Origin of the sequence: Sphingobium sp. LMA1-1-1.1 (assembly GCF_040676365.1) — a bacterium.
In the GTDB taxonomy this organism is placed as follows: domain Bacteria; phylum Pseudomonadota; class Alphaproteobacteria; order Sphingomonadales; family Sphingomonadaceae; genus Sphingobium.
The window spans coordinates 288,075-516,847 of the sequence record NZ_JBEGHS010000012.1 but is presented as its reverse complement, the minus strand read 5'-3'; the positions used below and the strand labels follow the sequence as shown (position 1 = coordinate 516,847).

Below are 228,773 nucleotides of genomic sequence, written 5' to 3'. Positions count from 1 at the left end.
CACCCGCACGGCAACGGGATTGCGGGCTTTCCTCAATGTCTGCCGCCACCGCGGCGCGGTTGTTGCACCGGAAAATTGCAGCGGCCGGCAAACGCGATTTTCCTGCCCCTATCACGGATGGACATATGATAATGAGGGACGCCTGCTGGGCGTCGCCGATGCCGCCACTTTCGGCCCGGTGGACCGGGCCAGCCGCGGCCTCACGGAACTGGCTGCCGCCGAACGATCGGGCCTGATCTTCATCGTCCTGACGCCCGGTATCTCGTTCGACATCGGCCAGTGGATGGCCGGCGCGGACCGGCATATGGGGCTGGAACAGCGGCTTGCCGATTATCGTTTGGTCGGATCGCGAACCGTGCAGGCCGCCAATTGGAAGCTGGTCGTCGAAGGACATCTGGAGGCGTATCATTTTGCGCAGTTGCATCGGGACAGCGTTGGCCGTTTCATGGTGTCGAACTGCACGGCGCTCGACCGCTTCGGTCCGCATATCCTGATCACCTTCTGCCAGAATTCGATACACCGGCTGCGCGACATTCCGGAGGCGCAATGGGAGCCGCTGAGAGAAGACATGATCAACCCCCAATATCTGATGTTTCCGGGCACGATGGTGACGATATGGGATTCGGCGATCATTGCGCAGGTTATCCAGCCAGGGGCGGAGCCGGGCAGTTCCGTCAGCCGGCTGGTCTACGGCGTCAAAAAGGATCTGGCCGACAATGATCTGGCGGCCGCACAGGCCGAGACGATGCTGGATGGCGTGGCGAAGCTGGTCGCGGACGAGGATTATCTGGCCAGCTTCCAGATCCAGCGCGGCCTCGCCAGCGGCGCGCAGGATGCGATCCTCTTCGGCCGCAATGAACTGGGGCCGATCTTGTTTCATGAAAATCTCAGGCAGCAAATGCCCTTTGCCGCCGAATAGCCGACAGATGAGGGCGGTCCGGAATGAGGAAAGCAGGATGATCGATGCGTTGAAACCAGCCGTAACGAAGTTCAGGAGGGCATTGTGAGCGGCCGGGACTTCTGCCTGGAGCCGCTCGGCGTGCCGGAGTTGAACGGAGCCAAGCTCGTTGACGCGGCGGCGCAGGCAGGATTTCGCTTCGTCAGCATCTTTGCCCATGCGCCAACCCCCGAAATGCAGGTCGATGAGGTCGTTGGAGACCTGGGAAAGCGGCAGGAGATGCTTGCCCGCATGAAGGAGACGGGCGTCGGCCTGCTCAATCTGGAATGCTTCAACCTGACGCCTGAGGCGGACCCGGAAAGTTTCCGCCGGGCGCTGGAATGCGGCGCTGCGCTGGGGGCGCGTACGGCGACGGCGATCGTCTGGGAGAATGCGGATCGGGCCGACGCGTTGACCAAATATCAGCGGACCTGCGACATGGCCGCGGAACATGGCATTCGGGTCAATGTGGAATTCTTCGCGGCATGCAGGAGCCTGTATGGGATTGCCGCCGTTCGGGATTTCGTTCGCGATGCCGGCCGAACCAATGGCGGCATCGTTCTCGATATATTGCACCTCATGCGAACGAGTGGCGGCCTGCTGGGGCTGGATGGGATCGATCCGGACATGGTCGGATCGATCCAGATTTGCGACGGGCTGGCAAAGCCGCCGGTCGATGCGCTTGACGAGGCGCTCAACCGGATGTTGCCGGGAACGGGGGAATTCCCGATCCGGGCCATGCTGGACTGGGCGCCGGCCGATCTGGTGATCGGCGTGGAAGCGCCACAGGCCGCCCTGTTCGGCAAGGTGCCGCCAGAAGAGCGCGCCCTGTCCATGTATGAGGCGGCTGCGCGCGCGGCTTGCGAACCCGGATCATAGTTGACCCGTACATATTGCGGGCTGGTCCGCCGGGCTGATCTGCGTTCAGAAAAGATCGGCCATCTGACGGATCGGATCCTTTCCGTCCCAGCCCCTGGCGGCCCGCTTTATCTGTTCATAGGCGTCGAAAATCTTCGCGGCGGGACCGACCATCTTGTTGGTTTCCAATATCTCCACGAAATGGCCCAGCCGTTCGCGCGCATCGACATAGCAGAAGCGGATACGGTCCTCCCCCGCGAGCGATACGCCCTTATAGGTCGCCATCTCGCCGGCCTGTTCATGACGGGCGACGATCGCATCATAATCCTCGTCACTTTTGACGTAGCTGTGGTGGAACAGTTCGCGTCGCCCGGCGATCCCCTCGGCATAGATGGAATGTCCACCCGCTGGCACCTGGAGCAGTTCGATCTGCAGATCCCCCTTGTACCCGAAGGCGACCTGTATCCTGTCATAATGCGCGGCCTTGCCCTGATAAGTCAGGTCGTAAAGCGGGAATTCGGCGAAATAGAACGGGCCGACGCCGTCCCTGGCGATCATGTCGAGCGCGGTAGCCTTTATGTCCTGCGTCGAATATGCGACTTGGGAAACTTCGGTCATCAATACCTCTCCTTGCTCCAGCAAAGGCAGAGTAGCAGCAGCCGTTCGCCGGTCTTAGTCCGGTGGGACGTTGGCTGCGCGATCCATGGGGATAAACCGGCATGATAGCTTGATGGTTGCGACTGAAGGAGATGAAGGTGTCGAAGAATGTGGGGAGTGTCCTGATCAAGGGCGGTCAGGTCATCGATGGCACGGGTGCGCCTGCATTCGCGGCGGACGTTCGCTTGGCGGACGGCCGCATTGTCGAGGTCGGGCCCGATCTGGCGGCGGGCGCATCCGAGGTGTACGACGCCTCGGGCTGTTATGTCAGCCCCGGCTTTATCGACACACACACCCATTATGACGGTTCGCTGTTCTGGGATCCGTCGTGCGATCCGATCCTGCAGCATGGCGTGACGACCGTCCTGATCGGCAACTGCTCGCTCGGCCTCGCCCCGGTGCGCAAGGAAAGCGTGTCCGATCTCGCCACGCTCTTCAGCTATATCGAGGATCTGCCGAAGGACACGTTCGAACAGGAAATTCCCTGGACCTGGGAAAATTTTGAAGAATATGCCGCCGAGATGCGGAGCCGCCGGTTCGGCGTCAATGTCGCGTCCCTGGTCAGCCACTCGCTGCTGCGCACCTTCGAACTGGGACAGGATGCCTGGACGCGCGCCTCGAACGACGAAGAGATCGGGCGGATCACCGCCAATTTCGATTCCGCCATGGCGGCAGGCGCCTTCGGCATTTCCAGTTCGCGGTTCGACCGCAATCCTGAGGGCGATCTGGTGCCCAGCTTCCATGCGGACAACAGCGAACTGGCTGGCATCTTCGGCATCGCGCAAAAGTACAAGGGCGTGTTCCAGGTGATCCCGGACATGGGGAGCCTGGATCAGCAGGAGAAGGACCTGCGGGAATATTGCGGTTATTCGATCAAGCATGGCGGCGTGCCGGTGCTGTCCAACGGCATCTATCAGCGCCCGGACGACCCCGATTACCATCCCCGGTTGATGAAGATGGCCAGGGAAGAGCGGGCGAAGGGCGCCAACTTCCATTTCCTGGCTTCGCCACGATCGATCGAACTGCTGGTGAACTTCCACCAGGCGATGGTCTTCATCTATGTGCCCAGCTGGAATGCCGTGGTGCAGCCGGGCATGGCGATCGAGGAAAAGCGGCGGCGCCTGGCCGATCCCGAATGGCGGGCGCAGGCGCGCGCGGACTGGGATTCAGTGAAGGAAGGCTTCCCGAGCGGCGGCATGATCCGCGGCTTCCGCATCGTCAAGGTCGGGAAAGCGGAATATGAGAATTATATCGGCAAGACGTTCGACGTCGTCCTGGACGAGCGCGAAGGTCATCCGTCCGACATTCTGGCTGACTGGGTGCTCGAAAATGATTTCGAACCCGAGTTCGTCTATCCCTTCACCAATACGGACGAGCGCATCGTCGGCGAGTTGCTGGCGGCGGACGAAAGCATCATCAGCGCGAGCGATGCCGGTGCGCATATCGGGATGTTCGACGGCGCGGGCGACACCACGCTCGTTCTCACCCGCCACGTGCGTGATCGCCCCGACATGACGCTGGAAAATGCCGTGAAGCGCATGTCGCGCGATCAGGCGCTCATCCTTGGACTGAAGGACCGCGGCGTCATCACGGAAGGCGCGATAGCCGACATCGCCGTCTTCGACCTCGACAAGCTGCACTGGGATGTCGAGAAGAAGGTGCAGGATGTTCCGGGCGGCAAGGCGCGGTTCCGCCGACCGGTGGGCGGCTTCCGCTACACCTTCGTCAATGGCGTCCTGGCGCAGCGGGACGGGGAACTGACCGGCGAACTGGCTGCCCGCTTCCTCGATGCGAGCGATCGCATCGCGGCCTGAACAAGCTGCGATGATGGCGGAACCTGAGCTTCCGCCATCTGCGCTTCGCTGCGCCCTTGGGCCGATGGCTGGCGGAGTCGTCTCTCCAGGCTGAAGAAGGGTGCGGAATGGACACAAGACTGGATGGCCAGGTCGCGATCGTGACGGGGGGCGCCTCCGGCATAGGTTTCGCGACGGTCCGAAGCCTGGCGGCATCCGGCGCTCGGGTCTGGATGGCGGATATCGACGAACCGGGAAGTCTCGGTGCGCAGGCCTCGCTGCGCCGGGATGGCCTGGATTGCGTCGTCAGGCCAGTCGACATGGGCGATCCCGTCAGCATCGCGGCCCTGGCGGGAGAGGTCATCGATGATGAGGGCGGCATCGACCTTGTCGTCAACAACGCCGTGCGGACGGACGGACGGGATGAACAGGTCGCGGATATAGACGCGGCATTATGGCAGGAGTTGCTGGCGGTCAATCTGATCGGGCCAGCGCTGTTGGCGCGCGCTGCCATACCCTCGATGATCAATCGCGGCGGCGGCGCCTTCGTCCATGTCGCGTCGGTTGGCGGCTTGCGCGGGGAAGATACCAGGACCTGTTACGGCACTGCAAAGGCGGGCCTGCTCGGCCTGTCGCGATCGATCGCGGTGCAATATGGCAAGCAGGGCATCAGGAGCAATTGCATCGCGCCCGGACTGGTGATGACGCCGGCGGCACAGACGGCATTTGATCCGGCAATGCTGGACATGCTGCGGCATCATCATATGACGGCGGAGCTTGGGACTGCTGACGGAATTGCTAAGGCGATCACCTTTCTCCTGTCGCCCGCCGCCGCTTTCCTGACCGGCCATGTCCTCGTGATGGACGGCGGCTTTTCGATTGCCACCCCCATTGTGCCGGCCTTCCGAAGCATGGGGCAGGACGGATGACGACCCCTCGCCCCTTTGTCATCGATGTGGAGCAGTCCACGCTCGACCGGATCGACCGCAAGCTCGCCGACAGCCGCATCGGCTATGCGCCACAGGACGACAGGGACTGGCGCTATGGCACCGACGCTTCCAGTCTTTGCGCCTTTGTCGATCATTGGCGCAACGATTATGACTGGCGGGCGCAGGAAGCGATGCTGAATCGCTGGCCGCAGGCGCTGGCCGAGGTGGATGGCGTGCTGCTGCATTTCTATCATATTCCCGCACCCGGCGGCGAGGCCGGACGACTGCCCATTCTGCTGATGCATGGCTGGCCGGGTTCGATCGTCGAGTTTCAGGCTGTCATCCCCCTTCTTCTGGATGCGGGCTATCCGCTCGTCGTGCCCTCCATTCCCGGCTTCGGATGGTCCGGCAAGCCGCCTCGTCCCTTGGGGGAAAAGGCCATGGCCGCGCTGATGCGCAGGCTGATGGTGGATGTTCTGGGATATCCCCACTTCCATGTGCAGGGCGGCGATTTCGGATCGCTGGTCGCGACGCAGCTAGGCATCTGGCATGCCGATGCCGTTGCCGCTCTCCACCTCAACTTCTACCTGCCCGACGGTCCCGGAACATCGGCCGATCCGGAACTGCAAGCCTATTGGCAACAGCTCGCATCGCTCACCTATCCCGAATCGGGCTATCTGCATCAGCAGGGGACGAAGCCGCAGACACTGGCGCTCGCACTGCACGACAATCCCCTCGGTTGGGCGGCCTGGACCCTGGAAAAATTTCATGGATGGAGCGACTGGCGGAGCACGGGAGCGAACGGTTTCCAGACCGATCAGCTGATCACCAACATGATGACCTATCTTGTCACGGACTCGGTGATTTCATCGATCTGGATGTATCACGGCTCGTCCCATGAACAGGGCAAGGAAGGGCGGGTCGAAGTGCCGACCGCGATTGCGCGTTTTCCAGGCGAATTTTACCCGTTGGCCGACCGATCGCTCGCCGCACGGCGCTATAATATCGTGCGCTGGACGGAAATGACTGCCGGCGGGCACTTCGCCGCGATGGAAGCGCCGGAGGCGTTTGCCTCCGATCTCATCGCCTTTCTGGACGGCCAGGATTGCTGACCCGGAATTTTTTTGCAGCTTTCGGGAATCCGGGCTGCGGTATGCTGGTGGCGGCGGCGTCACAGGCAAATGCGCATAGGATTTCTGTTCAACCACGATCAGATTCATCAGATCGCCCACAGCCTGCCCATTGCCATCGCGCTGGCAAAGGGGGGCTTTGCAGGCGAAATCATGGTCGCCACCACCAACGGTCAACTGGCCGCCGAAGTCAGGCGACTGGCCGGGGAATGGCTGGATTCGAAAATCCAGCATGTGGAACTTTCGCTCTCCCCCTCTACGGCCAGGATCAGCCGGCTGCTGGAACATGTCGTCCCGGCCTCCAAATTGCTGGTTTATCGCGACAATCTCGATTTCTTCCGCAGCCTTGATATTCTGGTCGTCGCGGAAAAAACATCGCTGCTGCTCAGGTCGCGCTATCGCCTGGACAATCTGTTCATCGTGCATACCCGCCACGGTGCGGGTGACCGGGCCATTGGTTTCGACAAGGCCAGCGCGCGCTTTGACCATGTCCTTTGTTCGGGCGAGAAGATCCGCCGCCGATTGATAACCGAAGCGCAGGTTGATCCGGACGCCATCAGCATCGTCGGCTATCCCAAGTTCGACATGATCCGCCAGGCTGGACGCAGCTATCATGTGGAGCGCGATCGGCCGACCGTGCTCTACAATCCGCATCCCTCGCCGCACCTTTCGTCCTGGTACAGGCATGGGCGGCAGGTGCTTGACCATTTCCAGCGCCATGACGATCGGGCCCTGCTGTTCGCGCCCCATGTCATGCTGTTTCAACGGCCGTTCGTGGTCACCATCGACAGGCTGACGATCAGCCGGGCGGGCGTGATCGAAAACCGCTATCTGCACGGGGACAACATCCACATCGACCTGGGCAGCCGCGCGTCCACGGACATGAGCTACACGACCGCTGCCGACATCTACCTGGGTGATGCGAGCAGCCAGATCTATGAATTCCTGCTTCGTCCGCGCCCTTGCATCTTCCTGAACAGCCACGCAATCCAATGGGAAGGGAATCCCAACTTCGCCCATTGGCAAGCCGGTGAAGTCATTTCCGATCCCGCAGCGCTGAGTTCCGCGCTCGACCGCGCGGACGCTCTGCACCACGAAAGATACCGCGCCGTACAGGAAAGGCTGTTCGCCGAGAGCTTCGACCTGAATGGCCGTCCCTCGTCCGAAAGGGCGGCGGAGGTGATCGCCATGCTGGCAGAGCGCCAAAGCACCGGTCGTGATCCCCTTTCGGCCGTTCGCGCGGCGTGACGGCGCTGCTGACCATCATCCTTCCCTTCTTCAATGAACAGGGATGGATCGGCCGCACGATCGACAGCCTTGTCGCGCAGAATGACGAGCGCTTCCTGCTGCTGCTGATCGACAACGGTTCGACGGATGGAGGCGCGGCCGAAGCGGCCATCCATATCGCGGCTCTGGGCGACCGCGCGAGAATTCTCTCCTGCCCCACACCGGGGAAAATCAATGCGCTGGCGGCCGGTCTGGCGCAGGTCGATACGCCGCTGGTCGCCACCTGCGACGCGGACACCATTTACCCGTCCGATTATGTAAGGCGCATCATCGCCCTGTTCGGCCATCATGACGGCGCCGCGGCGGTGATGGCGATCGACCTTTATGCGCCGGCAGAGGATATGCGTTCGCAGCGCCGCATCGCCTTCATCCTGCGCAAGGGCCGGCGCTTTGCGATCAAATGCCATGCCGGCGGCTATGCGCAGGCCTTCCGCACCGCGGCGCTGCGCGCCGGCGGCGGCTTCGACGCAGCGCGCTGGCCCTATGTGCTGGAGGATCATGAGATCGTCCATCGCATCATGCGCCATGGCCGCGTGGTCTACCATCCCGACCATGTCTGTTTCCCCTCGGAACGGCGCGTATCACGCGATGCCGTAAGCTGGACCAGGGCAGAGCGATTGCTCTATCGCTATTTGCCCGGCAGGGCGCTAGACTGGTATTTCTATCATTTCCTGGGGCGCCGCCTTGCCGCCCGCAACAGCATGGGCGTCGCCTTGCGGAACAAGGATTGGGCTTCGCCATCGGCATGACGGAACGCGTTGGAATTGCAGGGCGCATATTCAAGGGATTGGGACTTGTGCTCGGCGGAAAGGCGGGCGCGGGTGTCATCAGCCTGATTTACCTCGTCATCGCGGCCCGCGCCCTCGGGCCGCGCGACTATGGCATATTGGTGCTGGTCCATGCTTATGTGACGGCGGTTTGCGGTATCGTCGAATTTCCTGCCTGGCAGGCGATCATTCGCTATGGCGCGGAGGCGACGGCGGACAATTCGCCCCATCGGCTCGCCAGGCTTCTGCGGTTCGGCACCACGGTCGAACTCGCCGGGGGTGCCGCAGCGATCCTGGTGGCGATGATATTGGCCCCGTTCGTCGGGCCGCATCTTGGCTGGCCACCCCAGACGGTCGCCTTCGCCATTCCCTATAGTTTCGCTGTGCTGGGATCGGTGCGTTCGGTACCTGCCGGCTATCTGCAACTGATAGGCCGTTTCGACCTTATCGGGGTGCATAATGTGGTTCAGCCGACGATCCGACTGGCCGGCGCGCTGCTGGCGCTATTGACGGGATGGGGCATCGCCGGCTTTCTGGTCGCATGGCTGATCGCCGCGCTGGCTGAATTCGCGGTGCTCTGGGGTATGGGGTGGTGGTGCGCGCGCCGCCATCTGGGGCCCGTCCTGCATCGTCCCGAAAGCGGCAGCGCGAGGACCGACAATCCCGGCATCTGGCGCTTCCTGGTCGCCAGCAATGCGGATGTCACGCTGAACGAACTGGCCGGCCGCATAGCGCCGCTGATCGTCGGCTGGGTGCTTGGACCGGCCATGGCCGGGCTGTTCGCCATCGCCCAGCGCGCCACCGTGATCATCGCCCAACCCGCGCAGATATTGGGTAACACCGCCTATGCCGAACTGGCGCGCATGGTGGCGGCGGGCGAAGGCGGCGCTCCGTTGCGCAGGACATTGGTCCGGGTCGTGGGTATCGCCCTGGCCGCGGCGGCGCCCGTCGTCCTGATCGCCGCACTCTTCCCGACGCCGATCATCACGCTGCTGGGCGGGACGGCGTTCAAGGCGGCGGGCGGCATCATGGTCGTGCTGATCGCCGCGCGCATGATCGCGGTCATTGGGCCGCCGTGCAGCTCGGCCCTGTCCGCTATGGGATATCCCGCCCTGTCGATGAGCGCCAACCTGTTCGCCAGCATGATCTTTCTTCCGATACTGCCATGGTTGCTGAGCGAAGCTGGCCTGATGGGCGCCGGTTTGCAGGCGGTGGGGCAGGCGCTGCTGTCCAGCGCCCTGCTTTCAGGCCTGGTGTGGCGGCGGAGCCAGCTTCATTGAGCCGCCCGCGGATCGCCTATGTCATCAACTCCGTGGAGGGGGGAGGGGCAAGCCAGCCCGTTCCCGCCATAGCCCGCGTGCTCCGCGATGGCGGAGCGCAGGTGCGCCTGTTTGCGCTTACCCCCCGGGATCGCCGGGGCCTTCCCGCCATGGCGGCGGCGGGGCTGGATCCCGCCGTGCGCGAGGGCGGCCTGACGGACCATGTCGCCGCCGCGCTCTGGCTTCGGCGCGAACTGCGGGCCTGGGGCGCGACCCATATCTGGTCGTCGTTGAGCCGCGCGACGATCCTCAGCCTGATCCTTGGTCCGTCCATGGGCCTGCCGGTGATCTGCTGGCAGCATGCGGCCTTCCTCAAGCCCTGGAACCGGCGCCTCATGCGGCTGCTGTCGCGGCGCGCGACGTTGTGGGTAGGGGATTCCCGGTCCGTGACGGACCTGACCGCGGAACGGCTCGGGGTTCCGCTGGAGCGCCTGAGATGCTGGCCTATCTTCGCGGCCGATCCGGCAATGGTCGAGGCGCGGCCGTGGCAGCCGGGCGAATGGCTTCGCATCGGCAGCCTTGGCCGCCTGCATCCAGTTAAAGGCTATGACCTGCTGATCGCTGCGCTGGCCCGGTTGAAGGCTGGCGGCTTCACCCCCGCTACTCCCGTCCAGTTCGTGATTGGAGGCGAGGGCGCGGAACGGCAAAGACTTGAGGCCATGGCAGCGAGCGCGGCGCTCGACACCATCGCCTTTCCGGGTTTCGTTGATCAGCCGCACGCCTTTCTTTCGAACCTGCATGCTTATGTGCAACCCTCCCGGTCGGAGGGATTCTGCATCGCCGCGCATGAGGCATTGACGGCGGGCCTTCCTGTCCTGGCGTCGTCGGTGGGGGAACTGCCCTATTCCATCCGCCAGGATGTGACCGGACTGATCGTTCCGCCCGGCGATGCCGACGCCCTGGCGCGGGCGCTCCAGACCATGCTGTCGCAGCCGGAAAGGCTGCATGCGATGGGGCAGGCCGCGCGGGCCGACATGCTGGATCGCTTTTCCTGGGCGCAGTTTGCGGCTACGGGCGGCGCGATCCTGAACGAAATCGTCCCAGTTGACGCTGGACGTCCAGCGCCAGGCCCTGCAGCGATGCGTCGATCCGCTTGACGTCGAACAGGGTGATGTCGCCGCATGCCGTCAGGCTGTGCATGCCCTGGCTGTAGTCGCCGACGTCGGCGGGGGGTATCAGGGCATCGCCGGCCTCCGCCTCGAACTGCCGCTCATCCAGGCGATTGATCCACAGGGGCCTGATTGCGCCGCCATAGGTGGCGGCGCAATCCTGCACCGGCAGCATGATCCTGTCGCCGAGCGTGACAGCGGTCCCGCCCGGACGGGAGGAACGGAGGTCGATCCGCACGGGATTGGCCGGGTGGGGAATCCATGGGCCGCACAGCCTGTCCGCCCAGGCGACATGAAGATGGGCCAGCTTCGTGGTTCTGGTCGTCGCTGGTGAATAGAACAGGTACCAGCGTCCGTCCCGCCGGAGGATGGTGGCGTCGACGGGCACGCAATCCAGTTCGATGCGGCATTCGGGCCGCCAGTCCAGAAGACCGCCATGATCGCGATAAAGCGTCAGGGCTCCCGACCGGTGCGCTTCGGGCAGCATCCAGACGGCGCCGTCTGCGGCAAAGACTTGTGGATAGGAGAGATGCCAAGGTTCGCTGAGGCAGGGGTTGCGATCCACAAGCTGCATATGTTCATCGAAAAGCAGCCTTTCTATTGTTCCGTGCCGGGAACGATAATCATATTGCTCAACGAACAGATGCAACCGCCCCTCTTCGTCGCGCAAGCCGAAAGGGTCGGCCAGAAACTGGAAGGACGGTTCCTCGGCAAGCCAGGTGACCGGCCCGTCCATCGCGCCGGTCGCCAGAACATGTTCCAACGGGCGGGCGAGTATCCCGCATCTCCATATATCCTTACGCCGGGGCATGATGGTCCATATCAATTGTATCGGGGGGTGTGAAGCCGACATGCTGGCATGGATTGCCCTGGTCCGGGGCGCGCTCCATCGTCAAATGCTTGTCTTGCAAAGTTGTCGGAAGATGTTGAAGAGATTATTACAATATATGCATGTCAACTTCAGATATTGATAAGAGATAATATCATAACATCAAATACTCACCTCCTCCATTGTCATAAATATGCCAAAAATGACGAATTACGCCTATATTAAATTTAATTTAGATTGATAGACAATCTTGCGGCGCGCCTCCCTTCTGATAGACGGGCCAGGTCCATCTTCAGGGAATGTTCAGCCGCCAATGCCGTTTTCCAACGTTGCGCCAGGCTCGCGGTTCGCGAGCCTGGCGGCATGCCTGTTTTGCGCAGCGATTCTGCATCCGCTTCCGGCGATTGCGGCTGTTCCCGCGCAAGCAGAGACAGCCGCCGCGCCCATCAGCCTGGATGCCGCCCTGACCCTGGCGGACGAGGCGAATATCGACGTCATCCGTGCCCGTCTTGCGCTGAAAACCGCGCAGGCGAACCTCCGCATGGCCGATACGTCGCCCAATCCGGCGTTCAGCGTCAATTCTACGCAGATCAGGCCGTCGCAAATCGGGGTTGTTCCTTATGATCGGCTGGCCGACACAGTGGCCCGCGTCGACCTTCCGCTTGAGCGGGGGGGCAAGCGGCGCGCGCGAACGGCGGCGGCCAACGCGCTGATCGACGCGGCGCAGGATGATCTGGTCAGTGCGCGCCGTGACATGCGCGAGGCCGTGTATGACGCCTATTTCGACCTCAAGGCGGCCGAAGACCGCGTCCGGATATTGCAGACCATAGCCAGCAGCTATGCCGACAGCCTCGCCATTGCAGGCAAGCAGCAGCACGTCGGGGCTCTCTCCAGCGGGGATCTCGCCCGGCAGACGGTGGAGGCCGCCCGCGCCCGCACCGACGCGGCGCAGAGCGTCACCCAATGGCATGCCGCGCAACTCGCGCTGGGAACGCTGATTGGGCGAGAGGTGCAATCGGACATGCTGGCGACGACCGGCGACTGGCCCGCGCCCGGCGGCATGAATGAACAGGCGGCCGATCTGATCGCTCTGCGTCGGCCGGATGTTCTCGCGGCGCAGGCCAGGACCATGGCGGCGAGGCGTGATGTCGATGGCGCGCGCGCGCTGCGCCATCCCGATGTGACGGTGGGGGTCCAGTATGAACGCGCCAGCGGTGCCCTGGGCGTCGGTGACTCGGTTGGTCTGGGCGTGTCCCTGCCCATCCCCGTCCGGAATCGCTATATCGGAGAGGGAGAGGCTGCCGAGACCGCGCTGGTCCAGGCGGAAGCTGAGGAACGCAAGGCGATCTCGGTCGCCACGGCCGACATCCTGATTGCGCGACAGGCGCTCCAGGAAGCCGTCGATCGCCAGCGCGCGTTCGACACAACGCAGCTTCCCGCAGCCCGCAGGGCGGCGGAGGTGGCTGAGTTCGCCTATGGCCACGGCGCCACATCGTTGATGGAACTGTTGGACGCCCGCCGTTCGCTGCGCGCCGTGGAACTGGGCGCGATCGATGCGCAATCTGATGTGGCCAACGCCATTGCGCGGCTAAGCGCCGCTGAAACTACCGGAGACGATCGCTGATATGACGAGGAGTTTTCCTCTGCGCTCCGGCGCCTCGCTGGCTGTGCTGATGCTGCTTGCAGCCTGTGGCGCCGCCGATGCGCCGCCACCCAAGGCGCCGAAAAAATCGCCGGACATGATCAGCTATGCGCCGGGTTCGCCAGAACTGGATTCGCTGCAACTGGTAACGGCGTCGAGCGGTCCTTTGCCCGTTTCCGCCGATCTCAATGCCCGCATCGTCCTGGATGAAGCGCGCACCAGTCGCGTCGGCGCGCCCGTGGCGGGTCGCGTGACACGGGTGCTGGCGGATATCGGCCAGGCCGTTCGGGCGGGCCAGCCGCTCGCCTATCTCGATGCGCCCGACGTCGGCCAGTCGCGCGCAGACCTGCTGACGGCGCAGGCGCAGCGCAATCTGAAGGCGCGGGAAATGGAACGTTCGCGGATGCTCTTCGCGGGCGGCGCCATAGCTCGCCGCGACGTCGATGCGGCCGAGGCCGATGCTGCCTCCGCATCCGCCGAGTTGGAGCGCGCCAGCCTGCGGCTGCGCAATCTGGGCGGCGGGAGCGGCGATGCCTTACCGCTCACAAGCTCGGTCGGCGGATATGTCATTGATCGGCAGATCAACCCTGGGCAGCAGATTTCAGCCGGGCAGAGCCCGCTCTACACGGTGTCCGATCCGCGTCATCTCTGGGTCAATGTCGATGTGCCCGAAGATTCCGTCGGCCGCGTGCGTGTTGGCGAACGGATCGAATTCGATGTTCCGGCCTATCCCGACCGCCACTTCAGCGGAACCGTCACCCAGATCGGTCTCGCGGTCGATCCCGCCACCCGCCGCGTCCAGGTACGCGCGGAAGCGGACAATCCCGACCTTGCGCTGAAACCCGAAATGTACGCCCGGGCGCGTCTGACGACGGATGACGGCCGTCGCGCGATCAAGGTGCCCAATGCCGCGATCTTCGAATCAGGGATGAAAAACTATGTCTTCCGTGCCGAAGGTGGGGGCCGCTTCCGACGCGTGGCGGTAGAGGTGGGCGAGCGCGGCGACGCCTATTCTTATGTGACCGCCGGCCTGCGCAACGGCGATCGCATCGTGGGCGAGGGCGCCTTGCTGCTGAACGCACAGCTCTCCGGGGACTGAATCGATGCTGGAACGTCTGGCCCGCTTCGTCGTGGAGAAGCGGATATTCGTGATCATGATGGTGGTCGCTCTGATCATCGTTGGCGGCAGCGCCGTGACGACGCTGCCGATCGAGGCCTTTCCGGACGTGCAGGACGTCCAGGTGGTCGTCATCAGCCAGCGGCCGGGGCAGGCGCCGGAGGAGGTCGAGCGCTCCATATCGCTGCCGATCGAGCGTGCGCTGGCCGGGACGCCAGGGGTCAATGACATCCGTTCGGTCTCGATCACCGGCCTCTCCGTCGTCACGCTGATCTTCAACGACGGGACCGACGATTATTTCGCTCGATCCCAGGTGCTTGAAAAGCTGCGCGACGCCGATCTTCCGGACGGCGTCGTGCCCAGCCTGGCGCCCCTTTCCACCGCGGTCGGCGAAGTCTATCGCTATGTTCTCGACAAGCCCAAGGACATGCCGCTGTACGAAGCGCGCGCGATCCAGGACTTCGTGGTGCGTCCGGCGCTTCGCATGGTGCCAGGTGTCGCGGACGTCACCAGCTTTGGCGGCAGCATCAAGCAATATCAGATCCTGATCCGTCCGGATCTGCTCAAACGCTATGGCGTTACGGTCGCCGACATCCAGTCGGCGGTGGGCAACGCCAATTCCAACGTCGGCGGCGGCGTCATTCCGCGCGGCGACGAGGTTGTCGTGGTGCGCGGCATCGGCCTTTATCAGGGCATAGACGATGTCGGGAACACCGTGGTCAAGGCGCAGAACGGCAATACCGTGCGCGTTCGAGACCTGGGTGACGTGAAGATCGGCACGCCCGAACGAAGCGGCATGGTCGCCTATGACCACAAGGACGATGTGAGTGAAGGCATCGTCACCATGGTAAAGGGCCAGAATGCCGCTGTGGTCGTCGCCGGCGTCCGCGAGGCGGTGGACAGGCTGAACGCGCAGTTCCGCCTTGACGCCCAGCGAACGGGGCATGAACCGATCCAGATCAGGGCGACCTATCAGCGCACGAAGCTGCTGGACCGCACGGTCGAGACGGTCGCAGAAAACCTGGTCGTCGGCGCGACGCTCGTGACGGTGCTGCTGCTCGCCTTCCTGCGCAACTGGCGCGCCGCGCTCGTCGTCGCGGCGATCATTCCGCTGGCGCTGCTCGCTGCCTTTTCCGGGCTCAGCTTTGCCAATGTGCCGGCCAATCTGATCTCCATGGGGGCGGTCGATTTCGGCATCATCATCGACTCCGCCGTGGTGCTGGTCGAAGCGCTGATGGTCGCACTGGCGCTGGAGGCAGCGAAACATCAGGGTACCCAGCCCGACAAGATCCGTCGCAAGCAGGTGTTGCGCAATACGGTCACCAGCCTGGCGCGGCCGATCCTTTTTTCAAAGGCCATCATCATCATGGCCTTTGTACCCATCTTCACCTTCCAGCGGGTGGAAGGAAAGATGTTCTCGCCGGTGGCGCTGACGCTGTCCTTCGCGCTGGGCGCCGCATTGGTGCTCACCCTGTCCTTTCTGCCCGCCGTGCTCGGTTTCCTGGTGGAACGCTACGACATGGCTGAAAAGCACATTGCGTGGATGGACCGGCTGAAGGATGGCTATCGGCGGATCATCACCCGGTCGCAGCCGCGCACGAAGGTTCTGTTCGGCGCCTCCGCGCTGGTGCTGCTCATCACGGTCGCGCTGGTGCCCCGTCTGGGTTCGGAATTCCTGCCCAAGCTTGATGAAGGCAATATCTGGCTGACCGTGCAATTGACCCCGTCGGCATCGATGGACACCACCCGCAAGGTGGAAGCGCGCATTCGCGGGATCATGCTGTCCTATCCTGAAGTCGCCCATGTAGGTTCGGAAACCGGGCGCCCTGACGACGGTACCGACCCCAAGGGGCCGTCCAGCATGCAGATGCTGATCGACCTCAAGCCACGGAACACATGGCGTCCGCAATTCCCGACCAAGGCGGCGCTGGAGGACGACATGCGCAGGAAGATCGCCGCCATACCCGGCGTGCCGACCAATTTCAGCCAGGTGATCGAGGACAGTGTCGAGGAAAGCCTGTCCGGCGTGAAGGGCGAAATCTCCATCAAGATCATCGGCACCGACCTCAACATCCTGGAAGCGCTTGGCGAAAAGACAGCGCGCGTGGTTGCGGCCGTGCCGGGCGCTTCGGATGTCGATGCCGTGAAGATCGGCGGCCAGACCGAAGTGCGCGCCGTGCTGGATCGGGATGCCATGGCCCGGTACGGCCTGAATTCCGATGATGCCAACAAGGCGATCGCGACGGCGTTCGGCGGTGCGACGGTCGGCTCAGCCTATGAAGGTGACCGGAATTTCGACATTGTCGTGCGCTTTGCGGCGGACCAGCGCAATGCGATCGACGATGTCGCCCAGCTGCAAATTCCGCTGCCGGCGGGCGGCACCATCTCGCTGGGCGGGGTTGCGCATATCAGCGTTGAAATGGGCGCGTCCCGCATCAGCCGCGAAAATGGCAGTCGCAACGTCGCGGTGAAGGCGAATGTCGACGGTCGCGACCAGGGCGGCTTCGTGGCGGATGCACAAAAGGCGGTGGCCGAGCAGGTGAAGCTGCCCGCCGGCTACCGGATGGTTTGGGGCGGCCAGTTCGAAAATCAGCAGCGCGCCATGAAGCGGCTGGAAATGATCGTTCCCATCGCGCTCTTTGGCATCTTCATCCTGCTTTTCGGAGCGTTCCGTTCGGTGCGATCGGCCCTGCTGATCCTTGCGATGGTTCCTTTCACCGCCATCGGGGGCGTTGCGGCGCTCGCGCTCGCAGGCCTTCATATGTCGGTATCCGCGGCTGTCGGATTCATCGCTGTCGCCGGCATCTCCGTCCAGAATGGCGTGGTGATGCTGGAGCATATTACCCACAGATTTGAAAATGGCGACGCCTTTGGCAAGGCCGTGGTGGAGGGTGCGATCGACCGCCTGCGGCCGATATTGATGACGGCCCTGATGGCGGGGCTGGGCCTGCTGCCGGCGGCGCTGTCGACGGGGATAGGGTCCGAGACGCAGCGTCCCTTTGCGTGCGTCATCGTCGGCGGCATCATCTCCGCAACCTTGTTCATGCTGCTGCTCTTGCCTCTCTCACTGCTGTGGATAGAGCGCGAACGGCAACCGGCCTGACCTGCCGCCTTCTGAACAGCGGTCGAAAGTGCTTGGGACGTCAGTTCATGAGGTCGTGATAGTGCGTCGGCGGCGATGGCAGGGTGGCGCGCGCCATGGCGCCCGAGACGAGAAGAAATGCCATCGTCAGCAAAGCCAGCCTCCTTGCGTGCAGGGCTTTCCCCGGCTGCCAAAGGATGATCCACCCCAGCGCCGTCGCCAGCATGACCCAGAGGTGATAGCGCAGGTCGGACGAAATGCTGATCAGGACGAAGCTCGCCTCCTGAAAGAGCGCGGAGAGGAACAGCGCCGTTGCAAGGTCGCGCCGCGCATCCGCCGGTCGATGCCAGGCGTTCCACAATCCCCAAATGGCAGCCACGGTCCAGAGGATCGGCCACGCCAGGGGAACGTCCGTCATCCATCCTGCGGCCTTCTGCCATTGCATCGCAATGGGCGAGGGGTCGGCGAAACCCAGATCATTGGGTTCCGATCGCATCGGCGGCGCTGCCAGGGGCCAGTGCAATGGCACGAGCCAGCGCTCGGTCGAATTCAGATGCGCGAGCCGATGGGCAGCATAGGCGGCGGGATGTGTCGCCAGCGCTCTGGAAAATTGGCGGAAGAGCTGGCCGAGCGATGCGTGGCTCCAGGGACGGATGGCGGCGGCGCATGTGGCATTTTCGTCGAGAGGATCCCAGAACAGCGGCTTGACGCAATGATGCGCCTGCAGCACCCAGATGGACGGACGCGGAAGGCCGAAGGACGGGTCGTCCGTCCGGACGGCTATCGCGGCAAGGTCATATATCGGCTGGCTGCTGCGCACGCCGCTGTCGCGCGCGCCAAGCAGGACATGATTGACCGGCTGGGACAGAAGCAGCGCGGCCGGGATCGCCACGATCATGGCCGCGATCCATGCAAGGTCATTGCGCGGCCGGGGCAAGAGCAGCATCGCGATGGGTATTGTGGAAAAGGCGCCGTTCGCGCGGACCAGCGTGGCATAGACCAGGCAGACAATGGCGATCGTCGAGGCGGTAAGGGGAACGGGCCTGCCGCGCAATCGATAAGCGCTGACAATGCCGGTGGCCAAGGTCAACGCACCTGCAAGCTGGCTGTCCTTGATCACGACCGCGAGCCAGCCGAGCAGCAGTGGCGACGCACCGACGGCCAGCAGCGCCGCAGCCTTGCGGTTGTTGCCGACCGCCTGTCCTGTCAATCCCAGTCCGATCCAATATGCCGCCATCTGGATGACCAGCAGAACCGCGGCGCTAGGCCCGGCGAAAGCGAACAGGGACCAGAGCCGCGCCATCACCGGCGGATGCCAGTCGGTGTAGCTTTGGCTCAGTATCTCGCGATACTGGACGATAGTGTCATATGCGGCGATGCCTGGCCAGAACAGCGGCAGTGATGCGGCCAGAAGCAAGCATGCAGCGATCATCGGCCAGGTCGGCGCGGAGCCCATCCGCTGTTCTGGGTTGCCCTCCATCGCTTTGCTTGCCTCCATCAGGTGACTTCCCGAATATATTGATATGCGAAGCTTCATCCAGTCAGCATGATGCAATCCTCATGGAGCATGAACTTGCTTTCGCTAAGACCGGACGCTCACGCGCGTCGCGGCGGACTGGCCGGACAGCCGCCCTGTGGAAAGCCATGGCTGGGGGTGCCGTTCAAACCATTTATATGCGGACCAGAGCGAATCCATTCGATCGGAAGCTGTCTTCGGTCAGGAATTCACGCAAAAAATCAATGACGGCAATCTGATTCGACCAGATGGAACCCTCTCTAGTCCGTTCGGCCTAAAATTATGGCGAACGCCGGTGGTAGATTCGTTGCACCATCTCCGGGGTCATGGAGAGGTAGAAATGGGAGGATGAATATGAGGGCCGTAAAACCCGCATTCCACTACACCGTCTCCGCTGCGTGTATTGCGATTGCAATGGCTGGGTCGTCGACTATCGCGCAGGCGCAGTCGGGCAACCAGGCCAGCAATCTTGAAGATATCATCGTGACGGCACGCCGGGTCGAGGAAAATCAACAGAAAATTCCGGTCGCCGTGACGACATTGACGGCGGCGTCCATGGAACGCCGAAACGTGGTTGCAGTGAACGATCTTCAGTTCAGTGTCCCCAATCTGCAGATCAAGCCCAGCAATAACAATCCAAGCCTGCCCGAATTCATCATTCGCGGACAGCGTCAGGTTCTCTATACCGATGAGAACGTCGTGACATATGTCAACGGCGTTGCGCAAAGTACGCGCGGTCTGTCTCTCTATGACCTTGAAAATGTTCAGGCGCTAAAGGGTCCCCAGGGGACGCTCTTCGGCAAGAATTCGATGGGTGGCGCCATGGTCTTCACCACCGCCCGGCCCAAATTCGATCCTGAAGCGCGTTTTGACCTGGAAATGGGCAATTACAATCGCGTCCAGGGCACCGTGATGGGCAACATTCCCCTAATCGACGAAGTGGCGGCGCTCCGCATCGCCGGGCGAATCGAGAGGCAGGATGGATTCTTCAAGAATCTGCGTCCGGGTGGCAAGGATCTCAACGACCGAAACAACGAAAGTTTCCGTGTCTCCCTTCTGGTGAAACCGGGCGATCGTTTTGAAAACCTCACGACATTCGACTATATTCACAAAGACGAAATACCCACGCCGTCCTTGATCGAGGCTGCGCCGCTCGCAAATAATTTCTTCCGCAGCGTCACGCAGCAGGCGGTGACGCAGCAAAGCGCCCTTGGTGGCAGCACTCCTCTTGTGGACACGGCCAACGGTCTTTTGGTGCGCCAAGGCAATCCATTCCGCTCGGTCGCCTTCACGGGCATTGGTAAAACGCTCACCAATGCGCGTTATCCTGCCCTGACAGGCTTCGGGGCACGTTCCGAAGTCTATGGGATCGCCAATACCACCAGCTTCGAACTGAGTGACGCGGTCACGCTGAAGAACATCATCGGCGCCCGCTATGAGGAGGCTCTGGACTTTCAGGATCCTTCGGGAATTACCGGAATGACTTTCGACTTCGGTACGTTGTTCGGCGCGCCTCCAGGGTTTGTGACAGGTCAGGCTACGAACAACGACACATATTATCGAAATCAGTATAAAACATTTTCTGATGAGTTCCAGGTCATCGGAAGATGGGGTAATCTCAATCTGATTACCGGCTTGTACTATGCCCATGTCAAGCATCAGTATAACGTCAATTCATCCTTCGTCGTCGGCCCCGCATCTTTCTACGGTCCGGCCTTTGAGAAGCATGGAGCGATGCGGGATTCGACCGAATCGATGGCTGCGTTTGCTCAGGGCACCTATGATTTCAGTGGTGTCGGGCTGGACGGCCTGCGCCTGACGCTGGGCGCGCGTTATACCCGCGACAAGAAAGAGATGCGGGGGGAAGGTTTCTACTCTACGTCTACGGAGACAGTGCAGTCGTGGAATCCTGCGTTCCCGCAAGGACAATGCAACGAACTGAACGGCACTTTCGGCAATGCTGTCGGCGTGAACAATGGCGCTGAATGCTCTTTGACGAACCATCGGACCTATAAGGCTGTAACCTGGACAGGATCGCTGGAATATCAAGCGACGCCCGACACACTCCTGTATTTCGCCTCGCGCCGGGGCTTCAAGGCAGGCGGCCCGAACCCGACGACCCGAGTTCTTGAATTCAGCATGTTCGGACCGGAGAAGATTACGGACTTCGAATTGGGGCTCAAACATCAGGGGCGCCTGGGCAGCGTTCCCTATCGTCTGAACATTGCCGGATTTATCGGCAAATATCGCGATATCCAGACGTCGGATATCCTTCAATTCTGCACCAACGACAACGTAGGCTGCTCTGGTGGCGGCGTGTTCACCGAACTCATCCTCCTCAATGTCGGCAAGGCCACGATCAAAGGCATCGAAGTGGAAGGTTCGATCAAGCCGGTCCCGCAGCTTGAGTTGAATGCCGGCTATTCCTATCAGGTTGGCCGCTATGGCAGTGGTTCTATCGTGCCTCAGCCTACCGACCCTGCCAATCCGGTCAACGCGGCCAATCCCATCAACTTCGCGGGTGGGGTGGACCTTTCGGGCAAGGAATTCGCGGGTGTTCCACGCCAGACGCTGACGCTCTCTGGGACGTATGAGGCCGACTTCATCCCCGAAAGCTTTGCCAAGACGCGTTTGAGCGTGAATTACTTCCACCGCACGAAAACCAAGGGGCTGGCGGTGCAGGGTATTTTCGGAACGCCTGCTTTCGATACGCTTGGCGCGCGCCTGTCGTTCGATCAACTTTTCGAATCGAACTTCTCTCTTGCCCTGTGGGGATCGAACATCACGAACAATTATTACAAGCTTTACTGCAGCAATAACCTCAACAGCATCGGCTACGCCGCTTGCAAGTGGGGCGATCCGCGCACCTATGGCGCGACGCTGTCAGTCAAGTTCTGATCAACAAGACCACCGGGCGATGCGATTGCATCGCCCGGTTTTTTTGCGTCTGTCGCATTCGCCGCCCGGACGTTCGGGTCGCGGTGTTCCTCGCCGAGCGGGACGCGATGTGGAAATGCCCTACATGGTTGGAACGGGTACCGGCGGCTGCAGCCTGCCCAGCGCGAACATGCCAAGCGCGCCCAGACCCATGACCCCCCCCAGGACCAGCAACATCATGTCGTAAGTGCCGGTCCGGTCGTATATCCAGCCGGCGCCGATCGGCCCCATCGTCGCGGCGACCGCGGCGATCGAATTGATGCCGCCAAGCAGTGCGCCAAAGCTGCGCATGCCGAAATATTTCGACACCAGATAGATGACGACGTCATTCTCCGCGCCGACGGTAGCCCCGAAAATGGCCGTCGCGATCACAAGCACGCCAACGCCGGGATCGTGTTGCATCATCAACCCCAGGCCGAACAGGGGCAACAGGAAGATGAGGGTCGCGACGATATGGGTGGGGAAGATGTCGAGCAGATGCCCGACCGAAAGTCGGGCAACCAGGCCGACGATGCCGACAAGCGCCGCGATCTGCGCCGCTGCCCCAAGGCTGATATTCTTGCTCATCAGAAGGGGAACCAGATTGGGCGCGAGCGCCATCGTATATAGTATGAAACTGAACATGCCGCCGACGATCAGCCAATAGGCCGGCTGGCGCATGGCTTCCCGCGCTGTCACGCCGGGGAGGGAAGAGGCCGGATCCATGCCCATCGGCGCAGCTGCGGATCGCGCCGGGCCGGTCGGCCGGGCAAAGAGGCTGACCGAGAAGGGCAGCGTAAGGCCGAGCCAGATGGCGGCTGTACCGATCAACGCCGCGCGCCATTGAAAGGCTTCGATCAGTGCCGTCGCGATGAGCGGCGCGAGGGCCGCCGTCAGGGATGAACCGCTGAGCACGGCGGCAATGGCCAGCCCTCTCCCTTTGTCGAACAGGGCGGCGATGCTTCTGGTCCATACCGGACCCTGCATCATTCCAACAGCCAGTGCCACCAGCGCCCAAAGCGCAATCCAGTTGCCCATGCTTCCGTCCGCCTGGGACAGCAGTGCGAAGGACAAACACAGCAGCAACTGGCCGAAAAGGGCGACGGGCCGCGCACCGAAGCGATCGACCGCGAGCCCGCCCAGCAGGTTGAACAGTATCGCCGCCCCTGACATGACCGTAAAACCGGACATGGTCTGCGCGCGCGACCAGCCAAATTCCTGCTCGATCGCACCCACGAACGGGCCGAAGCAGAAAGTCTGAAGACCTATGCAGGAATAGCCCATCGCGCCGCCCAGCACCACCGGCCAATATCTGCGCCACTCCTCCTTGGCCGATTGGGGGGATCCGCTGAAATGCGTCATGGCTGGCATCCTCTCTGTCGACGGTCTTCGTGCTTGGCCTATCTTCCCAAAGGGAATTGCAATTCGCTCAAACGGACGAAGCCTGGAGCAGCGAAGGATATTAGGGCGCGATCGAGGGCAGGACTGCCGCTGCCTCTATCGGTCGGAGAGAGGTGCATGAAGTTTCTGGACATTGCGACAGGCGATCGGGATGGCATCGTGCATGTGACCATGAATCGCGGCCCGGTGAATGCCGTGGACCAGGCGATGTATGTCGAGCTCGCGGAGCTGTTCAGAAATCCCGATGCGTTCTGCAAATCGGTACGGGCCATCATATTGAGCGGTGCTGGCCGGCATTTCTGCGGTGGTAACGACCTGGACGAATTCGCGTCGATGACCCCCGTGAACGCGCGCGAACGCATGTGGCGGGTACGCGAAGCCTTTTTCGCGATCATGGAATGCGCGGTCCCCGTCATAGGCGTGGTGAGGGGTGCCGCCCTGGGCACCGGGCTGGCGATCGCGGCGTCCTGCGACTTTGTACTGGCGGGTGAGGATGCGCTCTTCGGCTTGCCCGAACTGACGGTCGGCGTGATGGGCGGGGCGCGTCACCTCGCCCGCCTTGCGCCACAGCCGCTGGTCCGCCGCATGTATTTTACGGGAGAGGCGATGTCGGCGCCGGACTTCGCCGCGGCAGGCGGCGCGATCAAGGTCTGCGACGATGAAGCCGTGCTGGCCGAGGCGGAACGCCTGGCAGGACGGATCGCAGGATATAGCCCCACGGCGGTCCGGGTCAGCAAGCGCGTTCTCGATCGTATCGAGTGGATGGACGTTCAAGAGGGCTATGCGTTCGAACAATCGGCGACCGAGAGGATGAGCGGCCATCCCGATTCCAAGGAAGCCCTGGCGGCGTTCCGCGAACGGCGCGATCCGTCCTACCTTCCGCTCGACCATGATGCCGGCTGGTACGGCCTATGAGCGGGGAGCGAGCAACAGCGCTGCCGGATATGTTCCCCGCCGGCGGCGCTTTCGTGCTCGGCGGAAGCGGCGGACTGGGTTCGGCGATATGCCAGGCGTTCGCGCAAGCCGGCGTACCCGTGGCGTTCAGCTATCGCAGCGACGAGGCGGCTGCCCGACGGGTTGCGGACATGGTCGAAAGCTATGGCGTACAGGCGAGAATCTACGCCGTGGACGCCCGCGAACGGGCTGTTGTCAACGATGCGTTGAGCAGGGCGGCAGAGGACTTCGAAGGGCTTCACAGCATCATATACGCGGCCGGCCCGTCCTTTTCGCCCGAGTTCTTCGGTCGGACATCAGAGGATATGTGGCGCACCTGGCTGGAAGGCGATGTCCTGGCGGCGATCCATCTGGCGCAGGAATCGATCGTTCACTTGCGGCGCAGCCGTGGCGCTTTCCTGACTCTGAGCAGCTATCAGGGTGACATGATTGAGGTGCGGGGCGGCACCTCGGCGATATCGAAGGCGGCGCTCGATCGCATGATCGCCGTCATCGCCAAGGAGGAAGGCCGATATGGCGTCCGGGCGAACAGCCTGCGCTGCGGCTGGATTTCCAGCAAGACCAATGATCGGCTTCTGGCGGCGATGCCCGGCCTCGCGGAGAGCAAGCGCAGATCGATTCCGCTGGGACGTCTGGGACTGCCAGAAGAAATAGGCCAGACCGCGCTATTCCTTTGTTCTCGTCTGGCCGGCTTCATCACCGGCCAGACCATCACCGCCGATGGCGGGGAGGCGGTTTAGCTGTAGCGTCCGGCCATGGAAGCGGTCGGTATCAGCAAAATCGCCTGCGAAAGCTGCGCTCCCCCCAGCGGCGGTTATTCGGTTCCGCCGCGCGACACAGGAATGAGCGCGCCCGATATGCCGCGCGACGCCGGGGAGGCGAGGAACAGGATCAGGTCCGCGATTGCCGCTGGCTGCACGAATTTCGAAAAATCGGCATCGGGCATGTCGGCGCGATTGGTCGGGGTGTCGATCACGTTGGGCAATACGGCATTGACGGTGCAGGATGTGTCGGCAAGCTCGGCGGCCAGAGCTTCGGTGATCTTGTGGACGGCGGTCTTGGAGGCGGCGTAGGTCGCCATTCCGGCCGCAGCCGATGTCGCGGACATCGATCCGATGTTGATGATCCGGGCATTTGGCCGGTTGCGCAACTGGGGAAGCGCGGCCTTGGTCATGTTGAGGCAGGTCATGGCGTTCATGGAGAACATGCGGGACCAGCTTTCCATCGTGCTGTCGGCCAGCGTCTCCCAGGTGAAGCCGCCGGCCACGTTGATGAGGATGTCGGGCGGTCCCATTGTTTCGACGATCGCGTCGATCGTCTGATTGGCGCAATCGACGTCCGCCAGGTCGACGCCGCCAAAATCGACACAGCCCGCCAGAGCGGCGCGAGGCTGCGCATAATCGACGCGGGCAACGCGATCGCCATTGGCAAGCAGGGCGGCGCAGACGGCCTCGCCCAATATCCCGAACGCCCCGGTCACGACGGCAATGCGCGGCAACATTTCTTCCTCCTGGATAAATCTCCGTAAGGCCACGGCCATTGCCGCAATCCTCAATGCTGCACACGTTCAAACGGACGAACCGCGCGGCGCGATCTTCCTGCAATAGGCCTTCCGGCCATCCAGTGGAGCATATATGCTATTGAACGAAACTCAGAGCGCGATCAGGGACGCGGTGCGGGCATTCGCACAGGACCGGATCAGGCCCAACAGCTTCGCATTCGAATCGGCCAAAGCCTATCCCGACAGCCTCTTTGAAGAAATGGCGACCCTGGGCCTGATGGGCATGACCGCGCCCGAAGCCGTGGGCGGGGCAGGGGCCGACTATATATCCTATGCACTGGCGCTGATGGAGATCGCTGCGGCTGACGGCGCTCTCTCGACCATCGTCAGCATCCAGAACAGCCTGATCGTCGCGGGTTTGCTGAAGGACGGCACGCCGGCGCAGCAGGCGCGCTTCCTCCCTGACTTGATTGCCGGCCGCCTGATCGGCGCATTTGCCCTCACGGAGACCGACGCGGGTTCCGATGCGTCGGCGATCCGGACGAGGGCCACGAAGGTGGAGGGCGGCTATGTCCTCAACGGCGGGAAACAGTTCATCACGTCCGGCCGCATCGCCGGTATTGCCATGGTCTATGCCGTGACCGATCCGGCGGCGGGCAAGCGCGGCATCACCGCCTTCGTCGTGCCTACGGACAGCAAGGGATATGCGGTCGACAAGGTCGAACATAAATTGGGCCAGGCCGCGTCCGATACATGCGCGATCCGCTTCGATGATCTGTTCGTGCCCGATGACCTGCGGCTGGGTGCGGAAGGCGCGGGCTATGGCATCGCGCTGGCCAATCTGGAAGCGGGCAGGATAGGGATTGCCGCGCAGTGCATAGGCATGGCGCAGGCTGCTCTCGACATCGCGATCGGCTATGCCAAGGAACGCAAGAGTTTCGGCAAGCCGATCATCGATCATCAGGCCGTCGGTTTCAGGCTGGCCGACCTGGCGGCGAAGCTCGAGGCGGCCAGGCAGCTGGTCCTGCATGCCGCGTCGATGAAAGATGGACATCTGCCATGCCTTGCCGAGGCGTCGATGGCGAAACTGGTCGCGTCGGAGACCGCCGAAACCGTCGTTTCCGGTGCGCTCCAGACCCTGGGCGGCTACGGCTATCTTGAGGAATTCGGCGTCGCAAAAATCTATCGCGATGTCCGCGTATGCCAGATTTACGAGGGAACGTCCGATATTCAGCGGATGGTCATCGCCCGCTCACTCTAGGAGGTACAAAACATGACCGACGACCCCGTCGTGATCCTTGGCTATGCGCGCACGCCGATGGGCGGCTTCCAGGGCGCGTTGTCCGGGATGAAGGCCACGGAACTGGGCGCTGCCGCGATCAGGGCTGCGGTCGAGCGATCCGGCATGGAGCGCTCCATGATCGATCGGGTCTATATGGGCTGCGTCCTTCCCGCGGGCCTGGGGCAGGCTCCGGCGCGCCAGGCGGCGCTTGGCGCCGGATTGCCCCAGTCAGCGGAGGCGACGACAGTCAACAAGATGTGCGGCTCAGGCATGCAGGCGGTCATCATGGCGGCGGAGGCGCTTGCTTCGGGCGCAGCGGCAGCGATTGTCGCGGGCGGCATGGAAAGCATGAGCAACGCGCCCTATGCGCTGCCAAAACATCGCGCCGGTGCGCGCATCGGTCATGATCGCGTCATTGACACGATGATGATGGACGGCCTTGAGGACGCCTATGCGCCGGGCAAGCCCATGGGCGCCTTTGCGGAGGACGCCGTCCGCGAATATCAGTTTTCGCGTGCCGAGCAGGACGAATATGCGCTGCGTTCGCTCAGCCGCGCGACCGATGCCATCGCAAGCGGCGCTTTCGCGCATGAGATCGAGCCCGTCCGCGTGCCCGGCCGGGGCGGCGACGTCATTGTCGATACGGACGAACAGCCCGGCAAGGCACGGCCCGACAAGATTCCTTCGCTGAAGCCCGCATTTCTGGAAGGCGGGACAATTACCGCCGCCAATGCTTCATCCATTTCGGACGGTGCCGCTGCCCTTTTGCTGACGCGCGACAGTGTCGCGCGTCAGCACGGCCTGCCGGTGATCGCCAGGATCGTCGCGACCGCCGCGCATGCCCACGATCCTGCAAAGTTCACCACGGCCCCGGTCCCGGCGATCCGCAAGCTGCTGGAGAAAACGGGCTGGTCCATCGGGGACGTCGATCTGTTCGAGATCAACGAAGCCTTCGCGGTCGTCGCCATGATCGCCGCCAGGGATCTTTCCATTCCCGCAGACAAGCTGAACGTGAACGGCGGCGCGACTGCCCTCGGCCATCCAATCGGCGCATCGGGTGCCCGCATATTGGCGACGCTGCTCGCAGCATTGCAGAATCGCGGGTTGAAGCGTGGCATAGCTTCGTTGTGCATCGGTGGCGGTGAAGCTACCGCGATCGCCGTCGAACTGATGTGACCCGAAGCAGATTGAAGGAGTAGGAATATGGATATCAGGAACATGCCGGCGATTGTCACTGGCGGCGCTTCGGGCCTCGGCAATGCGACGGCCCGCATGCTGGCAGCAGCAGGCGCGAAGGTCGCCATTTTCGATCTGAATGAGGAGGTCGGCGAGAAAGCGGCGCAGGAACTGGGCGGCGCCTTCTTCAAGGTCAACGTGGCCGAGGACGAAAGCGTCGCCGAAGGGCTGCGCCGGGCTGCCGAGAAGCATGGCACGGCGCGCATCCTGGTCAATTGCGCGGGCATCGCGCCCGCGGTGAAGACCGTCGGCAAGGAAAATGTGCCGCACGCGCTGGATATCTATCGCCGGACGATCGAAGTGAACCTGATCGGCACCTTCAACATGATCTCGAAATTTGCCGCGCAGCTTGCCGCCGCGGAGGAAATCGAGGGCGAGCGCGGCGTGATCGTCAACACGGCGTCGGTTGCGGCCTTTGACGGGCAGATCGGGCAAGCCGCCTATTCGTCGTCCAAGGGCGGCGTTGTTGGCATGACCCTTCCGGTGGCGCGCGATCTCGCCCAGTTCAAGATCCGCGTGATGACGATTGCCCCCGGCATCTTCCTGACGCCGATGCTGGAAGCCTTTCCGCAGAATGTCCAGGATGCCCTGGGCGCGCAGGTGCCCCATCCCAGCCGGCTCGGCAAACCTTCCGAATATGCGCAGCTCGTCGAAAGCATCATCCGCAATCCGATGCTCAATGGCGAAGTCATCCGGCTGGATGGCGCCATCCGCATGGCCCCGCGATGACCGAGACGCACAATGGCCTGCGGGTCGAGCGGGACGGCGCCGTCATGCGCCTCACACTCGACCGGCCGGCGGTCGGCAACGCCATCGATATCCCGATGGCGCGCGCCTTCATGGATGCGGCCATCCTCTGTGATGAGGAGGACGGCGTGCGATGCGTTTTGATCAGCGGGGCAGGCCGGCTGTTCTGCGCCGGCGGCGATGTGGCCGCATTTCACGGGGCGGGCGATGCGCTGCCATCATTCCTGAAGGAAATTACCGCCTATCTGCATTCGGGCATCGCCCGGCTTGCGCGCATGGACAAGCCGGTCGTGACCGCCATCAATGGTCCCGTGGCGGGTGCGGGCGTCGGCCTTGCCCTTCTGGGCGACATTGTCCTGGCGGAGCCCGCAGCGCACATCACCCTGGCCTACACCGCGATCGGCATGGTGCCCGACGGGGGCACGACCTGGCTTCTTCCTCGGCTGGTCGGCCTGCGAAAGGCGCAGGAAATGATGCTGCGCAACCCCAGGATCTCGGCGGAGAATGCCGCGGCGATGAACCTCATCACCCGCGTGGTCGCGGAAGGAACCCTGGCGACTGAGGCCGATGCCATTGCGCAGGAGCTGAGCAATGCCGCGACGGGCGCGATCGGCGCGACGCGCGCGCTGCTGCTCGATGCCTTCACGCGACCTCTGGAAACCCAGATGGAACTGGAAAGCCGCGCGATCGCCGCCCGCGCCCGGACGTTCGAAGGCCGAGAAGGCATTGCCGCGTTCGTCGAAAAACGTCCGCCGAATTTCCATCAGGAGAATAGTAAATGACCGATGCCTTCATTGTCGCAGCGGCGCGAACCGCAGGAGGGCGCCGAAAGGGTGCCTTGGCGGGCGTGCATCCCGCCGATCTGGGCGGCATGGTGCTGGACGCGTTGGTGGAGCGGTCCGGCATTGATCCCGCCGCGATAGAGGATGTGATCGCCGGATGCGTCAGCCAGGCCGGCGAGCAGTCTTTCGCCCTCGGCCGCAACATGGTGCTGGCGTCCGGCCTGCCCGACAGCGTGCCTGCCGTCACGATCGACCGGCAATGCGGCTCCTCCCAACAGGCGCTGCATTTCGCGGCGCAGGCCGTGATGTCAGGCACGCAGGACCTGCTCATCGCCGCTGGTGTCGAGAGCATGACCCGCGTGCCGATGGGATCGAATTATACGCTGCATGCCCAGGCCGGAATGGGCCAGGGGCCCTGGAGCCGCCGGATCCTGGACCGTTACGGCGTATCCGAATTCAGCCAGTTTCATGGGGCCCAGGCGATAGCCGACAAATATGGCTTCAGTCGGGAGGATATGGATCGCTACGCGCTGGAGAGCCACAGGCGGGCGGCAGACGCGATCAATGCTGGCCTCTTCCGCGAAGAGATCGTGCCCGTGCATGTCGATGGCACGATTTTCGACACGGATGAAGGCGTGCGCTTCGATGCCTCGCCAGAGGGCATGGCCGGGGTGAAGCCGATCATCGAGGGCGGCGCCATCACGGCGGCGAACGCCAGCCAGATGACCGATGGCGCATCGGGGGTTCTGGTGGCGAGCGCGCAGGCGGTGAAGGACCATGGGTTGACCCCTATTGCGCGTATTCATTCCCTGGCGGTCACTGCCGGGGACCCGGTCATCATGCTGGAGGAACCTATTCCCGCGACGCGCAAGGCCCTGGCCAGGGCAGGCATGAAGCTGGAGGATATCGATCTCTTTGAAGTGAACGAAGCATTTGCTTCCATTCCCATGGCCTGGCTCAAGGCGCTGGGCGCCGATCCCGCGAAACTCAATGCCAGGGGTGGCGCGATTGCGCTGGGCCATCCGCTTGGCGCCAGCGGTACCAAGCTCATGACGACGATGATCCACGCCCTGCGACAGCAGGGCAAGCGGTGGGGCCTTCAAACCATGTGCGAAGGCGGCGGCATGGCCAATGTCACCATCGTGGAGGCGTTGTGATCATGCCCCGGACTTATGAGACCATCCTGGTCGAACGACGCGACGCCGTGACGCTGCTGACATTGAACCGGCCCGATGCGCTGAATGCCCTCAACAGCCAGGTTCTGGCCGACTTCACGGATGCGTTCGCCGAATATGAACAGGATCCCGATCAGAGATGCCTGATCGTGACCGGCAGCGCGAAGGCGTTTGCCGCCGGCGCCGACATCAAGGAAATGGTCGAGAAATCCGCCGCCGATTTCTTCCTCCAGGATTTTTTCGCCGGGTGGCAAAATCATGTCGCCGCGGCGCGCAAGCCATGGTTTGCCGCTGTGGCCGGCTTCGCACTGGGCGGCGGATGCGAACTTGCGATGATGGCGGACTTCATCATTGCGGCCGACACGGCGAAATTCGGACAACCGGAAATCAAGCTGGCCGTGGCGCCTGGCATGGGCGGTTCACAGCGTCTGACACGCGCCGTGGGCAAGGCCAAGGCGATGGACATGTGCCTGACAGGCAGGATGATGGACGCGGCGGAAGCGGAAAGGGCGGGTCTGGTCACCCGTGTCGTGCCCGCCGACCAGCTCATCGACGAAGCGTTCAAGACTGCCGCGGCGATCGCGGCGATGCCGCCCATGGCCGCGATGATCAACAAGGAAATGGTCAATCTCGCCTTCGAGACGACCCTGTCCCAGGCGCTGATTACCGAGCGGCGACTTTTTCAGATCCTGACGGCGACCGAGGACAGGCTGGAAGGCATGCAGGCGTTCGTCGAAAAGCGTGCCGGCAAATGGCGCGGCCGCTGAACGGCAGGGGGTAGGGAGAATATATGCGTACACGTTTCACGGACCTGATCGGCGTTCAATATCCGATCGTGCAGGGCGGCATGATGTGGGTCGGGCGGGCCGAACTCGCCTCGGCGGTGTCGAATGCCGGTGGTTTGGGCATGCTGACGGCGCTGACGCAGCCCACGCCCGACGATCTGCGCCGCGAAATCGATCGGTGCCGGGCCATGACCGACAAGCCGTTCGGCGTGAACCTGACCATCCTGCCGTCCGTGTCCCCGCCCCCCTATGCCGAATATCGCAGGGCGATCATCGACAGCGGCGTGAAGATCGTCGAGACGGCAGGATATAAGCCGCAGGAGCATATAGACGATTTCAAGGGGAACGGGATCAAGGTCATCCACAAATGCACGGCCGTCCGTCACGCATTGTCGGCAGAACGCATGGGAGCGGACGTGATCTCGATCGACGGCTTCGAATGTGCCGGCCATCCGGGGGAGGACGACATTCCGGGCCTCATCCTGATCCCTGCCGCCGCCGACAAGGTCAGGATCCCGATGATCGCGAGCGGTGGTTTCGGCGACGGTCGCGGCCTTGTCGCCGCCCTGGCGCTCGGCGCGGAGGGGATCAACATGGGCACGCGTTTCTGCGCCACCGTGGAGGCGCCGATCCATCCGCGGATCAAGCAGTTCATCGTCGATAATGATGAGCGGTCCACCAATCTGATCTTTCGCAAATTCCACAACACCGGCCGCGTCGCAAAGAACAGCGTGTCCGACGAAGTGGTTTCGATCAGCACGCGCGAAGACGCGGTCTTTGAAGATATCCGTCCCTTGGTATCGGGCGCCAAGGGACGTACCGCACTGGAGACCGGAGACGTCGATGCCGGACTCGTCTGGGCCGGGCAGGTTCAGGGGCTGATCCGCGACATTCCGACCTGCGATGCTCTGATCGCCCGTATCGTCGCAGAGGCCGAAGCGATCATCAGGGACAGGCTCGCCGGTTATCTGCGGCCCTGACCGGCTCTGGCAGGGCGCAGAAGGGGGCGAAGAATCCGGATTGGCTTGGGTCCAATCCGGTTGCCCCCTAGTCTCTCCCTAGGCGTCCTTAAGCAAGCCCGCGACCATCGGCGCGATCTTGCCGACGATGATGGTCACCCCGGCGGGATTGGGGTGGATCGAATCGGCCTGCATCAGCTTCGGATCACCGATCACGCCATCCAGGAAGAAGGGGTAGAGCGGCAGGTCGTAATCCTTCGCCAGCCGGGGATAGATGGCATCGAACTTCGCGCCATAATCCTTGCCCATATTGGGCGCGGCCATCATGCCGGTCAGCAGCACAGGAATATGCCGCTGCTTGAGCTGGTCCAATATGGCGCGCAGATTCTTCTCGCTGTCCTCCGGCGGCAAGCCGCGCAGCATGTCGTTGCCGCCCAGGTCGAGCAGCAGCAGGTCGGGCTTGCGCGGCAGCCCGTCCAGCGTGAAGGCAAGGCGCTGCATGCCGCCCAGGGATGTTTCACCGGACACGCCCGCATTGTGGACCTGAACCGCCAGCCCCCCGGCTTTCAGCGCCTGTTCGAGGCGGAAGGGAAAGCTCTCATTCTGGGCCACGCCATAGCCGGCATAGAGGCTGTCTCCGAAGGCGACGACCAGCTTGCCGTCGGCAACCGGGGCAGCGGTGTTCCGGACCTCCGCCGTCTGTGCCGTGCCTTGGTTTCCCGTGGGCTGACCCGAACAGGCGGTGAGCAATTGCACAATCGCCATGGCGCCCACATATATCGACCATCTTCCCGCCTTCATGGGGTTCCTTTCGCTGATGCACGGCTCGTCCACCCATGTCCATATTGCGATTGAAGCGCGCAATGTCACCCTTTCGCTCGGCACCCGCGAAGCGCCGACCTTGATCTTGAAGGGCGTGGACCTGTCCATTCCCCAGGGCGAAAGCCTGGCGATCCTGGGACCGTCAGGGTCGGGCAAGTCGTCGTTGATGGCGATCCTGTCCGGGCTGGAGCGTGCCAGCGGCGGCGAGGTGCGGGTTGCCGGGATCGATTATGGTCCGCTGGATGAAGACGCGCTGGCGCGGGCAAGGCGCGGGCGCGTGGGCATCGTGTTGCAGAGCTTCCACCTGCTGCCGACGATGACGGCGGTGGAAAATGTCGCCGTGCCGCTGGAACTGGCGGGATTCACGAGCGCCTTCCCTCGCGCGGCGAGCGAATTGGAGGCTGTGGGGCTGGGGCACCGGCTGCATCACTATCCGGCCCAGCTTTCCGGCGGCGAGCAGCAGCGGGTGGCCATCGCCCGCGCCGTCGCGCCCGCGCCGGACATCATCTTCGCCGATGAACCGACCGGCAATCTGGATGGTGTGACCAGCGCCGCCATCGTCGACCTGCTGTTTGCCCGGCGGGCGGCGAACGGCGCCACGCTGGTGATCATCACCCATGATCCGGCGCTGGCGGAGCGGTGCGACCGCATCGTGGAGATGCGCGACGGGCGCATCGTCGCGGATCGGCGCCCATGACGGATTTGGGTTGGGGCGCCTGCTGGCGGATAGCGCGACGCGACCTGCATCGCGGTTTCCGGGGATTGCGGTTGCTGTTCGTCTGCCTGTTTCTGGGTGTGGCGACGCTGGCGACGATCGGCGGCCTGACCGCCGCGATCACCGGCGAGATCGCGAGCAAGGGACAGCTGCTGCTGGGCGGCGACATAGAGGTGGCGATGTCGCAACGCGAGGCGAGCGGTGCGGAGAAAGCGGCCTTCCGGCGTGACGGGGTGGTGAGCGAAACGATCAGGCTGCGCGCCATGGCGCAGCGCGCGGGAGCGCAACGGGCGGAAGGCGCGGGCCCGTCCGCCGTGCTGACCGAACTCAAGGGCGTGGACGCGGCCTATCCTCTTTACGGCGCGCTGATGCTGAAAGGCGGACGGGCCGGGCCGATGCGCGCCGGTGAACTGGTCATCGGACAGGCGCTGGCCGACCGGCTGGACGTTAGGCCGGGCGACCGCTTGCGCTATGGCACGGCGACCTTCCGCATCCGCGACATCATCTCGGACGAGCCGGACCGGGTGGGGGAGGGCTTCACCCTGGGGCCGGTCGCGCTGACGTCGATGGAGGGCATCAGGCGCACTGGACTGATCCAGCCGGGCAGCCTGTATGAGAGCAAATATCGCATCCGCATGGCGCCCGGCGTCGATGCCGGCGCCGCGGCCGACAGGTTGAAGCGCGTCTTTCCCTCTGCCGGGTTCGAGATCAAGGATCGCGACGGCGCAGCGCCGGGAACCAGCCGTTTCCTCGAACGGATGGGGCAATTCCTGTCGCTGATCGGACTTGCCGCGCTCGCCATAGCCGGGATCGGCGTCGGCAATGGTGTCGCGTCCTATCTGGCGATCAAACGGGACGGCATTGCAACGTTGAAGATCCTGGGCGCATCGTCCGCCGACATCGCCCGCATCTACCTGATGCAGGTGGGCGCGGTTGCGCTGCTTGCCATCGCGTGCGGACTGGCGACGGGCATTGTGCTGCCGCTGGCGCTGACAACGGCGATGCGGGACATATTGCCGGTGCAGCCCGGTTTTGCCGTAGCGCCCTGGCCTTTGATCAGCAGCGCGCTTTACGGGTTGCTGATCGCCTTCATCTTCACCGTTCCGCCGCTGGCGCGAGCGCGGACCCTGCCGGCTGCCGCCCTGTTCCGGGATGTGGTGGACCGGCGGCGCGGCCTGGATCGCGCGAGCATGGTTGCGGTTGGCGCGGCGGGGGCTGCGCTCGTTGCGCTGGCCCTCGGCACGGCGAAGGAGCCGTGGTTCGCGGCGGCGATGCTGGGCGCGGTCGCCGCCGTGCTGACGCTGCTGACAGGGATCGGGCTGCTGGTGCGGCGGATCGCCCGCCGCCTGCCCCCGCCACGCCGCCCGCTGGCACGGCTGGCCGTCGCCAATCTGCACAGGCCGGGCGCGCAGACTTCAGCGCTGGTGGTGGCGCTGGGCCTGGGCCTGACGCTGTTCGTGACGCTGGCGGCGATCCAGTCGAGCCTCAGCGCGGAGATACGCAACACCGTTCCCCGGACCGCGCCCGACCAGTTCGTGCTCGACATTCCGATAGCGGCCAGGGATCGGTTCCTGACGCTGGTCGGCAAGGAGGCGCCCGGCGCCAGGGTCAACATGGTGCCGACATTGAGAGGGACCATCGTCGCCTATGGCGGACGGCGGGTCGCGGACCTCAAGCAGTTGCCGGAGGGCGCCTGGTTCCTGCGCGGTGAGCGCGGCGTCACCTATAGCGAGACCTTGCCGGAGGGTTCAGAGCTGGTGAAGGGCGAATGGTGGCCGCGCGATTATGCCGGGCCGCCGCTTGTCTCGCTGGACCGTCAGGCGGCGGAGGTTATGGGCGTCGGCATTGGCGACATGCTCACCGTCTCGGTGCTGGGGCGCGAGATAGAGGCGCGCATCGCCTCCCTGCGGAAGGTCAATTGGCAGACGATGGGTTTCAATTACATCATGGTCTTCTCGCCCCATACACTGCAAAGCGCACCGCACAGCCTGTCCGCGACGATCACGATGAAGGGCGGATCGCAAGGCGTGATGACGCGCGCCTTGCTGGCGGCCTTCCCCTCCATATCCATCATCGCGGTGAGCGAGGTGGTGACGCAGGTCACTCTCCTATTGGGACAGATGTCGGCGGCGATCGTGCTGGCGGGATCGGTCGCGATCCTGGCGGGGATCGCCGTGCTGATCGGCGCTATCGCGGCTTCGCGTCAGGCGCGCGCCTATGATGGCGTGATCTTGAAGACGCTGGGCGCGACGCGCTGGCAGATATTGGGCGCACAGGGGATCGAATATGCGCTGCTGGCCGGGACCGTGGCTCTGCTGGCCCTGGCGCTGGGCCTGGCGGCGGGGTGGTTCGTGATCGTGCGGGTATTCGACTTCCACTGGGCGCCGGACTGGTTGCTGATACTCTCCACGCTGGGCGCGGGCGCAATGCTGACGCTGGGCATCGGGTTGCTGGGATCGATCCCGCTGATGTCGGTGCGGCCGGCAAGAGCGCTGCGGGCGCTGTGAGCTTCGGGTCCGGGTACAGCCGCCGCTCCAGCCCCGTGATCGTTCCTCCCCGCCACGGGGTCTTCACAGGGTGGCGAGGCTCCGGGCCAGATCAACCTGCCTGAAGGGCTTGGTCAGCCGCGGCAGCCCTGGTGAGATGCCGGTATTCTCCGCATAGCCCGAAATCAGCAGGGCGCGGATTTCGGGCTTCAGCGCTCGCGCCTGTTCGATAAGGTCGGTGCCGGTGGTGCCCGGCATCAGATGGTCGGTGACCAGTATGTCGATGTCCGTATCGGTCTTCATGATCGCCAGCGCATGTTCGGCCGAACTCGCCTCGAGCACGTCATAGCCCAGTTCGCGCAGCATGTGCACGGTGCTTGCGCGCACCAGATCCTCGTCATCGACCACCAGAGCGATCCCATGATCGAGCTTGACCGGATCGACGTCGGGACCGGCGATATTCCTGGTCGCCGCGCTCTCGCTGGTCGGCAGCCACAGGCTGACCGTCGTGCCCTGGCCAACGGTGCTGTCGATGGTCAGGCCGCCGCCCAGCTGCGCGGCGAGGCCGTGCACCATCGACAGGCCAAGGCCGGTCCCCTGGCCCACGCCCTTGGTCGTGAAAAAGGGTTCGATCGCCTTTTCGGCGGTCCGCTGATCCATGCCGACGCCGGTATCCTTCACCGACAGCCTGACATATCTTCCTTCCCTGAAGCGGCTGTCGGCGGCGATGCTTTCGCAGCTTACCTCTATACGAAGCTGCCCCCCATCGGGCATGGCGTCGCGCGCATTCACGGTAAGATTCAGCAAAGCCATCTCGATCTGGTTGGCGTCGGCATGGGCCGCCGGCAGATCGTCCGCCACCGCCAGTTCGACCTGCACGCGCGGGCCGGACGTGCTGACGATCAGGTCGCGCATGTCCCGCACCAGATCGCCTATGTCGATGGCGGTGGGCTGCAAAGGCTGCCGGCGCGCGAAGGCCAGCAGCCTTTGCACCAGCATCTTCGCCCGGTCGGCCGATTGCAGCGCCCCCTCGATCAGTCGCCGCTCCCGCTCCGTGCCCAGTCCTCGCCGGTGGAGCAGGTCGAGGCTGCCCACGATCGGCGTCAACAGATTGTTGAAGTCATGGGCGACTCCGCCGGTAAGCTGGCCCATGGATTCCAGCTTCTGCGACTGGCGCAGTGCCTCCTGCGCCAATTCCAGCTCATGCGAGCGCTGCTGCACGCGCTCTTCCAATGTCTCGTTGAGCGCGCGCAACCGCTCTTCGCTCCGCCGCACGGCGGCCTCCATGCGGCGCCGTTCGGTGATGTCGTTGAACAGCACGGCGACAACGGGTGCCTTGGGGTCGCCCACGCGGAATGCGTAGACATCGTACCAATAGCCCCCCAACGCGTCCGCCCCATCCTCGAAACGTACGGCCTCTCCGGTGCGGGCGACCCGGCCGTAAATGTCGAACCAATGCTGTTCGTGATCGGGCACCAGCGAGCGCATCCTCTTGCCCACCGCGTCGTTTAGGCCGGTCTGGCGCGCAAAGGCGGGATTGGTTTCGATAAAGAGATAGTCGACGGGCTTTCCCGCCTCGTCGAAGATCATCTCTATGATGCAGAAGCCCGCTTCGATCGAATTGAAGAGGGAACGATATTTCTCCGCGCCGTGATGCAGTTCCTCCAGCCGCGCACGGGCATCATATTGCCGGCGCCGGCCGCGCAATGCCGATCGGGCCAGGCTGATCAGCGTGGTGGGGTGAAAGGGTCTCTCCAGGAAATTGACGTTGCCCAGCACCTCCAGATAGCGCGCCGCCGACGGGTTGCGCTCCAGCCCGCCGCCGCGGCGGGTCAGCAGGATGAACGGGAAATCCGACCATTTGGGCTGGTTCTGCAACCAGCCGACCAAGGGATGCAGGTCGCGATTGTGCAACGCCTCCTCCGTCACCAGCGCGAAGCCGGCGCCATTGTCGATGCCGCTCAACAATGCGCAAAGATCCTGGCAGATCTGGGTCCGCAATCTCGCCTCGGCCAGCACCGAGGCCGCAATGTCGGCGTCACGCCCGACCGGAGCGAGAATGAGCGCCCGTTCGGACAGATGCGGTATCACGCCTTGTCGTCTTCCAGCAGCGCGGGCGCACTGCCGACGAAATGCGGAACCCCGCGCAGCACGCCCTGAAAGCCCACCAGCGGTTCGCCCAGACGGATGCCGTAGGAGCCGATGCGAAATTCGCGGATCGTGTCCTCATGCGACCCGGTGCGCTTCTTGATGATCGACATGGCGCGGCGCACACGTCCCAGCGCTTCGAAATAGCGCAGCAGGATGACCGTGTCGGCCAGATAGGTGACATCGACTGGCGTCTTCATGTCGCCCACCAGCCCGTGCTGCGCGACCGTCAGGAAGGTCGTCGCCCCCTGCCGGTTGAGATATTGCAACAGCTCGTGCATGTGCAGCACGAGCGCATTTTCCTCCGGCATGGCGGACTGATAGCCGTTCAGGCTGTCGAGGACGACGGTCATCACCCCATGTCGTTCCACGCAATTGCGCACGCGTTGGGAGAATTCGCCGGGGGACAGTTCAGCCGCGTCCACCTGCTCGACGATCAGGTCGCCGCTTTCGACCATGGACCGCATGTCGATGCCAAGGCCGAGCGCGCGGTCGAAGAGCAGGCTCAGCTCCTCGTCGAAGACGAACATCGCCGCCTTTTCCCCCCGCGCGACCGCTGCCGTGACGAAGGTGAGGGCGAGCAGCGACTTGCCCGTGCCCGCCGGGCCGAGGACGAGTACGCTCGAACCGCGCTCTATCCCGCCGCCCAGCAGGGCATCGAGCTCGCCGGAATCGCTTTTCAACATGTCCCGGCGGAAGCTGGTCTTGTGCTCAGCCGACACCAGCCGGGGAAAGACGCGGACGCCGCCCTGCGCAATGACGAAATCATGGAAGCCGCCGCGAAAATGCCGACCACGATATTTGATGACGCGCAACCGACGGCGTTCCGGGCCATAGCCGGGGGACAGTTCCTCCAGCCGGATGACGCCATGGGCGACGCTGTGCACGGTCTTGTCGGAAACCTCCGCCGTCAGGTCGTCCAGCATCAGCACGGTCGCATTCTGCTTGGAGAAGAAATGCTTGAGCGCGAGGATCTGGCGGCGGTAGCGCAGCGAGCTTTGCGCCAGCAGCCGGATTTCCGACAGGCTGTCCAGCACGACGCGGTCGGGCCGGATCCGTTCGAACGCTTCGAAGATCCGGCGGGTCGTTTCGCCCAGTTCCAGGTCCGATGAATAGAGCAGGCTTTGCCGCTGCTGTTCATCCAGCAGGCTTTCGGGCGGCACCAGCTCGAACAGGTCCACCCCTTCCAGCGTCCAGCCGTGGGATGCGGCGCTGTCGCGCATTTCATCCTCTGTTTCGGACAAGGTGATGTAAAGGCAACGTTCGCCATGCCGCGCGCCTTCGATCATGAACTGCATCGCGATGGTGGTCTTGCCCGTACCTGGACTACCTTCCAGCAGGAAGACGCGCCCGCGGGTCAGTCCGCCCGAAAGGATGTCGTCAAAGCCATCCACGCCGGAAAGAGCCTGTTCGGTCGAATGGGTCTTCACGTCATCTCCTTTCAGATCAGGAGCATCGGCGATTATCACGGGACGCGGCGGCCCTGAATGCGTTGCAGATTGATTTCGATCAAGTCGATCCGTCCGAATCCTCTCATCCGCCGGGCGTGCCGCTCTTCATCTCGCCGATCTGTTCCCGCGCCTCCGATGCTGCGCGAATAAGTTCATGCCCCGTCTCGTCCGCGGCGTCGGGCGTCATGCTGATCGCGACCCCGTCGGGGCCGTCCAGCATCACCTGTCCTTCCTCGGCATAGGCCTTGCCGGATTCATCAAATACGCCGTCGCGGGGCATGCACCATCCTCTTCCTGTTCGGCAGTTCAGGACGCTTCGCAGGCGGATGTTGTTCCCTCAGCCGCCTATGAACAGATAGGATGGATCATAATCGCAAAGCCGCCGCAGCGCGGCGAGATCGAAGATCGTGACCTTGCCGCGTTGCATCTGGAGCAGCTTTCGTTCCCTCAATTCGCGCAGCATCCGGTTGATGTGCACCGATGTCATGCCGCAGGCCTCGCCCAGATCGGCCTGCGTCAGCGGCAGGGTGAACCGGCTGCCGTCGCTCAGGCCCACCGCGCGCAGCTTCGCTTCCATCTCGCAGAAGAAATGGCCGATCCGCGCCACGGCGTCGAGCCTGCCAAGGCGGAATATCCACTCCCTGTGCATGGCTGCGTCCAGCAGGGTGCTGAACCACAAAAGCTTGGTCAGATTGGGCCGTTCGGGCAGCAAGCGGTCGAGTGTCGCATGCGGCACCAGAGCGATCCTGCAGGCGCCGAGTGTCGCGACATCATGGTCGAGCCGCCTGAGCGGATAGCCATGCAGGTCGACGAAATCGCCGGGTACATGGACGGCGACGAGTTGGCGCAGGCCATTCCTGTCGTCCATATAGCGGCAGATGAAGCCGTCCATCAGATAGGTGCTGCAGGAGATCGGCTCGCCGGCCTGGGCAATGATCTGTCGCGCATGGGTTTTCCGGACCTGGCTCACGCTGGCCTCCAGCGCCGCGAGATCCTGGTCCGATAACTGCTCGCGGCGACGATTGCGAAGGAAGTCGGCGAAGATCATCCGGCATGTCCCAAGGCATGAGGTCGGCCTCAAGACTTAACAGCAGCCAATGTCGGCGGCCAGCATCTTCTCTTGCGAACCATGGCTCGCTCAAGCAGCGCGCCGCGGCGTACCGCTATCGGTGAGGGAAGAAGGCGCCAGAGCGTTTTCACCATGAGCGGAAACGCTCTGGTCCTTTGATGCCGCATTTTCCGAACCGTCGACCGTAAAGGGTCAACTTGAAAATGCTCTAAAAAGGCTCGTTGAGCCGCTTCAGCGCGCCTTCGAGCATCTGTGCGTGAACCTGGGGATCGCCATGTTCGAGTTGCAGCTTGCCCAGGGCGATGCTGGTTTCGATCACATCGCGGCAACGATCGAACCGCCGTTCCTGATAGGCGTGGAGTGCGGTTTCGACATCGTCGGTCCGCGCCAGTTCCTCGGCCAGGACGATGCCGCTCTCCACCGCCATGCCCGCTCCCGATGCAAGGTGCGGCGTGGTGGCGTGGACAGCGTCCCCCACCAGCACAATGCGGCCGCTGAACCAGTCCCTGGGCTGCAATGCAGCGGCGAGCGGGCGGTAGTTGATCCAGTCGTCGCTGGTCATGTTGTCGCGGATCCACCCTGCATTGCCGCCGAAATCATGCAGCAGGCCGGTGAGCGTCACGAACAGTTCCTCTTTGTCCATGAACCTGTCCCGCTCCATATGGGGCGTCAGCATCCACATGTAGACGCGGTCGGGCGCGCAGGCCGTGATGCCGCAGGGATTGGCGTGGCCAAGGAAGAATTCGCCCATCTGCAGTTCGGGTGGTTTGCGGATCGAAATGCGCCAGCACCCCTGGCCGGTCATCTTCGCCGGTCCCATGTGCGGGAAGGCGATGTCTCGCACGGCGGAAAATATGCTGTCCGCGCCCACGACCAGATCATAGCGGCCCTCGCTCCCGTCGGAGAAGCGGACATTGACCCCACTGCCGTCGTTCTCAAGCGCCGTCACCGTCAGCCCGAGGCGGACCGGGATGCCAAGCTCACCCACGCGCTTTTGCATGATCTGGTGCAGCACCGGACGCATGATACCGCCGGTCGCGGGCAGCCCTTCCTCGATCACTGGTTCGTCGAGATCGAGGATATGCGTTCCGTCATAGCGGAACAGGCGCGTCTTGCTGGTGATCGCTCCCTTCTGCTTGATCTGGTCGAGCAGGCCGAGGCGCTTGTAGGCGCGCAAAGTGGGGCCGGTGATCGTGATCCCCGCGCCATAGACGCGCCAGTCGGGATCCAGATCGATCAGCTCTGCCTTCACGCCGCGTTCGGCAAGGCTGATCGCGCTTGCCATTCCGCCGATACCCCCGCCCACGACAAGCGCCGTTGCGATGCTTTTGATTGCCGCTTCAGTCATGCCCTCTGCATGAACGGAGCATGGGCAACAGGCAAATTGGAACAATGGATAGGAACCCATCCACGCGAACGGTGCGAGAGGGAGGTTGAAGGTGCAAGGGCACCCTTCTCCGCCACGGTCGGCAAATGACCCGCGTCCAATCCTACCAGGCGGTCGCCCCGGCATCGACCGAAAAGTCGGCCCCGGTGACGTAGCGCGCCTCGTTGCTGGCAAGCCAGGTGGCGCACCAGCCGATGTCGGAGGGCTCTCCGATCAACTTGAGCATGTTCTTGGACAGCACGATGTCGAGGAATTCGGGATGCGCGTCGAGATGGCGCCCGGTTGCTTCGGTCCGGATAAAACCGGGGGCGATGGTGTTGGCGCGGATGTTGTGTGGGGCGCCTTCCATCGCCAACTGGCGCGTCATGGCCAGGACTCCGCCCTTGCCGGCGCAATGGGCGAGGGCGGGCGAGCCTTCGAGCGCCTTCCACGCATTTGCGCTGGCGAAGTTGATCACGCTCGCCGCCCCGCTGGCCTTGAGCCATGGCCAGGCCGCACGGGTGGGAAGAAAGACGATGTCCAGTTCGGCGTCGAGCGTCTTCCTCCAGTCTGCATAGGTCAGGTCCTCGATCCAGGCGAAGACGGCAAAGGCCGCCGCGTTGAGGAGGATGTCTACCTTGCCGAATTCCGACCCGATATCGGCGAACAGCGCGTTGGTTGCCGCTTCGTCGAGAAGGTTGCAGGCGCGATCGGCATCTTTAAGATCGACGCCGATCACCGTCGCGCCTTCCGCGGCGAAGATTTCCGCGCAACCCTTGCCGATGCCGTTGCCGGCGCCCGTGACCACGGCCACCTTGCCTGCCAGACGGTTTGCCAATGTCCTCTCCCTCGATCTGTTCCGCGCCCGTGACGCCCTGATACCATCTGGGTAGCCTAATAGGCTGCAGCTCCGGGGGAAAATTCGAATTGTCGATGGAAAACCATCCATGCGCAAGGTTCGTGCAACCTTCGCCGTGCCGTCGCGGCGCATACATTCGAACCATGGATAGGAATGCATTGATACAAATGGCGGGAGTTTCGGCCTGAAAGCCTCTATCCCGTCTCCAAGCAAAATATCGTGAAAGGGGAGGGGAATCCTTATGCGCACAGCATTTCTTATCACCACGGCAATGACGGCGATCGCCCTTGCTTCGCCCGCATTCGCCCAGGAGGCGCAATCGGCGGCATCGGACAATGGCGGCATCAGCGAGATCATTGTCACCGCGCAGCGCAAGGAAGAATCGCTGCAGAAGGCCGCTCTGGCGATCGACGCGGTCTCGGGCGACGATCTGGCCCAGCGCGGCATCGCCAGCGCGACCGACATCACCAAGGCTGTTCCGGCAATCTCCTTGCCATCGCCGGGCGGCAACATCTCGTCCATCTTCATTCGCGGCGTCGGCAATGTCACGACCAGCAGCTATAATGATCCGGCAGTGACGCCAAGCTATGACGGCGTGGTGCTGGGTCGCGGCGCCGGCGTTTTCGGCGCGGCCTTCTATGATCTTGCGCGGGTCGAGGTGCTCAAGGGGCCGCAAGGCATTCTCTATGGCCGCAATGCCACCGGCGGCGCGGTGAACATCATCCCGAACCGGCCGGTCATAGGCCGCAATGGCGCCGGGTTCAACGTGAGCGCTGGCAACTACGATGCGGTCGATGCCGATGCCTATGTGAACCTTGGCGTCAGCGATATCAGCGCGCTGCGCCTGGGCGCGGCTTATGCGGTGCGCGACGGTTACAATCGCGATGGAACCGATGACCTGCGCCGCGGATCGCTGCGCGCGCAATTCCTCATCGAGCCTTCCAACGATCTCTCGCTTCGCATCGGTGCGGATTATACGCATCTGGGCGGCAGGGGCGTGGGCGGATCCTATGTCGGCGGCTATGCGCCCGACGGCGCGGGCGGCTATGCCTTCTTCCCGTCGGGTCTGGATGCCAGCGAAGGGTTCAATACGCCCGCCGCCAATGCCTTCCGCAACCAGAATCTTGGCGCCCCGGCATTTGCCTTCCTCAGCGCGATGAACAGCGACCAGCGGCAGGACAGCACCTATTGGGGCGTGAATGCAGAGCTCAACTGGACGACTGGCATCGGCAAGGTCACGATCATCCCCGCCTATCGCGAGAGTGAGGACCACTCGCTGTTCTACGGTCCTGCCTTCAATACGGCGATGACGAACGAAAAAATCCGCCAGACCAGCCTGGAGGCGCGGCTCGCCGGCAAGACCGGCATGTTCGACTATGTGGTGGGCGGGTTCTTCTTCAATGAGAAGATCGATGCCAACAACCAGTATAATCAGGAGTTCGTTCTCCCGATCGTCAATTATCGGCACAAGACCGACAGCTATGCCGGATTTGGCCAGCTGACCGCCAATATATCAGACCGCTTCCGGTTGATCGGCGGCGCGCGCTATACGCATGACAAGAAGTCGATCAATGGCCTGATCAACAACTTCATCACCTTCTGCGGCGGTCCGCCCCCGGCGTTGGTGACGCCGCCTGCCTCCTTCGGCATCGGCTGCGCCACGCCCGGCAACATGCCCTATTATCCGAACTTCCTGAACACCACGGATACGATAAACTGGCTGAGGACCAACAACTGGATCGCGTCGGGCAGCACGGATCAGGCGGGCTATCAGGTCTTCCCGTTGCTGACGGGCGCGGGCGCCATTTTGAAGACCTACAATCCAGTGGTGGACAGCAAGGGTTTCTCGCGCGTGACCTGGAAGGGTTCGGCCGAGTTCGACCTCAGCCCACAGAATCTGCTCTATGCAACGGTCGAGAGCGGCTACCGTGCCGGCGGCCTGCAGATGACGGAAAGCAAGACCAGCTACAAGCCGGAGTTCATCACCGCCTACACGATCGGTTCGAAGAACAGGTTCTTTGACAATCACGTCCAGCTCAACCTCGAAGGCTTCATCTGGAAATATCGTGATCAGCAGATCACCTATTTCACCGTCGATACTTCGGGCACGCTGATCAATTCGAACGAAAATGCCGGTCGGGCCACGATCAAGGGCTTCGACGTGGATCTACTCATAAAGCCGACGGGTCGCACCACACTTAATGCCAAGGTACAGTATCTCGATAGCAGATATGATGACCTTCACCTCTACACTGCCGCGCCGCGTGACAACTTCAATTGCCCGTACACCTTCACCGGCGGCACGGCCGGCGGCGCGCCGGTCAAGGACTTCAACTGTTCGGGCAACCCTCTACTGTTCTCGCCCAAATGGACGGTCAATCTTGGCGCGGAACAGATCGTGCCGCTGGGCGAAAAACTGGAACTGGTCGCCAATGTCGATACGGCATGGCGCGACCGCCAGTGGGGAGGATTTGAATATCTCGCGTTCGAGAATATTCCCGCCTACTGGACGACGGATGCAGCGCTGACCCTGCGTGATCCCAGCGGTGGATGGTCGCTGACGGCATATGTCCGCAATCTCGAGGACAAGCGCCGCAACCTCGCTCCGCAGGCGTCCCCTCTGGGCATGGCGGTCGGCCACTTCTCGGCACCGCGCACCTACGGCCTGCGTCTTTCCGGCAATTTCTAGGGGCATGCCGACGTGAATATCCTGCTGACCGGGGCCGGCGGATTTGTCGGGCGGGAACTTGGCCGCCTGCTGGTGGGCGCCGGTCACGCGCTTGTCGGGATCGACACGGATGCCGGGGGGATTCCCGCCGGCATCCGTGCCGTTGAGGGGGATCTTGCCGATCCTGCGGTTCGGGCCGAAGCGCTCGGCACCGGCTGCGACGCGCTGATCCACCTGGCCACGGTGCCGGGCGGCGCGGCGGAGGCCGACCCGTCCGCTTCGCGCCGCATCAATGTCGACGCGATGTACGACCTGCTGGTCGAGGCTTCGGCGCTGAAGCCCGGTCTTCGCGTGGTCTATGCCAGCTCGATCGCGGTGTTCGGCGATCCGCTGCCAGCCCAGGTCGATGATGCCACGCCGCTTTCACCCAGGATGATCTATGGCGGGCATAAGGCGATGATGGAACATGCCGTGGCCATGTTTTCCAATCGAGGCCTGATCGATGGGGTGACCGTGCGACTGCCCGGTATTCTCGCCCGGCCAAAGGGACCGTCGGGCATGAAGTCGGCCTTCATGTCGGACCTGTTCCATGCGCTGCGGGCGGGGGAGGGGTTTACCTGTCCCGTTTCCGCCGCTGGCAGCATCTGGGCGCAGTCGGTGCGGCAATGCGCGCGCAACTTCCTTCATGCGCTGACGCTGGATTCCAGGCTGATGCCGCCGACCCGCGCCGTAACGCTGCCTGCTCTGCGCATCAGCATGGCGGACCTTGTCGCGGAAATCGCGCGGCAATGCGCCGTGTCGCCGGACCTTGTGCGCTATGCGCCGGACGCGGCACTTGAAGCGGCTTTTGCCGCGCAGCCGCCGCTCGCCACGCCTGCGGCCGAACGCGCCGGCTTTGCGCATGACGGAGACCTTGCTACACTTGTCTCCAACGCCCTCGCAACGATCTGAGGGCGATTGGAGATGGCGATGCGATTCGGACGGCTCGACCTCAACCTGCTGGTGGCGCTCGACGCGTTGCTGACCGAGCGCAGCGTCAGCCTGGCGGCAGATCGCCTGTGCCTGTCGCAGTCGGCCACGTCCAGCGCGCTTGGGCGATTGCGCGAATATTTCGGCGACGAACTGCTGGTGGTCAAGGGACGCAACATGATCCTGACGGCCCGCGCGGAGGAGTTGATCGACCCCGTTCGCGCCGTGCTGGAACAGATCCGGACCACGGTTGCGGTCGCGCCGCCCTTCGACCCGATGACGACGGACCGCATGATCCGCATCATGGCCTCGGATTATTCGACCGAGGTGCTGTTGGCCGGCGCTCTGGCCGAGCTGGAGAAGGAAGCGCCACAGATGCGTTTCGAAATTCAGCCGATGAACGACAGTCCGATCGAGGCGATCGAGCGGGGCTATGTCGATCTGCTGCTGACGATCGACTATGCCATTTCGCCCGACCATCCCAGCCAGCTATTGTTCGAGGACGATTATGTCGTGGTCGGTGATCGCAGCAATCCGGCGATGAACGAACCGATGACGCGCGATCTCTATTTCCGGCTTGGCCATGTTTCGCCCCGCTTCGGCAAACAACGGGTTCCGGCATTTGAGGACTGGTTCGTGCGTCGCCAGAAGCAGCAGCGCCGTATCGAGGTGATCGCGCCCACTTTCCTCTCGCTGCCCGGCCTGATCGTCGGCACCAACCGCATCGCGACGATGCATCGGCGCATGGCGGATATCGTCGTGCGGTCGAGGCCGCTGGTCATGCGCGAAATCCCATTTGCCATCCCACCGATCCGCGAAAGCGTGCAGTGGAACATCGCAAACAGCAACGACCGCGCCCTGCGCTGGGTTACCGAGCGGCTTCAGGCCGCGGCAATGCGAGAGGTGCCGGCGCCGGAGGGCAATGTCGTGACCCTCAATGCCGTCAATGAGATTGATCTCAACGAGATCGAGGCCGAATACCGCATGAACCACCCCCAGCGTTAAGCCCGTACGGACTTCCGCGCTGATCCATCTGTAACGTCGATAGCTTGGGTCCGGAAACTTGCGTTTCCGGACTTGCCTCTGCTTGGGCATGAATATGTCCTGAAACAAATTCGGGAGAAACCATGTCCCATCATCTTACCCCCGCGGTGCTAGGCGTCGAAGCCGTCGTCTTCGGTGTCGCCGATCTTGCCGAACACACCCGCTTCTGGACCGATTTCGGCCTGCCATTGGAATCGGCAAGCGAAAGCGAGACCGTGTTCCGGCTGCAGTCGGGCAGCCGCATCATCCTGTTGCAGCATGGCGATGAGCGGTTGCCGTCACCTGACCCGTTCCCCGGCGATGGCGTGAAGGAGACCGTGTGGGGAGTGGACACGGCCGAGAATCTCGACCGGATCGCGGCAAGCCTTGCCAACGAGGTGACGGTCACGTGCGATCCGGACGGCACGGTCCGTTGCGTCTGTCCCGACGGCCAGCCGATCGCGCTGCGCCTGTGGGACAAGCGCCCCGTGGTATCGGAGGCGAGTCCCGTCAACACGCCCTCCAACTGGCCGCGCTTCAACCAGCACCGTATATGGCGCAAACGCGCGATCCCAAAGACCATCAACCATGTCGTGTTCTTCAGCCCGGACTATGTGGGAAGCTTTGAATTCTACGAACGGCACCTGGGCTTCCGCTATGTCGACCATTCGAAGGGGACTGGCATCTTTGCGCGCGCGGGCGGCACGTTCGAGCATCACTCGATCTTCTGGGTCAATTGCGACCTGCCGATCGCGCCGGATCATTTCAGGTTCATGCACATCGCCTTCGGCTGCGACGACATTGACGAGGTCATGCTGGGCGCCAACATCATGGACAACAAGGGCTGGAAGAACACCACGATGAACACTTCCGGCGGCATTTCGCGCCATCGGATTTCCAGCGCCATCTATTATTATTGCGAGATGCCCGGCCATGCGGGCGAGGCTGAATATCATGCCGACACCGACTATCTGGACGATAGCTGGGTACCGCGGGCGTGGGACTTCAAGTTCGGTTCGCTGCTGTGGTCGCATAATGCGCCGGCCATTTTCCGCGGCGACAACATTCCCTGGGACATGACCTTCGACGCCGATCGCAGCAGCTTCGAACCGTTTCGCCGTGCACGGCAGGGCAAGCAGCCAATCGAGGGGGATCTCTCCCGCCTCACGGCCGATGACGAGCACGCGATCTGAATGGCAGGAGGGCAACAGCGGCGATCAGCGCCGCCGTTGCCCTCCTGCTTGTGGACCTCAATCCGCTTGTCCTGACCGGCAATCGGTACCGAGCCAGGAAATAGCTCCCGTCTTTTGATGCCGCATTTTCCGAGCCGTTGACCGTAAACGGTCAAGTTGGAAAATGCCCTAGCGCATCTCGGCGAAAGTCTGTGCACACCAGTCGGCGATATAGTCGCGCATGCCGGTGCCGTTGTCGGCGCCGCAATGCTCCACCTCGAAATCATCCTTGGTGAATATCCGCAATGTTCGCTTGGGGCTGTTCACCGCCTGATCGTAGCTCATCTCAGCATTGTAGGCCGGAATCTGCCGGTCGTTTTCGCCATGGGTGATCAGGAACGGAACCTTGATCTTCGCAACCTGCCCATCCAGCGTGATCTGGTCGGCATATTCCAGGAAGGCATCGCGATCATCGATGCCGAATACCCACATCACATGATCCCAATAATGCGGCACCGGGTTCTCGCCCTCATTGGCGACGCGTTCGCGCTGGCGCTGGCCCCAGACATGGTTCGCGCCCATGACCGCGCACAGGGCATAGCGTGGGTCGTTGGCGGCGATGCGCGGCGCGTGATAACCGCCGAAGGACAGGCCGAAAATGCCGATCCTTGAATGGATCACATCGTCGCGGGTCAGCAGATAGTCGAAGGCGGGGCTGCCCCAGCGTTCGGCATCGTAGACGGCGGCCAGATTCCGCTTGCGGATCGCCTCGCCTGTGCCCGGCTGGTCCACGAACAAGGTGTTCATTCCGCGTGCGAGATTGACCGCGCCGTGGCCAGCCATATTGACCTGCTCCTTCATGGAGTCCAGGCCATTGACCGAAACCAGCGCCGGACGTGGCGTGCCCGATCCATCGTGCACGAAGATCGCCGGATAGCTTGTTCCCTCATAGGGGATTTCGACCTTGTCGACATGCAGGCCGCTGAGCGCGCTGCCCCTGTGATAGAGCTCAAGGCCCTTGTCATAGGCTGCCCAGCGTGGGGCATAATCGCGGCTCTGCAGGCGCTCGGCACCAAGATAATAGCCGGACGCGCGCAGATATTTGGCCCCTGCGGAAAGCAGGAAGCCCTCGGCCTCGTCCCTTTCGGCATTGCGCGCAACCTGATCGGCCACGGCGATCCAACTGTCGAAAAGTTGGGACGATCCGGCATCGGCCCCGGCCTTTGCCGCCTCCCGCACGGGACGGCATACTTCGTCCAGTTCGCCGTGATTGCCCCCGGCGATCAGAGCAAGGTTGATGCCAAGGTTCCAGATGTAATTTCCGGGAAAGGGTTCGAACATTGCGATAAGTCCTGTGCTGTGCTCAGACGGCGGGGGCTAGGATGGCGGTTCCGGTCATCCGGCATGACAACGCCGGTAATCCTGGTGATCGGGCGGCATGTTCACTGACCCGCGGCAGCATCGGCCGCTTCGCCAGATCGCCATGAATCTCCCCAAGCGGTTGTTTGCAATCATGCTGCCCTTGCAACAGGTCACGGCGCGCGACCATCGCATTATATCGATGGCAGGCTATCGACCAAATGTCTTTCTCCTGTGCACGCAGGCTGCATGACGGTGGTGTTCAGCATCATGTTCCGTCGCTGATCAATGTCCCGCCATCCACCACCAGATTCTGTCCGGTGACGAAAGCGCCGGCGGCCGAAGTCAGGAAAAGGGCTGCCCCGGCGACCTCATGAACTTCCCCCGGTCGGCGCAGCGGGGTCATGGCCATGCGCCGCTGCATGAAGGCAGCGTCGGCCAGCAGCGGCGCCGACAATTCGGTGCGGATGAAGCCCGGTGAGATTGCGTTGACGCGTACGTTGCGCGGCCCCCACTCGACCGCAAGATTGCGGGCCAGTTGCGCCACACCCGCCTTGGCGAGCGCATAGGCGTTGATGGCGCTGTTGCCGCGCAGGCCCGAAAGGCTGGAAATAAGGATGGTGCTGCCGCCGCCCCGCGCCGCAATATGAGGCAAGGCAAGGTTGCACAGCGTCACCTGGCTCCGCAGGTTTATCGCCATGACCTGATCGAAATCGTCCATGTCGACCGTGGCGAAAGGGCCGGGGCGACCCGTGATCCCCGCGTTGCAGACCAGAATGTCGATTCCGCCATGATGATCGGCCGTGCCATGGACCAGCTTCTCAAGCTGCCTTGCATCGGTGACATCGGCGGGAATGGCCAGCGTGCCCATCTCCCGGCCGACACGGTCGCAATCGTCCGCATTTTCGCTGGAGATCACCACCTTCGCGCCTTGATCCTGAAGGGCGCGGGCTATCGCCAAGCCAATGCCGCGCGTTGACCCGGTGATGATCGCGACCTTGCCGTGCAGGTCGAACAGGTTCAATGCGCCGCTTCCGGCTTGTCTTCCGGCAAAGGCCGGCCATCATGAAGATAGGCGGGCGCCTCGATCAGGACGAAAGCGATCCGGCACGGCTTGTCCGAAACGTTGCGCCAAAGATGATTGGTCCCGCGCTGGATGATGATGCCACCTTCGCCTATGCGCGTTTTCCGGCCGTCATCCAGTTCCAGCTCGACCTCGCCCGACATGACGATGCCATAGTCGATGCTGTTGGTGCGATGCATGGGGGACTGCTTTCCGGGCAGCATGTCGACTATGCGGATCACCGACCCCCTGTTCAATGTCAGGCCAGCATCGCGCTCGCGGCCGTCCGTCTCGTCATTATTGTCGGCCGGGACTGTTTCGGTCGTCCAGAGCAGGAGGAAGGCTGCGTCGCCCGATGGAATCATCCGCGTCGGGGTCATGTCCTCGGACTTGAAGATGGCGCGCCCCTGCGCATCATGGCCCGTGACGACGCGTTGCACCAGGGGCAGGCCGGAGTCGCTCAATTCAGTCATCGGGGCTTCTCTTCCTTGTGCCATGCGGCAAGCGATGGGGCAGGTGGGCCGTGATGGTCAAAGCCAATATATGGATAGTCGGCCTCCATAAATTCGATTTGACCTGCACATCGGCAACCTCAGCCGACAACGGCCTCCTTGCGTCCGGCCTGGCGCATCGGACCCTTCGCGCGTCCCGTTCGTATAGTGGGTTCCATAATCAGGAGATGATCATGACCGATGCGCAGAAGCTGAAGGAACATCTGTGGGCCCGCATGTCGGACAGCCCGTTCATGATGATGGGCCTGACGGGCGGCGGGCAGCATAGCGAGCCGCTCACCGTTCAGTTGGACAGGGATCAGGTGGACACGCTCTGGTTCTTCATCGGCAAGGATAACCGTCTTGCCGGCGGCGGCGCGGCCATGGGCCAGTTCGTGTCCAAGGGGCACGATTTCTTCGCCTGCCTTGCTGGACGCGCGCGTATCGACAATGACCCGGCGATGATCGACAAGCTGTGGTCGACGACGGTGGAAGCCTGGTTCCCCGGTGGCAAGTCCGATCCCAATCTTGCCCTGTTGCGTTTTGACATTGACGAGGCTGAGCTGTGGGAAGCGGATGTGTCGCTGACCGGAAAGCTGAAGATGCTGTTCGGCGGCAAGATCCGCCCGAGCGAGGAGGGCAGCCACGCCCGCGTCGAGACGACAGCGACCTGAATTTCGCCCCGGTGGGCCGTGGCGATATTCGGCAGGGCGGTTCTCCCGACGTGCTCGAAGGAGGGACGCGACCAGGGAGTCGCGGCCCTCCTTTGCTTCATGCTGGCCTCATGCTGCGTCCACCAGGACAATCTCGCTGTCCTCGATGGCGGTGACGCGGATGACGTCCATATCGCTGATGGCCGCGCCGTCGCGGGCGTTGATCCGGACATCGTCGATCTGGATCGCGCCGGTCGCCGGCACTAGATAAGCCTTGCGATCACGACCGATCGGATAATCCGCGCTCTCCCCGGCCTTCAGCGTCGCGGCAACCACCCGCGCATCCGTGCGGATCGGAAGGGCGTCATGATCATTGTCATAGCCTGAAGCCAGCGTCACGAACTGACCGGTGCGATCGCCCTTGGGAAAGGGCCGGGCGCCCCAGCTTGGCGCTTCGCCGTTGCGGGTGGGCATGATCCAGATCTGGAAAATCCGGGTCGTCACATCCTCCAGATTATATTCCGAATGACGGATGCCCGTACCGGCGCTCATCACCTGCACGTCGCCCGCTTCGGTGCGGCCCTTGTTGCCAAGGCTGTCCTGATGCGTGATCGCGCCTTCCCGGACATAGGTGATGATTTCCATGTCGCGGTGCGGGTGCGGCGGAAAGCCGGTCTGGGGGGCGATGGTGTCGTCGTTCCAGACGCGCAGATTGCCCCAGTGCATGCGGGCCGGATCATGATAGTCGGCGAAGGAAAAATGGTGCTTGGCGTTCAGCCAGCCGTGATTGGCGCTGCCGAGGCTGTCGAAAGGACGCAGTTCGATCATGTCTTGTCTCCTGATCGGGTGGGGACCGGAAATGGCCTCGCCCTGTTGAACATCTCTTTACAGCGGACCGGCTTTCCCGTTCAGTGGGATAAATTGCATCAAACCGTTCGAGAAAATGGAAGATTTGATCAGGCTCCTGCGTTGGCGATCCGGATTGAAATCCAGCCATTGCGGCTGACGCTTCAGGATGAGGGGAGTGATTTTGCGCCTGCACGAACGCCATCGCCTCCTCCGGCGTCATTTGCGGGCCGGTGCGGTAACCGACATTGGCCGGATCACGACGGTCCCTTGACCGGGACCGGGCTGAGCGGCTTGACCTCGCGAATGATCACCAGCGTCTTGAACGTGCGGATGCCGTCATTGGCGGCGAACAGGCGCTGCGCGAGATTGTCATAGCCCTCCATGTCGCGGGCCACGATACGTAGCGCAAAGTCATGATCCCCCGTGACGTTCCAGGCCTCCAGTATCTCAGGCTCGTTGCGAAATATCTCCATCATCTCGTTCATCGTGCGCGCGCTTTCGCGTTCCAGCGAGACGAGGACGATCATCGACAGGGGCCAGCCCAGATTTCGCGGGCGTACGATGGCGACCTCGCGTTCGATGATGCCGATTGCGCGAAGGCGGCGTATGCGCCGGTAACAGGCGGGAGGCGACAGGCCGACGGATTCCGCCAGTGCGGAGACCGGCCGCTGCGCATCGGCCTGCAACAATTCGATCAGCTTTCTGTCGAACGAATCAAGGGGATCATTTTTCATCGCTCGTGCAGGATATGCGATAAATTTTATCGAAAAAGGGACAAAAAAGAACGCACTTATCCGGCCCCTTGCGCTAGCAGGCTGGCAATCGTCCACAAATTTCGAGTGCTGCATGTCCTGTGTTGCTGCGCTGCGGCCCACCACCGCGCGCGTCGATCCCGTCGCGCTGGGAGCGCTTTCTCTATCCCTTCTGTCGGTGACCTGCGGCGCCTCCTTGGCCAAGCGGCTGTTTCCGCTGGTCGGGCCCGAAGGCGCGACGACGCTGCGCCTCATCGTGGGTGCGGTCATCCTTTCGCTGGTGTTCAGGCCGTGGCGGCTGGACTGGCGCGCGGGTTGGCGCCCCCTGCTGGCTTATGGCGTGGTGCTGGGCGTCATGAATCTGTCCTTCTACAATGCCCTGGCCCATATTCCGCTGGGCCTTGCCATAGCGATCGAATTCACAGGCCCCCTGGCCGTGGCCTTGCTCACCTCGCGGCGGAAGCTGGACTTTCTCTGGATCAGTCTTGCGGTGGCGGGCCTGGCCAGCCTGCTGCCGCTATGGGGCGCATCGTCCCGGATGGACGGGCGTGGTATCGCTCTGGCGCTTCTGGCCGGGGCATGCTGGGCCGGCTATATATTGATCGGGCGGCATGCCGGGCGCATCCATGGCGCGGCGGCCTCGGCCGGAGGCATGATCGTTGCAGCCTTGCTGGTCGCCCCGGTCGGGCTGGTCCATGCCGGCTCTGCGCTGTTGAGGCCGGAGGTGCTTCTGCTTGGCGTAGCCGTGGGCATCGTCTCCAGCGCCATTCCCTATTCGCTGGAGATGGTCGCGCTACCCCGGCTACCCGCCAACACATTCGGTATTTTGATGAGCGCCGAGCCCGCCGTCGGCGCCATCATGGCGCTGGTCCTGCTGGGCGAGGTACTGACGCTGTCCCAATGGATGGCGATCGGCCTCATCATCTGCGCTTCCATCGGCACTGCCGTCACCGGCCGATCGGGTGAGGTGATGGAACAGCCCTGATACCCTGCGGATCGGCCGCGAAGGTCCATCACACACATGGTGTTTTGGCGCGAAGGGGCGGTTGGATTGACCGGCCGACGTCTTTCTGGAACCCCATTGCCCCAAACGGCCATGATGCCGGGGAGAACCGATGATGGGCGAGAGGAATGAAGGCGCCGTGCTGCCAAAGATAGGGGTGGCGGCTTTGCTGGCCTGCGGCCTGTTTCCAACCATCGGCCTGTTTTCGCCCGGCCTGGTGCTGCCGCAGATTGAGCGCGCGTTCATCGACACGCCCAATGTGAAGCTGTTGACCGAACTGGTCGGGACGCTGGCCGGCTTCGCCTTCGCCATAGGCGCGCCGATAGCAGGCGCACTGATCGCGCGCCTTGGCTGTCGGCGTGTTCTCTTGCCCGCCCTGTTGCTGTTTGCCGTTGCAGGCACCGCCCCGGCGTTGCTGCAGGATCTCTGGAGCATATTGGCCGCCCGTCTCGTGCTCGGCTTTGCCTTGTCCGGAGTCTTCACCAGTGCATTGGCCGGCATCGGCGCCTTGCCGGAGGGTCTGAAGATGCGGCTGTTCGGCTTGTTTTCCGTGGTCGGCGGGGCGACGGCGATCATCCTGTTCCCGTTGATCGGCGCGATCGGGCATTTCGGGTGGCAACCGGCCTTTCTGGTGAACCTTATGGCTCTGGTGGCCGTGCCCCTGGCGATGACATTGCCCCGGACGCTCGGCATGGCGGCGCCGCAGGACGCGGCCATCCGGCTGGACGCGGCGCGGGATCGCGGTCTGCTCAATGCGGCGATGATCGGCCTTCTCGTCCTGGCGGCCATGGCGGGCATGGGCATGTTGATCGGGCCGATCTATGCGCCGCTCTATCTGGTGCAACTGGGGATCAGCGATACCCGGTTGTTCGCCGTCCCGGCGACATGTGGTTCGATCGCCGCCGTCTGCGCATCGGCCCTCTATGGCCGGATGCACGCCGTGCTGGGCATTCGCGGCCTATGGGCGGTCGCCATGCTTGCGATGGGGGCCGCGCTGGTCTTGGCCGGCATCAGCACCAACATGATGCTGTTCACTGTCGCTGTCGTCGCCAACAGCGCGATGGTTGCGCTCATGGCGCCCAATGTCAGCGCCTCGGCTGTCGCATTCAGTCCGCCTCATCTCGCCGCACAGGCCATCGGCCTCGCCAATGGCGTGATGTTCGGCGCGCAACTGGCCTTTCCGTTACTGGCGGCATGGCTGCGATCCGTGGCTGGTCTGGGCGGCGTGTTCCTGCTGTTCGGCGCGCTTGTCGGGTTGATCGGGGCCGGCATCGCGTTCGGAATGGTGCTGGCTCGCCGGCAGGTGGCGGAGCCGGTTTCGTCCTGACTTGCGGCACCACGCATGATCCGAAGTGCTCGCGAGTGAAGGCCGGTATCAAGCGAAGCCTCCACTCGCGATCGGACCTCAGAATTCGAACCGTGCGGAAACCCCATACATGCGCGGATCACCGCGAAGGCCCGTGGCATATCCGCTGGAAGCCGTCAGGTTGGTCGCGTAGGCGAAATAGGCCTTGTTGAACAGATTGTTGACATAGGCCGACAGGCCGATCCCGCTGCCGCCGATATTATTGTAATCCAGGCGTAGATTGACCAGATCCCACCCATTGATATAGCCTCCCACGGGTACGACAACATCCGCTGAATAATAGCGGCTTTGATATCTGTATCCCGCCGTACCGACAATTTCGCCGCCCTTGTCATCGGCTGGCAAGGTATAGCTGACCTGGGCGTTCGCCGTATATTTGGGAATATAACCGAAGGGCGTGATGGCCGCGACGTCGACGCCATTATTGATGAAGCTCTTATATTTCGGGTCGGTATAGCTGAAACTACCCGACAAGCTGAGACCCGTCACCGGCTGGAGCGTCGCCTCTACTTCCACACCACGGATGCGGGACCGCGCCGCATTGAAGATGGAGGACACCAATGTGCCGCTGGTCGGCGAAACGAAGCTGACCTGTCGCTGGATATCCTTGTACCAGGCCTCATAAGCCGCCACGTTGAACCGCAGCTTTGCTCCGCCGCCCAGATCGGTGTCCAACTTCAGGCCAAGTTCGACGTCGTTGACCTTCTCAGGGTCATAGGGGATCGCCGCTGCCTCCGTAGTGGCGCGGGACTGCAATCCGCCGGCGCGATAACCGTGACGGTGCGCGGCATAGATCATCAGTTCGTCGTTGAACTTGTAGTTGAGACTGGCAAGCCAGCTCGGTTCGTTGAACGAAACTTCCTGATGGAACAGGCAAGGGGGTGCGATGACCGTCCCGTCGAGCAGCCTGAAAGTGCAGTTGCTGCCGGTCATCTGCAGGCCGTCGCTGGCTTTCTTGTCATGGGTGTAGCGAAGGCCGAGGTTGAGCGAAAGCCCCGTTTCGCCAAAGCGGTATGTGCCCGACGCAAAGGCCGAGTAGCTGATATTCTTCGCATAGACACCGGATGGGCGATCGACGGTCGGCGCAGATGGAAGATTGCTGGTGGCGATGTCGCTGCCTTTCTCGTTGAAATAGAACAAGCCGACAATCCAGTCGAAGGCGCGGCTGTTGCCCTGCAACTGCAATTCATCGCTAAATTGCCGAATGTGCGATTCACCCTTGAACCGCAGCAGAAACAGGGATGATCCGTCAATATCCCATTTCGAGAAGGTATTGATCTTCCGATACCCTGCAACATTCTTGAGAGTCAGGGAATCGGATAGATTGATGGTCGAGATGTTGGAGAAGTCATAGGTTTTGGCGGTTTCCAGCGGGGCGTCATTATTGTTGAAGCTCCACGGATCCGCCTTGTTTGCCGCCACCTGCGCATTCAGCGTCGGGAGAACGGGGGCCAGCGACGCAATGGCAGGATTGACGGCATAGATGACGTTGGCCGTGCCATGATCCTTGGACTGGAAATAATTGGCGTAGAAGGTGCTGGTAACGCCTGCCGCCGGTTCCAGCTTCAGCGTGGCCCGCACCGCCTTGTAGTTCTGGCTATTGGCATCAAATCCGGTCTGCCGATCGTGCATGAACCCGTCGCGCGTGCGGATCGTCCCGGCGATACGGAGCGCGGCGCCTTCGGCAAGCGGGATGTTGAAAGCACCCTTGGCGTCGAGCAGCCCCAGATTGCCCATCGTTGTTTCGAAATTGCCTTCCATTGCATTGCTGGGCTGGACGGTCGTCACCAGCACCGCACCGCCCGTTGTATTTCGGCCGAACAGCGTTCCCTGCGGCCCGCGCAGCACCTGCACCGACTGGATGTCGAACAGCGCCGCATTCAAACCCTGAGGCCGCATGAAGGGGACCTCGTTGAAATAATTGACGACCACGGGATCCAGCACCAGCGAGGTGTCGATCACGCGTTGACCGCGCATGGTAAAGCTGGGCGTGTTGGACCCGCGCGGCGACTGGGAGACAGTAAGCGATGGGGCGACACGCCCAAGATCCAGCAGCGTCTGCACCCCTTCCGCGCGCAGAGCGTCGCCGCTTTTGGCGGTCACGGCCACCGGGACGTCGATCAGCCGCTCCTCCTTCCGGCGGGCCGTCACCACTATGTCTTCCGAACCGTCAGGCGCCTGAGCGGCTGAAATGGGTTGATTTTGCGCCCAGGCCGGCGTCGCGGCGGACAAGGCGATCCCGCTCGCAGCTTGCAGTAATATGGATGCCGATATCTTCATCATCTTCCTCCCCTTTTTGATGTTCAGATTATATTTCGGTGGATGCATGCCCTGGGCGCCACCAACCCGGCGCCGCGAAAGTCAAGGCGAAGGACAGCGCCAGCAGCGCGGCGAACATCATCCATACCGGCGCATAGTCACCCGTCGCATCGGAAATCAGTCCGGCGAATATCGGGCAGACCATGCTGATGGGGGCCATCGCCGCGCGCGTCCATCCCAGTGCGCGTCCATAGCTGCCCAGGCCAAAGATCTTCGCGACGATCCCGCCCCAGACTGGCAGCATCGCGCCAAGGCCAAAGCCGAACAGCATCGCGCCCCCGAACAGCATCGGGTAGAGCAGGCCGGTCGCAAGGACGATCAGACCGGATGCCATGAGGGCCAGGCCGATGCGCAGCGCAATGACGGGCGACAATCTGTCAGCGGCAATGCCGAATACCAGCTTTCCCGCCACCGACGTTGCGCCGATCACGGACAGCAGGGCTGAACCTTCCAGGCTGCTGAAGCCGCGCGATACGGCAAAGGCGACGATCGAAACCATGGTCCCTGTATTGGCCCCGATCATGGCCCCGATCGTCAGCGTGACGATCCAGAAGGCAGGGGAACGGAACATTTCACTAAGGCTGATGGGCGGGCCGCCGGGCCGGCGAAGGGCGAGGGGAAGCCGCTCATGCTCGGTTATGTTGTCTGGCAGTCGCGCCAGGAACCAGATCGGCGGTATCAACACCAGCATCAGGACCGCGTAGATCAGGAAAGTCGCGCGCCAGCCGAAGCGCGAAAACAGAATGTCCGTCAGTGGTGGAAAGATGATGGCGGCAACTGCGGTCCCGATCACGGAGAGGCCGATCGCCAGGCCGCGACGTCTTTCGAACCAGTGCGACACCAGGATGTTCGTGACCACGGTACCGATGCAGATGTCCGCCAGGGCGATAAGCGTGCTGAACACCAGCAGGACCTGCAGGATCGAGGAGGCGGTCGACACCAGTGCGAAACCGGCGGCGGTGCCCAGCACGCCCAAAAGCGCAACGCCCCTGATCGGCCAACGCTCGGCCATCATTCCCACGGGGGCCGAGCCGAGATTGCCCAGCAGCAGCACCATCGTGTAGCCGATGTTGATGGTGGCCCGATCCGCGTTGAAGCTTTGGGCGAAAGCCAGGGCGTAATTGCCGTAGGCATAATAGACAGGCCCGGCGCCCAGCATCAGCATGGCGAAGCAAAGTGCGACGACGGCCCAGCCACGATATATGCCGGCGGACTCCCCAGCGCTTTGGCTGGTCGTCCCATATGAAGATGGGCGCCTTGTCACGATCCTGCTCCTCCCGCGCAGCCCTTGTATTTTATGGCCTTGGGTTGCCGGGCGAGATTCCATACAACTTGTATGGTGGTCAATGACAAGCTTGCCAGTCGGGGCGGCTTGCGGCCATAATCGTCAAAACATCACATGGGCGTAGGATATGGGCGTAGGATGACATTGGCGGCAGAATCGACCTGTGGTGCGCCGGTTGTCAGCACTGCGGCGGCGCGTCGGCGGGCAAGCGGGCCGCGAGGACAATCGCAGGGGGATGTGCGAACTCGCCTTGTCATGGCGGCGACGCGCCTGTTTGTCGAGCGCGGGTTCCTCCAGACAAGTGTCGAGGATCTGCTGGGTGCGGCCCGGATCAGCCGCGCCAGCTTCTACACCTATTTTGAGAACAAGATCGCCTTGCTTGCTGCGCTGGCCGATGACCATATCGAACGCAGGATGCGCCATTTCCAGGATCTGGCGCAACTCGGCCGGCCCGATGTGGAGCAAGTTGCCCTGTGGTTCAGAAAAGTGGGGGAAACGAGCCAGGAGCAAGCCGGTATCGTCCGGCTCATGCGTCTGGCTGTCGCACTGGATCCTGATCTGATGCGGCGGTTCGTCAGGGCTCGCGATAAATATGCGGAGATCCTGGGGCAGAATTTCCGTCGACTGGACCTTGCGATCAGCAATCGCGAGGAACGGGAAGAACGTCGCGCGGCGGCCCATCTCCTGATCATTCAGGTGGAACAATTCGCATCCAGTTCGGCCGACGGCACCTGGTATCTGGATGTAGACATTACTTCGCGAACTTTCGCGCGCTCATTGATGCAATATGCTTGAAGACGCTCGGGTGAATGCGGTCAACGCCTGATCTTTCGTCCATTGCTTCCCGATGGGATGAACCGGGCCGATCCACAACATGGCGGCGATGAGGCGGGTCATGCCCGTCGGCGACAGGGTGGAACCAGGGCGCTTGTTGCGGCGTCACGCCAAACGCCCATCCCTCAAACCAATGGAATGCGTGCCGAGGCTTCCGGTCCGATCAGGGCGGCCAGCAGCCGGATGCCCTTTTCAAGCCGATCCCGCGTCAGCGCTCCACCGATCGAGATGCGCAGTGCCGGCGCCGCCGCCGACCTATCGACGGCAAAAGCCTCGCCGCCCACGACCGACAGCCCATGCGGTCGCAACGCCTCCATCACCGCGGCGCCATTGATGTCGGCAGGAAGCGGCACCCAAAGATGATAGCCTGTTTCATGGGCCCGGAAGCTGCCTTCATGGAGCCATTTCCGTACGAGAAGTTGCCTTGCGGCAGCCTCGCTGCGAATTTCGGCGACAAGGCGCTCGAACAGGCCGTCCCCGACCCATCTCGCCACTATTGCGGCATTGAGCGGCGGGGCCATGATGGCGGTGTCATGGACATCGGCCGCCAGCCGCCAGGCATCGGCCACGCCGGGCGCGCAAAGCCAGGCGACGCGAAGACCCGGGGACAGGATCTTGGACGTGCTCGCAATGTGCCAGCTCTGCTCTGGTGCAAAGGAAGCGATGGGTGGCAGCGGGTCTTTCGGCAACAGGCCATAGGCGTCATCCTCGATCACGATCAGCCCATGGCGTCGCGCAACGGCGGCGATCGCCTTGCGACGGCTTACCGACATCGTCGCCGTTGTCGGATTGTCGTTGGTCGGAACGACATAGACTCCCCTGAGCTCGGCGGTCCGGCAAAGGGCGTCGAGCGCATCGGGATCAATGCCTTCGCTGTCCGAGCCGATCGCGACCAGCCGGATGTCGAAGCGGCGAGCGAGCGCGAGCACTCCCGGATAGACATTGCCGGCCACTGCCAGCACGTCTCCTGCCCGCAACTCGGCGCTGAATATCGCGTGGAGCGCATGTTGGCCGCCGGCTGTGACCAGCACAGTGTCGTCCAGGCAGGGTATGCCGCGCTTCTGCAGCAATTGGGCGCCGGCTTCTCGCGTAGCCGGCATTCCGCCTCGCGGCGGATAGGAGAGGGAAAGTGACTCATGATCGCCGAGCAAGGCTTCGGCGGTGCGCCTATATTCTCTCGACAGCAGGCTGCCAGCCTGTTCGGGCGGTGCGTTCATACCCGCGTCGCCCAGCCTGGCGAGCGCATATTTCGGTGTTTCGACCCTTTGTTCCCGTACGAAGCTGCCGCGACGGCCATCGCTTTCGATAAGGCCCAGTCGCTGCGCTTCACCATAGGCGCGGGTCACGGTCGTCAGGTCAATGTCCAGCGCATCGGCAAGGACGCGTTGCGGGGGCAGGCGCACGCCCGCGGTCAGCCTGCCTGCCTTGATATCCAGCATCATTGCATGGGCAATCGCGAGATATTTCGGCCCTGCCACTCCATCTATGTCGGGCATCCAGTTTTGCATGGATCAATCCTTGAACTGCATGCCTTCACAATCCAGACAAAAGGCCATCAATCGTCAAAGGCCTTGCCGGAGCCGTTGCCATAGAGATGCGCCCAGACCTTTTCCGTGCCCGCTTCCTGTGCCCTGTTCACATATTGCGACGCGACAAGCCAGCCTTTGATCGGTCGTAAAGGCAGCAGGCAACCCAGGATCATGAGTGGAGCCGAGACCAACATATGGACCCACCATGGTGGCGTGAAGGCGACCTGCAACCACACCACCATGAAGGTGAGCGGAAAGGCGATGATGCAGAGCGAGAAAAAGGCCGGGCCGTCGTCCGGACTGGCGAATCGATAGTCCAGGCCGCAGCGGTCGCAGGTCTGCGCGATCTTGAGCCAGGATGCGAACATCCGCCCCTCGCCGCAGCGCGGGCAGTCGCCATGCCACCCTTTGCTGAGGATCCATTGGAATTTGTCGCTACCGTTGGTCATGGGTCTGTTCCGAATCGTCATTGCTGATGCCGACATAGAATATTATGTATGGAAAATATAGCGGTATATGTATGGATATACGAGCCTATCGCCGCCGCGATCCCAAGATTGCGGCGGGCGTCTTCAATTACCTGGGCCACCTTGTCCGGCATTCCGATCAACGGGGTCCACCATCACATCGAAGCCGCTGAGAATGGGCATGGCATTGATGGTCTGGCGGCCTTGGATCAGGCTGGTCAGGCTGTTCACATTGGCGCCTCGCCCGTCGCCCCAACCGTGCGGCATGGTCACGACGCCTGAACGCAGATTGCGGTCCGGGGCCACCGTGACGCGCAGCTCACCATGTGCCGAGCGCACGCGAGCAAGGGCACCAGGGACGAGTCCCCGGGAAGCCATGTCGTCGGGATGCATGCTGAGCGGGTTTTCGGGCATGCGCCGCGCGATCGATGGCAGGTCATGGTACATGCTGTTCTGCACATGTCGCACCCGTCCGCAGACAAGGCGTAGTGCAGAGGTTTGACGACGGACCCCGGCCAGCGTCTCAAGTTCAGCCAGGACGTCGCTCGGCGCCACCTGGAAGCGGGGCGGGCAGGGCTCGGCGGGTTTGACGCACATGGGATCCCCGCGCAACACGACCCCCCGCTTTTCCGCCAGCAGATCCTCCGCCGGGAAGGCCGAATGGCGCAGGAGGATACGGAACAGGTCCTCGGTCTCAGGGCGGGTCTCCATGGAGATCGGCACGTCGTCGAAAATGATCTTGTGGCCGGTGCGCTTTGCGAGTTCCCAGAAGACCTGCCAATCCTCGATCAGTTCGCTGTTCTCAGGCGGCCGGGCAACCATTTGCGCGAACTGGTGGAAGGGTTCGTGCAGGGTGTAGCTCTCCCAGTCGCGGCTGCGTATATCGGCCCGTTCCAGCATCATCGGCGGCGGCAGGATGAAATGGGCGAGCCGCGACGTCTCGTTGAGGAAAGGGTCGATCGATACCAGCAACTGCAAATTGCCGAAGGCCGCTGCTGTTTCGGCGGTTTCCGCCAACGCATTGACGGGATTGCCGCCATCCACCACGAGCGCGCGAACAGCGCCTGTCCCGGTTCCCAGGATCGCCTGCGGAAGGATGGCACTCATGCGCTCACCCATCAGAAGGCCGTATCCCCAGGCGTCACGCCAACCGCTTTCCCAGCCGCGCGTTGGCGCAATCGCCTGCGCGCGGCGCGGCCAGCGAGCCCCCAGCACACCCGGATTGCCGATCGCATCGCCCTCTCGCGCGAACCGGCCGCACAGCACATTGAGACATTCGACAAGATGTTCCGTGAGATTGGAAAAGGCGCCCATGTTCGCCCCGGTGCCCGATGCTGCAGCGCCCCGCTTGCGCCGCCCGTCAGGATGCGGTTCGGCAAAGTCGCGGGTGATCGCGACCAGGTCTTCGGCCGCGATGTTGCAACGCTGCGCCACATGGTCGACAGTGAAAGGTGCAAGGGCGTCCCGCAGCGCTTCCACGCCCTCCACATTATGTTCGCAAAACTCCCTGTCGGCCCAATTCTCCTCCAATATCAGGCGCAACATGCCCGCGACCAACGCCGCATCTTCGTCCGGCAGCGGCTGCAGCAATCGGTCGGCAAAGGCGGCCGTCTCCGTCCGGCGGGGATCGATCACCAGCAGGCGCGTGCCGCGTGCCTTGGCTTCTTTCAGGGCCTTGACCGGGTTCTGCATCACCATGGTGAAAGTGGATAGCGACACGAATGGATTGGCGCCGATGACCAGCAGGACTTCGGCGTTTTCATAGGGGTCCTTGCCAGCCTCCCACACGCCCAGCCGGTCTGCGGTTATCCACTTGGCGGACTGGTCTATGGTCATGGTCGAAAAGAAGCTGTGTGATCCCATCGCCGCCAGCCAGGCCGGCAACATATGCGCTGCCAGGCTGTTGGTGTAGTTCATGGTGCCGCGAAAGCCGGCGACCGCATCCGGGCCATGCTCGGCCAGGATCTTCCCCAACCGTTCGGCGATCTCGTCCAGCGCTTCGTTCATCCCCACCTGGACGAAGCGGCCATCGTCGGTGCGCCGCAAAGGGTGCAGGATGCGATTGGGGCTGCTGTGCGCCTCGCCGAGCGTCAGCCCCTTGATGCAGGCATAGCCCCTTGTAAGCGGATTATCGGGATCGCCCCGGACGCGATCGACGCGGCCCGCCGCATCGAGCTCCACGATGATGCCGCATTGGCCGGCGCAGATCCGGCATGTCGTGATGCGGCTGATATCAGTTTCATGGGGTGCCGCCTTCTTCATGCCACTCTCCCGGTCGAAGATGTCGCCATGTCCATTCCATTATGCCAGAATGGGAAACGCCCTGCACCGCATTGGTCCCGCCCGGACCTGCTGTCGAGGAGCGATCGTCGCGGGAGGGTGGCAGCGCATTCACGGGATGCGCGAAGGGAAGGTGGACATGGCACAATCATGGATAATAAGGGGCGGACATATTTGGTCCGGCGAGACCGGCGATGTTCGCGAGCGGGCGGACGTGCTGGTGACGGGCGACCGAATTGCAGCTACGCAGCTGCCTGGCACGCCTGCGCCGGCCGGCGCGCAAGAGGTGGACGCAAGCGGCGCGACAGTGATTCCCGGCTTGATCGATGCGCATGGTCATCTCAGCTTTCCGACAGTCACCTATGCTTACGAGATAGAGGACACCCCGCCTGAAGAAACTGTTCTTATCACGATGCACAATGCGCGGATCATGCTGGATGCGGGTTTCACAGGTGTGATCGGTGCGGGATCGCCCAAGCTGCGATCGGAGATCGTGATCCGCAACGAAATCGAGGCGGGGCGCATTCCGGGGCCGCGCCTGCTGGCCTCGACGCCCACCCTGACTGCGACCGGCGGGCTTAACGACACGGCGCAACTGCATCAGCGGCGCGATGTTGCGGCGGCTGTCGTCGATGGCGCGGAAGCATGCCGCAAGATGGTGCGGCTGGGTTTTCGCGAGGGGGTCGACGTGGTGAAGGTCAACATGTCGGGCGATGATTTCTTTCCGCGCCCGACCGGCCGAACCACGACCCTGGCAGAGGACGAAGCGCAGGCGATCGGAGAGGCGGCGAGGGAACTAGGTCTGCTGGTAAGCGTCCATGCGCGCTCGGCGGAATCGATCAAGCGGGCACTGCGCGCCGGGGCCACGCTCATCAATCATGCCGACTTTGCCGACGATGAAGCGCTGGACATGCTGGAGGCTGCCAAGGATCGCATCTTTGTCGCGCCGACAATAGGATATTACCACAGTCTGCTGCATGACAGCCCGTTTGACCGCGCGACAATTGATCGCATGGGTGTTGAACCTGCGATGGAAAGCAACATTGCAGTGCACAGTGAATTACGGCGCCGGGGCGTCCGCGCGGTGATTGGCGGCGATTATGGCATGCCCTGGCAGCCCAATGGCGCCAATGCCCGTGACGTGCAGCATTTCGTGAGCTACCTCGGCTATACGCCGGCTGAAGCGCTGTACGCCGCGACCGCCAATGGAGGCGAGCTGATGGGCAAGGGCGCCGGGCGGATTGCTCCGGGCATGTTGGCTGACATGCTGTTGATCGACGGCGATCCCATTGTTGATCCGCGGCTCCTCGCCGATGCCAGGGCGCTCCGGGCGGTGATGAAGGGGGGGCAATGGCACAAGGCGCCCACCCCGATCAGCCGTTCGGTGGAGGAGGCTGCCTGACCTTGATGATCCAGGGACAGCCGCTGGAGCGTCGCGTGGGTTTCCGGGAATGGAGCGCCGGCGCGGGAAGCAGCGGATCGGCTGGAGCCGCAATGACAAGCCGATTACATAGGAGAAAATGATGCCAGCCGACACGCCGCCTTATCCAGGTTTCTTCCAGGTCGCCTATGTCACCCGCGATATCGACAGGGCGCAGGCGCAGTTCGCCGGCACCCATGGCATAGCGCGCTTTCTGGAGATGCGCGACATACGCTACCCCACGGGGCCGGGCCGCGAAGCGCATTGCCATGTTTCCCTGGCCTATGTCGGCGCGACGGAAATCGAGATCATTCAACCGATCGACGGGGACGTGGCCATTTACGTGGAGGGCCTGCCCCAGGCTGAAGGCCCTGTCGTTCGGTTCCATCATCTTTGCCGGCGCTTTGCGACGCGAGAGGCATTCGATGCGGAACTGGACCAGCTCCAGGCATCGGGCCGGACGCTGCCGATCCGCGGTGATGTCGACGGGGTGGGCAGCTATTATTATTGCGACATGCGAAACCTGTTGGGCCACTTTGTCGAAGGCATCGTGTTTGACGATGGAGCGAGCGACTGGCTCGCCTCCATTCCCCGCTTCTGATGGATCACGCCTGTTGCCTGTCGGGCAACGGGCTGAATGCCGATCCGTCCCGGGACTTGCCATTTGAGGGGTAGGCAAGGTCCGTTCGGGCGGCGGCATCAGCTCCCTGATCATGTCTCGGGCTCGGGCGGGCGGCCGGGGCCAAGGCCGTGACGAACGGCCAGCCGACCTCTCTCTGTGCGGCAGATCGCACATGCGTCGGTGGCCGATTCATCGCCGCCTATGATTGCACAGGGCGCAGCAGCAGCAGTGCGCCCGCCGCCGTCAGCGATCCCAGCGCCATGGCGAGCGCGACGATGGGCAGGCCGAAATTCAGGCTGAAGAGGAAACCGGCGATGATTGGCCCCAGCGCGGCGCCGCCCCGGCCCAAGCCGATCACTACCCCGGTGCCGCCGCCGCGCACGGAGGTTGGAAAGGATTGCGCGATGATCGCATAAAGGCCCACCACGCCCGCATTGGTGAAGAAGCCGGCCGCCGCTGCCACACCGGCAAGGCCTGAGAGGCTGGATTGCCCCTGGCCGAAGATCGTGACCATGACCGTGGAAGCCAGCATCGCGGCGATGACCAGCGCCCGAATGCTGATCCGCCAGCTCAGCAGGCTCAACAGCATCGCTCCGGCCAGGCCGCCGACATTGGCCCAGACCAGCACTCCGCCCGCGGCGGACGCAGCATATCCCATGTCGACCACGATCTTGGGCACCCATTTCAGGATGAAATAGAAGGTCATGATATGCGCGAAATAGGCGGCCGTCAGCAGGATGGTGACGCGAGCCAGCCCAGGCGCGAACAGCGCCGCGACCGATGCCCTGGGCGCGATCCCGTCGGGTGGAGGCAGGGCGCTCACCGGCTGATGCCGGTAGCGGACGAGCAGCGCGTTGACGCGCCCTAGCGCGCCCTCGGGCCGCCTTTGGAGCAGGAAGCCGATCGATTCAGGCAGCAACATATAGGCGAGAGGCAGGAAGAAGCCCGTCATGATGGCGCCGAACAGGAACACGTTGCGCCATTCGCCCGAAACCAGGATCAGGGAGGCGATGGAACCGCCGGCGATCGCGCCGATCGGATATCCGGCCGCCATGACCGCCACCGCCAGACTGCGTGACCGGGCATTGGAGAGTTCCGCCACCATCGCATTGGTGGACGCAAGCATCCCGCCGATCCCAAGGCCCGTCGCCAGACGGATGGCGGACAGGGAAAATATGCTGAAAGCCTGCGTGGCGGCCAGCATGCCGCCTGCCATGATGACCAGGCAGAGGAGGATCGTCGGGCGCCGGCCCATGCGATCGGCAAGCCCGCCCAGCAGTACCGATCCCGCCGCCATGCCGATCAGCTCCATCGACAGCACCAGCCCGAGCGCGGCGCGGTCCACGCGCCATTCGGCCGCAATGCCGGGCGAGGCGAAGCTGATCGCCAGCACGTCGAAACCGTCCAGCGCGTTGAGCAGAACGCACAGGATGATCGCCGCGATCTGCGAGCGCGCCATCGGCGCCTCATCCAGCAGGCGTCTGATGTCCCCCTTTTCTCCCGTCATCCTCGTCCTGCCTTCTTTTTTCAATCGACCGCGAATATATCCAGCCGCACATGGTCGCGATAGCGTGCAGCCGTGCAAAGGAAGATGGTGTGCCCAAGCCAGCCGTGGACATTGTCCTGGGCGACATCGAACCGCGGTGTGGTGCGGAAATAATAGAGCGCCGGATCGACATCCTCGCCTGCGGCGATCCGCGCCAGCACGGCGGCGGGCCCATGGCGATAACCGGGATTGACGATGGAGATGTTCGTCCCGTCCCTGGCTTCGATCGTATAGCGGGCAAATATGTCGGCGGTGCCGTCTGCGCGGATCGATTGCCAGTCCGCACCGCCGGCAAGCACCTTGCCCTCAAGCCGTGGCCCCTCGACAGTGCCGCCGGTGATCGGAATGATCCGCTTGCGTACGCCATCGACCATGCCCAACTCCCGCGGTTCGCCGATCAGTACGCGCAGGCGCATCGCCAGGCTCAGCGCGGGCACCGCCAGCGCGGGTTCTGCGGCCTTTGCCGCGGGGGCGATCGTCCCGCCCAGCGCCATGCCGGGCATGGCCTTCAGCAGCGCGCGGCGGCCGACTTCGTCGGTCATTCCGGCAATTCCGGGCCGAACAGCAGCCTCATCGCGTTCTGCTTCACGATCGGCGCCCGGACTTCCGGCTTGAACCCGGCCTCGTCAAAGGCGGCGATCCACTTGTCCGGCGGGATCAGCGGGAAATCGGAGCCGAACAGGAATTTATGCCCAAGCTGCCCATTGGCGTAGCGGACGATCTGGTCAGGAAAATAGCGCGGGCTCCATCCCGACAGATCGATGAAGATATTGGGCTTGTGCAGCGCCATGGAGAGGGACTCGTCGGTCCAGGGCCAGCCGGGATGCGCAAGGATGATCTTCATCCCCGGAAAATCGACCGCAACGTCATCCACCAATATGGGCTGGCCATATTTCAGGCGAATGCCGCCCCCGCCCGCCATTCCCGATCCCATGCCGCTATGGCCGGTGTGAAAGATGACCGGCAGTTGATGATCGTTGATCACCTCATAGAGCGGCCAGGCCATGCGGTCGCCGGGATCGAAATTCTGCAGCGGCGGATGGAATTTGAAGCCGCGCACGCCATGATCCTCGATCAGCCGCCGTGCCTCTATCGCGCCCCGTTTGCCCTTGTGCGGATCGATGGAGGCGAAGGCGATCATGATATCGCTGTTTTCCGCCGCTGCTTCCGCGATTTCCTCGTTCCGGATGCGCTGGATGCCGGTGCCCGCCTCCATGTCCACGGTGAACATGACGAAGCCGATCTGCCGCTCGCGATAATAGGCAAGGGTTTCCGGGATGGTCGGCCGGCGGCGAGGCGCCTTGAAATAGCGGGTGGCCGCATCGGCAAATTCACCGAAGATCGGGTCTTCGGGGTCATGGCAGCTGACCTCCGCATGCACGTGCATGTCGATGGCCCCGAGTTTGGCGAAATCCGCGCGCGTGGCTGCCATGATTCCCTCCGTTCGGCCTTTTCAGCCCGCCCTGGGGGCCGTCAGCATCAATGCGTCCAGCGCCACCGCTCCCTTGCCTTCGGGGTAGACGATCACCGGGTTGAGGTCGATCTCGCGAATGGACGGTTCGGCCAGCAGCACGCGGCCCAGCGTCGCGATGATCTGCGCCACGGCCTCCACGTCAAGTGCCGGCGATCCGCGAAAACCGCGAAGCAGGACGGCTTGCTTGAGCTGATGCAGTTCGCGCACGATCGCGTCCACCGGCAGGTCGGGCGTGAAAAGGCGCACATCCTGGAGGATCTCCGCCGTGACGCCGCCGAAACCGGCCAGGATCACCGGGCCCCAATCGGGATCGCCCTTCGCGCCGATGATCAGTTCCACGCCGCGCTCGCCCATGCCCTCCAGCAGGGCGCCGTCCAGCGTCAGTGCCGGGTCATGAGCCGCGACATTGGCGTACAGGCGCGCCCAGCCCGCCCGCAACTCGTCCGCATCGCGCAGGTTGAGCACCACGCCCCCCGCGTCGCTCTTGTGGCTGAGGTCGGCCGACTGCGCCTTAAGAGCGACCGGATAGCCGATCGTTTCGGCAGCGGACATTGCCTGTTCGACGCTGGTGCAGAAAGCGCCCTGGGGAAAGGGGATGCCGAATCGCGCCAATATCGCCTTCGCCCGATATTCGGGAATGACGCCGCCCTGGTCGGGCAGGGCGGCAGCGCCGAGCGGGCTGGTGTCGCCTTCGCTGAAGTCACGGCGGGCATGGTCGTTGAGGCGCTTCAATGCCCGCATCGCGCGTTCGGTCGAAGGGAAATAGGGGATGCCGAAGGCGCGAAGCTGATGGATATAGTCCTGCGCCACGTCGGCGCCCTCGTCCAACCCGGCGAAGATCACCGGCTTGGCAGGCCGCAGTTCGCCAACGGCACGCAGGATCGGAGGCAGCTTGATGCCGACGGTCACGGGATCGGTCTGGATGATCCCCGCGACGATGCTGCCGAACCGGTCGTCGTCGAACAGGGCGGCGAGCGTGCGGTAATAGAGGTCGGGATCGACCAGCCCCTGGGCCGTCAGGTCGAGCGGGTTGGAGACGCCGACGAAATCGGGCAGGGCGGCGCGCAGGGCGGGGGCATTGCTATCGTCCACCTTCGGCAGATCGAGGTCGAGCGCCTCGCAAAGGTCGAGCGTCAGCGCCTTGAACGCGCCGCTCTCTCCCAGCACGGCGACCCCGCCAGCGGGAATGGTCGGGCAACGCAGCGCGATTTCCGCAATGTCGCCCAGTTCCTCCAGCGTTTCGGCGAAGATTACGCCGGCGCGTTCAACCTTCACGCGCATCAATTGATAATCGCCCGCCATGGCGCCCGTATGAGTCGCGGCGGACTCGCGGGCCGCGCTCGACTTGCCGGGATGAAGCAGCACAATGGTCTTGCCCAGTGCCCGCGCGCGCCGGGCGGCGGCCAGGAAGCGCCGGGGCTTGCGGAACTGTTCGACGATCATGGCGATGACCTGGGTGGAGGCATCGTCCAGCAGATAGTCGACATAATCCTCCACTCCGGAGGCGGCTTCGTTACCGGTAGAGATGGAGAAGGAAAGGCCCAGGTCACGGCTTGCCAGCGTGGTGCCGAGGACACAGGCCATGGCGCCGCTCTGGGAGACGATGCCGATACCGGCGCGGTCGCCCAGCGGCCTGGCGTCCGTCTCGACGAAGGTCAGCGGCACGCGGTCGATGAAGTTGGTCATGCCAAGGCAATTGGGGCCTTCGACCACCATGCCCGTTTCCGCCGCGATCCGGCCGATTGCCCGCTGTTCGGCAAGGCCGTCCTCGCTGCCTTCGGCGAACCCCGCCGAGAAAATCACCGCCGCGCCCACCTTGCGGGCGGCGAGCGCCTGTACCGTTTCCAGCACTGCGACCCGCGGGATGGCCAGCACGGCGGCGTCCACGCCTTCCGGCAAGGCATCGACGGAGGGCAGGCAGGGGCGTCCGCCAATCTCCGCCCTTTTGGGGTTGATGAGGTGGATGTCCCCGGCAAATCCGTTGCGGGTCAGGTTGGAGAGCACTGACGCCCCCAGCGCGCCCGGCTTGTCCGACGCGCCGACGATCACGACCGAGCGGGGCCGCAACAGTCGGTCGAGCGAGGCGGCGGGCGCAGCGGGCAGGTTCAGGGTGTCGACCGTCATGGCCTGTCTCTCCAAAATCTGTCTGTCAGGACGGGCCGCGGGGCGGGGCGGCCCGATCGGTCGTCAGGCGCTCTGCCTCGACTTGTCATAGGCGCCCAGGCCCGGCTTGTAGCTCTTTTCGTCGATGAACTGCTTGATGCCTTCCTTGCGGCCTTCATTATCGTAGCTGTTGGCGGCCTCCTGCGCGCGGACCAGATAATCCTCGGCATTGTCATAGGTCATCTCGCGGACCCGGCGAATGGCATCCTTGGTCGCCTTCAGGGCCACCGGATTCTTGGTCAGCAGCACATTGGCGACCTGGGTGACGCGATCCTTCAACTGCGCGAGCGGCAGCGCTTCATTGACGAAGCCCCATTCGGCGGCCTTCTTGCCATCGACATTCTCGCCCATCAGCGAATGGTACATGGCATTGCGGAAATTGGTCAGCTCCGTGGCGACCTTGGCCGCGCCGCCGCCAGGCAGGATGCCCCAGTTGATTTCGGAAAGCCCGAACTGTGCCTCCTCGGCCGCAAAGGCCAGGTCGCAGGCAAAAAGCGGACCATAGCCGCCGCCGAAGCACCAGCCATTCACCATGGCGATGGTCGGCTTCTGATACCAGCGCAGCCGCCGCCACCAGCCATAGCTTTCCCGCTGTGCGTTGCGCGTGCCGGCCAGGCCATGTGCTTCGGTTTCGCGGAAATATTCCTTGAGGTCCATGCCCGCCGACCAGGCCGATCCTTCCCCGGAGAGGACAAGGACGCCGACATCGGCCCGAAACTCCAATTCGTCCAGGACGCGCATCATCTGGCGATTGAGGCGCGGCGACATGCAGTTGCGCTTGTCGGGTCGATTGAAGCTGACCCAGGCGATGCCGTTCTCGACCGTGAAGGCGACGGTTTCAAGCTCGGACTGTTCGACATTGTCGACATGCAGGATGTTGGTCATGGGAAAATCTCCGACAAAATCAGGAAAGATCGGTTCGGCCAAATTCAGATGGGATAATGGCCGGGCTGGGTCTCCATCGTGATCCAGCGCAATTCGGTGAAGCTGTCGATGCCGGCCTTGCCGCCAAACTTGCCATAGCCCGATGCCTTGACCCCGCCGAAGGGCATCTGGGCCTCGTCATGGACGGTCGGGCCGTTGACATGGCAGATGCCCGACTGGATCTGGCGCGCGACCTTCAGCCCGCGCGCGGTGTCGCGCGTGAAGACGGAGGCGGACAGGCCATATTCGCTGTCGTTGGCCAGCTCGATCGCATGCGCCTCGTCGCGGGCGCGAACGATGCCCACGACTGGGCCGAAGCTCTCCTCGCGAAACAGCTTCATGTTCGGGGTCACGTAATCGATGACATGGGCGGGCATCAGGACGCCGTTCGCGTCGCCGCCGTTGAGCTGCTTCGCGCCGGACGCGACCGCATCCTCGATCAGCGAGCGCACATGCGCGACCGTTTTGGTGTCGACCACCGCGCCCAGCGGCGTTTGGCCCAGGCGCGGGTCGCCAACCGCCATGGTGCTTGCTTTCGCCCGGAACTTTTCCGCAAAGGCATCGGCAACGGCATCGACGACGATGATCCGCTCGGTCGACATGCAGATCTGGCCCTGGTTCATGAAGGCGCCGAAGGCCGCCGCCTTCACGGCTTCGTCAAGATCCGCGTCCTCCAGCACGATCAGCGGCGCCTTGCCGCCCAGTTCGAGCAGGACCGGCTTCAGATGTTCGGCGCAGCGGCGCGCAATGATCCTGCCCACCGCGGTGGAGCCGGTGAAATTGACGCGACGCACCGCAGGATGGTCGATCATCGCTCCCACCACGTCCGCGGCGTCCTGCGGCGCATTGGTGATGAGGTTGACGATGCCGTCGCCAAGTCCCGCCTCGACAAAGGCCTGGATGATGAGGCCGTGCGTGCGCGGGCATTGTTCGGACGCCTTGAGCACCACCGTGTTGCCGCAGGCGAGCGGCACGGCGATCGCGCGGGTGGCCAGGATGATGGGAGCGTTCCAGGGCGCCATGGACAGCACCACGCCTGCCGCTTCGCGGACGGCCATGGCGATGCATCCGGGCTTGTCCGATGGAATGACCTCACCGCCGATCTGTGTGGTGAGGCTGGCGGCCTCCCGCACCATGGCGCTGGAAAGGGCGATGTTGAAACGCGCCCAGCCTTCGGTCGCGCCAATTTCCTCCATCATCGCATCGACAAAGTCGCCAGCCCTTGCGTCGAGCGCATCGGCCGCCTTCATCAGTGCGGCGCGGCGGGCGTTGGGGCCAAGCGCGGACCAGGCCGGAAACGCCGCCTTGGCCGCTTCCACGGCGGCGATGGCGTCATCCACGGTGGCCGCAGCGGCGCGGGTGGCGATGTCACCGGTCACGGGATTTGCGCGGTCGAAGGTGGACATGGCGGCACGCGATTCGCCGCCAATAACCAAGAGAATTTCCGATGCAGGCATATCCTGGCTCCTCATTATTGTTATGTAACATAGCAATATTGATTGTTCTGGGCAATAGCACTATTTCGAAGGTCATGGAAAAGCCGATCGCCGCCAAAACCCTGCAGGATCCCGTCGTTTCGCGGCTGGGCTATCTGTTGCGCCGGGCATCTTCCGCGATGATGACGGATCTTGGCGGCGCGCTGGCGGAGGTCGGGCTGCGGCCGGTGGAAGGCACGATCCTGATTCTGGTCGGCGCCAATCCGGGGTGCATCCAGATCGAACTGGGACGGATGCTGGGGATCAAGCGCGCCAATATGGTGCCTCTCGTATCGGGGCTCGCAGGGCGCGGCTATCTTGAAAAGACGCCGGTCGACGGACGGTCTCTGGCCTTGACGCTGACGGAGGCGGGGGAGGCGATGCGTCGGCAGGTCGAACAGATCATGGACGCGCACGAAGCGCGCTTTGCGCGATCACTGGCGGGGCAGGATCAGGCGGCGCTGCGCACGGCGCTTCTGACGATCGCGCAGGCCGGGCAGGATGATATGGCCTGACCGGTCGTCCTGCCCGCGATGACGCCAGTTGACTGGCACCATCGCCGATCAACAGCCAGGGCTACGCCGGAAACGGCCGGGCGCTCATTCCACTTGATCGACATGGAGCGCGCCCCGCTGCAACTGGTCCCGCTCGATGCTCTGGAACAGCGCGGTGAAATTGCCCTCGCCAAAGCCCTCGTCCTTCTTGCGCTGGATGAATTCGAAGAAGACAGGGCCGATCTGCGGTTGCGCAAAGATCTGGAGCAGGAGGCGGGGGTCGCCGTCCTGCGTCGATCCGTCGAGCAGGATGCCGCGCGCCTGCAACTCGCCCACCGGCTCGCCATGGCCGGGCAGTCGCTCTTCCAGCATCTCGTAATAGGTGGCGGGCGGCGCGGCCATCAGCGGCACGCCCAGCGCCTTGAGCCTGTCCCAGGCAGCGATCAGGTCGTCGCACAGCAGCGCGATGTGCTGGATGCCCTCGCCATTATAGGCGCGCAGGAACTCCTCAATCTGGCCGCCGCCCGCCTTGCCTTCCTCGTTCAGGGGGATGCGGATCTTGCCATCGGGCGCGGTCATCGCCTTGCTGGTCAGGCCGGTATATTCGCCCTTGATGTCGAAATAGCGGATCTCGCGAAAGCCGAATACGCGCTCGTAGAAGCTGGCCCAATGGGCCATGCGGCCGCCATAGACATTGTGGGTGAGGTGATCGATGATCCTGAAGCCCGCTCCTTCGGGGTGACGTTCCACGCCCGGCTCATAGACAAAGTCGATGTCGTAGATCGACAGGCCGCCATTCTCGTCCTCGTAGCGGTCGATGAGATAGATGATCGATCCCCCAATGCCGCGCACGGCGGGCAGGCGCAGTTCCATGGGGCCGGTGCGGACCTCCACCGGCTCCGCCCCGCGCGCGATGGCAAGGTCATATGCCTTGGCCGCATCCTTCACCCGCCAGCCCATGCCGCAGGCGGATGCGCCATGCTCCGCGGCGAAATAGGCGGCCGGGCTGCGCGGCTCGTAGTTCGCGATCAGGTTGATGCCGCCCTGGCGCCACAGTTGCACGTCCTTGGAGCGGTGACGGGCGATCAGGATGAAGCCCATGGCGGCGAAGACCGGCTCCAGCAGGCCCTTTTCGGGCGCGCTGAACTCCACGAACTCGAAGCCGTCGAGACCGATGGGGTTGTCGAACAGGCTCATATCTTCTTCCTCTCTGGTTCTGGTTGGCTGGCGATGCTATCGGTCACTGGGCTCAGGGCGGCCCTTCCGCGATCGCGTCACAGCCTTCCGCCGCGGTGCAGTGGAGAATGGCGGGGGGACGTCACGCGTTCGCCTTCCCGTGGGCATAGGCCTGCGTGCCCGCATGGAGGACCCGATCCGTCGGCAACAAGCAGCCTACGTCGATCGCTTCCTGATCGCGCAGGCGATCGTAGATCGGTCCCAGATCAGCGTCTCGCGTCTGCTGCAGCAGGTCTTCGAAGCTGTCGATCACGAAATAATTCTGCTGGTAATCGTCGATGCGGTACAGCGAGCGCATGACCCGTTCCAGGTCGAAACCGATGCGGTTGGGTGACGGATCATCGATGGCGAACAGGCTTTCTCCGTAGGACGACACGATACCTGCGCCATAAAGCTTGAGATCGCCGCCGTCCCGGATCAGTCCGAACTCGACCGTGTACCAGTAGAGCCGCGCAAGGGCATCGATCATGCCCAGCCTGGCGGCGCGCAACCCTCCCTCGCCATAGGCCTGCATATAATCGGCGAACACCGGATGCACGAGCAGCGGCACATGCCCGAACACGTCATGGAAGATGTCCGGTTCCTCCAGGTAATCCAGCTGCTCGGGCGTACGGATGAAGCGCCCCGCGACGAAGCGGCGGTTGGCGAGATGCTCGAAAAATATCTCGTCGGGAACGAGGCCCGGCACGGCGACGACCTGCCAGCCGGTTGCGCGGAACAGACGATCGTTGAGTTCGTCGAAATCAGGAATGCCCGGTTTCGACATGCGAAGTACGTCAAGGCCTTCCATGAAGGCAGGTATGACCCTGGTCGGCAGCATATTGGCCTGGCGGGCAAACAGCCGGTCCCACATCGCATGTTCGGCCGCGCTATAGGACGCCCAGTCCTGGGGGACGGTCCAGTCGGCTGCCGCTCCGGGCGGCGGTGCATCCATATGTGCCATGCCGAGATAATAGCAGCATTGCGTGAAAATCCGTTTCAATTTTCCAGTTAAATTGCGAAAAGGTGAAATAGATTCATCATATTTTACGGATTTACGAAATAATTTCTGTCAACGGTATCCACGACCTGCCGCTCGCAGTATTTTCCAACAGGACGATGACGTTGCGGCGGTCAGTGGTTGTTATGATATTGGAGTATATCAATCTCCTCACCGGATATTTGCTGCCCTCGTGGATCATCGCGTCGCGGCGGATGAGCCCACTCCACATCAACCGGACAGCGGCCGGCGGAAGAAACCGCGTGATTGCGACGATACGGGCTTTCCGAATCGGGCGAATCCTTCTTTGGTGCAGGATGCGGCGCGATCAGGTCGCCACGCGATATATGAAGATGAAGGGTTCATGGAAGCAGACGGCGCCATATTGAAGGATGAGGATTATGCGGCGCTGGCGGAATTCCGTTTCGCCTTGCGGCAGTTTCAGGCGTTCAGCAGCGACCGGGCGGCCCAGATGGGGCTTACCCCGCAGCAGCATCAGGCTTTGCTCGCGCTGCGGGCCGCTCCTGCGGAGGATGCCACTGTCGGTTATGTAGCGCGGCGCCTGTTGTTGAAACCCCATAGCGCGACCGGACTGGTGGATCGGCTGGAAAAGCTGGGATTGGTGACGCGCCATGCCAGCGCCACCGACCGGCGGCGATCGCAACTGCGTTTGACGCCGGATGCGTTGGACTTGCTGGCGAAGCTGTCCGCCACGCATCGGGACGAGATCCGCCGGCTGCGCCCCTTGCTCAACCAGTTGCTGGCGCGCTTTGCATAGAGCAGTGCATTGCCGTGTTCGATCGGGCAACTGACGGCGAAGCCGCCGCAGGATCATGCGACAGTCATTTGCGCGCTGCCGTAAGCGCGCGAGCACCGGGAAGCAGTGCCCTCAAGGCCCCCGTCAAGGTCCCCGTCGGTGATGCAGGCGCGGAACCGCGTCGGACTGGCGGCGGATCAGGCTGCAGTTCAGTTGCGCCAATCCCTTGACGTCCAACTCGTCTCCGCCCTTCATCGCTTCGGCCAGCAGCGTCATGGCGGCGCGACTCATATCGCGGATCGGCTGGCGAATGGTGGTGAGCGTGGGCCAGATCGCGGCGGCAAGCGGCGTGTCATCGAAACCGCAGACGGTCAGATCGGCCGGCACGTTGATCTGCCGCTGATGCGCGATGGTGATGGTCGCGGCCGCCATATCGTCATTGCAGGCGAAGATGGCCGTCGGCGGCGTCTCCAGGCTGAGCAGATGCGCTGCCGCTTCCAGCCCGGAGCGGTAGCTGAAATCACCTTCGACGATATAGTCCTCTTCGACCGGCAGGCCCTGTGCCGTCATCGCGGCGCGAAAGCCTTCCAGCCGCCGCGCGCTGGAACGATGCTGGGGATTGCCCTGGATGAAGGCGATGCGCCGGTGCCCCAGGTCAATCAGATGCCGCGTCATCTCGCCTGCGGCCTGCCGGTCGTCGATCGCGACCACCATCATGCCACGGCTTTCGTCCGGCGCGATCGCGACCCATGGAATGCCGTGCCGGGAGAGCGCCTGCGCCAGTTCGTCCCAGTCGCACAAAGGCGGGGGCACGATGACGCCGGATACGCGGGCTTGCAGGATCTGGGCGATGATATCTTCCACGGCGGCGCCGGTTTCGCATAGTTCGACCACCAGATGGAGATGATGCTTCGCGGCCTCGTCCAGCCCACCCAGCAGCAGTTCGCCCAGATAGGCCGAAGTGGTGGTGTTGCGGTAAAGAAGGGCTACCCGCCGATCCTCTCCGCCTGCCAGCGCCCGCGCGGAGGCATTGGGTGCATAATTCAGGTCCGCGATCGCCTTTTCCACCCGGGCGCGGGTTTGGGGGCTGACCCAGCTCTGCTTGTTGGCGACGCGCGACACGGTCATCACCGACACGCCGGCTCGCGCAGCGACTTCCCGGATTGTCGGCGGCTTTCGTTCGTTCATGATCGCTCACCGCTTAGCCTTTGTGGCCATTGAATGCCAGTCATGGATTGCCCGGCGCGTAGGGAAAGTTGAGCGACTTATACCAATTCAGATCATGGTCCGGCGCCGCCGCGTCAGCGGGCAGTGGACGTTTGGATATGGACTGGAAATAGGCGATGCTGGCGTCGCGCCACCATTTCGCCTCACGATGCTGGATGCCCAGGAATGTCCGGGTCTGGGCGAAGCGTTCCGCGTCGATGAAGGGGCGCAGGCTGTCCCATGTCCTGCGCATGGCCGCGACATAGGCCACGCCTGCATCATAATGATGGATGAGACCGTTCCACAGTGTCTCGCCCGATTTCAGCTTCGCGTCCCAACCGACATGATGGAACCAGAGGAGGTCGCGTTCCGGCGTCGTTTTCGGGTTTGCCAGCATCTTCGCGACCGGCGGCGCATATTGGGCGACGGCATTGCTGCCGGTCTTCGTCCGGTCAAAGCCGATCCCGCCGGCGTCCGCCTTGTGATAATAGACCGGGTTCCATTCGGGCCGCGCCAGGTCCGAAATCCAGGGCGCAGGGCCGTAATGATGGCCAGTGCCCATGACATGGGCGAGGCCAAGCGGCGTCATGTAATCGACCGCCGCCTCACGCGATCCCATCATCATTGCAACGACAGGATCGAGCAGCCTGGCGTCGGTCGAGAAGGTCTGCGCCGCCCATTCGCGGGCGATCGCCTCCGCCGGGAGATCGGGATTCCAGGCGAGGCGACCGAAGGCATACCAGTCCGCCTGGTTGAAGATCGATCCGCTCCAGTCGCGGTCGGCGCCGATATTGGCGACACCGGCAATGCCGGTCAGCTTGTGGCCCTCCAGCGATCCGTCAATCACCCTTGCCACCGTCGATCCCTTGCCACGGGCGAAGGTGTCGCTCTTCAGCGTCTCCTCGAACAGGGGGCCAAGATAGGTGAGATGGGTCGATTGGCCGAGATATTCCTTGGTGATCTGGAATTCCATCATCAGCGGCGTTCGGGGCATCGCCCCGAACAGCGGATGGAATGGCTCGCGCGGCTGGAAGTCGATCGCGCCATTCTTCACCTGCACCAGCACATTGTCGGCGAACCGGCCGTCCAGCGGCTTGAAGTCGTCATAGGCCTGTTTCGCTCGGTCGTCCGGATTGTCATGCGCGTAGACGAAAGCGCGCCACATCACGATCCCGCCATGCGGCTTCACGGCGGCGGCCAGCATGTTCGCGCCGTCGGCATGGGTGCGCCCGTAATCCTGGGGTCCGGGCTGTCCTTCGCTGTTCGCCTTCACCAGGAAGCCGCCAAAATCGGGGATGGCCCTGTAGATTTCGTCGGCCTTCGCCTTCCACCAGGCGGCAACGGCGGGATCAAGCGGGTCGGCGGTCTTCAGGCCGGAAAGCTCCATCGGGGCTGTCCATTTCACCGACAGATAGACCTTGATGCCATAGGGCCTGAACACGTCCGCCAATGCCGCCGCCTTGGCGATATAGGGTGCCGTCAGGCTGTCCGACCTGGCGTTCACATTGTTGAGCACCGTGCCGTTGATGCCGATCGAGGCGTTGGCGCGGGCGTAGTCGGTGTATCGCGGCCCCTTCCAGTCGGGCAGGCGCCACCAGTCCCAGATGGATTGTCCGGCATAGCCGCGCTCCACCGTGCCATCCAGATTGTCCCAATGGTTGAGCAGCCGCAGCTTCATGCGCGGGGCACTGCGGATGTCCAGCCGATCGAGCGAGGCGCCGGTTTCCGCCAGCCGCAAATAGGCATAGGCGCCATAGAGCAGGCCCGCATCGCCATTGGCCGCGATCAGGGTTACCCGCTGGCCGTCCACGGCGATGCTGCGGATTGCATAACCCTCCTCGCCCAGCCCATCGAGCTTAATCGGCAGATCAGGCGCTGACGCTGGCGTGGCGAGCCAGATCGCGCCGGCCCTCGGTCCATCGACGAGCAGCGGCGCCGTACCACTTGCAGCGGAAAGGCCGCGCAGCAGTTCATCCCGCGCGGCGATCGCCGTCGCGCTGCGGCCGGGCGCGACAACGGCCGTTGCGTGACGCGCCAGTTCGCCGTCGTCTGCCACCTTTGCGTGACGCAACCATAGATCATAGCCGTCCTCCGCCAGTGCCGGCGTGGTCATCAGGGCGGTTGCCACCGTCCAACAAAACAGGCGCGCGATCATGGCTCCCCTTCCTCTCCTGCGTCACGGCCGCATCGAAGGCCATTGACAGGTTCCTATTGCATGAGCAATGTTACCGTTATCAGTTTTAATCCGGCCAGTTCCAATCCGGCAAGCGAAAAGCGCGGCCTTGGCGAAAAAGGGGGGAGAGGTGTTCGTGATCCGGTCCTGTACGCTGTCATGCGCGGTTTCGGCGGCAGCCCTGGCCTTTGCCGCGCCCGTTGCGTCCGCCGCGGCGGCGCCCGCATCCGCGACCTCCAGGCCGCTCTACAAGGATGCGAGCGCTCCCATCGAATCGCGGATCGATGATCTGCTGGCGCGCATGACGCTGGACGAAAAAATCGCGCAGATCACGGCGGTATGGACCGACAAGGTCAAGATATTCGACGACCGGCTGCAACTTGATCCGCCGAAGCTGGCGCAGGTCTATCCTCATGGTATCGGGCAGTTCACCCGCCCTTCGGACGCCAAGGGCGCCTTCTCCCCTCGAGAAGTGCCCGGCCGCGATCCACGCCAGACCGTGGCGCTGGTCAACGCGCTGCAACGCTGGGCGACGACGCAGACGCGGCTGGGCATTCCGATCCTTTTCCATGAGGAAGGTCTGCACGGCTATGCGGCTGTTGGCGCTACCAGCTTTCCGCAGTCCATCGCGATGGCCTCGTCCTGGGACCCGGACATGCTGCGCGAGGTGAATGCGGTCATCGCCCGCGAAATCCGTTCGCGCGGTGTCAGCCTCGTCCTTTCGCCGGTGGTCGACATCGCCCGCGATCCGCGTTGGGGGCGGATCGAGGAAACCTATGGCGAAGACCCCTATCTGGTCGGAGAGATGGGCGTGGCCGCCGTGGAGGGCCTGCAGGGCAAGGGCCATGCGCGCCTGCTGCTGCCGGGCAAGGTGTTCGCGACGCTCAAGCATCTGACGGGCCATGGCCAGCCCGAAAGCGGCACCAATGTCGGTCCGGCGCCGGTTTCCGAACGCGAACTGCGGGAGAATTTCTTTCCGCCCTTCGAACAGGTGGTGAAACGCACTGGGATCGAGGCGGTGATGGCCAGCTATAATGAGATAGACGGCGTGCCCTCGCATGCCAATCACTGGCTGCTGCATGATGTGCTGCGCGGTGAATGGGGCTTCAGGGGCGCGGTGGTCAGCGACTATTCGGCGATCGACCAGTTGATGAGCATCCACCATATCGCCGGCAATCTGGAGCAGGCGGCGGGGCGTGCTTTGGAGGCGGGCGTGGACGCGGACCTGCCCGATGGCCTGTCCTATGCGACGCTCGGCAAGCTGGTCCGCGAGGGCAAGGTCAGCGAGGCACAGGTCGATCAGGCGGTACGGCATATGCTGGAACTGAAGTTCCGCGCTGGCCTGTTCGAAAATCCTTATGCGGACGCTGCTGCCTCGGAAAAGATCACGAACAACCCCGAAGCCCGCGCCCTGGCGCTGAAGGCGGCGCAGCGATCGATCACCCTGCTCAAGAATGACGGCATGTTGCCGCTGAAGCCCCAAGGCGCCATCGCCGTGATCGGGCCGAGCGCCGCCGTGGCGCGTCTGGGCGGCTATTATGGCCAGCCGCCGCACAAGGTTTCGATCCTCGACGGCATAAAGGCCAAGGTCGGCGCCAAGGCGAAGATCGTCTTCGCGCAGGGCGTCAAGATCACCGAAAATGACGACTGGTGGGAGGATAAGGTCACGAAATCCGACCCCGCCGAAAATCGCCGGCTGATTGCCGAGGCCGTTGAGGCAGCGCGCAATGTCGACCGCATCGTGCTGACGCTGGGCGATACGGAGCAATCGAGCCGCGAAGGCTGGGCGGACAATCATCTGGGCGACCGGTCCAGCCTCGATCTCGTGGGCGAACAGCAGGAACTGTTCGATGCGCTCAAGGCGCTGGGCAAGCCGATCACCGTGGTCCTGATCAACGGCCGCCCTGCCTCCACCGTCAGGGTGTCGGAACAGGCGAACGCGATTCTCGAAGGCTGGTATCTGGGCGAGCAGGGCGGCAATGCCGTGGCGGATGTGTTGTTCGGCGACGTCAATCCGGGCGGCAAGCTGCCGGTGACCATCCCGCGCTCGGTCGGGCAATTGCCGATATTCTACAATGTGAAGCCGAGCGCGCGGCGCGGCTATCTGTTCGACACCACCGACCCACTTTATCCCTTCGGCTTCGGCCTCAGCTATACGAGCTTCGACCTGTCCGCGCCGCGCCTGTCGCCCGCGAAGATCGGCGTGGGCGGAACGACCAGCGTGTCGGTCGACGTGCGCAACAGTGGCCAGCGCGAAGGCGATGAGGTCGTGCAGCTCTACATCCGCGACAAGGTCAGTTCCGTCACCCGGCCGATCAAGGAGCTGAAGGGCTTTCGGCGCGTGACGCTGAAGCCCGGAGAGGTCCGCACCGTCACCTTCACGGTCGGGCCGGAAGCGCTGCAGATGTGGAATGATCATATGGACCGCGTGGTCGAGCCGGGCGATTTCGAGATCATGACCGGCAACAGTTCGGTCGCACTGAAATCGGCAACGCTGACGGTGGCGCCATGAGGGACTTTGCGCGTCGCCAGGCGTTGGGCCTGTTCGCCTCGACATCGCTGATGGCGGCGGCACCCGCTGCCGCTAGGGGGAAGGCGGGACCGCTCTACAAGGATGCCTCCGCCCCCATCGACCTGCGCGTCAGGGACCTGCTGGCGCGCATGACGCTGGAGGAGAAAGTCGGCCAGATCATCGCGCTTTGGGCGACCAAGGCCGACATCATGGACGATCTGACCTTCTCGCCCGCCAAGGCGAGCAGGGCCTATCCTGACGGTTTCGGCCAGATCACCCGCCCGTCGGACCGGCGTGGCGCGCCCAACGGATCGACCCAGGCAGGCGGCGTCGGTGCGCGCTGGCGCACGCCTGCGGATACGGTCGCCTTCATCACCGCTGTCCAGAAATGGGCGATGGAGGAAACGCGGCTGGGCATCCCAGTGCTGTTCCATGAGGAATCGCTGCATGGGCTTATGGCGACGGATGCGACCATGTTCCCCATGGCGATCGGGCTCGCGGGCAGTTTCGACCGCCAGTTGATGGAGGATGTCCAGTCCGTCATCGCCCGGGAGGTCCGGGCGCGCGGTGTCCATCTGGCGCTTTCCCCGGTGGTGGACATCGCCCGCGATCCGCGCTGGGGCCGCATCGAGGAAAGCTTTGGTGAAGATCCCTATCTCTGTGGCGAGATGGGCGTGGCCGCGGTGCGCGGCCTTCAGGGCGAAGGCAGGCAGATCGGCCCCGACAAGGTCATGGCGACGCTCAAGCACATGACCGGCCATGGCCAGCCCCAGGGAGGCGAGAATATCGCGCCCGCGCCGATTTCCGAGCGGGAGCTGCGCGAGAATTTCTTTCCACCTTTCCGCGCCGTGGTGAAGCGCACGGGCATCGCCGCCGTCATGCCGTCCTATAACGAGATAGACGGCGTGCCCTCGCATCAGAACCGCTGGCTGCTGAACGACATATTGCGCGGCGAATGGCATTTCGACGGCGCGGTGGTCAGCGATTATGGAGCCGTCCACGAACTGGACAGCATTCATCATGTCCAGCCCGATCCGGAGGCGGCGGCACGCGCCGCGCTGCGGGCGGGCGTCGATTGCGAGCTGCCCGATGGCCAGACCTACCGGACGCTCGTCGAACAGGTCCGGGCGGGCAAAGTGCCGCTTGAGGCGGTCGATCTGGCCTGCACCCGGATGCTGACGCTCAAGTTCCGTGCGGGCCTGTTCGAAAATCCCTGGCCGCGCAAGGATCATGAGCGGCTGATCGGCAATGCGCAGGCGCGCGCCCTGGCGTTGAAGGCTGCGCATCGTTCGATCGTGCTGCTAAGCAATGACGGCACGCTGCCCCTTACCCCCGGCGCGCATGGCAGGGTGGCGGTGATCGGTCCCAATGCCGCTGTCGCGCGACTGGGCGGTTACAGCAGCATTCCGCGCCAGACCGTCTCCCTGCTGGAAGGCGTGCGGGCAAAGCTCAAGGGCAAGGCGGAGGTCGTCCACGCCCAGGGCGTCTTCATCACCCGGAATGAGGATCGCTCGGTGGACGAGGTGCTGCTGGCCGATCCGGGGCGGAACCGCGAACTGATCGCGCAGGCGGTCGAGCTTGCGAAAACGGCGGACATCATCCTTCTGGCTATCGGCGACACGGAACAGACCAGTCGGGAAGGCTTTGCGAAGAACCATCTGGGCGATCGTACGAGCCTGGACCTGCTGGGCGAGCAGAACGATCTTTTCGCGGCCTTGAAGGCGACGGGCAAGCCGGTGGTGGTATGCGCCATCAACGGCCGCCCGCCCAGCTATGCCGCGGTGGCGGAGGGCGCCAATGCGCTGCTGGAATGCTGGTATCCGGGGCAGGAGGGCGGCACGGCCATGGCCGACATATTGTTCGGGGACGTCAATCCCGGCGCGAAGCTGCCCGTGACGGTGGCGCGCGACGCTGGGCAGATACCGATCTTCTACAACCGCAAGCCGTCGGCCCGGCGCGGCTATGTGTTCGAGGATATCTCGCCGCTTTTCCCCTTCGGCTTCGGCCTCAGCTACACCCGTTTCGAATTCGGCGCGCCCCGCCTGTCGCCGCCGCGCATCGGCACGGGTGGCGAGGTGACGGTGGAGGTCGATGTCCGCAATGCGGGGCAGAGGGCAGGGGATGAGGTCGTCCAGCTTTATGTCCGGGACCAGACCGCCAGCGTCACCCGGCCGATCAAGGAACTGAAGGGCTTCGAACGCATCACGCTGGCTCCCGGCGAAAGCCGCACCGTGCGCATGACGCTGACGCCCGCCGCATTCGCGCTCTGGAATCTCGACATGGAGGAGGTGGTCGAACCCGGCCTGTTCGACATCATGACCGGGCCGGACAGCGAGAATCTCCAGAAAATCACGCTCGAAATTATCTGAACAGGACCATTTCAATGCCCAAGATCATCGATGCCAAGGTCATCGTCACCTGCCCCGGCCGCAATTTCGTTACCCTCAAGATCATCACCGACGAAGGCGTATATGGCGTGGGCGACGCGACGCTCAACGGCCGCGAACTGGCGGTGGCAAGCTATCTGGCCGACCATGTCCTTCCCTGCCTGATCGGGCGGGACGCGCACCGGATCGAGGATATCTGGCAATATCTCTACAAGGGCGCCTATTGGCGGCGCGGCCCCGTCACCATGACCGCCATCGCGGCGGTCGACATGGCGCTGTGGGACATCAAGGGCAAGATTGCGGGTCTTCCGGTCTATCAGCTTCTGGGCGGGGCCAGCCGGGAAGGCGTGATGGTCTATGGCCATGCCAATGGCGCGACCATAGAGGATACCATCAACGCCGCGTTGGAATATCAGGCGCAGGGATACAAGGCGATCCGCCTGCAATGCGGCGTGCCGGGTATGGCATCGACCTATGGCGTGTCGAAGGACAAATATTTCTACGAACCCGCCGACGCCGATCTGCCGACCGAAAATGTCTGGAACACGTCCAGATATCTTCGCGTCGTGCCTGAACTCTTCAACGCAGCCCGCGAAGCGCTGGGCTGGGACGTGCACCTGCTGCACGACATCCACCATCGCCTGACACCCATAGAGGCGGGGCGTCTGGGCAGGGATCTGGAGCAATATCGTCCCTTCTGGCTGGAGGATGCGACGCCGGCGGAAAATCAGGAGGCTTTCCGGCTGATCCGCCAGCATACGACGGCGCCGCTTGCCGTGGGCGAAATCTTCAATTCGATCTGGGATGCCAAGGATCTGATCCAGAACCAGCTTATCGACTATATCCGCGCCACGGTGGTGCATGCGGGCGGCATCACGCATCTGCGCCGGATCGCCGCGCTGGCCGATCTCTATCAGGTCCGCACCGGTTGCCACGGCGCGACCGACCTGTCGCCGGTCTGCATGGCCGCCGCACTGCACTTCGACCTCAGCGTGCCCAATTTCGGCATTCAGGAATATATGCGGCACACGCCGGAAACCGATGCTGTCTTTCCCCATGCCTACACGTTCGAAAGCGGCATGATGCATCCGGGCGAGGCGCCGGGCCTGGGCGTCGACATCGACGAGGATATGGCCGCGAAGTACGAATATAAGCGCGCCTTCCTGCCGGTGAACCGGCTGGAAGACGGCACCATGTATAATTGGTGAATCTCATTATGCAGGCGCTCCCGAAACCTTCAGGAAAAGTCCGCTGGGTGGTCTGCGGCCTGCTCTTCGCGGCTGTGGTGCTCAGCTATGTCGACCGGCTGGTCCTGCCGACATTGAAGCCCGATCTTCAGGCCCGCTATGGCTGGAGCGAGAGTGGCTATGCCGACCTCGCCATCTGGTTCCAGGCGGGCTACGGCGTTTCCTATGTCTTCTTCGGGCGGCTGATCGACCGGATCGGGGCGCGGGCAGGCTATGCGCTGGCGGTCGGGCTTTGGACCGTCGGCCATGTCATGCACATCTTCTTCACCTCGACGGCGGGCATGCTGCTTGCGCGCATCCCGCTCGCCGTCGGGGAGGCGGGAACCTTCCCGGCCGCCATCGCCGCGACCAACGAATGGTTCCCCAGGAAGGAGCGCGCCTTCGCCATCGGCATCTTCAATGCCGGGTCCAATGTCGGCGCGATCCTGACGCCGCTGATCGTGCCGGTCATCGCCGTCACCATGGGCTGGCGCTGGGCCTTCATCCTGACCGGCCTGCTGACCGTGGTCTGGCTGGCAGCATGGCTCGGCTTCTATCGCCGCCCGCGGGAGAAGAAGGCCCTCTCGCCGGAAGAACTCGCCTGGATCGAGGCAGACCCCCAGGAGCCGCAGCGCCCGGTCAAGTGGCGCACCCTGTTCCGCCACCGCCAGACCTGGGCCTATATCGCCGCCCGCTTCCTGATCGATCCGGTGTGGTGGACCTTCCTCTTCTGGCTGCCGGACTTCTTCAACAAGCAATATGGCGTCAGGATGCTGGACTTCGGCCCGCCGCTGATCGCCGTCTATCTGCTGGCGGATGTCGGATCGGTCACGGGCGGCTGGTTGTCCTCTCGCCTGATCGGCCGGGGCATGAGCATCAACTGCGCACGCAAGACGGCGATGTTCTGCGCCGCGCTCTGCGCCCTTCCCATCGCCTTCGCCGCGCAGGCACCGGGCCTGTGGGTGGCGGTCGGCCTGATCGGCCTCGCCTGCGCCGGGCATCAGGGTTTTTCCGCCAATGTCTATGCCCTGCCCGGCGACCTCTTTCCGCGCTGGATGGCGGGATCGGTCGTCGGCCTCGGCGGCCTGTCGGGCGCCATCGGCGGCATGCTGATGGCGAAGTTCGCCGGCATGATCCTGGAAAGCGTCGGCAGCTTCCAGCCGATCTTCATCGTCGCGGCCTGCGCCTATCTGGTCGCGCTGCTGGTCGTCCACCTCATCGTGCCGCGCTACGCGCCAGTCACCCTATCGGAATCCCGTTCATGAAGCCGCTGAAGCTCCACCCCGACCGCCTTTTCCCTGCCGATCCGCGTACCCGCGACATTGCCCGCGCACTGCACGCCACGGTCAGGGATCTGCCCATCGTCAGCCCGCATGGCCATACCGATCCGCGCTGGTTCGCCTATGACGATCCCTTCGCCAACCCGTCCGAACTGCTGATCGTCCCGGATCATTATGTGTTCCGCATGCTGATGAGCCAGGGCGTGAAGCTGGAGGAGCTGGGCGTGCCGACCCGGGACGGCAGTCCCACCGAAACCGATCCGCGAACCATCTGGCACAGGTTCGCCGCCCATTATCACCTGTTCCGGGGCACCCCGTCCCGCATGTGGCTCGACTGGGTCTTCGCCGAAGTTTTCGGCATCGACGTCCGGCTGTCCCCGGACACAGCAGATCATTATTACGACATCATCGACGCGGCGCTGAAAACGCCCGACTTCCGTCCCCGCGCCCTCTTCGAGCGCTTCGATATAGAGGTCATCGCCACTACGGAAGGACCGCTGGACCCGCTCGATCACCATCGCGCGATCCGGGCGTCGGGCTGGGGCGGCAAGGTCGTCACCGCCTATCGGCCGGACCCGGTGATGGACCCGTCCGTGCGCGGCTTTGCCGACAATGTCCGTGCGTTCTGCGCCATGGCAGGGGAGGAGGCGGGGAGCTTCGCGGGCTATCTGCGCGCCCATGAAAAACGCCGCGCCGACTTTCGCGAGGCCGGCGCCACCTCAACCGACCATGGCCATCCCACGGCCTTCACCGCGCATCTGGGCAGGGCGGAGATCGAGGCGCTTTATGCCAGCGTCATGTCCGGTCCCGCCAGCGCCAGCGATGCCGAACTGTTCCGCGGCCACATGCTGGTGGAAATGGCGCGCATGTCGATCGAGGACGGCATGGTGATGCAGTTGCATCCCGGTGTGCACCGCAGCCATAATGCAGCCGTCCTGACACGTTTCGGCAGGGACAAGGGCGGTGACATCCCGGCGGCCGGCGAGTTCGTCCAGGCGCTCAAGCCCCTGCTTGACCTCTATGGCAATGATCCCCGGCTGACGCTGATCCTCTTCACGCTGGACGAGGATGTCTACTCCCGCGAACTCGCGCCGCTGGCGGGCCATTACCCTGCCTTGAGGCTCGGTCCGCCCTGGTGGTTCCATGACAGTCCGGAAGGGATGCGCCGCTTCCGCGAGCGCGCGACAGAGACGGCGGGCTTCTACAACACGGTCGGTTTCAACGACGACACCCGTGCCTTCCTGTCGATCCCGGCGCGGCACGACATGGCGCGCCGGATGGACTGTGCCTGGCTGGCGCGGCTGGTGGCCGAACACCGGCTGGAGGAGGATGAGGCGTTCGAACTGGCGCGTGCCTTGTCCTACGATCTGGTGAAGCAGGCCTACAGGCTGTGAGGCGGCTGTCCTCCGCGACGCTCGATGCGCTGCCCGATGATGTGATCCGGCCTGCCTATGATCGCGCTGCGGTCAGGGCCGGCGTCGTTCATCTGGGCATCGGCGCCTTTCACCGCGCGCATCAGGCGGCGGTGTTCGACGACGTGCTGAATGCCGGCGACCTGCGCTGGGGCATTGTCGCCGCGTCCTTGCGTTCGCCGCGGGTGCGCGACCAGATGGCGCCGCAGGACGGCCTCTACACCATGCTCGTGCGGGACGGCTCGTCCGAGCGCGCCCGGATCATCGGCGCAGTCCAGCGGGTCATCGTCGCGCCGGAGGAGCCTCTGGCGCTGCTGGATGCCCTCGCATCGCCTCACACGCATATCGTGACGCTGACCATTACGGAGAAGGGCTACAAGCTGGACCCCGCTACCGGCGAGTTGATCGAGCATGATCCGCAACTGGCGGCGGATCTGGCCTCGCTCACCCGGCCGCAGACGGCGCCGGGCTATCTGGTGGCGGCTCTGGCGAAGCGGAAGGCGTTGGGCCTGCCGCCCTTCACGGCGATCTCCTGCGACAACCTGCCGCATAACGGCCGAAGGCTGCGCAACGCCGTACTGGCGCTCGCGCACCGTCACGATGCCCCGCTGGCGGAGTGGATTGCGGAAGAAGGGGCCTTTCCAGAAACGATGGTCGACCGGATCGTGCCCGCCACCACGGCGGAGGATGTGGCCGCCCTCGCGGCACGTCTTGATGTGGCCGACCACGCTATGATCAAGACCGAACCCTTCACCCAATGGGTGATCGAGGATCGATTTTGCGGCCCGCGTCCGGAATTCGGAGCGGGGGTGCAACTCACGGCGGCCGTCGCCCCCTGGGAAGAGGCGAAGCTGCGCCTGCTGAATGGCGCGCATAGCGGCATTGCCTATCTGGGCGGCCTGGCCGGTATCGAGCATGTGCATGAGGTGCTGGCGCTGCCGGCGGCGCGTGCCTTCGTCGAGGCCCTATGGGACGAGGCGCAGACGACGCTGTCGCCGCCGCCCGAACTGAACATCGCCCTCTATCGCCGCGAGCTGATGGCCCGTTTCGACAATCCGACGCTGCGCCATCGCACGCGGCAGATCGCCATGGACGGATCGCAGAAGTTGCCCCAGCGCCTGCTCGCCCCGATCGCTGCGAGGCTGGCAACCGGGAAGGGGATAAAGGCGCTTTCGCTTGCCGTGGCGGCCTGGCTGCGTTGGCAGGCGGGACAGGATGATCTCGGCAATGCGCATGACGTCGACGATCCGCTTGCAGGCATGATCGCCGCCCGCCTGAAGGGTGCGGGCACGCCGGAGGAACGGGTCGCCGCGATCCTGCGCGTCGACGCTGTCGTTCCGCCCGCATTGGCGGAGAATGGGGCCTTCCGCATGGCGCTGACGCGCTGGCTCGCCATGCTCGAAACGCAGGGCGCGCTGGCCACGCTGGCGAGCTTTCAGGGAGAGATATGATGCAATGGGCGAAGATCGGCGCCGCCGTCGCCGCGCTTGCGATCGCAGCTGCGGCGCAGGCCGAACCGCCCCGGCTGGTCCGGCAGGGCAGCGCCACGCAGATCAGCGTGCAGGGCAAGCCGATGCTGCTGATCGCAGGCGAGCTGGGCAACAGCAGCGCGTCTAGCGCAGCCTATATGGCGCCGCACTGGAAGCGGCTGAAGGCCATGCACCTCAACACGGTACTGGCGCCAGTCTCCTGGGAACTGATCGAGCCGGAGGAGGGCAGATTCGACTTTTCCTCGGTGGATGCGCTGATCCGCGATGCGCGGGCCAATGATCTGAAGCTGGTAATCCTCTGGTTCGGCGCCTGGAAGAACAGCATGTCGACCTATGTGCCCGCCTGGGTGAAGCGCGACCAGGGCCGCTTTCCGCGCGCGCGGCTGCCCAATGGGCAGGGCGTCGAAATCCTCTCCGCCATGGCTCCTGCGACGCTGGAGGCCGATCAGAGAGCCTTCGCCGCGCTGATGGCGCATATCAAGGCGGTGGATGACAGGCAGAACACGGTCCTCATGGCCCAGTTGGAAAATGAGATCGGTATGCTGCCCGTTGCCCGCGACTATGGCGCATTGGCCGATGCGGCGTTCAAGGCGCCGGTGCCCGCCCAACTCACCACCTATTTGCAGCAGCATCGGGACGCTCTGGTCCCGCAGATGAAGCGCCTGTGGGAGGAACAGGGGAGCAGGACCAGCGGCACCTGGTCTGAAGTGTTTGGCCCAGGCCATGCGGCGGAGGAAATCTTCACCGCCTGGCACTATGCCCGCTTTGCCGATGCGCTGGCCCGTGCGGGCAAGGCCGTTTATCCGATGCCCCTCTATGTCAATGTGGCGCTCAACCGCCCTGGCCGCCTGCCCGGCGAATATCCGAGCGGCGGACCGCTGCCGCATCTGATCGACATCTGGAAGGCGGGGGCACCCGCGATAGATTTCCTGGCCCCGGACATTTATTTCCCGAACTTCGTCGACATCGTGAACATCTACAAGCGGCCCGACAATCCGCTGTTCGTCCCCGAAGCCAATAATGCCGACCATCCCCAGGTGCCGGGCAACGCCTTTTACGCCATAGGCAAGCTGGACGCGATCGGCTTTGGCCCCTTCTCCATCGAGTCGATCGACGAGAAGCCGGGCGCCTTGGGCGAAGCCTACGACCTGCTGGAACAGCTCAGCCCCCATATCCTGGCCGCGCAGGGCGTGGGTCGCATGTCGGCTTTTCGCCCGAAATCGCTCTATGACGAAACGCTGGTTCATGAGCCGGTTACGGAGACGATCGGCAATTACCGCTTCACCGTGGCCTTTGCCGATATCCAGAAGCCTGTCGCCACCCCTGATACCGGTAACGCAGCCGGCATCATCATCCAGACAGGGCCGGAAGACTATCTGATCGCCGGGCAGGGCATCACCGTCACCTTCGCTCCGGTGGGAGCAGGCCCGAGTCTCGCCGGGATCGACAGCGCCTGGGAAGGGCATTTTGATGCCCACGGCACCTGGATCGCAGGACGGTCGCTGAACGGCGACCAGACCCATCAGGGGCGTCATATCCAGCTTCCCACCGGCGATTTCCAGATCCAGAAGGTCCGCTTGTACCGTTACCAATAATCATGGCTCCGGTCTTGACAAAATAAACTCAGGGTTTATCAACGCCGAACTGATAGCGCTACCAGACAGGTTCACCGGATAGGCGGGAGCCGCGCTCAGGAGGGGATTTTCAAATGGTTGATTCTCATATTCGCTCTTTTCGCCTGGCGCTCTGCGCGGCCTCGGCCTTTGGCGCGCTGACGCTGGCTCAGGCCGCGATCGCCCAGGACAGCGCGGCCCAGCCCGCTCCTCAGCCCGTCGCCCAGCAGGATGAAGCAGCCGACATCGTCGTGACCGGCATCCGCGGCAGCCTGCAAAGCGCCACCAATGCCAAGAAGAACGCAGTCGCCTTCGGCGACTCCATCTTTGCGGAAGATATCGGCAAGCTGCCCGCGACCAACCTGGCCGAAACGCTGAACCGCATGCCCGGCGTGCGCCTGACCCGCGACATCAGCGGCGAAGGGACGCAGGTCGCGATCCGCGGCCTCGGGGCCAGCTTCACCCGTGTTCTCCTGAACGGCTCCCAGCTTCAGGTCGCCTCTGACGGCGGCACGAATGGCGGCAGCGCCAACCGGGAGGTCGATCTTGACTTCTTCCCCTCCGAACTCTTCACCCGCCTGGATCTTGCCAAGACGCCGTCGCCCTCGACGCTGGAAGGCGGCATCGCGGGCACCGTCAACCTGCGCAACGCCCGTCCCTTCGACAAGCCGGGCACCCATGTCACCGTGGTGGCGCAGGGCCAATATACCGACAGCAATGAGAAGCTGAGCCCGCGCGGCGCGATCGTCGCCAGCCACACGACGGATAGTTTCGGCATCCTGGTGGGCGTGGCCGGCGTCAAGACGAAGACGCGCGTGGACGGCTTTGATACGGTCGGCTGGACTGACGGCAATCTGGGAATGGTCAATGGCGTGGCTGATCCCGGCGGCAACAATTTCTTCTGGGCCTCGACGGTTCCCGCCAATGCAGGCCATGGCCTCATTCCCGGTCAGCCGGTCGATGTCGTCGCGACTTCGGGCCTGACCCGCAGCCAACTCAGCACGGCATTGCTTCCCCGACTGGGCCGCAACACCCTGACCGATGGCGACCGTTCGCGCATTTCCGCCCTGGCCTCGCTCGAATGGCGGCCCAGCGACACGCTGCACTTTGCCCTCGACGGCATCTGGGCCAAGTCGAAGCGCGACTATTCGCGTATCAACATGAACTGGCAGGTCCGCAATTCCGGTCCCGGCACCGGCGCGCAGGCGACCGGCGGCATGATTCCCATCGACCTCACCGTCGACGACAACGGGGTCGTGACTTCGGGTACCTTCGCCAACTCTTCCTTCTTTCTGGAGGCGAGCCAGTTCAAGCAGACGACGAAGTTCTGGAACATCAATCCCAGCCTGAGTTGGCAGCCGACCGAAACGCTGAAAGTCGACCTCAGCGCCAATTATTCCAAGAGCCGTTTCTTCCGCGAACAGCCGACCTTTGCGTTCCAGACGCCGCCCAATTCGGGCGTGGACGTCTATTATGACAACAGCAACGGCTATTATCCGTCGATCACGACCAATATCGACTTGAACGATCCCAATCTGGGTTGGCAATGGTATCGCCAGAATGTTGCGCTGGTCCGCCGCAAGACGGAGACCAAGGGCGCGCATCTGGATGTCACCCTGGGCGACGCGATGTTCAACGTGAAGGTCGGTGCCGCCTATGACCGGGCGACCCGCTCCATCCGCGCCTATGATAACAGCCAGGCCTATCAGCTCTCGGTCTGCGGAACGGGCTGCACCGGTGCCACCGGATCGATCCCGACCGGCGCCATTCCGCAATATCTGATGCCGATGACGGTCAGCAATTTCGGGCATCTGGCGGGTCGCAACATCGGCTACAACGCCTTCATCATGCCCGATTTCGGCGCGATCAAGGACGCCACCGACTATTACAGCTATCGCGACAGCGCGCCGGAAACGCGCGGCGCGGTGACGGGCGGCGCGACGGGCGACATGGATGAGAAGGTGTGGGGCGCCTATTTCGAACTGAACGGCGTCACTACCATTGCGGACCGCGACCTGCACATCAATGCCGGCATGCGCTACGCCGCCACCAACCAGCTGGTGGTCGGACCCAGCCAGGTGGGCGCGGCGATCGTCGACATAACCTCGCGGTCGAAATATGATAATTTCCTTCCCTCCATCAACCTGACCTACGACATTGCCGACAATGTGAAGCTGCGCGCCTCCGCCTCGCGGACCATGACGCGGCCGGATGCGAGCCAGATCCTGCCGGGCGTGACCTTCACCGATCCTACGGCACTGGTAGCCAATGCAGGCAACCCGGATCTCAAGCCCTATACTTCCGACAATTATGACATGGGTGGTGAGTTCTATACGGGCGGCATTGGCTATGTCGGCCTTTCGCTGTTCATGAAGAACGTTCAGGGTTTCACTGTCATCGATCCGCGGGATGTCACCTTCGCCTCGCTCAATATCCCTTATGACAGCCTCCTCGCGACCCAGCAGCAGGCATTGACCAACCGTGCGGCATCGACCGGCGTGCCGATCAATGACCTGACCGTTTCCGTGGACCGGCCGATCAACCTCAGCGACCTCAAGATCAAGGGCATTGAGGCGACCTGGGTGCAGCCGCTCGACTCCCTGGTGAAGGGGCTCGGCTTCTCGGCCAATGGAACCTATCTCAAGCAGTCTTCGAAGCTGATGCCGGGGCAGGCGACGAAGCTGGTCGCGACGGGTGTTTCCAAATGGTCCTATAATCTCCAGGGATTCTATGAAAATAACGGCCTCTCGATCAGCCTGAACTATGTCTGGAACGACAAGTCGATCGCAGTCAACGCGCCGCAGAACGGCATTACTGGCGCGGCCCTGCGCAATGATGCCCGTGGCCAGCTCGATCTGTCGGCAGGCTATCAACTGCCGTTCCTCAACAAGGCGATGCGCCTGACGCTCGACGTGCTCAACATCACGAACGAGCCCATCCGCACAACATTTGAATATGATAATGCCCCTTATTCGATCTATTATCCGGGACGCACCATATTGGCGGGCATCCGCGCGAACTTCTGATCCTCCCCCAAGGACCCTGGGCCGGTTGCAAGACCGGCCCATTTTTCTATCGTCAAGGACAAGTCCATGCGGTTGACCTTTGCTCCCGTCCTGCTCCCCCTCGCGGCGTTCGTCGCGATGCCGGCCTGGGGGGCGCCGTGCCGGGGGCAATGGACCGTGGCCTGGGCATCCGCCCAGATGGCGCCGAACGGGGACAATGCGCTGGCGCCGGGGACATTGACGGACAGCAGCCTGCGGCAGGTCGTCCGTCCATCCATTGCGGGGAACCGGCTTCGGGTGCGCCTTTCCAACCAGACGGGTACCGCGCCTCTGCACTTGAAGGGCGCCAGCATCGCGCGGGCGCTGCGCGCCGGATCAGCGGCGATCGACGCGAAGACCGTCATCCCGCTCCGCTTCGACGGGCGCAGCGAAGTGACGATCCCGGCCGGGGCCGATTATCTATCCGATCCGATAGGCTTGCCGGTCCGCGCCTTTGACGATCTGGCGATCACCATCGCCTTTGCCGAGGAACCGTCGGGCCAGACCTCTCATCCCGGATCGCGGGCGACATCCTGGCTGCTCAGGGGCGACCATCTGGGCGATCCCGCCATGGCGGGCGCGCAGGCCGTCGACCATTGGTTTTCGCTCGCCGCGCTGGAGGTGGAGCGCTGCACGGCGGCGCAGTTGATCGTCGCGCTCGGCGATTCCATCACCGACGGCCGGGGCTCGACCACGAACGGCAATGATCGCTGGACCGACCGTCTCGCCCAGCGGTTGCAGGCCGATCCGGCGACGCGCCATCTGGCGATCGTCAATCAGGGCATCGGCGGCAACCGCCTGCTGAACGACGGTCTTGGGCCCAATGCGCTTGCCCGGCTGGACCGAGATGTGCTGGCGCAACCGGGCGTGCGTTATCTGATCCTGCTTGAAGGCATTAACGACATCGGCACGCTCACCCGCGAAACGCCGGTCAGCGACGTGGAGCATGCCCGCCTGGTATCGCGCATCATCGGCGCCTACCGGCAGATCGTGCTGCGCGCCCGGGCGAAGGGCATCAAGGTGATCGGCGGCACCATCCTGCCATTCGCGGGCAATGATTATTATCATCCCGACGCCCGGAACGAAGCCGACCGGCAGGCCGTGAACCGCTGGATCCGCGAGCCGGGGAATTTTGACGGTGTGGTCGACTTCGATCGGGCGATGCGCGATCCGGCCCGTCCTGACCGCCTGCTCCCGCGCTATGATGTGGGCGACGCGCTGCATCCCTCGCCGGAGGGCTATCGCGCCATGGCCGAGGCGATACCGCTCGATCTCTTCAACTAGCCGCCGGCGCGTTCATCCCCTCTGTTTCGGGGTGCGCATGCAGCCTGCACTCGCCCCTCATCCTTTCGGGCAGGGCGGATTGCCAACCGCGATCCTGCCATTATGAATCGACAGCGACGATATTGTCGGACTTGATGAAGCAGGGCGCCAAGGAATGCCATGGACGACATGACCAGCATCCCGACCGATCCCTTTGCAGCGCTCGGCCAGCGCAATCACCCGCTGCGCGCATCCCTTTCGCGGGAAATGCATGTTCGCGGCCTGTCCCGCTTCGATGCGCCTGCCCTCGCGCTTCAGTTCGTGCTGCTGGTGGACGAAGCGCAGGCCGAAAAGGGCATTGCCCTGCTGTCCGAACGTTTTCCTGCCCTCAAGCCCGGCGATCGCTTCCTCGCCGGCCGGGTCGGTGACCTCCATTTCTCCTGGGAGCGTCATACCGAATTCATGACCTACAGTTTCCTCGCGCCGGTCGAAGGCGCGAGCTTGTTCGACCTCGCGCCATTTGCCGATGTGCCCGCCTGGATGGCCGACATGCCGGGCCGGGTGATCCGGTCGACACAGATCGCGATGGTCATGAATGAACCGCCGTCGGCCGCCATCGCCGCGCATTTTGCCACCGAAGACCTTATCATCTCCGATGTGGCAGACGGCCATGCCCGCATCTGGAGCGACTTTCGCCTGCATGGCGATGGTTTCGGCCGACTGCTCATCCATGACAGGGGACTGGTGGGCGACGAAAGTTCGCAACTGGTCCAGCGGCTTCAGGAACTGGGCAATTACCGCAAGATCGCCCTTCTGGGCCTGCCCGAGGCACAGCAGGCGACGCCTCTGCTGAACGGGCTTGAACAGCGGCTGACGGCGATCACGAGCCGCGTGGCGCAGAAGGATGCCGACGCTGATCAGGTGCTGGAGCTGCTTTCCGCCCTGAGCGCCGAACTGGCCGAGATCGTGGCGCGCACCCGCTACCGCATGAGCGCGACACAGGCCTATGCGGAAATCTGCCGCGATCGCATCCGCCGCCTCGCGGTCGCGCCCGTGCGCGGTTACCGATCGCTCGACGATTTCACGGAGCGACGGTTGCTGCCGGCCATGCGGACCTGCGATGCCTTCAACCGTCGGCTGGAGGATCTGGCGCAGCGCGCCGCCTGGACCAGCGCCCTGCTGCGCACCCGGGTCGACACCGCTCTCGCGCGGCGGAATCGCGATCTGCTGGCATCCATGGATCGCCGTACGGCGCTGCAATTACGGCTCCAGCATACGGTTGAAGGGCTGTCGGTGGTGGCGATCAGCTATTATGCGCTGGGCCTTTGGCATCATCTGAAGGAAGCGCTGGAGCATCAGGGATTGCATCTGCCCGGCTGGATCGACGTCGCGCTTTTCCCGCTGACGATCATCGGCGTTTTCATAGGGGTCGGCCAGATCAGGAAGGTGAAGCGGCCGTCCGGTGACGGGCATTAGGGCGGGTTTCGAAACGCGAAAATGCGTGCCGGTTCGGCAAACTCCGCTAAAACGCTGATCGAGTTTGTTCGCCGGCGGGACGATGGAAATGATAAATTGCGAATTGCTTGATCTTCGCGCGCTGGTCGCGGTGGCGGAGGGGCGAAGCTTCCATCGCGCGGCACAGCAGCTCAACCTGTCGCAACCCGCGCTCAGCCGGCGGATACAGAAGCTGGAAAGCGCCGTGGGATCGGTGCTGATCGAACGCACGACGCGAACGGTGCGGCTGACCCCGTCGGGGCGTGAGGTGCTTCCCCTGATCCGACGCATGTTGGACGAGTTCGACGGCTCGCTCATTGGGCTCATGGCCCAGGGGGAGCGGCAGGCGGGTCGCATCACCCTGGCCAGCGTGCCCAGCGCCACGGTGCGGTTCATGCCTGAGGTGCTGCAGAAATTCGGGGAGGATTATCGCAACACCCGCGTCCGAATCCTGGACCTGTCGGCCACCGAATGCGCTGAGGCAGTCAGAACGGGGGAGGCGGAATTCGGCCTGTCGCTGCCGGTTTCGACGGACGCCGACCTCTCCTTCTCGCCATTGCACGATGATCCCTACGGGCTTGTCTGCCACCGGGACGATCCGCTTGCCATGCTGCCGAATGTCGGATGGAGCGATCTGGTGGGCAAGCGGCTGATCACCGTCCACAGGGCGAGCGGCAATCGGACCACCCTCGAAGCAGGGCTGGCGGCGCAGGGCATCCAGCTCAGCTGGTTTTACGAGGTGACCCGCCTTACGTCCGCGCTCGCCCTGGTGGACGCAGGCCTTGGCCCCTCCGTTCTTCCAAGGCTTGCCTGCGCAGGTCCTGAAGCGCGCGATCTGGTGTGGCGTCCTCTTGGCGAGCCGGTGATCGTCCGCACGATCGGACTGCTGAAGCGCCCTGCGGCCCCCATCTCGCCTGCGGCCGAGCGGCTCGTCACCCTTTTGTCGGAGGCATGGGCTTCGGCCTGACCTCTCCGATCGTTGCGCCGTCCCAGCGTGCCAGAAGCAATGTGGCGCTGATGTTGGCAAGGCCGCTGGTGGTCGCCCTGATGGCGGACAGCACGCGATCGACGGCGATCAGCATGGCGGCAGCCCCCACCGGAATGTCCGGCAGCAGCGACAATGTCAGCAACAGGGCCGAGAAGCCGCTGCCCGTGACCCCCGCGGCTGTCTTCGACGTCACCAGCATGACGAGCAGGTACAGGGCGAGCCTGTCGGGGGGCAGCGGAATGGCGAGAGCCTCTGCAAGAAACAGGGTGGCGACGGTCAGGTAGACGGCGGTGCCGGCAAGGTTGAGCGTATAGCCCAGCGGCACGGTCAGACCGACGACAGCAGGACTTGCGCCCAGTCGCTCGAGTTTGGTGATGAGGCGGGGGAGGACGACCTCGCTCGACGATGTGCCGACGACGATCAGCAACTCGTCGCGGAAATGACGGATCAGCTTCCATATCGGCATGCCGGTCGCGAGCCGAACCGCCATGAGGAGGCAAGAGGCCAGCATCAGGCACGCGATGGCGAGGGTCGCGATCAGCATGCCGAGCGAACCGATGAAACCGATGCCATAGGCGCCAACGGTATAGGCGATCGCGCCAAAGGCGCCGACGGGGGCGAGGCGTACCAGAAAGCCGAATATCGTGAACTGCAATTGCGTGAGCGCCCGCAGGCCCCGGACGATCGGCTCGCCCGAAGCGCCGATCCGGACCAGTCCGAATCCCACCAGTCCGGCAATGAAGAGGACCGGCAGCACGTCGCCGGCCGTGAAGGCGGAAAAGAAGGTGTCCGGTATCATGCGCAGCAGGAATTCGCCGGGACCGTTGATCGGTGGGCCCGCCAATTGGCGATGCATATCTTGGTTCATGGCGACGGAATGCAGGTTCAGGCCAGCTCCGGGCTGCATCAGGCCAGCGACGACGGTTCCGGAAAGAAGCGCCAGGATGGTGATCGCCAGAAAGACGATCAGCGCGCGGACAATGGTTGAACCGGTGCGCAGCGCGCCGCCATGCAGAACGATGCCGTCGACGATCGTGCAGAACAGGATGGGCGGAACCATCATGCGCATCGTCTTGATGAAGGCTATGCCCAATGGGCCGAGGGCAACGCCCGCATTGGGCCAGACATATCCCAGGATGGTCCCCGCAACCACCCCCAGGATCATCTGAACATATAGCTGTCGCAACAAGCCCCGCCTCCCATTTATGCGTAAAATGCATCACATGGACCATTCATTGCATTTGATAAAAATATTCGGACCCGCTTCTATCGTCAACTGAATGCAGGCGCCGGCAGGATCTTCTTCCTGCCAGCAGACAGAATGGATTTGAAGGAGAGGTGCAATGCAAATGGCATGGAGCGATCCGTCGTGACCGCGATGCTGTCGGCCCTGCGCCGCAATGTGTCGCGCGTATCCATGGCGACCTTTGCGGCATTGCTGCTTTCCGCCTGCCAGACCTCCGCCGACATGGCCGCCCGGCCCGCCGAAATCCACGTGCTGACATCGGGCGGTTTCAGCGCGGCCTTTGACAGGCTCGCCGCGCAATATCGCACCGAAACCGGCACCCGGATCGTGACGGAACATGGGCCATCCATGGGCGAAACCAGCAACGCGATTCCCGCGCGCCTTGCCCGCCATGAACCGGCCGACGTCGTCATACTCGCGCGTTCCGCACTGGATAAGCTGGTCGCCGCAGGTCAGGTCGGCCGCGGCACGGAGATCGATCTGGGGCTCTCCAAGATCGCCGTGGCGGTCAAGGACGGCGCGCCCATTCCCGACATCTCGACCGCGGATGCCGTCCGGACGGCCTTGCTCAATGCGAAGTCGGTCGCATGGTCCGACAGCGCCAGTGGCGTCTACATCCAGACGACCATGCTGGACAGGCTGGGCGTCGCTGATCAGGTTCGTCCCAAAGGGCGGATGATCCCCGCTACTCCGGTCGGCGAGATCGTGGCGAGGGGGGAGGCCGAGATCGGTTTCCAGCAACTCTCCGAACTCAAGCCGGTCAAGGGCATCCGCATCGTCGGGCTGCTGCCGGACTCGCTCCAGAAGGTGACACCCTTTTCCGGCGGCATCGTCGCCTATTCGCCCCAGCCCGAAACGGCGCGGGCCCTGCTCGACTATCTCTCCTCGCCCAAGGCCTACAGCATCATTCGTGAAAGCGGCCTTGAACCGGCATCGCAAAAGGTGACCCCATGACCGCCCAGACCCACACGGCCTCAGCCGATTTCACTGAAGCGGCAACCGACAGGAAGAAGTCGGCCTTCAAATCCATCTTCATCGTGGCCAGTGGCAACTTCCTGGAGATGTTCGACTTCATGGTGTTCGGCTATTACGCCACCTACATCTCGAAGGCGTTCTTTCCCACCGGCAGCGAGTTCGCCTCGCTGCTGCTGACATTGATGACTTTCGGCGCCGGATTCCTCATGCGGCCGGTCGGCGCGCTGGTTCTGGGCGCCTATGTCGACCATCATGGCCGCCGCAAGGGGCTGCTGCTCGTGCTGGGGCTGATGGCGCTCGGTACGCTCGCCATCGCGATCACCCCGACCTATGAGCAGATCGGCCTTGCGGCGCCGCTCATCATCCTGGTCGGCCGGCTGGTCCAGGGACTTTCCGCCGGCGTCGAGGTCGGCGGCGTGTCGGTCTACCTGAACGAGATCGCACCGCCGCATCGCAAGGGCTTCTTCACATCCTGGCAGTCGGCCAGCCAGCAGGCGGCGGTGGTGTTCGCCGCGCTGATCGGCCTCATCGTCTCGACGAGCCTGCCGCCTGAAACCATGCAGGCCTGGGGCTGGCGCGTGCCCTTCATCATCGGCTGCGTGATGATCCCCTTCCTCTTCATCATCCGCCGCCATGTCGAAGAGACCGAGGCGTTCCTGAACCGCAAGGAGCATCCGCAGATCGGCCAGATCGTGCGCATCATCGGCGCGAACTGGGGCATCGTGCTGCAAGGCGCGCTGATGGCGGTCATGACCACCGTGTTTTTCTACATGATCACCGCCTACACCCCGACCTTCGGCAGCAAGGTGCTGAACCTGGACGCGGGCGACAGCCTGCTCGTGACTGCCTGCGTCGGCCTCACCAACTTCATTCTGCTGCCCGTCATGGGTGCGCTGTCGGACAAGGTCGGCCGCCGCCCGTTGCTGATCACCGCGACGTTGCTGGGTGCGGCGCTTGCCTATCCGCTGATGAGCTGGCTGGTGGCTGATCCGACCTTCGGCAAGCTGCTGGCGGTGGAACTGCTGCTGGCCGCGATCTACGCCACCTATAACGGCGCCTTCATCGTCTATCTGACCGAAGTCATTCCGGGCCATGTCCGCACTGTCGGCTTCAGCCTGGCCTACAGCACGGCGACCGCGATCTTCGGCGGCTTCACCCCCGCGATCAGCACCGCCCTCATCGGCGCGACCGGGGACAAGGCGATCCCCGGCGCCTGGTGCGCCGCCGCTGCGCTTCTTTCCCTGCTCGCCCTGCTGATCGGCAGTCGCGCCAATCGCAAGGCCATCGAACAGGACTGAGACTTTCCTCGCTTCAACCTGACAATATAAGATCTGGGAGACTATTGATGCACAAGCAACTGAAGGGCCTTTTCGCGCAAGGGGCGGCGTTGATGCCGCTGGCGATCGCACTGACCGTGATGACGCCTTCGGGCGCGGCGGCGCAGGACGCGACAGCCGCGCCTGCTGCTGATCCGGCCGTGACGCAGGATGTGGCGCCGCAGGATGTGGCGGCCCAGGATGTGGCTGCCGATCCGGCTGCCGCTTCCGTCGACGACGCATCGATCGTCGTCACCGGCAGCCGCGTCGCCAACGGCTTCAAGACGCCGACGCCAGTCACCATGGCGAGTTCCGAGCAACTGCGCGTGGCCGCGCCGACCAACCTTGCCGACGGCCTCAACCAGTTGCCCGCCTTCAACGGCAGCACCAAGACGTCCAGTCCGTCAACCACCAACAGCCGTGGCGGCAGCAGCGGCCAGAATCTGCTCAACCTGCGCGGGCTGGGCGCGCAGCGGACGCTTATCCTGCTCGACGGCCGGCGCCTGCCCGCCACCAACAGCGGCGGTTCGGTCGACATCAACATCATTCCGCAGGGCCTTGTCAGCCGCGTCGATGTCGTGACCGGCGGCGCTTCGGCGGCCTATGGTTCCGACGCGGTGGCGGGCGTCGTGAACTTCGTGCTCGACACGAAATTGCGGGGCTTCAAGGCGGAGGCGCTGACGGGCATTTCCACCCATGGCGATCTGCCCTCGTTCGGCGGTTCCTTTGCCTTCGGCACCGCGGGCGCGGACGATCGGCTCCGTTTTGTCGCGGGTATCGATTATTTCTACCAGAAGGGGCTGCGCGCCGACCAAAGGACGCATCGCGACTGGTTCGACGACAATGCCGGGCAGATCGTCAACCCGGTGGCCGGCGCTCGCCCGCTCAACCTCATCATCCCCTCGATCCGCAGCTCGATCGGCACCTATGGTGGCCTGATCAGCGCCGGTCCGCTGCGCGGCACGCAATTCCTCGCCAACGGCGTTTCGGCGCCTTTCGATTATGGCACGATCACCGGCACGGCTTTCCAGAGCGGTGGCGACGGCGCGAGGGCGAATATCGGCCTTCAACCGACGCAGGAGCGCTATAACGGCTTTGCCCGCGCCGAATTTGACCTGTCGTCCGCCACGACGCTGTTCGTCGAGGGACTCTACGCCCGCAGCCATACCAATCAGGGCGCTTTCGTCAGCCAGAATGTAGGTTCCAACGCGGCCTACACCATCTATCGCGACAACGCCTATCTGCCGGCGGACATCCTGGCCCGCATGGTGGCGGCCAATGTCCAGTCCTTCCAGCTCGGCCGGTTCGAGGGCGAATTGCCGCTGGTCGAGAATGAATCGACGATCGATGTCTATCACGGGTCGATCGGCGTGCGCGGTGAGCTTGACGGCACATGGAAATGGGACGCATCCTATAATTTTGGCCAGTCGGACCAGGAACTGCGGTCGAACAACCTCACCATCGCGCGCAATCTCTATGCTTCGGCCGATGCCGTGCGGAACCAGGCCGGACAGATTGTCTGCCGTTCGACGCTCGCCGGCCTCGATCCGGGCTGCACCCCGCGCAATCTGTTCGGACCGCAGGCCCCCAATCAGGCGATCACCGACTATGTGACCCGTGACAATGTCCTGAACCTGCGACTGCGCCAGCAGGTCGCCGCGATCAACGTCCGGGGTGATCTGGGCGACAATCTGCAAATTGCCGGACCGATCTCGGTCGCGGCCGGCGTCGAATATCGCAAGGAGACGGCGAAGCAGACGACTGATGCCCTGTCCCCCACGCGCATCGATTTCACCGGCATTCGCGGTGGCCCGGCCGCGCTTCAGGGGCGTCAAGGGCCCTATCGTTTCTTCAATCCGCTGCCTTTTTCCGGCGAATATGACATTCGCGAAGGCTATCTGGAAATTGCCGTGCCCGTGCTCAAGGACAGCCCGATCGCCCAGTCGCTGGACCTCAATGGAGCGGTCCGCTACGCCGACTACAGCACGTCGGGCGGGGCGACGACGTGGAAACTGGGCGGCAGCTGGCAGTTGAACGACGCGCTCCGCTTCCGCGGCACCTGGTCGCAGGATATTCGCGCGCCCAACCTGCTCGAACTGTTCAACCCCGCGACGCAGTTGAACGGCAATGTGGTCTACAATGGCGTGACGACGCCGCAGGTCAATTTCGCCACCGGCAACCCCAATCTCAAACCTGAACGGGCGAGGACCATCACCTTCGGCGGCGTCTATCAGCCGAGCTGGCTCCCCGGCTTCCAGGCGTCGGTCGACTATTACAAGATCAAGCTCAAGGACGCGATCACCACGCTGGCGGAACAGCGGGTGGTCGACGAATGCGCGGCGGGCAACCAGGCCCAGTGCGCGAACATCACGGTGCTGCCTTCGGGATCGCTCAGCATCCTGCGCCCCAACCTCAACCTGGCGGAGCAGACCGTCGCCGGCATCGACTTCGAAATCGGCTACAAGACCGATTTTGCCGGCGGCAATCTCAACGTGCGTCTGATCGGCAATCATGCGACGGAAAATAATTCGCAGACTCCCGGGTCTCCGGTGCGCGAGGCGCTGGGCGAGACGATCACGCCGAAATGGAGCGGCGTGCTTCAGGCGAACTGGTCGAACGAAGCCTTCTCGCTGTTCGTGCAGGAGCGTTTCATCAGCGCAGCAAAGCTGGATGCCACGCGGATAGAGGGCATCGACATCAACGACAACAGCACGCCCGCGGTGTTCTACACCAATGTCACGGCGACCTATAATCTCCACATGGGCGGCGGCAAGCAGCAGGTCTATCTGTCCGTGGCCAATCTGTTCGACCGCGATCCGCCGCTGTCGCCTCCGCCGGTGACGACGTTCACCACGGCCGCCAGCAGCGCTTATGATCCGATAGGTCGCTATATCACGGCGGGTGTCCGCATATCCTTCTGATCCTTTGGGGAGCGCGTCCGGCCCGTCGCGCTCCCCGCCAATCCGGGGAATGGAAAATGACCATCGACCGTCTTGCGACCATGCGACCCGTATCCAGGCATGTGGTCGATCATATGCTCTCTGGCATGCTGGGTCAGACGAGCGATGTGCTGATGATGCAATATGGGATCAGCTACAATACCTGGCGAAAGATCCGCGCGGGCGACCCGATACGCAAATCTGTCGCGGAGCGGCTGGAGCAGCGTATTCTGGGCAAGAGCGGTACCTAGAGCATCGTGCGGAAAAGTGGGAACCGGTTTTCCGCGCAAAGGATGCGACAACAAAGAACCCACAGCATCGTGCGGAACAGCGGGAAACGGTTTTCCGCCTGGAACATATCTTTCGGCCGCAACATGGCCTATGAAGGCACTGGTGCAGTTCGGGTGGTCGACGGTCTGGAAGCATGAGTTTGCAAAAGAGTGTCTGAGCGCCGGCGGAATTATCGCGTCATTGCGTTGGTGGTGGCTTTCGCCCTGTTCATGCAGCAACTGGATGCCACCGTCCTGACCATCGCGCTGCCGGCCATGTCGCGCGATTTCGGTATCCCGGCTTCGGGCCTCAGCCTCGCGCTCACATCCTATCTCGTCGCGCTCGCGGCATTCATCCCTGCCAGCGGCTGGGCGGCTGATCGTTTCGGCTCACGCACCATCTTTTGCAGCGCGATCGCCATCTTCATGGCGGGGTCGGTTGCCTGCGCCTGGTCGAACAGCCTTCCGACGCTGGTTGGCGCGCGCTTCTTTCAGGGTATCGGCGGCGCCATGATGGTGCCGGTCGGCAGGCTGGTCCTGCTGCGCAGCGTCAGCCGGGATGACCTGGTCGCCGCCTTGTCATGGCTCGTCATGCCGGCCCTCGTGGGGCCTATTGTCGGACCACCGCTGGGCGGGCTGATCGTGACCTATCTGGACTGGCGCTGGATCTTCTACATCAACATCCCGATCGGCGCGGCCGGGCTGGCGCTGGCGATCTGGCTCATTCCCCAGATAAGGGAAGACGACGTGGCGCAGTTCGACGCGCGGGGCTTCGTTTTGTCGGGACTGGCGCTCGGATGCCTCATCTTCGGTCTGGAACTTGGCAGCCATGCTGTCGGGCTGCCGGTCATCATCGCACTTCTGGGATGCTGCGCGTTGTTCTTCATCGCCTATCTAGTGCATGCCCGTCGAACGAAAAACCCGATCCTCGATCTTTCGCTCATGCGCATCCGCACCTTTGGCCTTTCCGTGGCGGGCGGCACGCTGACCCGCATCGCGCAGGGCGCGCAACCCTTCCTGCTGCCGCTGCTTTTCCAGATCGGCTTTGGCATTTCCGCAGCCCAGGCGGGCACGATCATGGCGGCGACAGCGATCGGCGCCCTGGCCATGAAGCCGATCGCGCCGTCGGTCATCCAGCGGTTCGGCTATCGTGCATGCCTGATGGCGGGAAGCGTGGCGGCTGCAATCGCCATCAGCGGCTGTGCCCTGTTCAGTCCGGCCTGGCCCCAGCCTGCACTGGGCGCGGTGCTGCTCATATCCGGATTTTTCACGTCCTTGCTGTTCACCGGGTACAATGCGCTGGCCTTTGTCGATGTCGACCAGTCGAAAATGAGCGCGGCGACCAGCCTCTATGCGACATTCCAGCAGATCAGCCTGTCGCTGGGCATCTGCTTCGCCGCCAGCCTGCTCGAACTCCGGGGTTCGATGGACGCGGCCAATTTCAGCGGGATATTCATCCTTATCGGCCTGGTGGCCTTTTCCGCGACCTTCACGAACCGGCTCCTGCGGCCAGATGCCGGCACTTCCTCCCCTCCGGCCCAGGCCCTCGACCAGGCATGAGCGGCTGAGCGGAACGCCGCGCCGGCTTGCCAATATAGGTTCTTACGCGTACCTTTAAATTCGATGGCGACATCGGATATGGAGGCATGGGTGCAGAACTTCTTCAAGGGCTTCTTCCAGTTCGGCTATGTAACCCGCGATGTGGAGGCGGCCGTCGCGGCGTTCCGCGACAGGTTCGGCGCGGTCGAATTCATGGTGAACGATCCTCCGGCGATCGACGGCCGGCCAGCGCCCACCCGACGCATAGCGCTCGCCTGGATCGACAATGTGATGACGGAGATCATCGAGCCCGATCCCATGCAGAAGACGATCTATGACGATCATCTTCCTCCCGTCGCCGGGCCGATCCGGCTGCACCATTTCGGATATCTGATCGACGATCATCAGGCGATGCTCGATCGCCTTGGGGACATGGGTTATGATGTGCCCATGGCCGGCTCGATGCCGGGCGCTCTCGACTATATTTACGCGGACACACGCCGCGATCTGGGAGTCTGGTCAGAATTTATCCGCCTGGACGAGGGCGGAAAGGCCTTCTTTGGCGCCGTGCCGCGTAACATGACGGGGTGATAAGAACGATCGTTCCTTAGATGCGCGAACATCTCTGAAATGAATACGAATATTTGCACGAATAATTGGCATATTGACTGTATTCGCTGAAAATATAATAAACTTGGCGAAACATATACAAGGAGAGAGTCGTGCAGCCGATATTGGCGGGCAAGGTGGCTGTCGTCACGGGCGGCGCATCGGGGATCGGCCGGGCGACGGCGGAACTGCTCGCGGCGCAAGGTGCGGCCGTGATGATCGTCGATCTGGACGAAAGCAATGCGGGCGCGGCGGCGGACGCCATAGCGGCATCGGGCGGGCGGGCGCTGGCATTGCGCGCCGACATGCGGGAAGAGGGCCAGGTGCAGGCGGCGATCGAAGCGACCGTCGCACATTTCGGCGGCGTCGACCTGCTCGACAACACCGTGTCCTACAATGCACCCGAACAGACCGGCGCGGACGGCGAAATCCACGAGATGGATGCCGCAATCTGGAACCGGGCGCTGGAGATCAATCTGCGCGGCCCGATGCTGGCCGCCAAATATTGCATACCCCAGATGCTGAAGCGCGGCGGTGGCGCGATCGTCAATATCTCGTCGACCGCCGGCATATTGTCGCTGGGCACCGTCCCCGCCTATGCGGCGTCGAAGGCGGCGGTGCACAGCCTCAGCCAATCGATCGCCACCGCCTATGGCAGGCGCGGCATCCGCTGCAACACGATAGCGCCCGGCTTCATCGATACGCCCACGACGCGGAACATGGGCGATCAGTTCTTTCAGATGACCCTGGACAATAATGTACTGCCTTATCTGGGTCAGCCGGACGATATAGCGCAGGCGGCGCTGTTCCTGCTGTCGGACGCGGCCCGCTACATCACGGGTCAGTTGCTGGCGGTCGACGGCGGACAGACCATACACCTGCCGGTGGTCGCGGATATGTGGCGCATGGCGGCGGGCAAGCCGCTGGTCGAGACAGCGTGAGGAGAGACGGGATGCAGACGCATGGACGACTGAACGGCAAGGTGGCGGTGGTCACCGGCGGGACCAAGGGCATAGGGCAGGGCATCGTCCTGCGCTTCCTCAAGGAGGGGGCGGCGGTGGTCTATTGCTCGCGCAGCCCGGAGAATAACCGGGAGAATGAGGCGCTGATCGCCAGCATCCCCGGCGCGGCGGATCGGGCCCGCTTCGTCGCCGCCGATGTCGGCAATCGGCAGCAGATGGAAGATCTGGTGAACAATGCGGCCGAACAATTCGGCCGACTGGACATCGTCGTCAACAATGCTCAGGGGATCGCTCCGGTCCGATCGATAGAGAACAAGCCGGATGCTGACTATACGATGACGCTGATGACTGGCTTCTACCAGTCGCTCTGGACCAGTCGTGCGGCGGTTCCGCACATGCGTAGGGTGGGCGGCGGGAGGTTGATCTATTTTTCCAGCCACTGGAACATCTGGGGACAACCCTATGCCAGCGACTACAACATCACCAAGTCTGCCAATGAGGCGCTGACGCGCAGCGCCGCGCGGGAGTTTGGCAAGGACAATGTCACGGCCAACTGCATCACGCCGGCGGGCGATAGCTGGGCCTACAAGAGTTGGGCCGACCAGAACCGGGAAATGGCCGAAGCGAGCGTGCGGCAGTTCCCGATGCGTCGCATGGGCGATTGCGAGGTCGACATTGCCGGCGCGGTGCTGGGTCTTTGCAGCGACAATGGCCGCTTCATCACCGGACAGGTCTTCTGCGTCGACGGCGGCGTATGGGCGACCGCGCCGCTCCAGATGCATGAGGAGGGCACGGATATCCACAAGGGCCACAGCCAGGCCGCCGTCGAACTGACGGTTTGAGCGCGGGGAGGACAGGATGGGATTGATCGAAGGGCAGGTCGCGATCGTCACGGGCGCGGCCAATGAATTGACCCAGGGCATTGCCCGCCGCTTCGCCCGGGAAGGTGCGAAGGTTGTGCTGGTGGACCGCGATCAGGACGCCGCGCAGGCGGCCGCGCGCGCCATCCCGGATGCGGAAGCGCGCAGCGCGGACCTTGCCGATCCAGCCGCCGCGCGGGCGCTGGCCGATGCCGTGGTGCAGGCGCATGGCCGGATCGACATAGTGCTGAACGGCGCCCACGCGGCTCTGAAGTGGGACCGGCTGGCAGACAGGCAGGCGGCGCCGGACTTCACGGCGGCGTTCAACGACGTGCTGCTCAGCGCGCTCAACATGATGCAGGCCGTTTATCCTCATATGAAGGCGGCAGGCACCGGACGCATCGTCAATCTGGGGTCGATCTATGGTCCGACGGCGAACGAGGGCGTGTCGGATGCCGTCACCATGGATTTCGCGCTGACCGGGCTCAGCCGGTCGGCGGGCGTCGAATGGGGGAAGGACGGCATACTCGTCAATTTCCTGCAGGCGGCAGTGCCCGATATCGGGGTCTTTGCGGAGTATCGGGCGAAGAAGGGCAGAAGCGTCGAGACGCTGATCGCCAATACGGCGATGCCGCGCCTCGCCGATCCGGTGGAGGATGTTGGCGGCGCGGCGATGTTCCTGGTGTCGGACGAAGCCTGCTTCATTCTGGGCCACCGCGTGCTGGCCGATGGCGGGCAGCATCTGACGGCCGCGATCTTCGAACCCGGCGCGGAGCGGTGACGAAGGGCTGGACCAGCATGGCCGCGAACAGCTGGGCGAGGCCGTCCAGCTCCTTCCCCTGATGCATGACAGGCGGCCGGCCGTGGCCGATCGCCTGCGCCAATGCGGTAGCTCGTGGCTTCAGAGCTTCTTGAGATCCTCAGCGGTCAGGCTTGTGACCAGTCCCTTGTCGCCGGCGGACAGGGTCGCGGCCGGGATGGAGACGAAGCGGCCCCTGTAGATGATCTGAACCGATGCCGGCGCGCCTTCGCCATTCTGGATGATCCGGTCGATGAATCCGACGCGGACGCCATCGGCGGTCTTGACCATGGTGCGCGTCTTGATGGCGGGAGCCTCCTGCGCGATCGCGACAGAGGAAAGGGAAAGGGCGGCCGCAAGCGAGAAAAGATATTTCATATATGCCTCATAACTGATCTGGCGGGCCGCTATCATGTTGTTCGGGCGGGAACAAAATCAAAGCGCGGTTGCCGCCAAGCGATCACCTATATGAACGATGCTGCTGGCCGGCCTTGCAGCGGCGGGCTGGGCGGCGATGTCGGCATTGAATTTCGTCGGGTTTCAGAGCATGGAACCTGCATGCATAATGAACAGCGACATGCCGATGCGTCGGGACAGCTTGAACCCCTGGCCCGGCCGGAAGCCCTGACGGAAATGGTGGCTGATCGACTTCGCAGCGCGATCCTGTCGGGCGCCCTCGCTCCCGGCACGCATCTTAGCGTGCCGGAAATCGCCAAGCGGCTTGGCGTCAGCCGGACCCCGGCGCGGGAAGGGCTGATCGCCCTGGAACGGGAGGGGCTGGTGGAGCCGCGGGCGAGCGCCGGCGTCGCCGTGATCGCGGGCGGTACCCGCGACATTCTCGACCTGCTGGATATTCGCGAAGGGCTGGAGATCGTCACGGTGCGTCGCGCAGCCGAGCGCATGGATGCGGATGGCATCGCCAAACTCAAGGCGCTGTTCGCGCAGCATGAGGCGGTGGTCGCGCAAAATGATCTGGCCGGCCATGTCGAACTGGACGCTGCCTTTCACGGCATGATCCGCGAGGGGGCGTGCAATGGGCGTCTGGCGCGTCAACTGGTGCAGATCGATCAGCAGTTGCGGGTTCTCAACAGCCGCCTGTCGCGCGCGCGGGGATGGAGCGGCCGTGCGGTATTGCGTGATCACAAGGCGATCATCGATGCCATAGAGGCAGGCAATCCCGACGCTGCCGAACGCCACATGCGCGCCCATATCGAGCGAACGCGCACTTTCCAGCAACGGTCAGCCGGACAAGCTGAATAACGGTCCACAGCGTGTTCACCGCATAGGCGATGCTTGAACGCCCATGCGCCGGGCCAGTCGATCCTCTGCATGTTGCATGTATACTGATGCGACTGACGGAGGAACCGGGGATGATTCGACTGGATGGACGCGTCGCGATTGTCACCGGCGCCGGACGGGGAATGGGACGGACCCATGCGCTCCTGCTCGCCGCGCGCGGAGCAAAGGTGCTGGTGAACGACTATGGCGGCGCGCAATCGACCCTGACTCCGGGCAGCATTTCCCATGCGCAGTCGGTGGTGGAAGAGATCCGTGCGGCAGGGGGCGAGGCGGAGGCGGATGCCGCCATGGTCGGCACGGGCGAATCCGCGAGGGACATTGTCCAGCACGCGCTGGATGCTTTCGGCCGTATCGACATATTGGTCAACAATGCCGGGGGATCGTTGATCGGCGAACCCGATGCCTTCGCCGACGAAGAGATTGAAGGCGTTTTGCGGACCAATTTCATCGGACCCTACATGCTGTTGCGGCGCGTCTGGCCGCTGATGCGCGATCAGGGTTTCGGCCGGATCGTCAATGTCATGTCATCGGCGGTGCTGGGGGCGGGGCATCTGGGGCCATATGCGGCGGGCAAGGCCGGGTTGCTGGGGCTGACCCATGACGCCGCCTTTGACGGGCGCCCGCATAATATCCTGGTGAACGGAGTCTTCCCGACCGGCGCATCCCGCCTGACGGAAACATCGCATGAGGATCTGGCGCTCTGGTACCGAACCCATTTCCAGCCGGAAAAGGTATCGGCGCTGATCGCCTATCTGAGCAGCGAGGAACTGGATTTCAGCGGCGAAGTCTTCAACGTCGGGGGAGGGCGCGTCGCGCGGCTGGCCATCTTCGACAATGACGGTCTGTTCGATCCGGCGATCACGCCGGAGAGCATCGCCGCGAATATCGACCTGATCCGCGACCTGAGCCAACCCACCATCATCCCCACCCTGTGGGCGCAGACAGAGCGCTATTTCGCCCACATTCCCTGGACGGGCGGCAGGGCGGGGCTGTTCTGAACAGCAGGAGGACAAGATATGGAAGGACCGCTGAAAGGAAAGGTCGCGCTCATCACCGGCAGTGGATCGGGCATGGGCGTGGGCATCGCGCTCGCCGTCGCCAAGGCGGGAGCGGCCGTCGTCCTGGTGGGACGGACGGTTGAGACGCTGGAACGCACGCGGGCGCAGATCGAGGCGGCCGGTGGGCGCGCGATGGTCGCGCCGTGCGACGTCACCGACCGCGCGCAGGTCGATGCCACCGTGGCGCGCGCCCAGGCGGAACTCGGCCCCATCTGGCTGTTGGTGAACAATGCCGTATCGACCGACAACCGGCCGATCGAGGATGTGGATGACGCCAATCTCGACCTCGTCCTGCGGTCGGCGATCCATGGCTCGCTCTACATGATGCAGGCGTGCTTCCCCACGATGAAGGCGCGGGGCGGCCGGATCGTGAATTTCGGCTCTGGCGGGGCGACCATGGGCCTGCCGGAAGTGGGCGCCTATGCGATCGCCAAGGAGGGCGTCCGGGGGCTTACCAAGACTGCGGCTACAGGCTGGGGCAAATATGGAATCACGGTCAATACCGTCTGCCCCATGGTTGCGACGCCGCTGTTCGACAGCTGGTGGCAAAGCCTGAGCGAGGCCGAGCGCGAACATCAGCTGTCGATGATCCCGATGCGCCGCATGGGCGAGGGGGAGCAGGATGTCGGCGGCCTCATCGTCTTTCTGGCAAGCGAGAATGCCGGCTACATCACCAGCCGCACACTGCACGTGGACGGAGGGCGTGCCTTCTATGACCGCTGACCGGAGGGGCACGGCACCAGCCTCGTCCTGACATATATCATCAACAGGCTTGATATTTTGCATGCAACATGCAAATAAGTGCTGGAGGTGTTCCCATGACGATTATTCTCGATCCTACCGCATCGCTGGTCCACGATATTGCCGATCCCGGTCCCCCTGCGGGCGATCTTCAAGGCAGGAAGATTGCGATCCGCATCGACATGCTGTGGCGCAGCTGGGACTGGGTCAGTGAAATATGGGCCGAAAGGCTGCGCGCCGAAGGCGCGGAGGTGACCTTCTGGCGAAGCTGCGGCCGCACCGGCGAGGAAGGCGAACAGGCCGACCGTGAATATCAGGCGTTGCTGGCGCAGAGCGACATGGCCATTGTCGGCCTGGGCAATTGCGGGTCCTGCACAAGCTGGACCATCGCTGACGCGCTGACGGCGGCCGCCACCGGAATGCCGACCATCGCGGTGGCCACCGCCCATTTCGAAGGTCTGGCCAGGAATCTGGCGAAGCGCGGCGGACGATCGGGTCTGCGCCTTCACATCCTTCCCTATCCTCTCGATATCCTTCCGAAAGAGCAGGTCCATGACATTGCAAGAAACCACTATCGATCGTTCCTGCGGGATTTCGGGGTGCGAAGCGGACTGGCTGAGCAGTCGGCGGCATGAGGTCGACGACGATATTGTCGCCTTCAACAATTTCGCCATGGCGCAGGGGTGGGGCGACGGGCTGCCGCTGATCCCGCCGACGCAGGCGCGGGTGCAGGATTTCCTGATCGCAGGCGGGCGATTTCCAGACGAGCTGATTGCCGTGCTGCCGCCGCTGCGCGCCGAATGCACGGTGGAAAAGATCGCGATCAACGCCGTCATGGCGGGCTGTACGGGCGAGTCCATGCCGCTCTTGTGCGCCGCGATCGAAGCCATGGCGGACCCGAAATTCGATCTTGCGGGCCTCAACGCCACCACCGGGTCGGTGGTGCCGGCGCTGATCGTCAACGGCCAGATCCGCAACCGGCTGGACATTCCCTGCCAGGCCGGCTGCCTGGGTGGAGTCGCCGGACCCGCAGTGGCCATCGGCCGGGCCATTCGTCTGATCATGCGCAATGTGGCGGGCCAGTTGATCGGCGCCACGTCGCAAAGCGTCTACGGCACGCCGGGGCGGGTTGCCGGCATCCTCTTCGGCGAATGGGAGGAACGGTCCCCCTGGGCGCCGCTGGCGGAACGGCGCGGGGTTCAGGGGGATGCCGTCACCGCCTATGGCGCGATGGGCACGGCCAATATCTGCGATGTCGTGGCGAACAGCGCCGACGGCTTCCTGGACATGATCGCCAAGTCCATGGCCTATCCCGGCGCCAACGGCTTCCTGCCTTCCTCCGCCTTCGCCGAAACGCTGTGCGTGATCAACCCGATCTGGGCAGAGGTGATCGCGCGGGCCTATCCCCGGATGGAGGATGTGCAGGCCTATATCTGGGACAAATGCGCATTGCCCATCGACTGGTTTCGGCCCGAATATCGCGACCCCATCGGCAATCTCGGCCGGATCAAGCCCGACGGGCGCGTTCATCTGGTGTCCAGTCCCGATGACGTGCTGGTGATGGTCGCGGGAGGGGAGGGCGGCCTGCACGCGGCGATGCTGCACAGTTGGGGCACCTGCCTTACCGTTACGCGTCCGGTCGCGTCTGCATGATCGGTGACGTCGTCATCGGCGATCGCGTTCGCGGGCGGGCCGAATTGCTTGACAGGGCAGCGCGGCTGGCAAGCGCCATGGCGGCGGCAGGGGTGGTCGCGGGTGACGCGGTCGCGCTGCTGCTGCGCAATGATTTTGCCGTGCTGGAGGCCAATCTCGCCGTTCGCAGGCTGGATGCCTATGGCGTGCCGATCAACTGGCACTGGCACGGGGCGGAGATCGGCTATGTGCTGCGCGACGCCACGCCCCGGCTGCTGATCGGACATGCCGATCTGCTGGAAGGGATAAGGAACGAGATTCCGGACCACCTGCCCGTCATCGCCGTGGGCGGGAAGAGCAATTGGCCGGATTATGACGACTGGATCGGCGCGCACGAACCCCATGCCGGCAATGGCAATGGTCTCGGCTCCTCGATGGTCTACACCTCGGGCACCACCGGCAAACCCAAGGCGGTCCGGCGCCTGCCCGCGACGGGCGAGGAATCGGCGCAGCGCGCGCGGGTTCTCTCGATCATCCATGATACGGCCCCGGGAAATGTCGCGCTGGTCACCGGGCCGCTTTATCATCTCTTCAGTCAGGCGATCCTGATGGCGACCTTCGGCGCGGGCGGCACGGTGGTTGTGATGGAGCGATTTGATCCGGAGGAGTGCCTGCGCCTCATCGAGAAGCATCGCGTCACCCATAGCGCGCTGGTGCCGACCCTGTTCGTAAGGCTGCTGCGCCTGCCCCCGGAGGCGCGGACACGATATGATCTTTCCACCCTTCGACATGTCGTCCATTCCGGTGCCCCCTGCGCGCCGGAGGTGAAGCGCGCGATGCTGAAATGGTGGGGTCCTGTGCTCTACGAGACCTATGGATCGACGGAGACCGGCGTCGTTACGAAGATCAGCCCGGAGGAGTGGTTGGCAAAGCCCGGCAGTGTCGGACGACCCGTGCTGACCGGGGAGGTTCGTATTCGCGGCGGAGACGGCCAGTGGGCAGGACCGGGGCAGACGGGCGACATCTATCTGCGTATCCACGGCACGCCTGACTTCACCTTTCACGGCGATCCCGAAAAGCGCGCCGCCGTGGAATATGACGGGCTCATCACATGCGGCGACATGGGATGGCTGGATGAAGAGGGCTATCTCTTCCTCTGCGACCGCCGCGTCGACATGGTGATTTCCGGCGGCGTCAACATCTACCCGGCGGAAGTCGAGGCCGCCCTGCTGGAACATCCCGGCGTGGCCGACTGTGCCGTGTTCGGGATTCCCGATCCCGAATTTGGCGAGGCGCTGGTGGCGTATGTCGAGGCTGAAGACGGGGTGAAGCCCGACGAGCTGAAGGCGTTTCTGCGTGCGCGGATCGCGGGATACAAGCTTCCACGGCATGTCGTCATAAGCGATGTCCTGCCCCGGGAAGAGACGGGCAAGATCATGAAACGGCGGCTGCGCGACAATTTCCTCGCCGACGCATCAGGGGAGAGCATCAAGGGATGAGCGGACAGGGGAGCAGCGCCATCCCGCCCGGCGCGCTGGCGGGATTGAAGGTCATCGACATGGCGTCGCTCTATGCCGCGCCGCTGGCGGCGACGATCATGGCGGATTTCGGTGCCGACGTCCTGAAGATCGAGCCGCCGGAAGGCGATCTGTTCCGCAACAGCAAGATGTGGCCGCTCGTCGCGCGCGGGAAGCGCTGTGTTGCAATGGACCTGCGTTCGGCCGAAGGAATTGCGCGGCTCAAATCGCTGGTCGAACATGCCGATGTGGTGGTTGAAAATTACCCCGCCGACGTGCTGGCCAGACGCGGCATCGGCTGGAATGTCCTCTCGGCCATCAACCCCCGCCTCGTCATGCTTTCCCTGTCCTGCTTCGGGGGAACCGGCCCCTATGCGGGCCGTCCCGGTTCGGGCACGATCGGCGAAGGCTTTGGCGGCCTGACGGAACTGATGGGAGCGGCCGACGGCGCGCCGATGCTGCCGTCGGTGGCGCTGGGCGATGCCGTGGGCGCGATGAGCGCCGTGATCGGAACCCTGTCCGCATTGTACTGGCGCGACCGCAATGGACGGGGGCAGCAGGTGGACGCCAGCCTCTATGAACCGATCCTCCAGATCGTCGCCCATGCGGCGCAAAGATGGGAGCCGGGCCGGTCGCCCGAACGGACGGGGTCGCGCCTGCCGGGCGTGCTGCGCAACGTCTATCGGACGGCCGATCGGCGATATGTCGCGATCTCCGCCAGCACCGCGCGCCATGCCGCGGACCTGGTGGCGCTGGCGGCGGGCGAGGGGGCGGGGGGGGAGGAGAATGATCCCGACGCGCAGGTGGCGGCCTGGATCGCCACCGTGCCGCAGTCCGCGCTGGTCGAGCAACTTGTCGCCCAGCGCATCCCCGTGACGCCCGTCAACAGCCTGGATGATATGCTGGCTGACCCCCATGTGCGCGCCCGCGCCAGCCTGGTTCATGTTTCGGACGATGCCCTGGGCGATCTGGCGCTCGCCGCGCCTGCGCCGCGCCTGTCGGAAACGCCGGGGCGGATCGGGGAGGTGAACCCGCCGCTGCACACCGATGTCGAGCCGGTGCTGAAGCGCTGGGCCGAAAGGTGAGGGCGCGTTGATCCGGCTGGCGGCGCATCTGGGCATAGTCGATCCCGCGGCGCCCTTGCTTGCGGCGACGGCCGGGTCGATCGATCCGGTTGCGCAGATCGAATGCGCCGCGCGACTGGGCTTTGCTGGCATCACCGACAATGGACTGAAGCTACGCCCGCCGATGGTGCAGCAGGCCATGGGTATGGCGCTGCGCGATCATGGAATGGCGATGGGCAGTTTCACCCATAATCCGCTAGGGCTGGAGCCGCCCTTTTTCTGGGGAGCGACCATTGCGGACATGGAAGCGGCAATGGCTCCCGGCCTGGCCGCGGCGGAGCGCATTGGCGGCGGCTGCATCAACATGATCCTGCTGGATTGCGGTGCACCCCAGGCGGAACAATTGGCGCGAGCGACCGAGAATTTCGCGAGCGCCGTGACGCTGGCACGGGAACGCGGCGTCGCGCTGGCGGTCGAGGTGGCGAGCCGGGCACGCGTGCCGCAGGTGCTGGTGGAGCATGTGGACGCGGTGGCCGCTATGGCCCGATCGGCAGGCGTGGGGCTGATCCTCGACAGTTGCCATTGCCATTGTAGCGGGGAGGACATGGCGGCGATGATCCTGGCGCATGCGGACATCCTTGCCGCGGTACAGATCGCCGACATGCCCGGCCGCGTTCAGCCCGGCGCGGGCGTCATCGAATTTGCGCCGATCATGGCGGCGCTGCGCCGGATTGGCTGGACCGGCCTGGTCGAGGCGGAATTTATGCCAAAGGTGAAGGGCGTCGAGGGAGAAGCCGCCGCCATCGCCGCACTGAAAGCGATCGGGTGACTTCAACCCTGCCGTTCGGGCGTATGCACGATCAGGCCATCCAGTGCGGGGCGCAGACGGATCTGGCAGGAAAGCCGCGAATCCTCGCGCTTTCCATGCGCGAAATCCAGCATGTCCCATTCATCCTGCGACGGCGGCCCCACCATGTCGATCCATGCCGGATCGACATGGACATGGCAGGTCGCGCAGGCCGCGCTGCCGCCGCATTCGCCGATGATATTCTCGACGCCCGCGCGCTTGCCGATGTCCATGACCGACTGGCCGACATCGCCGTCCAGCGTGGTGACGACGCCGGAGGGGGTGATGAAGGTGACATGGACCATGATGATTTCCCCAGGCCTTGGACACATGACCGGCGTGGTGAAACGCGCGGTCCCCTTGTTTTAGGGCGTTAAGCCAGGCTGGCGCCATCGGAAAGAATCGGCGTCCGGCATCATGTCTGCGATCCCTCCGGCGCGCTCTTGCGCCAGCCTTGCCGCTGCGGGCAGGTTCGGCCGTAGGCCGACATTTTCAAAGCCGATAGCTTGTCAATTTAGATACCCGTGAGTATCTATAACCACGTAGCACAAGATTTTGGGAGAGAGCGATGCGGGCAGCGATATTCAAGGGCGCTGGTACGCCGTTAGTCGTCGAAACCGTGGCGGATCCCGAACCCGGCGAGGGCGAGGCGGTCATCAAGGTGACGCGTTGCGGCGTCTGCGGCACGGATCTGAGCATGACATCCGGCAAGGGCAATGATTTCCCCGTCAACAGCGTCATCGGCCATGAATATTGCGGCGAGGTCGTCGCCCTGGGCAAGGGCGTCGAAAAGCTGAAGGTCGGACAATTCGTCACCGCGATGCCGGTCGCCGGCTGCGGCCGTTGTCCGCCCTGCCTTGCCGGCTATCCGATGGCCTGTGCGCAGATGCAGGGCCTTGTCGGCGGTTTCGGCGAATATATGCGGATCGCCGCCGCGAGTTCGGTGTTGTTGCCCGAAACCCTGACGCCCGCCGATGGCGCGCTGATCGAGCCTCTGGCCGTCGGCCTGCGCGGCGTGCGGCTGGCGCAGATGCAGCCGGGGGCGAAGGTCGCGGTGCTGGGTGCCGGATCGATCGGCCTTGCCGTCATCTACTGGGCGCGCCTGCTGGGCGCGGGGAAGATCGTGGCCATTTCCCGTTCCGCGCGACGCGCCGATCTGGCGATCCAGATGGGCGCCAACAGTTTCGAGGCACTGGGCGAGGGCGAAATGGAACGCGTCTCCGCTGCGCTGGGCGGCATGCCTGACATCGTGCTGGAATGCGTCGGTGCGGTCGGCATGACGCAGAAGGCGGTAGAGCTGGTCGCCCCCGGCGGGACAGTCGTGTCGCTGGGCTTCTGCTCCTCGCCCGATCCGATCCTGCCTTCGCTCGCCACATGGAAGCAGGTCACGATCAAATTCTCCTTCGCCTATGACCTGCGCGAATTCGAACATAGCGCCAATGCACTGGACGCCGGGCATGTCGAACCGCGCCTGATGGTGTCGAGGACGGTGGGCCTGGACGCCTTTCCCGACCTGTTCGAACAATTGCGGGCGGGCGCCAACGAGACCAAGATTCACGTCGATCCGTGGAGCGTCGCCTGATGAGCAGCGAAGCCGTTTTGCAGGACCAGCCGCAACTGACCCTCGATGCCCTGCTGGCTGGCTCGACGGCCCGCACCGGCCTCAGCGACTTTGGCGATCCTGCTTTCCGGGAGGGGCTGGACCTGCTGCTGTCCGACATCCGCGCGCTCGATCTGGAACCTGCCTGCGTGCAGGCGACCGCATGGCGCATCGGTCAGTCGCTCGATACCCGCGCCTTGGCCGTCAAGGGGCTGAAGGCGCGGCCGGAGGTGCTGGAGACGCCGATCAGGGAACCGATCATCATCGCCGGCCTGGTCCGTTCGGGCACGACCGCGCTGCACCTGCTGATGTCGCTCGATCCGCAATTCCAGGGACCGGAACATTGGCTGACCGTCTACCCCATGCCCCGCCCGCCGCGGGATAGCTGGGACGCGATCGCCGAATACCGGACCGAAAAGGCGTCGCTCGACGCCTATCTGGAGGCGTCGCCGGAATCGGCCGACGACCATATGATGACGGCGGAAGGGATCGAGGAATCCTTGTTCATCCTGGGCTCCAGCTTCGCCAGCAACATGTGGCCGTCCATGTGGGACGTGCCGAATTACGACCGCTGGTACCGGGGCCGGGACGACACCGACAGCTATCGCTGGCTTGCTGACGTGCTGCGCCTGATCGGTGCGGGGGACGATCGCCGGTGGCTGCTCAAGAATCCCACGGATCTCTTTTCCCTGCAGGAGGTGCTGAACGTCTTTCCGGACGCGAAGATCATCCAGACCCACCGTGACCCGGTGGATTCGACGCCCTCCGTCAGCAACCTCATCTTCTCGGCGCGCAGGGCCTTTTGCGGCGACAAGGCGAACCGCGCCGATGTCGGACGGCGGGAGGCGGAGATGTGGGCGCAGGCGCTGGAACGTGCCGAAGCGGTGCGGGCGAAAAGCGACGCCACTTTCATCGATGTCGAGTTTCGCGACTTCACGCGTGACCAGATGACCACGATCCGATCCATCTATGATCGCCTCGGCCTGACGCTGACGGCCGAAACCGAAGGCGCGATGCAGGCCTGGCTCGATGCGCATCCCCACAGGCCCGGCACCGGGCCCAAGCACAGCCCGGAGGATTTCGGCCTGACCCGCGCGGGGCTGGAGGAACGGTTCGCCGCCTATCGATCGCGGCGCGGCTATATCTGAAGGGCGCGCGCAGCGACCGCTTGATGGGCCGGTCGCTGCGCCGTCGTTCCGGCGGGTTTTCAGATGATCCCGTCGTCGGCAAGCCCGTCGATCGCGGCCGCGTCCAGCCCCAGTTCCTGCGCCAGCACCTCCCGCGTATGTTCCCCCAGCATCGGCGGGGCGCGATAGTCGGTGATCGGCGTTTCGGAAAAATTGAGCGGACTGCGGATCACGTCGAGATCGGGCTTCAGCGGATGCGGCGCGCGCACGCGCAATCCCCGATGGACGGCCTGCGGATAATCGAACACCTGCTCCAGATCATTGATCGGCCCGCTGGGGATGCCGGCTGCGCCCAGCTTCTCCAACCAGTAATCGACGCTGTTCGTCTGGAAGATCGCGTTGAACACCTCGGTGATTTCGTCCCGGTTCTTCACCCGTTCGACATTGGTGTAGAAACGGGGATCGTCCTTCAGTTCGGGATGACCGACCGCGTCGCACAGCGCGAGATACTGCTTGTCGTTGCCGGACGTGATCATGATGGCGCCGTCGCTGCACGGGAACATGCTGGTCGGCATGCCGCCATTGCCCTGCGTGCCCCGGCGCACCGGCACCTCGCCCGAAGTGAGGTAGATCTGCGCATAATGCGACAGCGCCGACACGCCGCAATCCAGCAGGGCGATGTCGATATACTGGCCCTCGCCGCCGGCGGCGTCGCGATGATACAGGGCCGCCAATATGGCATTGGCGACGTTCAGCCCGGTGAACAGGTCGATGATGCTGGGGCCGACCTTCATCGGTCCGGCGCCCGGCTTGCCCTCCGGCACGCCGGTGACGCTCATGAGGCCGCACTCGCCCTGGAACACCGCGTCATAGCCGGGCTTTCCCGCCAGCGGCCCGTCCTGGCCATATCCGGTGACGGAGCAGTAGATGATGCGGGGATTGACGGCCTTCAGGCTTTCATAGTCGAGACCATAGCGCTTGAGATCGCCGACCTTGTAATTCTCCATCACCACGTCGCAGGACTTGACGAGTTCGCGGATCAGTTCCTGCCCCTTCGCGCTGGCGATGTTGAGGGCGACCGATCGCTTGTTGCGGTTGACGGACATGTAGAAGGCATTTTCCCGCGTCGGCTTCCCCTGCGCATCGCGCAGATAGGGTTCGCCGAAAATGCGGGCATCGTCGCCCACGACGGGGCGTTCGATCTTGATCACGTCCGCGCCCATGTCGGCCAGGACCTGCGACCCGAACGGCCCCGCCAGAACGCGGGTCAGGTCAAGCACGCGGATCTTTTCAAGGGGCAGTCTGGCCATGGATCACCTTGCTGAAAATAGCATTTTCCCATGCCACCTGAGGGTATGATGACAAGATCGGACCATGCCTGTTCACAACCATGATATGCTTTCCAAAGAAGGCCGTCGGGGGTTCCGCAGCCCTCGTGTTTTGGTCGACTATGGTCCACAGCCGGGCGGAATGAAAGAAAAGGACGGGAGTCAGATGGGCGACATCTTGCGCGACATGCCGGTCGAGGGCGTCTGCAGACTGACGCTGAACCGGCCCGATGCCCTCAATTCGCTGACCTACACCATGTATGCGGAGCTGATCGACCATCTGGAGGGCGTGCGCTACGACCATGATGTGCGGGTGGTCATTCTGACCGGCGCGGGGCGCGGTTTCTGCGCGGGCCACGACATCAGGGGTGCGGGCAGGCCCGAATGGGTGGCCGAAGGGCTGGGCAAGGCGCAGTTCCAGCAACGCGTCATGGCGAAGCTGGGGCAGATCCCGGTCCTTATGCGCGCCCTGCCGCAACCTGTGATCTGCGCGGTGAACGGGGTCACGGCCGGTGCCGGCTATCCGATCGCGATCGCCGCCGACATGACCATCGCGGCGCGCTCCGCCAAGTTCGTCAATGCCTTCCACAATGCGGGAACCGGGCATGAAATGGGCTTTTCCTACCTGCTTCCGCGCCTCGTCGGCCTTCAGCGCGCCGCAGAGCTGATGCTGACCGGCCGTCCCGTCATGGCGGAGGAAGCCGAGCGCATCGGCCTCATCCTGCGCTGCGTCGACGATGATGCCCTGATGGAGGAGGCGCTCAAGCTGGCCGAGGCGGTGATGGTCAACAGCCCGATCGGCATCGCCCTTACCAAGAGCTCGCTCCAGTTCAATGTCGATGCGCCTGGGCTGGAAGCCGCCATCGAGATGGAGAACCGCGCCATCTTCATGAGCCAGTCGACGGCCGACTCCGCGGAAAAGCGGACCGCCTTCATCGAAAAGCGCAGGCCGCTGTTCAAGGGACAGTGAGATGAGCCTGATCGATCCCCTGCTCCGTCCCCTCACGCTGCGCGGCCTGACGCTGCCCAACCGCGTGGTGATGGCGCCGATGACCCGCTATCGCTCCCCGCTCGGCGTGCCGACGGAGGAGGTGGCGAGCTATTATGGCCGCCGCGCCGCGACGGGACTGGGCGCGATCCTGACCGAAGGCGTGGCATTGCCCCATTATGCCGCGGTCGATCATCCCGACATACCGCGCATCGACGGTGTCGAGGTTCTGGCCGGCTGGCGCAGGGTGGTGGAAGCCGTGCATGATGCGGGCGGGCGCATCATCCCCCAGCTCTGGCATCAGGGGCCGATGTGGAATGTCGAATATGCCGGCACCGGAACCGGCAATCCGATGCGGCCGTCGGGACTGTGGGGACCGCCGGACGGCGTGATCTCCTTCCGCGAGGAAGGACGGGTGGAGAGCCTGTCCTCTGTCCCGCCGATGAGCGAAAGCGATATTGCCGACGTCATCGCCGCCTACCGCCGGGCAGCGCGCAATGCAGTGGCGCTGGGCGTCGACGGCATCGCGATCCATGGCGCACACGGCTATCTGATCGACAGTTTCCTGTGGGACTACACCAACCGACGCGAAGACCAGTGGGGCGAGCGGGCGGCCTTCGGCGTGGCGGTGGTGAAGGCGATCCGCGCGGAGATCGGAGAGGACATGCCGATCGTCCTGCGCTTCTCCCAGTTCAAGATGCAGGATTATCGCGCCGTGCTTGCGGACACGCCTGACGGCCTTGGTGCATTGCTCGGGCCGCTGGCGGACGCGGGCGTCGATCTGTTCGATGCCAGCCAGCGTTATTTCGACACGCCGACGTTCGAAGGATCGCCGCTCAACCTCGCGGGCTGGGCCAGGAAGCTGACCGGCAAGGCATCGATGACCGTCGGCGGCGTGGCGCTGGACAAGGCGAGGGGCAAGGCGCAGCATATCGATGCCAGCCAGCAGTCGGTGAACAACCTGCCGCTGCTGATCGAACGGTTCGAAAAGGGCGAGTTCGACCTGGTGGGCGTCGGCCGGGCGCTCCTCAACGATCCCGACTGGTTCGGCAAGGCGAAGCGGGACGAACCCTTCCTGCCGTTCGACCCCGCCAATCTGGAGCGATTGGCATGAATGACCTGGAAGCGCGGATCGACCGGCTGGAATCGCTGGCGGCGATCCAGCAGCTTCCGATACGCTATGCGATCGCGGTGGACAGCCGCGACATGGATGGCTGGGTCAATCTGTTCATTCCCGACGTGCATTGCGGGCGGCGCGGCAATGGACGCGATGTCCTGAAATCGATCATTACGCCCGCCGTCAGGACATTCTATCGCTCGGTTCACCAGATTTGCGGGCACCGGATCGAGTTCGACGATGCCGATCATGCGCATGGCGTGGTCTATTGCCGGGCCGAGCATGAGGATGAGGGCAAATGGGTGGTCATGGCGATCGCCTATTTCGACAGTTATGAACGACGCGACGGCGAATGGCTTTTCGTCCGCCGCCGGGAAAAACACTGGTATTCTGCGGACTGGCAGGAGCGGCCGGCGGCGCCCTTCACGGGTTGGGCCAGCCATGACAATCCACCCGATCTCCCGCAGGATTTCGAGAGCTGGGCGTCCTTCTGGGCGGATATGGACGGGCAGGACATCAGCCGCCTGACCGACCAGCCGGCGCATTGACGGATGGATCAAGCAGACAGGTCAGCAGGGGCCAAACGGGCAGGCTGAAACAGACGGGCCAAGATAGACAGGCCAGGAAAGACAGGAGAGCGAGGATGGGCGACAGGCGGCGTTTCGAGGGGCGATCGGTTTTCATCACCGGCGCCGGATCGGGTATTGGCGAGGCGACGGCCCATGCCTTTGCGGAGGAAGGCGCGAAGGTCATGATTGCCGAGCTTGACCCGGCCAAGGGTGAGGCGGTGCGCGATGCCATTCGGGCCCATGGCGGTACGGCGCTTTTCGTCGCCACCGATGCCACGGACGAAGCCTCGGTCAAGGCAGCGATCGCGGCGGCGAACGAGGCGCATGGTCCCATTGTCCACGCCTTCAACAATATCGGCATGGCGCGTCCCGGCAGCATCGAGGATATGAGCCTGGAGGACTGGAACTGGACGATCAGCATTTCCCTGACCAGCACCTTCCTGGCGATGAAATACGAGATTCCGGTGATGAGGGCCAATGGCGGCGGCACGATCGTCAACACCGCTTCCATGGCCGCGCGGCTCTACACGCCATCCGCGCCCTGTTCCTATGCAGCGGCGAAGGCGGGCGTCATCCATCTCAGCCATCATGCGAGCTGCGCCTATGCCGATGACAATATCCGGGTGAACAGCGTATTGCCGGGATTGACAGCCACGCCGCAGATCGCATCCATGTTCACGGCCGAGGAACAGGCCGAGATCGCCGGTGAAAATCAGGTGATCCGCCGCGCCGTTGCGCCGCGCGAGATCGCCAACGCGGTGCTGTTCCTCTCCAGCGACGAGGCCAGCATGATCACCGGGCGCGGGATAGAGGTGTCGGGCGGCCGCAAGCACGGAAGCTGAGCCGGGCCCTGCGCCCTGCGGCTCGCCCAACGGCAGGGACGCGGCCGGGACGCGGTCGCGTGCGGGCCGCATGAAGCGACGATATGGAGAAGGAGAGTGCCCGATGACGAAGCGAACGATCATGACCTGTCGCGACGGGGCCTGCTGGGCAGCGCGCTCTGCATATCCGTCGCCGGCCGGCCGGCCCGCGCATGGGGCGCGACCATGAACAGCGGCGCCGCGACCGCAGCCGCGCTCAGGAACTGGAGCGCCTATGTCGACCTTCTGAAACCGGCCGGCAGGCTCAACGATCTCACGGGTTTTCCGCAGGATGACCAGATCCGCGCCGAACTCTATCGCCAGTTGGTGATGAATATCGCGCAATCCTATATCTGGTATTTCCAGTCTACGCCCGAACATCCCGACTGGATGCCGTTCGAAAACAGCATTTTCCTGCTCCAGCCCAATCCTGACGCCATTTACCATATCGCTCCAGTCAGCGGCGACGGCGTCTACAGGATCAGCGGCTATCGCGGAACCAACAAGGTCATGGGCTTCGCCGTGGGGCGGGGTATGTTCGGAACGCAGGATCCCCGTCCGGGCTTCAACAATTATGATGCCGATGGCCTGACCCTGGGCAAGGACGGCTATTTCGAGGTGATATTCAGCACGGAAAGGCCGAAGGACTGGACCGGCGACTGGCGTTATCTCGATCCCCAGGCGGGCGACATCATGATCCGCCAGTTCGCCTATGACTGGGGCGTCGACGTGGACGCGCGCTTCGCCATAGAACGACTGGACAAGCCGCCGCTCAAACCCCGGCTGACGCAGGAGGAAATTGCCGCCAGGCTCGATGCGATCCTGGGCGGTTTCGTGGAACGCTTCTCCCGCATCTGCATCGGTTATCAGAACAAGGTCATCCAGGACCTGGGTCTGAACGTCATGGAACTTTCGGGCTTCGAAGATCTGGGCAATAGCGGCGAATGGCCGCAAAAATATTTCCGGTGCATCTATGACTATCAGCCGGGCGAAGCGCTCGTCCTGGAAACCGAACTGCCTGAGACCTGCAAATATTGGAACGTGCAGTTGAACGACGAACTCTGGAACCAGATAGAATTCGGCTATCGCCAGAGCAGCCTGAACGCGATGCAGGCCAGGCTCGACAGCGACGGCAAGTTCCGCGCCGTGATCGCACTGGAAGATCCAGGAGTAGCCAACTGGCTGGACAGCGGCGGCCATGGCCGCGGCATGCTGGTGGGCCGCTGGCACGGGGCGGACAGCTATCCGATGCCGACGATCAGGAAGGTGCCGCTGTCCGAACTCGCCAGTCACCTGCCCGGCGACACGCCCCGCGTGACGCCCGCCGAACGGGAAGCCACGCTGCGCAAGCGCAATCTGGGCCTGCAGATGCGCAGACGCTGGTAGAAATTCCCGCCGTCGGCAGCGACTGTTCAGCGCTGCTGGAGCGCGTTGCGTTAAATTCGGGTCACGCAGCGCGCTCTATGCTTTTGATGTCGCATCGTTTTGCGCAAAACCGGGTCCCACTTTTGCGCACGATGCCCTAATCTTGCGCGGCGGCAACCATGCGCGACCAGTCGTTCAGCCGCCGCCACAATATCTCGCGCGTCGAAGCGAAATTGTGCATGTGCGCCATGCGCGGCACGATGTAGAGCGAGACGTCGCGGGAAGCGGAATAGGCCGCCGGCTCCCGATAGGGCTCCGGGCACGTATCCCGCTCGCCATCGCCCACAAGCACCGGCACCGTGATGCGGGCGGCGTCTTCCGCGAAGGCGCCGGGCAGCATCATCTGCACCGCGCAATGCGGGATGGTGAGGCTGCCATAGATCGGCGTGGTCTGCCGGATCGGATATCCGCCCTTCATGTCGTCGTCCAGAATGTCGGCGGGCACGTCTTCCCAGTGAAACGGATAGACATAATCGACGCCCTCATGGTCATGCTCCAGATGGCTTTTGACCTCACCGCTCGCCACCTTGTCGAAACGGCGTATGCCATGTTCGAAAGCGGCCTGGTCGCGCTGCGGCAGGACGGTGTGAATGGCGCTGACGCCAAAGGGCGCGATCGCGTCGAACGTTGCGAAACGGCCCTGCGTCAATATGCTGACGCCACCGCCCATGGACTGCCCCATCCCCACCAGGAAAAGCGACGACAGGCGAGGAAAGCCCTGCGCCGCCGTACCCTCGATCAGGGAAGCCGCAATCTGCTTCACGCAGGAATCATGCGTGGCGGCCATCGTCTGGAAATCGATCTTCGACAGATCGGGCATGCTGCTTTCACCAACGCCCACATGATCGATCGCGACGTGGATCATGCCGTGGCGGGCCTGCCATTCCGCCTCGTCATAGCCTTCATGACGATCGAAATTCATCATGAAATAGTGGCGCGAATATCCACCACCCGGACAGGCGAAGATCGCGACCGGCCGGTCCGGCATGGCCGACGGATCGGGCAGGGTCAGCGTCACGGCCATTTCGACCTTGTCCCCCAAATGCGGTGCGGCCGCCGTGACATCGATACGCTTGTCTATTCTCAGCATGGATTCTCTCCCGATATTATCCCTTGGCACAGGATCGGTTGTTCATATGGTCGTGATGGTCTGGCGCCGGTGCGGCTCACCCCATTTCCTGCATCGTGACCCAACGCCTTTCGACATTGGCCCGCTCGACCGCCTCGACCACGCGGTGCACGGCTGCGGCCTCGGTAAAGCTGGGCGATCCTTCCGTTCCGTCGTGAATGGCATCGACCATATTCCGGAACATCCAGTCCATGGCAGCGAAGGCGCGCGGTTCCGCCATCGCCCCTTCGACGCCGGGAATGGCGTAGACTGCATCGTCCACCGTCACCTCTTCGCAGGTCCGCTGGCCATAGGTCAGCAGCCGGGCGTCGCCGGCATAGAGCTTGGCCGACGGGAAATTGCCGAAACTGTCGTCGACCAGCAGCAGCCGGCCCCTGTCGCCCCACACCTCCACGCGCCATCCTTCGGTGTCGGGCACGCACCATCCGGCCTGCAGGCTGCCGATCGCGCCATTTTCCATGCGCAGCACCGCGCTGCCCAGGTCGTGCGTTTCCGGGCGCAACACTTCGCCATTGGGCAGGAACCATTCGGGCACGCCGGTCGTCAACATGCCGGTCGCCTCCGCCACGGGGCCGATCAGATGCGTCAGGAACAGCAGCGAATGAGTCGCGAAATTGCGCCAGGCGCTGCCGCCGCTGCTCTTTTCCGCCAGCCAGTAATATGGGTCGGTATGCTCCGAATAGGCGCAATAGGCATAGGGTTTGTCGTTGGCGACGATCAGCGGCAACATGAGCTGCACGTTGAAGCCCAGCGGGCGGCCAATGAAACCTTCATCGATCATGCGCTTCATCTTCTGCGCATGCGGGGACCATCGGAATTGCGCGTCGACGACGCCGACGACCCCGGCCGCCTTTTGCGCGTCGCGCATCGCTTCGGCGTCGGACAGGCTGACCGCGAAGGGCAGGGCGTCATAGACATGCTTGCCGTTCTTCAGCGCGGCCATGACCATGGGAAAGCGGAAGGACGGCCGCGTGCCGACATCGATGATGTGCAGGTCCGGATCAGCCGACATTTCCTCATGGTTCCAATAGGCCTTGGGGATGTCATATTCGCGTGCCGCCCGCTCCGCCGTTTCCTGCCTGGATGTGCAGATGGCGGCGACTTCCACGCCTTCGATCCGGCGCCAGGCCGCGCCATGTACCTTGAGGCTCCAGTTGGCGCTGATGATCCCGACCTTGAGTGTATCCGCCATTGCCCTGCACCTTCATTCCGTTCTAATTGAACTAATCTGTCCAATTAAAATGGGGCCTGCGCAAGCAGGAAGGGGATCAGGAATATGATGATTGCGCGGCACGCCTCCCGTCGGCGCGGTCGACCCACGGCCGCCGAGGCGCAAGCGCGGGAGCAGGCCATCATGGAGGCTGCCGCGGCGCTGTTCGAGCAGCGTGGTTTTGCCGGCGTGACCATGGCGGAAGTGGCGCGCCGCGCCCGCATCAGCAAGACGACGCTCTATGCCCGCTATCCTGACAAGCCTGCCCTGTTTCGCGCGATCTGCAGCTATGCCTGCCGCGTCCCGGCGCACCGCTTCGCTGCGGTCGCGACAGAGGGGCGCGATCCGATCGACGTGCTCGCTGACTTTGCCGTCGCGATTGCCGAAGCGACTGCCGATCCCGCCGCCGATCGATTCCTCCGCCTCGTGATTTTCGAGGCCGGCCGCTTTCCTGAACTGGCGCGGCAGATCCTGCTGGAAAGCCGCGCCGTGGCCGCGCCGCTGGTCCTCTGGCTGGAGGGTCTGGCGCGGGAGGGGCGGCTGGCCAGTCACGACCCGGCCCTGCTCGCGCGGCAATTCGGCGCGCTTGTCACTGGCGGCCATGATGGCCTGCTGCAATGTTCCGAACGGGAGTCGGGGGAACGGATCGCATCGGCGATGGCGTTGCTGCGGCCGCTGTTCCGCAATGAAAAAGACCGAAAATAAAAAAGACCGGCACGGATAAACCGTGCCGGTCTTCTGGCATGTCTGCGCGCCCCTTATCCGCGCCGACACTCCATCTCAGGCGATTTCATGCTGCCTGGCCTGCGCGGTCGCCGGAGCGCCGCGTACACCACGCACCAGGCGGCCCGGAAGCGCGTCGGTTGCCTCGCCGTTGCGATAGGTCACGGCTCCGCTGACGAGGGTCGCGACATAACCCTTGGACTTTTGCGATAGCCGCTTGCCGCCTGCCGGAAGGTCCGCGATCACCTGCGGCCGGTGCAGGATCATGTTGGGCAGGTCCAGGACATTGATGTCCGCCTTGTACCCAACGCTGAGGACGCCGCGATCGCGCAGGCCCACGGAATTCGCCGGCTGGCTGGTCAGCGCCTTGACCGCGGTGGGAAGGTCCAGCCCATCCCGGCCCAGCCGCCCGGTCAGCAGGTAGGTGGTATAGGCCGCGTCGCAGATCATGCCGTAATGCGCCCCGCCATCGCCCAGGGCGACGATCATATTGTCCTGCCCGATCAGGTCGCGACTCTTGGCCAGATATTCCGGCACGTCCGACGAATAGGAACACAGGATCGCGCGTCCTTCATCCTCCAGCAGCGCATCGTAGATCATTTCGCGCGGGTCGACGCCGCGCCGCGCCGCCTCCGCCTGGATGCTGTCTTCCGCCGCGAAATTATAATCGGCCGGATCGCCGATGCGGAACAGGGCGCTGATCGACTTGATCAGCCCGACGAAAGCGGGGTTGGGATCGTCCGGTTCCTCCGCGATCAGGCGCGCGCGAAGTTCGGGATCGCGCATGCGCGCCACCTTTTCCTCCAGGGGCAGCTTCGCCAGTGGACGGTAGCTGGGATTGAGCGAGAAGGGATGATAGCTGAGGTCCAGCCCATACATCACCCCCATCGGGCGTGGCATGAACTGGCAGCGTATGGCAAGGCCGTCCTTCGCCGCCTGGCGCACGCCAGCGACATAGCCGTCCCAATTTTCCGGCCGGGTCGGCATGGCGATCAGGCTGAACGTCACGGGGACGCCCGCCTCCCGCGCAATGGTGCGGAAGATCTTCAGCTCTACCTCGGCATCATTGTCCAGATTGGGGTTGCACTGGAAAGTGCCCGCGCCCGCATCCTTCAGACCCTCTGCCAGGGCCAGCACCTCGTCCAGTTCGGTCGTGACGGAGGGTGCGAGCTCGCCGGAACGGAAGCGGTGGAAAAGGTTGCGCGAACTGGCGACGCCCAGCGCACCGGCCTTTACCGCCTCGCTGACGCAGCGGCGCATCTCGACCAGATCCTCCAGCGTCGGCGGTTCCAGATTGGCGCCCCGCTCGCCCATGACGAACACGCGCAGCGGGCTGTGCGGGATCTGCGTCGCGAAATCGACGTCGGACACGCGCTGTTCCAGCGCATCCAGATATTCGGGGAAGCTGTTCCAGTTGAACGGCACGCCTTCGGCCATGACGACTTCGGGGATGTCCTCGACGCCTTCCATCAGCTTGATCATCAATTGATGGTCGCCATCGCGCACCGGCGCGAATCCCACGCCGCAATTGCCCATCACCACGGTGGTGACGCCGTGATTGGATGAAGGGGCCATGCGGTTTTCCCAGGTGATCTGGCCGTCATAATGGGTGTGAACATCGACGAAGCCCGGCGTGACGGTCAGGCCGCGCGCATCGATTTCCTCGCGTGCCGACGCATCGATCGCGCCGATCTGCGTGATAATGCCGTCCTTCACGCCGATATCGGCGACATAAGGCTGGGCTCCGGTGCCGTCCACGATTGTGCCGCCGCGGATCACCACATCGAATTGACTGCTCATGCCTCTCCTTTCAGAATCGCCGCAACGGAGTCGCGGAGATAAATAGTATGTGCTATTTATAGCATCCGCAAAGACAGGACAATGGCTTAATGACGCATGCATGACATTTCCGAACGGTCGACTGAGGTCATGGCGCGCCGCCGCCGCGCGCGGCGCTCCACGGCGGAAATCCGCGCGCTCATCCTCGATGCCGCCCGCGCCGTTTTTGCGGAGCGGGGTTTTTCCGGTGCGACCACGCGCCATATCGCTGCGCGCGCGGAAGTGTCGGAACCGCTGATCTTCAACAATTTCGGCAGCAAGGAGGCGCTGTTCACCGAAGCGGTGATAGAGCCTTTCAATGCCCGTTTCCGGGAATTCCTGGCCTTCAGCGATACCCTGCCGCCTGACCGGGAAGAACGCAGCATGCGCTATGTTCAGGCGCTCTATCCCTTTCTGCGCGACCATGCCGATCTGCTTCTGGCAATGGTCAAGTCCAGGGGGGACGTGGATCTGGCCGCCATTCATGGAATGGATGATTATTTTGCCCGGGCCGTGGCCCGGATCCGGTCGCAATATCAGCAGGCCGGGCTGGAATTCGACGTGCCGCCGGAACTGATGGTTCGCTACGGCTTCGGCATGCTGGCAGGTTCGGTGCTGCTCGGCGACTGGTTCTTCCCCGAGGGCGGGCCGGATACGGACGTGGAGGAAGGCGTGCTGGCACGAATGCTTTTCAAGGCCAGCGAACCCAGGAAGGATTAGCTTTCCGCCCATCGATCCATCACATGGCCGAAATTCCATCGCCCGGCTTGGCGGAACGCCGGGCCGCCGCCATGGTCGGGCCCAAAGGAGGCGCGGATGGCGATTGATTTCAGTGGGCAGGTGGCCGTGGTCACGGGTGCTGGCGGCGCACTCGGTTCGGCCTTCTGCCGGGAACTGGCGCGCCGGGGCGCGGCAGTAGTCGCCAATGATCTGGGCGGTGATCCCACGGGGCAGGGTGGTTCCACCGGCTATGCGGACGCGGTCGTCGACGAACTTGCCGGGATGGGCGCCCGCGCGATCGCGAACTACGACACCGTCGCGACGGAGGCCGGGGGACGGGCCATCATCGATGCCGCGCTGGACGCTTTCGGACGGGTGGACATCGTCATCTCCAACGCCGGGAACCAGCGCAACGGCGCCTTCGGTGCATTGAGCGAGGAGGATGTCGAATCCGTGTTGGCGGTCCATGTGAAGGGCGCCTTCAACATATGCCAGCCCGCCTATCGCGCCATGACCCGACAGGGCTATGGCCGGATCGTTCTGGTGAGTTCGCAATCGGGCGTGTTCGGCAATCCCTATCGCGCCAATTACGGCGCCGCCAAGACCGCGTTGATCGGCCTGATGAACGTCATCGCGCAGGAGGCGCCGGCCGGGATCTCCGTCAATACCCTGTTCCCCAACGCGCAGGGCGGCCGGCTGGGCGGCACGCCGATCGATCAGCGCCCGGACGTCGATTTCCTCAAGGCCGCCGGCGCGCGCACCCGCCATTTCATCGAAGGCATGAAGCCGGAATTCGTCGCCGCCCTGGCCTGTTACATGGCCAGCCGGGACTGCGCCTCCTCCCAGCACATGTATTCGGTGCTGGGCGGCAAATATTCGCGACTGTTCGTCGGCCTGACCCGCGGATGGTACAGCCCCGGCCCGGATGCGCCCGACTGTGACGACATCGCTGCCCATATTGGCCAGATTGACGATCGCGCCGACTATGACGTGCCGTTGAGCGGCCTGGACGAGATGGACACGGTGCTGGCGGCGCGGCGCGCCCTGGGGCTGGATGGGTGATTGCGGTGGACGCCCCCATCGACAGGGATGACCATGCGCCGACGCGCGAACCGATTTCCGACGTCCTCGACGTGACGCAGTCCAGCCCCGACCAGTTCATCGGATCGGCCGGGGCGAGGAATCATATCGGATCGGTATTTGGCGGTCGCTTGCTCGCCCAGTCCCTGCTTTCGGCGATGAAGACGGTGGAGGCGCTGCCGGCCAGTTCGTTCCACGCCTATTTCCTGGCCGCTGGCCGCACCGACATGCCGATCGACTATCAGGTGACGCGCCTGCGCGACAGCCGTCGTTTCGCGAACCGCCTGATCACCGCCTGCCAGGATGGACAGACCATCTTCACGATGATGGCCGAATTCCACGCGGCGGAGGATGGCTTCGTCCATCAGGACGCATCGATGCCCCCCGTGCCGCCGCCCGAAGAAGTGGCCTCGATCCAGCATTTCGTCCGCGAACGGGCGGGGGAACTGGCGCAGGCGGTCACCCATAATTTCGCCGCGGCGCTGGTCATAGAGATGCGCCCGATCGCGCCGGAAAGCTACTTGCTGGCACGCCCTGCCGAAGCGGCGCGATCCTTCTGGTTCCGGCAGTCGGGGGCCGCCGCCGTCGACGATGCCCGGCTGCAGCAATGCCTGCTCGCCTTCGCCAGCGATTATTGGCTGGGCGGCGCATCGGCCATTCCGCATTTCCTGCCCACCAACAGCGGCGAATTCCTGATCACCAGCATGGATCATTCGATGTGGTTCCACCGCCCCGCCCGTTGCGAGGAGTGGATGTTGCATCAGACGTCCAGTCCATCGGCCAGCGACGGGCTCGGCCTCTCCAGGGGCCAGATTTTCGACCGCGACGGCCGTCTTGTCGCTTCGACGGCGCAGGAATGCCTGCTGCGCCGATTGCGTGGTTGAGCCGGGCGGCTCATTCCGGCTGGCCGCCCTCCGGGTAGCGGCCCATCATCAGGTAGAACAGGGCCGCCAGGAAGAAACTGCCTGAGCAGGCCATCAACGCAATGTCGTAGCCGCCGAAATGATCATAGGCCATGCCAATCAGGCTGGCGCCCATCGCAACGCCCAGCGCAATGCCCAGGGTCGACAGGCTGTAGATGGTGGCATAGCTGCGCAGCCCGAAATAGCGCGCGATCATGAAGGCCACGATATCGATCTCCGCGCCCTGGCCAAGCCCGATCATCAATACCGCGCCATAGAAGAGCGCGGGCGGCACGTCGTGCTGGAGCAGCAGCAGGCAACCGATGGCAGGCGCGAAGTTGAGGACGAACGCGACTGCCGGCGCCCAGAAACGATCGACCAGAACGCCACTGAGCAAGGCCCCCATGGCTGCCGCCGCTCCCATGACCGACACGGCACCGACCGCGGACAGGGCATCAAGACCCTTCTCCACCGCCAGAGGCTTCATCTGGGAAAGCAGCGCCACCACCGGCACATAGTTCAGAACGGAGGCCGCGATCAGGATGCGGACCTTCCCATTGGCCAACAGGAACAGGGCGCTGTCCGCGGGCGGAGGCGATCCGCGACCGGACCGCAACTCCATGGCGCGGGAGGGTACCCAGAACCAGATAAGGGGCAGGGCGACCAGAAGGATGAAGGCGGCAAGCAACAGATAGCCGCCTGCCGTACCGAAGCGCAGCACCACGGGATAGAGCGCCATCGGCATCAATCCGCCCGCGACCGCCAGACCGGACCGGCCAATGGCCAGCGCCGTTCCCCGCGTCCTCTCGAACGCGCCGCTCAGGATGCGGGTGACGGTGATGCCGGTCGTTGCCATGCCGACCAGCGCAAAGCCGAAATGCACCACATAGAAATAGCCGAGCGACCCCCTCATCGAAGCGAGCAGGCCATAGCCGATGGCGGTCATCAGCAGGCCCGCCGACAATATCGGCCTGACCCCGTAACGATCGGTCATCCGGCCGATGACCGGCGCGATGAACGCGATGATCAGGCCGAAGCTGTGAACAAAGGCTATGTCGCCGCGGGACCAGCCGAATTGCTGTTGCAGGGGCTCCACGAACAGGCTGGATACCGCCGGGTACAGGGAATAGCCCAGCGATCCTGCGAACAATGCCGCAACGCCCGGACGCCAGGCGCGCCGCCATTCCTGCGCGACAAGGCGCAACTGGGATGCTCCGGCGGCGGGGGGCTGATGCTGGCTCATGCCCCCGTTTCTGCGCGAAAGCGCGTGATGGGAACAGTCGTCCCCCTTTTCTACGCATATGTGTAGGGAACGCATCTTCTGCTTGCCAATGTGGCGGCGGCGGTCGCACCTTCGCGATGGTGTCGGTCAGGAGAGGGTGATGGTCGAGGAAGATATTGTCGTTGAGCGGCCGGGACAGGATGACGGCATCGTGCTGCTGACGCTCAACCGGCCCGCGCGGATGAACGCCCTGCTTCGCGAGACTGTCGCACATTTCAACGGATTGCTGGACGAACTGGCGGCCGATCCCACGTGCCGGGCGGTCATCATCACCGGCGCCGGGCGCGGCTTCTGTTCTGGCCAGGACCTTGCCGCATCCAATCAGCGCAACCAGACGGGCGCCAGCGGCGTCATCGAAAAACTGCACTGGCAGCAGCAGTTCGCCGGCATGGGCGGACGCATCCGGGCCATGCCGAAGCTGGTGATCGCGGCCGTCAACGGCCCGGCCGTGGGCGCGGGCATGGCGATCGCGCTCAGCGCCGACGTGCGGATCGCGACCCCTGCCGCGAAATTTCTGGTGGCGGCGGTGCGGATCGGCCTGACCGGCGGCGAAAGCGGCATTTCCTATCTGCTGCCGCGCATGATCGGCGCTGCCCGCGCCTTCGACATCCTGCTGACCGGCCGCGCGATCGAGGCCGGGGAGGCCGAACGCATCGGCCTGGTTCGTTCGCTTTCCGAACCGCAGTCGCTGATCGAGGACAGCATCGCCTATGCGCGCTCCGTCCTTGCCAACAGCCCCTATTCCGTCGCCCATACCAAGGCGTTGATGTGGGCCAATCTGGACGCCGGCAGCTATGACGCCGCGATACAGGCGGAAAACCGCACCCAGATATTGGGCACGATGACAGAGGATTACAGGGAGGCGACCGCCGCCTTCATGGAAAAACGGCCGCCCCGCTTCTCGGGACGATAGCACTGGGGCGCCCGGCCGCCGCCTGATGCAGGCGGCCAGGCGCCACGCGCCGTCAGTCGACGATCCGCTTCACGGCCCGGTTGCGGTCCAGCGTGGGGTCGAGATAGCGGCCCACCGCATAGTCGCCCATGATCGTGGTGCGGCGGGCGCTGCGCGGCACATTGAGCGGCACGCCCTCGGCATGGTGGATCATCCGCCAATTGTCCCACACCAGCATGTCGTTCCGCTGCCAGTCGTGGAAATAGGCATATCGCTCGTCGGTCAGATGAGCCGCCAGTTCGGCCAGCAGTGCATCGCTTTCGGCCCGATCCATGCCCAGAATATACTGCGCCTGCAATGGCGAGATCTTGAGCGCCTTGCGGCCGGTTTCCCTTTGCGTGATGACCATCGGGTGGACCACGGGCGGGAAATCATATTTCGCCCCGCTCGATGGCTTGGTGCGCGGCAGGGCGCGCAGATCCGCGGGCACGCCATATTTGCACTCCAGGAAGTCGGTCACGAAATGATAGACGACCTCCATGCCATCGATCTTCTCCTTCATCTCGGGCGACAGCCGTTCATAGGCCTCAATCGCATCGATGAACCCGGTCCGGCCAAGCTGCGTGGCCGGCTGTTCCATGCGCAGCACGGCGCCGCGCACGATGGTCGGCATGAAGCTCTGGTCCCAGTGCCAGGGAATATAGCCCGCCCGGTCATGGCCGCCGAAATTATAATCGGTCTGGAACCGGGGCTTGTCGTCCGCGGGATCATGTTTCAGCGTCATCATGAACTGGTTGTTGGGATCGTTCATGTCCGCCGTGGCGGCCGGTTCCATATCGCCGAACAGGCGGCTCAGGCGCATCTGCGCTTCATCGTCGGCCTTCGGATCGCGGACCAGCAGCAGTCCCGCCTCGATCCATATGTCGCGAATGGCCTCGGCCGTGGCATCGTCCAGTGGACGCGAAAGATCGACGCCGATGATCTCCGCGCCGAAACCGGGGCTGAGCGCGCGGACCTTGATCCCGGCTTTTTCCCGAACCTCGTGTTCCTTCAGCATTATCCTCTCCTCGCATATGCCGCCGGGCCGTGATGGCGGACCAGTGCGATCATGCTAAACCTTATCGGTCGCCTGTATAATCGGGCAATTTACAAAAAAACCATTCAGGATCATTGAACAATGATCTTGGGGGGCTTGGGGCAACTCATCAGAAATCTGATGACATCGTTCCGGGTCCTCCGGCACCGGCGCCTATTGCTACCTCCATGCTATAAGGGCTGCCAAGGCGGGGTAGCGGACGGCAGCCCTGTGTCGGACGATGTCCCCAGGAAGGAATGGAAAAGGATGAACAGTTTTACCGCGACCCCATGGCCCAAGGACCGTGTGATGCCGGCCAGAAGCTGGGAAAGGCCCGCCGGCATGCGCGTCATTTCCAGCGACGATCATCTGATCGAGGAGCCGGGGCTGTGGGAAAACCGGCTGAAGGGCGCGGACAAGGATCGCGCGCCCCGTTTCTGGAAGGATGAAACGGGTTTCCATCTCGAAGTCGATGGACAGAATTACGACGTGCCCGGCCTGCCGCCGACCTTCCCCGAAGGGCGAGAGGGTTTCTGGGACGTGCAGCAGCGCCTGGTCGACATGGATGCGGAGGGCATTGACGCCGCCATCATCTATCATGGCCGCCTGAACAGCCTGATCCGCATGCCGGACAAGGAATTCTGGTTCCGCTGCGTCGATGTCTGCAACGAATGGGCCGCGGAATGGAAGGAAGCCGCGCCGGACCGGCTGTACCCGGTCGCGCTGCTGCCGACCTTCCTGTGGCCGGAACGGACGAAGGACTATCTCCAGAAACTGAAGCAGCTCGGCTACAAGGCGATCGACATTCCGGTCAGTCCCAAGGGCGTGCGTTACAACAGCAAGGATATGGACCCGTTCTGGGAAGCGATTCAGGACAGCGGCTTCCCCGTGTCCTTCCATATCGGCGCCTATCTGCAATATAGCGGCCGGGGATCGCTGGGCGCGAACCTGAACGCCAATCTGATGCCCTTCACCGGGCTGTTCGGGCAGTTGGTCTTCTCCGGCGTTTTCGATCGCTTTCCCGGTCTGCGCGTCGTTTTCACCGAAGGCGGCGCAAGCTGGGTGCCCGGCACGCTGGAAAATGCCGACAAGGTCGCGCGCGACTATGCGACCGAATTGCGGCCCAAGCTGGCGCAGAAGCCGAGCTGGTACTGGCATAATCACTGCTACACCACCTTCATGGAAGACGACGTCGCGATGGAGAATATCGCGCGCATCGGCGACGGCCGGGTGATGTGGTCGACCGACTATCCGCACCCGGAAGGCGTGATGGGCAGCAGCGACGTGATCATGAAGCGCATCTTCGATACGGTTGGTGAACCCGCCGCGCGCAAGGTGCTGGGTGAAACAGCAGCCCAGCTCTGGGGCATCTGACAGAAACAGGGGCCCGGTGGCGACGGCGACCGGGCCAGGGAACGGACTTGCCCAACCATGTCGCTTGAGGAGATCGTCGCCGAGGCCATCGCGCAGCGGGCGGCGATGACCAGGCGACGACCGATCATCGTCGGCATCTGCGGTGCGCAGGGCAGCGGCAAGTCCACGCTGGCGGCTGCGCTGTGCCGCCGCCTGGACCGTGCGGTGACGCTGTCGCTCGACGATCTCTATCTGACGCGCCAGGACCGGGAAAGGCTGGCGCGCGACGTCCACCCCCTGCTTCGGACGCGTGGCGTGCCGGGCACGCATGATATCTCGCTGGGAATCCGCCTGCTCGACTCCATCGGATCGGGCGCGGACGTGGCGCTCCCGCGCTTCGACAAGGCCCGCGACGACCGATCGCCTCCGTCGGAGTGGCCAGTCGCCCCGGCCGATACGCAGGTGGTGCTCCTCGAAGGATGGTGCGTCGGTGCGATGCCCGAAGAGGAAGCCGCGCTCCAGCGTCCCGTCAACGCCCTGGAATCGGCGGAGGACCCGTCAGGAACCTGGCGATCGTTCGTGAACAGGGCGCTGGCCGGTCCCTATCAGCCATTGTTCGACCATATCGATTTTCTGGTGCTGCTCGCTGCGCCGGGCTGGGATGTGGTCGCCGCCTGGCGAATGCAGCAGGAACAGGCGCTCAGGCTATCCGGGGCTGCCGGTCCGGGCGTCATGGACGATGCGCAGCTCATCCGGTTCATCAGCCACTATGAACGCCTGACACGTCACATTCTCGATGAAATGCCCGGCCGCGCCGATCTGCTGATCCAACTGGACGAACAGCGAGCGCCCCTGGCCGTGCGATTGAAGGAAGAATAGGACCTGGGCCAACCGCAGGCGTCATGACGGCTTGCCGGAACTCCAACTCATCGCTCCTTCGGCCTTGCGCCTTCGCAAAGTCTCCGCCTCGATCTCCAGCGCGCCTGCCAGCGTCGTCTCCGTTCCTTTATCGATGACGCTCTTGGACATGCGGATCAGCGCGGGATCATGCGCCGCGATCGCCTCTGCGATCTGCACCGCCCTGGGTAGCAGTTGTTCCGCCGGCAAGACCTCGTTCACCAGGCCCACGCGCAACGCCGTGGCGGCGTCGATGGGCTGGCAGCTCAGCATCATTTGGCGAGCAAAGCGCGCGCCCACCGCGCGGGGAAGGCGCGACCCCATGCCGCTGCCCGACAATGCGCCGATCTTCGCATGGGTATCGGCAAAGCGGGCATCATCGCTGGCCAATATGAAGTCGCAGCCCAGCGCCAGCTCAAGCCCGCCAGTATAGGCCGCACCGCCAACCGCGGCGATGATCGGCTTGCCCAGATGCGGCACGCGCTGGATCAGGGCTGTCACGGACTGGCGCGGCGCATCGGGGGCGGAGAAGGTCTTGAGGTCCAGTCCAGCGCAAAAGGCGGGCGGCGTCCCGGTCAGCACGGCGACCCGCCAGCGGTCTTCCTGCACGAAAACGTCGAACGCCGCGTTCATGGCGTCGAGCAACGCGAGATCGATCGCATTGCGCTGCGCCGGCCGGTTCATCGTCAGCAGCAATATGCCTTCGCCGACTTCTTCCCTCCAAAGCACATCATCCAACTTGGCGTTCATATCTGGCTCTCGAAAAATTCGATGACATCCTGCGCGAACGCCCGGGGTTCTTCCATTGCGGCGAAGTGGCCGCCCGCCTCCATCTTCGTCATGCGCGCCACATTATACTGCCGTTCAGCCAGCGCCCGGCTGGGCATCGGATAGAATTCGCCGGGGAAATGAGCGAGCGCCGTGGGAACCGGCACCGGGCCGGGCGCCAGCACGTCGCCGTGCAATCCATAATACATCCAGATCGAGGACATCACATTGTCGGTGACAAGATAGCTCATGAGGTTGGTGATCAGGTGATCCTTGCTGAAACGGCTTTCTATGTCGCCCTTGGTATCGCCCCAGCGCCAGAATTTCTCGACTACCCACGCCGCCCAGCCGACCGGATTGTCATGCAGGGCAAGGCCGATCGTCTGCGGCTTGGTGGCATGTTCGTGATGATAACCGCTTTCCGCCTCCGTCACTGCGCGCACCTGCGTCCAATAGTCGAGCAGTTCTGCGTCGGCATCGGCATCCGGTGACGGCGCCATGAAGAAATTGAGATGGATAGCCGCCACCACATCGGCGTGGCTGATGCCCAATTGCGTTGTCACCGCGGATCCCCAGTCGCCCCCCTGCGCGAAAAAGCGCTCATGGCCGAGCACGTCGATCATCAATGTCCGCCACATGGCAGCAACGCGCGCCGGCCCGATGGGACGGGGCGGGCGGCCCGACCAGCCATATCCGGGCAGGGAGGGAATGACGACGGAAAATCCCGCTTCGACCAGCAGCGGCATCGCGTCCTGAAACTCCACCACCGACCCCGGCCATCCGTGCGTCAACAGGATCGGCGGCTTTCGGGCGTCGCTGCCCTGCACATGGTAGAAGTGGATGGGAATGCCCTCCACCTCCGCCATGAACTGCGGCCAGCGATTGAGTTTCTCCTCCTCCGCGCGCCAGTCATATGTCGAGCCCCAATAATCGATCAATTCGGCCAGATATCGCGCATCCATGCCATATTTCCACTGGTCGGGATCGTCGGGCATATAGCCGATCCGGCTACATGCCAGCCGGTGCCCGATATGATCGAGCACGGCCTGCGGCACATCGATGCGAAAGGGGGTAGGGGTCAAGGCGCCTCTCCTGATGATCGCCATTTCATAATCCCTGCCTTCCTTCACCGGATATGCACGGGCGGATGCATCACAGTCGTGATCGGGTCTTCGGAATCATGACAGGTTTGGAAACCGATGGTACGATAGCGTATCCTGAACGAAAAAATCAGTAGAAAACCACCAATGGAGGGGCGCCCGTGGGCATCGTCATACGCTATCCCCGTATCGATTTTTCGAAGGTCCGCGCCCATTGGGCGCCCAATATCGCCTTCGCTCAATTCCAGAATGCGACCTCCATCATCCCCGCGCCTGTGGAGCCTTGGCTGATCAAGGTGCTGAACATGGCGATGGAATCCCTGCCCGCCGGTTCGGACCAGCTGCGAGAAGACATGGCCGCCTTTATCGCTCAGGAATCGCAGCATTATCGCCAGCATCAGAAGTTCAACAAGGTTATTGCGGCGCAAGGCTATCCTCAACTCGCCGAATTCGAGAAGAAGCTTGCCGACGACCTGGACAGCTTTATCAAAAACCGCTCGCTCAAATTCATGCTGGCCTATGCCGACGGCTTCGAATCGCTGGGGGCGGGGCAGGGCAGCATATGGTTCGAACGGATGGATGCGCTGACGGAGGGCGCCGATGCCAATGCCGTGGCGCTCTGGAAATGGCATATGGCCGAAGAGTTCGAACATCGGGAAGTATGCTTCCAGATCTATCACCGGATTTACAGTCGCGGCCTGTGGGGCAGGATCTGGAACGGCTATTTCTATCGCGTCTATGGCTGCATCTACGCCATGGTTCATCTTCAGGGCTATATGGCCCGGATGTTCTCCTATCTGATCGAACAGGACCGCAGGAGCATGACGAAAGCGGAGCAAGCCGCCCTTGACCGTGACATCAAGGCGCTCAACAATTTTCAGCGAAGGGTCTTCTTCCCGCAATTGCTCAAGAATTTGCTGCCCTGGTATGATCCGGCGAAAAAGCCGACTCCTGCCGGCCTTTTCGATTATCTGCGCCAGTTTGAAAGGCCCGATGCTGCGGCCTGACAATCAGACCGGTTCATGCTGCCAGTGCATGAGGATCACTGGGTCCTGTAAAGTTCCTTCAGCGCGAACTTGATCACCTTGCCGGTGGAATTCATCGGCAGGGCGTCCAGGAAAGTGACCCCGCGGGGGATCTTGTAATTGGCGAGATTGGCCTTTGCCCAGCCGATCACTTCCTCTGCAGTGATCGACGAACCGGCCGAACGCACGATGAAGGCATGCCCCACCTCGCCCAGCCGTTGGTCGGGTACGCCGATGATGGCGGATTGATGGATTCCCGGCAGACCGGACATCTGCTTCTCGATCTCGGCCGGATAGACGTTGAAGCCGCCGACGATGTACATGTCCTTCAGCCGGTCGGTGAGCTTCAGATAGCCGTCCGCGTCAAGGCAACCGACATCGCCCGAATGCAGCCAGCCCTCTGCGTCCAGCGTGGCGCAGGTCGCTTCCGGATTGTCCAGATATTCGATCAGCAGCTTGTTGTCGCGGATCAGCACTTCTCCCGGCTCGCCCACCGGCAACGGGCGGCCATCCGGTCCGGCAATCCGGATTTCCGTCCCGGCAATCGCTGTGCCGACCGTATAGGCAATGCGCTCCATCGGATCGCCCGGCCGGGTGTGCGTGGCGGAGCCGCAGCATTCAGTCATGCCATAGCCGGTGCTGATCTCCTGGATCGGGGTTTCGGCCTGAAGCCGCTTCATCAGTTCGATCGGCACGACGGTCGATCCCGTCGACATGAACCGCCAGCTTGAAATGTCCCAGTCGCGCCAGTTGGGAAAGGCCAGCATCTCCTGGAACACGGTGGGCGGGGCGGGCATGACCGTGATGCCGTTTTTCGCCACCAGGTCGAGGACGCTGGCCGGATCATAGGCTTCGGGCCAATAGAGCGTGCTGCCCGCGATCAATGACGCGACCCAGCCCGCCTTGTAGGAAGCATTGTGGGAGAAGGGGCCAAAGGCGGCATAGCGATCGTCTGCCGTCTGTCGCGCAATATCCACCCAGGCCTGACCCCCGCCCAGCGACCGGCGGTGATCGAACAATGCGCCCTTGGGTGCTCCCGTGGTGCCGGACGTGAACATGAGATCAGCCAGCGTGTCGGGCTTCACCATTGCTTCGCGCTCTGCAAGCTGTGCATCGCTGCTGCTGTCGGCCAGGGCGACAAAATCCTCGAACCGGATTTCCCCTTCGCCCAATTGCTGTGGTTCGGCACGCAGCACGATGCGGCGGCGCAGTTCGGGCATCGCCTCATTCTTCAGCATGGCCGGATAATAGCGGCCAAGGAAATTGCCGATGGAAAACAGGCGCAGGACCTTGCCCCGTCGCACGATGTCGGACACCTCGCCGCCCTTGAGGCGCGTGTTGAGCGGCACCATGACGCCGGCGGCGCGTTGGATGCCGATGGCTATGGCGACCCATTCCCACATATTGGGCGCCCAGATGACGGCCCGGTCGCCCGGCTGGGCGCCATCTGCGATCAGCGCCTTTGCGACCAGATCGGCCTGGCGGTCGAGTTCGCGATAGCTGATCGCTCCGTCTGTCTGCGAAACCAGGGCAGGTCGGTCGCCGTGGCGCGCGGCTGCGCTACGCATAAGGGCGGGAATAGTCGTCGTCATGATGGCCTTTTCAGTGCTTTGCCGATGCCGCATGGCAGCATGGGCCGAACGTGCCTTTGAAGGAAGAACGGCCGCGACATAAGCGCGGTTGTGATGGCTGTCCTCATTGATCCAGACGGCGCAGGAAGTCGCCGCGCGCCGACCACACCATCCATGCCGCGAGCGGCCCTGCGATCAGGAGGCAGGTGATGATCGACCAGCCGAGCTTCATGGGGTCGCCATAGACATAATCCGTAAGAAAGCCGATCAGCATCGGCCCCAGCGCATAGCCGCACAGATTGGAAGCCAACACCATCAGCGCGGCGAACCGACCGCGCATCTCCACTGGGGCGATCATCTGCACGGCGGCCATGGTCGGGCCATAGCTTGAACCCATGGTCATCATCATCAGCGTGATCGCGCCGAACAGCAGCGTGAAATTGCCGAGCGCAAAGGCAGCCGCCAGGCAAGGGGGAATGGCGATGCAGAAGCCGCACAGCAGTCGCAGCGCCATGTCGCGGGTACCGCGCGCGAAACGATGGTCGATGAACAGGCCGAGCGACAGGCCACCGATGATACCGCCCAACGCGACCGCGACCGACATCATTGTTCCGACGTCCGCCGCGCTCGCGCCGAGCACCCGGCGGGCGTAGGTCGGGGTCCACACCATGGTCCCTTGTATGGCAACTGCCATCACCGCCGATCCCAGGATCAAGCCCAGCATTAGCCGCGGATGCGCGCCGATATGGCGGAAGAACGCGCCCCAGTTCGCCGCCCGCCGGTCCGGCGGGGTCAGGCTGCGGCGCTTCGGTTCCCGAAAGGCGAAGGCCAGGAAGGCGATCAGCACGCCCGGCAGGCCCGTCACCACCAGCACCTGCCGCCATGGCGCAAGGCCAGAGAGCGGGCCGCCCAGCGGCTGCGCCGAAAACAGGGCGAGCAGATTGCCGCCAAGCGCGTATGACAGCGATATGCCGATGACGCCGGACACGGAAAGACAGGCGATCGGGGTGGTCAGCCGGTGCCGGGGGAAGATGGACGACAGGAGCGACTGCCCCGCCGGCGATACCGCCGCCTCACCCGCGCCCACCAGCAGGCGACCAGCGAACAACTCGCTGTAGCTGCGCGCCAGCCCGGTGCCGGCTGCGGCCAGGGACCAGACCACTATGCCCGCGAACATGATTGCGCGCCGAGAATAGCGATCGACCAACCCGCCGATCACCAGTCCCATAAGTCCGTAGAACAGAGCGAAGGAAAGGCCTTGAACCAGGCTGATCTGGAAATCGTTGAGGCCAAGGTCCGCCCGCATTTCCGGGATCAGCACCGATATGACCTGTCGGTCGATCATCGACACGATCTGGAAGATCGTCAGGATGAACACCGTCCACCAGGCGTTGGCAGGACCATAATTGTCGGGCCAGTCGCTGCTGTAGGCGGGGCTCTCCGTTCGCGCCGGGGCCGGCAAGGCTGATCAGGCCTTCAGATGGGCAGGCAGTTCCTGCATGAAGACAGCCTTGACCTCTGTGAAGCCGTGCAGTCCCTCCACTCCGCCTTCGCGGCCCACGCCGGACTGTTTGAAGCCGCCATAGGGGATCGTGTAATCGATGACGCGGCCATTATGGCCGAAATTACCGGTTCGAATGCGCCGGGCGACTCGATAGGCACGCTCGACATCCTGTGTGAAGACGCCGCCCGACAGACCGTAGATATTGTCGTTGGCGATGGCGATGGCCTCTTCCTCGCTGCCATAGGCGATGATCGTGCCGACGGGTCCGAAAATCTCCTCGCGGGCGATGGTCATGTCGTTGCTGGCGTCGGTGAACAGGGTCGGTTCCACAAACCAGCCCCTGTCGAGATGCGTCGGGCGATTGCCGCCGGTGATGATGCGGGCGCCCTGCGCCTTGCCTTGCCGGATATAGTCGAAGACGCGGCCATGCTGGCGCTGGGTGACGAGCGGGCCCATCTGCGTGGTTTCGACGAAGGGATCGCCCACCTGCACATATTGCATTGCGGCGGCCATGGCCTCCTCCACTGCGCGCTTCAGCGACAGGGGTACCAATATGCGGCTGAACGCGGCGCATTGCTGGCCGCACAGCCCGACGAGGTTCGGCATGATGCCTTCCACGACCTTGCCGATGTCAGCGTCGTCCAGGACGATGGCGGCGGACTTGCCGCCCAGCTCGGTCGTGATGCGTCCCGACCGCGCGCTGACGATCGAGGCGATATTAAGGCCTGCGGCGGTCGAACCCGTGAAACTGACCTTGTCCACTCCTTCATGCCGGATCAGATGATCGGAGACGTCACGATCGGCCGTCAGTACGGAAAAGACGCCCTCCGGCACGCCTGCCGCTGCGATGCATTCGGCCAGGATCAGTGCTTCCAGCGGCGTTTCGGGCGATGGCTTGGCTATGATTGTGCAGCCGGCGGCCAGCGCGAAGGCCACCTTGAGCGAAAGGGTGGCGAGCGGGGCGTTCCACGGCACCACGGCGGCGACCACGCCCACCGGCTCGTGCACGACAATGGCATGGCCGCCGGCCAGTGCGGGCCGCACCTCTTCAAACCCCTTTTCGGCAAGATCGGCGGCATAGGTGTAATAGCCGCCCATGAAGGGCGCGGTCATCGACGACTGCGAGTAAGGCATACCCACCTGCATCGACCAGGCGCGCGCGAAATCGTCGCTCCGCTTGGCCATCTCACCGGCGATGCGACGCAGATAGACGGCACGTTCCGGGCCGGTCATACGCGGCCACGGGCCATTGTCGAAGGCATCGCGCGCGACCGCGACGGCGCGATCCATGTCCGCAGTCGTTGCCTTGGCGACGCGGCCCACCTTCTCCTCGGTGGCGGGGGAGATGATCTCTATTCCGTCAGACCCGGAAGAATTGGTCCAGCCGCCGCCAATGAACAGCTTTTCCGGGCTTGCGAGATTGACGAGCGTATCGGTCATGCGAAGTTCCTTCAGGATACGGCAAATATGGGCGGGACGCTGGTCAGGTCTCGACAACGACGGGCAGCGACAGGATGTTGGCGACGCCGCCGTCCACCGGCAACATGTGGCCGGTGATATAGCCCGACGCATCGGACGCCAGGAACTGGACCGGGCCGACCATCTCCTTCGGATCGCCGAAACGGTCCAGTGCTATGGCGCTGCGGAAGATTTTCGCCCGCGCCGGGTTTCCGACCGTGGGCGCGGCCATGTCCGTGTCGAAGAAGCCGGGCGCTATGGCGTTGCAGGTCACGCCATGGGGCGCCAGATCCGCCGCGATCGATCGCGTCAGGCCCAGAACCGCATGCTTGCTGGCGACATAGGCGGACAGGTTGGGCCGCCCCGTGTCGGACACATAAGAGGCGAAATTGATGATCCGCCCCCATTTGCGCGCCACCATCCCCTTAGACAGGTCGCGGCACAACAGATACATGGACGATACGTTCACATCGAACATGTTTTCCCAATGCGCCAGGGTGGACTGGTGGAGCGGCCCCCATCCGCCGATAGCCCCATTATTGACCAGGATGTCGATATCGGCCCCTTCGGCGTTCAGCCTCTCGGTCGCGTTCTGCACAGCTTCCAGATCCGCCAGGTCGAAGGCGATCGTTCGCGCCTGACCGCCTGCCGCACGGATGTTCTCGGCCGTTTCTTCCAGTTTTGCGGCGTCGCGCGCGGCAAGGACGAGCGATGCCCCGGCTTCCGCAAGCCCCAGCGCGATCGCCCGGCCCAGGCCGCGCGAGGCGCCCGTGACCATCGCCGTGCGGCCTGCAAGCGAGAAAAGCCCCGTCATTTTGTCCTCATCCTTGGCCAGACCTTGTTCCGATGCGATCATAGCGTTGCCAGCGGCCCTATTTCGATGGCGCAAGTCCAGCCATCATAAGAGCGATGTTCGTCGTCAAGGTCCGCACAAGGCTTGTACACCCTTTGCGCTTCCCCGCTATGCACAGCAGCTTGGGAAAGGAGAAAGCCATCATGGTCGAGGCGCACAGCGTCGTGGAGGCGGAAGCCGATTATGTCATCGTCGGCGCCGGATCGGCCGGTTGCGTGCTCGCCAATAGGCTGAGCGCGAACGGCCGTCACAAGGTTGCGCTGTTGGAAGCGGGCGGCGACGACAGGCCGCTGCAAAATCTTCTCAATCCCGCGCAGGCGATGAGCACGATGAACATTCACGTGCCTGCAGGCTTCACCAGGATGCTGAAGGATCCTCGCGTCAATTGGAACTATATGACCGAACCCGATCCGGGATCGGACGGCAGGCGGCATGTGTTCCCGCGTGGCAAGGTTCTGGGCGGCTCCTCCTCCATCAACGGCATCATCTGGGTCCGTGGCCTGCCGGAGGATTATGACGGCTGGCGGCAAAGGGGACTGACCGGTTGGGGATGGGAAGACGCCGAAACCTATTTCCGCAAGATCGAAGATCAGCAGGGCGCGGATGCCGGCAGCGACCGGCCGGTCGGCCCCCTCAAGATAAGCGACGTGCCGATCCGACATCCCATGCTGGATGTGATGACCAGGGCCTTCGAGGAAGCCGGTGCCCCGATCTCCAACGATCTGAACGGCACCACCCGGGAAGGCGTGGCCCGTATCCGGCTCAACGCCTATAAGGGCATGCGCGTATCGGCGGCCGTTGCCTATCTGCATCCGGCGATGAAGCGGCCCAATCTCCAGGTCATCATTCACGCACATGCCACGCGCGTCCTGTTCGAAGGCAGGAAAGCCGTGGGCGTCGAATATTGGAAGGGCGGCCGCATCCGGCAGGTGCGCGCCCGCCGAGAGGTCATCCTGTCGGGCGGTGCGATCAATTCCCCCCAATTGCTGGAGCTGTCAGGCATAGGGCAGGGCGAGCGGCTGCGGGAGCTGGGCATTACGACGCTGGTCGACAGTCCGAATGTCGGTGAAAATCTCCAGGATCATTATGCGGCGATGGTTCGCGCCCGCCTCAAACCGGGTGCTGCGAGCTTCAACGCCATGTCGCGCGGTTTGCCGCTGGTGGGGCAGATGCTGCGTTTTGCCATGAACCGGACGGGTCTGCTGGCGCTGGGCGGCTCGAATCTGACCGCATTCCTCAAGTCCGATCCGTCGTTCGACCTGCCCGATCTGCAATTCTTCGCCAGCCCCGCGACGGTCGATTTCGAGGCGCTGGCGCTCAAGGGCGCGATGACGATGGAAAAGCTGCCCGGCATCACGGTGGGCGGATATGTGATGCGGCCGCAGTCAAAGGGCTCGATCCATATCAGGAGCGGCGACTTTCATGACGCGCCGGCGATCAGGCCGAATTTTCTTTCGGCCGAAGCAGACTGCCGGGCGCAGGTCGGTTGTCTGCGCTGGGCACGCCGCGTCATGGAAAGTCCCGCCCTTGCCCCCTATTTCGATCATGAACTGACGCCGGGTGCGGCATTGCAGAGCGACGAGGAATTACTGGGCTTTGCCCGCTCCAGCGGGTCGACCGGCTATCATCAGGCGTCGACCTGCGCCATGGGCGTGGGGCCGGACGCGGTCGTTTCCGGAAAGCTGAAAGTCAACGGCGTGGAAGGCCTGCGGGTCGTCGATGCCTCTGTGATGCCCGCTGTCGTGTCGGGCAACACCAATGCGGCGACGATGATGATCGCGGAAAAGGGTTCCGACATGATCCTTGCCGAAACCTGACGAGGATCGCCCTTTCACTTCGCCCGGACGGCGCTGTTCAGCTTTGTTGACGCACCTGCTCCCCAAACAGCAGGAGCGACTGGTCGGTGGGCAGTGCATCCCAGATCTGGCGCGCGGCTGTGTCTATGTCCATGACGCCGATGCCCTGTTCCATCTGCCTGCGCATCTGCGACGCAATGGGATAGTCGCTGTCGGCCATGGCGGCGACATGGCGGGTAAGAGCCGTGTCGACAAATCCCGGTCGCACTGCCGTCACCCAGATATTGTCCTTTCCGCGCAGCGCCAGTTCCCTGCGGGTAACGCGAACCCACATTTCCTGGGCGGCCTTGCCCGCGCAATAGACGCTCTGTCCTATGGTAGGTGAACGGGCGGAAGAAGAGGACATGAGGACCAGCCCCGCCTCTCCGGCAAAGCCGCTCTCCCCGACCGCGCGCACGAACATTTCCGCGAGCCGCAAGGGCGCTGCGACATTGGCGACAATGTCGCGGGCATAGTCATCCGGCGCGACCTCTCCGACAAAGCCGGTCATCCCTTTCATATGCGCATTCTGGATGAAGATCGCGCGGGAGCCCCGGAACCGGGTGAGGTTGTCGGCAAAATGAGAGCCGACATCATCCCAGCTTGCCGGATCAGCGAGGTCCAGGAAGACGCTCTCATGGTCGGGATGGGGTCGTCGCGACAAGTTGACCACGCGCGCGTTAAGATAGGGGACATTGCGCGCCAGGCCCAATCCTATGCCCTCGGTGGCGCCTGAAATCCATATCAGGCTGTCGCAATCGCCATGCGCATCTGTTATTTCTGCATTTTGCATGTATGATCTTCATCATGACGGTCGTCCTGCTGTCAAATCACGCTGTCGCACCATCGCATGGATGATGCCGCGGCCCATGCTGCTTGCACCCCTTGGCGGTGCAGGCCATGGACATTCCAATCACCATACAGATAGCCGGAGCCGATCCGATGGAATTGCGCCTCGATCCCGATCTTCAGACCTTCCGGACGGAAGTGCGCGCCTTTATCGACAGCGTATTGCCCGCCGAGATGAAGGAACGTCAGCGTCGCAAGGTCGCCAATAACGCCGCCGTGCCCGATCTGCTGGAATGGATGCGCATCCTCAACGCTCATGGCCGATCCGTGCCGCACTGGCCGGTGGAGTTTGGCGGTTGCGGTTGGACACCGATGCAGCTCTTCATCTTCAATGAGGAACTGTACAAGGCCGATGCCCCTGAATTCGACTGGGGCGGCACGCATATGCTGGGGCCGGTGCTCTATACCTATGGTTCCGATTATCTGAAGGACAGGTTCCTGCCCATGATCCGCGAAGGCGCGACCATGTGGGCGCAGGGCTTTTCCGAACCGGGGTCGGGTTCCGATCTCGCTTCGCTGCGCACCAGCGCCGAACTGGTCGGCGACAAATATATCGTCAACGGGCAGAAGATCTGGACCAGCGGCGCCGCCCATGCGGACTGGGGCTTTTTCCTGGTCCGCACCGACAAGAATGTGAAGCCGCAGCGCGGCATCAGCTTCCTCATCATCAAGATGGATACGCCCGGCGTCACCGTGCGCCAGATCCCGCAGATCAATGGCGAAGCGCATCTGTGCGAAGTGTTCCTGGACAATGTCGAGGTTCCCGCCGACCAGTTGATCGGGGAACCGGGCATGGGTTGGACCTACGCCAAGTTCCTGCTGGAGCATGAGCGCACCACGTCGAGCTTCATCTACTGGAGCAAGCGGGAACTGGCACGCGCGAAGGACATTGCGCTCGGCGAAATGACAGGAGGCCGCCGCGTCGCCGACGACCCTGCTTTCCGCGCCCGTTTCGCCAGGGTGGAGGCGGATCTGCTTGCGCTGGAATGGTCGGTTCTGCGCGTGCTGGCGCATGAGGAATTCGACGCGCCGGAGGCTGCCGCCGCCTCCGTGTTGAAAATCCGGGGTTCTGAACTGCAACAGGAAATCACCATGTTGCAAGTCGACGCCCTGGGCGCGAAGGCGCTGCGCTTCTTCGATGTGGCCCCTGTGCCTCCCCCCGCGCCCACGGATATGTGGGCCGATTATGCCCCCGGTCGAACGACGGTGGCGCTGATCAACCGGGCGGCGACCATCTATGGCGGGTCGAAGCAGATCCAAAAGAATATTCTGGCCAAGCTCGCCTTCGGCCTCTGACAGGAAGACAGGAACAATGGATTTCGCGAAGTCCGACATTCAGGCGATGCTTCTGGACAGTGCCGAACGGTTGCTGTCCGAAAATGCCGACGTCGAATATTGGCGGCATCAGCGATCGAGCGCGACGGGCTTTGACGAGGCGCGCTGGACGCAGTTCGCGGAGCTGGGATGGCTTGCCCTGCCGGTGCCGGAAGCAGCGGGTGGTCTGGACGGTACGATAGAGGATATTGCGCTGCTCAACATTGCCCTGGGCAAGGCTCTGGCGACCGAACCCTATATCAGCACGATCGTGCTTGCCGGCCATGTGCTCAAGCAATCCGCGGACGAAACGCGGGCGCTGGACCTGTTGGGCGAGGTTGCGGGCGGCACGCTGCGCATCGCGCTCGCGCATCAGGAAAATGGCGCTCATCCGCTCGACGTCGAGGTGACCGGTACCAGCGCCCGCCGTTCCGATGATGGATATATTGTGTCCGGCACGAAGATCATGGCGTTCGATGCGCCCAGCGCGGGGCAGTTGATCGTCTCGGCCCGTCTGGAGGGGGAAGAGGGCGTCGGCCTGTTCCTCGTGCCCGCCGATGCGCCCGGCATTTCGGTTGAATCCTATGCGCTGATCGATGGCACCCGCGCCTCCGACATCGTCCTTGCCGACGTGACGCTCCCGTCCACGGCTCTGCTGATCGGTGGCAATCGCGGCGCGGCGGTGCTGCGCGAGTCCATCGACCGTGCCTCGATCGCGCTGATGGCGCAGGCGGTCGGCGCGATGGAAGCCGCGAACAAGGTCTGCGGCGCCTATGTGCAGGAGCGCAAGCAGTTCGGGGTCGCCATCGGTTCCTTTCAGGCGATCCAGCATATCATGGCCGATAATTTCGTCGCCGCCCATCAGGCGCGTTCGATGCTCTACCACGCCTTGGCCAATGCGGATCAGGATGAGGCGACGCGGTCGGCCGCGCTTTCCGCCGCGCGCCTTGTCATCGGAGAGGCGGGGCAGACCGTCTCGCGCAATGGCATTCAGGTCCATGGCGGCTATGGGCTGACCGATGAATATGCGATCGGCCATTATTTTCGCCGGTTGATGTGCATAGAAAAGCAATATGGCGACCTGATCCAGCATGGCGAACGCTTTGGCGACAGCATCTTCGGCTAAGCTCTGCAAGGGGCCACGCGATTGAGGGCCGGGCCAAGCTCTTGCGGATCGCCTCACCCTGTGTCTTTGTGGCGCCATGACGGGACGCGCCAGGACTGAAGAAGGCGAGCGCAGCGTGGAGGCATGCCGCGCCGCTCTCGAAGTGCATTATGCGGTGCACCGCACCATCCCATCCATGGCGGGCCTTGCCAGGCTGTGGGATTATGCCAGCAAATCATCGGCATCCCGGCGCGTCGATCAGCTGATAGAGGCGGGCATATTGCTCTGGTCGGCCGACCGGCGACTGGCGCCCGGGCCGGCCTTTCGCATCCTGCCCGATCCGCAGGTGCAGGCCGACGGGGTTCCGGCGCCCGCGGCCACCGACCCGCTTCAGGCGGCTCTGGCTGCCTGGGCGACAGACTATGATCCGGTGCTGGTTCGCTCCTACTCCGTCACGACGCGCCTGTTGCGCCTGGCCCGGAGCATGGAACGGCACATGACGCTGTCGGCCGCGCGGGAAGGGCTGACATCCGGCGACGTGCTCCTGCTCGATGCCCTGTACCGCGTGGGACCGCCCCATCGCATCGCGCCCACAGCGCTCAAACACTATTTCCTGATGTCGCTTGCAGGCGTTGCCAAGCGGGTCGATCGGCTGGAGGCGCTGGGCTTCATCCGCCGGGTGCCCAATCCTGACGATCGGCGCGGCTTGTTCATCGAATTGACGGAGGCAGGCCACGCGGCGCTCACCAGGCTGGTCGAGCTCGACCGCTCCGCCCCGCATATCCTCTGGCCGACCGCACTCAGCGAGCAGCAATATCATGCGATGATAGAATCCCTGAATATCGCAGAAGCGCTGGTCGCGGAGCAGGATAAGAACGAACGTTCCCATGAACCTCGTTCACCCATGTGATAATATCCAGTTTAATTGACTTTCAGGCACCTATTGCTCCAGCATATGCAAATCCAAGTGAACTAGTGAGGAGGGGTGATGCGCAGCCGGTCGGAAAATGTGGGAACCGTCGCTGACCTGTCGAGCGGCATAGATGCAGCAGCGCTCATCCGCACGTCTCAGATAATCGCCGGTAATTTCGATGCGCTCGATCCCGCTCTTGTCGGCAGGGTGGAACGGTTCACGGGCTGGTTGAACGAACAGCCGCCCCTGCGTCCCGAGCAGAAGTCGGATGTCGAATTGCAACTGCGCAAGCTGCTTTCGACGCGCCTGCGGCTCGCTGCGGACCGCAAACGCATTCCCGCCATCGCAGAGGAAAAGATAGAGCGGCCCATTTTCGTCATCGGCTTCGGCCGGACCGGCACGACACTCATTCATTCGTTGCTGGCCGAGGATCCCGGCGCGCGTACCCCGCTCTGGTGGCATAGCCATTCGCCAAGCCCGCCGCCGGGCGAAGTGCCGGTAACGCCGGAGCGGATAGAACTCACGGCCAGGGAACTGGACGAGCTGCTGATGCGTGCGCCCGGCCTGCTCACGCTTCACCCCTATTGGGACAAGCGCGGCCATTGCCCGATCGAATGCGAGGAAATCTTCACCCTCGACTTTCAGAACGCTTATCCGTCGCTGCTGTACAAGCTGCCGGCGCTGGCGATGATCCTGGACGCCAGCAATATCGCCGCGGCCTACAGTTTTCATCGCCAGTTCCTGCAGCATTTGCAGTGGCAGCAGCCGACCAGCCATTGGGTAGCCAAGGGAATATACCACCAATTCGCCCTGGACGCGCTGTTCGACGCCTATCCTGACGCGCTGTGCATCTGGCCGCATCGCGACCCGGTTCAGGTCCACCCTTCGATCATGGCGATCACGGCGGTGCTTTATGGCGGTATCACCAACTGGCAGATGGATTTTCAGGCCCTCGGTCCCGCCTTTGTCGAAAGCATCGCGGCATCGCTGGCCGAAACGATGAAAAATCCGCTGGTCGACGATCCTCGCATCTTCCATGTCGATTTCCAGGACCTGACGAGTGACCCCGTGGATGTGATCCGGCGAGCCTATGGCCATTGGCAAATGGATTACACGCCCGAATTCGACAGCCGGATGCGGACGTGGCTCGCCGATCCGGCAAATGCTTCCAATCGCTATGGCCGCTATGATTACGCCCTGGAACCCTTCGGCCTCAGTCGGGAGATGATCGAGACGGCGTTCGAAGGGTATTCGCGGCGCTTCAGGCTGGGCCGGTTCGCGCGGGCCTGAGGGCGGTGCGTTCCGACGCCCACTACAAGCTTAACCGGCACGTCCTATCGGACAAGAGCCTATAGGTTGGTGGGAAGTCGCGTAGGGAACAGCCTTACGATGCGGTGGGTTTCGATGACGTGCTATTTCGGCAAGAGAGGATCCTAAAATGGCAAATCAGAACCAACACAATCCCGCCGGGGACCAACTCGGGCAGACCCGACCTTCGAGCAGCGGCGTGCCGGTTTCCCGGACGAACACGCCGTTGGTGCCCAGGCATAGGCCAATTTTGGAATAGGACTATTGCCTATTTTAGTCCCCGGGGGTGTGGAGAGCGGAATGACGGCTTGCGGCTAGGTGACAGCGCCTTGCAGACATTCCACTCTGAGCTAAGATCGTGTCATGCGTGAGCCAGATTTCCAAACCGACGGATGGTGCCTTGATGACGGTGAGGGTTACCACGCCGCTGCGCCAGAGACGTTTTGGATACCCGACCGGCAAAGGCGAGAAAACCTTAAACCCGGAGACCTTGCAAAGCTGATCTTTCGGATAAGCGTCGATGACGGTGATGAGAATGTCGCCGTGGAGCGGATGTGGGTTCTGGTCAGGGAGCGCATAGATGGCGGGTATCTGGGAATACTCGACAATGAACCCAGTGCCATCGCTGAGAACGATGAATTTTGGTTCGGAACAGAGCTTCCATTTTCCCCGAGGCATGTAATCAACATCGAAGAAAAAGACGAGAAAACCATCGCACTTGCGTGTCAGGAACCACGCAGGCGTTGGTCGACGCAATAGCTATGTCCGCTTCTGGAGAGTAAGGGTCGTGATTGGAACAGCAATTAATGGTCGACAGCAGAAACGGCAATCATACGCCAATTCAAGAGTTTTGAAGAATCGGTGCCAGATCGCGAAATGCATTGATGACGCGCTGGACGGTGACGATCTTCCCGTCCACATTATATGCGATCAATAAGCGGCGCTCGAATGTCAGCGTCCGCAAACCTGCCACCAAGTCATCGCGGGGGGATCCGCGATGGGGAAAATCGGCCAACGCCGCGATGCGTCTTCAATTCTGGCAAGGTAGCCGTCTGCCGTGGGAATATCGGCTTCCACGCTCACCCATCGGTGAAGTGCAATCAAATCCTCGATCGCCAATGCCGACAGTTGCACGTCATAGGTCATGCCTTGGCGATCGAGGCCCTAACCTGCGCAAATGCCTTGTCGAGCGGCATGAGGGGACGGGGATCAGCTAGGGCTTCCGCAACGCGGATGCGCACCAGTTCATCCAAAACAGCCTCTTCGCGATCCAGCGCGCGCAAACCCGCTCGCATCACTTCGCTCATAGAAGCATATCAGCCAGACGCAAGATGGCGCTCCGCGTGCGATGACATTTCGCCAAGCGTTACCGTGATTGCCTTCGCAGCCATGTCTACCTTCATTCCAATATGATTTTATCATATCGCATCTTCGGTGCGGATGCTAGTGGCTGGTCGGCGGCAATCGACGGAGTTGGGTGCCAGGAACGGGAAAGCGGACCAGCCGCAGCTGGGAGTGAAAAATCAGCAGTTGAATGACGACAAAGGGTCGTTATTTTCCGGGTTTGCCCAGTCCAAATGGCCGGGAAAGATCGCCCGTCCAATGCGATAACGTTGCGGTAGCGGACTGCATGTCGCGCGTCCCGCTGTTCCGTACGAGATAGTATAAGCCATCTCCCAATGGCTGTATTCCGACATGGGCATTCTGATGCCACCCCCGCACGCCCGTCTTCCCATCATGAAGGCCATCCTGGGCAAGAGGCAATTCCAGGCTATTCTCCTCGTTCGTGCCTTGCGGAGGAACCAAGCCTCGCAAGGCCTGATAATGTGGCTGGCTTCGGGCATCGAGCGCAAACAGCAGATAATTGGGCCAGTCGGGCTTGGCTCCCTGATAGACGCCCATGAACCAGCGCTGCAGGTGAGGGCATCCTTGCAGCGCGGCGATATTATGGCGCGGCGATGCCCGGATTTTCCATACCCGCGGCCGAGCACAGCACGATGACAAGCTGGGCCCCGGAACGCGAGTCGGCTGCCTATGAGAACATGCTCGATGCCTTCGGCGGGCCCGGGAAGCTCGTTGCCGTCGTATCGGACAGCTATGATCTCGATGTTGCGGTGGCAGAAATCTGGGGCCGCACCCTGCGCGACAAGGTGCTTACCCGGCAAGGCACCCTCGTGGTCCGGCCCGATAGCGGCGATCCCATCGAAACCCCACTGCGGACTGTGAAGACGCTGTGGGAGAAGTTCGGCGGCACGATCAATGCCAAAGGCTATCGGGTACTCAATCCGCATGTTCGGGTGATCCAGGGCGACGGCATGAACATCGCCAGCATCACGCGGCTGATCGATCGCATGGTCGAGGAAGGCTATGCCATCGATAACATTGCGTTCGGCATGGGCGGCGGCTTGCTACAGCAGGTCAACCGGGACACCCTGTGCTTTGCTATGAAGGCCAATGCGCTGAAAGATGACGACGGCAACTGGCGGGATGTTGCGAAGAAGCCGGCTACCGATCCTGCCAAGGGCAGCAAGGCCGGACGTCAGGCAGTAATCGGCAAGGAAGGCAAACTCATTGCGGCTCGATTAGATATGATCGGCCCTGAGCAAGATCAGTTATACCAACCTGCATGGATCATGACCTTCGCGCCTATTTTCGACGGCCGATGGTCATGATGCGCCATGGCTGGTCGATGAGCTTGTTCCAAGCCTCGCAGCAGTGATCGACGATGTTGTCGTAGGATGTGAAGATGCGGTTCGACAGCCAGTTGTCGCGCATGAACTGCCAGATGTTCTCGACCGGGTTGAGTTCAGGGCACTTGGCCGGCAACGGGACGATGCTGATGTTGGCGGGCACCTTGAGTTTGCCGGTTGTATGCCATCCAGCCTGATCCATCAGGACGACCGCATGAGCCCCCGGCGCGATGGCGAGCGATATCTCGGCAAGATGCAGCGCCATGGTTTCGGTGTTGCAGAAAGGCAGGACGAGCCCGGTGCCCTTGCCGTGTTCGGGCAGATTGCGCCAAAGATGTTGGCCGATTTGGTCCGCGGGTCCTTTGGAGCCGAAGGGCCGCCCAGCGCCGCGTGATTGTGTTTTTCTGACCGACGCGGGCTTCGTCCTGAAACCAGGTCTCTATCGGCGTACCATCCAGCAATCCTTCGGGACCACGCGCGTAAACCGGAGCACCCAATCCCGAACGATCTGGAGCCCGACGCCGCCGATCCGGGCCGCTGCGCTCCGACTGCCGCCATCGTATATCTTGGCCAATGCAAGAAGCCGCCGTGCCTGGCTCGCGCTCTTCGTCGTCCGCGACAATCGTCGCAGCGCTGCCCCATCAAAATCTTCCCGCAAGCCGATCGCTGAACCCATGGTGTCGCACTCCAAAGCCAGGGCTCGATAGATTCAGAATTTCACCGCCTAGGGAATCCCCCATGAGTCAGACACCGCGCAAGTTGGTATTAGTGCCGGTATGGCGCAACGGCGAACTGCTAGCCCGTTATGGTTTCGAGGACATCCGGCAGCGGTCTGAACCGAAATAATTGTTGCAAGAGGGCGGTCCTCTGCCGGTGGATCGCTCTGTCGAAGTTTGCCCAAAATGTGATTCAAGAAGGCGGTTGGTCATTGACCAGGTTCAAATAGTACCTTGTGTGCTTCAGTTCCCCTTTCCTGCGGAGGGCTCCCAGTTCGACCAGTTCGGCGAGATCGCGAGTGGTCGTCGCTGGTGCAGCGCCGGTAATGATCCGGTAGTTTGCCGCGCTCAACCCGCCCCTGAAGGCATCCGGTCCGTCGGCGAACATGCGGAACAAAGCCTTCTCTTGCCGCGCGTTGATCTGGTCGCGAAGGCGGTCAAGCAGCTTGACCTTGGTGAGGAGGAAATGAACCCGCTCCAGCGTGCGCTGTTGGGCCGCAAGCGCGATGTCAGAAAACCAGTCGAGCCATTCGTCGATGCGGTTCGACAAACTCGCACGTTGAAGCTGGGTGTAATAGTCCTTGCGATGGCGCCGGATGATCTCTGCGAGCGCCGTGATCGCGGGTGCGTCAAGTCCTTGGGCCAGGGCCTTTTCCGCAATCGCGCGGCCGAGGCGCCCGTTGCCATCTTCGAAGGGGTGGATGGACTCGAACCATAGATGAGCAATACCCGCTCGCGCCAGTGCGCTCACCGGCGAAGGGTCGGCCGGCCTGGTATCGTTGAACCAGGCAATGAATGCGTCCATCTCGCCTGGCACCGCTTGTGATGGCGGAGCCTCGAAATGCACCTTGGGCGCGTGCAGGGCTCCCGAGACTATCTGCACGGGATCGGTATGTGTTCGATATCGGCCTATGTCGGCGAGGTCCCGCCTGCCGTTCAGGAGCAAGGCATGCCAATGGAACAACATGGCGTCGTTGATCGGTTCGCGATAGCTGTGGAAGAGGTTCGCCATGAGTTCTGCAGCGCCCGCCTCGGCGGCATTGGCGCGGCGGTGGTCGGCCTTGATCCCCAGATGTTTCGCAACGGACGACTGCACGCTCGCGCGATCAAGGATCTCCCCCTCGATTGCGGAACTGTCGACAGCTTCCTGCGCCATGAGTTCGATGGTGAGGTTCTGGCGATCATCGGAATCGAGATGGGCCATGACACCGACCAGGACACCAGCGCCCTTCAGAAACCGGTCCTCGCGGCTTCTCAGGCGCTTCGCATCATAGGCGAAGTTCGGCCAATCGGGTTGTTGCCAGTTCCAACGCATGACCGATAGAGTACCTTTCTATCGATCATAATAGAGAATAATTTGATTTATAAAAGATGTTCTTATCGTTCAGAACGAGGGTCTGTATCATATGGTTCGGTAAGGGGATGCTCAATGTAGAGGGACGACGGACCAGCCCGGCACTAGCTCGCAATAAAGGGCTAACCGCAGCTGCGATTTGGCTGTCCGGCAGACATTATTCTGGAAGCTGGAATGAACCGCCCGGGGCTGAGCGGCTTAGGGAGCGTCAGCCGTGACGACCGATCGCATCGAGCAAGGTTGACCGGAGGCGATGAACGATCCGTTGAAAGCTCTCATCATCACCAAGCGCCCGTGCCAGAACGATTGCAGCCTGTATTCCAGATACCGCCCCTTCCGCGAGGTCCATGGCCATCGCTGGCGGAACCTATGCCACTTCGAGACAGTGAGCCAGAGCCGAAATCCAACGAGCGAAGTATTCCTTCACCTTGACCGCGAAGATTTCGCCAGAGGAGTTCAGCCCGAGGCATCCAACGACGCAGACCCTTCTTCCGGAGCGGAAATATGCGGTCACATCGTCGAACATGGCCGTGACAGCCGCCGCCGGATCAGAAACATTCTCCAGCGGCGAGAAAATCGCGTCGGCGAACCAACCGTCGATATTCTCAAGGACCGCCTCCATCATCTCATCCTTCCCACCGGGGAAGAAATTGTAGAGGCTGCCTTTGCCAAGGCCTGTCGCCTTTGACAGCACAGCCAAGCTCGCGCCCTCCAACCCGTGCTCGCGAAAGATCGCTCAACGAGGCGCGGTCGTCCGGACGGCGACCGAGAGGCCAGAAGAACAGGCGCTCCGATTCCCTGATGGGCATCTCGTTGATGCTGGCGTGGCGGTTCTACATCAGTCCGTCTTCGGCAAAGAGCCAGTTTTCGTTTCCGTAGGCTCGGAACCACTGTCCGGCGTCATCGCGATACTCGTAGGCATAGCGAACCGCAATACGGTTGCCGGTGAACGCCCACAACTCCTTGATAAGCCGATATTCGTGTTCCTTCCACTTGCGCTCAAGGAAGGCCTGAGCTTGTTCCCGATTGGTCGCGAACTCGACGCGGTTGCACCAGCGCGTATCGAGGGTGTAGGCTAGGGCGACCTTGGCGGCGTCGCGGGTGTTCCAGCCATCTTCAGCTAGGTGAACCTTCTCGACAGCGGACTCGTGGGTAAACGGGGGCAGCGGGGGACGGGACATTTGATTTCCCTTCGAGATGTGAATGGTCTTGGCAATCGCGGGGGCCGCAGAGAGAGACCGCGATAGCTTCGCACTCAATTTTAGGCCGAGAAACCTTGCATCGCATTCTCGAAGCCAGCCTTTCAAGTTGATCATCGGTGTTGGCTTACCCGCGCCTGTTGAAGGGCGGGACTCGGGACATTCCCGCCGTTGCCTCGCGACTTGGTGAACGGCAGGATCAGCCAGCAGCAGACAGCCAGCGTCTGCCCGAACGAGCACGCAGAACGACAGAGACTGGCCGCCGGTTGTCATATATAGCGGTTTGCAGCTAGGCGGTCTAAATGATAAACTCGGCTTATTAGACGGATCATGATGATCGGCCGTTTGAATATATCAATTTGTCTCTGGTGATCTGGATAGTCCTCAGTAAGCCATCTTCTCTTCCAAATGCCGCTCGATGTTGGCACGATCGATCCAGAGACTACGGAATTTCTTGTCAGCCAACAGCTGGAGCTGATCGCTATTGTGCTTCGATCCGGGCTGGCTGCTGTTACCATAGCTCATGAGGCCTACGGCCTTCAACGGCGTACCAAACTCCACCATGGATACCCAGGTTTCACCATGGACTGGCGTACGCTCGCCGTTTTTCATGGGGCCCCAGGTGATGGTGCGAAAGACGCCGGTATTGCCGAAGCCGCCATTGGCCGGCACGCTCACATCGCCGATGTGGAAGCGGGACACATCGCCATAGGGGCGGTCGATCGCGCCATAAAGCTGTTTGGTCTTGGCGACCGCCTGCTTCAACATCGCGACCGCTGCGGCAGGGTCTTTGAGACCGCGAGGCGTTTCAAGCGGATCATCGAGCGTCCATTTGACGGCATAGTTGGACTGATCGGTGAAATTTCGCGGCGCGAAGACGCCGGCCCAGGTTTCGAACAGCAGGGCCGCCCTGCTATCGGGTTCGAAGCGATGATCCCAGTCCTTCAGCAGGGCCGTCGCCGCCTGAACATCGGCGTCATTCGAGCCGGCGGCTGCCGCCAGCAGATCGGGCAGCATCCGCTCCGCCATCAGCGACGTCGTCGTCAGCTTGCGTGACACGAAATCGTCGAAGCTGATCTTGGGTGTTTTCGTCATGAGCTTTACCGACATCTGCGCGCGCTGGCTCATCGGGCCGACGGGCGCAACATAGGCAGGGAAAGCCCTGGGATCGAGCGCGCGCGGCCAGGTCGCCAGCCACGGCGGATCATTGGCGTTCTGCACGAAGCCGGTGGCGGGATCGAACAGCTTGGGCATGTCGTCATAGCTGTGGACATCCTTCCACAGCGTCGCCGACGTGTCGCCGGGCACGGGGGCGGACCAGTATTTGAGGTCGCCGCTCGCGTGTTTGGGGAGCAGGCCATTGTCGAGATAAAGGATATGGCCCGCGCGATCGGCGTAGATGATGTTGAACATCACGACCTGCATCCTGCGCAGCGCCTTTTCGAACGTCACCCAATCGCGCGCCTTGCCCATGTCGAGATATTGTTCGAGCACGCCGGACCGGTCGAGGCCCGCGACCTTGAGCGCGATCACCGTCTTGCCGTCGGGCAGCGTGAAGACGGGTCCGTGAAGCGTGCTTTTCTGTTCGAAGCTGACGGTCTTCAGCGTTCCGTCCGCTTGCTTCACCTTGTAGCTTTTGGTCTCGGACTTGAACGGCAACACCTTGCCATCGAAGCGATAGCCGTTGCCCTCCAGGGTCAGCTGATAGCTGGTGAAACCCTGCATCGTGTTGACAGTGTTCGTGAAACCCAGGTCGTTGTTGAAGCCGAAGCGCAGCACCGGCAATCCTACCTGTGTCGCACCATAGATAGCGAGGCCGGGCGCGGTGATCTGCGCCTCATAATAAGTGAGCTGGCTGGGCGCCCAGGGCAGATGCGGATTGGCGAGCAGCATCGCCTTGCCGCTGGCCGAACGCGACGGCGCCACCGCCCAGGCATTGGAGCCGCCCGCTTCGTTGATCGAGGGGTCGGACAGCACCTTTCGATCGGATGCTATATAGCCGAAATTCATCAACCGCTGCGCGTGGGCGATGATATCGACTCCCTTGAGCGGCAGAACGACCTTGACCTCGGCCGCGATCCTGTCGGGGTGGGCGGCGGCATAGGCGTTGATCCCGGCGGCGAAAGCTTCCAGATTCTTCTGCATCTGCGGCGTCTGCTGCCTGAACCACTGGACCGAACGGGCCGGCACGTCATTGGCGACCAGCCATTTGTCCTGGCTTTCATATTTCTCGCCCCAATATTCGGCGGCGCGGGCGCGGCTTTCACCATACATGCGCAGAAGCAGATTGCCGTGGCTTTGCGCCTGCGCGTAGCCGAAACCGTAAAAGCCGCCTTCTTCGGTCTTCGCATAGATGTGCGGTACGCCGAAGCTGTCCCACAATATCTCTCCGGCGCCCCATTTGGCCGAAGGCGCGGCGACCGACGCGGTCATTGCGGTGGAGGCGGCCAGGGCCGCGAGCCAGATCGTCATGGGACGCATAGCGATGGTATCTCCGGTCAGGTCATGTCCGCGCCGCCCCGATGCGGACGGCGCGGATCGTCGCATGGATCAGAAGGTCAGCCCAACGCGGGCATAATAGAAGCCGCCGGTGAAGCCGATCGGGGACGTACCGACATAGAGGCCCTGGCCCAGCGTCGCGCTCACATCGCTTCTTGGGTTCTTGTCGGGATAGACGTTGAAGATATTGTTGGCGCCGACCGCCACGTTGACGAGCGGCGTCACCTGCCAGCCGGCTTCCAGGTCGGTGATCCACTTGGCGCCGTAGCTGCGATCGTTGGGATAGGTCGTCACGCCGTTGGCGGTGACGCCATTCTGGTAGAGTTTGAAGCTGCCGAAGCGGGTCAGGCGGGTCGAAAGTGTGAAGTCGCCCATTGTGGCCAGATTGCTGATCGACAGCTTAGTGCGCGGCAGGTTGTTGGTCATGTTGCTGCGCCGGGCGCGGTCGAACAGCACATAATCCGGGCCGAGCGCGGCCAGTTCGGGCGGATTGTCGATGATGTGGGTGATCTTGGTTTTGTTATAGTTGAAGCCCAGGTTCCACTGCATGTGCATGGTGTCGAGAAGGTCGTGCTTGTAGGACGCGACGACATCGATGCCGCGTGTGCGGGTGTCTATCGCGTTGGTGTAATATTGCGCGGTGAGCGTCCGCGCTTCCGCCGCTGGGACGCCGCTCGCGATCAGAATGTTGGAAATCGCTGTACCGGTCAGCGTGCTGGTGATGGTGATGCGATCATCGACATCGATCTGATAGGCGTCGATGGTCAGGTTGAAATTGGGCAGCGGGGTCAGCACCACACCGGCTGAGACGTTGAACGACTTCTCCGGCTGGAGCGGCTTGGCGCCCAGCGCGACGGCGGCGGGATCGTCCACCGCCAGCGTCTTGATCTGCAGCAGTTGGTTGGGGATGCCGTTGACGGTCCGGAACTGGTTGGTTGTCTGGGTATAGATTTGCTGGGCGACGGCAGGAGCGCGGAAGCCGGTGTTGGCGGCGGCGCGGAAGGCGATCCAGTCGGTTGCGGCATAGCGACCATTGACCTTCCAGATGAGCGTATCGCCGCTGCCGTCATTGTAATGTTCGAAGCGGGTGGCCGCGCCGATGGTGATATCCTTGCTGGGGTCCCAGGCTACGTCAGCATAGAGCGCGTAGTTGTCACGGGACATGTAGGCGGCGTCGGCCGGCTGGAAGCCGGCGGAGCTTTGTGCGCCCGGCGTCATGCCCGAAATGATCGCCGGTCCTACGGCGTAGCTGGCGGGGTCTCCGGCGAAGGTCTGATAGCGCTCATGCCGATGCTGCGCGCCTGCCGACACCTGAAGATTGCCGCCGCCCACGTCATAGCCGCGGGTAACGTCGAGCGAGGTGACGAACTCGGAGGATTTCAGCGTACCGATATAGAAGTCGGTCGGGCTGAGAAGGCCCAGTGAAGGATTGACCGTTCCTTCCGAGGACTGGCGCGCGCGATTGCGGCCATAGCCGGTCGAAAGATCCCAATCCCACCCCGATATCTCGCCCTTGGCCCCGACCGTGAATTCGAAATCCTCCTCGTCAATCATGACGTGAGGGCGATAGCCGTTGGGGAAAATCCCCATGACATTGTTGATGTCCTTGGGATAGCGATAGCTATACCACAGGTCCGAGCGCCGCTGGCTGTACGTGCCGAAGGCGTAGAGCTGCACCCCGCCCAGATCATATCCGGCATTGAGCGCAGTGTTGATGCTGCGCGAGGGCATGACGCCATAGCTGATGGTGACGATCCGTTCGGTGCCCACGGCCGCGGCGTCGCGGGGATCGAGTTGTCCATTGACCAGGGGATAAAGGCAGGTGGTGGTCGCCATGACCGAACAGTCCGCGATCGGCAGCGCTCGGTTTGACATTTCCTGCTTCTTGAGGTTGACCGAGAAATTCGCGAAGCCGTTGTCGCCCAGCTTCGTCCCGAAATTGAGGTCGGCCTGATATAGCTCACCGTCTGATCGATCGAAATTCTGACCCGCAGTGAAATTCGCCGATCCGCCCTTCGTCTCGTCCTTGAGGATGATGTTGATAACGCCCGCGATGGCGTCCGAACCATATTGCGCGGCCGCGCCATCTCGTAGGACTTCGATATGATCGACGGCCGAGGTCGGGATCATGTCGAGGTCCGCCGGAACCGACCCGTTGTAGAGCGTCGATACGGCGTTGATGAGCGACGTCTTGTGCCGCCGCTTCCCGTTGACGAGGATCAACGCCTGATCGGGATTAAGCCCCCGCAGGCCACCCGTCGCAATGACTGTGGACGTCGCGCCGCCTGCCCGCACCGGCAGGTTGAAGGACGGCACGAGCGTGTTGAGCGCCTGGAAGACGCCCGCCTTGCCGGTGCGGTTCAGATCTGCGCCGGAGATCACGTCGATGGGGGTCGGGCTATCGGTGATCGTGCGCGCCTGGCCGCGCGATCCTGTCACGACGATCGTCTCGCCGGCATCGCCCTCGGTCTCAGCGGCCGCCGCCTGCGGCAGGGCAGCGGCCTGCATGGCGAAGGGCAGCGCGGTAACGCCAAGGCTGGCGACCTCGACCGCACGGCTCTTCTGGGCCTGATGGCTGAGCGACAGCGCGATGACGCTGCTGTTGGACAGCGTGATCTTGAGGCCCGATCCCGCGATCAGGCGCTGAAGGGCCACGTCGGGCGCCATCTTGCCGTTCACCGACTGGGCATGAAGGCCCGCGACCTGGTCGTACGGGAAAAGAAGCTGGATGCCCGACTGCTTGGCGAAGATCGGCAAGGCCGTCTTCATCGGCTGGGCGGGAATCTTGAAATTGGTCGGCTCGGCCGCCAGGGCCACCGGCGCGCTCAATGCTGCTGCCATGACCATGGCGCACACAGACATATTCCCAAAATTACGTGACATCATATCCCCCGTGAGATGATTGGGCCGTAAAATATCTGGTCGTCAGTGGTGGATACGAAGCGCGTTCCCGTTTCTGGTATCGACACTCAAAAATATCTCATTTTTGTGACGGAGGGGCATTGGGTATCGGTCGGCTCGCACCTGGACGATGATCGGACCGGGCGTCGAAAAGGCAAAGCGAAGTGCGCAGGGGGACGGGTTTGGACGGACACTTGATCAGGGCCAGGCTGGATTGGTTCAAGGAGGCCGTTCTGCCCCATGAAGGCGCGCTGCGTTCGCGGTTGCGGCGCATTCTGTCCCAGCGGCACGACATTGACGACATCGTCGCGGAATGCATGACGCGCGCCTATGCCCATGGCGACATCAGCCGTCCGCAGAGCGGCAAGGCCTTTTTGTTCCAGATCGCGCGAAACCTGCTGATTGACGAGGCCCGTCGCGAAAAGATCGTGTCGCTCGAACTGGTCGCCGAACTTGACGTGCTTCAGGCGGACAATTCGACCGAAGATGCCTTGCACGCGCGGGACGAACTGCGCCATCTTCAGGCGATATTGGACACGCTTCCGCCGCAGTGTCGCAAGGCCTTCATCCTTCGTCGCGTGCATGAAAAGCCGGTCAAGGAGATAGCAGAGGAGATGGGCTTGTCCGTCTTTACCGTGGACAAGCATTTGACGCGCGCGGCTGTAAAGATAATGCAAGCCATCGGACAGTTTGAGGGTTCTGGATTTGGATGGTCGCTACAAAAGCGCAGAAGAGATGCAGGCGATCGAGGCCGAAGCGGCTCGTCTGTATCTTAATGCGCGGGCTAGCGACGCCCCGGAGGACTGGCATGTCGCCTATGACTGGATCGCCCTGGACCCTGCCCATGGCTTTGCCTTTGCCAAGGCGGAGGCAGGGTGGGAACTGTCGGAGCGGCTGACCGAACTCCCTGCCGGTCGGGATGATCGACCGGAGCCATCTGCAAATGTCCCGACCGAAGCGGTCGCATGGGTCGAGCCGAACGAAGGGACAAAGGCCCATCGCCTGGGTCGCCGGGATCTGCTGCTCGGTCTTGCGGCCGCAGCGGCGGTCGCCGGTATTACATCGACCGTAGCCTTGCGCCTTGCAGGCTCCGTCGATCATTATAGAACGGCCCTGGGCGAAACGCGCACCGTGCGGCTGGCGGATGGATCGCGCGTCCATCTCAACACCGACAGTTCGATCGAGGTGTCGCTTCGCGACGATATCCGATCGATCAAACTGTTGAAGGGCGAAGCGCAATTTGATGTCGCCCATGACGCAAAGCGGCCCTTCATCGTTAACGCGGACGGCACGTTGGTGCGGGCCGTTGGCACCATGTTCAACGTGCGCCTGCGCGCCGATGTCACGGAACTGACGGTCATCGAGGGGATCGTCGCGGTCCGCAACGGCGATTCCGCCGTGCGTCGGATCGAAAGCGGTCGAAGCGCCGCCGTCCGCAGCGGCAGCATCGCCGTCACGCATCTCGATCCAGCCAAGATCAAGCAGCGCGTTGCCTGGCAGGAGGGCATGGTGGAGTTTCAGGGCGATACGCTGGCGCAGGCGGTGGAGGAGTTCAACCGCTACCGTCAGACCCCGCTCGTCATCGGCGATCCCGCCATCGCCAGCCTCAGGGTCGGCGGCGCCTTTCGGCTCGATCGGTCGCAGGACTTTGTTGATGCGCTGGAAAGCGGTTTCGGCGTTCGGGCGGTGTCCGGCAGCGATAATTCGATCATCCTCGTTTCTTCGGACGGCAGTTAGCAGAAAGCTGTTGGATCATCCGTATCAACGGGGATGGATCATGTTACGTCTTTCGCCTCGGTAGGAATTTCCCGTCAGGATCGCCTGAAATCCATCCTTGGGGGTTCGATCGGTAATCTGATCGAATGGTATGACTGGTATGTCTATTCCGCCTTCACCCTCTATTTCGCGCCTGTCTTTTTCCCTTCGGACGACAGCACGGCGCAACTGCTGAACGCAGCCGCGATCTTTGCCGTGGGCTTTCTCATGCGGCCGATCGGCGCCTGGATCATGGGCATCTATGCCGATCGCAAGGGGCGCAAGGCGGGACTGACCCTGTCGGTCATGCTGATGGCGGGCGGATCGCTGATGATCGCGGCCATCCCCGGCTATGCCAGCATCGGCGTCGCCGCGCCCGTGCTGCTGTTGCTCGCCCGGCTGATGCAGGGGTTGTCCATCGGCGGCGAATATGGCGCGAGCGCGACCTATCTGTCGGAAATGGCGCAGAAGGACCAGCGCGGCTTCTTTTCCAGCTTCCAATATGTGACGCTGATCGCCGGGCAGCTTCTGGCATTGTGCGTCCTCCTTCTGCTCCAGCTCTTCCTGACCGAGCATCAACTCGAAAGCTGGGGCTGGCGCATACCCTTCGTGATCGGAGGCCTGATGGCGGTAGGTGTCTACCGCCTGCGCAGGGGCCTGAAGGAAACCGAAGCGTTCGAGGAGAGCGCAGCTGTCAGGGAACAGCCCCGGTCGAGCGGCCTCAACCTCATCCGCCGGCATCCGCGTGAAGTGCTGCTTGTCATGGCGCTGACGGCCGGCGGCACCCTCGCCTTCTATGCCTACAGCACCTATATGCAGAAATTCCTGGTCAACAGCGCGGGCTTCGGCCGGCAGACCGCCACCGCGATCATGGCGTCGGCCTTGTTCATCTACATGATGCTGCAGCCGATGGCGGGGTGGCTGTCCGACCGGATCGGGCGCAAGCCGTTGCTCGTCGCCTTCGGCGTTGCCGGCGTCCTGTTCACCACAGCGATCTTTACGGCGTTGGAAAGCGTCACCTCTTCGTTCGGCGCCTTTCTGCTGGTGTTGGCCGGGCTGGTGATCGTCACGGGCTATACCTCGATCAACGCCATTGTGAAGGCGGAGCTTTTCCCGGCCAACATCCGCGCGCTGGGTGTCGCGTTGCCTTACGCGCTCGCCAACACATTGTTCGGCGGTACGGCGGAATATGCCGCGCTCTGGCTCAAGCATATCGGCATGGAGGGCGGCTTCTACTGGTATGTCACCGCCATGATCGGGGTTTCATTGATCATCTATCTGCGGATGCCCGACACCCGCAAGACCAGCCAAATCTGATCAGAGGGGAAGACGTCATGCCTTCATTCAACCGCACGCTCTGCCATATCATGCCGCTGGTCCTGCTGTGTCAGCCAGCGATCGCCCAGGATTCCGCGGCTTCCGCCGAACCGCCATTCACCTCCGTGCAGCGCGATGACTTCGCCATCGCCGGGTCCCTGTCTAATAGTTGGGCGGACTTCGACAATGATGGCGACTTGGACCTTGCCGTGTCGCTCAAGGGCGGCGACATCCGGCTCTATCGCAACGACAAGGGGAAGTTCGTCAATGTAGGCCCGCAGATGGGCCTGCCGACGTCCGGCCCCGAAATGCGTGGCGTTGCCTGGGGGGACTATGATGGCGACGGCTGGATCGACCTGCTGGGTGGCGCCACGATGCCGGGCGACCTCAGCCTGGTCTTTCACAGCCAGGGCGGCAAGACATTCACGAACGTCGCGCCGGAACTCGGCCTCACCATTCCCAATCGGTCCGCGCGCCAGACCAGTTGGGTCGATTACGACAATGACGGCGACCTGGACGTCTATGCCGCCAACCGCATTGGCCCCAACAGCCTGTTTCGCAACGATCGTGGCAAGTTCGTCCAGGTGTCGGTCGGCACCGGTGTTTCGGACAGCCGCCCGACGGTAGGCGCATGCTGGTTCGACTATGACCGCGACGGCTTCCTCGACGTCTTCCTCGCGAACCAGTCGGGCGCGACGGATGCGTTGTGGCGTAACAATGGCGACGGCACGTTCACCGATGTCGCCCCCGCGCTGGGCATGGATAATCCGGGGCGGTCAAAGGAGGATGGCGGGGTAGGCTGCGCCGTCGGCGACTATGACAATGACGGTTTCCTTGACCTGTTCGTCCCCAATTACGGGGTGAACACCCTCTATCACAATAATGGCGACGGCACCTTCACCAATGTCGCCAAGGAGATGGGCGTCGCCATCGACAATCACGCCGTCGGGGCGGTCTGGGGCGATTATGACAATGACGGCTATCTCGACCTCTTCGTTACCTCCTACCATGGCCCGCGCGATCAGCAGCAGCCCAAGGACAGCCTGTTCCATAATGAGGGCGGAAAAGGCTTCCGGCAGGTGTTGAGTGAAACGTCCAAGCTCAATGTCGGCGACCATGGCGTGCAATGGGTCGATTATGACCGGGACGGGGCGCTCGATCTGTCGGTGATGCGCGGCTACACCAGCCAGGGCGGCCATTTCCTGTTCCACAACGATCTGGATCGTGCGGCGGCAAAGCGCAGCCTGTCGGTTACCTTGCTCGACGCCAAAGGGCGCTTCACGCGCATGGGCGCGGAAGTGCGGCTTTACGACAAGGGCGGCAAGATACTGGCAACGCGCCAGCTTTCGACTGGCGACGGCTATAATTCCGAAAATGCCGCGCCCCTGCATTTCGGGCTCAAATCGCTCGACCCGGTGAAGGTCGAAGTTACCTGGATGACGAAGAAGGGGCGCAAGCTCCAGACGTTGTCCAACGTGAAGCCATCACTCTACGTGCGAAAATCGTTGGTTATCGAGGAGCAGATAGAGCGTTAGGATGGGAGGATCACGCTTGATTATTTCTACCTTCTCTTTGCGAAACGACATCGGAAAGCGTAAGGGCAGAGGCAGATAACGAAGCCATCTGTAAATCGTATCAGTGTTAACTGCTGCCGCAAGGTCGCGGGACATTAGCGCATTTCGCGAGCATGAGCGGCAATGGCAGGATTAGGCTAAATCCGACGGTTCAGAATGAACGGTGGAATGACTTGAACTGGTCGACAGCTGCCGGGAATTTTCGTGGGAGCGATATGGTCCCTCCACACGGTATCTGAGGACGTCGGCATTAGCGCCAAAACTGGATATTCCCGGTTGGAGGCCATCCGTGACTATCATTGCGGCTGCTGGAAGACTGCCATTTGCGCCGCCAACGCCGCCTTGAAAGCAGGCCGCGCCGTGCCGCGTTTGACATAAGCCGCAAGGTTCGGATGCGCCGCAAGCAAGTCTGGCTCCGGCACATTTCGTAGCACGTCGACCATCAGCAAATCGCCGATCGTAAAACGATCCTCCAGCCAGTCGCGGTCGCCCAGCGCCGCTGCAAGCTGTGCCAGCCTCATCACCGGCAACGGTCGAACTGCCGCCTTAGCTTCCTCCTGCCACGGTTTTGCGTCTGCGAAAAAGCGCAGAAGCGTCAGCGTACCTAGAAACGGTTCGATGCTGTTGAGCGCCGCAAACGCCCAACCGATCGCCCGCGCGCGCCCGGCAGGATCGCGTGGCAGCAACCGTTCGTCCTTTTCGCCGATCCAGATCAGAATTGCCCCTGATTCAAACAGGGTCAAACCATCTTCACGGTAGGCCGGCACTTGGCCGAACGGTTGATCGGCAAGGTGTTCCGGCGACTTCTCTGTCCCTGCGCCGCCGACCAGCCGGACGCGATAGGGCAGGCCAATTTCCTCCAGCGCCCACCGCACGCGCAGATCCTTGACGCGGCCCTGCGCCATTTCGGGCACCCAGTCATAGGCAGTGACTTCGATGGCGGCATGCGGATCGACGGGCATGTCAGGCCGACCCGGTCTGCATTGCATCGGGCGCTGCTGCCATGTCCATCCACATCACTTCCCAGATATGACCATCGGGATCCTCAAAGCTGCGGCCGAACATGAAGCCGAAATCCTGTGTCGGCGTCGGGTCGCCTTTCCCGCCCGCAGCCATCGCCTTGTCGACATAGGCATCCACCTCGTCCTTGCTGTCGGCGGATAGACACAGGAGCACCTGCGCACTTGCATGCGCATCCACAATCGGTTTTGACGTGAATTGCCGCCATTTGTCGTGGGTCAGCAGCATGACATGGATCGCGTCGCTAACCACCATGCAAGCGGCAGTCTCGTCGGTAAATTGCGGATTGTTGGCGGCACCAATGGCTGCGTAAAACGCCATTGACCTTTTCAGGTCGGTGACTGGCAGATTGATGAAAATCAGTTTGGACATGGCTTCTTTCCTCTAAACCCAATCACTGATTGATTTCAGGGGTGACGAGGCGCGAAAGCTTGTCGAGCGAGTCCTGCCAGCCCAAGTAGCACATTTCTGTGGGAATGACGTCGGGAATGCCAGCCTGTTCGATGCTCAACTCGGTTCCGCACGATACCGGCTTGAAGTCGACAGTCACGACGATCTCGCCGGGCAGGTTCGGATCGTCGAACCGGTCAGTATAGCGCAGTCGTTCTCCGGGAACGAATTCCAGATATTCGCCGCCGAAACTATGTGAGCCGCCAGTCGTGAAATTCGTGAACGCCATACGAAAGCTTCCGCCTTCGCGCGCATCGAAATGTTCGACTTCGGCGGTGAAGCCGTAGGGAGGCAGCCACGCCGCCAGCGCTTGGGCATCGGTAAAGGCACGGAAAAGCTTCTCGGGTTTGACTGGCAGGACGCGGTGAAGATGGACGGTTCCGGGCATGTTATGCACTCCTTTTCAGTTCGGCTTGGGGACGCCGCACAGCATGGCGACATAAGCTTTGAGATGCGCGACGCTGGTGCGGGTATGCGCCGGGTCGCCGCTCGCTTTCGACAGGATGAAACCTCCCTGCAGGACGGCCTGGAAATGGAGCGCCAGGTCAATCGGCTCGACATCCTGCACGTTGTGGGCTGCAAATGCGGCGGCGATATCGGGGACCAAGCTTTGCGAGTGCCCGAAAATGCTCGCTTTGCACGCATTGCGAATGGCAGGGCTGGTCCCGTGCACCTCCTGCACCATCGTGCCCACCAGACAGGTGAATCCGGCAATCTCGTCCGACACGAGGTCGCGCCGGAAATCCAGGTAGGCAAACACGCGGTCGAGAGGGTCGGCGGGAAGGTGATAGGGTGCGTCGGCAAACAAGGCGGATGTCGTTTCCGCCCAGTTATTTGCGGCAGCCACGCCAAGCGCTTCTTTCGACTCGAAATGGTGAAAGAATGCACCCTTGGTCACGCCCGCTGCCGCACACAAATCGTCGACGCTTGTCGCCGTAAAGCCCTTCTCGCGGACCAGCTTGGTGGCAGCGTCAAGCAGGCGCGTCCGGGCGTTGGGCTTGTTTGGGACGGAAGGAATTCGACTCGACATGGACACTACATACCGACCGGTTGGTATGTAGTCAAATGCGGGATTTAGCCGGTGGAGCGCTTTCATCGATGCGCGCGGCGGTCCCATTGTTGGCCAGTCCATGCTGGTGAACGGCAAGGCTTGGTCCGAATGGATCAGCATTCGCTGCTTCGGTTGCGCCGCCATGCCACGATGTGAGGCGCCTGCAGCACCCACGTCGGTAGTCTCTCTGCATCGACCAACCGACCACGCAGCGGGGATAGAGACCGATCACGACGGCCAGATAGCAAAGTCGTGCCTGCCGTCCGCTTCAAAGCGTCCCACCGGCGGGTTCTGTCAGAAGCTGACGTTCATGGTGGCAGACAGGAACGGCCGGGCTTGGCCGTCTCCTTCCTGAGATGTCGAGTGCCGGTAAGCCTATGACGGTGGAGCGACGGCGGTGCAGTAAAGCAAAGCTTTCCAGCTCTGAGGGGCTGCTGGGGTACGTTTACGCGATCCCAACTTTGGCGGCTCTGGCTGGCCCATTCTTGAAAAGGCTGGCTGGCAGGGTTATGGACAAAATAGATAAGTTTGCTATATTGGACAAAAAGACGATATGGCCCAGCCGCAGATTACCACCCGCCAGGACGCCCGCGATGCCGTGGCGCACTTTCTTGACGCCTTGAGCGGTTCAACCCTGCTCAAATTGGCGAACATGCTCCAGCGTTCAAGTCCCGATCCCGAGCGTCTGGCGCGCAAGGTTCTGGAAGCGGCTAGCGATTTTACGGCAACGCGCAAGCTGGCGGACGGTGGCCTCGGCAAGCTCGTCAGCGAAGCGCAAGGGCAGTCCAGGCTCGACGCCGTCACGGTTGAGGATGATCTCAGCCACCGACTGGCAACCGAAACGCTCGGGGCAGGGGAGATGGCAATCGCGCTGGGGGTCGCTCGGGCCTCGCTGGATAATTGGCGGCGTGCGCACAAGATCCTCGCTCTGCGCAAGGGCGTTCGCAACTATGTCTATCCCACGCGGCAGTTCGATCGACGCGCGCCGGTCGAGGGGCTTGACCGTGTTCGTGTGCATTTCAGCGATGATGAAACGGCCTGGGACTGGCTCGTGACCCCCAACCCCTATACCGACGGTGCAGCGCCCTTGGATCGTTTGCGCAGAGGCAAGATCGAGGAAGTGGTTCGCGCGGCGGAAGGCGCGCTGGACTATCAGTGAAGCTCGATCTGCGGCGTATCGAAGCGCGTATCCGAGCATATCCAAGATGGTCAAAAAGATAAAAAGTGGGAGATTTTATCTCAGGTTCAATGGATAAGTAATTGCAATATAATTGTTATTCCACGGGAATCGAACCCGTGTTTCCGCCGTGCCCGATGCACGCATGGGCGGAGACAATCCGGACAACTGCTATCGGCCTGGCGGGCAATGGCGGTCGCTATCGGATTGCCGGACAAGGTACAGGGCGGGGGACCAGTCCACTGGCTCGACATCGTGCCATTGGATCAGGTTGATGCGCATCTGCCCGATGATATTGCCCGGCTGAGCCGGGAAGAACGTCTCGCGCAGATCGATGCGCGTCGCCGCGCCTGGTCTCGCAGGATCAGTATTTGATCAAAAACATCCTCATGTCCGGAAAAAAGCATCCGGTTTAAACGTTGATGCAACATTTGGCCGAAAAAATATGGATTATATAATCATCTGAAAATAAAGCCGGAAAAAATGGCGCTGGAACTGTGTCCTGAAAACAACGGACGACTTAAATCATCTTCCCTATTCCAGCGTATATGCAAGATCGCGTATCTGATGATCCATAACATCCGCCAATCAAGGGTTTGGCCGAGCGGGAAATGGCGCTAGCTGGCGTTCATCCGTTCGCCGGCTTCAGAGCAAAGCTATAGGCCGGTTCCATCAGTCCCTGAGAGGATGCAATGACCTATCGACGCTATCTTGCCGCGACTTGCGCGGTTTTGTTCGTTTCCGCACCCGCCTTTGCTCAGGATGCCGCGTCGCCGCAGACCGACGGCGTGTCGACCGGCGACATTGTGGTCACCGCGCGCCGCCGCGACGAGGCGCTGCAGGATGTTCCGATCTCTGTCTCGGCCATTTCGGGCGAGCAGCTTTCGCGGTCGGGCGTGACCGACGTTCAGGGCCTGCAATACCGCACCCCTTCGCTCTCGATCACCAGTGCGCAGAGCCAGCGCAACACCATTGCCTTTTCGCTGCGCGGCCAGCGGACGCAGGAAACGCAGCTCTTCACCGATCCGCCGGTCGGCACCTATTTCGCCGAAGTGGTGCAGCCGCGCCCCTACGGCTTTGGCAACAGCCTGTATGACCTTGAATCGGTCCAGGTTCTGAAGGGTGTGCAGGGCACGCTGTTCGGCCGCAACATGACCGGCGGCGCGGTGCTGGTCGAGCCTGCTCATCCGAAGCTGGGCGAGTTCGCGGGCGAAGTTCGTGGCCAATATGGCAATTACGACATGCACGATATCTACGGGATGGTGAACGTTCCGGTCGGCGATTCCGTTGCCCTGCGCGTTTCGGGGAAGACCCGCGAGCGTGACGGCTGGGCGCACGACATAGGCAGCGGACTGCGTCTCGATAACCAGAATTACGACACCTTCCGCGTGTCGGCGCTCGTGTCGCCGGGCAATGGCATTGAATCGCTGACCGTGTTCGATTGGTTCAAGTCGCGCGAAAACGGCACCGCGTCCTTCCTGACCTCCATCAGCTATCCCTCGGCTCTCAGCAGATATGCCAACCTGGCCGATATTCCGGGACAGTTCGCCGAAGCGCAGCGGCTTTTCCGCACGCATCGCTACACGCTCAATTCCGGTTCGGGCGACGGCAGCAATCTCGACGTGTTCGGGTTGCCGCGTGAAAGCATCAAGAATTGGGGAATCACGAACAAGACGACCTGGGAACTATCTGATAACCTGACGCTGAAGAATATCTTTGGCTACCGCAAGCAGCGTCGGGATATCGTGCAGGATTATGACGGAATCCCGGCGTTCCTGATTGCACCCTATCAATATTCGCGCTCACGCAATATTTCGGAAGAATTGCAGCTCCAGGCGAAGATGTTCGATAACCGGCTCGACCTGATCGCCGGCGGCTATTATTTCGAGGAAAAGGGTATTGACGGCTCGCTCGCCAACACCTTGCCTCAGCTGAATATCGCCGGGGCAGGCCTCAATCCCGCGACGACCGACGCGTCGCTCTTCGTCACCAGCAATCCGGGTGAAGGCTATGCACGAACCGCGGCCGCCTTTGTCGCGGGCACCTTCAAGGTCACGGATCAGGTCAGCCTGTCGGGCGGCCTTCGCTACAATTACGACAAGCGGAAAATCACCGTGTCGCCGTCGCAGCCCAACTATCCCAATGCGGACGGTACCTTCGGCCGTTGTACTTTCAACCCGGTCGTCCCGGCGGGTTATGAGACCACCGTCCGGCAGACCGGGCCGTGCGCCTTCACCAACAGCAAGTCGTTCAAGGAATGGACCTACGACGCGACCCTGCAATATGAACCTACGCCGGAAGTGACGACCTATGCGTCTTATCGTCATGGTTTCCGGGCGGGTGGCTTTTCGACTCGGGCAACCGGTGTGGTCACGCTGGCACCCTTCCTCCCCGAATTCGTCGACGAATATGAAGTCGGCCTGAAGACCAATCATCGGTTGGGTGGCGGTCGCCTGACCACCAGCACGGCGCTGTTCCGTCAGGATGGCAGCGATGTGCAGAAACAGCGCGCCACTTTCGTCGACGGCAATGTCTTCACCATCGTCGACAATACCGCCAAGCAGCGCAATGTCGGTGGCGAGTTCGAGGCGAACTTCAGCACCGACACCTTCTCGCTCGCGGCCTTCTATTCCTACACGAAGGTCAAGATCCGGGCAGGCCGCGTCGTGCTGGCCAATGGTCTGACCGAGTTCGAGCAGCGCGGCGTTCCCAAGCATCAGCTGGGTGCCACGGCGACGATTTCGCCGCCCATCAGCGAAGATGTCGGCCAGCTCAACTTCATCATGAACTACACGTGGCGCAGCAAGATCTATCTTGACGATTTCGAGATCCAGGGCGTTCAGCCAGCCTATTCGCTGATCAACCTGCGTGCCGAACTCAACAATGTCGGCGGGTCAGGCGCTTCGGTCGCCGCCTTCGTCAACAATGCGCTAAACGAAACCTATCGCATCGGCGTGCTGGGTCTCATCGCCGAAGGGTTGGGCTTCCAGAACAGCGTCTACGGTGAGCCGCGCACCTATGGCATCGAGGTGGGCTTCAAATTCTGATCCTGGATCAGGGTGAAAGCATCAAGGGGGCGCAGAGTTCTGCGCCCCCTTTTTCTTGCGCGTTGCTGTCTGGCATTCTGCGCCAAAAGGACCACGGAGAGATTCATGAATAAGGCTTATCCTGCTGACGCATTGCCGCTGCCGTTGACGCCCGAGCAGATCAACAGCGCGTGGCTGACCCGCGCTCTGCGACAGCGACTGCCCGGCGTGTCGGTGAGCGACTCGCAGATAGTCGATATCATCCTGGGGACCTCGACCAAGATCCGTGTCCGGCTGACTGTGGAGGGGGAGGGCGCCGAACAGATCGGCGAAACCCTGATCGTCAAAGGAGGCTTTGAGGAGCACAGTCCGAAGATGGCGGCGATGTACGCCAATGAAACGCGCTTCTACGCCGATATTCAGCCCTTGATCCCCATGCCTTCGCCACGTGCCTATTTTGCCGGAACGGACCCGAATTCGCACCAGTCGATCGTCATCATGGAGGATCTGAAGCGGCCCGGCGTCGATTTCTGCGATGCGCTGCGCCCGCACAGCTTCGATCAGATTGCGCGCCGCATGGAAACCATGGCCGCCTATCATGCAGCGACCTGGGCTTCACCCCATTTCCAGACGGGCGGCCGCTGGGCCGACATCGCCAGCCGGTTCGACGGCTGGGGACTGGACTATATGCGCCGTTATCTCGTTCCCGATATCTGGGCGCATTATATGGCCTCGCCGCGGGGCGCGGCGGTGTCCACGCGGCTGCACGACCGGGTCTGGATGGAACGCGCGCTGATGACCATCGGTGACATTCAGCGCGCCCAACCCCGCTGCCTCATTCATGGCGACACGCATCTGGGCAATCTGTACATATTGGAGGATGGCACGCCCGGCTATTTCGACGCACAGGTGGCGCAGACCGCCTGGCACCATGAGGTCTCCTACCACATCGTCTGTGCCGCCGACCTTGCCGATCGGGCGGAATGGGAAGGCGAGTTGCTGCGCATCTATCTCGACGCGCTGGCGCGGGAAGGTGGCCCGGTTCTGGATTGGGACGAAGCATGGCTGGATTACAGGCGTTCCATCGTCTGGGGCCTGTTCATTTTCCTCACCAATGAGGTGAGGTTCCAGACGGAGGCCGTCAACACGGCCTATGCCGCCCGCTTCGGACAGGCCGCACTCGACCATGACCTCCGCGAGCTATTGCCATAGGAAACGCTGTCTCGCGGCCCTTCGGGCGGCATTGATCAGATGCTTGCCTCTTGCGCGATGAACTGGTCGATCGTGGCGTTCAGCCGGTCGACCAGCGCGCGATCCGACAGTTCCACAAAATAGCCGAGTTGTTCCACGGTATCGAGGTGGATCACTGCCGGATCGCCATTGGGCATCCTTGCGCCCCAGCTTTCGAATACGCATTCGACGCCATCGGGCCGCTGCGAAAGATCATCGACTGCATAGCCGAGGTGGAAAATGCCTTCGCCCCGTGTTTCCAGCCATTCTCTGGCATTGCCTTGACCGATGACCGGCTCGATCATCTCCAGATAGACATCGCCCCATCTGGTGAAGGCGTTCCTGTTGGCAAAGCGGCCGCGCCAGTCGCGATAACGGCCCTCATAATCGGTATCGAGCCGCCAGAAAGGGTCGAGCCCCAGGAGATTGCGGTAACGCGCCATGCCTGCGTCGATATCGCGAACCACCACGCCGATTTGATAAAAGTCGCCCCGGAATTCCATCGCCATCCTCTCATCTGCCTTTCCGGCGTTAGACCTGTCGCGGGGGTCGTTCAGCCTTCAGCTCTCGCGGCCTGCCGCTCTGGATTCCTTGTTTTCCGCGATTTCTTAACCAGCGATCGGTGTCGATCGCTTGGAAATCGCTCTAAGCGTCGGCCTGGGCCTTGATCCGATCACGCAACAGGAATTTCTGGATCTTTCCCAAGGGCGTGCGCGGAAAATCATCCATCAGGAACAGATGGCGCGGCACCTTGTAATTCGCCATCTGCTCGCGACTCCATGCCGTCAACTCCGCCAGCGTCAGCGCTTCGCCATCCTTCAGGATGACGCAGGCGGCGCAGACTTCGCCCATGCGATCATCGGGCCAGCCGATTATACATACATCGGCAATGGCGGGATGTTTGCGCAGGATATTCTCGACCTCCGCCGGATAAGCGTTGAAACCGCCGACGATGACGACATCCTTGAGACGATCGAGGATGCGCAGCGTGCCATCCTGCGCAATGCATCCTACATCGCCGCTGTGAAGCCAGCCGTCTGCGTCGATCGTGGCTGCGGTCTGCTCCGGCTCCTCGAAATAGCCCTGCATCACCACCGGACCACGGATCAGCAGTTCGCCGCTCTCGCCCGCGGGCAGCGGATTGCCCTGCGCATCGATGATCCGCAGCTCCACGCCGGGCAGCGGCTTGCCGACCGTCCGCGCGATCGTTTCAAAGCTGGCATCGGGATAGTTGACGGTGGCGAGCGCCGTGCACTCGGTCTGGCCGAAGCTGGTCAGGAACAGGTCGAACCCGAATATTTCCCTTCCGGCGCGGATCAGGTCGACAGGAACATTGGAAGCGCCAGTGTGCCCAACCCGCAGCGAGGAAATGTCGAACACGCCGAAACGGGGATGGTCCATCAGCGAGAGGAAAATCGTCGGCGGGCCCATCAACACGCTGATCCTTTCGCGTTCGATCAGCGAGAGCAGCGCCTCGGCGTCGAACGTGGACAGCGGATAGACGGTGATGCCCGCCACTAGCGCGGAAATCCAGCCCGACCTGTAGCCGAAACTGTGGAAGAAGGGATTGACGATGGCCATGCGATCGCCGGCCCGCAGGTCATTGGATTCGTTCCAGATGGCCGGCACCCACAATGCCTGGCCATGATTGTGCATCGCGCCCTTGGGCTGTCCGGTGGTGCCGCTGGTGAAAAGAATATCAGCGATCGTTTCCGGCGTCACGGCCGCAATATGTGCGGCAAGTTCCGCCTCATCGGCCTGCGTGCGCCGGAACATGTCGAAACCAGGTCCGTCCAGTGCCACGATATGGCTGAGCGCCGGCAGATCGCGCACCGGCCCGGCCGATCCCGGGCCTCCCCCCGCCTGGATCAGCATGGCGGCATAGTCATTGCCCAGAAACCCCGTCACGGTGAACAGGATCCTGGCCCGCGTCTTGGCCAATATGTAGAGCGCCTCGCCACCCTTGAAGCGAGTGTTGATGGGCACCATGATGGCGCCGATGCTCTCCGCCGCCGCCGCCGCGATCATCCACTCCGCGCTGTTGGGCGCCCAGATCGCGACCCTGTCGCCATAAGCAACGCCATGGGCGATCAACGCACGGGCAAGATCATCGACCCGTTCCTTGAATTGCGCAAAGCTGATCCGTGTGCCGTCCTCCCCGACGATGAAGGGCGTGTCGCCATAACGTGCGGCGACATGCGCGATGACCTTCGGTAATGTGTGGCCAAGCGTCTTCGGCAGGTCGGAAAAATGTGGATTGGTCAAGGCTGTCGCGCCGATCACAGCAACCCCTTTTCCTCAGCCGTCCTGACGTCGGGAGAGACGCCGGCTTCGCGCATGGCTTCGATGACCGCCGTCGTGGCGGAGGCGATGCACGGGAAGCCGACATAGGGGGTGAGTTGCACCAGCAGCCCTTCCAGCTCCTGCGGGGTCAACCCGTTGGCGATGCCGATCTTCACATGGTTTTTCAGTTCCAGCGACTGTCGCATGGCAATAAGGGCGGATATGACGGCCATGCTCTTTTCCTTGGGAGCAATGCCCTGATGCCGCCAGGCGTCATGAAAAGCCCAGCTTGCCGCCATGCGCGGGATGGCCGAGCCAAAGCCATCGGCGGTGCATGCGTCGCGAAAGGCATTGCCGAACCCTTCGCCCATGATGCCGCTGATGAAGTCGACGCCCGATTTCTGCTTCTCGTCCAACTCAGCCATCCGATGTCTCCATGCATTATGATTGTCTGGCCTATGGGCGGCGGCGTGCCCACGTCAACAATGCCGCTGCCGCTATGGCTAGGTAGCATATAGTGATCGGTCATCTGATGGTGCCGGTGCTCCATCGCCTATGTGATGGCAGGTCCGGGTCGATATTCGCGCCATCCGCTCAAGCCTATATAGGTTTGGACACTGGATGCCCGACTTTCATGGCGCATGGCCCAGACAATATCGAAATGACGTCACGACCTTGGGGAAGGAAGATTATGTCTGCACAAATCAAGGCGACGGAAACTTCGCCTGTTTATTCCGGTCCGATCTTTGATGCCGACACGCATTTCTGGGAAACGGATGAAGCCTGGACGAAATATCTGCCCCAGGACGCTGCCGAACGCTATGGCGTAACGTTCAAGACAGGATCGGACGGCGACTTCGCCATGTATGTGGGGCCGCGCAAGGTGGAAATCAGCGCCGACCATCTTTTTGAGGATGGCCGTGTCCCCGCGCCCGGCAAATTGCACGAATGGCTGCGCGCCATGAAGGAGGGCAAGGCCGAGATCGACATGCACGTGCCCAAGAGCGCGGACATGATGGAACCCGAAGCGCGGGTGAAACTGCTCGACGCCTGGGACGTGCGTTCATCCATTCTCTTTGTCGGCAACATGATCACGGCCATCAGTTTCCTTGATGATCCGCGTTACGCTTATCCCGTGTTGAATGCCTATAATGGCTGGATGTACGACCAGTGGAAGTATAATTACAACGACCGCATCTTCTCATGCCCCATCATGACGCTCGACAATGTCGAGGAGGCCTGCAAGGCGCTGAAGGATGTGGTCGCGAAGGGCGCAAAGCTCATCCTGATGCCGATGGGCCCCTATAACGGCAAGGCGCCCGCGCATCCCGACCATGATCCCTTCTGGGCGATCGCCAATGAAGCAGGTATACGGGTCGTCTTCCATGTGTCCGAGGCTATTTACCTGAAGGATCATATGGCGTTGTGGGGGGAGGGCATGCAGCAATCGCGCATCCGCCAGTCCGCTTTCGTATGGATGCACGGCTATTCGGAACGGCCGGTGATCGAGACGCTGTCGAGCTTCATCTTCTGGAATTTCTTCGAACGCTTTCCCAATGTGAGGCTGCTGTCGGCTGAAAATGGCGCCGAATGGGTGCCGTCCATGCTGGTGAAGATGGACAAGTGCCGGGGCATTGCGAAGAACGGCTATTGGCCCGCCGGGCAGTTGAAGGATCGGCCCAGCAACATCTTTGCCCGCCATGTTTCCGTCGTCGCCTATCCGGAGGATGACCTGAAATCCATCATCGATCAGGTCGGCAACGCCGATTGGGTCTTGATGGGATCGGACTATCCGCATGCAGAGGGCGTGGAGGAACCGCGGCTGTTCGCGGAGGAAGCGTGCAAGGATCTGTCGGCCACCGATGTGCGCAAGGTTATGTATGAAAACGGCATGCGCTTCATGGGGCTGCCTGTCTGAAGCTTGTCTTCGGTCGACAAGCTATCCGCCGCGCGTCAGCTTCCCGCTGAAGCGCGGCGGCCCGCCTCCACCGTGGCGCTCAGAAGCCGGTCGAAATTCTGCTTCATCCTGGCGAGCGGAGCGGCCAGTATCAAGGCGCCGAGCATATCCCCATCGGGGCCCATGACCGGCACCGCCAGTGCCGCAGTGTCGCTCAACATTTCCCCGAAACTGGCGCAATAGCCCTGCCTGCGAATTTCCGCCAGGCTGACGCGAATGGCGTCGGGATCAGTTCGAGTGCTGTCGGTCAGTTGCCGAAGATGGGCGCGGGCCAGATAGTCCTCTACCTGCTCCGGACCGGCAAAGGCCATGAGGACGCGGCCGGCGGCGCTCGCGTACAGGGGCGCGCGCAGCCCAGCCTGCATGGCATAGCGCACCGGTTGCGGGCTGTTGCTCGCTTCGGTGTAGATGGCCTGCCCGATTTCCCAATCGGCGATGGCGAATCCCACCGATTCGCGCGTTTCGGCAGCGAGTTGCTTGACGAGGGACCGGACCAGTTCGGGCGCTGACCAGTGGCGCACGATCCGGCTCGCGAAATGATAGGCCGCCGGCCCCAAACGGTAGCGCCCTTCCTGGCAGGACAGATAATGCATGTCGCACAGGCCCCGCAGCGTATCGATGAAGGTGCTTTTGGGTACCGTCATGACCGCGCTGAGCTCGGCCAGGCTCATTCCATCCTGCTTCCCGGCCAGCAATACCAGCAGATCGAGCACACGCGTGATCGCCTTCGGTCCCCGCGCACGGGTCTCCTCGACTTTGGCCTCTTGCATCTTCCCCGCCCGTCCCCTGTTTTCTGCTCAGCCTGCATAGTCATTCGAAAAATCGAACGCAATTCGAAAAATCGTTGGACATTATATTTGTGATGCGATACGAAAATCCGTGCAGCAGATGCAATTTCATGCATCCGCGGGAGGAGAGGAAAGCCAATGGCCACCAGCGCATCCCGGACCATTAAATCCGCGCATCGAGTGCTGGAGATCCTGGAATATTTCGATCAGGATCGCCGCGTCGCCACCGTCATGGAAATGTCGCGCACGCTGAACTATCCGCAATCCAGCACATCCGAACTGCTCCGCTGCCTGACGCGGCTGGGCTATCTCCACTATAACCGCGTACGCCGGACATACAGCCCGACCGCGCGAGTCGCCCTGCTGGGCGCCTGGGTGAAACCCTCGCTGTTCCGGGGCGGGCCGGTGCTGTCCGCGATTGACGAGATCGCCAAGCTGACCGGCGAGACGGTGCTTTTGTCCACCAGCTCCAACTATGTGCTGCAGCATCTGCACGTCATCCACGGCAATAATGAAGATGCGCTGGACGCCCATGCCGGTGACCAGCTCTCCATCTTGCACAGCACCCAGGGCCGTCTGCTGCTTTCGAGCTATCGCAACGAGGGGATCCGTTCGGCGGTCCATCGCCTGAACGCGGAGGAGGCCGACCTGTCGCGCCACGTCCGTGTGGCGGAGCTGCTGTCCGAATTTGCCGTGCTGCGCGAGAAGGGCTGGACCATAGAGCAGGATCGCGACGGCGTTGGCTGCGTCGCCGTGTTGCTGCCCTTTGGCCGGAACATGGATCGCCTGACCGTCAGCGTCATCGCCCAGCCGGCAGTGATTGCCGCGCGTGGCCAGGAAATGTTGGACCTGCTGCTCAGCCGCAAGGAGAGCATTGCCGAACTGCATCTGGAGGAAGATGGCCAGGAGCAGGACAACAGCAACGTCGTGAAGATGCCGGAGACGATAAAGATCGCCAGCTACCGCCGCCATTTCGCCTGATTGCGCTGTCCGGGTTCTGCATGAACCGTGCGGTGCTGCCCGGCGGAACGGGTGAAATTCGGCTTGCGGATGCACCATTGCCACCAGCACCGCGCAAGGACGAAGTGCTGGTGCGCATGCTCTATGCGCCTGTCAACCCGGCTGACCTGTTGGCGATCGATGGTCGATATTCCTTCGATCTGCCTCAAGATCAACCGCTGGGGGCTGAAGGCGTGGGGCTGGTGGAAAGCGTGGGCGAGGCCGTTGCCGATCTCCGCCCGGGCGAATTGGTGATGCCGCTTGAGCGAGGCAATTGGTGCGCGATGCGCCTTCTGCCTCGCCGTCATCTCGTGGCGCTGCCGGGCATTGACCCGGTACAGGCGGCCATGTTGCGCATCAATCCGCCCACCGCGCATCTGCTGTTGCGCCATGCGGGCGCGCGTCCGGGCGAGGCGCTTATTCAAAATGGCGCAGGGTCGGTCGTCGCGCATTGGGTTCGCGCCTTCGCCGCCCGCATGGACATCAAGGTGATCGATGTCGTGCACAGGCCGCATCCGGCGACACCCCATGCGTTGTTGGACGGCGATCATCTGGCGGAGCGTGCGCGGGCTGCATCCGACGGTCGGCCGATCCGCGCCGCCCTGGACTGCGTGGCGGGCGCGGCAACCGGCCGGCTTGCAAGCTGCCTCGCGCCCGGTGGCCGGCTGCTGCTGTTCGGCCATCTTTCCGGCGACCCGATACAGGTGCGGTCGCAAGTGTTGACCGGCGGCGGCCTCTCGATCGCGGGTTTCAGCCTTCGCCCCGCTGAAGCGGCACTGGGGGCTGCTGGCGTGCACGCGATGTTCAAGGAACTGGCCGCACTTCATGCCGCCGATCCGCCCGCCTTGCCGGTGCGCGCCATCATTCCGCTTTCCCGCGCCGATGAAGGGATCGCGCTCGCGCGGGCGGGAGGGAGCGGGCGGATACTGTTCGATCTGGCGCAATGATATCGGGCATGTGAAGCCCTTGGCGTCGCCGTTGACTTGGAAGGCCGATGCCTGCTGGGGAGGAGGCTCTTATATGGGAACAGCGCGATGAAACTGGATTTTACGCCTGAGGAAACCGCCTTCCGCAATGAGGTGCGCGCTTTCCTCCAGCATGCCCTTCCGGACGATCTGCGGCGCAAGATGATCAACAGGGATCATCTGACCAAGGAGGATACGGTGCGGTGGCAGCGCATTCTCAATGCGCAGGGATGGGCGGTTACCCATTGGCCCGTGGAATATGGCGGTCAGGCATGGACGCCGGCCCAGCGCTATATCTTCCAGGAGGAAATGGCGCTGGCCCACGCGCCGGAAGGATCGCCGTTCAATGTGAACATGATCGGCCCGGTGCTGTGCAAATTCGGCACGGCGGCGCAAAAGGAAAAATTCCTCGCCGCCACTGCCAATATCGACATCTGGTGGTGCCAGGGTTTTTCCGAACCGGGCGCCGGCTCCGACCTTGCCAGCCTGAAGACGACGGCGGTTCGTGACGGCGATCATTATGTTCTCAACGGCCAGAAGATCTGGACGACCCAGGCCCAGCACGCCGACTGGATGTTCGGGCTTTTCCGGACCGATAGCAGCGGCAAGAAGCAGCAGGGCATAACCTTTCTGCTGCTCGACATGAAGACGCCGGGGATCACCGTCCGCCCGATCGAGACGATCGATGGCGAACATGATGCCAATGAAGTCTTTTTCGACGACGTGCGCGTGCCGGTGGACAATGTCATTGGCGAGGAAGGCCGGGGCTGGGACGTGGCCAAGCATCTGCTGGGCAGCGAACGCAGCGGCATCGCCCGCATCGGCCTGTCGAAGGAGCGCCTTTCGCAACTGCGCGCGCTGGAAACCCGGCTTGCCGAAGAAGGCACGCTGGACGAGGAAGAGCAGCGCCGTCTGGCCCACAAGCTGGCCGAGGTGGAGGTGGAATTGCGCGCGCTGGAACTGACGCAGTTGCGCGTCGTCGCGGCGGATGCCCATGGCGGCGGCGCCAATGCAGCCGCGTCCATCCTGAAGGTCAAGGGCACGGAAATGCAGCAACGCATGACCGAACTGGTTGCCGAGCTTGCCGGCCCGGCTGGGCTGGCCATGCCGGACCATGACCATGCGCGCAACGATCCGGACGACGGCTGGGTCAGCGCCGCCGCGCCCTTCTATTTCACGATGCGCAAGGTGTCGATCTTCGGCGGATCCAATGAGGTCCAGAAGAACATCATCGCCAAGACCATGCTGGGACTCTGACGCGCCATGGATTTCGATCTGAACGACGAACAGAAGATGCTGCAGGAAACCGTCACGCGCTTCGTGGCGGAAACCTATGACTTCCAGAAGCGCGAACATGCGCTCAAGACAGCCGACGGCTGGAGCCGGGAGGCCTATGCCGGGCTTGCGGAGATGGGCCTGCTCGCGCTGCCCTTCGCCGAAGAGGATGGCGGTTTCGGCGGCGGTGGCGTGGAAATGATGATCGTCATGGAAGCGCTGGGCCGCGGCCTGATGGTCGAGCCCTATTTCGCGACCGTGGTGCTGGCGGGCGGCGCGCTGCGCCATGGCGGCTCGGCGGGGCAGCGCGCGGACATTGTTCCCGGCATCGCCGCGGGCGAACGCATCCTGGCATTGGCGCATAGTGAGAAGGGACTGCCGCGCCATATACTGGCGGCGCGCACGACCGCATCGCGATCGGGCGACGGATGGACCATCGACGGTTGCAAGATTGCCGTGATCCACGGCCAGAGCGCGGACACATTCATCGTCAGCGCAATGACGGAAGAGGGGCTCTCGCTCTTCCTGGTGGACGCGGCGGCGAAGGGTGTGACGGTGGAGGGCAAGCGCGGATATGACGGCGTGCCGGTCGCCACGGTGGCCCTTTCGGGCGTCCATGTAGCGAACGAAGCCCTCATTGGCGCGCCGGGGCAGGGGGAGGACATCCTCTCCCACGTGTTCGAGGAAGCGACCGCCGCCTTGGTCGCGGAATCGGTCGGCGCCATGGCCGAGACGTTCGACGTGACCGTGGACTATCTCAAGACCCGCCAGCAATTCGGTGTCGCCATCGGCAGTTTCCAGGCGCTTCAGCATCGCGCCGTCGAAATGCTGATGCAGCTTGAACTGTCGCGCAGCATGTCGATCCTCGCGGCGCTGTCGCTCGACATCGACGCCGATCAGCGGAGCCGCAACATTTCGGCCGCCAAGGCGCAGATCGGCAAGTCCGGCCGCATCATCGGCCAGGAGGCGGTGCAGATGCACGGCGCCATCGGCATCACGGCCGAATATAAGGTGGGCCACGCCTTCAAGCGGCTGACCGCCATTGACGCGCTGTTGGGCGACAGGGACTGGCACCTTGCCCGTCTGGCGAAAATGCGCGGCGTTTATCCCGCCGCCTGAAGCAGGTTCGGTGGGGTCATGGGGCGCGCCACGCCATGACCTCAGCCGGCCGGTGCGGACCGGACCTGCGCCCAGAAGGCTTGCGCTGCGGCATCCAGCACGTCGGCGCCATAGGTGATAAGCCCCTGCTCGACGCGATAGAGCATGGCCCATTCATAATGGATCGCCTCGCCGTTCGCCGCGCTCCGGCGATAAGCGCGGGCGTGGACGAAGGCGCATTCCCGATCGATGCCGGTTATGGCGATGATCTCGTCGTGCCGTTCTTCCAGCGTCTCCGCGCAGGACGCGGCGAAATGGAGAAAGGCATCGCGTCCGACCAGCGTCTCCTTCGTGCCACTCGGGCCGAACAGGCTGTGCACCACGTCCGGATGGAAATAGTCCGCCGGGGCAGGCCGGTCTTGCTCCCCGACAGGGAAAACATCGGGATGTTGCCGGCCGTCTGCCGTGAAGCCGAACATGCGCGTCAACAGCTTCACGGCATCGTTCATCACCTGGTCCTCATCCTTCGGCAGCCTTGCGAAGCATGACCGCGCGGTCGCCGTCGCGCACGACGACCAGTCGCATGCCGGCTTTCATATAATTGACGAAATCGTCGAAGCTTTCGCGCACGCCCGGATTGATCGGGCGCAGATAGCTGTCCTTGTCGATTGTCAGCGTGACTTCGCCGATCCGGTCGGCATCCACGGTCACGGTCGTCGGCGTGAAGGACTTCACCGTCGCGGCGATGGCGCTGGGATTGGCGGCCGACTGGACGCGCGAGTCGAAGGAAACGCGCAGCCGGTCGCTATTGTTGGGCAGGCCGCAATGCGGCGTGCAGGGATGCACGACCAGCACGTCGCCGGGCATATAATCCGTGGTGGCCCAGCTTTCGGCCGGGATCACGTCGCGCGGGATCGGGAAAGGATTGGGCTTGCCGACATTGTGGAAATAGCCGCGCTTGTTCTGGCCCACTGCCAGCGCCAGGCCGCCCATGTCGCGCGTGCATGGGGTCAGGGATATCCAGACCGGGCGATAGTCCTGGATGCCGGGGCTGTAAAAGCCATCCTGGTGCACTGTGCCCAGCTTGCTCCGGGGCGGATAGGTTCGATATTGCACGATGGGTACGGAGCATGCCGGCTCTCCCAGCACTTTTTCCATCACTGCCTGATTGGCCGGATCTTCGATCAGACGGGCGGCGATTCCGGCATAGAGGTCGCTTTCCTCCATGCCCCCCACCGACGGCTTGCCGGTCCATTTGCCAGTGGGATCGCCCGGCTCGACCAAGCCCATCTGGGCGGCCACGGCCAGCATTTCGTCGCGGGCGCGGGCGACACTGTCCTGATCGAACACGCCGCGCAGCAGGATATAACCCTTCTCCTCATAGAAGCGATTGAGCGCTTCGGGATCGTCCAGCAGATGGTTGCAGCTTTCCAGCTCGCCCGCCGCGACGACATCCTGTACATCCAGGTCTTCAGCTTCCGGGCGATTGATTACATCGACGCTCATTTCTTCCTTCCTCTCCACTCGGGCCGGTCAACCTTCGGAGGCGCCGGGACAGGGCCATATTAACATGGCAAGCCGTTTGAGGGTGGGATGGTTTTCGTCGACTTTCGGCTGTTATTGATCATTGCCCTGCATCAGAAGCTTCAGCATCTGCATCAACTTGTCGTCCTGCCAGGCGGCGATTTCCGCCACGCTTCGGCCGGCAGCCGCTTCTTCCATCTGTTCGACCAGCATCGCCTGCAAGGCCGGATCGGCCAGCGGCGGATCAGCCATGGTTTCCCAGCGCTTCACGATCCCCGGCGCAAATTTCGGCAGGAATTCGGCGAGGCCGCCAGCGCCGCCCGAAGTATGGAAGGTGGTGAACTGACCCTGGATGGCCCATTTCAGCGCGAAGCTGTGCTTCATCGCCTTGTCGATGTCGCCGACGCTTGCATAACCCTCTGCCACCAGCCGCACCGCTTCCCGGAACATGGCGGCGGTCAGCCGGTTGCCGATATGGCCGAATATCTCCCGCTTCAATCGGATCGGCTGTTTGCCCATCGCGGTGTAAAGCGCGTAGGCGGCGTCCACGGCTTCCCCGGCAGTGCCTTCGCCGCCGCCCACCTCCACCAGCGGGATCAGGTGCACGGGATTGAACGGATGGCCCAGTACGAAGCGATCGGCGGTCGCAAGCCCGGCCTGCAACCCGGTAATGGGCAGGCTCGACGTGCTGCTGGCGACCAGCACGTCCGCAGGCGCCAGCCGGTCGAGATCGGCGAACAGCGCCTGCTTGAGGTCGGTGCGCTCCGGCGTGCTTTCCTGCACGAAATCCGCGCCCGCCAGCGCGTCGGTCAGGCTATCGTGGACGGAAAAGCGCGTGGTCCAGTCGTCGCCTGCGCTCGCAAGGCCCAGCTCGACCATCTGGTCCCATGCCCCCGCGACATGGGCGATGGTGCGTTCGCCGGCTCCCGGCATGGGATCATGGAGGCGCGCCGCCCGGCCGCTGCCCAGAAAGGCGGCGACCCAGCCATTGCCGATCACGCCGCCGCCGATCGCGGCGACGGTGCGAATGCTGTCCGCGTCGCGATAGGCGGGCATGGCGATCAATATCCCTTGAAGACCGGCTTTTCCTTGTTGGCGAAGGCGGTGGTCGCCGCCTTGTAGTCCTGCGTCAGCATCGTCATGGCTTCATAGGCGATGGACAGTTCGCCCGTCAGGTTCACCTGATCACGGATGCACTTGTTGACCGCCGCCTTGGACCAGCGCACGGCCCACATCGGCTGCCCGGCGATCTCGCGCGCGATCTTCAGCGCTTCCTCCAGCACCTGCTCCTTGGGGAAGGCATAGTTGACTAGGCCGATTTCCTCCGCCTTCTTGCCGTTCAGCAGCTTGCCGCGCATCAGATATTCCTTGGCCTTCTGCGGCCCGACCAGCAGCGGCCACATCACGGAGCCGCCATCGCCCGTCACCAGGCCGACGCGCACATGGGTATCGCCCAGCTTCGCGTCCTCCGCGACGATGCTCATGTCGCAGAAGGCGAAGAGCGAGGTGCCAAGGCCGATGGCGTCGCCATTCACCGCCGCGATGATCGGCTGTGGCGTCATCAGGATCTGGTCCCAAATCCGCAACGTGTTGATCGGCACGCGCAAGGCATATTTCAGGCCGTATTCGGTCTGGGCGCGCTCGGCCATCAGCTTGATGTCGCCCCCGGCGGAGAAAGCCTTGCCCGCACCGGTCAGCACGATGACCTTGATCCGCTCGTCGCGGGCCAGCTTCAGCCAGATATCCTCGAGCTGCCAATGATTATGCGGTCCCACCGCGTTCAGCTTGTCGGGATTGTTCATCGTCACGACGGCAACGCCGTCTTCGCCGATTTCGACCTTGAAGAAGTCGAACTCGCTATAGTCGATGTCGCGCTGAAACTCGTTGTCGCTCATGATAGTCTCCGGAAAATCCCTGTGATATTCTCTGTTTCGTTCAGGCCGCGGCGCGGCTCTTCTGCCACTCGGCGAAGCTCTGGCCCTTGTCCGCCAGTTCCATCAGGAGGGCGGCGGGTTGCAGCGATGGGTCGCCCGGTGTTTCGGCCGCCATCTCGCGCAACTTGGCGACGATTGTCGCCAGGCCGGTTTCATCCGCATAGAACATGGGGCCGCCCAGATGCCGGGGCCAGCCATATCCGTTGATCCATACCAGATCGACATCGGACGCCCGCAGCGCGATCCCTTCCTCCAGGATGCGCGCGCCTTCGTTGATGAGCGGGAACAACAGCCGCTGCACCATTTCCTCTTCCGGAATGTCGCGGCGCGCGATGCCCAGCTTTTCCGATGTCGCGATGATGAGCGCTTCCGTCTCGGCATTGGGATAGGGCGTGCGATCGCCCGGTTCGTAACGGTAATAGCCCGCGCCGGTCTTCTGCCCCAGCCGTCCGCTCTCGACAATGGCATCGGCAATGGGGAAGGGGGTTCCCCGGCGCTTGCGGATCGAATAGCCGATGTCGAGGCCGGACATGTCGTTCGTGGTCAGCGGCCCCATGGGGAAGCCGAGATTGGTGAGCGCGGCGTCAACCTGCTGGGGGAACGCTCCCTGCTGCAGCAGTCGTTCAGCCTGCGCGGAACGCTTGGCGACCATGCGGTTGCCGATGAAGCCGTCGCAATTGCCCGACCAGACCGGCACCTTGCCAATGGCCTTGCCCACCGCCATCGCGGTCAGGATCGCGTCGGGGCTGCTGTGCCTGGCGACCACCACTTCCAGCAGCTTCATGACATTGGCCGGCGAGAAGAAATGCATGCCGACGAAATCCTGCGGCCGTTCCAGCACCGACGCGATCTCGTCCACGTCGAGCGCCGAGGTGTTGGAGGCGAGGATGGTGCCCGGCTTCACCCGTTTTTCAAGGTCGGCGAAGATCTCCTTCTTGACGTCCATATCCTCGAACACCGCCTCTATCACGATGTCGGCATCGGCCGCAGCACCGCGGTCGGTGGCGCCGGTGATCAGGGCAAGGCGGTCGTCCATCTGCGCCTGCGCAATCGACCCGCGCTTGACCGATGTGGCGTAATTGCCCTGCACGCGCTCCAGGCCGCGGTCCAGCGCCTCCTGCGTCGTGTCGATCACGGTCACGGGAATGCCAGCGCCTGCAAAGCACATGGCGATGCCGCCGCCCATGGTGCCCGCGCCGATGATCGCGGCTTTCTTCACGGGCCGCGCCTTTGCACCCTCCGGCAGACCGGGGATCCGCGCAGCTTCGCGTTCGGCAAAGAAGAGGTGGCGCAAGGCGCGCGATTGGCTGCCCGCCATCAACTCGCGGTTGGCGACGGCGTCGATCGCCAGTGCTTCGTCCAGGCTCAAGGTGAAAGAACGGCGGATGGAATCGATATTGGCCTGTGGCGCCGCCTGTCCCTTGCTGCGCGCCGTCAGCTTCTTTGCCAGCGCGTCGAAGGCTGACGGATCGGCACGGGTCGCCGCCAGCTTCTCGTCACGGTCACGAACCGGCACGGCGGGCATGTTTTCATCGATCACACGGCGGGCGAAGGCGGCGCCCACTGCGGCGGGATCGCCGTCCTCCACGGCATCGACGATCCCCAGATGCGATGCCTGCGCGGCTCCCACCGGCTTGCCGGACAGCACATGTTCCAGCGCCTTTTCCGGACCGATCAGCCGGGGCAGGCGCTGCGTGCCGCCGCCGCCGGCGAACAGGCCAAGGTTGATTTCGGGCAGCCCAACCTTGGCGGACGGAATCGCCACGCGGAAGGCGCAACCCAGCGCCGTTTCCAGCCCGCCGCCCAGCGCGGTGCCGTGGATTGCCGCCACGACCGGCTTGGCTGAACTTTCCAGCGCCGCGATGACGTCCTGCAAGGTGGGTGCCTGGCGCGGCTTGCCGAATTCAGTGATGTCGGCGCCCGCGAAGAAGGTGCGGCCCGCGCAATACAACACGATCGCCTTCACCGCCGGGTCGGCGTTCAGTTCTTCCAGCGCGCCGACCAGGCCCTGCCGCACGCCGATGCCCAGCGCGTTGACGGGCGGATTGTCGCTGACGATGAAGCCGATATCGCCTTCGATGCGGGTGGAGATCTTTTCGTTGATCTGGGTCATGGCTGGATTGTGTGGCCCTGTCTTGTAAAATGCGTCTGAAATCTGTTCCCACAAGCTATTTGCCGGCCGTAACTGTCAAGCTGGCGGCGGCGGCGCAGGCGATGTATCGTGAATGTGAAGGATCGTACCTGCAATCTTCGCATCGCGGCCATCCCCGATTAGGTCGAGGATAGCAGTTTATCCGCGGCATATTGAGCCGCCCTATGGGAAGCGAGCGATGCAGTTCGACTTGAATGAAGAGCAAACCATGTTCCGCGACGCAGTAGCCGCGTTCGCGCAGCGCCATCTGGCGACTGGAGCGCTGGAACGCGCGCACAGCGACGATTATCCGTGGGACGTTGCCAGGATGATGGCCGAACAGGGGCTGATCGGGATTACCGTGCCGGAGGACAAGGGCGGTCTGGGCGGAAGCCTGATGGACGCGGTCATCGCGATCGAAACGGTCGCATCGGTGTGCCCGCGTTCTGCGGATGTTGTGCAGGCCGGCAATTTCGGCGCGATCCGCACCTTTGCCCAGTTCGCGACGGACGCGCAGAAGGAACAATATCTGGCACCCTTGCTGCGTGGCGAGGGGTTGATCTCGGTCGCCATGACGGAACCCAATGCTGGTTCCGCCGTGACCGAACTGACCACCACGGCGGTGGAGGATGGTGACGGCTATCGCATCACCGGGCAGAAGATATTCACTACCCACGGCACCCATGCGACCGTGTTCCTGGTCTATGTCCGTTATGGGCCGGGCACCGGCAATATCGGATCGGTGCTGATCGAGCGCGGGCAGGAGGGCTTCACCTTCGGCAAGCCGATACGCTTCCTGTCGGGCGAGGAATGGAATCCGCTGTTCTTCGACAATGTCTATGTGCCCAAGGACAAGGTGTTGCTGGGACCGGGCGGATTCAAGAAGCAGATGGCCGGCTTCAACGTCGAACGCATCGGCAACACGGCGCGCAGCCTGGCGCTGGGCCGTTACGCGTTCAACGCGGCGGTCGAGCATGCGAAGACGCGCAGGCAGTTCGGCAAGGCGCTATGCGAATTCCAAGGGTTGCAGTGGAAGTTTGCGGAAATGAAGCTGAAACTCGATGCGGCGCAATTGCTGTTGTATCGTGCGGCTACGAATGCGGATGCGGGCCTGCCTTCGCCGGAGGAAACCGCCATTGCCAAGGTTGCATGCAACCGCGCCGGTTTTGAATGCGCCAACGAAGCGATCCAGATCATGGGTGGCGCGGGCTATAGCCAGGACAGCCTGGTCGAATATTGCCTTCGCCGCACGCGGGGGTGGATGATTGCCGGCGGTGCGATAGAAGTGCTGCTCAACCGTATTGCGGAAGGCGTATTCGACATGCGTTTCCCCCAAGGACCCGCAAAAGGCTGACCGGCCAAGGGCTGACAGGTCGGAAGTCGAAACGTCCCGCCAAGGAGAGGATCGGACAATGAACGAGATGATCAGCATGTCGAGGCAGAAAGCCGAGGTGACGGCCGATCGCATCCCGGTCGACGCCTATGTCTCGCGCGATTATGTGCGGCTGGAAAAGGAACGGCTCTGGCCCAGGGTCTGGCAGATGGCCTGCCGCACGGAGGAAATCCCCAATGCGGGTGATTTCTACACCTACGATATCGCGGATGAGTCGATCGCGGTGGTCCGTCAGAAGGACGGGTCGATCGCGGCCTATTTCAACGTCTGTCCTCACCGGGGACGCCGCCTGACGGAAGGTTGCGGCCGGATGGGCAAGTTCCATTGCAAATATCATGGCTGGCAATGGAGCCTTGATGGAAAGCCGACCGAGATCGTCGATCGGCACGACTGGGGCGAAGCGCTGCCTGATGAGGACGTCACCCTGCAAAGGGTGAAGGTCGGGCAATGGGGCGGCTGGGTCTTCATCAATATGGACCCGTACAGCGAAAGCCTGGAGGATTTCCTGGGTGAAGCCAAGACGATCCTCGACCCGTTCGAGATCGAGCATATGCGCTATGCCTGGCGCAAGCGCATCGTCATGCCCTGCAACTGGAAGACCGCGCAGGAAGCCTTCATGGAGGGCTATCATGTGCAGACGACGCACCGGCAGCTGCTGGCCTATCAGGACGACTACACCTATTCGAAGGCCTATGGGAAACATGCGATGTTCGGCTATGCGCCGACCGCGCTTTTCGGCCTGCCCAGTCCGCGCATCAGCGACCAGAGCGGCGACATCCGCAAGGGTTTCTACGAATTCAACAAGGAAATCTGGGACACGTTGCAGGCGACCACCACGCAGGAGATGCTTGCAGCGGGGCGGCGGTTGATGGAATTGCCCGAAGGGGTCGACCCGTTCACCATGTACGGGGCATTCGCTCAGTTCCATGCGGAGGAATCGGCCAAGAGCGGGCGTCCCTTCCCGGCGATCACCGGCGAACAACTGATGAAGGCGGGGACGGACTGGAACATCTTCCCCAACCTCGTCTTCCTGCAACAGGCGACGAACGTGCTGTTCTACCGCGCACGTCCTTATGGCGACGATCCCGACAAGTGCATCTTCGAGGTCAATGTGCTGGAGCGCTACGCACCCGGCGCCGAACCCAAGGTCGAGGTGGAAGATGGCGGCGACGGCAGTGACGGCAAGTGGCGCGCCCTCAACTGGGGCCTCATCCTGGAGCAGGACTTCCAGAATATGGAGGAAGTGCAGAAGGGCATGAAGTCGCAGGCCTTCAAGGCGGCTCGGACCAATCCGGTGCAGGAGGTGGAGATCAGCAATTTCCACCGCGTCTATCACGAATATGTCGGGAAGGTGGACTGAATGGATGAGACGAAGTTCGACGAGGTCGCCGACTTCGTCATCATCGGATCGGGCGGCGGTGCGTTGGCGGCCGGGCTGTATCTGAAATCGATCGGCAAGACGCCGCTGATCCTGGAGAAGACCGACAAGCTGGGCGGTTCGACCGCGATGTCCGGTGGCGTGTTGTGGGTGCCCAACAACCACATCATCAAGGCCAAGGGCATCAAGGACAGCCATGAGATGGCGCGCACCTATATGGATGCGACCGTCGGTAATGATGGCGGGCCGGGCGCCACGCCGGAACGGAAGGAAGCCTATCTGCGCAACGGCCCGGTCATGCTGAAGTGGCTGGAAGAGCAGGGCATGAAATGGCTCCACACCGAAGGCTGGTCGGACTATTATGACGACCGGCCCGGCGGCGTGACGCGCAGCCGCTCCATCGGTGCGCCGATGCTGGACGCGCGCGAGATGGGGCCGCTGTTCGACAAGCTGCGTCTGGGGCCGATGGTGATGCCGCTGCCGACGGACAAGGCAGGCATTATCGGCCTCGCCACGCGCACCCCCCGCGGAATGTGGGAGGGATTGAAGCTGCTGTGGCGCATGCGGATCGTGGCAAGGCGCGGGAAGCCGATACTCAGCTTCGGCGGCGCGCTGCAGGGTCGCCTGCTGATGCTGGCGGACAAGGCCGGCGTCGATATGCGCACCGACTACCCCATCACCGAACTGATCGAGGAGGACGGCAGGATCGTCGGCGTCCTTGCCGAGCATGGCGGCAGGACTCTGCGCATAGGCGCCCGCGACGGTGTGCTGATCAATGCGGGCGGTTTTTCGCGCAATGCGGAGATGCGCAAGAAATATGGGCCGCAGCCCAGTTCGGTCGAATGGACAAACGCCAATCCCGGCGACACCGGGGAATTGATCCAGATCGCCGAAAAACATGGCGCCGCGCTGGATCTGATGGACCAGGCCTGGTGGGTTCCGGGGACGATGCTGCCCGAAGGCGGCCCGGCGAACATGCACAATACCGACATTTCCAAGCCGCATTGCATCATCGTCAACCGTCATGGTCGCCGCATCCTGAACGAAAGCGGCTCCTATATGGAGAATGGCCAGCGTCTGTACCGGAATGACGTGCCGGCCTATGTCATCCTCGATAGTCGCCACCGCAAGCGCTATGCCTGGGGCTATTATCCGCCCGGCAAGACGCCTCAGTCCTGGCTGGACAGCGGCATGATGAAGAAGGCGGAATCGATAGAGGAACTGGCGCGCATGACCGGCATCGATCCGATTGGCCTGAAGGCGGAAATCGAGAAGTTCAACGGCTATTGCGAAACCGGCAAGGATCTGGACTTCAATCGCGGCGGGCGTGGTTATGACAATTGTTTCGGCGATCCGACGGTCAAGCCCAATCCCAATCTGGGCAAGATCGACAAGCCGCCTTTCTATGTCATGGAGATCGTGCCGGGTGATGTCGGTACGTCGGGCGGCATTGTTACCGACGAGAATGCGCGAGTCCTGCGCCCTGACGGATCGGTGATCGATGGTCTCTACGCCACCGGCAATTCGACGGCATCGGTGATGGGCCGCTGCTACCCTGCGGCGGGCGCCAGCATAGGCGCCTCCTTCATCTTCGGATGGATCGCCGCCCACCATGCCGTGGGCAGCAACAGCTGATCAGGGTCAGGCCCCTTCCCATCGGTAAGGGGCCTGTCAGTCGGGCTTCACGTCTGCCGCGGTTTCGCCCGCCATTCACTTGCGGTCATGCCGGCATGTTGACGGAACATTGCCCGGAACAGCCGGCTGTCCGAATAGCCGACCAGTTGCGCGATCCGATCGACCGAGCGCGTGGACTTTTCCAGCATTCGCACCGCCGCCTGGAAGCGGAGCTGCCCCACATAAGCCTTGGGCGAGAGGCCCAGCGCCTTGTGGAATCGGCGATTGAGGGTGGCGGGGCTCGTCGACAGATGCCTGGCCAGTTCGGCCATGTTGATCGGTCCGGTGAAACGCTGCTCGATCCATAATTGCGCCCTGGCGACCATCGGATCGGGCGCCAGCAGTTCCTTCTCCTCATAATCCTGCCCTATGATCGAGGAGAGCCAGCGGGCGATATCGGGGGAGATCATGCGCTCCAGCACCCGGATGATCAGTTGCAGGTCGTTGCCCATGCCGTTGCCGATCAGCAGATGGCCGTGATCGACCATCCCGAACCGCTCCTCGAAAGGTTGGCGCGGGAACAGGGTGCGCGTGAGCGGCTGCATCGCCCTTGCGACGGGCACTGCGAGATCGGCAGTGAAGCCCCCTGCCATCAGCAGGGTTGACGCTGCCCCGCTCGCCCCGATCACTGCCCCCTGTTCCGACTGGCGATGGAGCCAGTCGATCAATGGGCCTGCCTCCGCCAGGCGGCGCTCCAGCAGTTCGCGTCCTCCGGCACGGAAGGCAGGCAGCCAGATGAACGCCATCGGATCGTCCCTGTTCGCCGGACCGTCGACTGGAAAGGAACGGCCGTCGCCCAGCACCACTGGTCCCCCATCTGCGGAAAGAATGTGAAGCTGCGTCTCCATGCGCAACTGCTCTTCCCCGGCGAAAACATGCTCCACCCGATCGCGGGCGATCATGAAGCTGTCCACCAGCGCACCGACGCTGCTGGAATAGGCGCCGGGCAGCGCGACAAGAGCAAAATCAAAAGCCATGATTGAGAGAAAACAGCCGGTATATGCGCAAATTCTCCCTGTCAATCTTTCGCGTCCTGCGCGAACAGCGGCATAGCACGCTGGACGGGTCGGGCCCTTTGGGTCCATCTGCTTGGCAGACTGAGGAGAGAGGCCGCATGCCGGAACCGTTACGCCATTATGACCGTCTGGCCGGCAAGGTCGCCATAGTGACCGGCGCGGGCGCGGAAGGCGATGATATCGGCATTGGCCGTTCCATCGCCCTGCTGATGGGCGCGGAAGGTGCGCGGATCGTTTGCGCCGATCTTGACCTGGCGCGGGCGCAGGCCACTGCCGAGCGGATCGAAGCCAATGGCGGAAATGCCCTGGCGGTGGACGGCGATGTCGCCGATCCGGCAGTGTGCGCCAGGCTGGTCGATGCGGCGGTTACCGCATTCGGCAGGCTGGACATTCTGGTCAACAATGTCGGCATATCCGGTCCCGCCACTCTCGAAACGATGACGCTGGACCAGTGGAACCGGACGATGACCACCAATCTGACCAGCGCGATGTTGATGAGCCAGGCGGCGGTCCCGCATATGGCGCGCAACGGCGGCGGGTCGATCGTCAACATCTCCTCTCTGGCCGGAATCAGGGCCATGGGCGCCATCGCATATGGGCCGTCCAAGGCAGCGATGGCGCAGCTATCCCGGGAGATTGGCGTCCTGCATGGCCGCGACGGCATCCGCGTCAACACCGTGGCGCCTGGTCATGTCATGACCCCCCACGCGGCCCGTTACATGTCGGACGAGATGCGGGAAATGCGCCGAAGGGTCAGCCCTCTCGGCATCGAGGGCGATGCCTGGGACGTGGCGCAGGCCGTGCTGTTCCTGGCGAGCGACGAGGCCCGCTTCGTCAACGGTGTGGAACTGGCGGTCGACGGCGGCGTGGTGGGGATCGGGCCCTTGGCGGGTCATGCCCTGATCGTCGAACGCTGAGGGTGCGGCCCTCAAAATATCATGACTGCGATGAATGTTGCTCAGGCCATCGTAACGATTGAGTAAAACTATCCTTTCTACATGATCCTTTTCCAGAGCCGCAAAAGCGGCCGTGCCGGCGTGGTGCCGGACGATCAGGAGAGGAAGGATGACCATGTTTCGGTCCGCATTGCTTGCCGCTACATCGATCTTCGCTACAGCCGCCGCTGCACAGGATGCCGCGCCGCAGGCATCGGGCGTCCAGGTGCCCGACATCGTGGTGACCGCGCGCAGGCGCGAAGAAGCTTTGCAGGACGTGCCGATTTCGATCACCGCCGTGAGCGGCGACTCGCTCGCGCGAAGCGGCGTCAGCGACGCGCTCGGGCTGCAAAGCCGCGTACCTTCACTCAGCCTGACCAACCAGGGCACAAGCCGCAACGAACTGGGCTTTGCCATTCGCGGTCAGCGTACCCAGGAATCGCAACTGCTCACCGACCCGCCGGTCGGCACCTATTTCGCCGAAGTGGTCCAGGCCCGCAGCGTCGGCTTTGCCTATGCGCTCTACGATCTTCAATCGACCCAGGTGCTGAAGGGCGTGCAGGGTACATTGTTCGGTCGGAACATGACTGGCGGCGCCGTGCTGATCGAACCCAACAAGCCGGTGGACGAATTTCATGCCGAACTGCGTGGGCAGGTCGGCAATTATGACATGCACGACATTTACGGCATGGTGAACGTGCCCCTGACGGAAGGCCTGGCGGTACGTTTCGCGGGCAAGATCAGGAAACGCGACGGCTTCACGACGGATGTGCTGACCGGCCGCGACTATGACGACCAGAATTACAAGACTTTCCGTGCATCAATCCGCTTCGCGCCGACGCCCGAATTCGAATCCAATACGATCGTCGACTATATCAAGACGAACGAGCATGGCACGGCGCTGGTGGGTACGGCCGCCAATCCTGCCGCGCCAGCCATCGCCGGATATACGGTGCTGCGCGGGTTCGGCTTTCCCGTCTCGGATGTCGTGGGGCAGTTCGCGGCGCAGCAGGCGCGTCCGCATTATACCTTCGCTTCCGGATCGGGCACTGGCGGCACGCTCGACGCCTACCAGACCCAGCCGTTTGAAAGGCTGAAGAACAGGGGCGTCACCAATCGCACGACATACAGCCTGGACAATATCACGTTCAAGAATATCATCGGCTACCGCAAACTGGACTTTGATCAGGTCATGGATCTGGACGGCGTGCCCGCCTATCTTATCAATTCCAATCGCTACCGCAGTATCGAGCAGTTCAGCGAAGAGTTCCAGGTCCAGGGGAAGGCGATAGAGAACCGGCTCGATTATGTGCTGGGCGCTTATTATTTCGTGGAAAAGGGGAAGGACGGTTCCACGTCCAGCCAGTTCCCGGAACTGGCTATCGTCGGTGCGGGACTGCCGCTCAATACGCCCGCGGCGACTTTCCTCAACGCTTATGCTGGTAGCGGCAAGGCGAAGACGTTCGCGCTGTTCGCGGCGGGCACCTACGCCTTTACCGATCAGTTCAAGCTGTCCGCCGGTCTTCGCTATACGACCGACAAGCGCAATGCGCGCATTTTTGCCTATTATCCCAATCTGGGCAGATGCCTGTTCCGCGTGGATACCGGCACGACCTCCTTCGTGCCTTCGTCGCTGGCCGATTGTCCGCAGACGAACAGCAAGAAATGGGACGCCGTCACCTGGGACGTTACCCTGCAATATGAACCGAATGCCAATCTGACGACCTATATTTCGACCCGTCGCGGCTTCCGCTCCGGCGGTTTCTCGTTGCGCGCGGCATCCACCGAAGAATTGAAGCCCTTCGATCCGGAAACGGTGCAGGAATATGAGGTGGGGCTCAAGACGCGCCATGCCCTGGGCGGCGCCACGCTGACCAGCAATCTTGCCATCTTCTACCAGGACTACAAGAACGTCCAGAAGCAGACATCGTCGATCGACAGTGCCGGCAATGTCAACACCGTCATCGACAATACCGCTCGTCAGAAGAACTATGGCGGAGAACTGGAACTGGGCCTTATCGCTGGTCCGCTCAATATCAGCGCCTTCTATTCCTATGTCGGGGTCGATATCACCAGCGGCCGTCAGCCGGGCGAATTTGAACTGGTCGGCTCGCCCCATCATCAGATGGGCGCCAATGTCAGCTATGAAATCCCGCTGTCGGGCGATGCCGGCGCGATCAACCTCAATGCCAATATCAGCTATCGGACCAAGCAGCACCTCGACAAGAATGACGTGCAGGGCGCGGAACCGGGTTATGAGCTGGTGAACTTGCGTGCCGGCTGGGACAATATCTTCGGCACCGGGCTGGGCGCTGCGGCTTTCGTTAACAATCTTACCAAGAGCTATTATCGGGTGGGCGTGATTGGCATCTACAATGAGGCCGGTTATATTTCCTCGGTCTATGGTGAACCGCGCACCTATGGTGCGGAATTGTCCTATAAATTTTAAGCCGGGGGATCGGCGCCGGACTTTCGGGTCCGGCGCCGATGACTGTCGGTAGGGGCGAACAGGGCGATTTCGTCTGTCGGTTCCTTCCGCCTCGCCATCAACGGACCGATGCTTGCCGAATAATCTGTCCACCCCGTGCGAGAGGTTCTAACGCGGCGGAATGGACAGCGGCAGACAAGGCTATCACGACAATGCGCGCGGCGCGCTGTGGATGCTGGCCTCCGGCTTCGCCTACAGTATCGCCATGGCTCTGGTGAAGCTGCTGGGCGACGACTATTCCTCGGCAACGCAGAATTTCGTGCGGCAGGGGGTCGGCCTGATCGCGCTTTCCCCTTTCATCCTGCGGCAACCCCGCAATGCTTTCACGCTACGTCGACCGATGCTGATGATCCTGCGCTGCGCGGCGACCAGCCTGTCGATCATCCTCGCCTTCAACAGCTTTCATCTTCTGGGCCTGGCCGAAGCCAACGCGCTGTCCTTCACCCGCACCCTGTTCCTCGTCCCGCTGGCCGCCCTTTTGCTGGGCGAAAGGCTGGACCGGCAACGGCTCTTCGCCACGCTCGTCGGTTTTGCAGGAGTGCTGATCATCATCGCGCCCGGCTCCGCTCATTCGCTGATCGGCTGGGCGGCCGTTCAGGGCTTGCTTGCCGCATTGCTCGTCTCCTGGTCAGTGATCAGCGTGAAGCAGATGTCGCGGGATCATAGCGACCTGGCGCTGCTGACCTGGTCAACATTGCTGGGCCTGATCTTCACCGCGCCCTTGGCCTTCAGCAGTTGGCGGACCCCCACGGCAGAGGATGCGCTGCTGCTGGTCGTCATGGGCGTGCTCGGCGTCGTGACGCAGGCCTGCTATATTCGCGGCATGACTTTGGGAGAGGCGAGCCTGATGGGGCCGCTCGACTATGTCCGCATCCTCTTCACCACGGCGCTGGGTTATCTGATGTTCAGCGAATGGCCGCAGCCCGGAACCTATCTGGGTTCTGCCCTTATCATCGGCACAGCCATCTACATCACCCTGCATGGACGCCGGCGCGCCTGATCCTGCCGCATTCGCAATGCGCAAATGCGGCGTCGAAGGACAGGGCCTTTCTACCCTAGGGAAAAGGCGCCAGCTCAGCCTCGCTCGACGTCCGGGCCAAAATCAGGCGTGGCGGCCGCCGTCCAGGGCAGGTGGCGGAAATAGCGCGCGCCTGCCTCCGCCTGGTTATGCACGGGGGTGAGCGGGTTTTCGTCCCATATCTCCCCGATCCGCTGGGCGACCCGTTCAGCGCTGATCTCCGGATCGAAAATCTCTGCGGTCTCGGCAAAGATCAGGCTCGACAGGCGGCCGCCGCCGGTCAGCAGGATGCGGCCCGTTGCCGCACAATCGCGGCTCAGGAACCAGGCCATCGCCGCCGCCACCTTTTCCGGCGGCAGATTGTCGCGGAACCAGGCGACCGTGGTAGCATCAGGGATCTGCTCTACCAGTCGCGAATAGGATGTCGGCATCACGGCATTCACCAAAATGCCGAGCGGCTTGCCCTCGATCGCGGCATCCAGAGTGAGGCCCAGCATGCCTGCTTTTGCCGCGCCATAGGGGGCATTGCCGCCCACGCCCAGTGCACCGTTGGAACTGACGTTGAGGATCCGGCCATAGCGGTTTTCCGCCATGTGCGGCCATGCTGCGCGCATCAAATGATGGCCGCCAATGAGGTTGGTTGCATAATGGCGCTCGATCGCGTCGTCATCATACGCGGTGAAGGGGCCGGCAATGGCCGTGCCGGCATTGTTGACGAGAATGTCGATCCGTCCGAACGCGTCCAGCGCCGCCCGGGTGATCGCCCGCGCATTGCCCGCCGTACCCACCGCCAGCCCATTGGCAATGGCCTGTCCGCCAGCCGCGATTATTTCATCCACCACGGCCTGGGCTGGCGCGGCACTGCCATTCTGTTCGCCCAGAACGCCTCCGCCATAGTCATTGACGACGACGGCAGCGCCGCGGCGCGCCAGTTCCAGCGCATAGGCGCGTCCCATGCCGCCGCCTGCTCCCGTCACGATGGCCACCTGGCCGGAGAAATCTATGGTCATGCTGTCATCGCCTTCACCAGTTCCGGCATGATCTCCGCGCCGGAAGCAAAAGAGCTGGTCCATTCGGGTTGCGCGGTCAAACCGCGCATCACGCTGTCGATATCGCCCTCGGACAATTTATGAACGGGGCCTTCCAATATCTGCACACGGCGGACATTGCCTGCGCCCGCATGGTAGATGCCGCCCGAAGTGCTGCATCGATCGCTGCACAGCCAGCCGACGACCGGCGCGACATGATCCGGTGAGGCATAGCCGGCCCACTCGGCTGGAATGCTGCCTGCCGACATGGGCGTGTAGGCGGCGGGAGCGATCACATTGACGCATATGTCCGCGCCCGTGGGGATGTCGATGGTCAGCGAACGCGCAATGCCGACCATCGCCGCCTTGGACGCCGCATAATCGGCCGAGCCGACCTGTCCCCACAACCCCGCGCTGGAACCGGTCAGCACGATACGCCCATATCCCGCCTCCGCCATCGCCGGCCATATGGCCTTCAACCCCACCAGCACGCCGTGAAGGTTGATCTCCAGCAGCGCATTCATTTCGTCCAGCGTGACGCTGCCGAAGTCACGGAACGCCTGAACGCCGGCATTGCTGATGAAAATGTCGGGCGTACCGAAATGCTGGCGGGCGATCCGCACCATCTCCTCGGCGGCTTCCGGCGTCTGTACCGGTCCGTCATGCACGACCGCCCGGCCACCCGCCGCCACGATTTCCTCGCAGACCGTCCGGGCTGAGGAGGAGCCGTCGGGTGCCTTGCGGTTGCTGACCACGACGGCGCAACCATGCGCCGCGAGCCAATGCGCATAGGCGCGGCCAAGGCCCTTGGTCGCGCCGGTGACAATCGCGGTGCGGCCCGCGAAATCAAGTGCGCCGCTCATAACATCATCTGTCCGCCGTCGACGTTGATCGTCTGTCCCGTCACATAGCGGCTGTCGTCACTCGCCAGGAACAGCGCGGCGGGCCCGATGTCCTCCATGCAGTCCCCGAGATAGCCGAGCGCGACCAGCTTCATCACCTTCTCCGCCTCTTCCGGGAAATCCTTGACCCATTGCTGGGCAATCGGGCTGAGCGCGGCCGGGCAGATCACATTGACCCGGATCTTGTACTTGCCCAGTTCCCGGGCCGCGGTGCGGGAAAGGCCGCGAATGGCCTCCTTCGTCGCGGCATAGGCGGCAAAGCCGATGCCGCCGTGAATGCCCTCATAGGAACCAAAGTTGATGATCGTGCCGCCCTTCTCCTTCATATGGGGGACGGCCGCCTGCATATGCTGGAAGGTTCCATAGAGACCGGATTCGATCGTCATCGCGAAAAGGGCGTCGTCCGTATCCTCGAACAGGGTGCCGGGTTTCGACGTCTGGGCATTGTTCACCAGAATGTCGATCCCGCCGAACAGTTCGACCGCCTTCGCCACGGCGGCCTCCGCATCCGCCCGCACGCCTGCGGTTCCGGCGATCCATGCTGCCTCTCCGCCGTCGGCTGCAAGGCCGGCGACGGCTGCTTCCAGCTTGTCGGGGGTACGGCCGGTGATCAGCACCCTCGCCCCTTCACGCAGGAAAACCTGCGCGATGCCCAGACCCACGCCCTGGCCGCCGCCGGTGACGATCGCGACCCTGCCGCTTAATCTGCCCGCCATATTCTCTCCTTTTGATCTTCATGTTCCGGGGTCGATGAACTCCCGCAGCGCGCGGTGGAAATTCGACACGCTGCGCTCCTGCACCGGATTTGTGCGTGAACCCTTGAAGCCCGTGGAACGCATGCCCCGCTGCACTTCGGTCATATTCTCAAAGTCCTGGGTCAGGATCAGGCCCCAACCGTCATGATCGCGCCAATCCTCAAAGGTCTGCCGCTCCAGCGGCGGTTCCTGCCCTTCAGGATAGAGGACCAGCGAATAGACTTCGAAGATGCATCGTTCAGGATCATTCCGGTCCGGCCGTGCGCGATAGGCCAGCATCGCGTCGGGCGCAGGCAGGAACACCATGTTGGGGAACAGATGCCAGTCGGCTCCCGCGCGCGCGATCTCCTCCGGCGTAAGCGAAGGGAAGGGGATGCCCCGTTCCTGCGCTGCCTCGAAGGCGATCTGCCCATATTTCATCAGCACGTCGAGCAGGGATGCGTCCTCGGGCAACTCATCGACAAGCCGGCCCGCCAGTTCCGACATATGCGGCGGGATGGAGGCTTTCAGATCCTCCTCCAGCATCAGGACGAAGTCCCGGACATTGCGGCGATAATCGACCCGCACGCTGGTCAGACGTGGCGATCGTTCGCCCAGGGAAATGCGTCCGGGCGCAAGTTGGTAGCTGCCATGGCGCCCTTCGGCGAAGGACAGTGCCTCATCATCGTGGACCGGCAGCAATTGGCTGTGGGTGGTCTGGACATGATAGCCTTCGTTGAAGGCTTCCAGCGCTGTCTTCCAGTTGCAATCGATTCCGGTGCGCTTGTACCAGCGATAGCGCATCTTCTCGAAGGGATAGTTGCGGAAAACCTCAGGAATGGGGGAGAGGAAATCGAGCAGGGGCTCGGCATCCTCGTCCATGCAGATGAAGACGAAACCGCCCCAGCGATCGACCCTGACCTGCGGCAGGGCGACGTCCTCGTCCTTCAGGCTGCCGTCCCAATTGTCCCGGTCGACGACATGGGCGATCGTTCCGTCGAGCTTCCAGGACCAGCCGTGAAAGCGGCAGAACAGACGGGCCGCGTGGCCGCATCCCTCCGTCAGCCGGCGTCCACGATGTTGGCACGCATTATGATAGGCCGCTATCCGTTCAGGCGCGACGCGCACGACGATGATGGATTCATCCAGTATGTCGTAAGTGACATAATCGCCGACGCGGGGGATTTCCTCTTCCCGACAGGCCATCTGCCATGCGCGGGGCCAGAGCCGCTGCTGCTCCAGACGAGCGAAATCGCGGCTGACATAATCTTCTTTCGGGATGAAATCCTCCGGTCCCGACTTCTTCCTGCATAAGATCTTCGGCTGCACCGTGCCGGATGGCTGGTTCACGATTCCCGCCCTCTCCTGTGATTGGACATCAGCTTCCCGCCTGCGCATGGCGCAAGTCAATGTCGCCGCCGCCTCGCCCTCAGATCATCGCCAGTCTGATCCCTCGCCGTCGGCCCATCAGGGCTGCGGCGCGACCCTGCACTACCGTTCACATGGCTGCTGTCGTGTCGCCATGGGCGGCGATAGAGGCCATGATCTCCTCCGTCGTGGGATTGCGGCGCAGCGTCAGGCCGCCGGTCACATGGAAGGTCTGGCCCGTCATGAAACATTCGTCGCTGGCCATGAACAGGGCCGCATTGGCGATGTCCTCCACCGTCGTGATCCGCCCCAGCGGGTATTCCTTTGCATAGGCTTCCACCATGCCCGGCACGTTGAAGCCGCCCAGCATCGGCGTGATGGTGAGGCCCGGCGCAAGGATGTTGGCGCGGATGCCATGCCTGCCATATTCATATGCGACAAAGCGCGTCATATGGTTGAGCGCGGCCTTGGCGCCCATATAGCTGCAATGATCGTCGGACATGATGTCGGCCACGGCCGAGGAGATATTGATGATCGCGCCGCCCCGTCCGTTCCGGCGTTCGCGCTTCATGGCCCCGACCATCACCTGCATGAAGAACATTCCGCCCTTGAAGATGATGGAGAGCATCGAATCGATCTGCTCCTCCGTCTCTTCCTCGAAGGGCGCGAGAAAGCCGATCGCGGCCGCATTGACGGCGATGTCGATCGCACCATGCTGCGCCAGTACAGCATCGGCCAGCGACTGGATCTGATCGCGGCTGCGGATGTCGCACGGGATGGCGGTGGCTCCGGTCGCGGCGGCGAACGCGTCCAGTCCCTCCCTGCCGCGACCTGACACGACGACATGCGCGCCTTCCTCAAGGAAGCGTTTGGCGATCGCTTGCCCCATATTGCCTTCGCGGGTCGCGCCCATGATCACTGCGACCTTGCCTGTCAGACGGCTCATGATGCTCTCCTTATTCCATATCGTTCGATGAATGCGCGATCAGCGACTCAAAGTCGGAATAGGCCAGGGACTTGCGGCGGAAGACCGCATTGGCGCGCAACGCTGTCTCGCCGTCCGCGCTGAAGCGGCATTGCGCGAAGGCAAGGTTGGGCGTCCAGCGCAGGATTTCCGCCCGCCCTTCGACCCACTGTCCCTCGACGGCGGCGCCCAGGAAATCGATGCCGAGCGAAACGGTCGGTCCACTAAGCCCGGTGATGAAGCCGACATTCAGGCCCATGACGACATCGGCCATCGTCGCCCAGGTGCCGCCATGACAATTGCCGCGCGGATTGCAGTGCTGGGGTCCGACGCGAAAGCCCATGGTGACATAGCCATCCGCTTCCTGGCGCACGTAGACGGGATCGAAGGCCCGCATGACTTCGTCCAATTGCTTCAGCCGACGGAAGCCCGCCACCATCTTCGCCTGCTCTACCCCGATGTTCCGCATGATCCGGCAGGACTGCCCCGGACACCCCTCGGGAGCAAGATGGACGGAGGGCAAGGATCACATGACCGATAGACCGGCCGGAAGGCATCGCCAGCGTGGTACATGGCGCGCTATGTTGGGCCATGATGACCTTGGAGAGCGGAATATGGGCATGAAATGGCTGAAATCGACGGACTGCATTAGCTTTGCGGTGCGCGACAATGTGGCCCGCATCACCCTGAATCGCCCTGAAAAGCGCAATGCCCTGTCGGGTCAGACGCTCAAGGAACTACATCAGGCGCTGCTGGAAGCGGACGACCGGCGCGACGCCAACGTCATCATGCTTTCGGGGGAAGGGCGCGATTTTTGCGCTGGCTATGATCTGACGGACAGCTATGGCGGTGCAGCCGACGCGGCGACGGAATATGATCCGGCCGATTACCGCAGCCGTGCAGGAACGATCGACGACGACATCTGGAACCTGGAACGGCAACAGGAACTGACCTCCATCATGCTGGACCTGCACAAGCCGATCGTGGCGAAGGTCCAGGGCAATTGCCTGGCTGGCGGCACGGACCTGGCCTTCTCCTGCGACATCGTGCTGGCGGCTGATGATGCGAAGATCGGCTTTCCCGCCGCCCGCGCGAATGGCACGCCGCCCACGAACCTGTGGTTCTACCATTGCGGACCGCAGTGGACCAAGCGCATGCTGTTCACGGGCGACACGATCAGCGGCATTGACGCGGCGCGCATCGGCCTGGTGCTGGAGGCCTATCCGGCGGCGGAACTGGATTTCGAGGCGGATGAAATGGTGCGCCGCATCGGCAGCGTCGACGCCGAGATACTCGCCACGCACAAGCGCGTCGTCAATGCGCAGATGGAACTGGCCGGCGCGAAGCAGTCCCTGCGCTATGCCGCCGAACTGGACGCCCGCGCGCATCTCAGCACTGGTCCACGCCGCAGCCAGTTCCGCAAGGACATGGCGGAAAAAGGGCTGAAGGAGGCGCTGACCAATCGCGATGCGCCATTCGGCAAGGGGCGGATCGAACTGCGCGCGCGGCGCCCCCAATCGGAATGACGGTGCCGCCGCATCCTTCACAATTGCGATATGGATCGGCCGGGGCTTTCATGCCGGGCAAAACATGGCAGATGCTGGACGCCGTATAGCAAGAATCCGGCCTTTCGAAAGGACGTCTGAAAATGACCAACAGGGCAACCCCCGATGCGGCGACCCAGATAGAAATCTACCGCCGCATGGCGCTGATCAAGGCGAATGACGAACGGTCGCGGAAGGTCATCATGAACGGGCGGCTGGTCATGCCCTATTACAGCCCGCGCGGTCAGGAGGTGATCCCCAGCGCCATTTCGGTCAATCTGACTGATGAGGATTATATCTGCACCATCTATCGCGGCAGCCATGACCAGCTTGCCAAGGGACTGCCGCTCAAGGATCTGTGGGCGGAAGTCGCCGGTCGCACGACCGGCACCTGCAAGGGCAAGGGCGGTCCGATGCACGTCACCTATCCCACCAAGGGCATCATGGTGACGACCGGCATCGTCGGATCCACCATGCCGATCGCCAATGGCCTGGCCTGGGGCTCCCAATTGCGCGGCGATGGCCGCGTGACGGTCGCTTCCTTCGGCGATGGCGCCGCCAATATCGGCGCATTCCACGAATCGCTCAATCTGGCCGCCGTCTGGAAATTGCCGGTGATCTTCGTTTGCCAGAACAATGAATGGGGCGAGCATACCGCCTATGACAAGACCAGCAACGTCAAGGTAGCCGATCGCGCCGCCGCCTATGGCATGCCGGGCGTGCGGGTGGACGGCAACGACCCATTCGAAATGTACGCCGTCGCCAACGAGGCGATCGCCCGCGCCCGCGCCGGCGAGGGGCCGACCCTGATCGAGGCGATGACCTATCGCTTCTTTGGCCACGTCTTCGGCGATGCTGACGCCTATATGGACAAGGCGCGCAAGGCCGATGCAATGGCGAACGATCCCGTTCCCCGCTTCCGCGCGTCGCTGATCGAAAGAGGCGTCGCGAGCGAGGAGCAACTGGCCGAGATGGAAGCCGCCATCGAGAAGGAGATCGACGAGGCGGTCGAATTCGCTCTGGCGAGCGACTTCCCCGGCGTGGAGGAACTGAAGCGCGACGTGTTCGCGGAGGAGATGGCCTGATGAACGCCGAGACCACAATGGCCCCTGAAAATACCGTGAAGGCCGCCAAGGCAAATATCCTCCAGGGCATCAACGCCGCCATTGCCGACGCGATGGAAGAGGATGACAATGTCATCGCGCTTGGCGAGGATCTGGCCGACCCCGAGGAGGGCGGCGTGTGCGGCGTCACCAGGGGGCTTTCCTCGCGCTTTGGCGAACATCGGGTGCGCTCCACGCCCATTTCCGAACAGGCGATCATCGGCGCGGCCATCGGTGCGAGCCTGGTGGGCTTCAAGCCCATTGCAGAGATCATGCTGATGAACTTCACGACCGTGGCGATGGACATGATCGTGAACCATGCCGCGAAGCTGCGTTTCATGTCGGGTGGCCAGACCCATGTGCCTATCGTCATCCGCACCATGACGGGGACGGGATTCGCCAGCGGCGGGCAGCATTGCGACTATCTGGAAGCCTGGTTCGCGCATACCGCGGGCATCAAGGTCGTCGCGCCTTCCAGCCCGAAGGATGCCTATGGCCTGATGCGCAGCGCCATCGATGATCCTGATCCGGTGCTGTTCATCGAGAATCTGCCGTCCTACTGGACACCTGCCGAAGCGCCGGAAAGGGGCCATCGCGTACCCATCGGCAAGGCCAATGTGCTGAGCGAAGGCAGCGATGTCACCATCATCGCCTATGCGCGCATGATCCAGGAGGCGATGCCCGCCGTCGCGAAGCTGAAGGAGGCGGGCATTTCCGCCGAGCTGATCGACCTGCGCACCATCGCGCCCTGGGACAAGGAAACGGTGGTGAACTCCGTCGCCCGGACCGGCCGCGCCATCATCGTGCATGAGGCGGTGACGCCCTTTGGCGCCGGCGCGGAAATCGCGGCCGTGCTGAACGAGGAACTGTTCGGCAAGCTCAAGGCTCCGGTCAAGCGGCTGGGCGGCGCATTCTGCCCGGTTCCGTTCTCCAAGCCGCTGGAAACCGCATTTGCCCCGCAGACCGCGGACATCGTCGCGGCTGCTGAAGCCATCATCAAATCCTAATATCGCGCAGGGAGTTTTCCATGGCTGTTGAAGTATTGCTGCCCAAGATCGGTTTCTCGATGAACGAAGGCACGCTGGCCGAATGGCTGGTGGAAGATGGCGGCCAGGCCGTCGAGGGCCAGCCGCTCTATGCGCTGGAATCGGAAAAATCCACGCAGGAAGTGGAAAGCCCCGCCAGCGGCACTCTCAAGATCATTGCCCAGATCGGGGAAACCTATGAGGTCGGCACCCTTCTGGCGACGATCGAGTAATCGGCATGCGTTATATCCTGCATGTGACCTCGCGCGCGGTACCCGGGCGCGAGGCGGAATATGACCGCTGGTACGAAGATGTTCACTCCGCCGAGATGTGCCGGTTGCCGGGCATATTGTCCTGCACCCGGTACAGGGAACTGGACATGAGCGGCGTCGAAACCGGCCTGTTCGTTGCCGATTACGAGGTCGAGACGAATGATCCAGCGGCCTTGCTGGAAAGCGTTTTCGCGGCGGCCCCGACTATGCAGTTGACCGACTCCATAGATTTGGAAAGCCCCCGCTTCACATTCCTCAAGCCGACGGGATCCCAGCACATATGAGCGATTTGCTCGCAGGTCTTGCGCCCTGGCCGACGGGCGATTTCTCGGTCTTCGGCGAGGTCGAGCAGCGGCCTCTCAGCAAGATCCAGAAGTTCGTCGCGGCGTTCCTGGGTCGTAACTGGGTCGCCATTCCGCACGTCACTCATCAGGATGAGGCGGACATCACGGCTCTGGAGGAAAGGCGCAAGGCCCATAATGCCGGCGGCGGTACAAAGCTGACGGCGGTGCCGCTGCTTGTGAAGGCGCTGGCCGATGGCCTGGCTGCCTTTCCGCAGTTCAACGCCTCGCTCGATCCGGCGAGCGCCACGCTGACGCTCAAGAAATATGTGCATGTCGGCGTGGCGGTCGATACGCCCGGCGGCCTGCTGGTGCCTGTCATCCGCGACTGCGACCGTAAGTCCGTGACGCAGATTGCGGAGGAAATCGTCGCCTTGTCGGAGAAGGCACGAACGAAGGGCCTGTCCATGGCGGAAATGTCCGGCGGCTGTATCACCCTGACCTCACTGGGGCATATCGGCGGAACCGGGTTCACGCCTATCGTCAATGCGCCGGAAGTCGCGATCCTGGGCGTCACCCGCGCGCGGCCCGTTCCGGTTCCGGCTGACGACGGGGGGATTGCCTGGCGGCAGATGCTGCCTTTGTCTCTCAGCTACGATCATCGCGTCATCAACGGCGCCGATGCGGCGCGCTTCTGCCGCTTCATTGCCGACAGGCTGGCCTCCGCCGAACTTTTCGCCTGAAGCCTGATCGCGATTTTGACGACTGCCTGCTTTTGGCGGATCGACATGGGGCGGAACTGCCTCATGTCGATCCGCCGAATATCACCGGCCCGCTCTCATGGCCGCAAGTGCGGCCGCCGTTTCGTTCCAGATCGTTCCCATATCCGGGTGCTGGCGCGCCTTTTCCTGGTAGCCGGCAAGATTGCGACGGTCAGCAAGTGGATCGTCCAGTTCAAAGATGCTGGCGACGACCTCGCAGAGCAAAAGGCTGGGCAGCAGGACGCAGTCCGCCTTGCTGATGGCGCCGCCCACGGCGAACATGGCGTCGGTCACGAATTGATCGCAAAGCCCCAGGCCGTTGCGCCAGTTGGCGATCTCAGCCGCGGTCACCGCTTCGTCCCTGGTTGCTGGATCCATCTGTTTGAACAGGCGGGACATGGCGGGCGTCGCATAGAGTTCGAAACTGCGGATGATGTTTCGCATCCGCACCCGTTCAGCCGGGTCCGAGGGCATCAGGGAAGGCGCCGGGAACTGTTCGTCCAGATAGTCCAGGATAGTTTCGGACTCGGCGATCGCCAGCCCTTCGTCTGTCACCAGCACCGGCAATTTGCCGATGGGATTGATCGCAAGATATTCGGGCGACCGCGTGCTGCCGCCCGGTGGCGGTTGCATGTCATAGCCCAGCTTCTTGACGCGCAGGGCCAGCCGGACGCGCGCCGCGAAGGGCGAAAGAGTGACGGCGTAGAGGATCATGCGTCGTCTCCTTCGTGATAGAGGTGCGCCAGCGTTCCGGCGAGCGGCGTCGGCACGAAGCCATCGCCAAAGGGCCATTCGATCATGCCCGCCGCCGCCATGGTGCCGCCGTCGACGTGCATTGTCATGCCCGACACGAAAGTCGACAGGTCCGAACCCAGAAACAGAACGGCGTTCGCCAGGGCGTCGACCGGCGGTTGCTCTCCCCTGGGGATGTACATCTCCATCCCCTTGCCCCTGACATGGGCAGGCAGTTTCGCAAAGCCCTCCGCGAAGGAGGGAGGCATGGCAGCCACATTGCCCTGGCTCAGGGTCGTGTCCGGGGCGATGCAACTGACGCGGATCCTGTCCTTGCCCAGTTCGACCGCCATCGAGCGGGTGAAGTTGGTGGTCGCCGCCTTGGCGCCTGCATAGACAGAGAAGCTGGCGGCGCCGCGATGCGCCTCTATCGTGGTGAAATTGATGATGCTGCCGCCGTCGCCGGAACGCTTGATCAGCGGCACTGCACGCTGCACCGACTGGACCACATAGCCGTAATTGCGGTGAATATCGCGCGCGATGTCGGCCCGACTCGCTTCGGAAAGCAATTGCCTTCTGGTTCCGCCCGCCACGTTCACCACTATGTCGAGGCGCGGATAGGCGCGTTCGACATTGTCGTAAAAGGCGTCGAGCGCCGCTTCGTCGGTGGCATCCGCGGTCATGGCCGTGACCCGACGGCCCACCGCCTTGATCGCGCGCTCTGTGTCGGTCAGCGCCGCCGCATCGATGTCGCAGATCGCCAGGTCCACACCCGCCTTGGCCAATGCCAGCGAAATGCCGGCGCCAATGCCGCCGCCACCGCCGATAATGGCGGCCACTTTCCCTGCCAGATTGGCGCGCTCATCCAGAAAACCGCTCATTCCAGGCTCCTCTCTCTGCAGGGTTGTTGCAAGGTTGCATGCAAAACGGCAAGGCCGCCGCCACAGGCATCAAAAGGCCGATGGGACGGGCAGGATGCCTGTGTCGCGCGCGATTTCGATGTAGGATGCATGCGAAGCGGGAGCTGAAGATGGATCGACTGACGGCGATGGAGGCCTTTGTGGCGGTGGCCGAGGCCGGCTCCTTCACGAGGGCTGCGCTGCGCCTCAACATCTCCACGCCCATGGTCACCCTGCATGTGAGGAGGCTGGAGGAACATCTGGGCGTGCGCTTGTTCAACCGGTCGACCCGCCGGGTAGATCTGACCGTGGAGGGCGGCCATTATCTGACCTATGCGCATGCCGCGCTGGACGCGGTGGCCACGGCGGACATGGCGGTACGGCCGGGGGCTGGCATAGCGGGGCGCGTGCGACTGGACGCTCCGGCCTCCATGGGACAAGCGTTCATCATGCCGGCGCTCGCGGAATTCCAGCGGCTCCATCCCCGATTGATCCTGGACCTGACGCTGGGCGACCGGGGGACGCTCTTTCGCGTCGACGGTTTTGATTTGGTCATACGGGCGGGCGAGGTGCCGCCGACTGGATGGAAGACCGTGAAGCTGGGCACGACGCGGCTCGTCTGCCTTGCATCGCCCGATTATATCGCACAGCACGGGCAGCCGACGAAAGCCGACGATCTGGCCCATCACCGGACGATCCTCTATGCCAGCGTGGAGACGCCGGGCGGCAATCCGCTGCAACTGCGGCAGGGTGACCGCACGATAAGGGTGCGGTCGCCCACGGCTTTCACCTTCAACGATGGCGCGGCGATACTTTCGGCCACTCTGGCGGGCCTGGGGATCGGCCAGACATTGGAGATGCTGGCGCGCGATCATATCCATGCCGGTCGCCTGATCCCCCTGCTGCCCGAAGCGAACTGGCCCCGGCTGCCCGTCGTGCTGATGGGCGCGCCGGATCGTATCGCCCTGCCGCATGTTCAAGCCGCGCTTGCCTTCCTGACCAACCGGATCGACTGGAACATCGATCCGGATTGATACGCCTCTCAGGCGGCGAGGTCGGCCGCCTTGCACAGTGCGGGCACGCCCTTTGTACTGATCCGGTAGAGCAGTCGGCGCTTGCCGATTTCGTCGGAATATTCGATCGGCGTGGCGCTGTGCAGGACCTGGAAATTGTCCCACAGGAAGATGTCGCCCGTTTCCACCTTGTAGCGCGTCACGAACTGGGGCTGGGTGCAATGGGCACGCAATTCATTGATCAGCGCGCGTCCCTCGTCGGTTTCCAGTCCCTCGGCCCCGAAGGCCGAACCGGACGTGTAGAGTGCCTTTCGCGCCGTGACCGGATGGCGCATCACCAGCGGATGCGAAACAATGCCGTGGCGGGCCGTATTTTCGGGAATGAACGGGATCTTCTCACCTGGCAGGGCAGGCGATCCGCCCAGGCAATGCAAGCCGGTAAGACCGTCGATCCGGGCCTTCATGTCTTCGTCCAGCGCATCATAGGCCAGAGCGGTGCTGGCGATCAGCGTTTCGCCGCCCTCGGCGGGCGTTTCCACGCCATAGAGCATCGTCACGCTGGCAGGCACAGCCTCATAACTGCTGTCCTGGTGCCAGAATTTGGCGCCGTCGCGATAGCGTTCAGGCGTGGCGGCAGCATTGGTGATCCGGATCATCTCCGGAAAATCATCTTTCCTGTGGGTTGGCAGGTGGAACATCAGCGGTTGGCCCCATTGATGGCCAAAGGCGACATAGTCCGCATCCGCCAGCTGCTGGCCGCGTATCGCGAGAATCTGATGTTCATGCAGCGCCCCGATCAATGCCCGCAGGGTTTCCTCGCCCTGCGGCTTGGAGAGGTCGACGCCTTCAACGATGGCGCCGAAGGGACCGGGCATGGCGGTGATGATCACGGGAATACTCCTCTCAACTTTCTTCCCCGCCATTATAGCTTTGCTTCGAAATAAAGCAAATGATTTAATTGAGGGGCTGGTCATAAGGGGCAAGCAGGCTACAAGGCCTTCCATGACGTCAACCCCCCGCAGCGAGAGCACCAAAAGGCAGCTCTGCCTTGCCGCGGAAACGCTGGTGGCCGAAGCAGGGATCGGGGTGGCGACCCTGCGGGCGATCGCGCTTGCCGCCGGGCAGAAAAATACTGCCGCCGTCAGCTATCATTTCGGCAGCGTGGAAGAGTTGCTGCGCGCTGTCGTCGATATGCGGCTGCGGGATACGGAGGCGGACCGCGCCCGGATGATCGGGGAAAGCGGGCCGTCGCTGGAACATCTCGACGCCTTCACCGCCTGGCGCTGCATGATGCGGCCCTATTTCCTGCTCCGTGACGAACAGGCGCCCCATGCCCATATCCGCTTCATGATGCACATGAGCGCGGCCGGCCTGCTCAGCGATCCGTTTGACGCGGCCGTCCCGCGACCCGGCGCGCCCAGCATAGCGGCCCTGCTGGAACGGCTGCACGCTGCGCTGGCCTGGCTGCCGCCGCAACTGGGTCGGGCGCGGATAGCATTGGCTGGCACGATGATGTGGAACGCCGTCGCGCTGTTCGACAAGAACAGCTTTGGCGAGGAACAGCCCGCCCTGGAGATGGAGGCGTTGCTTGCAGATGTGGAAAATCTGGTCAGCCTGGTCCTGAGCGCGCCCGCCTGAAGGAGGGCAGGCGCGGGCTCCCCTTACAGGGTTTCGGGCGTTCCCAGCACGACCGTCGCTTCACTGGACAGCACCCCGCCATTGCCATGGGCGAGGGCAAGCCGGGCATTTTCGACCTGCCGCTCGCCGCATTCGCCGCGAAGTTGCCGCGTGGCCTCCACCAGCAGGAACAGGCCATACATGCCCGGATGCACACAGGACAGGCCGCCGCCATTGGTGTTGAGCGCCAGACCGCCGCCCGGCGCGACATGCCCGTTTGAGACAAACCGCCCACCTTCGCCCTTGGGACAGAAGCCAAGATCCTCCAGGAACAGGATGGGCGTGATGGTGAATGCATCGTAGAGCATCACCACATCCATGTCGGCGGGTCCGACGCCGGCCTGGGCGAAGGCCTGCGGGCCGGAAATTGCGGCTCCCGTCACGGTAAGATCGGGCATGGAGCTGATTTCGCGATGGGTGACGGCATGGGCCGCGCCCAGCACATGGACCGGCGCCCTGGCGCAATCCCTTGCCCGGTCGGCGCGGACCATCACCACGGCCGCCGCGCCGTCGTTGAACAGGCAGCAATCGCGCACCGTCAGGGGATCGGACACCATGCGCGCCTTCAGCACATCCTCCACGCTCAACGGATCCCGTACCGCGGCCTCAGGATTCAGTTGCGCCCATTGCCGCGCCGCGACCGCCACTTCGGCCAGTTGCTCGCGGGTGGTGTCGTAAAGATGCATGTGCCGGCTTGCAGCCAGCGCATAGGAGGAGAGGGGAGCCAGCGGCTTATAAAGCGCTTCCCACGGGCTTTGGCGCGTCATGCCGACGCCCGGGGGCGGATTGCTGGCGGGATTGGACCCATAGGCGATCAGCGCGCAATCGATCAGACCGGCCTCAAGTGCCAGTGCCGCCTGCTGGACATAGACCTCGAAAGCGGAACCGCCCGTGCGGTTGCAGTCGGTGACCTTGGGCGTCAGGCCCAGATATTCGGCCAGCTCCATGCCACCCAGCGCCTCATAGGGCGCGGAGGTGTAGACCGCATCCACTTCCGCCAGGGAAATGCCCGCGTCGGCCAGCGCCAGCAGCGCGGCCCTGGCCGCCATGTCCACGGCCGAAACGCCGGGACACAGGCCAATGCCATAGGTGGACGCGCCGACGATCGCGGCGCGACCGCGCGGGAAACCGTTTCTCATGTTCATGCGGGCACGAAGACGAGCAAAGGCTTGTCCCCCTCGTTGATGATGCTGGCCTTGACCGCCATGCCGATATGAATGTCGTCGACCGGCACGCCGTCGACACGGCTCATCAGCCGCGGTCCTTCGGCGAGGTCGACCAGCACGACGCTGTAGCTGTCGGCCGGATCCTTCTTGCGCACGATGGTGACCGCATGCACCGTTCCCGCCCCCGACGCGGGCACCCATTCCAGATCTTCGGCGCCCGTGCCGGGCTCCGCCACGCGGGGATAGAAGACATGGCCCCCGGTCGACCGGCTGCGCTGTATCATGAAACGCCCCTCTGCCAGGTGCGCGCGCCATTCCGCTTCGGGCTGGAGCATCTGCGTCACTCGCCCCTGAACTGCGGCTTGCGCTTTTCGCGGAAGGCGAGCAGCCCTTCCTCATGGTCTTCCGTCCGGCTCATCAGAGGCTGGATCGAAGCTTCCAGTTCCAGATATTGCTCAAAGCCGGTGTTCCAGCTCAGTTCGAACTGCCGCTTGGCCATCCCCATGGCAATGGTGGGTCCGGATGCGAAGCTTTGCGCCAGTTCCATGGCCCGGTCCATCAGCGAATCCTGGGCGACCTTTTCATAGGCGATGCCCGCCGCCACCGCTTCGTCGGCGCGGACGATACGGCCGGAATAGACCAGTTCCTTGGCCTTCTGCACGCCCAGCAACTGGCGGAGGTGCCAGACAAGACCACCATCGGGCGCCAGCGCGATGTTGCGGAATATCGCGGCGAAGCGGGCCTGTTCACCGGCGAGCACGATGTCGCAGGCAAGCGCATAGGAGAAGCCGACGCCCACGCACACGCCCGGCACCGCAGCGATCGTGGGCTTCTTGAGCGAATAAATGGCCTTGGCGATCCGATTGAGGGTGTACATCCGGTCCATCGAGCCGGTGACGCCGCCCTTGCCCATGCCGGTCACGTCCATGCCCGAACAGAAGTCGCCGCCGGCGCCCGTCAGGATTACGGCGCGGACGTCATGGTCCATGGCGATATCTTCGAACGCGCCATATAGCTGTCCGCGCATTTCCTGGGTGATGGCATTTTTCGTCTCTGGGCGGTTCAGCGTGACGATCGCGACCGGACCCTGCTTTTCGACGGTAATGGTCATTGTGAAGCGCTCCCTGCTTCGGAATCAACCATGCTTTGTGAACCTGCGCGGGCTGGGTCAAGCACGTTCGCCTGCTTCATCAAAGACGTGATGAGGCCGACGCGTTATGGAAAGCGGCCGGCCCAAACCCTATCTGCTCGTCAGCTTCTGACGGGAGATTTCGGGCATGAAGGATGCAGCGATCGTCGCGACGGCGCGTACGCCGATCGGCAAGGCGCACCGGGGCGCGCTCAATAATATTCATGGCGCGACGCTGGCGGCGCACTCGATCCGCGCGGCTGTGGAACGTGCCGGGATCGACCCGGCGGAGATCGATGACGTGCTGCTGGGCTCTGCCCGATGCGAAGGCGCGGTGGGATCGAACATCGCACGGCAGGCCGCGTTGCGCGCGGGGCTGCCGATCAGCGTGTGCGGCATGACGCTTGACCGCAAATGTTCGTCCGGGCTCCAGACCATTGCGATCGCCGCGCAACGGATCCGGGGCGGGGAAGGGGGCGTCTATGTGGCAGGAGGCGTCGAAACGGTCAGCCTTGTCGACCCGCACCGCAATGTCTTCCGCAACAAGGACGAGTGGCTGCTCGAACACAAGCCCGAAATCTATATGGCAATGAACCTGACGGGCGATATCGTGGCCCGGCGCTATGGCGTCAGCCGCGAAGCGCAGGATGCATTCGCCATGACGAGCCAGGCGCGCACGGCGACGGCCCAGGAAAAGGGCTGGTTCGATGATGAGATAGTGCCGATCACCGCGACGAAGAATGTCGTGGACAAGGCTCTTGCCGTCACGGGCCAGGAAGAGGTCACGCTGACGCAGGACGAATGCAACCGGCCCGGCACGGATATGGACGGGCTTGCACGCCTCAAGCCCCTGTTCGAAGGGGGATCGGTGACGGCGGGCAATTGCAGCCAGCTGTCCGACGGTTCCAGTGCGTGCGTCATCATGGACGCGGATGAGGCCGCGCGGCGCGGCTTGCCGATCCTGGGCCTTTACAAGGGCATGCAGGTCGCCGGTTGCGAGCCGGACGAAATGGGCATCGGCCCGGTCTTCGCAGTGCCGAAGCTGCTCGACCGGATGGGACTTTCCGTGTCGGACGTGGACATTTGGGAACTGAATGAGGCTTATGCCAGCCAGGCGCTCTATTGCATCGACCGGCTGGGCATCGATCCCGCCAGGGTCAATGTCGACGGGGGTGCCATTTCGATTGGGCATCCGTTCGGCATGACCGGATCGCGCATGACCGGCCATGCCCTGCTGGCGGGCAAGCGGCTGGGCGCGAAGAACGCCGTCGTCACCATGTGCATCGGCGGCGGCATGGGCGCGGCGGCGTTGTTCGAGATCGTCTGACGGACCAGCGTGCAGCCTGCCCGACGGCCGTCAAATGGGGCGTTTCAGCCGCCCTTTGCCACGGGGATCAACGCGCCGCTGATGGATCGCGCGGCCGGGGAAGCCAGGAACTGGATGACCTCTGCGATGGCGGCCGGTTGCACCCATTGGCTGAAGTCCGCGTCGGGCATGTCCGCCCGGTTGGTCGGCGTGTCGATGATGCTGGGCAGGATCGCGTTCACCGTGATGTCCTTGCCGGACAGTTCAGCCGCCAAGCTCTCGGTCAGCTTGTGCACGGCCATTTTCGACGCGGCATAGCCGCCCATGCCTGCCGCTGCGACCACGGCGCCGCCCGCGCCGATGTTGATGATGCGGGCTTGCCGCGCCTTCTCCAGTTCCGGTAGAGCAGCCTTGGTCATGTTGACGCAGGTCGTTGCGTTCATCGCGAACATGCGGTTCCACGTCGCGCTGCCCCCATCGGCCAGCGTCTCCCATATGAATCCGCCCGCGACATTGACCAGTACGTCGATCGACCCCATCGCGCCCACGATTTCCACCACCAGCTTCTGCGTCGCGGCATAGTCGGTCAGATCGACGCCGCCGAAATCGCGGCAGCCCGTCGGAGTTTCGGCGGGAGCGGGGGCATAATCGACCCGCGCCACCCTGTCGCCAGCGGCCGCGAAGGCGGCAGCGACGGCGCCGCCCAATATCCCGAAAGCGCCGGTAACGACGACGGTCCGTGATGTCATGCAATATCCCTCGATCTGATGTTGAACTTGTCCTGCCTATATCCTCAGCGGAGCAGGAACGACAATCATTCGTCCCTTGCCTTGCGGACCAGTGGCCGGACATAGGAAATGTCCCCTTTGTCGCGCCGGTTCGGCCCCGTGCTGAAAATACGGGCTTTCCATTCGTCCGGAATCTCGGCGGCCGTCAGCGTCGCCGTCATTTCATTGACGCAGACCCTGTCGGCGATGCGCCATTCACCGTTGCGCTTTTCAAACCGATCCACATAGCGGCCGAAACTGAGCTGCGGCGGCGCGCCCTTATTCTCGCCCCAGAAAGTGTAATAGGTTTCGCCATGCGCCGTGTCGCCGTCGATCTCGACCGTATGGTTGCTGATCGCATGGTGATGCTTCGTCTGGAATTCGCCATGCCATCCGATTGCCCAGTCGACGAAATCGGCGGCATAGCCCTCCGCAACGCCATGGTCGTCGAAGGCGTCCGGCCAATAGGCGGAAAGCATCAGTTCGCGGTCATGCCGGTCGACGCCCCGCGTATAGCGCAGCAGGCAGTCCTGGATGGCGGTGCGATCCTTCATTTCCTGAAGGAAGGCGAACATGTCGGGCGTAAGTTCTGTCATGGCGATTCCCTCTGCGCTGGCGGTTCATGGCGGGCGAGACGGTTGATCCGCATCGCCCGCCAGGCCGTCAGGCGGGTTCCAGTGTCTGTGCGGAAGCGATCTTCGGCGCTTCCTTGCCCCCGCGCACGAGGCGGCCGGGCAGGGCGCCTGTGGAACGGCCGTTGCGATAGGTCACTACCCCGCTCACGATGGTCGCATCATAGCCGTCTGCCCGCTGTTGCAGGCGGCGGCCGCCAGTCGGCAGGTTGTAGACCACATGGGGCGCGTAGAGGTGGAGCCTTTCCATGTCGATGACATTGAGGTCCGCCTTGTACCCCGGCCTGATCAGGCCGCGGTCATGCAGCCCGACGGCATAGGAGGGTTCGTAGGTCAGCTTTCGCACGGCGTAGGGCAACTCAATCTTCTTGTCGTCCCTCGCGTCGCGCACCCAATAGGTCAGGAAATAGGTCGTATAGGCCGCATCGCAGATCATGCTGTAATGCGCACCGCCATCGCCCAGCGCCGGGAAGGTCCGGTCGTTCCTCACCAGATTGCGGCCGGAACTTTCGAACTTATCCCCCTCCGAATTGCCGAGAGGCCGATAAAGTACCTCCCGCCCGTCGCGCTGGAGCAAGGCGTCATAGATCAGCTCCCTGGGGTCGACGCCCATGGCACGGGCGCGGGCGCCGATGCTCTCGTCGCTGCGGGGATTATAGTTCGGCGGATTGCCCAGGACGAACATGGAATCCAGATCGGAGATGACATAGACGAAAAAGGCCTGCGGGTCGGTCGGTTCCTCGGCGATCAGCTTCTTGCGGAAGGCGGGATCGCGCATCCGCTCCACCTTTTCCTCCAGCGGCAGATGTTCGATCTCGCGGAAGCTGGGGTTGAAGGAGAAGGGGTGCATGGACAGTTCAAGGCCCAGCAGAGCGCCGGTCGGGCGCGGGATGATCTGGCCGCGCACCTCCAGCCCCTGTTCCTTGGAACGCTCCAGCCGGGACACCATTTCCTGCCAGTCGCCCTCGCCCACGGGTGTCTGCATGAAGGTGAAGGAAACCGGCCGTCCCGACGTCCGCGCAATGTCGTCCAGCAGGTCCATGCGTTCGGCCGCCGTCACGTCATAGCTGGGCACCATCTGGAAAACGCCCTTGCCGGCGTCGCGCAGCCCCTGGGCAAGCGCCAGCACTTCCTGATCCTCGCTCTTGACCGAAGGGGCCGGGCGACCGTCGCGGAACTGGTGCGCATAGCTGCGCGAGGTGGTGACGCCAAGGGCGCCCGCCTCGATCGCTTCTGCCGTCAGGCGACGCATTTCCGCCAGATCCTCTTGCGTCGGCGGCTCCAGATTGGCGCCGCGCTCGCCCATGACGTAGACGCGGAGCGGGCTGTGTGGCAATTGCGCGGCGAAGTCGATGTCGCTTTCGCGTTGTTCGAGCGCGTCCAGATATTCCGGGAAGGTTTCCCAGTTGAACGGCACGCCTTCGGCCATGACGACTTCGGGAATGTCCTCAACGCCCTCCATCAGTTTGATCATCAGCTTGCGATGTTCAGGGCGGGAGGGGGCAAAGCCCACGCCGCAATTGCCCATGACCACCGTTGTCACGCCATGATCGGATGACGGGGCCAACCTGTTTTCCCAGGTGATCTGCCCGTCATAATGGGTGTGCACGTCGACAAAGCCCGGAGTGACGATGCGGCCCGACGCGTCGATCTCCTCCCTTCCGCTGCCCTCCACGTCGCCGACCGCGACGATCACCCCGCCATTGATGGCGATGTCGGCGAGGAAGGGCTCTCCACCGCTGCCATCATATATCTTACCCCCCCGGATGATCAGGTCATAATCGGGCATAGCGATTCCTCTCAGCTTGGTCTCGGCGGTGCGTGATTGGGCAATATGATCGCAACGCCTGCTTCGCGCGGCCGTTGCATCCTTTCACGTGCCGGAAAGTGACTCATGGCAGTTCCTGTGCCAAGCGAACTCCTGCCTTTTTATAGCACATTTCAGATAAGCGATGCTTCATCTTCTGCATCGCGTGGCAATAACGGACTGCCCTCTTGGTTTGGCCGCTCCGCCGGGCTATCCGCGCAGGATGAGCGAGGAAACCATGGCGGCAGGACAGGGGGCAGGCGGGCGCTGGCAGGGCGGGAGGCTGCCGCGTGCCGAAGTGGACCGGCGCATCGACCATCTGCTTGACATCGCGTTGGAGGAATTTGCGCTGACCGGCTTCGGTGGAACCAGCCTCGACCGGCTGGTGGAGCGTTCCGGCGTCAGCAAGACAACCATTTACCGGCGCTTCGCCAGCAAGGAGGGGCTGTTCACGGCCCTGATCCACCGCAGCATGGAGTCGGTGCGTTCCGGCCTGTGGGCGCTGGAACTCGACCTCGACGATCCGCTGGGCACGATAGAGCGGTTCGTCACCACCTATACGGATGTGGCGGTGTGTCATCCACTGGGCAGA

General features: G+C 63.0%; 198 protein-coding genes and 2 pseudogenes (2 of these 200 cut by a window edge). 115 read left to right on the top strand and 85 right to left on the bottom strand.

Features of this window, described 5'->3' with window-relative positions; translation table 11 throughout:
* Window positions 1–919 carry the 3' portion of an aromatic ring-hydroxylating oxygenase subunit alpha gene (locus MRBLMA1_RS09760; protein ID WP_363736438.1) on the top strand. It extends 242 nt beyond the left edge of the window, so 919 of the gene's 1,161 nt are visible here — the last part of the coding sequence; the start codon falls outside the window, past its left edge; it ends in the stop codon at window positions 917–919.
* 84 nt (window positions 920–1,003) lie between these two features.
* Window positions 1,004–1,816, top strand: coding sequence for a sugar phosphate isomerase/epimerase family protein (locus tag MRBLMA1_RS09755; RefSeq protein WP_363736436.1), 813 nt, complete (start codon window positions 1,004–1,006; stop codon window positions 1,814–1,816).
* Window positions 1,817–1,861: 45 nt separating this feature from the next.
* On the opposite strand, the gene MRBLMA1_RS09750 is transcribed toward MRBLMA1_RS09755, so the two are convergent.
* On the bottom strand, window positions 1,862–2,413 hold the full coding sequence (locus MRBLMA1_RS09750) for a hypothetical protein (protein ID WP_363736434.1): 552 nt from the start codon (window positions 2,411–2,413) through the stop codon (window positions 1,862–1,864).
* Between the two features lie 137 nt (window positions 2,414–2,550).
* On the opposite strand from MRBLMA1_RS09750, the gene MRBLMA1_RS09745 reads away from it, so the two are divergent.
* From MRBLMA1_RS09745 to MRBLMA1_RS09715, 7 genes are all read left to right on the top strand, one after another.
* Entirely contained in the window at window positions 2,551–4,266 is a 1,716-nt protein-coding gene (locus MRBLMA1_RS09745; protein ID WP_363736432.1) for an N-acyl-D-amino-acid deacylase family protein, read from the top strand.
* Between the two features lie 107 nt (window positions 4,267–4,373).
* Window positions 4,374–5,174 (top strand): SDR family NAD(P)-dependent oxidoreductase, encoded by an 801-nt coding sequence (locus tag MRBLMA1_RS09740; protein ID WP_363736431.1) that lies wholly within the window; start codon window positions 4,374–4,376, stop codon window positions 5,172–5,174.
* Complete coding sequence (locus tag MRBLMA1_RS09735; protein ID WP_363736429.1) at window positions 5,171–6,286, top strand: epoxide hydrolase family protein; 1,116 nt, start codon at window positions 5,171–5,173, stop codon at window positions 6,284–6,286. Before MRBLMA1_RS09740 ends, MRBLMA1_RS09735 begins: the two co-directional genes overlap by 4 nt.
* Before the next feature lie 69 nt (window positions 6,287–6,355).
* Window positions 6,356–7,552: a hypothetical protein gene (locus MRBLMA1_RS09730; RefSeq protein WP_363736427.1), complete on the top strand. Its 1,197-nt coding sequence runs from the start codon at window positions 6,356–6,358 to the stop codon at window positions 7,550–7,552.
* Window positions 7,549–8,340, top strand: a complete 792-nt coding sequence (locus MRBLMA1_RS09725) for a glycosyltransferase family 2 protein (RefSeq protein ID WP_363736425.1) — start codon at window positions 7,549–7,551, stop codon at window positions 8,338–8,340. The genes MRBLMA1_RS09730 and MRBLMA1_RS09725 overlap by 4 nt, the downstream gene beginning before the upstream one ends.
* On the top strand, window positions 8,337–9,638 hold the full coding sequence (locus MRBLMA1_RS09720; protein WP_363736423.1) for a lipopolysaccharide biosynthesis protein: 1,302 nt from the start codon (window positions 8,337–8,339) through the stop codon (window positions 9,636–9,638). Before MRBLMA1_RS09725 ends, MRBLMA1_RS09720 begins: the two co-directional genes overlap by 4 nt.
* Entirely contained in the window at window positions 9,635–10,774 is a 1,140-nt protein-coding gene (locus MRBLMA1_RS09715; RefSeq protein ID WP_363736421.1) for a glycosyltransferase family 4 protein, read from the top strand. Before MRBLMA1_RS09720 ends, MRBLMA1_RS09715 begins: the two co-directional genes overlap by 4 nt.
* On the opposite strand, the gene MRBLMA1_RS09710 is transcribed toward MRBLMA1_RS09715, so the two are convergent.
* Complete coding sequence (locus tag MRBLMA1_RS09710; RefSeq protein ID WP_363736420.1) at window positions 10,686–11,597, bottom strand: glucosamine inositolphosphorylceramide transferase family protein; 912 nt, start codon at window positions 11,595–11,597, stop codon at window positions 10,686–10,688. The two genes, MRBLMA1_RS09715 and MRBLMA1_RS09710, sit on opposite strands and share 89 nt — an antisense overlap.
* 331 nt (window positions 11,598–11,928) lie before the next feature.
* On the opposite strand from MRBLMA1_RS09710, the gene MRBLMA1_RS09705 reads away from it, so the two are divergent.
* The 3 genes from MRBLMA1_RS09705 to MRBLMA1_RS09695 are packed head-to-tail and all read left to right on the top strand — an operon-like array spanning window position 11,929 to window position 17,477.
* On the top strand, window positions 11,929–13,239 hold the full coding sequence (locus tag MRBLMA1_RS09705) for a TolC family protein (RefSeq protein ID WP_363736419.1): 1,311 nt from the start codon (window positions 11,929–11,931) through the stop codon (window positions 13,237–13,239).
* A 1-nt stretch (window position 13,240) separates the two neighbouring features.
* A complete protein-coding gene (locus tag MRBLMA1_RS09700) occupies window positions 13,241–14,356 on the top strand; it encodes an efflux RND transporter periplasmic adaptor subunit (protein ID WP_363736418.1) in 1,116 nt (371 codons plus the stop codon).
* 4 nt (window positions 14,357–14,360) lie between these two features.
* Window positions 14,361–17,477, top strand: a complete 3,117-nt coding sequence (locus MRBLMA1_RS09695) for an efflux RND transporter permease subunit (protein WP_363736417.1) — start codon at window positions 14,361–14,363, stop codon at window positions 17,475–17,477.
* 40 nt (window positions 17,478–17,517) lie between these two features.
* On the opposite strand, the gene MRBLMA1_RS09690 is transcribed toward MRBLMA1_RS09695, so the two are convergent.
* The gene (locus MRBLMA1_RS09690; protein WP_363736416.1) at window positions 17,518–18,954 is read right to left on the bottom strand and encodes a hypothetical protein; all 1,437 of its coding nucleotides are present in this window, start codon (window positions 18,952–18,954) and stop codon (window positions 17,518–17,520) included.
* Between the two features lie 372 nt (window positions 18,955–19,326).
* On the opposite strand from MRBLMA1_RS09690, the gene MRBLMA1_RS09685 reads away from it, so the two are divergent.
* Window positions 19,327–21,870: a TonB-dependent receptor gene (locus tag MRBLMA1_RS09685; RefSeq protein ID WP_363736415.1), complete on the top strand. Its 2,544-nt coding sequence runs from the start codon at window positions 19,327–19,329 to the stop codon at window positions 21,868–21,870.
* 120 nt (window positions 21,871–21,990) lie between these two features.
* Here MRBLMA1_RS09685 and MRBLMA1_RS09680 read toward each other — a convergent pair whose 3' ends face one another.
* Window positions 21,991–23,250: an MFS transporter gene (locus MRBLMA1_RS09680; RefSeq protein WP_363736414.1), complete on the bottom strand. Its 1,260-nt coding sequence runs from the start codon at window positions 23,248–23,250 to the stop codon at window positions 21,991–21,993.
* A 156-nt stretch (window positions 23,251–23,406) separates the two neighbouring features.
* Between MRBLMA1_RS09680 and MRBLMA1_RS09675 the strand changes: the two genes are divergently transcribed.
* Both MRBLMA1_RS09675 and MRBLMA1_RS09670 read left to right on the top strand, forming a co-directional pair.
* Window positions 23,407–24,204 carry an enoyl-CoA hydratase-related protein gene (locus MRBLMA1_RS09675; RefSeq protein WP_363736412.1) on the top strand — a complete coding sequence of 266 codons (798 nt, stop codon included), beginning with the start codon at window positions 23,407–23,409 and terminating at the stop codon, window positions 24,202–24,204.
* Window positions 24,201–24,983 (top strand): SDR family NAD(P)-dependent oxidoreductase, encoded by a 783-nt coding sequence (locus MRBLMA1_RS09670; RefSeq protein ID WP_363736411.1) that lies wholly within the window; start codon window positions 24,201–24,203, stop codon window positions 24,981–24,983. Before MRBLMA1_RS09675 ends, MRBLMA1_RS09670 begins: the two co-directional genes overlap by 4 nt.
* Window positions 24,984–25,057: 74 nt before the next feature.
* Here MRBLMA1_RS09670 and MRBLMA1_RS09665 read toward each other — a convergent pair whose 3' ends face one another.
* Entirely contained in the window at window positions 25,058–25,744 is a 687-nt protein-coding gene (locus MRBLMA1_RS09665; protein WP_363736410.1) for an SDR family NAD(P)-dependent oxidoreductase, read from the bottom strand.
* 133 nt (window positions 25,745–25,877) lie between these two features.
* Here MRBLMA1_RS09665 and MRBLMA1_RS09660 point away from each other — a divergent pair, with 133 nt between their 5' ends.
* From MRBLMA1_RS09660 to MRBLMA1_RS09630, 7 genes are read left to right on the top strand one after another with little or no spacing between them, the layout of a single operon-like run.
* Entirely contained in the window at window positions 25,878–27,005 is a 1,128-nt protein-coding gene (locus MRBLMA1_RS09660; protein WP_363736409.1) for an acyl-CoA dehydrogenase family protein, read from the top strand.
* Window positions 27,006–27,017: 12 nt separating this feature from the next.
* Window positions 27,018–28,202: a thiolase family protein gene (locus MRBLMA1_RS09655; RefSeq protein WP_363736408.1), complete on the top strand. Its 1,185-nt coding sequence runs from the start codon at window positions 27,018–27,020 to the stop codon at window positions 28,200–28,202.
* A gap of 27 nt (window positions 28,203–28,229) precedes the next feature.
* A complete protein-coding gene (locus MRBLMA1_RS09650) occupies window positions 28,230–28,991 on the top strand; it encodes a 3-hydroxyacyl-CoA dehydrogenase (RefSeq protein ID WP_363736407.1) in 762 nt (253 codons plus the stop codon).
* Window positions 28,988–29,791, top strand: coding sequence for an enoyl-CoA hydratase/isomerase family protein (locus tag MRBLMA1_RS09645; RefSeq protein WP_363736405.1), 804 nt, complete (start codon window positions 28,988–28,990; stop codon window positions 29,789–29,791). The genes MRBLMA1_RS09650 and MRBLMA1_RS09645 overlap by 4 nt, the downstream gene beginning before the upstream one ends.
* Complete coding sequence (locus MRBLMA1_RS09640; protein ID WP_363736403.1) at window positions 29,788–30,948, top strand: acetyl-CoA C-acetyltransferase; 1,161 nt, start codon at window positions 29,788–29,790, stop codon at window positions 30,946–30,948. The genes MRBLMA1_RS09645 and MRBLMA1_RS09640 overlap by 4 nt, the downstream gene beginning before the upstream one ends.
* A gap of 2 nt (window positions 30,949–30,950) precedes the next feature.
* Window positions 30,951–31,733, top strand: coding sequence for an enoyl-CoA hydratase-related protein (locus MRBLMA1_RS09635; protein ID WP_363736402.1), 783 nt, complete (start codon window positions 30,951–30,953; stop codon window positions 31,731–31,733).
* A 23-nt stretch (window positions 31,734–31,756) separates the two neighbouring features.
* Entirely contained in the window at window positions 31,757–32,731 is a 975-nt protein-coding gene (locus tag MRBLMA1_RS09630; RefSeq protein WP_363736400.1) for an NAD(P)H-dependent flavin oxidoreductase, read from the top strand.
* A gap of 78 nt (window positions 32,732–32,809) precedes the next feature.
* Here the strand turns inward: MRBLMA1_RS09630 and MRBLMA1_RS09625 are convergent, their stop codons facing one another.
* The gene (locus MRBLMA1_RS09625; protein ID WP_363736399.1) at window positions 32,810–33,511 is read right to left on the bottom strand and encodes an arylesterase; all 702 of its coding nucleotides are present in this window, start codon (window positions 33,509–33,511) and stop codon (window positions 32,810–32,812) included.
* Between MRBLMA1_RS09625 and MRBLMA1_RS09620 the strand changes: the two genes are divergently transcribed.
* Window positions 33,510–34,229 carry an ABC transporter ATP-binding protein gene (locus MRBLMA1_RS09620; RefSeq protein ID WP_414714646.1) on the top strand — a complete coding sequence of 240 codons (720 nt, stop codon included), beginning with the start codon at window positions 33,510–33,512 and terminating at the stop codon, window positions 34,227–34,229. The genes MRBLMA1_RS09625 and MRBLMA1_RS09620 overlap by 2 nt on opposite strands.
* Complete coding sequence (locus MRBLMA1_RS09615; protein WP_363736397.1) at window positions 34,226–36,754, top strand: ABC transporter permease; 2,529 nt, start codon at window positions 34,226–34,228, stop codon at window positions 36,752–36,754. Before MRBLMA1_RS09620 ends, MRBLMA1_RS09615 begins: the two co-directional genes overlap by 4 nt.
* Window positions 36,755–36,817: 63 nt before the next feature.
* Here MRBLMA1_RS09615 and MRBLMA1_RS09610 read toward each other — a convergent pair whose 3' ends face one another.
* The 6 genes from MRBLMA1_RS09610 to MRBLMA1_RS09585 all read right to left on the bottom strand — a co-directional run bounded on the left by MRBLMA1_RS09610 (window position 36,818) and on the right by MRBLMA1_RS09585 (window position 43,605).
* Window positions 36,818–38,824, bottom strand: coding sequence for a hybrid sensor histidine kinase/response regulator (locus MRBLMA1_RS09610; protein ID WP_363736396.1), 2,007 nt, complete (start codon window positions 38,822–38,824; stop codon window positions 36,818–36,820).
* Entirely contained in the window at window positions 38,821–40,311 is a 1,491-nt protein-coding gene (locus MRBLMA1_RS09605) for an ATPase domain-containing protein (RefSeq protein WP_363736395.1), read from the bottom strand. Before MRBLMA1_RS09605 ends, MRBLMA1_RS09610 begins: the two co-directional genes overlap by 4 nt.
* A gap of 103 nt (window positions 40,312–40,414) precedes the next feature.
* Window positions 40,415–40,612: a hypothetical protein gene (locus MRBLMA1_RS09600; RefSeq protein ID WP_363736393.1), complete on the bottom strand. Its 198-nt coding sequence runs from the start codon at window positions 40,610–40,612 to the stop codon at window positions 40,415–40,417.
* Window positions 40,613–40,669: 57 nt separating this feature from the next.
* Complete coding sequence (locus MRBLMA1_RS09595; protein WP_363736392.1) at window positions 40,670–41,380, bottom strand: Crp/Fnr family transcriptional regulator; 711 nt, start codon at window positions 41,378–41,380, stop codon at window positions 40,670–40,672.
* Window positions 41,381–41,609: 229 nt separating this feature from the next.
* Window positions 41,610–42,749: an FAD-dependent monooxygenase gene (locus MRBLMA1_RS09590; RefSeq protein WP_363736390.1), complete on the bottom strand. Its 1,140-nt coding sequence runs from the start codon at window positions 42,747–42,749 to the stop codon at window positions 41,610–41,612.
* 142 nt (window positions 42,750–42,891) lie between these two features.
* Window positions 42,892–43,605, bottom strand: coding sequence for an SDR family NAD(P)-dependent oxidoreductase (locus tag MRBLMA1_RS09585; RefSeq protein ID WP_363736389.1), 714 nt, complete (start codon window positions 43,603–43,605; stop codon window positions 42,892–42,894).
* Window positions 43,606–43,867: 262 nt separating this feature from the next.
* Here MRBLMA1_RS09585 and MRBLMA1_RS09580 point away from each other — a divergent pair, with 262 nt between their 5' ends.
* The 4 genes from MRBLMA1_RS09580 (at window position 43,868) to MRBLMA1_RS09565 (ending at window position 49,479) form a co-directional block, all read left to right on the top strand.
* Window positions 43,868–46,315 carry a TonB-dependent receptor gene (locus MRBLMA1_RS09580; RefSeq protein ID WP_363736388.1) on the top strand — a complete coding sequence of 816 codons (2,448 nt, stop codon included), beginning with the start codon at window positions 43,868–43,870 and terminating at the stop codon, window positions 46,313–46,315.
* 12 nt (window positions 46,316–46,327) lie between these two features.
* Window positions 46,328–47,245 carry an NAD-dependent epimerase/dehydratase family protein gene (locus MRBLMA1_RS09575; protein WP_363736387.1) on the top strand — a complete coding sequence of 306 codons (918 nt, stop codon included), beginning with the start codon at window positions 46,328–46,330 and terminating at the stop codon, window positions 47,243–47,245.
* Window positions 47,246–47,257: 12 nt separating this feature from the next.
* Window positions 47,258–48,268 carry a LysR family transcriptional regulator gene (locus MRBLMA1_RS09570; RefSeq protein ID WP_363736385.1) on the top strand — a complete coding sequence of 337 codons (1,011 nt, stop codon included), beginning with the start codon at window positions 47,258–47,260 and terminating at the stop codon, window positions 48,266–48,268.
* 122 nt (window positions 48,269–48,390) lie between these two features.
* On the top strand, window positions 48,391–49,479 hold the full coding sequence (locus tag MRBLMA1_RS09565) for a VOC family protein (protein WP_363736384.1): 1,089 nt from the start codon (window positions 48,391–48,393) through the stop codon (window positions 49,477–49,479).
* Window positions 49,480–49,647: 168 nt separating this feature from the next.
* On the opposite strand, the gene MRBLMA1_RS09560 is transcribed toward MRBLMA1_RS09565, so the two are convergent.
* The 3 genes from MRBLMA1_RS09560 to MRBLMA1_RS09550 form a co-directional block, all read right to left on the bottom strand.
* Window positions 49,648–50,799, bottom strand: coding sequence for an alpha/beta hydrolase family protein (locus MRBLMA1_RS09560; RefSeq protein WP_363736382.1), 1,152 nt, complete (start codon window positions 50,797–50,799; stop codon window positions 49,648–49,650).
* A 286-nt stretch (window positions 50,800–51,085) separates the two neighbouring features.
* Window positions 51,086–51,841 carry an SDR family NAD(P)-dependent oxidoreductase gene (locus MRBLMA1_RS09555; protein ID WP_363736381.1) on the bottom strand — a complete coding sequence of 252 codons (756 nt, stop codon included), beginning with the start codon at window positions 51,839–51,841 and terminating at the stop codon, window positions 51,086–51,088.
* Window positions 51,838–52,353, bottom strand: a complete 516-nt coding sequence (locus MRBLMA1_RS09550) for a cupin domain-containing protein (protein ID WP_363736380.1) — start codon at window positions 52,351–52,353, stop codon at window positions 51,838–51,840. Before MRBLMA1_RS09550 ends, MRBLMA1_RS09555 begins: the two co-directional genes overlap by 4 nt.
* A gap of 212 nt (window positions 52,354–52,565) precedes the next feature.
* Here MRBLMA1_RS09550 and MRBLMA1_RS09545 point away from each other — a divergent pair, with 212 nt between their 5' ends.
* Window positions 52,566–53,045: a pyridoxamine 5'-phosphate oxidase family protein gene (locus MRBLMA1_RS09545; protein ID WP_363736379.1), complete on the top strand. Its 480-nt coding sequence runs from the start codon at window positions 52,566–52,568 to the stop codon at window positions 53,043–53,045.
* Window positions 53,046–53,153: 108 nt separating this feature from the next.
* Here MRBLMA1_RS09545 and MRBLMA1_RS09540 read toward each other — a convergent pair whose 3' ends face one another.
* Window positions 53,154–53,852 carry a pirin family protein gene (locus MRBLMA1_RS09540; protein ID WP_363736377.1) on the bottom strand — a complete coding sequence of 233 codons (699 nt, stop codon included), beginning with the start codon at window positions 53,850–53,852 and terminating at the stop codon, window positions 53,154–53,156.
* 275 nt (window positions 53,853–54,127) lie between these two features.
* Window positions 54,128–54,607 (bottom strand): Lrp/AsnC family transcriptional regulator, encoded by a 480-nt coding sequence (locus MRBLMA1_RS09535; protein WP_133651393.1) that lies wholly within the window; start codon window positions 54,605–54,607, stop codon window positions 54,128–54,130.
* A 112-nt stretch (window positions 54,608–54,719) separates the two neighbouring features.
* Between MRBLMA1_RS09535 and MRBLMA1_RS09530 the strand changes: the two genes are divergently transcribed.
* Both MRBLMA1_RS09530 and MRBLMA1_RS09525 read left to right on the top strand, forming a co-directional pair.
* On the top strand, window positions 54,720–55,610 hold the full coding sequence (locus MRBLMA1_RS09530) for an EamA family transporter (RefSeq protein ID WP_363736376.1): 891 nt from the start codon (window positions 54,720–54,722) through the stop codon (window positions 55,608–55,610).
* Window positions 55,611–55,767: 157 nt separating this feature from the next.
* Entirely contained in the window at window positions 55,768–56,955 is a 1,188-nt protein-coding gene (locus MRBLMA1_RS09525; protein ID WP_363736375.1) for an MFS transporter, read from the top strand.
* Window positions 56,956–57,033: 78 nt separating this feature from the next.
* Here MRBLMA1_RS09525 and MRBLMA1_RS09520 read toward each other — a convergent pair whose 3' ends face one another.
* Together MRBLMA1_RS09520 and MRBLMA1_RS09515 are read right to left on the bottom strand one after the other, a co-directional pair.
* Entirely contained in the window at window positions 57,034–59,277 is a 2,244-nt protein-coding gene (locus MRBLMA1_RS09520; RefSeq protein ID WP_363736374.1) for a TonB-dependent receptor, read from the bottom strand.
* Window positions 59,278–59,302: 25 nt separating this feature from the next.
* Window positions 59,303–60,577: an MFS transporter gene (locus MRBLMA1_RS09515; protein WP_363736373.1), complete on the bottom strand. Its 1,275-nt coding sequence runs from the start codon at window positions 60,575–60,577 to the stop codon at window positions 59,303–59,305.
* 258 nt (window positions 60,578–60,835) lie between these two features.
* Here MRBLMA1_RS09515 and MRBLMA1_RS09510 point away from each other — a divergent pair, with 258 nt between their 5' ends.
* A complete protein-coding gene (locus tag MRBLMA1_RS09510; RefSeq protein ID WP_363736372.1) occupies window positions 60,836–61,393 on the top strand; it encodes a TetR/AcrR family transcriptional regulator in 558 nt (185 codons plus the stop codon).
* 164 nt (window positions 61,394–61,557) lie between these two features.
* Here the strand turns inward: MRBLMA1_RS09510 and MRBLMA1_RS09505 are convergent, their stop codons facing one another.
* The 3 genes from MRBLMA1_RS09505 to MRBLMA1_RS09495 form a co-directional block, all read right to left on the bottom strand.
* Window positions 61,558–62,940 (bottom strand): PLP-dependent aminotransferase family protein, encoded by a 1,383-nt coding sequence (locus MRBLMA1_RS09505; protein WP_363736370.1) that lies wholly within the window; start codon window positions 62,938–62,940, stop codon window positions 61,558–61,560.
* Between the two features lie 47 nt (window positions 62,941–62,987).
* Window positions 62,988–63,410 (bottom strand): DUF983 domain-containing protein, encoded by a 423-nt coding sequence (locus tag MRBLMA1_RS09500; RefSeq protein ID WP_363736369.1) that lies wholly within the window; start codon window positions 63,408–63,410, stop codon window positions 62,988–62,990.
* Window positions 63,411–63,533: 123 nt separating this feature from the next.
* A complete protein-coding gene (locus MRBLMA1_RS09495) occupies window positions 63,534–65,690 on the bottom strand; it encodes a molybdopterin-containing oxidoreductase family protein (RefSeq protein WP_363736368.1) in 2,157 nt (718 codons plus the stop codon).
* A 157-nt stretch (window positions 65,691–65,847) separates the two neighbouring features.
* Between MRBLMA1_RS09495 and MRBLMA1_RS09490 the strand changes: the two genes are divergently transcribed.
* Window positions 65,848–67,110, top strand: coding sequence for an amidohydrolase family protein (locus tag MRBLMA1_RS09490; RefSeq protein WP_363736366.1), 1,263 nt, complete (start codon window positions 65,848–65,850; stop codon window positions 67,108–67,110).
* A gap of 118 nt (window positions 67,111–67,228) precedes the next feature.
* On the top strand, window positions 67,229–67,729 hold the full coding sequence (locus MRBLMA1_RS09485; protein ID WP_363736365.1) for a VOC family protein: 501 nt from the start codon (window positions 67,229–67,231) through the stop codon (window positions 67,727–67,729).
* Window positions 67,730–67,949: 220 nt separating this feature from the next.
* Here the strand turns inward: MRBLMA1_RS09485 and MRBLMA1_RS09480 are convergent, their stop codons facing one another.
* From MRBLMA1_RS09480 to MRBLMA1_RS09455, 6 genes are all read right to left on the bottom strand, one after another.
* Window positions 67,950–69,257 carry an MFS transporter gene (locus MRBLMA1_RS09480; RefSeq protein ID WP_363736364.1) on the bottom strand — a complete coding sequence of 436 codons (1,308 nt, stop codon included), beginning with the start codon at window positions 69,255–69,257 and terminating at the stop codon, window positions 67,950–67,952.
* Window positions 69,258–69,277: 20 nt separating this feature from the next.
* Window positions 69,278–69,838 (bottom strand): DUF3237 domain-containing protein, encoded by a 561-nt coding sequence (locus tag MRBLMA1_RS09475; protein WP_363736362.1) that lies wholly within the window; start codon window positions 69,836–69,838, stop codon window positions 69,278–69,280.
* The gene (locus tag MRBLMA1_RS09470; RefSeq protein ID WP_363736360.1) at window positions 69,835–70,728 is read right to left on the bottom strand and encodes an amidohydrolase family protein; all 894 of its coding nucleotides are present in this window, start codon (window positions 70,726–70,728) and stop codon (window positions 69,835–69,837) included. The genes MRBLMA1_RS09475 and MRBLMA1_RS09470 overlap by 4 nt, the downstream gene beginning before the upstream one ends.
* Window positions 70,729–70,749: 21 nt before the next feature.
* Window positions 70,750–72,894: an acetate--CoA ligase family protein gene (locus tag MRBLMA1_RS09465; protein WP_363736358.1), complete on the bottom strand. Its 2,145-nt coding sequence runs from the start codon at window positions 72,892–72,894 to the stop codon at window positions 70,750–70,752.
* A 63-nt stretch (window positions 72,895–72,957) separates the two neighbouring features.
* Window positions 72,958–73,818: a p-hydroxycinnamoyl CoA hydratase/lyase gene (locus MRBLMA1_RS09460; protein ID WP_363736357.1), complete on the bottom strand. Its 861-nt coding sequence runs from the start codon at window positions 73,816–73,818 to the stop codon at window positions 72,958–72,960.
* A gap of 44 nt (window positions 73,819–73,862) precedes the next feature.
* Window positions 73,863–75,314 carry an aldehyde dehydrogenase gene (locus tag MRBLMA1_RS09455; RefSeq protein ID WP_363736356.1) on the bottom strand — a complete coding sequence of 484 codons (1,452 nt, stop codon included), beginning with the start codon at window positions 75,312–75,314 and terminating at the stop codon, window positions 73,863–73,865.
* Between the two features lie 74 nt (window positions 75,315–75,388).
* Between MRBLMA1_RS09455 and MRBLMA1_RS09450 the strand changes: the two genes are divergently transcribed.
* Window positions 75,389–75,847 (top strand): MarR family winged helix-turn-helix transcriptional regulator, encoded by a 459-nt coding sequence (locus MRBLMA1_RS09450; protein ID WP_363736355.1) that lies wholly within the window; start codon window positions 75,389–75,391, stop codon window positions 75,845–75,847.
* Between the two features lie 84 nt (window positions 75,848–75,931).
* On the opposite strand, the gene hppD is transcribed toward MRBLMA1_RS09450, so the two are convergent.
* The gene (hppD, locus tag MRBLMA1_RS09445) at window positions 75,932–77,023 is read right to left on the bottom strand and encodes a 4-hydroxyphenylpyruvate dioxygenase (RefSeq protein WP_363736353.1); all 1,092 of its coding nucleotides are present in this window, start codon (window positions 77,021–77,023) and stop codon (window positions 75,932–75,934) included.
* Window positions 77,024–77,144: 121 nt separating this feature from the next.
* Window positions 77,145–78,005: a phenylalanine 4-monooxygenase gene (gene phhA, locus MRBLMA1_RS09440; RefSeq protein WP_363736889.1), complete on the bottom strand. Its 861-nt coding sequence runs from the start codon at window positions 78,003–78,005 to the stop codon at window positions 77,145–77,147.
* Between the two features lie 400 nt (window positions 78,006–78,405).
* On the opposite strand from phhA, the gene MRBLMA1_RS09435 reads away from it, so the two are divergent.
* The gene (locus MRBLMA1_RS09435) at window positions 78,406–78,819 is read left to right on the top strand and encodes a MarR family winged helix-turn-helix transcriptional regulator (RefSeq protein ID WP_133651376.1); all 414 of its coding nucleotides are present in this window, start codon (window positions 78,406–78,408) and stop codon (window positions 78,817–78,819) included.
* Window positions 78,820–78,942: 123 nt separating this feature from the next.
* On the opposite strand, the gene MRBLMA1_RS09430 is transcribed toward MRBLMA1_RS09435, so the two are convergent.
* Both MRBLMA1_RS09430 and MRBLMA1_RS09425 read right to left on the bottom strand, forming a co-directional pair.
* Window positions 78,943–79,986, bottom strand: a complete 1,044-nt coding sequence (locus MRBLMA1_RS09430; protein ID WP_133651375.1) for a LacI family DNA-binding transcriptional regulator — start codon at window positions 79,984–79,986, stop codon at window positions 78,943–78,945.
* 40 nt (window positions 79,987–80,026) lie between these two features.
* On the bottom strand, window positions 80,027–82,159 hold the full coding sequence (locus MRBLMA1_RS09425) for an alpha-glucuronidase family glycosyl hydrolase (RefSeq protein WP_363736352.1): 2,133 nt from the start codon (window positions 82,157–82,159) through the stop codon (window positions 80,027–80,029).
* 154 nt (window positions 82,160–82,313) lie between these two features.
* Between MRBLMA1_RS09425 and MRBLMA1_RS09420 the strand changes: the two genes are divergently transcribed.
* The 11 genes from MRBLMA1_RS09420 to MRBLMA1_RS09370 all read left to right on the top strand — a co-directional run bounded on the left by MRBLMA1_RS09420 (window position 82,314) and on the right by MRBLMA1_RS09370 (window position 100,865).
* Complete coding sequence (locus tag MRBLMA1_RS09420) at window positions 82,314–84,689, top strand: glycoside hydrolase family 3 N-terminal domain-containing protein (protein ID WP_414714763.1); 2,376 nt, start codon at window positions 82,314–82,316, stop codon at window positions 84,687–84,689.
* Window positions 84,686–87,058, top strand: a complete 2,373-nt coding sequence (locus MRBLMA1_RS09415; protein WP_363736351.1) for a glycoside hydrolase family 3 N-terminal domain-containing protein — start codon at window positions 84,686–84,688, stop codon at window positions 87,056–87,058. The genes MRBLMA1_RS09420 and MRBLMA1_RS09415 overlap by 4 nt, the downstream gene beginning before the upstream one ends.
* A 14-nt stretch (window positions 87,059–87,072) precedes the next feature.
* Entirely contained in the window at window positions 87,073–88,284 is a 1,212-nt protein-coding gene (manD, locus tag MRBLMA1_RS09410) for a D-mannonate dehydratase ManD (protein ID WP_363736349.1), read from the top strand.
* A gap of 8 nt (window positions 88,285–88,292) precedes the next feature.
* Window positions 88,293–89,567, top strand: a complete 1,275-nt coding sequence (locus MRBLMA1_RS09405; protein WP_363736347.1) for an MFS transporter — start codon at window positions 88,293–88,295, stop codon at window positions 89,565–89,567.
* Entirely contained in the window at window positions 89,564–90,976 is a 1,413-nt protein-coding gene (gene uxaC, locus MRBLMA1_RS09400) for a glucuronate isomerase (RefSeq protein WP_363736346.1), read from the top strand. Before MRBLMA1_RS09405 ends, uxaC begins: the two co-directional genes overlap by 4 nt.
* Window positions 90,973–92,445, top strand: coding sequence for a mannitol dehydrogenase family protein (locus MRBLMA1_RS09395; RefSeq protein ID WP_363736344.1), 1,473 nt, complete (start codon window positions 90,973–90,975; stop codon window positions 92,443–92,445). The genes uxaC and MRBLMA1_RS09395 overlap by 4 nt, the downstream gene beginning before the upstream one ends.
* Window positions 92,442–94,079 (top strand): DUF5597 domain-containing protein, encoded by a 1,638-nt coding sequence (locus MRBLMA1_RS09390; RefSeq protein ID WP_363736342.1) that lies wholly within the window; start codon window positions 92,442–92,444, stop codon window positions 94,077–94,079. The genes MRBLMA1_RS09395 and MRBLMA1_RS09390 overlap by 4 nt, the downstream gene beginning before the upstream one ends.
* 113 nt (window positions 94,080–94,192) lie before the next feature.
* Window positions 94,193–97,123, top strand: coding sequence for a TonB-dependent receptor (locus MRBLMA1_RS09385; protein ID WP_363736340.1), 2,931 nt, complete (start codon window positions 94,193–94,195; stop codon window positions 97,121–97,123).
* A gap of 66 nt (window positions 97,124–97,189) precedes the next feature.
* On the top strand, window positions 97,190–98,425 hold the full coding sequence (locus tag MRBLMA1_RS09380; protein WP_363736339.1) for an SGNH/GDSL hydrolase family protein: 1,236 nt from the start codon (window positions 97,190–97,192) through the stop codon (window positions 98,423–98,425).
* Window positions 98,426–98,584: 159 nt separating this feature from the next.
* A complete protein-coding gene (locus tag MRBLMA1_RS09375) occupies window positions 98,585–99,880 on the top strand; it encodes a DUF3422 domain-containing protein (RefSeq protein WP_363736337.1) in 1,296 nt (431 codons plus the stop codon).
* An 82-nt stretch (window positions 99,881–99,962) separates the two neighbouring features.
* Window positions 99,963–100,865 carry a LysR family transcriptional regulator gene (locus MRBLMA1_RS09370; RefSeq protein WP_363736335.1) on the top strand — a complete coding sequence of 301 codons (903 nt, stop codon included), beginning with the start codon at window positions 99,963–99,965 and terminating at the stop codon, window positions 100,863–100,865.
* Here the strand turns inward: MRBLMA1_RS09370 and MRBLMA1_RS09365 are convergent.
* Complete coding sequence (locus MRBLMA1_RS09365) at window positions 100,831–102,075, bottom strand: cation:dicarboxylate symporter family transporter (protein WP_363736333.1); 1,245 nt, start codon at window positions 102,073–102,075, stop codon at window positions 100,831–100,833. The two genes, MRBLMA1_RS09370 and MRBLMA1_RS09365, sit on opposite strands and share 35 nt — an antisense overlap.
* Window positions 102,076–102,264: 189 nt before the next feature.
* Here MRBLMA1_RS09365 and MRBLMA1_RS09360 point away from each other — a divergent pair, with 189 nt between their 5' ends.
* The 9 genes from MRBLMA1_RS09360 to MRBLMA1_RS09320 all read left to right on the top strand — a co-directional run bounded on the left by MRBLMA1_RS09360 (window position 102,265) and on the right by MRBLMA1_RS09320 (window position 112,382).
* Window positions 102,265–103,086, top strand: coding sequence for a substrate-binding domain-containing protein (locus MRBLMA1_RS09360; RefSeq protein WP_363736885.1), 822 nt, complete (start codon window positions 102,265–102,267; stop codon window positions 103,084–103,086).
* Entirely contained in the window at window positions 103,083–104,405 is a 1,323-nt protein-coding gene (locus tag MRBLMA1_RS09355) for an MFS transporter (protein WP_363736331.1), read from the top strand. Before MRBLMA1_RS09360 ends, MRBLMA1_RS09355 begins: the two co-directional genes overlap by 4 nt.
* Before the next feature lie 47 nt (window positions 104,406–104,452).
* Window positions 104,453–107,344, top strand: a complete 2,892-nt coding sequence (locus MRBLMA1_RS09350; protein WP_363736329.1) for a TonB-dependent receptor plug domain-containing protein — start codon at window positions 104,453–104,455, stop codon at window positions 107,342–107,344.
* A 56-nt stretch (window positions 107,345–107,400) separates the two neighbouring features.
* A complete protein-coding gene (locus MRBLMA1_RS09345; RefSeq protein ID WP_133651359.1) occupies window positions 107,401–107,613 on the top strand; it encodes a hypothetical protein in 213 nt (70 codons plus the stop codon).
* Between the two features lie 189 nt (window positions 107,614–107,802).
* Complete coding sequence (locus MRBLMA1_RS09340; RefSeq protein ID WP_363736327.1) at window positions 107,803–109,191, top strand: DHA2 family efflux MFS transporter permease subunit; 1,389 nt, start codon at window positions 107,803–107,805, stop codon at window positions 109,189–109,191.
* 90 nt (window positions 109,192–109,281) lie between these two features.
* Window positions 109,282–109,761 (top strand): VOC family protein, encoded by a 480-nt coding sequence (locus tag MRBLMA1_RS09335; protein ID WP_363736325.1) that lies wholly within the window; start codon window positions 109,282–109,284, stop codon window positions 109,759–109,761.
* Between the two features lie 131 nt (window positions 109,762–109,892).
* On the top strand, window positions 109,893–110,720 hold the full coding sequence (locus tag MRBLMA1_RS09330; protein WP_363736323.1) for an SDR family NAD(P)-dependent oxidoreductase: 828 nt from the start codon (window positions 109,893–109,895) through the stop codon (window positions 110,718–110,720).
* Between the two features lie 11 nt (window positions 110,721–110,731).
* On the top strand, window positions 110,732–111,583 hold the full coding sequence (locus MRBLMA1_RS09325; RefSeq protein WP_363736322.1) for an SDR family NAD(P)-dependent oxidoreductase: 852 nt from the start codon (window positions 110,732–110,734) through the stop codon (window positions 111,581–111,583).
* Between the two features lie 16 nt (window positions 111,584–111,599).
* The gene (locus MRBLMA1_RS09320) at window positions 111,600–112,382 is read left to right on the top strand and encodes an SDR family NAD(P)-dependent oxidoreductase (protein ID WP_363736321.1); all 783 of its coding nucleotides are present in this window, start codon (window positions 111,600–111,602) and stop codon (window positions 112,380–112,382) included.
* Between the two features lie 120 nt (window positions 112,383–112,502).
* Here the strand turns inward: MRBLMA1_RS09320 and MRBLMA1_RS09315 are convergent, their stop codons facing one another.
* A complete protein-coding gene (locus MRBLMA1_RS09315) occupies window positions 112,503–112,778 on the bottom strand; it encodes a hypothetical protein (protein ID WP_133651354.1) in 276 nt (91 codons plus the stop codon).
* A 180-nt stretch (window positions 112,779–112,958) separates the two neighbouring features.
* Between MRBLMA1_RS09315 and MRBLMA1_RS09310 the strand changes: the two genes are divergently transcribed.
* From MRBLMA1_RS09310 to MRBLMA1_RS09275, 8 genes are all read left to right on the top strand, one after another.
* Window positions 112,959–113,660 (top strand): GntR family transcriptional regulator, encoded by a 702-nt coding sequence (locus MRBLMA1_RS09310; RefSeq protein WP_363736319.1) that lies wholly within the window; start codon window positions 112,959–112,961, stop codon window positions 113,658–113,660.
* Between the two features lie 110 nt (window positions 113,661–113,770).
* Window positions 113,771–114,697 (top strand): SDR family NAD(P)-dependent oxidoreductase, encoded by a 927-nt coding sequence (locus MRBLMA1_RS09305; RefSeq protein WP_363736316.1) that lies wholly within the window; start codon window positions 113,771–113,773, stop codon window positions 114,695–114,697.
* Between the two features lie 18 nt (window positions 114,698–114,715).
* Window positions 114,716–115,480 (top strand): SDR family NAD(P)-dependent oxidoreductase, encoded by a 765-nt coding sequence (locus tag MRBLMA1_RS09300; protein ID WP_363736314.1) that lies wholly within the window; start codon window positions 114,716–114,718, stop codon window positions 115,478–115,480.
* A 95-nt stretch (window positions 115,481–115,575) separates the two neighbouring features.
* Window positions 115,576–116,133: a UGSC family (seleno)protein gene (locus MRBLMA1_RS09295; protein WP_133651350.1), complete on the top strand. Its 558-nt coding sequence runs from the start codon at window positions 115,576–115,578 to the stop codon at window positions 116,131–116,133.
* The gene (locus MRBLMA1_RS09290; protein ID WP_363736312.1) at window positions 116,051–117,151 is read left to right on the top strand and encodes a hypothetical protein; all 1,101 of its coding nucleotides are present in this window, start codon (window positions 116,051–116,053) and stop codon (window positions 117,149–117,151) included. The genes MRBLMA1_RS09295 and MRBLMA1_RS09290 overlap by 83 nt, the downstream gene beginning before the upstream one ends.
* The gene (locus MRBLMA1_RS09285; RefSeq protein ID WP_363736310.1) at window positions 117,148–118,629 is read left to right on the top strand and encodes an AMP-binding protein; all 1,482 of its coding nucleotides are present in this window, start codon (window positions 117,148–117,150) and stop codon (window positions 118,627–118,629) included. The genes MRBLMA1_RS09290 and MRBLMA1_RS09285 overlap by 4 nt, the downstream gene beginning before the upstream one ends.
* A complete protein-coding gene (locus tag MRBLMA1_RS09280; RefSeq protein ID WP_363736309.1) occupies window positions 118,626–119,732 on the top strand; it encodes a CaiB/BaiF CoA transferase family protein in 1,107 nt (368 codons plus the stop codon). The genes MRBLMA1_RS09285 and MRBLMA1_RS09280 overlap by 4 nt, the downstream gene beginning before the upstream one ends.
* A 7-nt stretch (window positions 119,733–119,739) precedes the next feature.
* Complete coding sequence (locus tag MRBLMA1_RS09275; RefSeq protein ID WP_363736307.1) at window positions 119,740–120,540, top strand: TIM barrel protein; 801 nt, start codon at window positions 119,740–119,742, stop codon at window positions 120,538–120,540.
* 2 nt (window positions 120,541–120,542) lie between these two features.
* On the opposite strand, the gene MRBLMA1_RS09270 is transcribed toward MRBLMA1_RS09275, so the two are convergent.
* The gene (locus MRBLMA1_RS09270; RefSeq protein WP_133651347.1) at window positions 120,543–120,863 is read right to left on the bottom strand and encodes a 2Fe-2S iron-sulfur cluster-binding protein; all 321 of its coding nucleotides are present in this window, start codon (window positions 120,861–120,863) and stop codon (window positions 120,543–120,545) included.
* A 263-nt stretch (window positions 120,864–121,126) separates the two neighbouring features.
* On the opposite strand from MRBLMA1_RS09270, the gene MRBLMA1_RS09265 reads away from it, so the two are divergent.
* Both MRBLMA1_RS09265 and MRBLMA1_RS09260 read left to right on the top strand, forming a co-directional pair.
* The gene (locus MRBLMA1_RS09265) at window positions 121,127–122,140 is read left to right on the top strand and encodes an alcohol dehydrogenase catalytic domain-containing protein (protein WP_363736305.1); all 1,014 of its coding nucleotides are present in this window, start codon (window positions 121,127–121,129) and stop codon (window positions 122,138–122,140) included.
* Window positions 122,140–123,306 carry a sulfotransferase family protein gene (locus MRBLMA1_RS09260; RefSeq protein ID WP_363736304.1) on the top strand — a complete coding sequence of 389 codons (1,167 nt, stop codon included), beginning with the start codon at window positions 122,140–122,142 and terminating at the stop codon, window positions 123,304–123,306. The genes MRBLMA1_RS09265 and MRBLMA1_RS09260 overlap by 1 nt, the downstream gene beginning before the upstream one ends.
* A gap of 59 nt (window positions 123,307–123,365) precedes the next feature.
* Here the strand turns inward: MRBLMA1_RS09260 and MRBLMA1_RS09255 are convergent, their stop codons facing one another.
* Window positions 123,366–124,595 carry a CaiB/BaiF CoA transferase family protein gene (locus MRBLMA1_RS09255; protein ID WP_363736303.1) on the bottom strand — a complete coding sequence of 410 codons (1,230 nt, stop codon included), beginning with the start codon at window positions 124,593–124,595 and terminating at the stop codon, window positions 123,366–123,368.
* A gap of 184 nt (window positions 124,596–124,779) precedes the next feature.
* Between MRBLMA1_RS09255 and MRBLMA1_RS09250 the strand changes: the two genes are divergently transcribed.
* From MRBLMA1_RS09250 to MRBLMA1_RS09230, 5 genes are all read left to right on the top strand, one after another.
* Window positions 124,780–125,583 carry an enoyl-CoA hydratase/isomerase family protein gene (locus MRBLMA1_RS09250; protein ID WP_133651343.1) on the top strand — a complete coding sequence of 268 codons (804 nt, stop codon included), beginning with the start codon at window positions 124,780–124,782 and terminating at the stop codon, window positions 125,581–125,583.
* Between the two features lies 1 nt (window position 125,584).
* A complete protein-coding gene (locus MRBLMA1_RS09245) occupies window positions 125,585–126,715 on the top strand; it encodes an NADH:flavin oxidoreductase (protein ID WP_363736302.1) in 1,131 nt (376 codons plus the stop codon).
* Window positions 126,712–127,266: a nuclear transport factor 2 family protein gene (locus MRBLMA1_RS09240; protein ID WP_363736300.1), complete on the top strand. Its 555-nt coding sequence runs from the start codon at window positions 126,712–126,714 to the stop codon at window positions 127,264–127,266. The genes MRBLMA1_RS09245 and MRBLMA1_RS09240 overlap by 4 nt, the downstream gene beginning before the upstream one ends.
* Before the next feature lie 95 nt (window positions 127,267–127,361).
* Window positions 127,362–128,129 carry an SDR family NAD(P)-dependent oxidoreductase gene (locus MRBLMA1_RS09235; protein ID WP_363736299.1) on the top strand — a complete coding sequence of 256 codons (768 nt, stop codon included), beginning with the start codon at window positions 127,362–127,364 and terminating at the stop codon, window positions 128,127–128,129.
* Between the two features lie 96 nt (window positions 128,130–128,225).
* Window positions 128,226–129,533, top strand: a complete 1,308-nt coding sequence (locus tag MRBLMA1_RS09230; RefSeq protein ID WP_363736298.1) for a DUF1214 domain-containing protein — start codon at window positions 128,226–128,228, stop codon at window positions 129,531–129,533.
* A 136-nt stretch (window positions 129,534–129,669) separates the two neighbouring features.
* Here MRBLMA1_RS09230 and MRBLMA1_RS09225 read toward each other — a convergent pair whose 3' ends face one another.
* Window positions 129,670–130,662: a hypothetical protein gene (locus MRBLMA1_RS09225; protein WP_363736297.1), complete on the bottom strand. Its 993-nt coding sequence runs from the start codon at window positions 130,660–130,662 to the stop codon at window positions 129,670–129,672.
* A gap of 76 nt (window positions 130,663–130,738) precedes the next feature.
* Window positions 130,739–131,893 (bottom strand): Gfo/Idh/MocA family protein, encoded by a 1,155-nt coding sequence (locus tag MRBLMA1_RS09220; protein WP_363736295.1) that lies wholly within the window; start codon window positions 131,891–131,893, stop codon window positions 130,739–130,741.
* An 84-nt stretch (window positions 131,894–131,977) separates the two neighbouring features.
* On the opposite strand from MRBLMA1_RS09220, the gene MRBLMA1_RS09215 reads away from it, so the two are divergent.
* A complete protein-coding gene (locus MRBLMA1_RS09215; protein WP_363736293.1) occupies window positions 131,978–132,616 on the top strand; it encodes a TetR/AcrR family transcriptional regulator in 639 nt (212 codons plus the stop codon).
* 75 nt (window positions 132,617–132,691) lie between these two features.
* Here MRBLMA1_RS09215 and MRBLMA1_RS09210 read toward each other — a convergent pair whose 3' ends face one another.
* Window positions 132,692–134,434 (bottom strand): N-acyl-D-amino-acid deacylase family protein, encoded by a 1,743-nt coding sequence (locus MRBLMA1_RS09210; RefSeq protein ID WP_363736291.1) that lies wholly within the window; start codon window positions 134,432–134,434, stop codon window positions 132,692–132,694.
* A 96-nt stretch (window positions 134,435–134,530) separates the two neighbouring features.
* Between MRBLMA1_RS09210 and MRBLMA1_RS09205 the strand changes: the two genes are divergently transcribed.
* From MRBLMA1_RS09205 to MRBLMA1_RS09195, 3 genes are all read left to right on the top strand, one after another.
* Window positions 134,531–135,172, top strand: a complete 642-nt coding sequence (locus MRBLMA1_RS09205; RefSeq protein WP_363736290.1) for a TetR/AcrR family transcriptional regulator — start codon at window positions 134,531–134,533, stop codon at window positions 135,170–135,172.
* A 96-nt stretch (window positions 135,173–135,268) separates the two neighbouring features.
* On the top strand, window positions 135,269–136,234 hold the full coding sequence (locus MRBLMA1_RS09200) for an SDR family NAD(P)-dependent oxidoreductase (protein WP_363736289.1): 966 nt from the start codon (window positions 135,269–135,271) through the stop codon (window positions 136,232–136,234).
* Window positions 136,235–136,239: 5 nt separating this feature from the next.
* Entirely contained in the window at window positions 136,240–137,136 is an 897-nt protein-coding gene (locus tag MRBLMA1_RS09195) for an acyl-CoA thioesterase (RefSeq protein WP_363736288.1), read from the top strand.
* Between the two features lie 10 nt (window positions 137,137–137,146).
* Here the strand turns inward: MRBLMA1_RS09195 and MRBLMA1_RS09190 are convergent, their stop codons facing one another.
* Window positions 137,147–138,397, bottom strand: a complete 1,251-nt coding sequence (locus tag MRBLMA1_RS09190) for an MFS transporter (protein WP_363736287.1) — start codon at window positions 138,395–138,397, stop codon at window positions 137,147–137,149.
* Window positions 138,398–138,536: 139 nt separating this feature from the next.
* Here MRBLMA1_RS09190 and MRBLMA1_RS09185 point away from each other — a divergent pair, with 139 nt between their 5' ends.
* Window positions 138,537–139,349 carry an enoyl-CoA hydratase/isomerase family protein gene (locus MRBLMA1_RS09185; RefSeq protein ID WP_363736285.1) on the top strand — a complete coding sequence of 271 codons (813 nt, stop codon included), beginning with the start codon at window positions 138,537–138,539 and terminating at the stop codon, window positions 139,347–139,349.
* A 52-nt stretch (window positions 139,350–139,401) separates the two neighbouring features.
* On the opposite strand, the gene MRBLMA1_RS09180 is transcribed toward MRBLMA1_RS09185, so the two are convergent.
* Window positions 139,402–140,385, bottom strand: a complete 984-nt coding sequence (locus MRBLMA1_RS09180) for a TauD/TfdA dioxygenase family protein (protein ID WP_363736284.1) — start codon at window positions 140,383–140,385, stop codon at window positions 139,402–139,404.
* Window positions 140,386–140,670: 285 nt separating this feature from the next.
* On the opposite strand from MRBLMA1_RS09180, the gene MRBLMA1_RS09175 reads away from it, so the two are divergent.
* Together MRBLMA1_RS09175 and MRBLMA1_RS09170 are read left to right on the top strand one after the other, a co-directional pair.
* Window positions 140,671–141,777, top strand: a complete 1,107-nt coding sequence (locus MRBLMA1_RS09175; RefSeq protein WP_363736283.1) for an amidohydrolase family protein — start codon at window positions 140,671–140,673, stop codon at window positions 141,775–141,777.
* Between the two features lie 57 nt (window positions 141,778–141,834).
* Window positions 141,835–142,635, top strand: a complete 801-nt coding sequence (locus tag MRBLMA1_RS09170) for an AAA family ATPase (RefSeq protein WP_363736282.1) — start codon at window positions 141,835–141,837, stop codon at window positions 142,633–142,635.
* A gap of 21 nt (window positions 142,636–142,656) precedes the next feature.
* Here the strand turns inward: MRBLMA1_RS09170 and MRBLMA1_RS09165 are convergent, their stop codons facing one another.
* Both MRBLMA1_RS09165 and MRBLMA1_RS09160 read right to left on the bottom strand, forming a co-directional pair.
* Window positions 142,657–143,403, bottom strand: coding sequence for an enoyl-CoA hydratase/isomerase family protein (locus MRBLMA1_RS09165; RefSeq protein ID WP_363736281.1), 747 nt, complete (start codon window positions 143,401–143,403; stop codon window positions 142,657–142,659).
* Window positions 143,400–144,503 (bottom strand): epoxide hydrolase family protein, encoded by a 1,104-nt coding sequence (locus MRBLMA1_RS09160; protein WP_363736279.1) that lies wholly within the window; start codon window positions 144,501–144,503, stop codon window positions 143,400–143,402. Before MRBLMA1_RS09160 ends, MRBLMA1_RS09165 begins: the two co-directional genes overlap by 4 nt.
* Window positions 144,504–144,682: 179 nt before the next feature.
* On the opposite strand from MRBLMA1_RS09160, the gene MRBLMA1_RS09155 reads away from it, so the two are divergent.
* Window positions 144,683–145,528 carry a metal-dependent hydrolase gene (locus MRBLMA1_RS09155; RefSeq protein ID WP_363736277.1) on the top strand — a complete coding sequence of 282 codons (846 nt, stop codon included), beginning with the start codon at window positions 144,683–144,685 and terminating at the stop codon, window positions 145,526–145,528.
* A gap of 35 nt (window positions 145,529–145,563) precedes the next feature.
* Here the strand turns inward: MRBLMA1_RS09155 and MRBLMA1_RS09150 are convergent, their stop codons facing one another.
* From MRBLMA1_RS09150 to MRBLMA1_RS09135, 4 genes are all read right to left on the bottom strand, one after another.
* A complete protein-coding gene (locus MRBLMA1_RS09150; RefSeq protein WP_363736275.1) occupies window positions 145,564–147,138 on the bottom strand; it encodes an AMP-binding protein in 1,575 nt (524 codons plus the stop codon).
* Window positions 147,139–147,241: 103 nt separating this feature from the next.
* Window positions 147,242–148,579: an MFS transporter gene (locus tag MRBLMA1_RS09145; RefSeq protein ID WP_363736273.1), complete on the bottom strand. Its 1,338-nt coding sequence runs from the start codon at window positions 148,577–148,579 to the stop codon at window positions 147,242–147,244.
* 6 nt (window positions 148,580–148,585) lie between these two features.
* Window positions 148,586–150,061 carry an aldehyde dehydrogenase gene (locus MRBLMA1_RS09140; RefSeq protein WP_363736271.1) on the bottom strand — a complete coding sequence of 492 codons (1,476 nt, stop codon included), beginning with the start codon at window positions 150,059–150,061 and terminating at the stop codon, window positions 148,586–148,588.
* 43 nt (window positions 150,062–150,104) lie between these two features.
* Window positions 150,105–150,893 carry an SDR family NAD(P)-dependent oxidoreductase gene (locus MRBLMA1_RS09135; RefSeq protein WP_363736270.1) on the bottom strand — a complete coding sequence of 263 codons (789 nt, stop codon included), beginning with the start codon at window positions 150,891–150,893 and terminating at the stop codon, window positions 150,105–150,107.
* Window positions 150,894–151,075: 182 nt separating this feature from the next.
* Between MRBLMA1_RS09135 and MRBLMA1_RS09130 the strand changes: the two genes are divergently transcribed.
* Complete coding sequence (locus MRBLMA1_RS09130; protein ID WP_363736267.1) at window positions 151,076–152,749, top strand: GMC family oxidoreductase; 1,674 nt, start codon at window positions 151,076–151,078, stop codon at window positions 152,747–152,749.
* A gap of 37 nt (window positions 152,750–152,786) precedes the next feature.
* Here MRBLMA1_RS09130 and MRBLMA1_RS09125 read toward each other — a convergent pair whose 3' ends face one another.
* Complete coding sequence (locus tag MRBLMA1_RS09125; protein ID WP_363736265.1) at window positions 152,787–153,560, bottom strand: SDR family NAD(P)-dependent oxidoreductase; 774 nt, start codon at window positions 153,558–153,560, stop codon at window positions 152,787–152,789.
* A gap of 149 nt (window positions 153,561–153,709) precedes the next feature.
* Here MRBLMA1_RS09125 and MRBLMA1_RS09120 point away from each other — a divergent pair, with 149 nt between their 5' ends.
* From MRBLMA1_RS09120 to MRBLMA1_RS09100, 5 genes are all read left to right on the top strand, one after another.
* Entirely contained in the window at window positions 153,710–154,912 is a 1,203-nt protein-coding gene (locus MRBLMA1_RS09120; protein ID WP_363736263.1) for an acyl-CoA dehydrogenase family protein, read from the top strand.
* Between the two features lie 16 nt (window positions 154,913–154,928).
* Complete coding sequence (locus MRBLMA1_RS09115; protein ID WP_363736261.1) at window positions 154,929–156,056, top strand: acyl-CoA dehydrogenase family protein; 1,128 nt, start codon at window positions 154,929–154,931, stop codon at window positions 156,054–156,056.
* Between the two features lie 76 nt (window positions 156,057–156,132).
* A complete protein-coding gene (locus MRBLMA1_RS09110; protein ID WP_363736259.1) occupies window positions 156,133–156,945 on the top strand; it encodes a MarR family winged helix-turn-helix transcriptional regulator in 813 nt (270 codons plus the stop codon).
* Between the two features lie 78 nt (window positions 156,946–157,023).
* A complete protein-coding gene (locus tag MRBLMA1_RS09105; protein WP_363736257.1) occupies window positions 157,024–158,238 on the top strand; it encodes a sulfotransferase in 1,215 nt (404 codons plus the stop codon).
* Window positions 158,239–158,619: 381 nt separating this feature from the next.
* Window positions 158,620–159,015 (top strand): hypothetical protein, encoded by a 396-nt coding sequence (locus tag MRBLMA1_RS09100; RefSeq protein WP_363736255.1) that lies wholly within the window; start codon window positions 158,620–158,622, stop codon window positions 159,013–159,015.
* 192 nt (window positions 159,016–159,207) lie between these two features.
* Here MRBLMA1_RS09100 and MRBLMA1_RS09095 read toward each other — a convergent pair whose 3' ends face one another.
* Together MRBLMA1_RS09095 and MRBLMA1_RS09090 are read right to left on the bottom strand one after the other, a co-directional pair.
* Complete coding sequence (locus tag MRBLMA1_RS09095) at window positions 159,208–159,402, bottom strand: hypothetical protein (protein ID WP_363736253.1); 195 nt, start codon at window positions 159,400–159,402, stop codon at window positions 159,208–159,210.
* Window positions 159,399–159,563, bottom strand: coding sequence for a hypothetical protein (locus MRBLMA1_RS09090; protein WP_363736251.1), 165 nt, complete (start codon window positions 159,561–159,563; stop codon window positions 159,399–159,401). Before MRBLMA1_RS09090 ends, MRBLMA1_RS09095 begins: the two co-directional genes overlap by 4 nt.
* 651 nt (window positions 159,564–160,214) lie before the next feature.
* Between MRBLMA1_RS09090 and MRBLMA1_RS09085 the strand changes: the two genes are divergently transcribed.
* Complete coding sequence (locus MRBLMA1_RS09085) at window positions 160,215–160,928, top strand: hypothetical protein (protein ID WP_363736249.1); 714 nt, start codon at window positions 160,215–160,217, stop codon at window positions 160,926–160,928.
* On the opposite strand, the pseudogene MRBLMA1_RS09080 reads toward MRBLMA1_RS09085, so the two are convergent.
* From MRBLMA1_RS09080 to MRBLMA1_RS09055, 6 genes and pseudogenes are all read right to left on the bottom strand, one after another.
* A pseudogene (locus tag MRBLMA1_RS09080) lies at window positions 160,903–161,622 on the bottom strand (IS630 family transposase). The gene MRBLMA1_RS09085 and the pseudogene MRBLMA1_RS09080 overlap by 26 nt on opposite strands.
* Before the next feature lie 233 nt (window positions 161,623–161,855).
* On the bottom strand, window positions 161,856–162,977 hold the full coding sequence (locus tag MRBLMA1_RS09075) for a Fic family protein (RefSeq protein WP_363736247.1): 1,122 nt from the start codon (window positions 162,975–162,977) through the stop codon (window positions 161,856–161,858).
* A 406-nt stretch (window positions 162,978–163,383) separates the two neighbouring features.
* Window positions 163,384–163,641 carry a hypothetical protein gene (locus tag MRBLMA1_RS09070; protein WP_363736909.1) on the bottom strand — a complete coding sequence of 86 codons (258 nt, stop codon included), beginning with the start codon at window positions 163,639–163,641 and terminating at the stop codon, window positions 163,384–163,386.
* Between the two features lie 103 nt (window positions 163,642–163,744).
* Window positions 163,745–164,197: pseudogene (locus tag MRBLMA1_RS09065) on the bottom strand (DUF1348 family protein); the annotation flags it as partial.
* A 402-nt stretch (window positions 164,198–164,599) separates the two neighbouring features.
* Window positions 164,600–166,687, bottom strand: a complete 2,088-nt coding sequence (locus MRBLMA1_RS09060) for an acylase (protein ID WP_363736245.1) — start codon at window positions 166,685–166,687, stop codon at window positions 164,600–164,602.
* Between the two features lie 78 nt (window positions 166,688–166,765).
* Window positions 166,766–169,555, bottom strand: a complete 2,790-nt coding sequence (locus tag MRBLMA1_RS09055) for a TonB-dependent receptor (RefSeq protein ID WP_363736243.1) — start codon at window positions 169,553–169,555, stop codon at window positions 166,766–166,768.
* A gap of 224 nt (window positions 169,556–169,779) precedes the next feature.
* On the opposite strand from MRBLMA1_RS09055, the gene MRBLMA1_RS09050 reads away from it, so the two are divergent.
* The 4 genes from MRBLMA1_RS09050 to MRBLMA1_RS09035 are packed head-to-tail and all read left to right on the top strand — an operon-like array spanning window position 169,780 to window position 174,222.
* The gene (locus tag MRBLMA1_RS09050) at window positions 169,780–170,391 is read left to right on the top strand and encodes an RNA polymerase sigma factor (RefSeq protein WP_363736241.1); all 612 of its coding nucleotides are present in this window, start codon (window positions 169,780–169,782) and stop codon (window positions 170,389–170,391) included.
* Window positions 170,351–171,352 (top strand): FecR family protein, encoded by a 1,002-nt coding sequence (locus MRBLMA1_RS09045; RefSeq protein ID WP_363736239.1) that lies wholly within the window; start codon window positions 170,351–170,353, stop codon window positions 171,350–171,352. The genes MRBLMA1_RS09050 and MRBLMA1_RS09045 overlap by 41 nt, the downstream gene beginning before the upstream one ends.
* Before the next feature lie 33 nt (window positions 171,353–171,385).
* A complete protein-coding gene (locus MRBLMA1_RS09040) occupies window positions 171,386–172,687 on the top strand; it encodes an MFS transporter (RefSeq protein WP_363736237.1) in 1,302 nt (433 codons plus the stop codon).
* Between the two features lie 17 nt (window positions 172,688–172,704).
* Window positions 172,705–174,222 carry a CRTAC1 family protein gene (locus tag MRBLMA1_RS09035; RefSeq protein WP_363736235.1) on the top strand — a complete coding sequence of 506 codons (1,518 nt, stop codon included), beginning with the start codon at window positions 172,705–172,707 and terminating at the stop codon, window positions 174,220–174,222.
* A 335-nt stretch (window positions 174,223–174,557) separates the two neighbouring features.
* Here MRBLMA1_RS09035 and MRBLMA1_RS09030 read toward each other — a convergent pair whose 3' ends face one another.
* Genes MRBLMA1_RS09030 through MRBLMA1_RS09015 form a run of 4 tightly spaced genes read right to left on the bottom strand, consistent with a single transcriptional unit; the run spans window position 174,558 to window position 176,926 of the window.
* Window positions 174,558–175,166, bottom strand: coding sequence for a glutathione S-transferase family protein (locus MRBLMA1_RS09030; protein ID WP_363736233.1), 609 nt, complete (start codon window positions 175,164–175,166; stop codon window positions 174,558–174,560).
* Window positions 175,167–175,224: 58 nt separating this feature from the next.
* Entirely contained in the window at window positions 175,225–175,653 is a 429-nt protein-coding gene (locus tag MRBLMA1_RS09025; RefSeq protein ID WP_363736231.1) for a VOC family protein, read from the bottom strand.
* Between the two features lie 22 nt (window positions 175,654–175,675).
* Window positions 175,676–176,119, bottom strand: coding sequence for an SRPBCC family protein (locus tag MRBLMA1_RS09020; RefSeq protein WP_363736229.1), 444 nt, complete (start codon window positions 176,117–176,119; stop codon window positions 175,676–175,678).
* A 15-nt stretch (window positions 176,120–176,134) separates the two neighbouring features.
* The gene (locus MRBLMA1_RS09015; RefSeq protein ID WP_363736228.1) at window positions 176,135–176,926 is read right to left on the bottom strand and encodes a TetR/AcrR family transcriptional regulator; all 792 of its coding nucleotides are present in this window, start codon (window positions 176,924–176,926) and stop codon (window positions 176,135–176,137) included.
* Between the two features lie 409 nt (window positions 176,927–177,335).
* Here MRBLMA1_RS09015 and MRBLMA1_RS09010 point away from each other — a divergent pair, with 409 nt between their 5' ends.
* From MRBLMA1_RS09010 to MRBLMA1_RS08995, 4 genes are all read left to right on the top strand, one after another.
* Window positions 177,336–177,941 (top strand): hypothetical protein, encoded by a 606-nt coding sequence (locus tag MRBLMA1_RS09010; protein WP_363736226.1) that lies wholly within the window; start codon window positions 177,336–177,338, stop codon window positions 177,939–177,941.
* A gap of 207 nt (window positions 177,942–178,148) precedes the next feature.
* Complete coding sequence (locus MRBLMA1_RS09005; RefSeq protein ID WP_363736225.1) at window positions 178,149–178,334, top strand: hypothetical protein; 186 nt, start codon at window positions 178,149–178,151, stop codon at window positions 178,332–178,334.
* A gap of 317 nt (window positions 178,335–178,651) precedes the next feature.
* Complete coding sequence (locus tag MRBLMA1_RS09000; protein WP_363736223.1) at window positions 178,652–181,006, top strand: TonB-dependent receptor; 2,355 nt, start codon at window positions 178,652–178,654, stop codon at window positions 181,004–181,006.
* A gap of 105 nt (window positions 181,007–181,111) precedes the next feature.
* A complete protein-coding gene (locus MRBLMA1_RS08995; RefSeq protein ID WP_363736222.1) occupies window positions 181,112–182,197 on the top strand; it encodes a phosphotransferase family protein in 1,086 nt (361 codons plus the stop codon).
* 35 nt (window positions 182,198–182,232) lie between these two features.
* Here MRBLMA1_RS08995 and MRBLMA1_RS08990 read toward each other — a convergent pair whose 3' ends face one another.
* From MRBLMA1_RS08990 to MRBLMA1_RS08980, 3 genes are all read right to left on the bottom strand, one after another.
* A complete protein-coding gene (locus tag MRBLMA1_RS08990) occupies window positions 182,233–182,724 on the bottom strand; it encodes a VOC family protein (protein ID WP_363736221.1) in 492 nt (163 codons plus the stop codon).
* Window positions 182,725–182,860: 136 nt separating this feature from the next.
* Complete coding sequence (locus tag MRBLMA1_RS08985; protein WP_363736220.1) at window positions 182,861–184,498, bottom strand: AMP-binding protein; 1,638 nt, start codon at window positions 184,496–184,498, stop codon at window positions 182,861–182,863.
* Window positions 184,495–184,923 (bottom strand): carboxymuconolactone decarboxylase family protein, encoded by a 429-nt coding sequence (locus tag MRBLMA1_RS08980; protein ID WP_363736219.1) that lies wholly within the window; start codon window positions 184,921–184,923, stop codon window positions 184,495–184,497. Before MRBLMA1_RS08980 ends, MRBLMA1_RS08985 begins: the two co-directional genes overlap by 4 nt.
* A 266-nt stretch (window positions 184,924–185,189) precedes the next feature.
* Here MRBLMA1_RS08980 and MRBLMA1_RS08975 point away from each other — a divergent pair, with 266 nt between their 5' ends.
* Window positions 185,190–186,416, top strand: coding sequence for an amidohydrolase family protein (locus MRBLMA1_RS08975; protein ID WP_363736218.1), 1,227 nt, complete (start codon window positions 185,190–185,192; stop codon window positions 186,414–186,416).
* Between the two features lie 35 nt (window positions 186,417–186,451).
* Here MRBLMA1_RS08975 and MRBLMA1_RS08970 read toward each other — a convergent pair whose 3' ends face one another.
* Entirely contained in the window at window positions 186,452–187,225 is a 774-nt protein-coding gene (locus tag MRBLMA1_RS08970; protein WP_363736216.1) for an IclR family transcriptional regulator, read from the bottom strand.
* A 156-nt stretch (window positions 187,226–187,381) separates the two neighbouring features.
* On the opposite strand from MRBLMA1_RS08970, the gene MRBLMA1_RS08965 reads away from it, so the two are divergent.
* The 4 genes from MRBLMA1_RS08965 to MRBLMA1_RS08950 all read left to right on the top strand — a co-directional run bounded on the left by MRBLMA1_RS08965 (window position 187,382) and on the right by MRBLMA1_RS08950 (window position 191,601).
* Window positions 187,382–188,224, top strand: a complete 843-nt coding sequence (locus MRBLMA1_RS08965; protein WP_363736214.1) for an IclR family transcriptional regulator — start codon at window positions 187,382–187,384, stop codon at window positions 188,222–188,224.
* 20 nt (window positions 188,225–188,244) lie between these two features.
* Window positions 188,245–189,189, top strand: a complete 945-nt coding sequence (locus tag MRBLMA1_RS08960) for an MDR family NADPH-dependent oxidoreductase (RefSeq protein WP_363736212.1) — start codon at window positions 188,245–188,247, stop codon at window positions 189,187–189,189.
* Window positions 189,190–189,276: 87 nt separating this feature from the next.
* On the top strand, window positions 189,277–190,464 hold the full coding sequence (locus MRBLMA1_RS08955; RefSeq protein WP_133651306.1) for an acyl-CoA dehydrogenase family protein: 1,188 nt from the start codon (window positions 189,277–189,279) through the stop codon (window positions 190,462–190,464).
* Window positions 190,465–190,470: 6 nt separating this feature from the next.
* Complete coding sequence (locus MRBLMA1_RS08950) at window positions 190,471–191,601, top strand: acyl-CoA dehydrogenase family protein (protein WP_363736211.1); 1,131 nt, start codon at window positions 190,471–190,473, stop codon at window positions 191,599–191,601.
* Between the two features lie 41 nt (window positions 191,602–191,642).
* Here MRBLMA1_RS08950 and MRBLMA1_RS08945 read toward each other — a convergent pair whose 3' ends face one another.
* The 5 genes from MRBLMA1_RS08945 to MRBLMA1_RS08925 all read right to left on the bottom strand — a co-directional run bounded on the left by MRBLMA1_RS08945 (window position 191,643) and on the right by MRBLMA1_RS08925 (window position 197,151).
* Window positions 191,643–192,089, bottom strand: a complete 447-nt coding sequence (locus MRBLMA1_RS08945) for a nuclear transport factor 2 family protein (protein ID WP_363736209.1) — start codon at window positions 192,087–192,089, stop codon at window positions 191,643–191,645.
* Window positions 192,090–192,099: 10 nt separating this feature from the next.
* The gene (locus MRBLMA1_RS08940) at window positions 192,100–193,086 is read right to left on the bottom strand and encodes a phytanoyl-CoA dioxygenase family protein (RefSeq protein WP_363736208.1); all 987 of its coding nucleotides are present in this window, start codon (window positions 193,084–193,086) and stop codon (window positions 192,100–192,102) included.
* A gap of 111 nt (window positions 193,087–193,197) precedes the next feature.
* Window positions 193,198–194,160 (bottom strand): 3-hydroxyacyl-CoA dehydrogenase NAD-binding domain-containing protein, encoded by a 963-nt coding sequence (locus tag MRBLMA1_RS08935; protein WP_363736883.1) that lies wholly within the window; start codon window positions 194,158–194,160, stop codon window positions 193,198–193,200.
* A 5-nt stretch (window positions 194,161–194,165) separates the two neighbouring features.
* Entirely contained in the window at window positions 194,166–194,999 is an 834-nt protein-coding gene (locus MRBLMA1_RS08930) for an enoyl-CoA hydratase/isomerase family protein (protein ID WP_133651301.1), read from the bottom strand.
* Between the two features lie 40 nt (window positions 195,000–195,039).
* Complete coding sequence (locus tag MRBLMA1_RS08925; protein ID WP_363736207.1) at window positions 195,040–197,151, bottom strand: 3-hydroxyacyl-CoA dehydrogenase NAD-binding domain-containing protein; 2,112 nt, start codon at window positions 197,149–197,151, stop codon at window positions 195,040–195,042.
* Between the two features lie 217 nt (window positions 197,152–197,368).
* Between MRBLMA1_RS08925 and MRBLMA1_RS08920 the strand changes: the two genes are divergently transcribed.
* Genes MRBLMA1_RS08920 through MRBLMA1_RS08910 form a run of 3 tightly spaced genes read left to right on the top strand, consistent with a single transcriptional unit; the run spans window position 197,369 to window position 201,575 of the window.
* Window positions 197,369–198,523 (top strand): acyl-CoA dehydrogenase family protein, encoded by a 1,155-nt coding sequence (locus MRBLMA1_RS08920; RefSeq protein WP_133651300.1) that lies wholly within the window; start codon window positions 197,369–197,371, stop codon window positions 198,521–198,523.
* 58 nt (window positions 198,524–198,581) lie between these two features.
* A complete protein-coding gene (locus MRBLMA1_RS08915) occupies window positions 198,582–199,922 on the top strand; it encodes an aromatic ring-hydroxylating oxygenase subunit alpha (RefSeq protein WP_363736205.1) in 1,341 nt (446 codons plus the stop codon).
* Entirely contained in the window at window positions 199,923–201,575 is a 1,653-nt protein-coding gene (locus MRBLMA1_RS08910; protein WP_363736204.1) for an FAD-binding protein, read from the top strand.
* A gap of 47 nt (window positions 201,576–201,622) precedes the next feature.
* Here MRBLMA1_RS08910 and MRBLMA1_RS08905 read toward each other — a convergent pair whose 3' ends face one another.
* A complete protein-coding gene (locus MRBLMA1_RS08905; RefSeq protein ID WP_363736203.1) occupies window positions 201,623–202,591 on the bottom strand; it encodes a GlxA family transcriptional regulator in 969 nt (322 codons plus the stop codon).
* A gap of 137 nt (window positions 202,592–202,728) precedes the next feature.
* On the opposite strand from MRBLMA1_RS08905, the gene MRBLMA1_RS08900 reads away from it, so the two are divergent.
* The 3 genes from MRBLMA1_RS08900 (at window position 202,729) to MRBLMA1_RS08890 (ending at window position 207,053) form a co-directional block, all read left to right on the top strand.
* Window positions 202,729–203,547: an SDR family NAD(P)-dependent oxidoreductase gene (locus MRBLMA1_RS08900; protein WP_363736201.1), complete on the top strand. Its 819-nt coding sequence runs from the start codon at window positions 202,729–202,731 to the stop codon at window positions 203,545–203,547.
* Window positions 203,548–203,695: 148 nt separating this feature from the next.
* Window positions 203,696–206,014 carry a TonB-dependent receptor gene (locus tag MRBLMA1_RS08895; RefSeq protein WP_363736200.1) on the top strand — a complete coding sequence of 773 codons (2,319 nt, stop codon included), beginning with the start codon at window positions 203,696–203,698 and terminating at the stop codon, window positions 206,012–206,014.
* Between the two features lie 160 nt (window positions 206,015–206,174).
* Window positions 206,175–207,053 carry a DMT family transporter gene (locus tag MRBLMA1_RS08890; protein WP_363736198.1) on the top strand — a complete coding sequence of 293 codons (879 nt, stop codon included), beginning with the start codon at window positions 206,175–206,177 and terminating at the stop codon, window positions 207,051–207,053.
* Window positions 207,054–207,127: 74 nt separating this feature from the next.
* Here MRBLMA1_RS08890 and MRBLMA1_RS08885 read toward each other — a convergent pair whose 3' ends face one another.
* The 6 genes from MRBLMA1_RS08885 to MRBLMA1_RS08860 form a co-directional block, all read right to left on the bottom strand.
* Window positions 207,128–208,081: an SDR family NAD(P)-dependent oxidoreductase gene (locus MRBLMA1_RS08885; RefSeq protein ID WP_363736197.1), complete on the bottom strand. Its 954-nt coding sequence runs from the start codon at window positions 208,079–208,081 to the stop codon at window positions 207,128–207,130.
* Window positions 208,078–208,962, bottom strand: coding sequence for an SDR family NAD(P)-dependent oxidoreductase (locus MRBLMA1_RS08880; protein WP_363736195.1), 885 nt, complete (start codon window positions 208,960–208,962; stop codon window positions 208,078–208,080). Before MRBLMA1_RS08880 ends, MRBLMA1_RS08885 begins: the two co-directional genes overlap by 4 nt.
* Window positions 208,959–209,717, bottom strand: coding sequence for an SDR family NAD(P)-dependent oxidoreductase (locus tag MRBLMA1_RS08875; RefSeq protein ID WP_133651291.1), 759 nt, complete (start codon window positions 209,715–209,717; stop codon window positions 208,959–208,961). The genes MRBLMA1_RS08880 and MRBLMA1_RS08875 overlap by 4 nt, the downstream gene beginning before the upstream one ends.
* Before the next feature lie 18 nt (window positions 209,718–209,735).
* Window positions 209,736–211,085, bottom strand: a complete 1,350-nt coding sequence (locus MRBLMA1_RS08870; RefSeq protein ID WP_363736194.1) for an aromatic ring-hydroxylating dioxygenase subunit alpha — start codon at window positions 211,083–211,085, stop codon at window positions 209,736–209,738.
* Window positions 211,086–211,233: 148 nt separating this feature from the next.
* The gene (locus MRBLMA1_RS08865) at window positions 211,234–212,049 is read right to left on the bottom strand and encodes an SDR family NAD(P)-dependent oxidoreductase (RefSeq protein ID WP_363736193.1); all 816 of its coding nucleotides are present in this window, start codon (window positions 212,047–212,049) and stop codon (window positions 211,234–211,236) included.
* Window positions 212,050–212,059: 10 nt separating this feature from the next.
* Window positions 212,060–212,536 (bottom strand): PaaI family thioesterase, encoded by a 477-nt coding sequence (locus MRBLMA1_RS08860; protein ID WP_363736192.1) that lies wholly within the window; start codon window positions 212,534–212,536, stop codon window positions 212,060–212,062.
* 151 nt (window positions 212,537–212,687) lie between these two features.
* On the opposite strand from MRBLMA1_RS08860, the gene MRBLMA1_RS08855 reads away from it, so the two are divergent.
* From MRBLMA1_RS08855 to MRBLMA1_RS08830, 6 genes are all read left to right on the top strand, one after another.
* Window positions 212,688–213,593 carry a crotonase/enoyl-CoA hydratase family protein gene (locus MRBLMA1_RS08855; RefSeq protein WP_363736191.1) on the top strand — a complete coding sequence of 302 codons (906 nt, stop codon included), beginning with the start codon at window positions 212,688–212,690 and terminating at the stop codon, window positions 213,591–213,593.
* A 122-nt stretch (window positions 213,594–213,715) separates the two neighbouring features.
* Window positions 213,716–214,696 carry a thiamine pyrophosphate-dependent dehydrogenase E1 component subunit alpha gene (locus tag MRBLMA1_RS08850; RefSeq protein ID WP_363736189.1) on the top strand — a complete coding sequence of 327 codons (981 nt, stop codon included), beginning with the start codon at window positions 213,716–213,718 and terminating at the stop codon, window positions 214,694–214,696.
* Window positions 214,696–215,721, top strand: a complete 1,026-nt coding sequence (locus MRBLMA1_RS08845; protein WP_363736186.1) for an alpha-ketoacid dehydrogenase subunit beta — start codon at window positions 214,696–214,698, stop codon at window positions 215,719–215,721. The genes MRBLMA1_RS08850 and MRBLMA1_RS08845 overlap by 1 nt, the downstream gene beginning before the upstream one ends.
* A gap of 20 nt (window positions 215,722–215,741) precedes the next feature.
* Complete coding sequence (locus MRBLMA1_RS08840) at window positions 215,742–215,972, top strand: biotin/lipoyl-containing protein (protein ID WP_013849477.1); 231 nt, start codon at window positions 215,742–215,744, stop codon at window positions 215,970–215,972.
* 5 nt (window positions 215,973–215,977) lie between these two features.
* Window positions 215,978–216,295, top strand: a complete 318-nt coding sequence (locus MRBLMA1_RS08835) for a hypothetical protein (RefSeq protein ID WP_363736183.1) — start codon at window positions 215,978–215,980, stop codon at window positions 216,293–216,295.
* Window positions 216,292–217,035: a 2-oxo acid dehydrogenase subunit E2 gene (locus tag MRBLMA1_RS08830; protein ID WP_363736181.1), complete on the top strand. Its 744-nt coding sequence runs from the start codon at window positions 216,292–216,294 to the stop codon at window positions 217,033–217,035. The genes MRBLMA1_RS08835 and MRBLMA1_RS08830 overlap by 4 nt, the downstream gene beginning before the upstream one ends.
* Window positions 217,036–217,116: 81 nt before the next feature.
* Here the strand turns inward: MRBLMA1_RS08830 and MRBLMA1_RS08825 are convergent, their stop codons facing one another.
* Both MRBLMA1_RS08825 and MRBLMA1_RS08820 read right to left on the bottom strand, forming a co-directional pair.
* Complete coding sequence (locus MRBLMA1_RS08825; protein ID WP_363736179.1) at window positions 217,117–217,767, bottom strand: glutathione S-transferase family protein; 651 nt, start codon at window positions 217,765–217,767, stop codon at window positions 217,117–217,119.
* A complete protein-coding gene (locus MRBLMA1_RS08820) occupies window positions 217,764–218,666 on the bottom strand; it encodes an SDR family NAD(P)-dependent oxidoreductase (RefSeq protein ID WP_363736177.1) in 903 nt (300 codons plus the stop codon). The genes MRBLMA1_RS08825 and MRBLMA1_RS08820 overlap by 4 nt, the downstream gene beginning before the upstream one ends.
* A 149-nt stretch (window positions 218,667–218,815) precedes the next feature.
* Here MRBLMA1_RS08820 and MRBLMA1_RS08815 point away from each other — a divergent pair, with 149 nt between their 5' ends.
* Window positions 218,816–219,718 (top strand): LysR family transcriptional regulator, encoded by a 903-nt coding sequence (locus tag MRBLMA1_RS08815; RefSeq protein WP_363736175.1) that lies wholly within the window; start codon window positions 218,816–218,818, stop codon window positions 219,716–219,718.
* A gap of 8 nt (window positions 219,719–219,726) precedes the next feature.
* Here the strand turns inward: MRBLMA1_RS08815 and MRBLMA1_RS08810 are convergent, their stop codons facing one another.
* Complete coding sequence (locus MRBLMA1_RS08810) at window positions 219,727–220,587, bottom strand: TauD/TfdA dioxygenase family protein (protein ID WP_363736173.1); 861 nt, start codon at window positions 220,585–220,587, stop codon at window positions 219,727–219,729.
* Window positions 220,588–220,699: 112 nt separating this feature from the next.
* Between MRBLMA1_RS08810 and MRBLMA1_RS08805 the strand changes: the two genes are divergently transcribed.
* On the top strand, window positions 220,700–221,335 hold the full coding sequence (locus tag MRBLMA1_RS08805) for a TetR family transcriptional regulator (protein WP_363736171.1): 636 nt from the start codon (window positions 220,700–220,702) through the stop codon (window positions 221,333–221,335).
* A gap of 23 nt (window positions 221,336–221,358) precedes the next feature.
* Here the strand turns inward: MRBLMA1_RS08805 and MRBLMA1_RS08800 are convergent, their stop codons facing one another.
* Genes MRBLMA1_RS08800 through MRBLMA1_RS08790 form a run of 3 tightly spaced genes read right to left on the bottom strand, consistent with a single transcriptional unit; the run spans window position 221,359 to window position 223,651 of the window.
* The gene (locus MRBLMA1_RS08800; protein ID WP_363736169.1) at window positions 221,359–222,513 is read right to left on the bottom strand and encodes a thiolase; all 1,155 of its coding nucleotides are present in this window, start codon (window positions 222,511–222,513) and stop codon (window positions 221,359–221,361) included.
* A gap of 2 nt (window positions 222,514–222,515) precedes the next feature.
* A complete protein-coding gene (locus MRBLMA1_RS08795) occupies window positions 222,516–222,875 on the bottom strand; it encodes a Zn-ribbon domain-containing OB-fold protein (protein ID WP_363736881.1) in 360 nt (119 codons plus the stop codon).
* A 5-nt stretch (window positions 222,876–222,880) separates the two neighbouring features.
* Window positions 222,881–223,651 (bottom strand): enoyl-CoA hydratase/isomerase family protein, encoded by a 771-nt coding sequence (locus tag MRBLMA1_RS08790; protein ID WP_363736168.1) that lies wholly within the window; start codon window positions 223,649–223,651, stop codon window positions 222,881–222,883.
* A gap of 166 nt (window positions 223,652–223,817) precedes the next feature.
* Between MRBLMA1_RS08790 and MRBLMA1_RS08785 the strand changes: the two genes are divergently transcribed.
* A complete protein-coding gene (locus MRBLMA1_RS08785) occupies window positions 223,818–224,996 on the top strand; it encodes an acetyl-CoA C-acyltransferase (RefSeq protein ID WP_363736166.1) in 1,179 nt (392 codons plus the stop codon).
* 44 nt (window positions 224,997–225,040) lie between these two features.
* Here the strand turns inward: MRBLMA1_RS08785 and MRBLMA1_RS08780 are convergent, their stop codons facing one another.
* The 3 genes from MRBLMA1_RS08780 to MRBLMA1_RS08770 form a co-directional block, all read right to left on the bottom strand.
* On the bottom strand, window positions 225,041–225,724 hold the full coding sequence (locus MRBLMA1_RS08780; RefSeq protein WP_363736164.1) for an SDR family NAD(P)-dependent oxidoreductase: 684 nt from the start codon (window positions 225,722–225,724) through the stop codon (window positions 225,041–225,043).
* Window positions 225,725–225,789: 65 nt separating this feature from the next.
* Window positions 225,790–226,338, bottom strand: a complete 549-nt coding sequence (locus MRBLMA1_RS08775; RefSeq protein ID WP_363736163.1) for a nuclear transport factor 2 family protein — start codon at window positions 226,336–226,338, stop codon at window positions 225,790–225,792.
* A gap of 67 nt (window positions 226,339–226,405) precedes the next feature.
* Complete coding sequence (locus MRBLMA1_RS08770; protein ID WP_363736162.1) at window positions 226,406–228,163, bottom strand: N-acyl-D-amino-acid deacylase family protein; 1,758 nt, start codon at window positions 228,161–228,163, stop codon at window positions 226,406–226,408.
* Between the two features lie 241 nt (window positions 228,164–228,404).
* Between MRBLMA1_RS08770 and MRBLMA1_RS08765 the strand changes: the two genes are divergently transcribed.
* Window positions 228,405–228,773, top strand: the 5' portion of a protein-coding gene (locus MRBLMA1_RS08765; protein ID WP_363736161.1) for a TetR/AcrR family transcriptional regulator. It continues 279 nt past the right edge of the window; the window shows 369 of its 648 coding nt (coding positions 1–369); it begins with the start codon at window positions 228,405–228,407; its stop codon lies off the right edge, out of view.

What these genes read in the sequence shown, in the direction of transcription:
- MRBLMA1_RS09750 (WP_363736434.1), bottom strand. Translation starts at nt 2,413, where the DNA reads ATGACCGAAGTTTCCCAAGTCGCATATTCGACGCAGGACATAAAGGCT.
- MRBLMA1_RS09740 (WP_363736431.1), top strand. Translation starts at nt 4,374, where the DNA reads ATGGACACAAGACTGGATGGCCAGGTCGCGATCGTGACGGGGGGCGCC.
- MRBLMA1_RS09735 (WP_363736429.1), top strand. Translation starts at nt 5,171, where the DNA reads ATGACGACCCCTCGCCCCTTTGTCATCGATGTGGAGCAGTCCACGCTC.
- MRBLMA1_RS09730 (WP_363736427.1), top strand. Translation starts at nt 6,356, where the DNA reads ATGCGCATAGGATTTCTGTTCAACCACGATCAGATTCATCAGATCGCC.
- MRBLMA1_RS09720 (WP_363736423.1), top strand. Translation starts at nt 8,337, where the DNA reads ATGACGGAACGCGTTGGAATTGCAGGGCGCATATTCAAGGGATTGGGA.
- MRBLMA1_RS09710 (WP_363736420.1), bottom strand. Translation starts at nt 11,597, where the DNA reads ATGCCCCGGCGTAAGGATATATGGAGATGCGGGATACTCGCCCGCCCG.
- MRBLMA1_RS09705 (WP_363736419.1), top strand. Translation starts at nt 11,929, where the DNA reads ATGCCGTTTTCCAACGTTGCGCCAGGCTCGCGGTTCGCGAGCCTGGCG.
- MRBLMA1_RS09700 (WP_363736418.1), top strand. Translation starts at nt 13,241, where the DNA reads ATGACGAGGAGTTTTCCTCTGCGCTCCGGCGCCTCGCTGGCTGTGCTG.
- MRBLMA1_RS09695 (WP_363736417.1), top strand. Translation starts at nt 14,361, where the DNA reads ATGCTGGAACGTCTGGCCCGCTTCGTCGTGGAGAAGCGGATATTCGTG.
- MRBLMA1_RS09690 (WP_363736416.1), bottom strand. Translation starts at nt 18,954, where the DNA reads ATGGAGGCAAGCAAAGCGATGGAGGGCAACCCAGAACAGCGGATGGGC.
- MRBLMA1_RS09685 (WP_363736415.1), top strand. Translation starts at nt 19,327, where the DNA reads ATGAGGGCCGTAAAACCCGCATTCCACTACACCGTCTCCGCTGCGTGT.
- MRBLMA1_RS09680 (WP_363736414.1), bottom strand. Translation starts at nt 23,250, where the DNA reads ATGACGCATTTCAGCGGATCCCCCCAATCGGCCAAGGAGGAGTGGCGC.
- MRBLMA1_RS09675 (WP_363736412.1), top strand. Translation starts at nt 23,407, where the DNA reads ATGAAGTTTCTGGACATTGCGACAGGCGATCGGGATGGCATCGTGCAT.
- MRBLMA1_RS09670 (WP_363736411.1), top strand. Translation starts at nt 24,201, where the DNA reads ATGAGCGGGGAGCGAGCAACAGCGCTGCCGGATATGTTCCCCGCCGGC.
- MRBLMA1_RS09665 (WP_363736410.1), bottom strand. Translation starts at nt 25,744, where the DNA reads ATGTTGCCGCGCATTGCCGTCGTGACCGGGGCGTTCGGGATATTGGGC.
- MRBLMA1_RS09660 (WP_363736409.1), top strand. Translation starts at nt 25,878, where the DNA reads ATGCTATTGAACGAAACTCAGAGCGCGATCAGGGACGCGGTGCGGGCA.
- MRBLMA1_RS09655 (WP_363736408.1), top strand. Translation starts at nt 27,018, where the DNA reads ATGACCGACGACCCCGTCGTGATCCTTGGCTATGCGCGCACGCCGATG.
- MRBLMA1_RS09650 (WP_363736407.1), top strand. Translation starts at nt 28,230, where the DNA reads ATGGATATCAGGAACATGCCGGCGATTGTCACTGGCGGCGCTTCGGGC.
- MRBLMA1_RS09645 (WP_363736405.1), top strand. Translation starts at nt 28,988, where the DNA reads ATGACCGAGACGCACAATGGCCTGCGGGTCGAGCGGGACGGCGCCGTC.
- MRBLMA1_RS09640 (WP_363736403.1), top strand. Translation starts at nt 29,788, where the DNA reads ATGACCGATGCCTTCATTGTCGCAGCGGCGCGAACCGCAGGAGGGCGC.
- MRBLMA1_RS09635 (WP_363736402.1), top strand. Translation starts at nt 30,951, where the DNA reads ATGCCCCGGACTTATGAGACCATCCTGGTCGAACGACGCGACGCCGTG.
- MRBLMA1_RS09630 (WP_363736400.1), top strand. Translation starts at nt 31,757, where the DNA reads ATGCGTACACGTTTCACGGACCTGATCGGCGTTCAATATCCGATCGTG.
- MRBLMA1_RS09620 (WP_414714646.1), top strand. Translation starts at nt 33,510, where the DNA reads ATGGGGTTCCTTTCGCTGATGCACGGCTCGTCCACCCATGTCCATATT.
- MRBLMA1_RS09625 (WP_363736399.1), bottom strand. Translation starts at nt 33,511, where the DNA reads ATGAAGGCGGGAAGATGGTCGATATATGTGGGCGCCATGGCGATTGTG.
- MRBLMA1_RS09615 (WP_363736397.1), top strand. Translation starts at nt 34,226, where the DNA reads ATGACGGATTTGGGTTGGGGCGCCTGCTGGCGGATAGCGCGACGCGAC.
- MRBLMA1_RS09600 (WP_363736393.1), bottom strand. Translation starts at nt 40,612, where the DNA reads ATGCCCCGCGACGGCGTATTTGATGAATCCGGCAAGGCCTATGCCGAG.
- MRBLMA1_RS09595 (WP_363736392.1), bottom strand. Translation starts at nt 41,380, where the DNA reads ATGATCTTCGCCGACTTCCTTCGCAATCGTCGCCGCGAGCAGTTATCG.
- MRBLMA1_RS09590 (WP_363736390.1), bottom strand. Translation starts at nt 42,749, where the DNA reads ATGACTGAAGCGGCAATCAAAAGCATCGCAACGGCGCTTGTCGTGGGC.
- MRBLMA1_RS09580 (WP_363736388.1), top strand. Translation starts at nt 43,868, where the DNA reads ATGCGCACAGCATTTCTTATCACCACGGCAATGACGGCGATCGCCCTT.
- MRBLMA1_RS09570 (WP_363736385.1), top strand. Translation starts at nt 47,258, where the DNA reads ATGGCGATGCGATTCGGACGGCTCGACCTCAACCTGCTGGTGGCGCTC.
- MRBLMA1_RS09565 (WP_363736384.1), top strand. Translation starts at nt 48,391, where the DNA reads ATGTCCCATCATCTTACCCCCGCGGTGCTAGGCGTCGAAGCCGTCGTC.
- MRBLMA1_RS09560 (WP_363736382.1), bottom strand. Translation starts at nt 50,799, where the DNA reads ATGTTCGAACCCTTTCCCGGAAATTACATCTGGAACCTTGGCATCAAC.
- MRBLMA1_RS09550 (WP_363736380.1), bottom strand. Translation starts at nt 52,353, where the DNA reads ATGACTGAATTGAGCGACTCCGGCCTGCCCCTGGTGCAACGCGTCGTC.
- MRBLMA1_RS09545 (WP_363736379.1), top strand. Translation starts at nt 52,566, where the DNA reads ATGACCGATGCGCAGAAGCTGAAGGAACATCTGTGGGCCCGCATGTCG.
- MRBLMA1_RS09540 (WP_363736377.1), bottom strand. Translation starts at nt 53,852, where the DNA reads ATGATCGAACTGCGTCCTTTCGACAGCCTCGGCAGCGCCAATCACGGC.
- MRBLMA1_RS09535 (WP_133651393.1), bottom strand. Translation starts at nt 54,607, where the DNA reads ATGAAAAATGATCCCCTTGATTCGTTCGACAGAAAGCTGATCGAATTG.
- MRBLMA1_RS09530 (WP_363736376.1), top strand. Translation starts at nt 54,720, where the DNA reads ATGTCCTGTGTTGCTGCGCTGCGGCCCACCACCGCGCGCGTCGATCCC.
- MRBLMA1_RS09520 (WP_363736374.1), bottom strand. Translation starts at nt 59,277, where the DNA reads ATGATGAAGATATCGGCATCCATATTACTGCAAGCTGCGAGCGGGATC.
- MRBLMA1_RS09505 (WP_363736370.1), bottom strand. Translation starts at nt 62,940, where the DNA reads ATGCAAAACTGGATGCCCGACATAGATGGAGTGGCAGGGCCGAAATAT.
- MRBLMA1_RS09500 (WP_363736369.1), bottom strand. Translation starts at nt 63,410, where the DNA reads ATGACCAACGGTAGCGACAAATTCCAATGGATCCTCAGCAAAGGGTGG.
- MRBLMA1_RS09495 (WP_363736368.1), bottom strand. Translation starts at nt 65,690, where the DNA reads ATGAAGAAGGCGGCACCCCATGAAACTGATATCAGCCGCATCACGACA.
- MRBLMA1_RS09490 (WP_363736366.1), top strand. Translation starts at nt 65,848, where the DNA reads ATGGCACAATCATGGATAATAAGGGGCGGACATATTTGGTCCGGCGAG.
- MRBLMA1_RS09485 (WP_363736365.1), top strand. Translation starts at nt 67,229, where the DNA reads ATGATGCCAGCCGACACGCCGCCTTATCCAGGTTTCTTCCAGGTCGCC.
- MRBLMA1_RS09480 (WP_363736364.1), bottom strand. Translation starts at nt 69,257, where the DNA reads ATGACGGGAGAAAAGGGGGACATCAGACGCCTGCTGGATGAGGCGCCG.
- MRBLMA1_RS09475 (WP_363736362.1), bottom strand. Translation starts at nt 69,838, where the DNA reads ATGACCGACGAAGTCGGCCGCCGCGCGCTGCTGAAGGCCATGCCCGGC.
- MRBLMA1_RS09470 (WP_363736360.1), bottom strand. Translation starts at nt 70,728, where the DNA reads ATGGCAGCCACGCGCGCGGATTTCGCCAAACTCGGGGCCATCGACATG.
- MRBLMA1_RS09465 (WP_363736358.1), bottom strand. Translation starts at nt 72,894, where the DNA reads ATGACGGTCGACACCCTGAACCTGCCCGCTGCGCCCGCCGCCTCGCTC.
- MRBLMA1_RS09460 (WP_363736357.1), bottom strand. Translation starts at nt 73,818, where the DNA reads ATGACCAACATCCTGCATGTCGACAATGTCGAACAGTCCGAGCTTGAA.
- MRBLMA1_RS09455 (WP_363736356.1), bottom strand. Translation starts at nt 75,314, where the DNA reads ATGCCTGCATCGGAAATTCTCTTGGTTATTGGCGGCGAATCGCGTGCC.
- MRBLMA1_RS09450 (WP_363736355.1), top strand. Translation starts at nt 75,389, where the DNA reads ATGGAAAAGCCGATCGCCGCCAAAACCCTGCAGGATCCCGTCGTTTCG.
- hppD (WP_363736353.1), bottom strand. Translation starts at nt 77,023, where the DNA reads ATGAGCCTGTTCGACAACCCCATCGGTCTCGACGGCTTCGAGTTCGTG.
- phhA (WP_363736889.1), bottom strand. Translation starts at nt 78,005, where the DNA reads ATGGCACATATGGATGCACCGCCGCCCGGAGCGGCAGCCGACTGGACC.
- MRBLMA1_RS09435 (WP_133651376.1), top strand. Translation starts at nt 78,406, where the DNA reads ATGGAAGCAGACGGCGCCATATTGAAGGATGAGGATTATGCGGCGCTG.
- MRBLMA1_RS09430 (WP_133651375.1), bottom strand. Translation starts at nt 79,986, where the DNA reads ATGAACGAACGAAAGCCGCCGACAATCCGGGAAGTCGCTGCGCGAGCC.
- MRBLMA1_RS09425 (WP_363736352.1), bottom strand. Translation starts at nt 82,159, where the DNA reads ATGATCGCGCGCCTGTTTTGTTGGACGGTGGCAACCGCCCTGATGACC.
- MRBLMA1_RS09415 (WP_363736351.1), top strand. Translation starts at nt 84,686, where the DNA reads ATGAGGGACTTTGCGCGTCGCCAGGCGTTGGGCCTGTTCGCCTCGACA.
- manD (WP_363736349.1), top strand. Translation starts at nt 87,073, where the DNA reads ATGCCCAAGATCATCGATGCCAAGGTCATCGTCACCTGCCCCGGCCGC.
- MRBLMA1_RS09405 (WP_363736347.1), top strand. Translation starts at nt 88,293, where the DNA reads ATGCAGGCGCTCCCGAAACCTTCAGGAAAAGTCCGCTGGGTGGTCTGC.
- uxaC (WP_363736346.1), top strand. Translation starts at nt 89,564, where the DNA reads ATGAAGCCGCTGAAGCTCCACCCCGACCGCCTTTTCCCTGCCGATCCG.
- MRBLMA1_RS09390 (WP_363736342.1), top strand. Translation starts at nt 92,442, where the DNA reads ATGATGCAATGGGCGAAGATCGGCGCCGCCGTCGCCGCGCTTGCGATC.
- MRBLMA1_RS09385 (WP_363736340.1), top strand. Translation starts at nt 94,193, where the DNA reads ATGGTTGATTCTCATATTCGCTCTTTTCGCCTGGCGCTCTGCGCGGCC.
- MRBLMA1_RS09380 (WP_363736339.1), top strand. Translation starts at nt 97,190, where the DNA reads ATGCGGTTGACCTTTGCTCCCGTCCTGCTCCCCCTCGCGGCGTTCGTC.
- MRBLMA1_RS09375 (WP_363736337.1), top strand. Translation starts at nt 98,585, where the DNA reads ATGGACGACATGACCAGCATCCCGACCGATCCCTTTGCAGCGCTCGGC.
- MRBLMA1_RS09370 (WP_363736335.1), top strand. Translation starts at nt 99,963, where the DNA reads ATGGAAATGATAAATTGCGAATTGCTTGATCTTCGCGCGCTGGTCGCG.
- MRBLMA1_RS09360 (WP_363736885.1), top strand. Translation starts at nt 102,265, where the DNA reads ATGCTGTCGGCCCTGCGCCGCAATGTGTCGCGCGTATCCATGGCGACC.
- MRBLMA1_RS09355 (WP_363736331.1), top strand. Translation starts at nt 103,083, where the DNA reads ATGACCGCCCAGACCCACACGGCCTCAGCCGATTTCACTGAAGCGGCA.
- MRBLMA1_RS09350 (WP_363736329.1), top strand. Translation starts at nt 104,453, where the DNA reads ATGCACAAGCAACTGAAGGGCCTTTTCGCGCAAGGGGCGGCGTTGATG.
- MRBLMA1_RS09345 (WP_133651359.1), top strand. Translation starts at nt 107,401, where the DNA reads ATGACCATCGACCGTCTTGCGACCATGCGACCCGTATCCAGGCATGTG.
- MRBLMA1_RS09325 (WP_363736322.1), top strand. Translation starts at nt 110,732, where the DNA reads ATGCAGACGCATGGACGACTGAACGGCAAGGTGGCGGTGGTCACCGGC.
- MRBLMA1_RS09320 (WP_363736321.1), top strand. Translation starts at nt 111,600, where the DNA reads ATGGGATTGATCGAAGGGCAGGTCGCGATCGTCACGGGCGCGGCCAAT.
- MRBLMA1_RS09315 (WP_133651354.1), bottom strand. Translation starts at nt 112,778, where the DNA reads ATGAAATATCTTTTCTCGCTTGCGGCCGCCCTTTCCCTTTCCTCTGTC.
- MRBLMA1_RS09310 (WP_363736319.1), top strand. Translation starts at nt 112,959, where the DNA reads ATGCATAATGAACAGCGACATGCCGATGCGTCGGGACAGCTTGAACCC.
- MRBLMA1_RS09305 (WP_363736316.1), top strand. Translation starts at nt 113,771, where the DNA reads ATGATTCGACTGGATGGACGCGTCGCGATTGTCACCGGCGCCGGACGG.
- MRBLMA1_RS09300 (WP_363736314.1), top strand. Translation starts at nt 114,716, where the DNA reads ATGGAAGGACCGCTGAAAGGAAAGGTCGCGCTCATCACCGGCAGTGGA.
- MRBLMA1_RS09295 (WP_133651350.1), top strand. Translation starts at nt 115,576, where the DNA reads ATGACGATTATTCTCGATCCTACCGCATCGCTGGTCCACGATATTGCC.
- MRBLMA1_RS09290 (WP_363736312.1), top strand. Translation starts at nt 116,051, where the DNA reads ATGACATTGCAAGAAACCACTATCGATCGTTCCTGCGGGATTTCGGGG.
- MRBLMA1_RS09285 (WP_363736310.1), top strand. Translation starts at nt 117,148, where the DNA reads ATGATCGGTGACGTCGTCATCGGCGATCGCGTTCGCGGGCGGGCCGAA.
- MRBLMA1_RS09280 (WP_363736309.1), top strand. Translation starts at nt 118,626, where the DNA reads ATGAGCGGACAGGGGAGCAGCGCCATCCCGCCCGGCGCGCTGGCGGGA.
- MRBLMA1_RS09270 (WP_133651347.1), bottom strand. Translation starts at nt 120,863, where the DNA reads ATGGTCCATGTCACCTTCATCACCCCCTCCGGCGTCGTCACCACGCTG.
- MRBLMA1_RS09265 (WP_363736305.1), top strand. Translation starts at nt 121,127, where the DNA reads ATGCGGGCAGCGATATTCAAGGGCGCTGGTACGCCGTTAGTCGTCGAA.
- MRBLMA1_RS09260 (WP_363736304.1), top strand. Translation starts at nt 122,140, where the DNA reads ATGAGCAGCGAAGCCGTTTTGCAGGACCAGCCGCAACTGACCCTCGAT.
- MRBLMA1_RS09255 (WP_363736303.1), bottom strand. Translation starts at nt 124,595, where the DNA reads ATGGCCAGACTGCCCCTTGAAAAGATCCGCGTGCTTGACCTGACCCGC.
- MRBLMA1_RS09250 (WP_133651343.1), top strand. Translation starts at nt 124,780, where the DNA reads ATGGGCGACATCTTGCGCGACATGCCGGTCGAGGGCGTCTGCAGACTG.
- MRBLMA1_RS09245 (WP_363736302.1), top strand. Translation starts at nt 125,585, where the DNA reads ATGAGCCTGATCGATCCCCTGCTCCGTCCCCTCACGCTGCGCGGCCTG.
- MRBLMA1_RS09240 (WP_363736300.1), top strand. Translation starts at nt 126,712, where the DNA reads ATGAATGACCTGGAAGCGCGGATCGACCGGCTGGAATCGCTGGCGGCG.
- MRBLMA1_RS09235 (WP_363736299.1), top strand. Translation starts at nt 127,362, where the DNA reads ATGGGCGACAGGCGGCGTTTCGAGGGGCGATCGGTTTTCATCACCGGC.
- MRBLMA1_RS09225 (WP_363736297.1), bottom strand. Translation starts at nt 130,662, where the DNA reads ATGCTGAGAATAGACAAGCGTATCGATGTCACGGCGGCCGCACCGCAT.
- MRBLMA1_RS09220 (WP_363736295.1), bottom strand. Translation starts at nt 131,893, where the DNA reads ATGGCGGATACACTCAAGGTCGGGATCATCAGCGCCAACTGGAGCCTC.
- MRBLMA1_RS09215 (WP_363736293.1), top strand. Translation starts at nt 131,978, where the DNA reads ATGATGATTGCGCGGCACGCCTCCCGTCGGCGCGGTCGACCCACGGCC.
- MRBLMA1_RS09210 (WP_363736291.1), bottom strand. Translation starts at nt 134,434, where the DNA reads ATGAGCAGTCAATTCGATGTGGTGATCCGCGGCGGCACAATCGTGGAC.
- MRBLMA1_RS09205 (WP_363736290.1), top strand. Translation starts at nt 134,531, where the DNA reads ATGCATGACATTTCCGAACGGTCGACTGAGGTCATGGCGCGCCGCCGC.
- MRBLMA1_RS09200 (WP_363736289.1), top strand. Translation starts at nt 135,269, where the DNA reads ATGGCGATTGATTTCAGTGGGCAGGTGGCCGTGGTCACGGGTGCTGGC.
- MRBLMA1_RS09190 (WP_363736287.1), bottom strand. Translation starts at nt 138,397, where the DNA reads ATGAGCCAGCATCAGCCCCCCGCCGCCGGAGCATCCCAGTTGCGCCTT.
- MRBLMA1_RS09185 (WP_363736285.1), top strand. Translation starts at nt 138,537, where the DNA reads ATGGTCGAGGAAGATATTGTCGTTGAGCGGCCGGGACAGGATGACGGC.
- MRBLMA1_RS09180 (WP_363736284.1), bottom strand. Translation starts at nt 140,385, where the DNA reads ATGCTGAAGGAACACGAGGTTCGGGAAAAAGCCGGGATCAAGGTCCGC.
- MRBLMA1_RS09175 (WP_363736283.1), top strand. Translation starts at nt 140,671, where the DNA reads ATGAACAGTTTTACCGCGACCCCATGGCCCAAGGACCGTGTGATGCCG.
- MRBLMA1_RS09170 (WP_363736282.1), top strand. Translation starts at nt 141,835, where the DNA reads ATGTCGCTTGAGGAGATCGTCGCCGAGGCCATCGCGCAGCGGGCGGCG.
- MRBLMA1_RS09165 (WP_363736281.1), bottom strand. Translation starts at nt 143,403, where the DNA reads ATGAACGCCAAGTTGGATGATGTGCTTTGGAGGGAAGAAGTCGGCGAA.
- MRBLMA1_RS09150 (WP_363736275.1), bottom strand. Translation starts at nt 147,138, where the DNA reads ATGACGACGACTATTCCCGCCCTTATGCGTAGCGCAGCCGCGCGCCAC.
- MRBLMA1_RS09140 (WP_363736271.1), bottom strand. Translation starts at nt 150,061, where the DNA reads ATGACCGATACGCTCGTCAATCTCGCAAGCCCGGAAAAGCTGTTCATT.
- MRBLMA1_RS09135 (WP_363736270.1), bottom strand. Translation starts at nt 150,893, where the DNA reads ATGACGGGGCTTTTCTCGCTTGCAGGCCGCACGGCGATGGTCACGGGC.
- MRBLMA1_RS09130 (WP_363736267.1), top strand. Translation starts at nt 151,076, where the DNA reads ATGGTCGAGGCGCACAGCGTCGTGGAGGCGGAAGCCGATTATGTCATC.
- MRBLMA1_RS09125 (WP_363736265.1), bottom strand. Translation starts at nt 153,560, where the DNA reads ATGCAAAATGCAGAAATAACAGATGCGCATGGCGATTGCGACAGCCTG.
- MRBLMA1_RS09120 (WP_363736263.1), top strand. Translation starts at nt 153,710, where the DNA reads ATGGAATTGCGCCTCGATCCCGATCTTCAGACCTTCCGGACGGAAGTG.
- MRBLMA1_RS09115 (WP_363736261.1), top strand. Translation starts at nt 154,929, where the DNA reads ATGGATTTCGCGAAGTCCGACATTCAGGCGATGCTTCTGGACAGTGCC.
- MRBLMA1_RS09110 (WP_363736259.1), top strand. Translation starts at nt 156,133, where the DNA reads ATGACGGGACGCGCCAGGACTGAAGAAGGCGAGCGCAGCGTGGAGGCA.
- MRBLMA1_RS09105 (WP_363736257.1), top strand. Translation starts at nt 157,024, where the DNA reads ATGCGCAGCCGGTCGGAAAATGTGGGAACCGTCGCTGACCTGTCGAGC.
- MRBLMA1_RS09100 (WP_363736255.1), top strand. Translation starts at nt 158,620, where the DNA reads ATGCGTGAGCCAGATTTCCAAACCGACGGATGGTGCCTTGATGACGGT.
- MRBLMA1_RS09095 (WP_363736253.1), bottom strand. Translation starts at nt 159,402, where the DNA reads ATGACCTATGACGTGCAACTGTCGGCATTGGCGATCGAGGATTTGATT.
- MRBLMA1_RS09090 (WP_363736251.1), bottom strand. Translation starts at nt 159,563, where the DNA reads ATGAGCGAAGTGATGCGAGCGGGTTTGCGCGCGCTGGATCGCGAAGAG.
- MRBLMA1_RS09085 (WP_363736249.1), top strand. Translation starts at nt 160,215, where the DNA reads ATGCCCGGATTTTCCATACCCGCGGCCGAGCACAGCACGATGACAAGC.
- MRBLMA1_RS09075 (WP_363736247.1), bottom strand. Translation starts at nt 162,977, where the DNA reads ATGCGTTGGAACTGGCAACAACCCGATTGGCCGAACTTCGCCTATGAT.
- MRBLMA1_RS09070 (WP_363736909.1), bottom strand. Translation starts at nt 163,641, where the DNA reads ATGATGGAGGCGGTCCTTGAGAATATCGACGGTTGGTTCGCCGACGCG.
- MRBLMA1_RS09060 (WP_363736245.1), bottom strand. Translation starts at nt 166,687, where the DNA reads ATGACGATCTGGCTCGCGGCCCTGGCCGCCTCCACCGCAATGACCGCG.
- MRBLMA1_RS09055 (WP_363736243.1), bottom strand. Translation starts at nt 169,555, where the DNA reads ATGGCAGCAGCATTGAGCGCGCCGGTGGCCCTGGCGGCCGAGCCGACC.
- MRBLMA1_RS09045 (WP_363736239.1), top strand. Translation starts at nt 170,351, where the DNA reads ATGCAGGCGATCGAGGCCGAAGCGGCTCGTCTGTATCTTAATGCGCGG.
- MRBLMA1_RS09040 (WP_363736237.1), top strand. Translation starts at nt 171,386, where the DNA reads ATGGATCATGTTACGTCTTTCGCCTCGGTAGGAATTTCCCGTCAGGAT.
- MRBLMA1_RS09035 (WP_363736235.1), top strand. Translation starts at nt 172,705, where the DNA reads ATGCCTTCATTCAACCGCACGCTCTGCCATATCATGCCGCTGGTCCTG.
- MRBLMA1_RS09030 (WP_363736233.1), bottom strand. Translation starts at nt 175,166, where the DNA reads ATGGCGCAGGGCCGCGTCAAGGATCTGCGCGTGCGGTGGGCGCTGGAG.
- MRBLMA1_RS09025 (WP_363736231.1), bottom strand. Translation starts at nt 175,653, where the DNA reads ATGTCCAAACTGATTTTCATCAATCTGCCAGTCACCGACCTGAAAAGG.
- MRBLMA1_RS09020 (WP_363736229.1), bottom strand. Translation starts at nt 176,119, where the DNA reads ATGCCCGGAACCGTCCATCTTCACCGCGTCCTGCCAGTCAAACCCGAG.
- MRBLMA1_RS09015 (WP_363736228.1), bottom strand. Translation starts at nt 176,926, where the DNA reads ATGGCGGCGCAACCGAAGCAGCGAATGCTGATCCATTCGGACCAAGCC.
- MRBLMA1_RS09010 (WP_363736226.1), top strand. Translation starts at nt 177,336, where the DNA reads ATGGCCCAGCCGCAGATTACCACCCGCCAGGACGCCCGCGATGCCGTG.
- MRBLMA1_RS09005 (WP_363736225.1), top strand. Translation starts at nt 178,149, where the DNA reads ATGGCGGTCGCTATCGGATTGCCGGACAAGGTACAGGGCGGGGGACCA.
- MRBLMA1_RS09000 (WP_363736223.1), top strand. Translation starts at nt 178,652, where the DNA reads ATGACCTATCGACGCTATCTTGCCGCGACTTGCGCGGTTTTGTTCGTT.
- MRBLMA1_RS08995 (WP_363736222.1), top strand. Translation starts at nt 181,112, where the DNA reads ATGAATAAGGCTTATCCTGCTGACGCATTGCCGCTGCCGTTGACGCCC.
- MRBLMA1_RS08990 (WP_363736221.1), bottom strand. Translation starts at nt 182,724, where the DNA reads ATGGCGATGGAATTCCGGGGCGACTTTTATCAAATCGGCGTGGTGGTT.
- MRBLMA1_RS08980 (WP_363736219.1), bottom strand. Translation starts at nt 184,923, where the DNA reads ATGGCTGAGTTGGACGAGAAGCAGAAATCGGGCGTCGACTTCATCAGC.
- MRBLMA1_RS08975 (WP_363736218.1), top strand. Translation starts at nt 185,190, where the DNA reads ATGTCTGCACAAATCAAGGCGACGGAAACTTCGCCTGTTTATTCCGGT.
- MRBLMA1_RS08970 (WP_363736216.1), bottom strand. Translation starts at nt 187,225, where the DNA reads ATGCAAGAGGCCAAAGTCGAGGAGACCCGTGCGCGGGGACCGAAGGCG.
- MRBLMA1_RS08965 (WP_363736214.1), top strand. Translation starts at nt 187,382, where the DNA reads ATGGCCACCAGCGCATCCCGGACCATTAAATCCGCGCATCGAGTGCTG.
- MRBLMA1_RS08960 (WP_363736212.1), top strand. Translation starts at nt 188,245, where the DNA reads ATGAACCGTGCGGTGCTGCCCGGCGGAACGGGTGAAATTCGGCTTGCG.
- MRBLMA1_RS08955 (WP_133651306.1), top strand. Translation starts at nt 189,277, where the DNA reads ATGAAACTGGATTTTACGCCTGAGGAAACCGCCTTCCGCAATGAGGTG.
- MRBLMA1_RS08950 (WP_363736211.1), top strand. Translation starts at nt 190,471, where the DNA reads ATGGATTTCGATCTGAACGACGAACAGAAGATGCTGCAGGAAACCGTC.
- MRBLMA1_RS08945 (WP_363736209.1), bottom strand. Translation starts at nt 192,089, where the DNA reads ATGAACGATGCCGTGAAGCTGTTGACGCGCATGTTCGGCTTCACGGCA.
- MRBLMA1_RS08940 (WP_363736208.1), bottom strand. Translation starts at nt 193,086, where the DNA reads ATGAGCGTCGATGTAATCAATCGCCCGGAAGCTGAAGACCTGGATGTA.
- MRBLMA1_RS08935 (WP_363736883.1), bottom strand. Translation starts at nt 194,160, where the DNA reads ATGCCCGCCTATCGCGACGCGGACAGCATTCGCACCGTCGCCGCGATC.
- MRBLMA1_RS08930 (WP_133651301.1), bottom strand. Translation starts at nt 194,999, where the DNA reads ATGAGCGACAACGAGTTTCAGCGCGACATCGACTATAGCGAGTTCGAC.
- MRBLMA1_RS08925 (WP_363736207.1), bottom strand. Translation starts at nt 197,151, where the DNA reads ATGACCCAGATCAACGAAAAGATCTCCACCCGCATCGAAGGCGATATC.
- MRBLMA1_RS08920 (WP_133651300.1), top strand. Translation starts at nt 197,369, where the DNA reads ATGCAGTTCGACTTGAATGAAGAGCAAACCATGTTCCGCGACGCAGTA.
- MRBLMA1_RS08915 (WP_363736205.1), top strand. Translation starts at nt 198,582, where the DNA reads ATGAACGAGATGATCAGCATGTCGAGGCAGAAAGCCGAGGTGACGGCC.
- MRBLMA1_RS08910 (WP_363736204.1), top strand. Translation starts at nt 199,923, where the DNA reads ATGGATGAGACGAAGTTCGACGAGGTCGCCGACTTCGTCATCATCGGA.
- MRBLMA1_RS08905 (WP_363736203.1), bottom strand. Translation starts at nt 202,591, where the DNA reads ATGGCTTTTGATTTTGCTCTTGTCGCGCTGCCCGGCGCCTATTCCAGC.
- MRBLMA1_RS08900 (WP_363736201.1), top strand. Translation starts at nt 202,729, where the DNA reads ATGCCGGAACCGTTACGCCATTATGACCGTCTGGCCGGCAAGGTCGCC.
- MRBLMA1_RS08895 (WP_363736200.1), top strand. Translation starts at nt 203,696, where the DNA reads ATGACCATGTTTCGGTCCGCATTGCTTGCCGCTACATCGATCTTCGCT.
- MRBLMA1_RS08890 (WP_363736198.1), top strand. Translation starts at nt 206,175, where the DNA reads ATGGACAGCGGCAGACAAGGCTATCACGACAATGCGCGCGGCGCGCTG.
- MRBLMA1_RS08885 (WP_363736197.1), bottom strand. Translation starts at nt 208,081, where the DNA reads ATGACCATAGATTTCTCCGGCCAGGTGGCCATCGTGACGGGAGCAGGC.
- MRBLMA1_RS08880 (WP_363736195.1), bottom strand. Translation starts at nt 208,962, where the DNA reads ATGAGCGGCGCACTTGATTTCGCGGGCCGCACCGCGATTGTCACCGGC.
- MRBLMA1_RS08875 (WP_133651291.1), bottom strand. Translation starts at nt 209,717, where the DNA reads ATGGCGGGCAGATTAAGCGGCAGGGTCGCGATCGTCACCGGCGGCGGC.
- MRBLMA1_RS08865 (WP_363736193.1), bottom strand. Translation starts at nt 212,049, where the DNA reads ATGAGCCGTCTGACAGGCAAGGTCGCAGTGATCATGGGCGCGACCCGC.
- MRBLMA1_RS08860 (WP_363736192.1), bottom strand. Translation starts at nt 212,536, where the DNA reads ATGCGGAACATCGGGGTAGAGCAGGCGAAGATGGTGGCGGGCTTCCGT.
- MRBLMA1_RS08855 (WP_363736191.1), top strand. Translation starts at nt 212,688, where the DNA reads ATGAAATGGCTGAAATCGACGGACTGCATTAGCTTTGCGGTGCGCGAC.
- MRBLMA1_RS08850 (WP_363736189.1), top strand. Translation starts at nt 213,716, where the DNA reads ATGACCAACAGGGCAACCCCCGATGCGGCGACCCAGATAGAAATCTAC.
- MRBLMA1_RS08845 (WP_363736186.1), top strand. Translation starts at nt 214,696, where the DNA reads ATGAACGCCGAGACCACAATGGCCCCTGAAAATACCGTGAAGGCCGCC.
- MRBLMA1_RS08840 (WP_013849477.1), top strand. Translation starts at nt 215,742, where the DNA reads ATGGCTGTTGAAGTATTGCTGCCCAAGATCGGTTTCTCGATGAACGAA.
- MRBLMA1_RS08835 (WP_363736183.1), top strand. Translation starts at nt 215,978, where the DNA reads ATGCGTTATATCCTGCATGTGACCTCGCGCGCGGTACCCGGGCGCGAG.
- MRBLMA1_RS08830 (WP_363736181.1), top strand. Translation starts at nt 216,292, where the DNA reads ATGAGCGATTTGCTCGCAGGTCTTGCGCCCTGGCCGACGGGCGATTTC.
- MRBLMA1_RS08825 (WP_363736179.1), bottom strand. Translation starts at nt 217,767, where the DNA reads ATGATCCTCTACGCCGTCACTCTTTCGCCCTTCGCGGCGCGCGTCCGG.
- MRBLMA1_RS08820 (WP_363736177.1), bottom strand. Translation starts at nt 218,666, where the DNA reads ATGAGCGGTTTTCTGGATGAGCGCGCCAATCTGGCAGGGAAAGTGGCC.
- MRBLMA1_RS08815 (WP_363736175.1), top strand. Translation starts at nt 218,816, where the DNA reads ATGGATCGACTGACGGCGATGGAGGCCTTTGTGGCGGTGGCCGAGGCC.
- MRBLMA1_RS08805 (WP_363736171.1), top strand. Translation starts at nt 220,700, where the DNA reads ATGACGTCAACCCCCCGCAGCGAGAGCACCAAAAGGCAGCTCTGCCTT.
- MRBLMA1_RS08800 (WP_363736169.1), bottom strand. Translation starts at nt 222,513, where the DNA reads ATGAGAAACGGTTTCCCGCGCGGTCGCGCCGCGATCGTCGGCGCGTCC.
- MRBLMA1_RS08795 (WP_363736881.1), bottom strand. Translation starts at nt 222,875, where the DNA reads ATGCTCCAGCCCGAAGCGGAATGGCGCGCGCACCTGGCAGAGGGGCGT.
- MRBLMA1_RS08790 (WP_363736168.1), bottom strand. Translation starts at nt 223,651, where the DNA reads ATGACCATTACCGTCGAAAAGCAGGGTCCGGTCGCGATCGTCACGCTG.
- MRBLMA1_RS08785 (WP_363736166.1), top strand. Translation starts at nt 223,818, where the DNA reads ATGAAGGATGCAGCGATCGTCGCGACGGCGCGTACGCCGATCGGCAAG.
- MRBLMA1_RS08780 (WP_363736164.1), bottom strand. Translation starts at nt 225,724, where the DNA reads ATGACATCACGGACCGTCGTCGTTACCGGCGCTTTCGGGATATTGGGC.
- MRBLMA1_RS08775 (WP_363736163.1), bottom strand. Translation starts at nt 226,338, where the DNA reads ATGACAGAACTTACGCCCGACATGTTCGCCTTCCTTCAGGAAATGAAG.
- MRBLMA1_RS08770 (WP_363736162.1), bottom strand. Translation starts at nt 228,163, where the DNA reads ATGCCCGATTATGACCTGATCATCCGGGGGGGTAAGATATATGATGGC.